The organism is Streptomyces sp. NPDC036764 (genome assembly GCF_055609385.1).
In genome coordinates this window covers 1-165,906 of sequence record NZ_JBVJPT010000020.1, presented here as the reverse complement: position 1 = coordinate 165,906, position 165,906 = coordinate 1, and the positions used below count along the sequence as shown (strand labels likewise).

Below are 165,906 nucleotides of genomic sequence, written 5' to 3'. Positions count from 1 at the left end.
CCCCCCCCCCCCCCCCCCCCCCCCCCCCCCCCCCACCCCCCCCCCCCCCCCCCCCGCCCCCCCCCCCCCCCCCCCCCCCCCCCCCCCCCTCCACGTCATGTCACGCGTCGGGGATGTCCTTCTTGGCGCGGATGAGGGTGTCCCGCGTGATCACGACAATCCGCTCGTAGTCCGCTCGGGCCGCGTCGGGCGGGAGGTGGGGGTCGAGATCGGCGGTGGCTTCGGTGCCGATGACCGCGAAATCACCGTTGCTGAGTTCGAAAAGGTCGGGGCATGTCTCGCCGGTTCCACTGCCCCGCAGGCCAGGAGGGTCCCCAAGCCGACGGGCGATACGGAACGGCGAGGCGTCGTCGAGCACCGGAGCGGTCCCCTCTCGGGGCTGCGCAGCCCCGCGTCTCAAGGGGCGCCACTCGATGAGTGACGCCCCTTGGGTTCACAGAGCTCTGGATCTTACACGGGTGTGACACCTCTCACATTTATTCCGCCTGCTCCGAGCTCGGACCGACGACCCACCAGTCGTCCGGGTCATCTCGTAAGTCCTCCAGCATCGCGTCCACGACCAGTCCGACCCGGCTTTCGAGGGACTCGCCGGGAACGCTGCGCCGATGCTCGACCGTGGAGGACCAGTACTCCGCGAACACCTCGTTACGGCAGAGGACACGGAGGTGCCCGACGAGTTCGTCCCAGTCGTAGACACCCACACGATGAGCCATCAGAAGCACTCCGTACTGCCGGTTGGCGAAGAGCATCTGCCGGCGCCTGCGCTCGGACAGCCCCGTCAACGTGCTCATGGCCGCGGCCAGCGCCGGATCGTCGATCGCCCGATCCATCTGCTCCACGGAGAGGCGGTACTGCTGGATCAGATTCGCCCGGCGCATCTCCTCGGTCATCAGCGTCAGTTGCCGCAACAGTTCCAGCAAGAGTTCCTCCTGACGCCGACGACGGCCACGACCGAAAGGCGCACGCACGAAACCGAGTCCCGCCATTACCGCAGAACCGATCCTGCTGGGCCGGGCGGCCGGAGTCTGTGTGGCCATGTCAAGGCAACCCCCTGGGTCCGGTGAACGTGCGCCGTACGGTGGCAGGGCGAGTCGGCACACGGGTGGGCGTGACACTCCGCATCCACATTGCCCGCCCGGCAAAGGCGGCGCGCAAGGCGGAGAGGGGGCGCATGGAAGGACGTGTCTCGCATGTCGACCAACGCCCTGACATATGTGTGCCCCCAGGCGCCGTACGCATTCCTGCCGGCGAAGCCCGGGGAGTCACATCACCCCTGATCAGAGCCGCCTTTTCGCGCGTCGTACACCTGCCGCGCCTTCTGCACCTCCCCCATCCGCTCCTCGGTCCACAGCGCAAGCCCCCGCACCTGTTCCGCCGCCTCACGGCCCAGGTCGGTGAGGGAGTAGTCGACCCTCGGGGGGATCACGGGCTTGGCGTCACGGTGGACGAGGCCGTCGCGTTCCAGGGTCTGGAGGGTCTGGGTCAGCATTTTCTCGCTGACCCGGCCGATCGCGCGGCGCAGTTCACTGAAGCGATAGGGGCGTTCGAGAAGCTCGATCAGGACCAGGACGCCCCAGCGGCTGGTGACGTGCTCCAGCACCAGCCGGTGCGGGCACATCTGCTCGCCGGTGTCGTACTTGCTCGTCGCGATGCCCACCACGTCACTTACTGCCATACCAGTACCTTACTTCAAAGTGGGTACTTTCGCAGAGTTAGCGCACCTCCTAGGGTTAGTGCCACCGCACCCCACAAGGAGTTCTGATCATGAGCATCGTCGTCACCGGAGCCACCGGACACCTGGGCCGCCACGTCGTGGAGCAGTTGCTGGAGAAGGTCCCGGCCGACCAGGTGACCGCCGTCGTCCGCACCCCCGAGAAGGCCGCCGACCTCGCCGAACGCGGCGTGAAGCTCGCCGTCGCCGACTACAACGCCCCCGAGACCTTCGACGGGCTGTTCGCGGCCGGCGACAAGGTGCTGCTCATATCCGGCAGCGAGGTCGGCAACGACCGCGTCGGCCAGCACAAGGCCGTCATCGACGCCGCCAAGGCCGCCGGCGTCGCCCTGCTCGCCTACACCAGCGCCCCCGGCAGCCTCACGGCCGCGCTCGCCGACGACCACCGCGGCACCGAGAAGGCGCTGCTGGAGTCCGGCCTGCCGTACACGCTGCTGCGCAACGGCTGGTACCACGAGAACTACACCGAGAACCTCGCCCCGGTCCTGGAGCACGGCGCCGTAACCCACGCCGCCGGCACCGGCCGCGTCTCCTCCGCCTCCCGCGCCGACTACGCGGCCGCCGCCGTCGCCGTACTGACCGGCGATGGGCACGAGAACAAGACGTACGAGCTGGGCGGCGACGTCGCCTGGAGCTTCGCCGAGTACGCCGCCGAGCTGAGCCGGCAGACCGGCAGGGAGATCGCCGAGAACCCCGTCTCCGGCGAGGTCCTCACCGGCATCCTGGCCGGCGCCGGACTGCCGGAGCCCGTGGCCGCGATCATCGCCGGCGTGGACGCCTCCGTGGAGAAGGGTGAGCTGGTCGTCGACAGCGGGGACCTGTCCCGTCTGGCCGGCCGCCCGACGACGCCGGTCTCCGAGGCGATCGCGGCCGCGCTGAAGGGCTGACCCGCATCCCCCGGTGCAACCCGGGCGCTCCAGCCTCCGCCTGTCATGACCGTATGGCGATACGGGCATGACAGGCGGAGGCATTCGGCGTTACCTTCGTGCGGGCCGACGTAGGGACGCGGCCACGTGAGGGCACGAAGGAGGGGCCGTGACCGGGAAGTCCAGGGGCGAGCGGCACATAGGTCTGCTGAACGGCTTCGCGGCGTACGGGATCTGGGGACTGTTCCCGCTGTTCTGGCCGCTGCTGCAACCCGCCGGGTCGGTCGAGATCCTCGCCCACCGGATGGCCTGGTCCCTCGTCTTCGTGGCGGCCGCACTCCTCGTCCTGCGGCGCTGGGCCTGGGCGGGTGAGCTGATACGGCAGCCGCGCAAGCTGGCGCTGGTCGCCGTGGCCTCGGCCGTGATCACCGTCAACTGGGGCGTCTACATCTGGTCCGTGAACTCGGGCCATGTCGTCGAGGCCTCGCTCGGGTACTTCATCAATCCGCTCGTCACCATCGCCATGGGCGTGCTGCTCCTGAAGGAACGGCTGCGGCCCGTGCAGTGGGCGGCGGTCGGCGTCGGCTTCACCGCGGTGATCGTGCTGACCGTCGGGTACGGCAGGCCGCCGTGGATCTCCCTCGTCCTCGCCTTCTCCTTCGCCACCTACGGGCTCGTGAAGAAGAAGGTCAATCTCGGTGGCGTTCAGTCGCTGGCCGCGGAGACCGCGATCCAGTTCCTGCCCGCGGTCGGGTATCTGACCTGGCTGACGGCACAGGGGAAGTCGACGTTCACCACGGAGGGGCTCGGGCACGCGGCGCTGCTCGCGGCCGCCGGCGCCATCACCGCGCTGCCGCTGGTCTGCTTCGGCGCGGCGGCGATCCGGGTGCCGCTCTCGACGCTGGGGCTGCTTCAGTACCTGGCGCCGGTCTTCCAGTTCCTGATCGGTGTCCTGTATTTCCACGAGGCCATGCCGGCCGAGCGATGGGCCGGGTTCGCGCTGGTGTGGCTGGCGTTGACGCTGCTCACGGCGGATGCCTGGCGTTCGGTGCGGCGGGCCAGGGTGGCCGCGATCGGCATCCCGCAGGGCCTTTCGCAGCCCGGCGGCGACCGGGAGAGGCCGGCGTCCGCCGCCGTGGGCGCCTGACACACGAGCCCCGGCCCGCGGCCCCGGTCTGACGCACGAGCCCCGGCCCGCGGCCCCGGTCCGCAGATCGGCGATTCCCGTTGCGGCCCCGCTCCCCCACCCCCTATGAGTGGTCGCATGACACAGGAACCCGCGACCGCACCGGCGCCCCTGCACTGGAAGCTCGTCATCGACTGCGCCAACCCCCAGTCCCAGGCCGACTTCTGGGCCGCCGTGCTGCACTACGAGGTCGAGGACAACAACGCCCTCATCGAACGGCTTCTGGAGCTCGGCGCGCTGCCGCGCGAGGCCGCCGTCGAGTTCCACGCCCGGCTTGCCTTCCGGGACCTGGTGGCCGTACGGCATCCCGACGACCCGTACGACAAGGACAGCGGCACCGGACTGGGACGGCGGCTGCTGTTCCAGCGCGTTCCGGAGGAGAAGACCGTCAAGAACCGGCTGCATCTCGATGTGCACACGGCGGCCGGGGAGCGCGAGGGCGAGGTCGAGCGGCTTCAAGGGCTGGGGGCGAGCGTGCTGCGGCAGGTGCGCGAGCCGTCCGGGCAGTGGGTGGTGATGGCGGATCCGGAGGGGAACGAGTTCTGCGTTCACTGAGCACGCGGGGGACTGAGGGTTTTCCCTATACGAACACCCAGTCCGAATAGCGCTCTTGACGGAGAGTCAAGCTCACCCTGACCATCCAGGCACCCCATTCACTGAGGAATCCCCGTGATTCCCCAAGGAATTCGGAGCCCCCCACCATGAAGCTCTCCGTCTCATGGCGTGCGTCGGCGGCAGCCGCCGTCGCGACCGCCACCCTCCTGACCAGCGGATCCATAGCCGACGCGGCGCCCAGAGCCGAGGCCCTGGCCGCCGCGCCCGACATCCCCGTGGCCGGCGTCAAGGCCCATCTCACCCAGCTTCAGTCCATAGCCACCGCCAACGGCGGCAACCGCGCCCACGGCCGCCCCGGCTACAAGGCATCCCTCGACTATGTGAAGGCCAAGCTGGACGCCGCCGGGTACACGACGGCCATCCAGCAGTTCACGTCCTCCGGCCGCACCGGCTACAACCTGATCGCCGACTGGCCCGGCGGCGACACCAACCAGGTCGTCATGGCCGGTTCCCACCTCGACAGCGTCTCCTCCGGCCCCGGCATCAACGACAACGGCTCCGGCTCGGCGGCGGTCCTGGAGACCGCGCTCGCCGTGTCCCGGGCCGGCTACCACCCCACCAAGCATCTGCGGTTCGCCTGGTGGGGCGCGGAAGAGCTCGGGCTCGTCGGCTCCCGCTACTACGTCAACAACCTCTCCTCAGCCAACCGCGCGAAGATCAGCGGCTATCTGAACTTCGACATGATCGGCTCGCCCAACCCGGGCTACTTCGTCTACGACGACGACCCCGCGATCGAGAAGACCTTCAAGGACTACTACGCCGGCCTCGGCGTCGCGACCGAGATCGAGACCGAGGGCGACGGCCGCTCCGACCACGCGCCGTTCAAGAGCGCCGGCGTGCCGGTGGGCGGCCTGTTCACGGGCGCGAGCCGCACGAAGACCGCGGCACAGGTCACCAAGTGGGGCGGTACGGCCGGGCAGTCCTTCGACCGCTGCTACCACTCGTCCTGCGACACGACGTCCAACATCAACGACACCGCCCTCGACCGCAACAGCGACGCCATCGCATACGCGGTGTGGGAGCTGTCGGACTAGTACACCGGACCGCCGGCACCGATCGGCGGACGGTCAACGAGCAGCACACCGGACCGCCGGCACCGGCCGGCGGACGGTCAACGAGCAGCACTCCGGACCGCCGCCACTGGCCGGCGGACGGTCAACGAGCAGCACTCCGGATCGCCGCCACTGGCCGGCGGACGGTCATCGAGTAGCACTCCGGACCTCCGGCGCCGGCCGGCGGACGGTCAACTGCTGGGCGGTTCGGCCGACTTGGCGGCTCGGGCGGCGAGCCGGTCCATGCGGGCACGGGCCGACTCCAGCTCCTCGACGTCGTCGGCGGCCGGACCGCCCTCGGCCGTGAGCTCGTCCCACAGCCCGAGCAGGTCCCGGCCCAGGTGCAGCCCCTGTGCCGGGTCCCGCACGGCGCGCCAGGCCGTGGCCGCCCCGTGCAGACTGCCGTACGCCGCCTCCGCGTCGCGGACGCTGTGGTGGCGGCGCGCCACGTCGAGGGCGAGGGCGAAGGCGCGCTCCGGGTCGCCCGCCAAGTAGGCGATGTACGCGCCGAGTTCACGGATCCGGAGCACCTCGGGGTGCTGCGGCCCGAGCACCGCCGACGCCTCCGCCACGGTTCGCTCCGCGAGCTGCGCCGCCTCCGCCGTGCGCCCCGCCTTCACGGCGTCGTTGATCCGCGCCATGGGTTCGGCGAACGGGGAGGTGTCGGCGGTGGCGTCGGCCGGCGCGTCCCCGAGAACGGCTTCGGCGACCGCGTCGAACCCGCGGGGCGGGGTGGGCTTGGGGTCGGGGTCGGAGGCGGGGTCGGGATGAGCGTGGAAGTGGGGGTGCGGGTCAGGGCTGGGGGCCGGCTTGGCGACCGAGGTCGGGACCGGCAAAGGGGTCGGGGCCGGCAAGGGGGTTGGGGCCGGCAAGGGGGTCGGGGCCGGCAAGGGGGTCGGGTCCGAGACGGGGATGCGGGTGGAGGGCGGGGGCGCGTCCGCCGGGTCCGGCCTTGCGTCCAGGGGCGCGCGGGTGGAGGGCGGGGGCGCGTCCGCCGGGTCCGGCCTTGCGTCCAGGGGCGCGCGGGTGGAGGGCGGTGGCGTGCCCGCCGGGTCCGGCGTTGCGTCCAGGGGCGCGCGGGTGGAGGGCGGGGGCGCGTCCGCGGGTGGGTTCACAGGTCCGTTCACGGACGCGTTCGCCGGTGCATCCATGGGTGCGTCCGTGGGTGCAGCCGTGGGTGCACCGTTGGGTCCACCTGTGGGTGCGCCCATGACCGGCGGCGGGCCGAACTCCCCCAGCGGGGGCGCGACCGTGCCTGGGGTGGCGTCCTGCACCGGGTCGGGCAGGGCGCGCAGCCGGAAGGTGGGTGAGGCGTCATGCGACGAGCCAGGCAGCGGTCGTAGGAGATGGGTGGGCTTGTCCCGGTACGGTTCGGTGCCCGGCGCCGGGGCGGGGTCGGCGCTCGCCTCAGGGGCGGGCGACGCGGGTCGCTCCGCCGAAGACGCCTCGGCCACGGCGTTCCCCGGCGCCGTCGATCCCGTCGGTGCCGTCGGTGCCGGGGGCGGACCGGTGCGTACCGGCTCGGCGGTGAAGCAACTGGAGCCGTCCTCCTCGACCAGCAGGGGGACGACGTAGCCGATGCGCTCGTCGTGGACGGTGGCGTGCACGGGGTGGCCGCCGGCGAGGGCGATGCGCTGGAGGTGGGCCAGGACGACGTGCTGGATCTCCTCGCCCGGGGCCGCCGTGACGGGGACGCCGCCGATCGACGCGCCGCCCGCGTCCGGACCGGCGGCGGGCACGTGCACGTCGATCGGCGCGACCACATGGGCCGCGGCGGCGGCGCGTTTCTGTTCCCGCTTCTTCGCGCGGCTCAGTCGAGGCATCGCTTCCCTCACTCGCATGCGTCGGGGAGTGCGCGGACGGCGCGTTCGGGTTCCATGGTGCTCCCTCTCGCCGTCGGGTTCCGCTTCCCCGGCGTCCAGGTCCGGTTGTACAGGCCGGACACGTCGTACACGTACTCTCGAGTCTCTCCGGCCGCGCACGGTGCGGACGTCACCGTGAGGTCACAGACTCGTTCCAGGAGCTTGTGCCACGTAACAGCGTTCTCATGCCTGGCGCGAAGATCGGTGGCGTGACGAGGGAGGAGTGCGGGCATGCGGACTGACATGCGCGTGCAGCAGGACCGGCCGCAGTTGGGGCCGGAGATCTGGATCCGCGGGCCGGTTGCCCTCCCGGACGAACCGCCGCCCTCCCCCGGCACCTTCCAACCCCGGCGTTTCTCCTGGGTCGGTGTGTGCGGCGGGGCGGGTGTCTCCACGCTCGCCTCGGTCTACGGCGGCCACGACTGCGGACGCGACTGGCCCGGGCCCGCCGATCCGCCGTCGGTACTGCTCGTGGCCCGCACTCACGCGGCCGGGCTGACCGCGGCGCTGAACGCCCTGGAGGTCTTCCGGCGCGGGGAGGCTCCGCGCGGGCTCGATCTCGACGCCGTCGTCCTGGTCGCGGACGCGCCGGGACGTCTTCCGCGACCGCTCGCCGAACGCGTCAAGGTCATCGAGTCGGTGATCGATGTGTACCGGGTGCCGTGGATACCGGCTTGGCGGCTCGGCGATCTGAGCGGGCAGCCGCCGAGGGAGGCGGAGGCGCTGGCGCGCTTGACCGGTCGGCCTCGGTGAGGCCGGCGGGCGTCCGTGATGGTCAGTGGGTGCCGGTGAGGTGAGTCCGTGCTTGTCAGCGAGTGCCGGTGAACTGAATCCGCCGCGGCAGTGAGTGCCGGTGAAGCGAATCCGCCGCGGCAGCGAGTGCCGGTGAAGCGAATCCGCCGCGGCAGTGAGTGCCGGTGAACTGAATCCGCCGCGGCAGTGAGTGCCGGTGAAGCGAATCCGTCAGGTCAGTGAGTGCCGGTGAAGTGAATCCGTCAGGGCGGCGGCTGCCTGGCACGTAGCCGGACAATCACTGCATGACGCGCACACCCGACCACCCCGATGCCCAGCCCACGCCCGCCTCCGGCCCTTCCGCCACGCCCGCCGCCCCCTCCGCCGAGGAGATCGCCTCCGCCGTGCGCTCACGGGCCCGGCGCGCGGTCGATGTCGTCGCGGAGGCCCTCGACCGCGTCGAGCGGGCCGACCTGTTCCTGTCCGCCTTCATCGAGGTGTGGGCCGAGGAGGCACTTCGGCGGGCCGGCGAGGTGGATGCGCGGGTCGCCGCGGGTGAGCGGCTGCCGCTGGCCGGCGTGCCGATCGGGGTCAAGGGGCGGCGGGGGCTGGGGACGGTGGGCCCGCTGCTCGAAGCGGGGTGTGTGGCGGTGGGGGCGACGTCCGTTCCGGGACCCGGAACCGTCTGGCAGACCTGGGGGCTCGGCCGATACGGCCGTACGGTCAACCCCTGGCGCCACGACCGCACGCCGGGCGGCTCCTCGGCCGGTTCCGCGGTGGCGGTGGCGGCGGGACTGGTGCCGCTCGCGACGGGGAACGACGGGGCCGGGTCGGTGCGGATCCCGGCGGCGTGGTGCGGAGTCGTCGGCCTGAAGGTCGGCAAGGGCCGACTGCCGTCGACCGACCGCACCGGGCTCATGGTGCCGGGGGTGCTCGCACGGCGGGTGGGGGACGCGGCGGCGTACTGGCGAGTGATGACCCGGGGCACGACGGCATCGGGCCCCGGCCCAAGCTCCGACCCTGGCCACAGCCCTGACGCACGCCCCGACTCCAGCCCTGACCCAAGCTCCGGCTCCCGCCCCGGCGCCAGTCCAAGTCCCGGTTCCAGCCCCGGCGCCAGTCCAAGTCCCGGTTCCAGCCCCGGCTCCAGCCTTACCTCGGACGACCCGCCGACCGCCGTATGGTCCCCCGACCTCGGCTTCGACTCCCCCGATGCGGACGTCGTCGCTGTCGCCCATGCCGCCGCCGTCCGCCTCGCCGAGGCCGGTGCCGTACGGCTGACCCGCCCGCCCGCCGTGCTGCGGCTGCACGACCCGGCCCCGGCGTGGCTGGCCCTGCGGACTCCGGGCCTGGGGCCCACGCCCGAGGTCCAACGGATCCGGGGCGCGAACGACCGCCGACTGGCCGCCCTGTTCGCCGATGCCCGGCTGCTGCTGACGCCGACGGCCCCCACCCCGCCGCACGGCCACGACGGTCCCGGCGAGCGTTACTCCACCGCGCTCACCTGGGCGTTCAACCTGAGCGGACATCCGGCGATCAGCATCCCGGCCGGGTTCGGGCCGGACGGCTGCCCGGTCGGGCTCCAGTTGGTGGCGGCGCACGGCGAGGAGTCCCTGCTGCTCGAGGTCGCGGGCCTGGCCGAGGCCCACCTCGGGCCCTGGTGACCTCGCCGGCACTCATGACTCCGCCGGCCGCCGGACCTGCACCTCTGGACAGCTAAATGCGTACGCATATAATGCAGAGGCGATTAATTGTCGTACGCCGACCATCCGGCCCGCTGTGCAGGCCGACTGTTTGGGGGAACCATGACCCGCCGCTTCCTGTTCGTCCTCGGCAGCAGCCGATCCGACGGCAACACCGAGTTGCTGGCCCGCAGGGCCGCCGAGCAGCTACCCGAGGATGTCGAGCAGCAGTGGATCGATCTGGCCGCGCATCCGCTGCCCGACTTCGAGGACCTGCGGCACGACAGCGACCATGTGCGCCCGACCCGGGGGAACGTGGCGCTGCTGCTCGACGCCACGCTCGCGGCGACGGACGTCGTGATCGTCTCGCCGCTGTACTGGTACTCGGTGTCCGCCCACGTCAAGCGCTACCTCGACTACTGGTCGGGCTGGCTGCGCACGCCCGGTATCGACTTCACGGCGACCATGGGCGGACGCACCCTGTGGGGCGTCACCGCTCTCGCGCACGAGGAGCAGGAGGTCGCCGACCCACTGGTCGGGACGCTCAGCAACTCCGCCGCGTACATGAAGATGCGCTTCGGCGGAGTGCTGCTCGGCAACGGCAGCAAGCCCGGTGACGTGCTCGGCGACGCCGAGGCCCTGGCCCGGGCGAAGACCTTCTTCGCGCAGGAGGCACCGCTCGCCCGCTTCCCGTACGAGACCGACTGAGCGCTACGCCGTGATGTCCTTCGCCGTGAATCTCGCCCACGCCGCCGAGCCGAACACCGCCGCGTACAGGCCCTGGAGACCCAGGTTCTTGACGAGGTCGTCCCAGTAGACGGGTTCGCGCATGAGGTCGGCGAAGGACAGCCAGTAGTGCGAGAAGAAGTACGGCTGGAGCGCGTGGAGCTGGGGGATCTGGTCGAGGATCTGCACGGTGATCAACAGCCCGACCGTCGTCGCCATCGCCGCGATGCCGCTGTTGGTCAGCGTCGAGACGAACAGGCCGAGCGCCGCCACGCCGATGAGTGACGCCGCGACGACCAGGGAGATCAGCAGGGCTCTGGCCAGCCCCTCTCCGAAGCCGATCCGGGTGCCTGAGATGGTCGTCAGGTCACCGAGCGGGAAGAGCAACGCCCCGACCGTGAGCGCCGAGACCGCGACCACCAGGGTGGCCACCAGGCAGAACGTCATCGTGGTCGCGTACTTGGTGAGCAGCAGGCGGGTGCGACCGGCGGGGGCGACGAGGAGGTAGCGCAGGGTACCGGCGTTCGCCTCGCCCGCGATCGCGTCGCCCGCGATGACGCCGATCGCCATCGGCAGGAAGAAGGGGAGCGTCGCGGCGAGTGCGGTGAAGACCAGGAACAGGCCGTTGTTGGTGATCTGCGAGATGAACGCCGGACCGCCGCCGCCCTCGGGTCCGCCGCCCGCCGACGAACCGTCGCCGGTCTCGATCTTCACGGCGATGCCGACCAGGATCGGCACGGCGGCCAGGACGGCGAGCAGCGCGAGGGTGCGCCAGCGCCGGAAGGTCGTGACAAGTTCGCTGCGGAAGAGACCGAAGGTCCATAGCGGGCCTGGCTTCCGGCCCCCTCCGACCGCGCCGGACTCGATCGCGCCGGACTGGATTACGTCGGCTCCGACCGCGTCGGCTCCGATCGCGTCGGCTTCGGTCGCGCCGCCCTGCTGGACGGCTTCAGCCCGCGACATCGAACCCCTCCCCCGTGAGTGCCACGAACGCGTCCTCCAGGGAGGCCCGTTCGACGCCGAAGCCGCGGACGCGGACCCCGGCCTTCACCAGCGCCGCGTTGACTTCCGCGAGATCACGGTCCGGGGGCTCGGCGGTCACCCGGTCGTCGGTGATGACGACATCGGCGGCGCCCTGTTCCTTGAGCACCCGGGCCGCGTCCCCGGTGTCGGGTGTGGTCACGACGAGCCGGCCTCGCGTCCCGGCCGCCAGCTCCGCCACCGCGCCCTGGGTGATCAGCCGGCCCTGGGCCATCACGGCGGCGTGGGTGCAGACCTGCTCGATCTCGTCGAGGAGGTGGGAGGAGAGGAAGACGGTCGTGCCGTCGGAGGCCAGCTCCCGGATCAGCGACCGTATTTCGCGCATGCCCTGCGGGTCGAGGCCGTTGGTCGGCTCGTCGAGGACGAGGAGCCTGCGCGGCTGGAGCAGCGCGGCCGCGAGACCGAGCCGCTGCTTCATGCCGAGCGAGTACGCCTTGGCCTTCTTGCCCGCTGCGGCCGTCAGACCCACCCGGTCCAGCGCGGCCGCGACGCGGGTGCGCCGGGTGCGCGGATCGGCGGTGGGGTCGGCGGCGTCGTACCGCAGGAGGTTGTCGCGGCCGGAGAGGAAGCCGTACAGGGCGGGTCCCTCGATGAGCGCGCCGACGTGCGGCAGTACGGCGCGCGCGGCCCGGGGCATGGGCTGCCCGAGCACGCGCGCGGTACCGGAGGTGGGCTCGATCAGGCCCATCAGCATGCGGATGGTGGTGGTCTTGCCCGAGCCGTTCGGACCGAGGAAGCCGAAGACGCTGCCCGCCGGGACGGCCAGATCTAGACCGTCCACGGCGAGTTGTCCACCGCGGTAGCGCTTGGTGAGCCCGTGGGTGGCGATCACGGTGCCGACATCGCCGGACTCCGCAGCCTGGTCGGCTGCGGCGTCGGTCTTCCCGGCGGGCGGTTCCTCCATCGGCGCCTCGGGCTCCTCGGTTCGGGGTGCGGGTGGGGCGGTCGGTGGCGGGCTACTTGCCCGAGTCGGCCGCCTTCACGAGCGCGTCCTTGGTGACCGCGCCGACGTAGACCTTGCCGTCGTCCGTGACGAGGGCGTTGATCAGGCGCGTCTTGAAGACCGTGCCCGAGCCGAACTTACCGGTGACCTTGTCGCCCAGGGAGTCCAGGAAGCCACCCATGTCGCCACCGAGCTCGCTGCCGGACGGGACGCCCTCGCCGCCGGTGTCGAAGACGGCCACGGAGTTCCAGCCCTCGCCGATGACCTCGGGACCGCCCTCGGCGCCCTTGCCCAGCGCGCCTCCGGACAGCGGGCCGCCGAACTCCTTCTCGAACTCCTTGCCCAGCTCGTCCTCGGACTTCGCGCCGCCGTGCTCCCGGGCCGCCTTGTCCAGGCCGCCCTCCTCGGTGACCGTCGCGCCCTTGGGCGGGGTGAAGTCGAAGGTGGAGGCGGCCGGCTTGGCGAAGCTGACCTGGGTGAAGCCCGCGTCGATGACAGCCGAGCCACCGCTCGACGGGGTCAGCGTGAACTTCAGCGGCATGCCGGTCTTGGCGTCCACCGCGACCGTGATCGCGCCGACCGTGCTGCCGGACTGCTTCGGCTTGATGAGCAGCCGGTAGGCGTCCCGGCCCGCGACCTGCGCGGTGCCGTCGACGGTGACGGACGTGGTGTCGTCGACCGCCTTCAGGGCCTCCTCGGTGAACTCCTTGGGCGTGGCGGGTACCTCTTCGGGCTTGCCCTTGTCCGCCGGCGCCTCGTCGGCGGTGCCGTGGAAGACCTCGTTGGACTTGCTGTCGTAGCCCCAGATGTCCTTGCCGTTGTGGATGAGGCTGTACTCGGAGGCGTTCTCCAGCAGGGAGAGCTTCTGCTTGTCGTCGCCGTCCACGGCGAGGCGCAGCGTGTGCGTGCCGGACGCCAGCTCGGTGAGCTTGGCCGAGGGGTCGGCGGACGATCCGTCACCCGAGCCCGACGCCATGGCGCCGGAGGCGAAGCCGGCCCCCAGCCCGCCGAGGTCGGGCAGACCCAGGTCGGTGGTGATCTTGAAGGTGCCGGAAAGCTGCTGTACGTCCGACTTCGCGATCTTCTCGATGAGTTGCTGCGCGGTGATGTCCGGCAGGTCGGGGTCGCCGGAGTCGGCGATCGCCGGGACGAGCCCGATGGTCGCCGCCGCGATTCCCACGACCGCGACCGGAACGACGTACCGCGCGGCCTTGCGACGCCCCACGCGCAGGTCGTCGGCCTCCCCTGCGGTCGTGCTGTCCTCGGATTCGTACGGTGCCATGTGTGCCTTACCTCCGTCGTCGGCGGCGGCTGTCCGTCTCGGTCTCTCGCTCGCGAGTCCTGTGACCCCGCACTCGCCCACCCCGTAGCCGCCATTCTCACCCGAATCGGTGAGGAGTGGTGTTTTCCGTGGTCTCCATCTGACCAAATCGGCCAGGGAGATTCGTCAGCCTGCGGAGCCAACTCCGCGTACACCTGGGGTATGACACACGGAGGCGGCGCCTCCCCCGACCCGTAGGGGTCGATGCGGGAAGACGCCGCTGCCGAGCCGGTACCGAAGCAGGTGGCCGAGGCGGATCAGCCGTTGATGAACACGTAGTCCGCCTGGTAGGGCACACCGGCGATCGCGCCGGGCGTGCAGGAGCCGGCCGGGGCCACGCCGCCGACGGTGTTCAGCCGCAGGATCTCCGCGGTGCCGGCGAGCAGGCCGTGGTGCTTGCCGGACTGAGTGGCCTTCAGGTCGAGCTCGGGGATGTTCTTGTCGCCGTTCGGAGTCTTGGAGATGAGGGACCCGGTGACCGCGCTGCCGTCCCGCGCGATCCACTGCGGCGTACCGGAGTTGGGTGCCACGAAGGAGTGCGCGATACGGCCGCCGAGCACGGCGCTGACGTCCCGCTGGGCGAACGCGTACCCGCCGCCCTCGGCCGGCTTGCACTCGTAGATCTGCTTGCCCTTGATGACGGACGCCTGGAAGTTGTCGAGCGCGTCGCGGAAGTCGAAACCGGCGACGGTGACCTTGTGGAGCTGCCCCCGCACCGCACCGCCCGGGAACTCGGCCGTGTGGAGGTTGGCGTAGAACGAACTCGGGTCGGTCTTGAGGGCGTTGAGGAGGGCGGGGTCCTTCACCTTGACGGTGCCGGTGAGGCTGTGGCCCTTGCTCTTGCCCTTGTCCTTGCCGAGAAGGCCGCCGAAGTCGACCTTGATGCCGCCGTTGGTGCCCTTGGCGCCCTGGTGGATGTGGAGGGCGGTCGGCCTGCCGGTGCCGCGCCAGGTGACGGCGACGGACACCTTGTCGCCCTTGACCTTCACGAACTCCAGGGCGGCACCGTCCTTGTCCCCTACGGCGGGCCCGCCCTCGACGGGCACCTCGTTGGCCCCGCGGAGGGAGGCCGCGAGGATCGTGCCCCCGCTGCCGCCGATGCCCGCGCCGCCGGTCCCGCTCTGGCTCACGATCCCCTGCGCGTCGCTCCCGGCGTGGCCCGCGTGGTCGGCGCGGTCACCTCCGGCGGCGAAGGCGGGAATCACCGCGGCGGCGACACCACCGGCGGCGGCCACCGCGACGGCGGTGACGATCAGGCTCTTACGGCGCTTCGAGAACGTCGTCTTCATGCCCATGATTCTGTTTTCTCCCCGTAATGCGGCTGACGCCCCCTGCGTCAGCTTCTGGGCATTCATACGGAGGCGATCTTAGTTTGGACTCAGTCCAGACTTGTGACGTGTGTCACACGCGTCGCGGCCGACGGCGTCCGGTCTTCGGCAGGCCCGATGCGATCCTCGCCGAGCTCGGGCCCGAGGCGGTACGGGTGCAGCCCGACGCGATCCCCTGCGGGCCCGACCGACCTGATCCCCGGCGGGCCCGATGCGATCCCTCGGCGTGCCCGACCTGAACCTCGGCGGGCCCTCAGGCGGCCTCAGCCGGCCCGGTGCACCACGGCGTCGCACAGCTCCATCAACGAGGCCTTCGCGTCCATGTCCGGCAACGGCGCCAACGCGGCCCGCGCGTCCTCCGCGTACCGCACCGTGTCCCGCCGCGCCTGCTCCAGCGCCGGGTGCTCCCGAAGTCCGGCCAGCGCCTCCGCCAGCCGCGCGTCGTCGCTCAGATCGGAGTCCAGCAGCTCGCACAGCGCGATGTCCTCGGCCAGCCCCAACCGCGCGGCGCGCTCCCGCAGGAGCAGCACCGGCAGGGTCGGAATACCCTCGCGCAGATCCGTGCCGGGCGACTTGCCGGACTCGTGCGAGTCGCTCGCGATGTCCAGCACGTCGTCCGCCAACTGGAAGGCGACGCCCAGCCGCTCCCCGTACTGCGTCAGCACATCGACGACCGTCTCGTCGGCGCCCGACATCATCGCCCCGAACCGGCACGACACCGCTACGAGCGACCCGGTCTTGCCGCTGAGCACGTCCAGGTAGTGCTCGACGGGATCCCGCCCGTCCTGCGGCCCCGCCGTCTCCAGGATCTGCCCGGTGACCAGGCGCTCGAACGCCTCGGCCTGCACCCGTACCGCCTCGGGCCCGAGGTCGGCGAGGATGTGCGAGGCCCGCGCGAAGAGGAAGTCGCCGGTCAGCACGGCGACCGAGTTCCCCCAGCGGGTGTTCGCGCTGTCGACCCCTCGCCGTACGGCCGCCATGTCCATCACGTCGTCGTGGTAGAGCGTCGCCAGATGGGTGAGCTCGACCACGACGGCCGACGGGACGACCCCCTGCGCATACGGATCCCCGAACTGGGCAGTGAGCATCACGAGCAGCGGCCGGAACCGCTTTCCACCGGCCCGCACCAGATGCTGGGCGGCCTCGGTGATGAAGGGGACCTCACTCTTGGTGGCTTCGAGCAATCCCTCCTCGACAGCCACCAATCCGGCCTGGACATCGGCTTCCAGAGCCTGGCCCCGCACGCTCAGCCCGAACGGCCCGACGACGGTCACGAGGAGTCTCCTGTCTGCTGGTGTCTACTGGCGGTTACACGGTTTGTCGATAGGTCGCTGCCATCACTCAAGTCAGCGTATCCGGTCACGTTTCGATCACCGATGCCGCCCACCCGTCCACCACGGGCGGTATCGGATCACAGCCGGTATGTTTTCGATCACCTGATAAGGCCGGATATCCATCGTCTTATAGGGAAGTAGCGGCACGTGTCTCGAACCGATGTCGGCATCGAGCCCGAGAGCGGACCCCGCCCCCGACGACCACGCCTTCGCCAGCCGGCCAGCCCAAGAGCCTGCTCCCCCGTCTCCGGCCCGCAGGTCCGGGAGCGCTTCTCGTTGCTCGGCATGCAGGCCATCCTCGTCCTGCACTCCGCCGACACGGCCGCCTCCGGCGGTATGGGCATGTCGACCGAAACCACGGCCTCCGCCGCCTGCGACACCCTCGGCCATCCGGTCCCCGCCGCTTGCAGCACCCTCGCCCATCCGGCCCCCGTCGCATGCAGCACCCTCGCCCATCCGGTCCCCGCCGCATGCAGCACCCTCGCCCATCCGGCCCCCGTCGCCGGCGGCCGGCTCGACGACCTCAGGGGCCGGCGCCGGGGCTTCTCGGCGGCCGCTATCGGCATGGCGTTCGGCCGCTTTGTCCAGTACGTCTCCGGCCGACGCCGTCCCGCCGAACGGAAGCGCGCCGCCGAGTTCACGCTCGCCTCTGACGCCCTGCGCCGGGCGCTCCGCCCGATCGTCACCGGCATCGTCGGCACCTCCGGCGTGTCCGCCACCACCAAGCTCGCCCCGGCCACCTTCGCCGGCGTCGGCGCCGCGACAGCGGTAGCCGTGGGACCGGCCGTGATCGCCGCGTCGCCCTCGCTGCGCCGCGCGCTGCACCCGGTGCACCCGGTGCACCGGCCGGACGGGGTTCCCGCTCACGCGCATCCGTACGCCCTTCCCTACGAGACGACCCACCACGACCTCCGTGTCCCCCCTGCCGGACGGAACACGCCTCATACGCACGCGCCTGGCGCCCGGTGACGGACGAGCGCTCGGCGACGGAACCGGCCGACGGCGTCGAGGTCGTCACCTGGCCGGCGGCCCAACCCTGGTGCGACGGCAAGGTCGGCATGTACGGCGTCTCCTGGGGCGGCTTCGACTCCCTCCAGATCGCGGCCCTCGCACCCGAGCGACTCAAGGCAATCGTCACGATCCGCTCGACGGACGACCGCTATGACAACGACGGGCACTACACGGGAGGTTCCGTCCTCAGGGTGGACGGCCGGCACGATCCGCACCGCGACACCGTCCCCCTCCCGCCGCTCGAGCCGCGGGCACCGAGGGGGTGAGCGCTCGCCAGAACTCCCGTTACGCGCACGTGCGTTGGACGGTACGGAGAACACCGCGCAGGTCCCGCCGGTTCACCTGCGAGGAGCCGGAGCAGGCCCCGCCGCACGGCGGCACGCGCGTGTACCCCGACGGCCCGGACTGCGCCGAGGACGCGCCGAAGACGTACCCGATCGACGAGACGAACCCGCTGCCGGCCCGCGCCGACCAGGCGATCCGCACGGAGGGCGAAGAGGTGTTTTTCCACCGGACATGGGAAAAACGGACTCCACGGACAGCCGATTAACGGCGAGTTGGAGGCATTGCCCGATTTGCCACCCTTGCGCCCGCCAGTGAGTTGGGTCACTCGGCCCCGGTCACGCACCCACCCGAGGTGACACCCTTCCCTCCTTGCCCCGAAAGCAAGTTGAGGATTGGCAACCGCAAAGGATCAAGCGCCCCATACGCACCAGACCATGGTCAAACTGCACGCCAGGTGACTACGGCACTTGTTCCGGGCATGTGCTCTCGCATACGTTCCCGCTCGTCGGGCGGACGCCTAATCCTGCCGCTGCCCGAGTCATCCACCCACCCACGTAACTCACACGCACGGCAGGAGCGGGGGACCCAGGTAAGCCGCCGGACCGGACGCCTTGATGGCGCACCGGACCGGCTAGGGGTGAAGTCGCGCCGCCGCACGGTGGCCCGGCCGGGCATCTCCCGCCCGAACCCGACAGCTCACCTCGCAGGCGTCGGAGAGGAACAGCGCCATGCCCCGAGGCAAGCACCGCCGCCCCCGCACCAACCCGCTCACCCGCCGAGCCGTCCTCGCCGGAACCGGCACCGCCGCTCTCGCCCTCCCCCTCCTGAGCGCGACCACCGCAAGCGCCGCGGAGCCCGCCGCGGCCAAGGTCGGGTCCGTCGCGTACACCACCAAGAAGGGCGACACCCTCTACGGCATCGCCGAACGGTACGACGCCCAGGGCGGCTGGAAGCAGCTCTACAAGGACAACCGCAAGGCCATCGGCGACAACCCCCGGCTGATCCACCCGGGCACCGACCTGCAGGTCCGGGCGACCAAGAAGGTCAGCACGCCGAGCAGGACCGCCGACAAGGCCGCCGCGCCCGCCAAGAAGTCCTCCGTCGCGCAGGCCACCCAGGCCTCCGTGAAGACGTTCCCGGACAACCTCGACGGCTGGATCCGCAGCGCCCTGGACATCATGCAGCAGAACGGAATCCCCGGGTCATACGAGGGCATTCACCGCAACATCATGCGTGAGTCGTCCGGCAACCCGCTGGCCATCAACAACTGGGACTCCAACGCCTTGGCCGGCACCCCGTCCAAGGGCCTCCTCCAGGTCATCGACCCCACCTTCGCGGCCTACCACGTGCCGGGGACCGTGTACGACCCCTACGACCCGGTCGCGAACATCGTGGCCGCGTGCAACTACGCGGCCGCGCGCTACGGCTCGATCGACAACGTGAACGGGCCCTACTAGGCGAAGCAGGACCGCGCATCGGCGCCCGCCGCCGATGCGCGACTCACCGCACATCGGCGCATATCACCCCTACTGGACGATATGCGCCAAGGCGCCCGCAAACAGTCTCTCGAGGACGACTGCGATGCCGTCGTCCTCGTTCGAGGCCGTGATCTCGTCGGCGACCGCCTTGAGTTCGGGATGCGCGTTGGCCATCGCGACCCCACGGGCGGCCCAGTCGAACATGGGGATGTCGTTGGGCATGTCCCCGAAGGCGATGGTCTCGCGCGGCCCGAGGCCGAGATGCTCGGCGGCGAGCGCGAGACCGGTCGCCTTGGTGATGCCACATGGCTGGAGTTCGACGGTGCCGGGCCCCGACATGGTGACCGTCGCCAGCGAACCGACCACCGAACGCGCCGTCGCCGCCAACTCGTCGTCCGACAGCGTCGGATGACGCAGCAGCACCTTGCTGATCGGCTCGCACCACAGGTCGTCGCGGCGTTCGACGCGTACGGCGGGCAGCGTGGGGTGCGGCATCAGATAGCCGGGCTCGATGAGCGTGAGCCCGTCGACGCCGTCCTGATCGACGGCCGCGTACACCTGCCCCACCTCGGCCTCGATCTTGCCGAGCGCGGTCTCCGCCAGCTCCCTGTCCAGCGTCACGGACCACAGCAGCCGATCCGCGCCGGCGTCGTACAACTGCGCCCCCTGCCCGCACACCGCGAGCCCTGTGCTGCCCAGGACGTCGAGCAGCGGCCGCACTCTGGGCGCCGGCCGCCCCGTGACTACGAGGTGCTGGGCACCGGCCGCCGCCACCCGCGCGAGCGCGTCGAGGGTCCGGTCGGAGAGCGTGTCGTCACCTCGCAGCAGCGTCCCGTCCAGGTCAGTGGCGATGAGTGAATATGCGATGGGTGGGGCCATGATCAGAGAATACGGACAGGAAGCCCCATCGACTCGACCTGAACCGGACGGCTGCTGTGTTCACATGCGTTGACACCTGTTCCGGTTCCATTTCTGCTATTGAGCCCACAACTGCCTTCCGCCCGTTGTGATTTCACTCCCACGAGGCCGCGGAGTGCACCCGGGACCCCGCCGCGGGTGACGACCTGCTGTTTCACCGGCTCCCGGCGACGCGGGTTCTCGCACTGCCCAAGGCAGGCGGCTCACCCGTAACGTGTGGCCCGACGACCACATGGCATACGGAGCGTATGAGAGTGAGGCAGCACCCCATGCCCCCCTTCGATCTCCCCGAGGGCGACCCCTTCGGCACGCACAACCTTCCGTACGGTGTCTTCTCCCTTCCCGGCTCGGACTCCGCACGACGGGTCGGCGTCCGGCTCGGCGACCACGTCCTCGACGCGGGCAGGGCGGCCCAGGCCCTCGGCTCGCCCTACGCCCCGCTGCTCGCCCAGGACTCCCTGAACCCGCTGCTCGCCGCCGGCCGCACCACCTGGTCGGACGTCCGGCGCGCGCTGACGGCATGGGTGACGGTGCCCGCGCACCAGGAGGCCGTCCGCGACCTCTTCCACCCCCTGTCCTCGGTGACCCTGCACCTCCCCTTCCAGGTCGCCGACTACGTCGACTTCTACGCCTCCGAGAACCACGCCCGGAACGTCGGCCAGATCTTCCGGCCTGACGCCGCAGACTCGCTGACCCCCAACTGGAAGCACCTGCCGATCGGTTACCACGGCCGCTCCGGCACGGTGGTCGTGTCCGGCACGGATGTCGTACGCCCGTCGGGCCAGCGCAAGGCCCCCACCGATCCGGCGCCCGTCTTCGGCCCGTCGATCCGCCTCGACATCGAGGCCGAGGTCGGCTTCGTCGTCGGCACACCCTCGCGGATGGGCGAGCCGGTGGCGCTGGGCGACTACCGGGAGCACGTCTTCGGCCTGTGCCTGCTCAACGACTGGTCGGCACGCGACATCCAGGCCTGGGAGTACGTCCCGCTCGGCCCCTTCCTCGGCAAGTCCTTCACCACGTCGGTGTCGGCGTGGATCACCCCGCTGGACGCCCTGGAGGACGCTCGGGTCGCGCCGCCGCAGCGCACGCACCCCCTGCTGCCGTACCTGGACGACTCCGGCTCCGAGACCGAACCCGGCGGCTACGACCTGCGTGTCTCGGTGGCCGTCAACGGCCATGTGATCTCCGAGCCGCCCTTCTCCTCCATGTACTGGACCGCCGCCCAGCAGCTCGCCCATATGACCGTGAACGGCGCCTCGCTGCGCACCGGCGATCTGTACGGCTCCGGCACGATCAGCGGCCCGACGGAACGCGAGCGCGGCTCACTGCTGGAACTGACGTGGAACGGCCGCGACCCGCTCGAACTCCCCGACGGCAAGCGGACGTTCCTGGAGGACGGCGACGAGGTGACGCTGTCCGCCTGGGCGCCGGGGCCCGGTGGGGTCCGGGTGGGGCTGGGGGAGGTCACGGGGCGCATCGCGGCGGGGTGACGCCGGGACCGGGAGCCGGGCCGGTGTCGAGGTCGGGGCCGAAGTCGGGGCCAACTCTCCGACTCCACCGGACGTTTCGGGCCCGCGGCGTCGGCACCGGCGCCGAGGCAGGAAGGTTGCCCGGCGGGCCGCCCGGACCGCGCATTCGGCGCGTCTTTCCTCCTGACTCCTTCGGCGGTCACCGTCATACTGGCTGGCGGTGGGATGCGAGCCGTGTCCGGCGTTCGCGGCCCACCGCCCCGCACGGCCGCCCCCGCACCTTCCTGTCCAGGATCCGGAGACCCAGGCATGACCGTCTGCATGCTCCTGTTGAGCATCGTCGCCCTGACGGCCGCCGTACCCGTCCCCCGAGCGCTGACCCGGGCCACCTGGACCGAACGGGAACCGGTGGTCGCGCTCTGGGTGTGGCAGTGCCTGGTCGCCACCGTCCTGCTGTGCTGCCTGACGGCCCTGTCCCTGGGCACGGCCGCCGTCTTCGGCACGGTGCGCGCCCAGCTCTTCGCTCCAGCTCCGCCGTCGGTGACCCAGGCGTACGACCTCTCGGCCGCGCCCGCCTGGTCGGCCGCGCTCACCCTGCTGCTGGCCTGCGGTGCGGCCTGGACGACCGCGATGCTGGCCCGCGAGGCCGTCGAGGCACGCAGGGGACGTGGCGTGGCCAGGGCCCACCTGCGGGAACGCGCTCCCGATCTGCCCGCGGGCCTGGGCTCGGCGCGCGGCCCGCTGCTGGTGCTTGAGGACGAGTACCCGGACGCCTGGTGGATGCCCGGCAGCCCGGCCCAGCTCATCGTCACCACCGGTGCCCTGCACCGCCTGACCGACCACCAGCTCGACGCCGTCCTCACCCACGAACGGGGCCATGCCCGCGCCCACCACGACTGGCTGCTGCACCTGTCCACCGCGCTCGCCACAGGATTCCCCCGCATCCCGTTGTTCGCCCATTTCTGCGACCAGACACACCGCCTGGTCGAACTGGCCGCCGACGACATGGCGTCCCGCCGCTGCGGTCACCTGACGACAGCACTGGCCCTGATCGAGCTCAACCAGCACCGAGGCGTCCTGTCCTGCGCCTCCACCCACCGTCTCCTGGGCGAACGCGTCAACCGCCTCCTCCAGCCCCCGCCCCGGCTGGGCCGCCGCGACCGCGCGCTCACTACGACGCTGGCGGCGCTGGTACCGCTCCTCCCCCTCCTGATCACGTTCGCCCCCGGGCTGACGGCACTGGCCTGATCGGGCATGCCGGGCCATCGGCCCGTCGGGCGGACGGGCGGACGGGCGGTCGGGCACCATGCCGCTGAGGTCGCCGACCGGCTGGGTGGCCGTCCCTTCATCGGCGGGCCCGCCCGCCAACCGGCCTGCTAAGCCGCCCCCTAGGCCCAGTCCTCCGGCTCCGGCTCGGGCTCCATCTCGGGCCAGTCATCCATCCCGTGATCGGCCCCGTGATCGGCCCCGGGGACCGCCTCGGGCGTCGCCCCGGCGCCGGACCCGGTCTCGCCCCGCGCCGCGACCAGCACCCCGAGGACTCCCTCCCCGTACGTGGCCAGCTTCTTCTCACCGACCCCGCCGACGCTCCCGAGCTCCCGCACGGACGAGGGCCACACGGTCACGATCTCCCGCAGCGTCGCGTCGTGGAAGATCACATACGCCGGAACCCCCTGCTCGCGAGCCTGCTCCGCACGCCAGGCCCGCAGCGCCTCGAAGGCCGGCACCAGTTCCTCGGGCAGCTCGGCCACCGCAGCCTTCGCCTTGCGCTCCCCGCGTCCGGACCCACCGGACCCCGAGCCCGACCGCGAGGTCGCCGGCTTCTTCGGTTCCTTCCGCAGCGGCACCTCCCGCTCGCGCCGCAGCACCGACCCGCTGGCCTCCGTCAGCACGAGCGTGCCGTACTCCCCCTCGACCGCGAGCAGCCCCTGCGCCAGCAACTGCCGTACGACACCCCGCCATTCGCCCTCGCCGAGGTCCTCGCCGATGCCGAACACGGACAGTTGGTCGTGATCGAACTGGATCACCTTGGCTGTGCGCCGCCCCAGCAGGATGTCGACGATCTGCACCGCCCCGAACTTCTGGCCGCGCTCGCGCTGCAACCGCACCACCGTCGACAGCACCTTCTGCGCCGCGACGGTGCCGTCCCAGGTCTCCGGCGGGGTGACGCAGGTGTCGCAGTTGCCGCAGCCCACCTGCTCGGGGTCCTGGCCGAAGTAGGCGAGCAACTGGTTACGCCGGCACTGGGCGGTCTCGCACAGCGCCAGCATCGCGTCGAGGTGCGAGGCGGCCCGGCGCCGGAACGCCTCGTCGCCCTCGCCCGAGTTGATCAGCTTGCGCTGCTGGATGACGTCGTTGAGGCCGTACGCCATCCAGGCGGTGGAGGGAAGGCCGTCGCGGCCGGCGCGGCCCGTCTCCTGGTAGTAGCCCTCGACCGACTTGGGCAGGTCGAGATGGGCGACGAAGCGTACGTCCGGCTTGTCGATGCCCATCCCGAAGGCGATGGTCGCCACCACGACCAGGCCGTCCTCCCGCAGGAACCGGGACTGGTGCGCCGCGCGCGTGCCCGCGTCCAGCCCCGCGTGGTACGGCACCGCCTCGATGCCGTTGCGGGACAGGAATTCGGCCGTGGCTTCCACGGACTTGCGCGACAGGCAGTACACGATGCCCGCGTCGCCCGCGTGCTCGTCCCTGAGGAAGTTCAGGAGCTGCTTCTTCGGGTCGGCCTTCGGCACGATCCGGTACTGGATGTTCGGCCGGTCGAAGCTCGCGACGAAATGCCGGGCGCTCGGCATGTTCAGGCGCTGGGTGATCTCCTGGTGGGTGGCCCGGGTGGCCGTCGCCGTGAGCGCGACCCTCGGGACGTCCGGCCAGCGCTCGCCGAGCAGCGACAGGGCCAGATAGTCGGGCCGGAAGTCGTGGCCCCACTGGGAGACGCAGTGCGCCTCGTCGATCGCGAACACCGCGATCTTGCCGCGGGAGAGCAGCTCCAGCGTCGAGTCGAGCCGCAGCCGCTCCGGTGCGAGGTAGAGCAGGTCCAGCTCGCCCGCCAGGAACTCCGCTTCGACCACCCGTCGCTCGTCGAAGTCCAGCGTGGAGTTGATGAACCCGGCGCGCACGCCCAGCGCCCGCAGGGCGTCCACCTGGTCCTGCATGAGTGCGATGAGCGGGGAGACGACCACGCCTGTACCGGGTCTGACCAGGGACGGGATCTGGTAGCAGAGGGACTTTCCGCCGCCGGTCGGCATGAGCACGACCGCGTCGCCGCCCGCCACCACATGCTCGATGACGGCTTCCTGCTCCCCGCGGAAGGCGTCGTATCCGAACACCCGGTGCAGCGCGGCCAGCGCCTCACTGCCACCGGTCTGCGCAGTCTCGGTCACCCCTGGCATCTCCCTGATCCCACCCGTCGCACCCATCGCCATGTCCCCCGTACGTCGTCCCTCGACCACTGCCTCCACGATAGGGGCCAGGACCGACAGCGCCGGAGTTATCCACAGGCTCGCACCCTCCGCGAACAAGACTGCGGCCCGGCTCCCCTCGGAAGGGTTGCCGGGCCGCTGCCGTCATGCATGCGGGCGTCGCGTCAGCGCACGAACACGCTCGCCTGGTTCGCCAGGTCCAGGAAGTACTGCGGCGCCACACCCAGCACCAGTGTGACCGCGACACCGACCCCGATCGCCGTCATCGTCAGCGGTGACGGAACGGCGACCGTCGGGCCCTCGGGCCGCGGCTCGCTGAAGAACATCAGGACGATCACGCGGATGTAGAAGAACGCCGCGATCGCGGACGAGATCACACCGACCACGACCAGCGGTCCCGCCCCGCCTTCCGCCGCCGCCTTGAACACGGCGAACTTCCCGGCGAAGCCGGAGGTCAGCGGAATACCGGCGAAGGCCAGCAGGAACACCGCGAACACGGCCGCGACCAGCGGTGAACGGCGTCCCAGACCGGCCCAGTTGGACAGGTGCGTCGCCTCACCTCCGGCGTCGCGCACCAGCGTCACCACCGCGAACGCCCCGATCGTCACGAACGAGTACGCGGCCAGATAGAACAGGACGGACGACACCCCGTCCGGCGTGGTCGCGATGACACCCGCGAGGATGAATCCCGCGTGCGCGATCGACGAGTACGCCAGCAGTCGCTTGATGTCGGTCTGCGTGATCGCGATGATCGCGCCGCCCAGCATCGTGACGATCGCCACGCCCCACATGACCGGCCGCCAGTCCCAGCGCAGGCCGGGCAGCACCACGTACAGGAGCCTCAGCAGCGCGCCGAACGCCGCCACCTTCGTGGCCGCCGCCATGAACCCGGTCACCGGCGTGGGCGCACCCTGGTAGACGTCGGGCGTCCACATGTGGAACGGGACCGCGCCCACCTTGAACAGCAGGCCCATCACGATCATCGCGGCGCCGACCAGCAGCAGCGCGTCGTTGCCCATGGTGTCCGCGAGCGCCGGGGTGACGTCCGGCACCGTGCCGTCGACGACCTGCGCGATCGTCGCGTACGACACGGAGCCCGCGTACCCGTACAGCATGGCGATGCCGAACAGCGTGAACGCGGAGGCGAAGGCGCCCAGCAGGAAGTACTTGACCGCTGCCTCCTGCGACATCAGCCGCTTGCGCCGGGCCAGCGCGCACATCAGGTACAGCGGGAGCGAGAGGACTTCCAGGGCGATGAACAGCGTCAGCAGGTCGTTGGCCGCCGGGAAGATCAGCATGCCCGCGACGGCGAACATCAGCAGCGGGAACACCTCGGTGGTGGTGAACCCGGCCTTCACCGCGGCTTTCTCGCTGTCGCTGCCCGGCACGGACGCGGCCTGCGCGGCGAAGGAGTCGACCCGGTTGCCATGCGCCGCCGGGTCGAGCCGCCGTTCGGCGAACGTGAACAGGCCGACGAGGCCCGCCAGCAGGATCGTGCCCTGGAGGAACAGCGCGGGCCCGTCGACGGCGATGGCGCCCATCGCGGCGATGCCCGACTTGGTCGTGGCGTATCCGCCGGCCGCCAGCGCCACGACCGCGGCGAAGGCCGCGATGAGCGCCACGACGGAGACGAATACCTGGGCGTAGTAGCGCGCCTTGCGCGGTACGACCGCCTCGATCAGCACGCCGACGATCGCCGCGCCGAGAATGATCAAGGTGGGCGACAATTGCCCGTACTCGATCTTCGGCGTGTCGATCTTCAAGATCGGGTCGGCCGCGGTTGTCCACAGGCTGTGGACGGCTGATGTGCTCACTTGGCCGCCTCCACCTCGGGCTGAGGATCCTTCTTGTGTACGTCGGACATGGTCTGCTGGACCGCCGGGTTGACGATGTCCGTGAGGGGCTTCGGGTAGACGCCCAGGAAGATCAGCAGTGCGACCAGCGGGGCGACGACCACGAGTTCCCGCACCCTGAGGTCGGGCATCGCGGACACCTCCGCCTTCACCGGGCCCGTCATCGTCCGCTGGTAGAGGACGAGGACGTAGAGCGCGGCGAGCACGATGCCGAAGGTGGCGATGATGCCGATCACCGGGTAGCGCGTGAACGTGCCGACCAGGACCAGGAACTCGCTCACGAACGGCGCCAGTCCCGGCAGCGACAGCGTCGCGAGGCCGCCGATCAGGAAGGTGCCGGCGAGCACCGGGGCGACCTTCTGCACACCGCCGTAGTCGGCGATGAGCCGCGAGCCGCGCCGGGAGATCAGGAAGCCGGCCACCAGCATCAGCGCGGCCGTCGAGATGCCGTGGTTGACCATGTAGAGCGTCGCGCCGGACTGGCCCTGGCTGGTCATCGCGAAGATGCCCATGATGATGAACCCGAAGTGCGAGATCGACGCGTACGCGATCAGGCGCTTCATGTCCCGCTGGCCGACCGCGAGCAGCGCGCCGTAGACGATGCTGATCAGCGCCAGGACGAGGATCGCGGGCGTCGCCCACTTGCTGGCCTCGGGGAACAACTGGAGGCAGAAGCGGAGCATCGCGAAGGTGCCCACCTTGTCGACGACCGCCGTGATGAGGACGGCGACCGGTGTGGTGGCCTCCCCCATCGCGTTGGGCAGCCAGGTGTGCAGCGGCCACAGCGGCGCCTTCACCGCGAAGGCGAAGAAGAAGCCGAGGAACAGCCAGCGTTCGGTGTTGGTCGCCATGTCGAGCGTGCCGTTGGCGCGGGCCTCGGCGATCTGCTGGAGGCTGAAGTTCCCGGCGACCACATAGAGGCCGATCACCGCGGCCAGCATGATCAGACCGCCGACCAGGTTGTAGAGCAGGAACTTCACGGCCGCGTACGACCGCTGTGTCGACGCCACCTTCTCGCCGTGCTCGTGGGCACGGTCCCCGAAGCCGCCGATGAGGAAGTACATCGGGATGAGCATGGCTTCGAAGAAGATGTAGAAGAGGAAGACGTCGGTGGCCTCGAAGGAGATGATCACCATCGCCTCGACGGCCAGGATCAGGGCGAAGAAGCCCTGGGTGGGCCGCCACCGCTTGCTGCCGGTCTCCAGCGGGTCGGCGTCGTGCCAGCCCGCGAGGATGATGAACGGGATCAGCAGCGCCGTCAGCGCGATCAGCGCGACCGCGATGCCGTCCACACCGAGTTCGTAGCGGACCCCGAAGTCGGCGATCCAGGAATGGGATTCGGTGAGCTGGTAGCGGTCGCCGCCGGGGTCGAAGCGGACCAGGACGGTGATCGCGAGGGCGAGTGTGCCGAGCGAGACGAGCAGCGCCAGCCATTTGGCTGCGGTGCGCTGCGCGGCCGGTACGGCGGCCGTGGCGATCGCCCCGATCGCCGGGAGCACCGCCGTGGCTGTCAGCAGAGGAAAGGACATCGGTATCAGACCGCCCTCATCAGCAGGGTCGCGGCGATGAGGATCGCCACACCTCCGAACATCGAGACCGCGTACGACCGCACGAAGCCGTTCTGGAGCCTGCGCATCCGTCCGGACAGGCCGCCGACGGAGGCCGCCGTGCCGTTGACGACGCCGTCGACCAGGGTGTGGTCGACGTACACCAGGGACCGCGTGAGGTGCTCGCCGCCGCGGACGAGGACGACGTGGTTGAAGTCGTCCTGGTACAGGTCGCGCCGGGCGGCCCGGGTGAGCACCGACCCGCGCGGGGCGACGGCCGGAACCGGGAGGCGGCCGTACTGGCCGTAGGCGATGGCGACGCCGATGACCATGCACGCGACGGTCGCGCCGGTGATGACCCCCGCGCTGAGCGGCGCGTCACCGTGGTCGTGCCCGGTGATGGGCTCCAGCCAGTGGATGAAGCGGTCGCCGATGCTGAAGAACGCACCTGCGGCGACCGACCCGACGGCCAGCACGATCATGGGGATCGTCATGACCTTGGGCGACTCGTGCGGATGCGGTTCGTTGCCCTTCTCGTCCGGCTGCCAGCGCTTCTCGCCGAAGAACGTCATCAGCATCACGCGCGTCATGTAGAACGCCGTGATCGCGGCGCCCAGCAGCGCGCAGCCGCCGAGGATCCAGCCCTCGGTGCCGCCCTTGGCGAAGGCGGCCTCGATGATCTTGTCCTTGGAGAAGAAGCCGGACAGGCCCGGGAAGCCGATGATCGCGAGGTAGCCGAGACCGAAGGTGACGAAGGTGACCGGCATGTACTTGCGCAGACCGCCGTACTTGCGCATGTCGACCTCGTCGTTCATGCCGTGCATGACGGATCCGGCGCCGAGGAACAGCCCGGCCTTGAAGAAGCCGTGCGTCACCAGGTGCATGATCGCGAAGACGTAGCCGATGGGGCCGAGACCGGCGGCGAGGACCATGTAGCCGATCTGCGACATGGTCGAGCCGGCCAGCGCCTTCTTGATGTCGTCCTTCGCGCAACCGACGATCGCACCGAAGAGGAGCGTGACGGCACCGACGATCGTGACGACCAACTGCGCGTCGGGCGCGGCGTTGAAGATGGCCCCGGAGCGGACGATCAGGTAGACGCCCGCGGTCACCATCGTCGCGGCGTGGATGAGGGCCGAGACCGGGGTCGGGCCCTCCATCGCGTCCCCGAGCCAGGACTGCAGCGGCACCTGGGCGGACTTGCCGCACGCGGCGAGCAGCAGCATCAGGCCGATCGCGGTGAGCTTGCCCTCGCTCGCGTCACCGACCAGGCCCGGCTCCCCCTCGCCGCCGAGCAGCGGTCCGAAGGCGAAGGTGCCGAACCACAGGAACATCAGCATGATCGCGATCGACAGGCCCATGTCGCCGACGCGGTTGACCAGGAAGGCCTTCTTCGCGGCGGTGGCAGCGCTGGGCTTGTGCTGCCAGAAGCCGATCAGCAGGTACGACGCGAGACCGACGCCCTCCCAGCCGACGTACAGCAGCAGGTAGTTGTCGGCGAGGACGAGCAGCAGCATCGCCGCGAGGAACAGGTTCAGATAGCCGAAGAAGCGGCGGCGCCGCTCGTCGTGCTCCATGTACCCGACCGAGTACAGGTGGATCAGCGAGCCGACGCCGGTGATCAGCAGCACGAACGTCATCGACAGTTGGTCGAGGCGGAAGGCGACGTCCGCCTGGAAGCTCTCGACCTGGATCCAACTGAACAGGTGCTGGGTGAGGGTGCGCTGTTCGGGATCCTTGCCCAGCAGGTCGGCGAAGAGGACCACGCCGAAGGCGAAGGAGGCGAACGAAAGGAGCGTGCCGATCCACTGGCCGACGGCGTCGAGGCGCCGGCCGCCGCACAGCAGTACGGCCGCTCCGAGCAGGGGCGCCGCGATCAGCAGCGCAATCAGGTTCTCCACGATTTCTTCCGACCCCTCAGAGCTTCATCAGGCTGGCGTCGTCGACCGAGGCCGAGTGGCGGGAACGGAACAGCGACACGATGATCGCGAGCCCGACGACGACCTCCGCGGCGGCGACGACCATCGTGAAGAAGGCGATGATCTGGCCGTCGAGGTTGCCGTGCATCCGGGAGAAGGCGACGAGCGTCAGGTTGCAGGCGTTGAGCATGAGCTCGATGCACATGAACACGACGATCGCGTTGCGCCTGATCAGCACGCCGGTGGCGCCGATCGTGAACAACAGGGCCGCGAGGTAGATGTAGTTGACCGGGTTCACTTCGATGCCTCCTCGGGCCGCTTGAAGGCCGACGGCTCGATGGCGGTCCGCTCCAGCCGCTCCTCCGCCCGCTGCTCCAGCGCCCGCAGGTCGTTGAGCGCCTCGGTGGACACGTCACGGATCTGACCGCGCTCGCGCAGCGTCTTGCTGACCGTGAGGTCGGAGGGGGTGCCGTCGGGCAGCAGGCCCGCGATGTCCACGGCGTTGTGCCGGGCGTAGACGCCGGGGGCCGGCAGCGGCGGGATGTGCTTGCCTTCGCGGATGCGCTCCTCGGACAGCTCGCGCTGCGTCTTGGCCCGCTCGGTGCGCTCGCGGTGCGTGAGCACCATGGCACCGATGGCGGCCGTGATCAGCAGGGCGCCGGTGATCTCGAAGGCGAAGACGTACTTGGTGAAGATGAGGGCGGCCAGGCCCTCCACGTTGCCGTTCGCGTTCGCCTGGGCGAGGCCGTTGAACTCCGTGATGGAGGCGTTCCCGATGCCCGCGATCAGCAGGATGCCGAAGCCGAGCCCGCACAGAAGGGCCAGCCAGCGCTGGCCCTTGATGGTCTCCTTCAGGGAGTCCGCCGCCGTCACGCCGACCAGCATCACCACGAACAGGAACAGCATCATGATCGCGCCGGTGTAGACGACGATCTGCACGATGCCCAGGAAGTAGGCACCGTTGGCGAGGTAGAAGACAGCCAGGACGATCATGGTCCCGGCCAGGCAGAGCGCGCTGTGCACTGCCTTCTTCATGAAGACGGTGCACAGGGCGCCGATGACGGCGACGGTGCCGAGGATCCAGAACTGGAAGGCCTCTCCGGTGGAGGTGGAGTAGGCGGCGAGCTGCGCGCTCATGCCTCCACCTCCCGTTCTTCCGGCTTCTCACCCTTGGAGACGGCGACCTGGCGCTCCGTGCCGGGAGCGGCTTCGGTCACCAGACCGCGGTAGTAGTCCTGCTCGTCGGTCCCCGGGTAGAGGGCGTGGGGGGAGTCGACCATGCCGTCCTCGAGACCGGCGAGCAACTGCTCCTTGGTGTAGATGAGGTTGGCGCGGCTGGAGTCGGCGAGCTCGAACTCGTTGGTCATCGTGAGCGCGCGCGTGGGGCACGCCTCGATGCACAGGCCGCACAGGATGCAGCGGGCGTAGTTGATCTGGTACACGGCGCCGTACCGCTCGCCCGGCGAGTAGCGCTCCTCGTCGGTGTTGTCGGCGCCTTCCACATAGATGGCGTCGGCGGGGCAGGCCCAGGCGCACAGCTCGCAGCCGACGCACTTCTCCAGGCCGTCCGGATGGCGGTTGAGCTGGTGCCGTCCGTGGAAGCGCGGAGCTGTGGTCTTCTGCTGCTCCGGGTACTGCTCGGTCAGCCGCTTCTTGAACATGGCCTTGAAGGTCACGCCGAAGCCTGCGACGGGGTTCATGAAACCGGGCTTGGTCTCCTTGGGCTCCTCAGCCATCGGACGCCTCCTTTCCATCCAGAGATCCGTCACTCTGAGTATCGGGCCCACCACTGACAATCAGCTCCCGCTCGCGGTGCGAGCGGCGACGCGGCACCGGGGGCAACTCCTGCCCCGGCAGCGGCGGTACGGGGAATCCGCCCGCCATCGCGTCGAACGCGGCCGGTTCCCCGGCGGCTGTCTCGGCGCCCTTCGCCTTCTCGCGGAACATGTCGACGACGAAGGAGAGCAGGAGCAGCGCGAGGACGCCGCCGCCGACGTAGAGGGCGATGTCGGCGAAGTCGTAGTTCTCGTTGCGCAGGGTCCGCACGGTCGCGACGAGCATCAGCCAGACGACGGAGACCGGGATGAGGACCTTCCAGCCGAGCTTCATGAGCTGGTCGTAGCGCACGCGCGGGAGCGTGCCGCGCAGCCAGATGAAGAAGAACAGCAGCAGTTGGACCTTGATCACGAACCAGAGGAGCGGCCACCAGCCGTGGTTCGCGCCCTCCCAGAAGGTGCTGACCGGATACGGGGCCCGCCAGCCGCCCAGGAAGAGCGTCACCGACACGGCCGAGACCGTCACCATGTTCACATACTCGGCGAGCATGAACATCGCGAACTTGATCGACGAGTACTCGGTGTTGAAGCCGCCGACCAGGTCGCCCTCGGACTCCGGCATGTCGAACGGGGCGCGGTTGGTCTCACCGACCATCGTGATGATGTAGATGATGAAGGAGACCGGCAGCAGCACGACGTACCAGCGGTCCTGCTGGGCCTCGACGATCGCCGAGGTCGACATCGAACCGGAGTAGAGGAACACCGAGGCGAACGCGGCGCCCATCGCGATCTCGTAGGAGATCATCTGCGCGCAGGAGCGCAGGCCACCGAGCAGCGGGTAGGTGGATCCGGAACTCCAACCCGCCAGCACGATGCCGTAGATGCCGACCGAGGCGACCGCGAGGATGTAGAGCATCGCGATCGGCAGGTCGGTGAGCTGCATCGTGGTGCGCTGGCCGAAGATCGAGATCTCGTTGCCGGCCGGGCCGAAGGGGATCACCGCGATCGCCATGAAGGCCGGGATGGCCGCGACGATCGGTGCGAGGACGTAGACGACCTTGTCCGCGCGTTTGACGATGACGTCTTCCTTCAGCATCAGCTTGATGCCGTCGGCGAGCGACTGGAGCATGCCCCAGGGGCCGTGCCGGTTGGGCCCGATGCGCAACTGCATCCAGGCGACGACCTTGCGCTCCCAGACGATGGAGAACAGCACGGTCACCATCAGGAAGGCGAAGCAGAACACCGCCTTGATGACGACCAGCCACCAGGGGTCGCGGCCGAACATCGAGAGGTCTTCAGCGGCGAGGAAAGGGCTCATGCCTCCACCTCCTCGGGGGCCTCGGACGCGAGGGTCGCCGGGCCGATGCGGACGAGTGAGCCGGGCAGTGCCCCGGAGTCGGAGGCGACGCCGCCACCCACGGAGTTCAGCGGGAGCCACACCACCCGGTCGGGCATCTCGGTGATCTGCAACGGCAGTTCCACGGTTCCGGCGGGGCCGGTGACGGCGAGGACGTCGCCGTTCTTCACGCCGGCCTCGGCGGCGGTCGCGGCCGACACACGCGCGTGGGCGGCGTGCCGGGTGCCGGCGAGCGCCTCGTCGCCCTCCTGGAGGCGGCCCTGGTCGAGCAGCAGCCGGTGCCCGGCGAGGACTGCCTCACCGGCGGCCGGCCGCGGCAACTGGGGCGCGCTCTCCAGGGGTTCGGTGGCCCGCGGTCCGTCCCAGGGGCCGAGCCGGTCGATCTCCGCGCGCGTGGTGCGCAGATCCGGCAGACCCAGGTGTACGTCCATGGCGTCGGCCAGCATCTGCAGGACCCGCGCGTCGGTCGGGGCCAGCCGGCGGGTCATCTGGTCGGGCTTGAGCGCGGCCTCGAAGAAGCGCACCCGGCCCTCCCAGTTGAGGAAGGTGCCGGCCTTCTCGGCGACCGCGGCGACCGGCAGCACGACGTCGGCGAGCTCGGTCACCTCACCGGGCCGAAGCTCCAGCGACACCACGAAGCCGACCTCGCCGAGCGCCTCACGCGCGCGTGCCGGGTCGGGCAGGTCGCCGACCTCGACGCCTGCGACGAGCAGGGCCTGGAGTTCGCCGGTCGCGGCGGCCTCCACGATCTGGCCGGTGTCGCGGCCGTAGCGGAGCGGGAGTTCGGCCAGCCCCCAGACGGCGGCGACCTCCTCACGTGCGCGTGGGTCGGTCGCGGGACGTCCGCCCGGCAGCAGCGTCGGCAGCGCGCCCGCCTCGACGGCACCGCGCTCCCCCGCCCGGCGCGGGATCCACACCAGCTCGGCGCCGGTCGCGGTCGCGGCCCGTACGGCGGCGGTGAGCCCGCCCGTGACGGCGGCCATCCGTTCGCCGACGACGATCACCGAGCCCTCGGTGCGCAGCGCCTCGGACGCCTGCGCGCCGGCCCCGTCCAGGCCGACGCCGCTCGCGAGCGCGTCCAGCCACTCCGTCTCGGTGCCGGGAGCGGCCGGCAGCAGCGTGCCGCCGGCCTTCTCCAGGCCGCGCGTCGCGTGCGTGGCGAGCGAGAAGACCTTCTGGCCGTGCCCCCGCCATGCCTTGCGCAGCCGCAGGAAGATCCCGGGCGCCTCCTCCTCGGCCTCGAACCCGGCCAGCAGGACGGCCGGTGCCTTCTCCAGGGAGGTGTACGTGGCACCCGTACCGTCCAGGTCACGGCCGTGACCGGCGACCCGCGCGGCAAGGAAGTCGGCTTCCTCGCCGCTGTGCACGCGCGCGCGGAAGTCGATGTCGTTGGTGTCGAGCGCCACGCGCGCGAACTTGCTGTACGCGTAGGCGTCCTCGACGGTGAGCCGGCCGCCGGCCAGCACGCCGGTGCGGCCGCGGGAGGCGAGCAGGCCTTGAGCTGCGATCTGGAGTGCCTCCGGCCAGGAGGCGGGTTCCAGTTCACCCTCGGCGTTGCGCACGAGCGGCGTCTGGAGCCGGTCGCGCTGCTGGGCGTAGCGGAAGCCGAACCGGCCCTTGTCGCAGATCCACTCCTCGTTGACCTCGGGGTCGTTGGCCGCGAGGCGTCGCATGACCTTGCCGCGCCGGTGGTCGGTGCGGGTGGCGCAGCCGCCGGAGCAGTGCTCGCACACACTCGGGGACGACACCAGATCGAAGGGGCGGGAGCGGAACCGGTACGCCGCCGAGGTGAGTGCCCCGACCGGGCAGATCTGGATGGTGTTGCCGGAGAAGTACGACTCGAACGGGTCGCCCTCGCCGGTGCCGACCTGCTGGAGCGCGCCCCGCTCAAGGAGCTCGATCATCGGGTCGCCCGCGATCTGGTTGGAGAACCGGGTGCAGCGGGCGCACAGCACGCACCGTTCGCGGTCGAGCAGGACCTGTGTGGAGATCGGCACGGGCTTCTCGTACGTCCGCTTCTTTCCCTCGAAGCGGGAGTCGGACTGGCCGTGCGACATGGCCTGGTTCTGCAGCGGGCACTCGCCGCCCTTGTCGCAGACCGGGCAGTCCAGCGGGTGGTTGATGAGCAGGAGCTCCATCACACCCTTCTGGGCCTTCTCCGCGACCGGGGAGGTGAGGTGCGTCTTGACGACCATGCCGTCCGTGCACGTGATGGTGCAGGACGCCATCGGCTTGCGCTGGCCCTCTACCTCGACGATGCACTGGCGGCAGGCGCCGGCCGGGTCGAGGAGGGGGTGGTCGCAGAAGCGGGGGATCTCGATGCCGAGCTGCTCGGCGGCGCGGATGACCAGGGTGCCCTTGGGCACGCTGATCTCGACGCCGTCGATGGTCAGCGAGACGAGATCCTCCGGCGGGACCGCCGTCTCTCCCCCTCCGGAGGGAGCGCTGGTGGTCACAGTCATGCGTTCACCTCCGTGCGGTGGTCGGCCCAGGCCGTCGACTTGGCCGGGTCGAAGGGGCAGCCACGGCCCGTGATGTGCTGCTCGTACTCCTCGCGGAAGTACTTCAGCGAGGAGAAGATCGGCGAGGCGGCGCCGTCGCCGAGTGCGCAGAAGGACTTGCCGTTGATGTTGTCGGCGATGTCGTTCAGCTTGTCGAGGTCGCTCATCACGCCCTTGCCGGCCTCGATGTCGCGCAGCAACTGCACGAGCCAGTACGTGCCTTCGCGGCAGGGTGTGCACTTGCCGCAGGACTCGTGGGCGTAGAACTCGGTCCAGCGGGTGACGGCGCGTACGACGCAGGTCGTCTCGTCGAAGCACTGCAGGGCCTTGGTGCCGAGCATGGAACCGGCGGCGCCGACGCCCTCGTAGTCGAGGGGGACGTCGAGGTGCTCGTCGGTGAACATCGGCGTCGAGGAGCCGCCCGGCGTCCAGAACTTCAGGCGATGGCCCGGGCGCATCCCGCCGCTCATCTCAAGGAGCTGGCGCAGGGTGATGCCGAGCGGGGCCTCGTACTGGCCGGGGCTGGCGACATGGCCGCTGAGCGAGTAGAGCGTGAAGCCCGGGGACTTCTCGCTGCCCATCGAGCGGAACCATTCTTTGCCCCGGTGCAGGATCGCGGGAACCGACGCGATCGACTCGACGTTGTTCACAACAGTCGGGCAGGCGTAGAGACCTGCCACCGCGGGGAAGGGGGGACGCAGCCGCGGTTGTCCACGGCGGCCTTCGAGCGAGTCGAGCAGTGCGGTCTCCTCACCGCAGATGTACGCGCCGGCGCCGGCGTGCACGGTGAGTTCGAGATTCAGGCCACTGCCGAGGATGTTCTCGCCGAGGAAGCCGGCCGCGTAGGCCTCGCGCACGGCCTCGTGCAACCGCCGCAGAACAGGGACGACTTCACCACGCAGATAGATGAAGGCATGCGAAGACCTGATGGCATAACACGCGATGACGATGCCCTCGATGAGGCTGTGCGGGTTCGCGAAGAGGAGCGGGATGTCCTTACAGGTCCCGGGCTCCGATTCGTCGGCGTTGACAACTAGATAGTGCGGCTTTCCATCACCTTGGGGAATGAACTGCCATTTCATTCCCGTCGGGAATCCCGCGCCGCCGCGCCCGCGCAGACCGGAATCCTTGACGTACGCGATCAGGTCGTCCGGCGACATCGCGAGCGCCTTGCGGAGCCCCTCGTACCCCTCGTGCCTTCGGTAGACGTCCAGCGTCCAGGACCTGTCCTCGTCCCAGAAGGCCGACAGCACGGGTGCGAGCAGCTTCTCGGGGCTGTTTTCCTTCAGCTCTGGTGCCAACGTCATCACTCCCCCTCCTCGGCGACAGGCCCTGCCGGGTGGGCTGGGTCGGACGCGGACGATTCCTGCGGCGCGTCGTGCGAGCTGAGGTGTTCAGCCGACGACGGTTGGTGCGCTGTCCTGTCCTGCGGCTCCTCGTGCGGGCCGCCGTCGCGCGGATGGACCACGCGCGCGGGTGCGGTCTCCCCCTTGGCCAGGCGGAGGCCCACCAGCGAGGCCGGTCCCGCACTGCCGCCCTCCTCGACGGCCCTGGGCCGCTCGTCGGGGAAGCCGGCCAGGATCCGCGCGGTGTCCTTGAAGGTGCACAGCCGGGCCCCGCGTGTGGGCTCGACGTCCCTGCCCGCGCGCAGGTCGTCGACGAGGCGCTTGGCACTGGCGGGGGTCTGGTTGTCGAAGAACTCCCAGTTGACCATCACGACCGGCGCGAAGTCGCAGGCGGCGTTGCACTCGATGTGCTCCAGGGTGACCTTGCCGTCGCCCGTGGTCTCGCCGTTGCCGACGCCCAGGTGCTCCTGGAGCTCCTCGAAGATCGCGTCGCCGCCCATGACCGCGCACAGCGTGTTGGTGCAGACGCCGACCTGGTAGTCACCGCTCGGCTTGCGCCGGTACATGGTGTAGAAGGTGGCGACCGCGGTGACCTCGGCCGTGGTCAGCTCCAGTACGTCCGCGCAGAACTGCATCCCTGTGCGCGTGACGTGGCCCTCCTCCGCCTGCACGAGATGCAGCAACGGCAGGAGGGCGGACCGGGAGTCCGGGTAGCGGGCGATGATCTCGCGCGCGTCGGTCTCCAGTCGGGCCCGAACGTCGTCCGGGTAGCCGGGCGCGGGCAGTTCGGGCATGCCCAGGCTGACGCCCCGCTCGGAAGAAGAGGTGGTCACCGGTCGACGCCTCCCATCACGGGGTCGATGGACGCGACGGCGACGATGACGTCGGCGACCTGGCCGCCCTCGCACATCGCCGCCATGGCCTGAAGGTTGGTGAAGGACGGGTCGCGGAAGTGGACCCGGAAGGGGCGGGTGCCACCGTCGGACACGGCGTGCACGCCGAGCTCGCCCTTGGGCGATTCGACGGCCGCGTACGCCTGTCCGGCCGGGACGCGGAAGCCCTCGGTGACCAACTTGAAGTGGTGGATCAGGGCCTCCATGGAGGTGCCCATGATCTTCTTGATGTGGTCGAGGGAGTTGCCGAGCCCGTCGGGGCCCAGGGCGAGCTGGGCGGGCCAGGCGATCTTCTTGTCGGCGACCATGACCGGGCCGGGCTGGAGCCGGTCCAGGCACTGTTCGACGATCCCGAGCGACTGGCGCATCTCCTCCAGGCGGATCAGGAAGCGCCCGTAGGAGTCGCAGGTGTCGGCGGTCGGGATCTCGAAGTCGTAGGTCTCGTAGTCGCAGTACGGCTGCGACTTGCGCAGGTCGTGCGGGAGACCGGTGGAACGCAGGATCGGGCCTGTCGCGCCGAGGGCCATGCAGCCGGCCAGGTCGAGGTAGCCGACGTCCTGCATGCGGGCCTTGAAGATGGGGTTCCCGGTGGCGAGCTTGTCGTACTCCGGGAGGTTCTTCTTCATCTTCTTCACGAACTCGCGGATCTGGTCCACCGCGCCGGGCGGCAGGTCCTGGGCGAGTCCGCCGGGCCGGATGTACGCGTGGTTCATCCGAAGGCCCGTGATGAGCTCGTAGATGTCGAGAATCATTTCACGATCACGGAATCCGTAGATCATGATCGTGGTGGCGCCGAGCTCCATGCCGCCGGTGGCGATGCACACCAGGTGGGAGGAGAGCCGGTTCAGCTCCATCAGGAGCACCCGGATGATCTTGGCGCGCTCGGTGATCTCGTCCTCGATGCCGAGGAGCTTCTCGACGGCGAGACAGTAGGCGGTCTCGTTGAAGAAGGACGTCAGGTAGTCCATGCGCGTCACGAACGTGGTGCCCTGCGTCCAGGTCCGGTACTCGAGGTTCTTCTCGATGCCGGTGTGGAGGTAACCGATGCCGCAGCGGGCCTCTGTGACCGTCTCGCCGTCGATCTCCAGGATCAGGCGGAGCACTCCGTGGGTGGAGGGGTGCTGGGGGCCCATGTTGAGGACGATGCGCTCGTCGTCGGCACGGGCCGCGGCCTCGACGACCTCGTCCCAGTCGCCGCCGGTGACCGTATATACGGTGCCCTCGGTGGTCTCGCGCGCGGATGCGGAAGCGGCTGCTGACTGTGTGTTGCTCACGAGTACGACCTCCGCTGGTCCGGAGCCGGGATCTGGGCGCCCTTGTACTCGACGGGGATGCCGCCGAGGGGGTAGTCCTTGCGCTGCGGGTGGCCCTGCCAGTCGTCCGGCATCATGATCCGCGTCAGGGCGGGGTGACCGTCGAAGACGATGCCGAAGAAGTCGTAGGTCTCGCGCTCGTGCCAGTCGTTGGTCGGATAGACGGAGACCAGCGACGGGACGTGCGGGTCGCTGTCGGGGGCGCTGACTTCGAGTCGGATCAGCCGGTTGTGGGTGATCGAGCGCAGGTGGTAGACGGCGTGCAGCTCCCGGCCCTTGTCGCTCGGGTAGTGGACGCCGCTGACTCCGGTGCACAGTTCGAAGCGCAGGGCCGGGTCGTCGCGCAGGGTGCGGGCGACGCGGAGCAGGTGCTCGCGTTCGATGTGGAAGGTGATCTCGTCCCGGTCGACGACCGTCTTCTCGATGGCGTTGTCGGGCAGGAGGCCCTGTTCCTCGAGCGCGCCTTCGAGTTCGTCGGCGACCTCGTCGAACCAGCCTCCGTAGGGGCGGCTCGCCGGGCCCGGCAGCCGGACGGAGCGGACGAGGCCGCCGTAGCCGGAGGTGTCGCCGCCGTTGGTGGCGCCGAACATGCCGCGCTGGACGCGGATCTCCTCGCCGCCCTGGCCGCGCTGGCCCGGGAGGTTGGAGGCGGAGAGGTCCTTCTCGGGGTTGACCCCGTTCGACCCGTTCGCCCCGTTGGTGCCGTTCGCGTCGCTCACCGCAGCAGCCCCTTCATCTCGATCGTGGGCAGGGCCTTGAGCGCCGCTTCCTCCGCCTCGCGTGCCGCCTCCTCGGCGTTCACGCCGAGCTTGGAGGACTGGATCTTCTGGTGGAGCTTGAGGATGGCGTCCATCAGCATCTCGGGCCGTGGCGGGCAGCCCGGCAGATAGATGTCGACCGGGACGATGTGGTCGACGCCCTGCACGATCGCGTAGTTGTTGAACATGCCGCCCGAGGAGGCGCAGACCCCCATGGAGATCACCCACTTGGGGTTCGGCATCTGGTCATAGACCTGCCTGAGCACCGGCGCCATCTTCTGGCTCACCCGGCCGGCGACGATCATCAGGTCGGCCTGGCGCGGGGATCCGCGGAAGACCTCCATGCCGAAGCGCGCCAGGTCGTAGCGGCCGGCGCCGGTGGTCATCATCTCGATGGCACAGCAGGCGAGGCCGAAGGTGGCCGGGAAGACGGACGACTTGCGCACCCAGCCCGCGGCCTGCTCGACGGTGGTCAGCAGGAATCCGCTCGGCAGCTTTTCTTCGAGTCCCATGTCTAAAGGCCCCTCAGTCCCATTCCAGGCCGCCGCGCCGCCATACGTACGCGTACGCGACGAAGACGGTGAGCACGAAGAGCAGCATCTCCACGAGCCCGAAAATCCCCAGGGAGTCGAAGGTGACGGCCCAGGGGTAGAGGAAGACGATCTCGATATCGAAGATGATGAAGAGCATCGCCGTCAGGTAGTACTTGATCGGGAAGCGCCCGCCGCCGGCCGGCGTGGGGGTCGGCTCGATACCGCACTCATAGGCCTCGAGCTTGGCCCGGTTGTACCGCTTCGGACCGATCAGCGTGGCCATGACCACGGAGAAGATCGCAAAGCCTGCCCCGAGGGCTCCCAGTACGAGGATGGGCGCATACGCGTTCACCGCTCCTCGCTCCTCTCAGTCGGCACTGACTGCTGGCGGTTGCACTGGGCTCACAGCCGCCCCACCGGTCCCACGAGCCCCGCTCGTCCCGGCGAAGATCGAGAACATGTGAAGCAGGTCACAAGCCCAACTGCCTCGCATCTTATGCCCGCCGCTCTGTGATCTGCGACACGGGGTATTACACAAGCTTTGTGATCTCCACCACCTGACGAAGGATCATGAACAGGGATGAGCGGTGATCTTCACACGAGAAGCGTCCGAGTGATCACCAGAGGTGACATTTTCGCTCGTCGGTGCAGCTCGGAGGGGGCGTCTCAATATCAAGAGAGTTCTCTTGCATGCAAATTGGTGCTGGACCGGATGACTTGGTAGAGGACCCGTTCACACATCAGAGGGAGAGCCGGGAGCAGATGTGGACGCGTGCACGCGTTCACGAGCGACGGCGGTCGCGATTCGCGCACCAGACGCCCACGGGGTCGTAACCGTTGCGTGACCTCCGCCACATCGATGAGAGACCTCTGAGAACCGGGCTTGGCCACCGGTCCCAACAGGTGGTAGGCGAAGAGCAATTCGGACTTAATGATGAAAGACCGTGATCACGGGCAGAAGACGAGCGCCCGCAATGTCCGTTACGGCGTCAATAAAGGGTGACCCGGGAGAATTTCGGGCCGCCGATTGAACAACTGTGGCGCAGCCCACGTTTCTTGAAGGTATGGAGGAGCCCCTGGTACCCGTTGTTCTCATGTCCCACACCGCTCACATACGTAGCCACCGGAAACCCCGCCGCACCGCGTCGTCGACCATCGCGATGCGCGCCGGAGTTGCCGGTGGCGTCCTCAGCATGGCAGCGGCAGGCGCAGCGGCCACGGCGAACGCCGCCGAGCCGGTGACGCAGACCATCGAACTGCCCACCCTCACGGGTGACCTGGCGGACCAGCTCGCCCAGTCCGCCGACGCCACGCAACTGGCGGCGGCGAACTACGAGCTCGACGCCGAGCGTGACGCGGCAGCCGCCGCGGCCGCCAAGGAGGCCAAGAAGGACCTCGCGGAGGCCAAGAAGAAGGCCGAGGCGAAGAAGAAGGCCGAGGAGGCCCGCAGGGCCGCCGCCGAGGAAGCCGCCTCGCGCAGCGCCGAGCGGACCACCCTGTCCGCCTCCGCGAGCACCAGCACGGACGTGTCCGCTCCCGCGAGCGGCAGCGTGGGCACGGTCATCGCCTTCCTCAAGGCGCAGCTTGGCGACGCGTACGTCCTGGGTGCCACCGGCCCCAACGCGTGGGACTGCTCCAGCCTGGTCCAGGCCGCGTACAAGCAGGTGGGCGTGGACCTGCCGCGGGTCTCGCAGGACCAGTCGATGTCCGGCACCGACATCCCGCTCTCGCAGGTGCAGGTCGGCGACATCCTCTACTGGGGCGGCAAGGGTTCCGCTTACCATGTGGGCGTGTACATCGGTAACGGCCAGTACCTGGACGCGGCCAACCCCTCCAAGGGCGTCGTCATCCAGGACCTGTCCGGCTACCCGGCGTCGGGTGCGGTGCGCGTGCTCTGACGCGAGCCGTACAACAGGCGTACGGAAGGGGCCGCAGCCGCTCGGGGGCAGCGGCCCCTCCGTCATCCCTCAAGCCCCCGGCGTCTATCCGAGGTCGAACGTGTTGGGCAGGCCCAGCCTGTAGCGCACCTCGTCGATCCGCTTGAGGGGCTCCATCTCCGGGGGCCGGTACAGCTCCCAGATCTCACAGCGCTCGGCGTCCGAATTGTCCGCGTCCAGGAGCGCGTTGACCGCGAGGCGGGCCGACTCGTTGGCGCCCTCCATCGTCGCGAGGTCGACGTCCGTGCGGACGTAGTCGCCGGCGAGGAAGAAGTTCGGGACCCTCGTGCGGGCCGTGGGGCGGTTGTAGAGCGTGCCCGTGGGGTGGATGAGGAGCTGTTCGCGGTTCTGCGGGTCAGGGCCGCCCAGACCCGTCACCGCCGGGTCCATGAACCAGCCGAGGCGGTCCTCGTCCCGCAGCACCGTCTTGCCGGCGTCGTTGAGGCCGGCCTTCAACTGCGCCCAGAGTTCGGCGACGACCTCCTCCTTGGTGCACTCCTTGGCCGTCTTGCCGTACAGGATGCCCGGCTTGTCCCACTCCGAGATGATGGCGGAGAGGCAGTCCAGGGCGCGTCCGTCGCCGTAGTCGCGGGAGAAGTCCCGTCCCGCCCAGAACTGGGCCTGGCCGACGCCGGTCACCGACCAGGGTGAGTCGAGGCAGTTGATGTGGCCGTGCACGACCGGGGTGGGTGTGCGGAGGTAGAACATCACGCCGGTCATCCAGTCGGCCTGGAGGGCGTCGCAGCGCGCGAGCTGCGGGTCGGCGGCGCGCAGGGCGGGACCCCAGGTACCGCGCGCGTGCTCGACGGGGAGAGCGGAGATGTAGTGGTCGGCGGTGACGGTACGTTCGTCGCCGCCGTCGCGGGCCGAGACGCGGACCCCGCTCACCCGGCCGGCGGCGTACTGGACCTCGCGGACCTGGGTGCCGAGGTCGAACTCGACGCCGAGGGAGCGCAGGTGGGCCTCCCACGGATCGATCCAGGCCTCGCTCGTGGGGGCGTTCAGGACGCGGTCGATGTCCGCGTCGCCGTCCATGCCACGGCCGAGCAGGCCCCACAGGAGCAGGGCCTCGATGATGACGCGGCCGACGGTCCGGGTGGAGGCGACCTCCGCGCGCGTGGCGACGAGGTTGCGGGTCTGGCCGATGCCGAGGACGGTGCGGTACTCCTCGCTCATCTCCTCGGCGCGGATGAAGTCCCACCACGAGACCTTCTCCCACTGTTCCTCGCGGCGGGCGTCGCAGCTCGTGAGGTGGACCAGGAGGCGGTCGGCGAAGTAGGCGGCCTCGTGGGCGGGCAGGCGGGTGCCGAGGTCCAGCACCGACAGGAGCTGGTCGCGGATCCAGGTGAGGGTGAGGTCGCCGGGGCGCGGCGGGGTGGTGGCGCGGCGCAGCGGGAAGTGCAGGTCGGCCCGGCCGCCGGAGCGGGCGAACAGGGCCTCGGTGCCGCTGACGAGGTTGTCGTGGACGCCGTGCGCGTTGCCGGGGACGGGGATGCGGCGCATGGTCTCCGGCAGGTTCCGGTAGAAGCCGGGGAAGAAGCGGAAGCCGTGTTCCGCGGGGAGGTCGGCGCGGCCGCCGGCCGCCGTTCCCGGGACGGGCATCGAGCGGGCCTTGCCGCCGAGGGCGTCGTAGTACTCGTAGACGGTGACGGCGTAGCCGCGTTCGGCGAGTTCGTGGGCGGCGCTCAGGCCGGAGACTCCGCCGCCGAGGACGGCGACGCGTTTGCCCGTGGCGGCCCGGGCGGTGCCGGCGGGCCATAAGGCGACGGCGCCGGCCACCGAGCCTGCGCCGGCCAGGAAGCGTCTGCGGGTGTGGCCGGACGGTGTGTGGCCTGTCTGCTCCTGGGGCTCGTGCGCGTGTTCTGTTGTCATGAGACCCGGAGGGTAGGGAGGGTCCGCGCAGGCCGGAAGGCGGTTTCGCGCCCGGCCACAGCATCCTCACAACCCGCGACAGCAGTAGGACGGAAAGGGAGAACGACGATGCCCAGCGTTTTCGTGCAAGGCAGGCCCGTGGAGTCGTATCCGCCGCTCGCGCCCGAGGCCCGGCGTGGATCGGTGCGGCGGATCACCGAGGTGGGCGAGGAGGTGCTGCACAAGCCGTGCCGGGACGTGACCGAGTTCGGGCCCGATCTCGCCGCGCTCATCGACGACATGTTCCTGACGATGTACATCGCCGACGGGGCGGGGCTGGCGGCGAACCAAGTCGGCGTCGATGCACGGCTGTTCGTGTACGACTGCCCGGACGACGACGGGGCCCGGCATGTCGGGCACATCGTCAATCCGGTGCTGGAGCCGCTGGGCGCCTCGGAGCGGCGGCTCCTCGACGACTCGGAGGGCTGTCTGTCGGTGCCGGGCGCCGTGATGGACGTACCGCGTCCGGACCGGGCCGTGGTGCGCGGGTTCGACAAGGACGGCGAGCCGCTCGTGATCGAGGGCACCGGGTACTTCGCCCGCTGTCTCGCGCACGAGGCCGATCACTGCAATGGGCAGGTCTATCTGGACCGGCTGTCCGACCGGGAGCGCAAGGACGCGCTGCGGCAGGTGGCGGACCGGCGCGACGAGGTGTTCGCGCGCCGGGCCGCCAACGTCGAGGCCCTCGGCCGGGCCCGGTCGGCCGGCTGAGCCCTGCCCCACACACAGCCGCAGCCGTGTGACTAGGCCTTCGGCGCCACCTTGCTGAGGCCGTTGATGATGCGGTCCATCGCGTCGCCGCCGGTCGGGTCCGTGAGGTTCGCGAGCAGCTTCAGCGTGAACTTCATCAGCATCGGGTGGGTCAGGCCGCGCTGGGCCGCGATCTTCATGACCTTCGGGTTGCCGATGAGCTTCACGAAGGCGCGGCCCAGCGTGTAGTAGCCGCCGTAGGTGTCCTTCAGGACACGCGGGTAGCGCTGGAGGGCGAGTTCACGGCTCGCGGCCGTCGGGCGGGCGTGGGCCTGGACGATGACGTCGGCGGCGATCTGGCCGGACTCCATGGCGTAGGCGATGCCCTCGCCGTTGAAGGGGTTCACCAGGCCGCCGGCGTCGCCGACCAGCAGCAGGCCCTTGGTGTAGTGCGGCTGGCGGTTGAAGGCCATCGGGAGCGCGGCGCCGCGGATCGGGCCGGTCATGTTCTCCGGCGTGTAGCCCCAGTCCTCCGGCATGGAGGCGCACCAGGCCTTCAGGACCTCGCGCCAGTCCAGCTCCTTGAAGGAGTCGGAGGTGTTGAGCACACCCAGGCCGACGTTCGAGGTGCCGTCGCCCATGCCGAAGATCCAGCCGTAGCCGGGCAGGAGGCGGTCCTCGCCCGGGCCGCGGCGGTCCCACAGCTCCAGCCAGGACTCCAGGTAGTCGTCCTCGTGGCGGGGGCTTTCGAAGTACGTCCGTACGGCCACGCCCATCGGGCGGTCCTCGCGGCGGTGCAGGCCCATCGCGAGGGAGAGGCGGGTGGAGTTGCCGTCGGCGGCGACCACGAGAGGCGCGTGGAAGGTGACCTCGCGCTTGTCCTCGCCGAGCTTGGCGTTGACGCCGGTGATCCGGCCGGTGCGGTCGTCGATGATCGGGGCGCCGACGTTGCAGCGCTCGTAGAGCCGGGCGCCGGCCTTCTGGGCCTGGCGGGCGAGCTGTTCGTCGAAGTCGTCGCGCTTGCGCACGAGGCCGTAGTCGGGGAAGGAGGCGAGATCCGGCCAGTCGAGCTGGAGGCGGACCCCGCCGCCGATGATGCGCAGCCCCTTGTTGCGCAGCCAGCCGGCCTCCTCGGAGATGTCGATGCCCATGGCCACGAGCTGTTTCGTGGCGCGCGGCGTGAGGCCGTCGCCGCAGACCTTCTCCCTCGGGAACTCGGTCTTCTCCAGCAGGAGTACGTCGAGGCCGGACTTGGCCAGGTGGTACGCCGTCGCGGAGCCGGCCGGCCCCGCGCCCACGACGATCACATCGGCGGTGTTCTCGGAGAGAGGGGAGGAGTGGGGCTCGGTCACGACGGTCACGGCTGGATCTCCCCAGGGGTTCGAAATCTGCGTGCCGACCGGCACTGGACATGGGCAGTCTATTCAGCAGAATTGATCACCCGGCTGAAGGGCTGCCCTGTGAACCGAGCTCTCCCCGTAGTACGGCTGCGTGTGCCCACCGACGAGGACGCGGTCGCCTGGCATCGGGTCTTCGCCCACCCGGACGTCATGGAGTTCCACGGTGGCAGGGCCGCCGAACTGTCCGCCTACGAGGAGCTCACCGCCCGCCAGCGCCGGCACGACGCCGAGCGGGGGTTCTGTCTGTGGACCGTGCTCGACGAGCACGAGCGGGTCCTCGGTTTCACGGGCGCCCAGCCGTGGGAGCGGCCGTGGGGTCCGACGGGCGAGATAGAGATCGGCTGGCGGCTCGGGCGGGAGCACTGGGGACAGGGGTACGTCACCGCCGCCGCGCAGTTGACGCTGGAGCGGGTCCGGGCGGCCGGGGTGCCGGACGTGGTGGCCATGGTCGACGCGGGCAACACGCGGTCGATCGCGGTGACCCGGCGGCTGGGCATGCGGCTCGCCGAGGAGTTCACCGCCCCGGACGCCGGGCGGACGGCGCACTGCTACCGGCTCGATCTGTGACCTCCGAACCGAGAGCCCCGATTCCGGATTCATCACGGTGAGTAATCGACTGCTACAGAAAGATACTTGAAGCTTCCGGACGACACCCCGGGCGGTTACCCTTCCAGTACCGCTGGGGGTGACATCTGTGCGCATAACACCCAAAACGCCCGAGGTGCGAGTTCCGAAACTCGTCGGACTGATGGCCATGGACGCGCGCGAGGCAGCGAAGTCGCACGGCCTTGTCCTCAACGCACCGGACCGGCCGGACTTCCACCTCACCGTCGTCGACTACGTCGTACGCCAGTATCCCCAGCCCGGAGCCGAGGTGCCGCGGGACTCGATGGTCTACATCTGGTTCGACTTCGGCGAGGGCGAGGGCGGCGGAGGCATACGCGAGCCACGCATACCGCGACCGCCCTCGGGCGGACTGCAACGCGAGCTGGACGAGCCCGGAGAGGACTCGTACCCGGTGGTCAGCTCAGCCTGAGCCCGGCGCTCAGCTCTGCTTGAAACCCCGGTGCAGGGCCACGACCCCGCCCGTCAGGTTCCGCCACGCCACCTTCGACCAGCCCGCCTTGCGCAGGCGCTCCGCCAGGGCCGGCTGGTCGGGCCAGGCACGGATGGACTCGGCGAGATAGACGTACGCGTCGGGGTTCGAGGACACCGAGCGCGCGACCGGCGGCAGGGCGCGCATCAGGTACTCGGTGTAGACGGTGCGGAACGGCGCCCAGGTCGGGTGCGAGAACTCGCAGATGACGACCCTGCCGCCGGGCCGCGTCACCCGGTACATCTCACGCAGCGCGGCGTCGAAGTCCTGGACGTTGCGCAGCCCGAAGGAGATCGTCACGGCGTCGAAGGTGTCGTCCTTGAACGGCAGCCTCGTCGCGTCGCCCGCCGTGAACGGCAGCCAGGTGTGCTTGCGCTTGCCGACCTGGAGCATCCCGAGCGAGAAGTCGCACGGGACGACGTAGGCACCGGTCTGCGCGAACGGCAGCGAGGAGGTGGCCGTGCCGGCGGCCAGGTCGAGGATCTTCTGCGCCGGGCGGGCGTCGACGGCCTTCGCGACCTCCTTGCGCCATCTGCGGTCCTGGCCGAGCGACAGCACGTCGTTGGTCAGGTCGTACCGTTCCGCCACGTTGTCGAACATCGAGGCGACTTCGTGCGGCTGCTTGTCCAGGGATGCGCGGGTCACGGGCCCATTGTGGCAGTACGGCCGCACGGGCTCGCAGTACGGCCTCCCGGGAGGAGCTTCGGCTTCTTCTTCCCGGCCACGTCCTCCACCCACCCGCACAGCAGCACGAAGACGGCGATCAGGATCCAGCCGACGCCGAACATGAACCACTGGCTCTCCAGCGGCAGGTACGCCTCGAACGCGGGCACGTTCCAGAACCGGTCGATCAGCGGGACGGCGAGGATCAGGGCGATCTCGTGCCAGAGGTAGATCGTCACGGCACGGGCGTTGAAGATCGTGACGAGGCGGTCGAGGCGGCGGAAGCGGGTCAGCCGGGCGAAGTCGATCCCGAAGTACGACTTCGCCCACATCAGGAGTGTCACGCACCCGGCCGACCAGAGGGCCTGCGCGAGCGGGATGTCGTCCAGGTCGTACGAGCCGGTCTCGGCCTGGTGCGTGAAGGCGTACCAGCCGCCGAAGCCGATGGCCGCGAGCGACAGGGCGGCAACCGCGAACGGCCTCAGCCGGGCGAGCACACCGTCGCGGTGCGCGAAGCCGAGGATCCAGCAGAACAGGAAGGTGGCCAGGTCGGTCAGCGCGCTGCCGAAGCGGTCGTCGGGGGGCTCCCAGGCGATGCGGAGGACGACGATCGGCGCGAGCGAGAGCAGCAGCACCGCCACCGGAGCCAGGCGGAACACGCGCAGCAGCAGCGGCGACAGCAGGACGAACCACAGATACGTCCGCAGATACCAGAGGATCTCCCAGGCCTGCTCGGCCCACGCGTTGCCCGGCGGGTCGCCCAGCGGCACGATCCAGTAGACGATCTGCCATCCCGGCATCCAGTCGTGGACGAGCATCGCCACGACCACGAAGAAGCCCCAGAACCAGAAGGGCGGCAGCAGCCGGCGCAGCCGGCCGCGCACCACCTGCGGCGCGGGGTGCTCCAGGGACTTCGCCATGAGGGTGCCGGCCAGGGCGAACATGATCCCCATCGAGGGGAAGACCATGCCTGCCCAGGCCCAGCCGAAGGTGTGGTAGGCGACCACGCGGATCAGGGCGACGGCACGCAGGGCGTCGAAGTAGCGGTCGCGGCCCGGGGGCCGAGGCGGAGGCTTCTCCTCCTCCGCCTCGGCGGCTGCGGAAGGTGCCGAAGCCGCGGGCTCCGGCGCCGGTTCCTGCTCCACCACCGGCAAGGGCGCGGCCACCTGCGCCGCTCCCTGTCCGTGGTCGGCGTACCCCTGGGGATACGGCTGCTGTGGGTAACCCGGGTACCCGTACCCCTGACCGTACCCCTGCTGGTGCCCCTGCTGCTGGTACGGCGGCGGATACCCCGGCTGCTGATACGGCTGCTGCGGGTACTCCGGCTGCTGACGTTCCGGCTGCGGCTCCCAGCTCATCGGCTCACCTCACCCCCGCCGGCGTTCCGACCTCACCGGTGCGCTTGAGCTTCTGCCAGCGCAGCCGGCCGCCCGTCATCGCCGTGATGCAGGAGTGGATCAGGACGAGGTACATCATCTGGCGGTAGGCGAGCTGCTGGAGCGGCATCATCAGCAGGTAGCGGCACTTCTCGCGGTCCAGGCGGAAGGCGTACGCCGCGCACAGCAACTGCACCGCCAGCACCGCGAGCCAGGCCAGCAGGGCCGCGCGGAAGTCGACGAAGATCATCGAGTAGACGGTGAAGACGTCGATCAGCGGCGCGAAGACCGGCGTGACGATCTGGAAGATCACCACGAGGGGCATGCCGACCCGGCCGAAGCGGCCCGAAGGGCCCTTGTCCGTCAGCGATCTGCGGTGCTTCCACAGCGCCTGCATGGTGCCGTACGACCACCGGTAGCGCTGTGACCACAACTGCCCCAGCGAACCGGGCGCCTCGGTCCACGCGCGGGCGTGCTCCTGGTAAACGACCCGCCAGCCCGCGCGGTGCATCGCGATGGTGATGTCGGTGTCCTCGGCGAGGGTGTCCTCGCTCATGCCGCCGACCTGAAGGACCGCCTCGCGGCGGAACGCGCCGATCGCGCCGGGGATGGTCGGCATGCAGCGCAGCAGGTCGTACATGCGCCGGTCGAGGTTGAAGCCCATCACGTACTCGATGTGCTGCCAGGCGCCGATCACGGTGTTGCGGTTGCCGACCTTGGCGTTGCCCGCGACCGCGCCCACCACGGGGTCGGCGAAGGGCTGCACGAGCCGGCGTACGGTGTCCGGCTCGAAGACCGTGTCGCCGTCCATCATCACGACGATGTCGTGACTGGCGCTGCGCACCCCGTTGTTCAGCGCGGCCGGCTTGCCCGCGTTCTCCTGGCGGATGACGCGGACGTTGGTCATGCCGAGTTCCATGGCCGCGTCGCGGGCGATCTGCGACGTGCCGTCCGTCGAGCCGTCGTCGACGACGATGATCTCGATGGGGTGCGTGCTCTTGGCCAGCGATTCGAGGGTGTTGGCGATGCACTCCTTCTCGTTGTACGCCGGGACGATCACGCTCACCGGTCGGTGCACCGGCGGTCCCCAGTTGAACCGGCGTCTGTTGCGCTGCCGGTGGTGGCGCCGGGCGAGGATCAGCATCATGCCGAAGCGGCCCATGACGGCCACGCCGACGACGAGGAGGCCGGCCGACAGCACCGGCACGGTCCATTCGGCGACGGCCACCGCACCGATCAGGGCCTTGCCCTCGTAGAGGGTCGCGCCGGTGGCCGCACGGTGAGCGGCCTGGATGTCCGAGGTCCCGGACCCCGCGCCGGCCGCGCCGACCTGCCCGTTCGGACCGCCCTGCCCCTGCTGCGCCCGGCCGCCGGCCTGGACGCCGCCCGCCTGGGCACCGCCCGCCGCCTCCTCCTTCTGGATGGCGCCGCTGATCGTGGTGAAGGTGTACCCCTTCGCCAGCATCTTCTCGATGTACCGCGGCAGCGCCTTGATCGTCTGCGACCGCTCGCCGCCCGCGTCGTGGAAGAGGACGGACGCGCCCTCGCCGTCGTCCGGAGTGGCCCACTCGATGATCTTCGAGACGCCCGGCCGCTTCCAGTCGTCGCTGTCGGTGTCGACGAAGACGCTGGTGTAGCCGTCCTCGCCGAGCCTTTTGTAGACGGGCCAACTGTAGTTGTCGATGGCGTCCGTCTCAGATGAGTACGGCGCCCGGAACAGCGTCGTCGTGATGCCGGCCGCGCCCGCCAGCGCGAGCTGCGTCTGCTGCATCTCGCGGTTGACGCGGGCGTCGCTCTGGTAGGAGAGGTCGACGTGGGTGAAGGTGTGGATGCCCACCTCGTTGCCCTCGTCGACCATGTCGGCGACGATCGACGGGTAGCGCGAGACCATCGAGCCGACCACGAAGAACGTCGCGGGGATGTCGTACTTCTTCAGGATCGCCAGGACCTGCGGGGTCCAGGTGGGGTTCGGGCCGTCGTCGAAGGTGAGCGCGATCGTCTTGTCCGGCACGGAGACGGTGGTGGCCTGACCGCCCCGGAACGTGAGGATCGGACCGCCGTCGAGGACCTTGTCGGGGACCTCGGAGGAGCTGGCCCCGGTGCGCACCCGCTGGTCGCCGCCGACCTCGGCACGCAGATAGCCGTCGAGCAGCATGACGCTGGTCAGCGCGAGCAGCAGCAGTCCGGCGAGGATGACCCGGGGTTTTTGCAGGGCCGCGGCCTTGCCGGCCACCCGCTCGATGCGGGAGGGGGCGCGGCGGCGGCGACGTGAGGGTGTCGTCGTGGTCATGAGGGGTGCTGCGCTCCGGTCAGTTGGCGGACGCGTCGGCCGACGCGGACGGGGCGGGGGCGCCCGAGGGTGGCGTCGACGCGGTGCCGCTGGGCGGGGCGACCGGGTTGCCGATGCCGCCCTGGGGCTCGTTGCCCGGGCCGGTGCCGCCGGGGCCGCCCCGGCCGTTCGCGAAGGGCAGTAGCTGGGACGGGGTCAGCGAAGTGCCGAAGCCCATGAAGGCCATGCCCAGCACCACCGCGTAGCCGAGACAGGCGACGCCGAGCAGGAGGCCGAGGCGCCGCAGCAGCTTGGAGCGGCGTCCTGAGTTGTCAACGAACACGGGCCCCTCTGCGGACCCGTTGCCGCGTTTGCGGCGGCGACCGCGCGCACACGGTTCGGCGGCGCGGTTTTCGACGGCAGGCTCGGAATGCATTCCCCGGATGTTAGGGAGCCTTTATGTGCCCACGGCTCCTTTTTTATGTGAGACACCCATGAGGAATGTCTGAGCCTGTCCTTTTCCTGAGAATTTGGACTACGGCCGCAAAATGATGAGAGATTTGCCGGCATGCATACGTACCCAGGGAAATCGGCGGCCTGCCTCATCTGCGTGTTCGCGCTGGCCGTCACCGGGTGCTCCGCGGGTTCCGGCGGTACGGCGGACGCGGCGCCGCCGACGCCGTCACAGGCCGGGGCGTCGCCCTCCGAAAGCGCCTCGTCGGGCACGTCGTACGCGCCCTACGTCAGCGCCACCGAGGCCTCCGCCAACGACTCCGGCGGTTCCCCGCAGACGTACAACCTGGCCTTCGTCATCTCGGACGGCAGCGGCTGCACGCCGAAGTGGAACGGCACCACCGCCCTGCCCGACCCGGCCGTGAAGTCCCGTATCTCCAGGCTCACTCAGGGCGGCGCCTCGGTCCGCGTCTCCTTCGGCGGGGCCTCCGGCAAGGAGTTGGCGGCGAGCTGCGACAGCGCCTCGGAGCTGGCCGAGGCGTACGGGAAGGCGCTGGACGCGGCGGGTTCCTCGCAGGCCGACTTCGACGTCGAGGGCGACGAGTTGACCGACTCCGACTCGGTGGACCTGCGGTCGGAGGCGATCGCCCTGCTCCAGAAGGAGCGCGGCGATCTGGAGGTCTCCTTCACGCTGCCGGTGATGCCGTCAGGACTGGACGACGACGGGGTGGCGCTGCTGGAGTCCGCCAACGAGCACGACGTTCAGGTCTCCACCGTGAACATCATGACGATGAATTACGGCGAGTCGTACGGCGGTGACATGGGGGACTACGCGGTCACGTCGGCGAAGGCCACGCACACCCAGCTCAAGGAGATCTTCGGTACGTCGGACGCGACCGCTTGGAAGGCGATGGCGTTGACGTCGATGCTCGGCACGAACGACGTCGACAACGAGACGTTCACGCTCGACGACGCGGCGCAGGTGCGGGAGTTCGCCGACGGAAAGGGGATCGGGTGGGTTTCCATGTGGGCGACGTTTCGGGATCAGCGGTGCGGTGAGGGCTCGGAGGATGACGAGTTGACCAATTGCAGTGGGGTGGATCAGGAGGACGGGGCGTTTGCGGAAGCGTTTTCGGGTTGAACTCGGGGGCTTCTGTCGTACGCGGGGTGCGGGTGGTTCGTGGTTGATCGCGCAGTTCCCCGCGCCCCCAAAAAAGCGGGGGCGTTTCCTCATCGTCGGCGGTAGACCAACCGGCCGTCCACGACCGTCGCCACGCACGTGCCCGCACCGCGCTCTGCCAGTTCCGCCTCGTCCCGGACGTCGAACATCGCGAACCGGGCGGCTGAGCCCTGCTCCCTCGGCTGCGCGAAGTTCACCGGCATCCCGCAGGCGTACGGGTCGAGCGACGCCACTCCGTCGGGGCGCCCGATCCGGCCCACGACACCCAGGCCGGAGCGGTGCACGGCGTCGCGCACCGCGCGGTTGCGCAGTTCCTCGCACGCCGCCGCGACCGTGCCGTGCGCCAGCATCCGCTGCACGCCGCGCCGGGCGCTCGCACCCCAGCGGGCGTCGTCCATGGCGAGGGCCGCCAGCGCGTCACCGGTCAGCGGCTCGGTGCCCAGCTCGTCGGCCTCGCGCGGATCGGGGTGGTACGCCTCCTCCAGCAGTTCGTTGCCGTGGAGGTTGATCAGGCCGGGCGTGAGGATGCCCGGCCACTCCCGCACCCTGGCGCCCGGATGAGCGGCGACCAGGTCGCCCAACTGCCCCGCGTCGGCGATCCACGCGCCCTTGACGGCGAGCGCCCGCCCCCTGGAGTCCGCGTGGATCGTCAGCACGAGTACGTCAGTTGGAGGCGAGGATCTTCAGCTCGGGGTGGGCCGTGCCGCCCGCGATGGCCGTGGACGAGATGTGGGACATGACCCGCTCGTCGACCGGGTCGTTCGCCGGGTCGTCGTGCACGACAAGGTGCTCGTACGTCGTGGCGCGCTGCGCCGGCACGCGGCCCGCCTTGCGGATGAGGTCGATGATCTCCATCCGGTTGGAGCGGTGCTTGGCGCCGGCCGAGGAGACGACGTTCTCCTCCAGCATGATCGAGCCGAGGTCGTCCGCGCCGTAGTGCAGCGACAACTGGCCGATCTCCTTGCCGGTGGTCAGCCAGGAGCCCTGGATGTGGGCGATGTTGTCCATGAAGAGGCGCGCGATGGCGATCATCCGCAGGTACTCGAAGATCGTGGCCTGCGTACGGCCCTTCAGGTGGTTGTTCTCGGGCTGGTAGGTGTACGGGATGAAGGCCCGGAAGCCGCCCGTGCGGTCCTGGACGTCACGGATCATGCGCAGGTGCTCGATGCGCTCGGCGTTGGTCTCGCCGGTGCCCATCAGCATGGTCGACGTCGACTCGACACCGAGGTTGTGCGCGGCCTCCATGATCTCCAGCCAGCGCTCACCGCTCTCCTTCAGCGGCGCGATGGCCTTGCGGGGCCGCGCGGGCAGCAGCTCGGCGCCGGCGCCCGCGAAGGAGTCGAGACCGGCCTCGTGGATCCGGGTGATGGCCTCCTCGACCGACACCCCGGAGATCCGGGCCATGTGCTCGACCTCGCTCGCCCCCAGGCTGTGGATGACGAGCTGCGGGAAGTCCTTCTTGATGGCCGCGAAGTGCTTCTCGTAGTACTCCACGCCGAAGTCCGGGTGGTGTCCGCCCTGGAACATGATCTGGGTGCCGCCGAGTTCGACGGTCTCGGCGCAGCGCCGCAGGATGTCGTCCAGGTCGCGGGTCCAGCCCTTGGCGGTGTCCTTGGGGGCGGCGTAGAAGGCGCAGAACTTGCACGCCGTGACGCACACGTTCGTGTAGTTGATGTTGCGCTCGATGATGTACGTCGCGATGTGCTCGGTGCCTGCGTACCGGCGGCGGCGTACGGCGTCGGCGGCGGCGCCCAGCGCGTGCAGCGGGGCGTCGCGGTACAGCTCCAGCGCCTCGTCGGGCGTGATGCGCTCACCCGCGGCGGCACGGTCGAGGACGGACTGAAGGTCGGCCTTCTCGGTCACCGGGGCGTCCCTTTCGTCAAGGAATCAGGGGGCGTGTGCGAAGCGCTCTGAATAAGGGTGGTGGTGGGCGACGGGTGGGCTGTTCCACCTTGTTGGCAGCGGACCGAACCAGCGTACGCCAGGCCGTTCACCGGACGGACGTCAGGCCGCGTACGCCCCGATCAGCAATCCCGCGAACGCCCCGCCGAGCAGGAACGGCCCGAACGCGACGGCCGACTTGCGCCCGGCCCGCCGCAGCGCGACGAGCCCCCAGCCGTACAGCGCCCCGAACAGGAACCCGGCGAACGTACCGAGCATCACCGTCGGCCACCCGTACCAGCCCAGCGCCGCCCCCACCCCGAGCGCGAGCTTCACATCGCCGAACCCCATGCCGCCGGGGTTGATCAGGTGCAGCACGAAGTACCCGGCGCCGAGCGCGAGCGCGCCCCACACGGCGGTCGGCCAGTCCCCGGCGTGTTCGGGGACCAGGGCGACCAGGCCGAGCAGCCCGAGCGCGGCCCCGGCGAGGGAGAACGTCAGCGGGTCGGGCAGCCGTCGTACCCGGAGGTCGACCACCGTGAGCAGCACGCCGACCGGCGCCAGCAGCAGCCAGACGCCCAACTCGGGCCGGGTGCCGGTGGCGGCGGCGAGGGCGGCGCAGACGAGGGCGGTGGCGGGGGCGAGCACGGCGGCGCCGGAGCCGTACGGCGCACCCGGCTCGCACTGCCCGCACCGGGCCCGGCCGATCCACCCGGCGATCGGGTGTCCGCCGGGGCAGCTCTCCCGCCACTCCTCCTCATGGGGCACGGAGAACCGGTAGGCGGCCCGGGGCAGGAGCAGCCCCGCCGCCGTGCCCCAGAGCGCGGCGACGACGACCACGGCGATTGTGCTCACGCCGACACGTCCGTCACTGCTCGACCTTCGACAGCCGCGCCTCGGGATTCCCCTCGTCACCGCTCTGCGACCGGTACACCAGATCGTCGCCGGCCGGTGTGATCCGGACGCTGTGCGGGGTGGGGTTGCAGCCGGCGTGGTTCGACTTGCGGCCCACGGACGTCACGACGAGCTCTTTCGCCGTGGCCTTCTTGAGGGTCAGTACGTCGTTGCAGACACCGCCGAGCAGGTCGGTCTGCCGGAGGGTGCCCACCTCGTCGCCGACCTCGGCCTTGTGCACGGTGAGCCGGAAGGTGCCGGCCGACAGGGCGCCGTCCAGGACGGTGCCCTTGCCCTCCCAGGTGCCGAGATAGCGGTCGGGCACGGCGCCCCCGGTCGGCCCGGCGGACTGCTGGGGCATCTGCGACGAGGCGGCTCCGGAATCCCCGCTCGCGGAGTCCTTCTCCGCACCGGGCAGCAGCTCGAACACGAACACCGACCCCACGGTCACGGCCGCCAGCGCGCCCGCGACGGCCAGCGCCACCGTGCAGCTCATCCTGCGCCCACGGCCCCCCTCCCCCGGCGTCGAGGACGCCGCGACGGACACGGCGAGCTTGCCGGACGGGGGCACGGCATCTTGCGGGGGCGGTGCGTCACGCGGTTCGGGTACGACGGCGGGCGTGCCCGCGGGTGCCCCGGGCGGCGCGGACGCAGGAGCGGGCGGCACAGGCGTGGGCATGGCGGCGGGGGGCGTGGACATCGGCGTGGGACCGCCCATCACCGGCGGCGGGCCGAACTCCCCCGCCGTGGCCCGCCCGGCCGCGGCACCGCCGGCCGTCGTGTCCACCGCCCCCACCGAAGGCAGGCTGAATCGCACCGGCCCCGACGAGACGTCCTCCCCCGCCTCCAGGTTCAGCAGCCGCACGGCACCGCGGCTGACCTGCTCCACCAGCGGCCCCGGCAGCCAGCCGCCCGCGACCAGGCGGGCCGCGCCCTCGGGAGCCAGTCGCCGGGCTACCTCACCCGGTGCCGGCCGGGCGCTCGGGTCCTTCGTCAGACAGGCCGCCACCAGCTCCCGCAACTCACCGTCCAGCGAGTCGAGTTCGGGCTCCTCGTGGACGACCTTGTAGAGGAGCGCCGCCGACGAGTCGCCGGAGAACGGCGGCTGACCGGTCGCCGCGTACGCCAGCACGGCACCCAGCGAGAAGACGTCCGCCGCTCCCGTGGCCCCGTTGCCGAGGATCTGCTCGGGCGACATGTAGCCCGGGGAGCCGATCGAGACGCCGGTCGAGGTCAGGGACGCGGTGCCGTCCATGGCCCGCGCGATGCCGAAGTCGATGAGCAGGGGGCCGTCCAGGGTCAGCAGGACGTTCGACGGCTTCACGTCCCGGTGCACCAGGCCCAGTTCGTGCACCGCCGCCAGCGCCTCCGCCAGACCCGCGCCCAGCGCGCGTACCGAATGGGCCGGCAGCGCGCCCGAGTCCGCGACCGCGGAGGTCAGCGAAGGGCCGGCCGCGTACGCCGTGGCCACCCACGGCACCGGCGCCTCCGGATCGGCGTCGAGGACGGGCGCCGTCCACGCGCCGCCCACCCGGCGGGCCGCGTCGACCTCCCGGCGGAAGCGGGCGCGGAACTCCTCGTCCAGGGCGAAGTGCGGATGCACGATCTTGACGGCGACCGTGCGGCCGCCCGCGCTGCGCCCCAGGTACACCCGCCCCATGCCGCCGGAACCGAGCCGGCCGAGCAGCCGGTACGGCCCGACGACCGTGGGCTCGTCAACTCCGAGCGGCTGCATCTGCGTCCACTCCTCCCCCGTAGGAACCGTCAGCAGATTAGTGCGCAATCACCGCGCGCTTTACGGCTGGAGCAGATCCACCTTCACATCCGCCGGAAATCCCGTGGTCGGCCCCACCCTTCGCGCGAACTCCGCGACCGCCGCAAGCTGCGGTACGCCGAATCGGAAATCGAGGGTGGTGAAGTACTGCTCCAGGACCCGCTCGTCGAAGGCCTCCCAGCGGGCCGCCTGCTCGGCCACCTTGCTCACCTCTTCCAGGGAGAGGTTGCGGGAGTGGAGGAACGCCTCGTGGACCCGGCGGGTGATGACCGGTTCGCGCTCCAGGTAGTCCCGGCGCGCCGCCCAGACGGCGAAGACGAAGGGCAGGCCGGTCCACTCCTTCCACAGCGCGCCGAGGTCGTGCACCTCGAGGCCGTAGCGCGGCCCGTCCAGCAGGTTCGCGCGCAGTGCCGCGTCCCCGATGAGTACGGCGGCCTCCGCCTCCTGCATCATCAGGCTGAGGTCGGGCGGGCAGGTGTAGTAGTCGGGCCGGACGCCGTAGCGCTCGGCGAGCAGGAGCTGGGCCAGCCGGACTGAGGTGCGCGAGGTCGAGCCGAGGGCGACACGGGCGCCGTCCAGCTCGTCCAGCGGGACCTTCGAGACGATCACGCACGACATCACCGGGCCGTCGCAGCCGACGGCGATGTCGGGGAAGGCGACCAGGTCCTCGGCGTTGCGCAGGAACTCGACGAGGGTGATAGGCCCGATGTCGAGGTCGCCGCGCACCAGACGCTCGCTGAGTTTCTCCGGCGTGTCCTTGGTCAGCTCGAAGTCGAGCAGGGTGCCCGTTCTCGCGAGCCCCCAGTAGAGGGGCAGGCAGTTCAGGAACTGGATGTGGCCTACGCGCGGCCGGGTGCGAGAATTGTCCACATCGCGAGACTAGACCCCATGAGGTACGGTGCACCCTTCAGGGTGGTGACACCCCCGTCACAACATCCCGTCAACCCCGACACGGGTCTTCAAACGTCCGAGTGACGTGATCTTGACCTCTATTGCTTTCGGCTGCCTGCGTGCTAGGCTCGCCGCAAGTTGCAGTTTGGTTTCCCTTGCAGTACAGAGCCTGCGGAGCATGTAACCGCGGGCTCTCGTCGTTTTCAGACGTATGCAGTTGTGCGGGACTTTGTTTTCACACTTGCAGGGTTCTGGAGCAGGGCAACCCTTTGGGCCCAAGGAGGGCTTATGGCTACCGGAACCGTGAAGTGGTTCAACGCCGAAAAGGGCTTTGGCTTCATCGCCCAAGAAGGCGGCGGCCCCGACGTCTTCGTTCACTACTCCGCGATCAACGCGAGCGGCTTCCGTTCGCTGGAGGAGAACCAGCAGGTCTCCTTCGACGTGACCCAGGGCCCGAAGGGCCCGCAGGCGGAGAACGTCACCCCCGTCTGATCATTCGGTCTCGGAGCCTGGTGCTTTGATCCGGAACTGAGAGCAGTACCCAAGGAGCCCCACGCCGCAAGGCGACGGGGCTCCTGCCTTTTCCCAGGGGCTCCTGCCTTTTCTCAGATGTGCTGCATGACCAGCACGAACGTCGTCCCGGGCGCGAGCGCCCGGTAGGAGTGCGGCACATCTCCGCGGTACGACATGTAGTCACCGGGCCCGAGCTCGGCCTCGTCGCCCCGGGGACCCGCCTTCACCCGGCCCGTGCTGACGATCAGATGCTCCACGGTCCCCGGAATATGCGGATCCGACTCCCGGGCCGTGCCCGGTTCCGCGCGCAGGTGGTAGATGTCCCGGCGGGCGCCGGGCGGGCTGGCGGAGAACAGGGTGGCCACGAAGTCCGCCCGCTCCGAGGCGACCGTGGGCCCTTCACCCGCCCGGATCACCTGGACGGCCGGCGCCGGCGGCTCCACCAGCACGCTGAACGGCACACCGAGCGCGACCCCCAGCGCCCACAGCGTCTCCACGCTGGGATTTCCGCTGCCCGCCTCCAGTTGGGACAGCGTGGACTTCGCGATCCCCGCCCGCTTGGCCAGCTCCGACAGCGACAGCCCGGCCCGGGTGCGCTCACGGCGCAGGGCGACGGCGATCCATGTGAGGGGCTCGCTCATCCGGTTCACTTCCCGTCGTTCGCTCTACAGGTACGTTCGTTCGGCTTGACGAACAGCCGACGGGCTGTTCATTCTGGGAAACATGCGTTCGCTTCTCCGAACACCGATGATGGCACCCCTGGTGCGCGACAGTGCACTGGTCTGGCTGGCGAGCGGTGTCGTCGGCGTCTCCTTCGGCGCGATCTCGGTGGCCGGCGGGCTGCCGGTCTGGGTGCCGGTGGCGATGTCACTGGTCGTGTACGCGGGCTCGGCGCAGTTCAGCGCGGTCGGCGTGCTGCTGGCCGGGGGCGGGCCGCTCGCCGCGGCGGCCACCGGACTGCTGCTGAACACGCGCACGGCCGCCTTCAGCCTCGCCGTCGCGGACGTCCTCGGCGGCCGGAGCCGGCTCGCCCGCCTCCTCGGCGCCCACCTCATCACCGACGAGACGGTGGCCTTCACGCTCGCCCAGCCCGACCCCGCGCGGCGCCGGGCGGCGTTCTGGGTGAACGGACTCGGTCTGTTCGCCGCCTGGAACACCGGCGTCGTGGCCGGCGCGCTCGCCGGAACCGCGCTGGGCGACACGGCGAGATACGGCCTCGACGCCACCTTCCCGGCCGTACTGGTGGCGCTGGTGCTGCCCACCCTGCGCACGGACGCCCGCATCCGCCGGTGCGCGCTGCTCGGCGCCGCACTGGCGCTGGCCGTGACACCGGCCGTCCCCGCGGGGGTACCGGTGCTGCTGGCGCTGGCGGGGCTGGTCCGGTACGGCCGCAAGGGGGCGGCGGCGTGAACGCCACGGTCGCCGTGATCTCGGTGCTGGCGGTGGGGACGTACGCCTTCCGGCTGGTCGGCCCGGCCCTGCACGGGCGGCTCGAACTCCCGGCCCGTGTGCAGGAACTACTGTCGGCCGCCGCGGTGGTGCTGCTGGTGGCACTGCTCGCGACGGGGGCGCTGACGGAGGGGGGCGGCTTCGCGGGGTGGGCGCGCCCGGCCGGGGTGCTGGTCGGGGGCGTGCTCGCGTGGCGGCGAGCGCCGTTCCCGGTCGTGGTGCTGGGGGCGGCCGGGGCCACCGCGCTGTTGCGGGCGGCGGGCCTGGCGTGAGCGGCCCGCGTGCCAGAATCGCCGGATGACCAGCGGTGACGAGAACAACCACGGGGAAGAGGGCGGCGCGCCCGCCGACAACAAACTGGCGATGGGCCTGTCCGTCGGCCTGTCCATCGGCACGGCCCTCGGCCTGGTGCTCGGGCTGACCGTCTTCGACAACCTCGCGCTCGGGCTCGCCCTGGGGCTGTGCGTCGGCGTCGCCGTCGGCAGCGCGATCGGGGCCGGCGGAACGCGCGGCGGGGTGTAGCCGACGGCGTCGACCGAGGTCGGCGGCCTTGTCAGTGGCGTTCGTTAGGGTCCCCGGCCATGACCGACGCAGACTTCCTGACCGCCACCCGCACCTTCTACGACGCGATCGCCGAGGACTACGCGGCGCTCTTCCAGGACGAGCTCGTGAGAAGGCCCGTGGAGCGGGCGATCCTGACGCTGTTCGCCGAACTCGTCGACGGGGACGGGCCGGTGGCCGACCTGGGCTGCGGACCGGGCCGGACGACGGCCCGCCTCGCCGCGCTGGGGCTGCCCGTGTTCGGGGTCGATCTGTCGGAGTCGATGCTGGCGATCGCCCGCCGCGAGAACCCGGGGCTGCGTTTCGAGCAGGGGTCGATGCTGGAGCTGGACCTGCCCGACGGCACGCTGGCCGGCGCCCTGTCCTTCTACTCCTCCATCCACACGCCCGTGGACCGGCTGCCCGCCCTGTTCGCCGAGTTCCACCGTGTGCTGGCCCCGGGTGCGCCGCTGCTCGTCGCCTTCCAGGCCGGCGACGAACACCGGCACCACGACCGGCCCTTCGGCCGCCCCGTCGCGCTCACCTTCCAGCGGCGGCAACCGGAGCACATCGCCGAGCTGCTGACGGCGGCCGGCTTCGCCCTCCTCTCCCGCACCGTCCGCGAGCCGGACCCGGCGCTGGGCGAGACGTCCGCGCAGGCGTTCCTGATCGTCAGGAAGCCCGGGTAGCCGCCGCTACGGACTCCCGGCGATGTCCTTCGCCGCGATGTACCCGAACGTCATCGCCGGGCCGATCGTCGAGCCCGCGCCCGCGTAGCTGTGCCCCATGACGGCCGCGCTCGCGTTGCCCGCCGCGTACAGGCCGCGGATGACCGAGCCGTCCTCCCGCAGCACCCGGGCGCGGGCGTCGGTGAGCAGGCCGCCCTTGGTGCCGAGGTCGCCGGGGACGATGCGGAAGGCGTGGTACGGGGGCAGCCAGAGCGGGGCGAGGCAGGAGTTCGGCAGCACGTAGGGGTCCGTGTAGTAGTGGTCGTAGGCGCTGTCGCCCCGGTGGAAGTCGGGGTCCTTCCCCTTCAGGGCCTGGGCGTTGAAGCGGTCCACCGTGGTGCGCAGGGCCGCCGCCGGGACGCCTATCGAGCCGGCGAGCGCGTCCAGGGTCCATGCCTTGTGCGCGGCGCCCGAGCCGTACCAGTCGGCGGGGAAGGGCAGAGTCGGCAGGACGTCCTTGAAGAGGTAGCGGTTGCGGTAGTGCTGGTCGACGATCAGCCAGGACGGGATGGCCGGGCTGGTGTCGTTGACGTCGTACATGGTGTGGACGACGTCGCTGTAAGGGGCGGCCTCGTTGACGAAGCGGGCGCCGGCCGAGTTGACCAGCAGGCCGCCGGGGAGGGTGCGTTCGGTCAGGCAGAAGTACGGCCGGCCGGGGATCGGTATCGCCGGGCCCCACCAGGCGTCGTCCATGAGGCCGAGGGCGGCGCCCAGCCGGTGCCCGGCCCGGATGCCGTCGCCGGTGTTCTCCTTCGCGCCGACCGTCCAGTCCGTGCCGATGGGCCGGCGCTGGTACTGCTCGCGCATCGCCGCGTTGTGCTCGAAGCCGCCCGAGCCGACGATCACGCCGCGCCGGGCGCGGACCAGGCCGGGACCGCCGTCCCGGGTGACGACCGCTCCGCTCACCGCGCCGTCCTCGACGTACAGGTCGGTCAGCGGCGTGCCCAGCCACACGGGCACCCCCGCCGAGCGCAGCCCCAGCCGCAGCCCGGCCGCCAGGGACTGCCCCATGGTCAGCGGCTTCTCCCCGCGCAGGGCCGCCGCCGTGCCGCGCGCCAGACACTGCGCGGCGACGGCGGCGCCCTTGGCGTTCACCGCGGCCAGGGCCAGCCACTTGTAGTCGGCGCTGAAGACGACCATGCCGGCGGGCACGTCCATGTACGGAGGGTTCAGGTGGGCCAGTTCGGCGCCCAGGAGGTTGCCGTCGAGCTGGTCGGGTTCGATGGAGCGGCCGTTCGGCAGGCCGCCGGGCAGCTCGGGGTAGTAGTCGCTGTACCCCTCCATCCAGCGGAAGCGCAGGGGGCTGTGGGCCATGACGAAGGAGAGCATCGCCGGGCCGTGGGCGAGGAAGGCCCGCTGCCGTTCCTCGGGCACGTCCGGGCCGACGACGGCGGCGAGATAGGCGGCGGCCTTCGCGGGGGTGTCCGGCACGCCCGCCGCGAGGAGCACCGAGTTGTTCGGGATCCAGATCCCGGCACCGGACCGGGCGGCGGACCCGCCGAAGGTGGGCGCCTTCTCCAGCACCACACAGCTCAGGCCCTGCCTCGCCGCGGTGAGGGCGGCGGTCATGCCGGCCGCGCCCGAGCCGACGACCACGACGTCGTACGTGCCGAGGAGGGGCAGGTCGGCCGCACGCGCGGCCTGCTGGGAGGCCGCGGTGAGCCCGAGGGCCGTGGCGGCCGTGCCCGCGGCGCCGGCGGCGAGGACGTGTCTTCGGGAAGGGTGCGCGTTGGTGGTCACGGAGGCAGCTCCCGCCTGGACGACTCCACATTTCTGAGGGTGTGTCAGAAATGCGAATGTGACGCGGATACCTTGTGAAGTCAAGCGCGGGGCAGGGGGGTTGAGACGCGCTCGGCCCGCCGGGGCCGGTTACTTCAGGCCGAGCTGGTCGCAGTCCGCCTTGTACTCGGGGGTGCAGATCTGGTCGACGGTGTAGACGTCGTCCTTGATCACCGTCTCCTCGATGTTGGCCTTCGTCAGGGCGACCACCGTCACGAGCTGGGCCGGGATGTCGTCCTCGGTGGGGCTGTCGACCGAGTCCTGGGTCAGCGAGTCGAACTCGAGGTCGCGGCCCTGCACCTTGTACACGGCCATCTTCGCGGCGTTGGTCGCCTCCAGCAGGAAGGGCTTGTACACCGTCATGAACTGCTCGCCCGAGACGATCCGCTGCACCGCGTCCAGGTTCGCGTCCTGCCCGGTCACCGGCGGGATCTTGCTCGCGCCGGCCTCCTTGAGCGCGTCGATCACGGCGCCGGCCATGCCGTCGTTCGCCGAGTAGACGGCTCCGATGCCGCCGACCCCGACGGCGGCGATCGCCTTGCGCATGTTGGCCTTGGCGACCGCGGGCGACCACTTCTCGGTGTCGTACTTCTTGACGATGTTCACCGCGCCGTCGAGCTCCGCGAGGGCGCCCTTCTTGAACCGGTCCGTGTTCGGGTCGGCGGGGTCGCCGTTCATCATGACGACCTTGCTGCTCGCGGCCTTGTCGCCGAGTTCCTCGACGAGGGAGCGGGCCTGCACCTCGCCGACGAGCTCGTTGTCGTGGGAGACGTACGCGTCGATGGGCCCCTCGGCCAGGCGGTCGTAGGCGATGACAGGGATCCCCGCGTCCTTCGACTTCTGCACCTGAGGGGCGATGGCCTTGGCGTCCACCGCGTCCACCAGGACGACGTCGACCTTGTCGTCGATCATCTGCTGGAACTGCTCGCTCTGCTTCTTCGGGCTCGCCTCGGCGTTGGCGTAGACGACCTTGCCCTTGCCGTCGGTGAGGGTGCCGACTTCCTTCTTGATGAGCGGGTGGTCGAACTTCTCGAAGCGGGCGGTCTCCTTGTCGGGCAGCAGCAGCCCCACCGTGATGTCGTCGCCCTTCTGCGGCGAGGCCGTGCTGTCACCGCCCCCGATGCCGCCGATGACGCCGCACGCGGCGAGCGACATCGCCGAGGCGGAGGCGACGAGGGCCATGCCGGTACGGCGTACGGCACAGGCGTGGGGGGTTCGAGCGTTCACTGCGGGGCCTTCCGAGCGGAGGAGCGGCGTTGCTACCCGGGTGGGCGGTAGCCAACGCGGAGACGGCATGTCACGTCAAGAGGTTGTCGTAACGAGACGGCAACCGTTTTCCGTGGCCTCTGCACACGAGAACCGGGCACGGGCCGGGAAGCCGACCCTGCCCGGCTACTTCGCATACAGTTCCTCCACCTCACCCGCGAAGTCCCGCATGACCACGTCCCGGCGCAGCTTCATCGACGGCGTCAGATGCCCCGCCATCTCCGTGAAGTCGGTCGGCAGGATCGCGAACCGGCGGATGGACTCCGGCCGGGACACCAGCTTGTTCGCCTCGTCGATCGCGCGTTGCAGGATCGCCCGCAACTCGTCGTCGTCCACGAGGAGTTCGGCCGGGACCGCGTGCTTGCCGTTCATCCGGCGCCAGTGGGTGACGCCGTCCATGTCCAGGGTGACCAGCGCCGAGACGTAGGGACGGCGGTCGCCCACGACCATGCACTGGGAGATCAGCGGGTGCGAGCGCAGCCAGTTCTCCAGCGGTGCCGGGGCCACGCTCTTGCCGCCCGCGGTGATGAGGAGTTCCTTCTTACGGCCGGTGATCGTCAGGTAGCCCTCGTCGTCCAGGGCGCCGATGTCGCCGGTGGACAGCCAGCCGTCCGCCGCGGCCGGGACGACGCCGCCGGCGGCCGGGTCCCAGTAGCCGCGCAGCACCTGGTCGCCGGCGATGAGGATCTCGCCGTCGGCGGCGATGCGGACCCGGGTGCCGGGCAGCGGCCAGCCGACGGTGCCCAGGCGGGGCTTGAGCGGCGGTGTCACGGTCGCGGCGGCGGTCGTCTCCGTGAGGCCGTAGCCCTCGTAGATCTCGATGCCCGCCCCGGCGTAGAAGGCGGCCAGGCGCCGGCCGAGCGGGGAGCCGCCGCAGATCGCGTACTTCACCCGGCCACCCATCGCGTTGCGGATACGGCGGTAGACCAGGGGGTCGTAGAAGGTGCGGGCGGCCTTGAGGGCCGTGTTCGGGCCGCCGCCGGTCCCGGACGCGCGGGCCTCCAGCGCCTCGCCGTAGCGTTCGGCGACCGATGCCGCGCGGTCGAAGGACGAGACACGGCCGCCCGTCTCGGCCTTGGCGCGGGCGGAGTTGAAGACCTTCTCCAGCATGTAGGGGATGGTCAGCAGGCAGGTCGGGCGGAAGGCCGCCAGGTCCGGCAGCAGATCCTCCGCCTTCAGACTCGGCGCGTGACCGAGGCGCACCCTGGCCCGCACGCAGGCCACCGCCACCATCCGGCCGAAGACGTGCGACATCGGCAGGAAGAGCAGCACCGACGCCTCTTCGCTGGTCCGCGCCTTGAAGATCGGGTAGAGCAGCTCGATGGCGTTGTCGACCTCGGCGAAGAAGTTGCCGTGCGTCAGCGCGCAGCCCTTGGGGCGGCCGGTGGTGCCGGAGGTGTAGACGAGGGTCGCCAGCGTGTCCGGCACCAGCATGCCCCGCCGTACGGCCACTTCCCCATCGGGCTGCTGCGCGCCGGCCTCCGCCAGCCGCTCCACATGGCCCTTCTCCATCACCCACATGTGGCGCAGGTCGGGCACCCGGTCCAGCTCGGGGCCGAGGGCGGCGGCCTGGCCCGCGGTCTCGGCGACCAGGGCCACCGCGCCCGAGTCCTGGAGGATCCAGCGGGTCTGGAAGACGGAGGAGGTGGGATAGACCGGGACCGTCACCAGGCCGGCCGCCCAGGCGGCGAAGTCGAGCAGGGTCCACTCGTAGCAGGTGCGGGCCATGACGGCGATCCGGTCGCCGGGCACCAGGCCCTCGGCGATCAGTCCCTTCGCCACCGACTGCACCTGCTCGGCGAACTGAGCCGCCGTCACGTCCGCCCACTGCCCGTCCGCACCCTTGCGGCTGAGGACCACGGCGTCGGGAGCCGCGTCCGCGTTGTCGAAGGGCAGGTCCGCGAGGGAGCCATGGGTGACCGGTGGCGCGAACGGCGGTACGTACGCCTCCCGTACGACGCCGTCCAACCGCCTCGTCTCCGGCTGCACCAGGGTCGGTCCCGGGGCATCGTGGTAGGCGGCCGAGGGGGCGAAGGACGGAAGCGAGGTGGACACGGGCGGCTCCTGCGACGGCAGCGAGGAAAACTGCTTGCTGCATGACGTACGTGCCTCGCGCACCATGACGTTCACCTGCGGAGGCCTGCGGAAAGGGGTTACCGCTGGTTAGGCAGGTGATCGTACGTCTCGCGCGTGTGGGGGTTGTGCGGGTTCGGCGGTGGTCCGGAGCCGGGTATGTGCAACCTCGGGGGTTATGTGAGGGGCACTCAGCTTCGTCTCACCCGATCCTTACCCTCGCTCCAGGATCACCGTCGCGCCCTGCCCGCCGCCTGCGCGGACCGAGATCGTCCCGCGCCCCGAACCGCCGCGCTCAGCAGGCGACTTGGCAGGCGTCGCCACGATACGGGCGCCGCTCACGCCGGAGCTCATCTCCACCCACTCCTCACGTCCACCATGGACTTACCTCCGGTAACCTTACTCCGGAGTCAGTTCCGGAGCGCACTGGGAGTCGCACATGGCCGACCGCTATCTGAGCTTCACCGGCACCGCACCCGGCCGCTTCCTCACCCGCCGCCTGGGGCTGCCTCAGCCCGCGCCGCTGAAACGCTTCTCGCCCGAGCGGCCCGCGCTCCAGGGCGACCGGCTGCTCCTCACGGCCGGCAAGTCGGACCTCGACCTCGCCGCGACGGGCCTCGGCCTGACCGCCGCCTGCGAGCACCCGGCGGCCGTCGTCGTGGACGCCACGGGAGTGCGGGACGTCGAGACGCTGGCCGAGGTGCACGCGGCGCTGCACCCGGTCGTGCGGTCGGTGGCGCAGAGCGGCCGGATCGTCGTCCTCGGCGCGCCCCTCGACCCCGCCGACCATCACCAGGCGGCCGCCCAGCAGGCCCTGGAGGGCTTCACGCGCTCGCTCGGCAAGGAGATCGGGCGCGGCAGGACCGTGAACCTGGTGCGGCTGACGGACGCGCTCGCCGCCGCGTCGACCCTCGGCTTCCTCCTCTCCCCCAAGTCGGCCTACGTCAGCGGCCAGGTCGTCGAGGTCGGCCCGCAGGACGTCACCGCGCCCGAGGACCCCGAGCGTCCCCTCACCGGCCGCACCGCCCTGGTCACCGGCGCCGCCCGCGGCATCGGCGAGGCGGTCGCCGAGACGCTGGCCAGGGACGGCGCCCGGGTCGTCGTACTGGACGTGCCGCAGGCCGAGCAGGACGCGCGGCGCGTGGCGGACCGGCTCGGCGGCACCGCGCTCGCGCTGGACATCACCGCCGACGACGCCGGAGCGCGGATCGCGGCCGCGCTGCCCGACGGACTGGACGTGCTCGTGCACAACGCCGGCATCACCCGCGACCGGCGGCTGGTCAACATGCCAGCCGAACGCTGGAGTTCGGTGCTCGACGTGAACCTCGCGAGCGTGCTGCGCACGACGGACGCGCTGCTGGCCGGCGGCACCCTGCGGGAGGGCGGCCGGATCGTGGCGACGGCGTCGATCGCGGGGCTCGCGGGGAACGCCGGGCAGACCAACTACGGCGCGAGCAAGGCAGGTGTCGTGGGCCTCGTCCGCTCCCTGGCGCCGCGCGCGCTCGCCGAGCACGGGGTGACCGTGAACGCGGTCGCGCCCGGCTTCATCGAGACGAAGATGACCGCCGCCGTCCCCCTGTTCATCCGGGAGGCGGGCCGGCGCATGAACTCCCTCGCGCAGGGCGGGCTGCCGGCCGACGTCGCCGAGACGACCGCCTGGCTGGCGCACCCCGCGTCGGGCGCTGTGAACGGCCAGGTCGTCCGGGTCTGCGGCCAGAGCCTGCTGGGGGCCTGATGCCGACGACCGTCCTGACCGGCGCCCCCTCCCTTACGGCCCTGCTCGCCCGGGGCGCGGCGCTCTCCGCCTTCAAACGGCCGCGTCCCGGTGCGGAGTTCCCCCGCACCCGGCTCGTGCTGCCCGGCACGGGCGTCGACCTGGCGCGGCTGGCGGCGTACGAGCGGGTGTGCGGCTTCGCGACCGGCGACGACGCGCTGCCCCTCACCTATCCGCATGTCCTGGGCTTCCCGCTGGCCATGCGGCTGATGAGCGAGCGGGAGTTCCCGCTGCCGCTGCTCGGACTCGTCCACACCTCCATCGAGATCACCCGGCACACGGCGATGCCCGCGACCGGCGCGTACGAGGTGTGCGCGCACGTGGACGGGCTGGTGCCGCATCGCCGGGGCACCGAGGCCGTCGTGGTCACCGAGGTGCGGTCGGGAGAGAGCGTCGTGTGGGAGTCGACGAGCAGGTATCTCGCCCGGCACCGTACGAACACCCCGGGCGCCGGCGCGACGGTGCGGCCGGCCGAGGAGCCGAAGCCGCTACCGCCGGTCGACCAGTGGCGCATCGCCGGGGACGTCGGACGCCGCTACGGCGCCGCCTCCGGTGACCGCAACCCCATCCACCTGCACGTCCTCACCGCCCGCCTGTTCGGCTTCCCGCGCGCCATCGCGCACGGCATGTGGACGGTGGCCCGCTGCCTCGCCGCCCACGGCACACCGGACGCGGTGCGGGTACGGGCGGACTTCCGGGCGCCGGTGCTGCTGCCGGGGACGGTGACGTACGCCGCGCAGGGCGGCCGGTTCGAGCTGCGCGGCGACGACCGCGTCCACCTGACCGGGGAGGTCTATCCGCTCACCTCGTGAGCGGCCTCCGGCGGCGTCCAGGGTCTGCCGTCCATCAGGTTGCCCAGACCGGCCCACGCGAAGTTCATGAGGGTGGCCGCCGCCTGCCGCGCGTTCACGCCCGGCGTGGTGTTGGCCCAGTCGGCGAGCGACTCGGCGGCGCCCACCAGCGCTTCGGCGAGACCGGCGACCTCGCTCGCCGGGAGGTCGGGGTCACGGTGTGCCTCGCGGGCGGCCACGAGAATCAGGTCCGTGACGAACGCGACGATCTCCGCGCGCATCGCGGCGACCTCGGTCGCGAACGGCTCGCCGTGGGTGCGGGCCTGGAGATGCAGGACGGACCAGGCGTCCGGGTAGTGCGAGGTGTGGGCGAAGAACGAGCGCAGCCCGTCCCAGAGCTGGCGGTCGGCGGGCAGCTCGGTGCGCACGCCGGAGCGTACGGCAGCGACGAGCGCGGCGGCCTCGCGCCGGATGCAGGCGGTGAAGAGGTCTTCCTTGGAGTTCAGGTACAGATACACCAACGGCTTGGAGACACCGGCCAGTTCGGCTATCTCGTCCATCGACGCGGCCATGTACCCGCGCCTGCCGAAGGTCCGCACGGCGGCGTCCAGCATCTGCTGCTCACGGACGGCCCGCGGCATCCGTTTGGTCTTCACGGCACCCATGGCCGTTAGCGTACGGGCCGGGAGGGAGATCCCACCCGGCCCGCCGAAAACGCCTGCCCTACTTGTCGTCGCTCAGCTCGTCGGCGAACCGTGCCACCCGGTCCGTCAGCAACTGCCCGTCGACGGGCGGCAGGGCCGTCAGCCGGGGCAGCAACTGCGCGGTGAGCAGGGTGGACAGGGCCGAGGTGTCGGCGCCGGTACCGTCGGTGCGCACGACCACCGGCTGCGGTGCCCGGCCGGCGAGCTTCGCGCCCACCTCCAGGCGGCGCCGGGCCAGTTCGTACTGCAGGACGGCGCGGTTGTCGCGGTAGGCCTTGGCGAGGGCGCGCTGGGCGCGGGCCTCGTTCTCGGCGGCGATCAGACCGCTGCGGCCCCGCGTCTCGATCTCGAACCGCACCCGCTGGGCGTTGGTCTCCTGCTGCTCGAGCAACTGGGCGACCTCCTCGCGGGCCCGGTTCAGCGCGGCCTTGACCTCGACGATCCGGGCGTCGCGAACCTTCTTGGCGCGCTCGATGTCCATGCCGAGCTGGTCGATGCGGCGCTTGCGGATCAGGCCCCACTCCTGGTCGTACGCCGTGCGCTCCTTGGCGACCCGCTCCCGGGTGGCCAGGTGCTGCTGGTACTGCGCCGGCAGTTGCACGTCCGGGATGTTGGAGCCGGTGATGCGCACGCCGTAGCCGGAGAGCTGGCGGTTGAGCAGCTCCTGCATGTCGGCGACGTCCGAGCCGCGCAGGTCGTACGCCCGCTCGGTGCGCATCTTGCGGGCGCGCTGGCGGATGGCGTCCTGCACGGCGCTGGAGAGCACCAGGTCGAAGTTGCCCGCGCCGATGGTGCGCACGAACAGCACGGCGTCGGTGATGCGGAACTTCAGGAAGAACTCGATCGAGCGCAGCGGCACGTTCTCCTGCGTCGGGCAGGCCATCACGGGCGCGGAGTACGGGATCTCGGTGGCCGTGTCGACGACGTAGTCGACCCGCGACCACGGGTGCCACAGGTAGTGGCGGCCGGCGTCCAGGGTGCGCACGACGGCGCCGTAGCGCGTCAGCACACCGTTGGTGCCCTGCTCGATCTCCACGATCGAGGAGCGCCACCACCACAACGCGCCGATCAGCAGCAGCACGGCACCGCCGGCGTAGGACAGCATGGCGAGGGTGCCGTAGGCGAGGTCCCCGGCGGCCGACTCGGCGTCCGCCTCCTGCAGGGACAGCATCACGCCCATGAACAGGGCGTAGACGCCGAGCCACAGCGGCAGCATCCACCAGATGCGGCGCCGGTGGCGGGGGATGATGACCGGGATCAGGGTGTCGGCCTCGCCGCCGCGCAGCAGCCGCGCGATGTCGGCCCAGGGGGCGACCTTCTCGGAGATGACCGACCTGCGGTGGGAACGGGCGGTGCTCATCGGGCGGCCTCCTCGGCAGCGTCGGAGCCGTCGGAGTCGTCGGCCGGTGCGGGCTGGTCGGGAACCTGCGGCACCGTCGGCCGCTCGGCCGCCAGCAGCGCGCCGATCTCCGCCTCGCGCGCGGCGATCCGCTCGGACACCTCGCCGAGCCGCTCCCGTACGGCGGCCATGTCCTCGTCGGTGAAGAGTTCCGTGCCGCGCTCGCCGACCAACTCGCGGGCCAGCTCCAGGAAGTCGATGCCGGAGCCGCCGCCGTCCGTCGCGCCGCCGATGCGCACCAGCCGCGGCAGGTGGTCGGCGACCTGCTCCAGGGTGTCCAGCACCTGCTGCTGGTAGCGGTACTCCAGGATCTCCGGCGCCTCGGCGGCGGTCACCGCGCGGATGTCGAGGGCCTGCGCCTCCAGCAGGGCCGCGTTGGCCTTCGCCTCCGACTCGGCCTGGACGTAGCGCTGGCGGGCGAGGGCCTCGGCGCGGTTGGTCTCGCGCTCCACGGCCGTGTCCATCTGCGCCTGGTACTGGGCGATGTCGGCCTGGATCGCGGAGAGCGTCTCGTGGCTGGAGGCGAGTTCGCGGGTGAGGTCGCCCTCGTCCTGCTCCTTGCGGAGCTGGAGCGCGTACTCGTGCGTGTACGCCTCCTTCGCCACGCGCACCATCTCGGGCGCCGCCAGGTCCATGCGGTAGCGCTGGTCGGACGGTTCGGCGTGGGTGATGTTGGCGTTGGTCAGCTCGACGGCCGGGCGGAACTGCTGGTTGAGCAGGTCCAGCAGCCGGCCGGTGTCCTCGCCGACCATGTCGTAGATGCCGGCGGCTTCCTGCTCGTAGACGAGGGTGCGGATCGTCTCGCTCACCGCGTTGCTCAGCTTCTCCTCGAAGCCGCGCACCGCGCCCAGCGTGTAGACGAACTCGGTCGGATCGCTGATCCGGAACTGGATGAACAGGTCGATCGACGCCTTCACGCCGCCCTTGGTCGGTGCCTCGCGCACCGGCGCGTTGAACGGGTACTCGATCGTGGTGTTGACGATGTACGACACCCGCTTCCACGGGCTCAGCAGTACGATCCGGCCCGGTCCGACGACCTTCTCCAGCTTGCCGAAGCGGGTGATCATCGCCTGGCAGCCGTCGGGAACCATGACCATGCCCTGGCGCCACCACACGAAGGCGACGGCGAGCAGCGAGACGACCCAGTAGTGCACGCCGAACAGGGGGTTGGTCAGCACGTCCGCGCCGGACGCGCCGACGATGCCCGCGCCCGCCGCGCCCAGCAGGAGCAGCATCAGCACCGGCAGCATGGAGATGATCGAGCGGCCCTTGGGGATCACCATCGGGCAGATGGCGTGCACCGTCTCGGTGCCCTCGCGGACCTGCTCGCTGCGGCCGAGCGCCTCCCCGGCCTCGTCCAGCGGCACGGTCTTCTGCCGCATCACGGTGGCGGTGGAGCCGCCCTGTTCCCGTGCGGCCGGGAAGTCTGCCGGGTCGATGCCCTGGCCCTGGGCGTCGTACTGATCGCCGTCCGCCCGGGTCCCCCGGCCGCCTGCCTGCCGCCGCAGTTCCTCCTGCGCGGCCGCTTTGGGATCGGTACCGGAGATGACGGCCTCGGCAACGCGTCGTGCGCCTTGTTGCGCGCGCGCTCGTGCCACGGTTCCCCCTTATGTTCACGAATGCCGGTGCCGACAGCCGTGCCACAGGGGTGGATCCGGCCGTCGCGCACCATTGATCGGGACAAGGGTAGAGGCCGCGTTCGCGCGGCTACCGCCGGGTACTAGGAGGTCTGCCCCTGCGCGCGGGCCGTGTCGTCCGCGACGTCCTCCTGGCTGCGGTTCGCCTCCAGGTTGGCCTTCATGCGGTCGACGCGCTGGACGATCCCGACAGAGGCGCGGTCACGCTCCTTGCGCAGGATCACGAAGCTGATCGGGGCCGAGAGCAGCAGGGCGAGCAGCACGATCCACATGCCGTTGGAGTCGCCGAGGCCGCGCGGGGCGAGGCCGGAGTAGACAAGGCCCCAGACGACCACGAGGCAGCCCACGAAGATCCCGAGGCGCATCAGTGTGTAGCGGAGCATCTCAATCCACTCTTCCGATTCCAAAAAGGGCCACTGCCCAGTGAAGCACGGCGGACCGCCGATCTTGCAGGGGGGTCAGCCGGTGGTCCGGTCGAGCGGCAGCAGCATGATCACGTCGTCCCGGTCGTGGCCCGGCGCGACCCGGATGGCGTCCGGGATCCGGCCGACCTCCTTGTAGCCGCAGGAGCCGTAGAAGCGCTCCAGGCCGAGGCCGCCCCGGCAGGTGAGCCGGATCGCCTCGACGCCCTCGAAGGTGCGGGCCGACCGCTCGGCGGCGGTCAGCAGGTCGCGGCCGTAGCCCTTGCCCTGGTGCCGGGGATGCACCATCACCGTGTACAGCCACGCCCAGTGGGTCATCAGCCGGTGCGTGTTGAAGGTGAAGAACGCCGTCGCGGCCACCTCGCCCGCGGCGTCGTGCCCGACCAGCAGTCGGCAACGCCCCTCCGCCATCGCCACGAAGTGCCGCACCAGCTCCGGCCGGACGTCCTCGCGCGCCACCGGCGGCACGAACCCGACGGCTCCGCCCTTGTTGGAGACGTCGGTCCACAGGTCGAGGATGCCGTCGCGCAGGGCGGGGGTGACGGCGGGGTCGAGTGTGAAAGTAAGGGACACGAGGTCATCGTATCCCTTACGAACCCGCGTCCTCAGGGCAGTTGAATCACACCCGCATGGGCTGCGGGGACTCGCGGCGCTCCGGGTCCGGGCCGTCGTACTCGCGGATGATCTCGTAGCGCGTGTTGCGCTCCACCGGGCGGAAGCCCGCGTCCCGGATCAGGTCCAGGAGGTCCTCGCGGGTCAGCTTGTTCGGGGTGCCGAAGTTGTCCGCGTCGTGGGTGATCTTGTACTCGACGACCGAGCCGTCCATGTCGTCGGCGCCGTGCTGGAGGGCCAGTTGGGCGGTCTGCACGCCGTGCATGACCCAGAAGACCTTCACGTGCGGGACGTTGTCGAAGAGCAGCCGGGAGACCGCGAAGGTCTTCAGGGCCTCGGCGCCGGTGGCCATCTGGGTGCGGGCCTGGAGCCGGTTGCGTACCTTGCCGTCCTTCATGTCGACGAAGTCGTGCTGGTAGCGCAGCGGGATGAAGACCTGGAAGCCGTTCGTCTCGTCCTGGAGCTCACGCAGGCGCAGGACGTGGTCGACGCGGTGGCGCGGCTCCTCGATGTGGCCGTAGAGCATGGTGGAGGGCGTCTTGAGACCCTTCTCGTGCGCCAGGCGGTGGATGCGGGACCAGTCCTCCCAGTGGGTGCGGTGGTCCACGATGTGCTGACGGACCTCCCAGTCGAAGATCTCCGCGCCGCCGCCGGTCAGGGACTCCAGACCGGCGTCGATGAGCTCGTCGAGGATCTCCGAGGCGGACAGCCCGCTGATCGTCTCGAAGTGGTGGATCTCCGTGGCCGTGAACGCCTTCAGGGAGACGTTCGGCAGGGCCGCCTTCAGCTCCCGCAGCGAGCGCGGGTAGTAGCGCCACGGCAGGTTCGGGTGCAGGCCGTTGACGATGTGGAGTTCCGTGAGGTTCTCCGCCTCCATCGACCTGGCCAGCTTCACGGCCTCCTCGATGCGCATCGTGTACGCGTCCTTCTCGCCCGGCTTGCGCTGGAAGGAGCAGTAAGCGCAGGAGGCCGTGCACACGTTGGTCATGTTGAGGTGGCGGTTGACGTTGAAGTGGACGACGTCGCCGTTCTTGCGCGTGCGCACCTCGTGGGCGAGGCCGCCGAGCCACGCCAGGTCGTCCGACTCGTACAGCGCGATGCCGTCCTCACGGGTCAGCCGTTCACCGGCCCTGACCTTCTCCTCCAGCTCGCGCTTGAGCCCGACGTCCATACCCACACCTTTCTCCGACGACCCGTCCAACCGTACGCCCCCACCCTTCGGGCGGGAGGTGCCCCCAGACAGCGCTCAAGGCGCCTACACCTCTTCGGGCAGTCCCCCGACCCGGTTCTCCCACTTCGTGGAGAGCACGATCGTCGTACGGGTCCGGGACACACCCGTGGTGCCGCTGAGCCGCCGGATGATCTTCTCCAGGCCGTCCACGTCGGCCGCGCGCACCTTGAGCATGTAGGAGTCGTCGCCCGCGATGAACCAGCAGTCCTCGATCTCGCCCAGGTCGCGCAGGCGGTTCGCCACGTCCTCGTGGTCGGTGGCGTCGGACAGCGAGATGCCGATCAGCGCGGTGACGCCGAGACCGAGCGAGGCGGAGTCGACGGTGGCGCGGTAGCCGGTGATGACGCCGGCCGCCTCCAGCCGGTTGATGCGGTCGGTGACGCTGGGGCCCGACAGTCCGACGAGGCGCCCCAGCTCCGCGTAGGAGGCCCGGCCGTTCTCCCTCAGGGCCTGGATGAGCTGCCTGTCCACCGCGTCCATGCGATTGAAAGCCTTCCGCTGAAGAGGTCTGACGTACTTGCTGAACTGAGCCTTGAAGTGATGAGTGCTGCTGGTACCGCGTGATGCGGTGGCGTGCCGGTCAGGTGGAGAGGGCGCCGCCGCCCAGTTCGCCCTTCCAGCGGCGGTAGAGGCGGTGCTCGACACCCGCCGCGTCGAGGACGCGGCCGGCGACGAAGTCCACCAGGTCCTGGATGTGCGTGGCCCCCGCGTAGAAGGCGGGCGAGGCGGGCACGACGGTCGCGCCCGCGTCGTCCAGTGTCACCAGGTGACGCAGCGTCTGCCCGTTCAGGGGCGTCTCCCGTACGGCGACGACGAGCTCGCGCCCCTCCTTCAGGGTCACGCTCGCCGCGCGCTGCAACAGGTCCTTGGACAGCCCGAGCGCGACTCCGGCGACGCAGGCGGTGGAGGCGGGCACGATCAGCATGCCCTTGGTGGCGTACGACCCCGAGGACGGCCCGGCGGCGAGGTCCCCGGCGTTCCAGTACCGGACGTCCTCGATGTCCGCCTCGAAGGTCCCGGGCTTGCCGTCGGCGCCCCGCGCGAGCCATTCGCGCAGGTCGTCCTGCCAGTGGGCGTCCCGGAACGAGATCCCCGTCTCGTCGAGGAGGGTGAGCCTCGACGCCCGGCTGACGACCAGATCGACGCTTTCCCCGGCGGCGAGGAGCGCGCGCAGCACGGCGGCGGCGTATGGGGTGCCGGAAGCGCCGGACACCCCTACGATCCAAGGCGTACGCGCCGTCTCTCCTGGCTTGGCTGGGTTCACGACACCGAGCCTATCCGGCGTGGCGGGGTGGGAACCGACCAAGGGGTGCCAGGCGTTCCCGTTTGGGGACGAGTTGGGCGGTGGGGGTTGCCATGCCGGACATGTGGGACGCGCGGCGCGAGGTGTCGCGCAGTGACCGGGCGCTGACCGCGGCCAAGCTGATGGCGGGCTGGGTGGCGCTGCTGTGGCTGCTGGAAGTGGCCGACGTGATCAGCGGGCACGCGCTGGACGGCTTCGGCATCGTCCCGCGCACCGGGTCGGAGCTGGTGGACGTCGTCCCGGCCGCCTTCATCCACTTCGGCTTCGCCCATGTCGCCGCGAACAGCGTGCCGCTGCTGGTCCTCGGGTTCCTCGCGGCGCTCGGGGGCATCCGCCGGTTCGCCGCGGTCTGTGCGCTGATCATCGTCGCGGACGGGCTGGGCGTGTGGCTGATATCCCCCTCCGGCACCAACACCGCGGGCGCCTCCGGCCTGATCTTCGGCCTCTTCGGCTTCCTCCTGGTCACCGGCTTCGTCGAGCGGCGCCCGCTCGGCATCCTGGCCGGCCTGCTGGTGGCCGCGATCTGGGGCGGCTCGATCCTGGCGGGCCTGGCCCCGACCCAGTCCGGCGTGAGCTGGCAGGGCCATCTGGTGGGGCTGGTGGCGGGGGTGGCGGCGGCGTTCGCGTTCCGCCGCCGCGACACCCATCCACGTCAGGAGCTCATCGCCTAGGTGTGCCGGGCCTTCTGACTCAGACGGTCAGCCCGCGCACGAGCAGGTCCAGCAGCGCGCACACGAACAGGGCGATCCCGATGAACCCGTTGACGCTGAAGAACGCCCTGTTCAGGCGGGACAGGTCATGGGGGCGGACGATCGAGTGCTCGTAGACGAACGCGCCGGCGACGATCAGCAGGCCCAGCCAGAAGAAGGCGCCCGCGTCCGTGGCGAGGGCGTACCAGGCGAACAGGGCCGTGGTGACGGCGTGGCAGACCCGCGCTCCCCAGATCGCCGCCGGGATGCCGAAGCGGGCCGGGACCGACATGACGCCGATCTCGCGGTCGGTCTCGACGTCCTGGCAGGCGTAGATCAGGTCGAAGCCGCCGATCCAGATGCCGACGGCGAGGCCGAGGATCACCGCGTCCCAGGACCAGGTGCCGGTGATGGCGAGCCAGCCGCCGACCGGACCCATCGCCTGGGCGAGGCCCAGGATGGCCTGGGGGAAGTTGGTGAAGCGTTTGCCGTAGGGGTAGACCACCATCGGGATCACCGCGATGGGGGCGAGGGCCAGGCACAGGGGGTTCAGCAGTGCGGCCGAACCCAGGAAGATCACCAGGGCGATCAGGGCGCCCGTCCAGGCGTGCCGTACCGACATGGCGCCCGTCACCAGCTCACGGTGCGCGGTGCGCGGATTGCGGGCGTCGATCTCGCGGTCGATGATCCGGTTCACGGCCATCGCGAAGGTGCGCAGGCCCACCATGCAGATCGTCACCAGCAGCAGCCGGCCCCAGTGGATGTTCTTGTCCATCTGGAACATCGCGGTGAGCGCGGCGATGTACGCGAAGGGCAGCGCGAACACCGAGTGCTCGATCATGACGAGGCGGAGGAACGCCTTCGTGCGTCCTGGCTGCGGGATCGCCGCGGAGGCGCTGCTCACAGGCCGTACTCCTTCCAGCGGCGGTCGACCTTCGCCGCCGTCTGCGGGTCGGACTCGACCATGTCGGGCCAGCCACCGTCGCGGGTGTAGCCCTCCTCGGGCCACTTCTTCGTCGCGTCGATGCCTGCCTTGCCGCCCCAGAACTGCTGGTAGGAGGCGTGGTCGAGATGGTCGACGGGGCCTTCGACGACCGTGAGGTCGCGGGCGTAGTCGGTGTTGCCGAGGGCCCGCCAGGAGACCTCGTGCAGATCGTGCACGTCGCAGTCGGAGTCGACGACCACGATCAGCTTGGTCAGGGACATCATGTGCGCACCCCAGATCGCGTGCATCGTCTTCTGGGCGTGCTTGGGGTACTTCTTGTCGATCGAGACGATCGCGCAGTTGTGGAATCCGCCGGACTCGGGCAGGTGGTAGTCCACGATGTCCGGGACGATGATCTTCAGCAGGGGGAGGAAGAAGCGTTCCGTCGCACGACCCAGGGGGCCGTCCTCCGTCGGAGGCCGGCCTACGACGATCGACTGGAGCAGGGGTCGGCGGCGCATCGTCACGCAGTCGATCTTCAGGGCCGGGAACGGCTCCTGCGGGGTGTAGAACCCGGTGTGGTCGCCGAAGGGCCCCTCCGGCAGCATCTCCCCCGGCTCCAGCCACCCCTCCAGCACGACCTCGGCCTGCGCGGGGACCTGGAGCGGGACGGTCTTGCAGTCGACCATCTCGATCCGCTTGCCCGCGACGAAGCCGGCGAAGAGGTACTCGTCGATGTCACCGGGGAGCGGGGCGGTGGACGCGTACGTCACCGCGGGCGGACAGCCGAAGGCGATCGCGACCGGCAGCCGCTCTCCCCTCCTCGCCGCCACCTGGTAGTGGTTGCGGCTGTCCTTGTGGATCTGCCAGTGCATGCCGATCGTGCGCTTGTCGTGGCGCTGCAGGCGGTACAGACCGAGGTTGCGTACGCCGGACTCCGGGTCCTTGGTGTGCGTGAGCCCCAGGTTGAAGAAGGAGCCGCCGTCCTTGGGCCAGGTGAACAGGGCCGGCAGTTGCTCCAGGTCGACCTCGTCGCCGTGCAGCACGACCTCCTGCACCGGCGCGCTGTCGGACTTCACCTTCTTCGGCGGCACGTGCGTCATCGCGCCGAGCTTGCCGAAGGCCTCGCGGACCCCGACGAAGCCGTGCGGCAGCTCGGGCTTCAGCAGCCCGCCGATCTTGTCGGAGATGTCGCCGTACGACTTCAGGCCCAGGGCCTTCAGCAGCCGGCGGTCGGTGCCGAACACGTTCATCGCGAGGGGCATCGAGGAGCCCTTCACGTTCTCGAAGAGCAGCGCGGGACCGCCGGACTTCTGGACCCGGTCGACGATCTCCCCGACCTCCAGATACGGATCGACCTCAGCCTTCACACGCTTGAGGTCGCCCTCGCGCTCCAGCGCCCTGAGCAGGGAACGAAGATCGTCGTAAGCCATGAGGTCAAGTATCCCCGAGCGGCTACCCTGGCCCTTACCCCGGGGGCCGTGCCCCCGGTCCGCCGACCGTTTCGCTGAGAGGGCCCATGCTCCGGGTGCTGATGTTCCTCGTGCCACTGGCGCTGAGCGTGTACGCGTTCATCGACTGCATCAGCACGAAGGAGGACGACATCCGCCACATGCCGAAACCGCTGTGGGCGATCCTCGTGTTGGTCTTCCCGCTGGTCGGCTCCATCTCCTGGCTGATCGCGGGCAAGAAGCGCAGCCCGGCCGCCGAGGGCTGGTCCGGCGTACGCAACCGCCCGCGTCAGCAGTGGGTGGCCCCCGACGACAACCCCGAGTTCCTGAAGTCCCTGGACGAGGACGACGACAAGAACAAGGACGACGGGCCCAGGCGCGACGAGCCCTGACGACTACCGATCGGCCGTGCACACCCAGGAGACCCGGCACACCCGATACCGCCGTGGCTTCATGGACTACGCGGTGCGGGAGAGGCAGCCCGCCGCCGGACGTCACTACCTGGCGTGGCTGTCCCTCAGCTCCCGCAGCCGCAGGGCCTCGCGTTGCGCGGCCGCGCGATGGCCGAGGTCGAGGGCCATCGTGCCGCGTCCGTAGACGTAGCAGGCGTCCTCGCGTGTCCGGGGGTCCAGGCCGCGCGCCCGGCACAGGGCGTGGTAGTCGAGGTCCAGGGAGAGCCGGGTGCCCGACATCCAGTCACGGGCCGGGGTCGACAGCGTCTCGCGCAGCACGTCCTTGAAGTGGTCGCGCGTCAGCCGGTCCGCCGCGGCGGGGCGGGGCACGCCGGGATGGTACGGGTGGTCCACGAGGTCGTCCGCCCACGCCTGAAGCGTCCGCACGGCGTCCTCGGCCGCATCGAGGTCGCCCCCGGCGTACGGGAGCGCGCACACCCCCGCCGCCAACTCCCTTGCCTCCCGGGCCCGTTCCTCGTCACGCCCGCCGCAGGCGGCCACGAACGCCGCCAGCACGGCACCCCGCTGCCGCAACTCGGCGATCCGCCAAGCCCGCTCCCACCACACCATCGACCCTCCCCGCCCCCGGAGTTCCTGGTGATCACCGGGCCCGGCCACACAACACCCGCCGGCCACCGCGCCGCCACCGAATTACCCGGACGGCGAGGCGGGCCAGCCCGGACACCCCGAGCAGGCCAGGAGCGCGAACCGCCCCTGGACAATTCGGCGCGAAATTTGGCACGGTGAGGTGCACCGGCCCGTAATCGAACACGCGGTCGATGCCTGCTGGGAGTACAGCCGTGTCCGCCACCCCTGCCTCCGCCCTCGCAGCCGTGTCCGCCACCCCTGCCTCCGCCCTCGCACCGGACGCCGCCGCCTTCTACGTCACCCAGAGCCCCTTCTCCGCGCCCGGCGAACTGGCCTCCCGGTACGCCTCACTGCCCCGCGATCCGGCCGAACTCGCCCGGGTCGTACGCGACTTGGTGATCCATCGCGTCGAGGGCGAGCTCTTCGGGCACGTCATCGCGACCGACCGGCTCCACGACGACGCCGAGACCCGGTACGTCGACGACATCCTGCGGATCGTGGTCGGGCGCGACGACGCCCCGCTCGGCCGGCGGCGCGACGTCGGCGACCGGTTCGTCGGCGTCTGCCGGGACTTCTCGCTGCTGCACTGCTCACTCCTGCGCCACATGGGCGTCCCGGCGCGCATCCGCTCCGGCTTCGCCGACTACTTCCGCAAGGACGGCTCGGACGACTTCCATGGCGACCACGTCGTCACCGAGTACTGGGACGGGCGGCGCGGCGCCTGGCTCCTCGCCGACGCCCAGCTCGCCGACCCGGCCGTCACCGTGAACTGGGACGTGGACTTCGACCCCATGGACGTACCGCGCGACCGGTTCCTGGTCGCGGGCGAGGCATGGCGGGCGATCCGGGAGGGCGGGGCGGACGAGAGGAAGTTCGGGCTTCATCCGCCGCAGGAGGGGCCGTTCTGGGGCGAGCGGTTCGTCGCGGGCAACGTGCGGCTCGACCTCGCGGCGCTCAACAAGGTGGAGACCCTGCTGTGGGACGTGTGGGGAGAGGAGGACGGCGAGCCGGGCGAGCCCCTGTCGGAGGCGACGCGCGCGCTGTACGACCGCGCCTCCCTCGTCGTCAGCGGCGAGGTGTCCTTCGCGGAGGTGCGGCGGCTGTTCGCCGAGGACGACACCCTGCGCACCCCGGACACGGTGACCTGCTTCGCCCCCTTCAACGGCGAGAGCCGCATCACGCTCCGCCGCTGAGCCGGCTCGCCCCCTTTCCGCCGTTGCCGGCGCCGGCCCGTCACTGGAGAGTGAGGGCATGGATCATTCAGAGGCACGCGAGTGGCTCGGCACCGCGCTCGCGGAGGCCCGCGCCGGGCTCGGCGAGGGCGGCATCCCGATCGGCGCCGCGCTGTACGGGGCCGACGGGGCGCTGCTCGGGCGGGGTCACAACCGCCGGGTGCAGGACGGCGACCCCTCCATGCACGCGGAGACGGCCGCCTTCCGGGCGGCGGGACGGCAGCGGTCGTACCGCGGCACGACCATGGTGACCACCCTCTCCCCCTGCTGGTACTGCTCGGGCCTGGTCCGGCAGTTCGGCATCTCCCGGGTGGTGATCGGCGAGGCGGTCACGTTCCGCGGCGGGCACGACTGGCTGGCCGGGCACGGTGTGGACATCGTGCTGCTCGACGATCCCGAGTGCATCGACATGATGCGCGCCTTCATCGCGCACCATCCCGACCTGTGGAACGAGGACATCGGTGAGTGACCAGCCCCGAAACCCCGGCACGCCCCGCATCCCCACGATCGACCTGCGCCCCTGGGTGAACGGCGACGCCGAGACCCGCAGGGCCATCGCCGGCACCGTCGACCAGGCCCTCCAGACCGCCGGCTTCCTCCTGGTCACCGGGCACGGCGTGGCCCCGGCCCTGCGCGCCCGGATCCGCACCGCCGCGCGCGCCTTCTTCACGCTCCCCACCGAGGCAAAGCAGGCGTACGAGGTGAAGGTCGGCGGTCGCGGCTGGCTCGGACCCGGCGCGGAGGCCAACGGCTACTCGGAGGGCACCGAGACACCGCCGGACCTGAAGGAGTCGCTCAGCTTCGCGACGCACGAGCCCTTCGAGGACCCGGTGGTCAACGCCGAGTGGTACGCGCCGAACGTGTGGCCCGGCGAGGTTCCCGAACTGCGGCCGCTGGTCGAGGAGTACCTCGCGCGGATGGGTGAGCTGGAGAACCGCCTCCTCGCCCTGCTCGGGGAGGCCCTCGGCCTCGAACCCGACTTCTTCACCCGGCACATGGACCACCCGACGTACGGCTTCAACATCAACTGGTATCCGGGCAGGGAGGTCCTCGGTGAGCCGGAGCCGGGCCAGTTCCGCATCGGACCGCACACCGACTTCGGGACGGTGACGATCCTCGACCGGCAGGCGGGCAAGGGCGGCCTGCAGGTCTACACGGACGACGGCGGCTGGGAGGACGCGCCCTACGACCCGGAGGCGTTCACCATCAACATCGGCGATCTGATGGCCCGTTGGACCGGCGACCGGTGGCGGTCGGGGCGGCACCGGGTACTGCCGCCGCCGGCCGACGCGCCCGCCGAGGAGTTGATGTCGCTCGTGTACTTCGGAGAGTGCACGCCCGGCACGATCGTGGAGTCCGTGCCCGCTCCGGTGGGCCGCGTGGCCCACCCGCCGGTCGACTCGCATGTGTATCTGCGGCAGCAGTTGGACTCGATCACCGTCGACCGAACCGGCTGATCAGCTCGCCGATCCGGGCGGTCGGCCCGTGTGATCGCCGGACCGTTTCCGAGGAAGGGTTGCCTCGTTGGGCGGGATACCACCCTTTCGGGTGTGTCCCCCGCCGCGAATGGAGCCGCCTGTGCGAATGACTGACATCCAGCGCTGCGAGGTCCGGCCCGGACGACTCGTCGAATGGACGTTCAGTCCGGCGAGCGTCGCGGCGGCGGCAGACCTGCCGGAGGACTCACGGCCCCCGGCGTACATCCAGGAGTCGCACATCAGGACCGCCCGGTCCGTGCGGGACGACGGCCTGTTCGTACCGACCTGGCTCGGCACCGCCTTCGACATGCCGGGCCGCGTCGACCTCGACGCGCTTCAGGAGGCCCTGCGCGACTGGACGCTCAGGCACGAGACGCTGCGCAGCGGGTTCCGCTGGTCCGGCGAATCGGGCGACGAGATGCGCCGGTTCACGCTCGACGCCGACTCGGTGTCCCTGCACCGCACGGTGGTCGGCGACTTCACCGACCCGGCCGCCCTGGTCCGCCACCTCCAGGACCGCTTCGACGCCACGGCGGACGCGCTGCGCTGGCCCAACCTCATCTACACGGCCGTGGTCCGGGACGACTCCACCAGCGTGTACATGGCCTTCGACCACAGCAACGTCGACGCCCACTCCATCCACCGCATCCCCGCCGAGATCCACGAGCTGTACGCGGCACGGCTCGCGGGCAGGTCCCCGCAGTCGGCGCCGGCCGGCAGCTACGTCGACTTCTGCGAGATCGAGCGCACGGACGCCGACCGGATCGACGACCGCCACGAGATCGTGGCCCGCTGGCGGGAGTTCATCCGCCGCTGCGACGGCCGACTGCCGAATTTCCCCGTCGACCTCGGCCTCGACCCCGAGCCGGGCCTGCCCACCCAGAAGCTGCTGCGCGAGGAGCTCACCGACCCGGACACCGCCGCCGCGTTCGAGGCGTACTGCCGTCCCCACGGCGGCAGTTCGGTCGGCATCCTGGCCGCCACCGCCCTCATCGTCCACGAGATCGGCGGACAGCCCGTCTACCGCACGGTCGTGCCGTTCCACACCCGGGTGAAGTCCCGCTGGAGCGACTCCGTGGGCTGGTACGTCGGCGGCGCGCCCATCGAGATCTCCGCGGAGCAGGCGTACGACCTGCCCAGCGCCCTGCGGACGGTGCGCGACGCGCTGCACGCGGCCCGGCATCTGGCCCGCATGCCGCTCGCCCGGGTGCTCCAGTTGCTCGGCGCGGACTTCCGCCCCACCTCACCCGACCTGTACTCGATCGTCTCCTACGTCGACACCCGCGGCATCGCCGGATCCGGGCAGTGGACCGAGCAGAAGGCGTACGGGCTGATCAGGGTGTCGTACGGCGACCAGGTGTGCGCCTGGGTCACGCGGCTGCACGAGGGCCTGTGGTTCGCCAGCCGCTACCCGGACACCGATGTCGCGCAGAAGAACATGCGGCTGTATGTGGAGCGGCTGCGGGACGTCATCGCCTCGACCGTCCGGTAGGCCGAGCGGCTCTTCAGGAGCCGTCCTCCAGCACGACGATCAGCCGCTCGAAGCGGGCCCGCCAGCGCTGCTCGGTCTCCGCCTCGCCCTGGAACTCGTGGGTGAAGCGGAGCGCGGCGCCCGCCTCGCCGTCCCGTTCCAGGTGGAAGCGGATCCGGCCGCCCTGCACCGTGTACTCGGCGACCCGGTCCACGTCCCAGGCGGTGATCTGCCCGCTGCCGAAGTCGCGCAGGTCGACCTCGCCGCCGAGGCGCGGTTCGAGGGTGTCGACCGGGGTGCACCAGGACGTGAGCCCTTCCGGGGTGGCGAGGCACGGCCAGACCGCGTCCATGGCCCGGGGAAGCCGCACCAGGAAGTGCAGGATGTGGGTGTTCCCGTGGGTCTGGCTGATGCCCTGCTCAATGGAACCGGTCATGACACCAGCCTGACCCCGCCGGGCACGAAGTGCACCCCTTACGGGCGCTGACCTGCGCGATCGACCACGGCCCGGTCGAGGATCACCGCGTTGCCGACGACCTGGCCCCGCTTGATGTCCGAGAAGTCCTCGGTGGCCACGGACCGCTCGCCGAGGAACTCATGGGTCTTCGCGTCGAAGATCCACTCGTCCCGGGTCGGGTTGTCGGGGTCGTCCCGGGTGATCGCGACACCCCGCCGGCCGGCGGCGTCCACCACGTTCTCCACGACCTTCACACCGGGGATCCGGGCGACCGAGCGAAAGAGCGCGGCGGCCTGCTGCGGCGGCACCAACGCGTCCCGGATCAGATCGCCGACCAGCACGAACATGGCCTGGTCGGTCACCTGGCCGCTGTTGTGGGGGCCCACCTTGCGCAGCCATTCGTACATCTCGTCCGGGTCGGTGGGCAGCGTCGACAGGTGGCGGTAGTTGGTCGACACCTCGTAGCCCGGCTTGCCCGGGGCGGGCTCCGCTTCCGTCGGCCACTGACCGCGTCCGTCCTCCCGGACCAGGCCCTCGCGGGTGCCGTCGACCGACGTCCACTGCTCGGAGCGGTGCAGTGGCGGGATCTTGGTCTTCTTCCCCTTCTCGTAGCCGGCGTAGGAGACCTTGCTGTCGATGTACACGAACTGGTCGTCGCGGATCTCGCCGTACCCGCCGCCCGCGTCCTCGGCCGCCAGCGCGATGTCCTCCAGCAGCGCCGCGGTCGCGTTGCCGGGCGGCCTGGCGCTCGCACCGCCGCCGGACGACGGCAGGACGACGAAGGTGACGGCGGCCGCGGTGGCGACGGCGGCCGCGGCGAGCGCGGGGCGCAGCCACCTGGCGCGCGGGCGTGCGGGTTCCTCTTCGCGCCGGATCTCTGTCATCAGATGCTCCTTGAGGAGTCGGTGACGGCCCGGCGGAAGGCCGTGTTCGGGAAGCTGGTTCATCGGTTTCCCTCCCTGATGGGCCTGACCGTGTTGGTGCGGTCACCTCTCATCTGTCCGCCCTCGTGCGGCGGTTCCATATGTTTCGCGAGTTTCGTCCGAGCACGGGAAAGCCGTGATCGTACGGTCCCGACGGGCACCCCGAGCGCGTCCGCGGCGGCCCGGTAGTCCAGACCCGACCACACGCACAGCGCCAGCACCTCGCGCTCGGCCCGCCGCAGCCTGGCCAGCGCGGTGCGCACGAGGGCCAACTGAGCGGTGTCGTCGAGGCGGTCGGCGACCTCGTCGGCGAAGTCCCGTACGGTCTCCTCGCGTGGCAGGCGGGCGACGGCGGCCGCGTGTCTTCGGGTGGCGCGGCGCAGGTTGCGTGTGACGTTGGTGGCGATGCCGAGCAGCCAGGGGCGCGGTGAGCCGCCGTCCTCGTCGAGCCGCTCGCGCAGCCGCCAGGCCTCCAGGAAGGTCAGCGAGACGACGTCCTCGGCCACGGGCCACTCCCCCGTGAGCCGGAAGGCGTGGTTGTAGACGGAGCGTGCGTGCGCGTCGAAGAGCTCACCGAATGCGCCGTGGTCCCCCGCGCGGATGCGTTTCCGCAGATTCGTATCCACACCCCTCTACCTGTCCGCACGACAAAGGCCGGTTCCCATGACCCAGGTCACAGGAACCGGCCTTCGCGGCAAGGGACTTACACCCCGGCGTACGAGTGCTTGCCGGAGACGAAGATGTTGACGCCGTAGTAGTTGAACAGCCAGCAGCCGAAGGCGATGAGGGCCAGGTAGGCGGCCTTGCGGCCCTTCCAGCCGGCCGTGGCGCGGGCGTGCAGGTAGCAGGCGTAGGCGACCCAGGTGATGAAGGACCAGGTCTCCTTGGGGTCCCAGCCCCAGTAGCGGCCCCAGGCGTCGCCCGCCCAGATGGCGCCCGCGATGATCGTGAACGTCCACAGCGGGAAGACGGCGGCGTTGACGCGGTAGGAGAACTTGTCCAGGGACGCCGAGGCGGGCAGCCGGTCCAGGACGGAGTTCGCGAACCGGCCGGGGGTACCGCCGTTCGCCAGCTTGTTCTCGTAGCTGTCCTTGAAGAGGTACAGCAGCGTGGAGACGGCGCCGACGTAGAACACCGCGCCGCAGAAGATCGCCGTGGAGACGTGGATGTACAGCCAGTACGAGTGAAGGGCGGGAACCAACTGGTCACTGGCGGTGTACAAGACAGTGACGGCGAGGCCGAGATCGAGGAGGACCGTGGTGATCAGGAAAAGCCCGAGCCAGCGCACGTTCTTCTTCAGCGCGAGCAGCGCCAGGTACACACCGACGGCGACCGTGGAGAAGGTGATGTTGAACTCGTACATGTTGCCCCACGGCGCCCGCTGCACCGACAGAGCGCGCGTGAGCACACCGCCGAACTCGACCAGGAAGGCGAGGACGGTGAGGGAGATGGCGATACGCCCGTAGAGGTCGCCCTGCTCGTCCCCGCCGTGCGCGCCGGGCCCGTCCGGCACGTCCCGCTGCCCGGCCGTGGCCCGCACGACGACCTTCGGCCGCTCCAGTACGGCGGTGGAGCCGCCCTTGTTCACGGTGACGGCGGGCGCGGCGGCCTTGGCGGCCTTCGCCGGGGTGAGCGCGGCGGCCGTGCGGCCGACCTTGCTGCGGCTGCCGAGGAGCCATTCGGCGATGTACGCGAAGAAGGCCAGGGTGTAGACGGCCATCGACGAGTAGATCAGCGTGTTGCTGATGCTGGCGAGGTTCTCGTTGGTGGCGGCGGCCAGATCGGTTGCGGCGGCGAGAGTCACTTCTCAGCCCCTTCGGCAGGTACGACTTGGGGGTCGGGGGAAGCTTCGGAATCTGCGGGGTCGTCGTCGGCATCGGGAGCGCCCGGTGCCTGCTCGTACAGGATCCCGGCGAGGTCGCCGAGTTCCTCGGGCACCTTGGCGGACTCGCTGCGGCCGAGGCCGGCCATCTCGACGACCGTGACGCCGTCGCTGCCGGTGGCGGCCCGCACCCAGACACGGCGGCGCTGGATGAACAGGGAGGCGGCGAGGCCGAAGATCGCGGCGAGGGAACCGGCCAGCGCCCAGCCGGCGCCGGGCTGGCGGGCGACCTGGAAGCCGGCCCACTCCTTGATCTCCTTCTCGAAGGTGACCGTGCCGGCGCCGTTCGGGAGCTTCATGGTCTCGCCGGGCTTGAGGTTCTCCCGGACCTGGGCGCCCTTGGCGTCCTTGAAGCCCTTCAGGTTCTTCTTGTCGAGCTGGTACACGCTCTGCGGGATGCCCGCGTCGACCCCGAGGTCGCCGTGGTACGCCTCCAGGTTGATGACCGGGTTCAGCAGCGCGGGGAACTGCGAGGCCAGCTCGTTGCCCTTGACGTAGGTGGGCAGGAAGAAGGCCTGGAAGCCGAGCTGCTCCCGCTCGCCCTTGGCGTTGCGGTAGCCGTCCATGACCTTGATCGCACCGGTTGAGGTGACATTGCCGTCGAGCGGGAGCAGGGGCACGGCGTCGCGGTAGACGATGTTGCCCTTGCCGTCGCGGATCGTGATGACGGGGGCGTAGCCGTGGCTGACGAGATAGACCTTCGAGTCGCCGATCTCCAGCGGCTCGTTGACCTCGACGGTGGTCTTCTTCTCCTTGCCGTCGGCGCCCACGCTGTAGCTGATGTCCGCCTTGTAGATCCGCGGGGTGCCCTTGTTGGGGCCGGACGCCTCGTAGGTGCCGGTGAAGTTCTTCAGGTTGAAGCTGAACGGGTCCAGGTCGTCCTGGGTGAAGAGGCTGCCGGACTTGAAGTCGTCGTACTGGGTGAGGGTGTTGGAGAACCCGTCGCCCTCGACGACCAGCTTGTTGCCCTCGGACTTGAAGAGCTGGCCCCAGGCGAAGGCGATCAGCATCACGATCAGCGCGATGTGGAAGGCGAGGTTGCCGACCTCGCGCAGATAGCCCTTCTCGGCGGCGACGGCGTCACCGGCGAGATGGGCGCGGAAGCGGCGCTTCTTCAGCAGGGCGAGCGCGGCCTCGCGGACCTGCTCGGGCTCGGCCTCGGTGCGCCAGGTGGTGTAGGCGGGCAGCCGGGTCAGCCGCTTGGGGGCGCCCGGCGGACGGCCGCGCAACTGGCCGACGAACTGCCAGGTGCGCGGGACGATGCAGCCGATGAGGGAGACGAACAGCAGGATGTAGATCGCGGAGAACCACACCGAGCTGTAGACGTTGAAGAGGCCGAGCTTGTCGTAGATCGGCGCGAGCGTCTCGTGCGTCTTGCGGAACTCGGCGACCTTCGTCTCGTCGATGCCGGTCTGCGGGATGAGCGAGCCGGGGATCGCGCCGAGCGACAGCAGCAGGAGCAGCAGCAGGGCGACCCGCATCGAGGTGAGCTGCCGCCAGAACCAGCGGGCCCAGCCGATGACGCCGAGGGAGGGCAGGTTGGGGGCGTCCTCGGTGGGGGCGGTGGAGAGCTGGGAGCCGGCGGCGCCCAGGTCCTCGTCACCCGCGGCCGGCGTGCTGTCGGGCGCGCTGGTCTTCGTCTCGCTCATCGATCAGATCCCCACAGTGAAGCCGTTGGACCAGACCTGCATCTCCTGCACGATGCGGTCCCAGGCGCCGGTCAGCAGCAGCACACCGGTCACGATCATCATGGTGCCGCCGATGCGCATGACCCAGGCGTAGTGACGCTTGATCCAGGCGAAGGCGCCGAGCGCCTTGCGGAAGGCTACGGCAGTGACGACGAACGGGATGCCGAGCCCGAGGCAGTAGGCGACGGTCAGCAGGGCGCCCCGTCCGGCGCTGGCCTCGTTGATGGCGAGGGTCTGCACGGAGGACAGGGTCGGGCCGATGCAGGGCGTCCAGCCGATGCCGAAGAACGCGCCGAGCAGGGGCGCGCCGGCGAGTCCGGTGGCGGGCCTGGTGTGGAAGCGGAACTCCCGCTGGGTCAGCCAGGGCATCAGGCCCATGAAGAAGACGCCCATCAGGATCATCAGGACGCCGAGGATCTTCGTCAGCAGGTCCTTGTTCTCCTGGAGGGTCGAGCCCCAGTAGCCGAACAGGGCGCCGCCGGAGACGAAGACGACGGTGAAGCCGAGCACGAACAGGGAGGCACCGGCGACCATCCGCCAGCGCCGGGTCTCGGCCAGGTCGGTGCCGCTGACTCCGGTGACGTAGGAGAGGTAGCCGGGGACGAGCGGCAGGACGCACGGGGAGAAGAAGGAGACGAGGCCGCCGAGCACGGCGATCGGCAGCGCGAGCAGCAGGGCGCCGTGCATGACGGTGCCGTTGTAGGTCGCGCCCTCGGCGAGCGTGGACAGTGCGCTCACGTCACTTCTCCGCGAGGACGGGCTTGATCATGCTGCGCAGGGTGTCCTCGCCCAGGGGCATCAGCGCCCGCGCGGCGATCTTTCCCTCCCGGTCGATGACGAGCGTGGAGGGGATGGCCTGCGGGTTGAGCGTGCCCTTCTTGAAGCGGAGCATCTGCTTGCCCGTGGGGTCGTACAGGCTCGGGTAGGTGACCCCGAACTCCTTCTCGAAGGCCTTCGCCGGGGTGGTGCTGGTGTCCCGGGTGTTGATGCCGACGAACTCGACGCCCTGGCCCTTGACGTCCTCGTAGACGGTCTGGAAGTTCTTCGCCTCGGCCCGGCAGGGCGGGCACCACGATCCCCATACGTTGACGACGAGGATCTTGCCCTTGTAGGCGGCGGTGTCGAGCTGCTTGCCGTCGATGGTCTCGCCGGAGAGGGCCGGCGCGGCGGCGCGCTTGCCCTGGGCGACGGTGTCGATGCCGTTGTTGCCGGTGACGAAGTTGGTGTCGCCGCCGCCACCGGACGTACCGCCCGAAGTGCACGCGGACAGGACCAGCGCGGCTGTGGCGGCGCCAGTGGTGGCGAGCAGGGCGATACGGCTACGGGCGCGGCGGGCGGCACTCATGTGAAAAGTTTCGCATGTCCGTTCCGGGGATCTTGCGCACCCCCCTCCCGGGCGTAAACCCGCATTTCAGGCAGCGTTTTGGGTGCTGTTGGAGGAGCTTGAGGAGGAGCCGGTGGGGGTGGGCTTCAGGAAGGAACTCCAGCCCCCCGCAGGCTCCTGCCCGACTTCCAGAGTGCGCAACTTGTCGAGGATGTCCGGCTTCTGTACGTCCATCCAGTCCACGAACTGCCGGAAGGAGACGAGTCGGATGTCGCCGCCCTTCTCCCTCTCCTGCGCGATGTGCTTGAGGGCCTCCTCGACGGCGTCCATGTAGATGCCGCCGTTCCACTGCTCGAAGTGGTTGCCTATGAAGAAGGGTGCGCGGTTTGTCTCGTACGCCCGCTTGAATCCCTGGATGTACGCCTGCGCCGCCTGCTCGCGCCAGCCCGGGTAGTTGTGGCTGGGGGCGTTCGTCGAGTTGACCGACTGGTTCGCGAGCATGTTGTAGTCCATCGAAAGGACCTCGAAGCTGTGGCCGGGGAAAGGTATCTGCTGCAACGGCAGATCCCACAGCCCCTGCTTCTTGTCCGGCCACACCTGACGGCCGCCGGGCGAGGAGGCGTCGTAGCGCCAGCCCAGCTCCTTGGCGGTGGGCAGCAGGTTGTCCTGGCCGAGGAGGCAGGGCGTGCGGCCGCCGACGAGCTCCTTGTCGTAGTCGAAGGGCAGCGAGGGCAGATCGGTCCACCCGGAGTTCGTCCGCCACTCCTTGACGAAGGACTTGGCCTGGTCGATCTCGCTGCGCCACTGCTTCGAGGTCCAGTTGCCGACGGTGCCGGTGCCGCCGCAGAAGTGGCCGTTGAAGTGGGTGCCTATCTCATGACCTTCGAGCCAGGCGCGGCGGACGCCCTTCAGCGTCTGCTTGATGTGGTCGTCGGTGAGGTAGCCGATGTCGGAGGCGCCGCGCGGGTTGTTCGGCGGGTCGTAGAGCCGCTTCTTGCTCTCGGGCAGCAGATACAGCCCCGAGAGGAAGAAGGTCATGTGCGCCTCGTGCTCCTTGGCGAGGTCCAGGAAGCGCGGGAACAGACCGTTGCCGACCTCGCCGGCACCGTCCCAGGAGAATATGACGAACTGCGGCGGCTCCTGGCCCGGCTCCAGCGGCTCCGGCTTGGCGGGCTGGTTCGGCTGCTTGCCGGTGAAGGAGGTGGAGCCGTCGCCTATGGGGCGGGCGCGGTCGGTCTGGGGGCCCGGCTTGTTCCCCGCGCCGTCCCCGGAACCCGATGACCCGTTCGAACCGTCTGACGAGGTGAGGGTGCCGCACCCCGCGAGCCCGAGGCCGGCGGCCGCTCCGGCACCGAGTCCGATGGCTCCCCTTCGGCTGAAGTTGCGCATTGCTGCCCCGTCCGTCGTGCTTGCTCTGGTGGTCACCCAGTCAGAGGGCACGACGAACGAGGAGGTTCCTCCGAATCACGGAGGATTCGCAACAAATGTCACAAACGTGTCTTAGGTCGCCTTGGGCGGCCTTGGATGTCCTTGGGCGGCCATGGGGTGCCCTCAGGCGCCGAAGGCCTTGTCCTTCCCCTTCACCGGCTGGGCGCCGGCGCGGAGATGGGCGGGCACGAGATCGATGGCGGGCTCGGTGTAGCCGACGGACACGATCTTGTCGCCCTGGTACGTGAAGGTCGTCAGGGACGCCAGGGTGCACTGCCGCTTGCGCGGGTCGTGCCACAGCCGGCGCCGCTCGACGTAGCTGCGCACGATCCAGATCGGCAACTGATGGCTGACCAGCACGGCCTCGTGTCCGCGGGCGGCGTCCTTGGCGGCGTCCAGCGCGCCCATCATGCGCACGACCTGGTCGACGTACGGCTCGCCCCAGGACGGCCGGAACGGGTTGACCAGGTGCTTCCAGTTCGCCGGCTTCTTCAGCGCCCCGTCGCCGACGCCGAAGGTCTTGCCCTGGAAGACGTTGCCGGCCTCGATGAGCCGCTCGTCGGTCGCGAGGTCGAGTCCGTGCGCCTTGGCGATCGGCGTCGCGGTCTCCTGCGCCCGCTCCAGCGGGGAGGCGCACACGTAGGTGACGTCACGGGGGGCGAGGTGCTCGGCGACCCGGTCGGCCATCTGCCGCCCGAGCTCGGACAGGTGGTAGCCGGCGAGACGGCCGTAGAGGATCCCGTCCGGGTTGGCCACCTCGCCGTGCCGCATGACGTGGACGACGGTGACGTCGTCGCCGGTCATGGCGCCGTCGTTGATGAGGCTGTCGCTCATGGAGTCGTCGCTCACGGAGTTGTCGTTCATGGGGTTGTCGCTCATTCCGCCGTGGCCTCCGCCGCCGCTCGGGCCGCCGCCGGGAGGGCGTCGGCGATGCGCTGGACCGCCTGCTCGTCGTGTGCCGTGGACACGAACCAGGACTCGAAGGAGGAGGGCGGCAGGTAGACACCCTGCGCCAGCATCGAGTGGAAGAAGGCGGTGAAGCGGAAGGACTCCTGCCGCTTGGCGTCCTCGTAGTTGCGGACCTCACGGTCGGTGAAGAACACCGAGAACATGTTGGAGGCGTTCTGGAGCCGGTGGGCGACGCCTTCCTTGGTGAGGGCCTCGGTGACGAGGGTCTGGACGGTCTGCGACACCGCGTCGACCTTGTCGTACGCGGCCTGGTCGAGCAGCCGCAACTGGGCGAGGCCCGCGGCGGTGGCGATCGGGTTCCCGGACAGGGTGCCCGCCTGGTACACGGGGCCGGCCGGGGCGAGGTGGGCCATCACATCGGCGCGGCCACCGAAGGCCGCGGCCGGGAAGCCGCCGCCCATCACCTTGCCGAACGTCATGAGGTCGGGCCTGACCCCGTCCACGCCGTACCAGCCGGCGCGGCTGGTACGGAACCCGGTCATGACCTCGTCGGAGATGTACAGGGCGCCGTTCTTGTGGCAGGCGTCCCGCAGCCCCTCGTTGAAGCCGGGCTGCGGCGGGACGACGCCCATGTTGCCGGGCGAGGCCTCGGTGATGACGCAGGCGATCTCACCGGGGTGCCGGTGGAAGGCCTCGTGCACGGACTCCAGGTCGTTGTACGGCAGCACGATGGTGTCGCCGGCCTGGGCGCCGGTGACGCCGGGCGTGTCGGGCAGGGCGAAGGTGGCCACACCCGATCCGGCGGCGGCGAGCAGAGAGTCGACGTGCCCGTGGTAGCAGCCGGCGAACTTGATCACCTTGGTGCGCCGGGTGAATCCGCGGGCGAGCCGGATGGCGGACATGGTGGCCTCGGTGCCGCTGGAGACCAGCCGCACCTGCTCCAGCGGCTCGATCCGGTCGACCATCTCCTCGGCGAGCGCGACCTCGCCCTGACCGGGCGTACCGAAGGACGTGCCGCGGGACACGGCGTCCTGGACGGCGGCGATCACGTCCGGGTGGGAGTGCCCGAGGATCATGGGTCCCCAGGAGCAGACGAGGTCGACGTACTCACGTCCGTCGGCGTCGGTCAGGTACGGACCGGTGCCGGACACCATGAACCGGGGCGTACCGCCCACGGCGCGGAAGGCGCGCACCGGGGAGTTCACGCCGCCCGGTGTGACGGCGGCCGCACGGTCGAACAGAGCCTGCGAGGCAGGCGCATCGTATGGATAGGGCGTTCCTGAAGAGGGCGCTTCGCTCATGGCCTGCGACTACTCCGACCTTCTCTGACCTACTCCGATGATCTCGGACTCCGGTTGCCAGTGACCTCCTCAGGGTAGGCCAGCGGGCGGCGGCGACAGCGGGGCGCTACCGGCGCGGGGACCGGTCGCCCCGTCCCCTCGCACCCCCGGCGCCCCTCTCTCGCCCGCCGTCACCTCGCCGGGAATCTGCGAGACTGGACGTGATACACACAGCTCATGCGGGGCGTGGCGATCGGGGACTGAAAAGATCCCGCGGACAGGTGTTTCAGCGCACGTTTCGGCGGGCGGCCGCGGGGGAGGTCACTGACACGATGATCGGGTTGCGCGGCGGGGCCTGCGCGTCCTAGAAAAGCAGTCGGGTGGAGATATGCATCGCGGTGGCGGACTGGGCGAGGGGACTGATGACCTGGGTCCTCGACGTGCCCGGCGGGGAAGGCACCGGCGCGACGCGGAGGATTCGAACGAAGCACGCCAGGAACACGTAGTACCGGATATGCCGGGTGTACCGAATGAGTCAGAGCGGGCCGAGCGACGCAGTGATCGCGATCGGCTGAAGGTGAGCAGGAATGGTGGTCGGGTGGGGGTGACGTACAAGTACTTCGGCGCGCCGGACGGCGCCACCGCGGCTCGCGTCCCGATCTCCATGCGCCCCGAAGAGCTGGGCGGCGACGAGCTCGGCATGAACGGCATGTTCACCAAGATCAAGCCGGAGACCATGGCGGCGATGGTGCTGACGGGCATCGAGGGCGTGCCCCTGCACAAGGTGCCGCCGCTGGAGCTTGTCGTCCTGCACCCCGACTACGCGGTCGTCAAGCTGCCGATGACCGTCGTCGACCCGCTGCGGGGCATAGGAGAGGAAGCGGTCGGCGCGGCCGCGTTCATCTGGTCGACGGTGCCGGACCGGGGCGGGCCCCGGGACGCGTTCAACGTGTATCAACTGCTGCATGAGTGGCAGGACTTCAGCCATCGGCTGCATGAGGCGGGGCACCAGCCGTACTGCCTGGTGTGGCCCTGAGGCAGGCGTAAGCCGGTAAGCGGAGGCGGGCGGGGTTTTCGGACCCCGCCCTTTGTGTTGTGCCGGTGTCCTGGACACGGCGCATTTGAACGTGTTCAAATTGCGGTGTTCGGAGAGGGGAGCCGTACCGGAGCCGGGGAGGGCGCTTTGGGGTCGGGTGCGGGTTTCATCATCCTTGCGGTGTTCTTCTTCTACCTGCTCCTCATGGGACCGTTCTGCGTCCTCATCGGTTCGCGAACGTCCTCGGGCATGGGCTGGCTGATGTCAGTGCCCTTGATCTTTCTGCCCCTCGCCCTGTTGGTCGGCTTCCTGATTCCCTGAGCGGTCAGGGCTCGGTCCGTACGAACGCCGGCTTGAGGTGCTTCCGGCCCCCCACCTCCCGGAATCCCCCGCCCCCCACGCATCAGCACTCGCCACGCGCCCTTCGCAGACTCGAACTGCGCTGCCAGCAACGCGGCCAGGGCGAGGGTGAAGCCGAGGGACTGGGGCAGGCTGAGGGACTCGCCCAGGGTGATGCCGATGACGGTTGCGACCAGCGGGGAGAGGAGTACGAGTGGTGCCGACGCGCCCACCGACAGCTTTCCGATGCCGCGGAACCACAGCGTGTACGCGATCAGTCCGCCCACGCTGCCGAGCCACAGGTAACCGGCCGCCGCCCCGGCGTCGATCCGCGGCGGCAGCCCCTCGATCACGAGAGTGAGCGGGAGCAACAGCAGGCCGCCGACGGTCAGTTGCCAGCCGGCCAGGGCCAGGGGGCCGATGCCCGCGGGCCGCCCCCAGCGCTTGGTGAGGACGGTGCCGCAGGCCATGGCGGTCGTACCGCCGAGACCGGCGAGCACCCCGACGGCGTCCAGCCGGGCCTGAGGGCCGAGCACGACGAGTCCGACCCCGGCCACGCCGAGCACGCCCCAGGTCCATCTCCAGACCGTCGCCCGTACGTGGAGCAGCGCGATGGCGAGCCCGGCGACCAGCAGGGGCTGGGCGGCGCCGAGGGTGGCGGCGACACCGCCGGGGAGCCGTTCGGCGGCCAGGAACAGCAGCGGGAACAGGGCGCCGATGTTGAGCGCGCCGAGGACGCCGGCCTTCCACCACCAGTCGCCGCGCGGCAGCACGCGGGTGATCGCCAGGGCGAGCAGTCCGGCGGGCAGGGCGCGTACGAGCCCGGCGAACATCGGATGCCCGGACGGGAGGAGTTCGGTGGTCACGGCGTAGGTGGTGCCCCAGGCCGCGGGAGCGAGGGCGGTCAGTGCGACGGTTGCCATCGGGTGCGCGCGGGAGATCCGCGGCCGGCCCGATGACCGCTCGGTCGAGGGAAGCATGAGAAGCAGTCTCCGCAGCCCGGGCTCATGACTCCAACTCATGGTTTTCATCGCAGCCATGAATGCTGACCATGGGTGCTGAATACTGGGATCCGTGGATCTCCAGCAGATGCGCTACGTCGTCGCCGTGGCCGAAACCCGTAACTTCACGCGCGCGGCGGAGCGCTGCTTCGTGGTGCAGTCGTCCCTCAGCCATCGGATCGCCGGCCTGGAACGGGAGCTCGGGGTCAAGCTGTTCGCCCGCTCCAGCCGCCGCGTCGAACCGACCAGCGCCGGGGTGGCGTTCGTGGCCGCGGCGCGCGAGTGCCTGGCCGCCGCCGACCGCGCGGTCGCCGATGCCGCCGCCGCGACCGGGGTCGTACGGGGCAGGCTCGCCGTCGGCGTGATCGTGACCACGGCCGCGGTGGACGTACCGGACCTCCTTCAGCGGTATCGCGCGCGGTACCCGGACGTGCGTGTCGTGCTGCGTTCCGGACGCAGCGACGAGCTGGCCGCGGCGGTGCGGGACGGGGAGCTGGACATCGCCTTCCTCGGGCTTCCGGAGGGCGAACGGCCGTCCGGCGTGGAGACCCTCGTCCTCGATCACGACGAGCACGCCCTGATCGTGCCGGCCGGGCATCGGCTGGCGGGCGCGGCCCAGGTCACGCTGGAGGAGATCGCCGAGGAGACCTTCGTGGACTTCGCGGCCGGCACACCCGCCCGCGCCCAGTCCGACCGCGCCTTCGCCGCCGCGGGGCTGGTCCGCGACGTCGCCTACGAGGCCGGTGTCGTCGAGCTGATCTCCCGGCTGGTCGCACGCGGGCTCGGCATCGCGCTGCTGCCGTCGGCGTACGTCCGTCCGCTGGCCGCCGACGATCCCGAACTGGCGCTGGTCCGCGTGCTCGACGGGCCGCATCGCCTGGAGTACCTGGTGTGGAGCCGCTTCAACCCCAGCCCGGCGACCCGGGCGATGCTCGACGTCCTCGGCGTCGGACCGCACTCGGCGACGGCGTCGTGACCCGGGGTCGGGAGATCCATGACCAGGACGTCGGGCCGCACTCGGCGGCGGCGTGCTGACTCGGGGTCAGGTGGTCCCCGGCCGCGCGCCGGAGGCGTGTCCTCGGCCCGGCTTCAGGCTCTCGGCACCGGCCCCTTCGCCAGCAGCCCGTTGACCACCAGTGCCGCCAGCGTCTCGGCGGTGGCCGTGAGCTGCTCGGGCGAGGCGGGCTCGGGCCGGCCCAGACGGCGGGCCAGCGGCACCTCCACCATGCCGGAGACGGGCGGGATGACGGCGAAGAACAGGACGTCCATCGGCACGGGTGCCATGCGCCCGTCGGCCACGAGCCGTTCGATGCTGGGCGCCAGGGTCTGGAGCGTGGGGGCGATGTAGCGCTCGTAGAGATAGTCCAACCGCTCGGTCTCCCGGTTGAGTTCCTCGACGAAAAGCCGTCCGACCAGCGGCGTGTCCACCGCGCTGCGGTAGAAGCCGGTGATGATCAGCCGCAGCCGTTCGGCGTCGTCGACCGAGTCGTCCACCTGGGGCATACGCGCCAACTGCCCGCCCAGGGCGTGGTCGACGACCGCGCGCCAGAAGGCCGCCTTGGACCCGTAGCGGTCGTTGATGAAGTTGTGGCTGACGCCGAGACGGCGGGCCAGCTCCCGCGCGGAGGCGTGGTCGTACCCCAGCTCCGCGAAGGCCTCCAGACCGCGTCGCAGGATGCTCTCCTCCTCCGGCACCGCGGGCGTGTCCGCTCCGGGGCGTCCCGGCCTGCGGGCGGACTCGGCTCGTGCACCCACTGCTGCCTCCCTCTCTGCGCGGCCCCGAACCCCAGGGGCCGTCCACACCTTACTTGACACCTGTCAGACGAGAGCTAATCTGACACTCGTCAGGCAAATCTGACAACCGTCAGACCTTGTCAGAACCCTCGAAGCGGAGCCTCGTCATGCCCCGGACCCCCACCGACACCCCCGTCGACACCGCACCCCTCCCGCCCGCCACGGCCCCGCCCCGCCATCGCTGGTGGATCCTCGCCGTCATCGGTGTCGCCCAGCTCATGGTCGTGCTGGACGGCACGATCGTGAACATCGCCCTGCCGTCCGCGCAGCGGGACCTGGGCTTCTCGGACGGTGACCGGCAGTGGGTCGTCACCGCCTACGCCCTGGCCTTCGGCAGCCTGCTGCTGCTCGGCGGCCGGATCGCCGACCTCTTCGGCCGCAAGATGACCTTCCTCGTCGGCCTGGTCGGCTTCGCCGGGGCCTCCGCGCTCGGCGGCGCCGCGAACAGCTTCGAGATGCTGGTCGCCGCACGTGCCGTACAGGGCCTGTTCGGTGCCCTGCTGGCACCCGCCGCCCTGTCACTGCTGACGACGACCTTCACCGACACCAAGGAACGCGCCAAGGCCTTCGGCGTGTACGGCGCCATCGCCGGCGCCGGCGGAGCGATAGGCCTGCTGCTCGGCGGACTGCTCACCGAGCACCTCGACTGGCGCTGGACCCTCTACGTCAACCTGCTCTTCGCCGCCGTCGCCTTCGTCGGAGGCGCGGTGCTGCTGCGTCGTACCACCCGGGACAGGTCCGCCACGCTCGACGTGCCCGGCGCGATCCTGGTCGGCGGCGGCCTGTTCGGCCTGGTCTACGGCTTCTCCAACGCCGAGACGCACGACTGGGACTCGCCGGCCACCTGGGGCTTCCTGGCCGCCGGAGTCGTACTGCTTGCGGCGTTCACCTGGTGGCAGACGCGTTCGAGCCACCCGCTGCTGCCCCTGCGCGTGCTGCTCGACCGCAACCGCGGCGCGTCCTTCGTCTCGGTGCTGATCAGCGGCGCCGGCATGTTCGGGGTCTTCCTCTTCCTGACGTACTACCTCCAGCAGAGCCTCGGCTACACGCCGGTGAACACCGGGCTGGCCTTCCTGCCCATGACCGTCGCGCTCATGATCAGCGCCACTCTCGCGTCCAGCGTGCTGGTCCCCCGGCTCGGCCCCAGGCCGATCGTCCCGCTGGGCATGGGCCTGGCCGCGGCCGGCATGGTCTGGATGACCGCCCTCGACCTGAACAGCGGCTACGCCGCCGACGTGCTGCCCCCGCTGCTCGCCGCCGGATTCGGACTCGGACTGGTCATCGCGCCCGCCATGGGGCTGGCGACCGCCGGGGTGGACGCCAAGGACTCCGGGGTCGCCTCGGCCACCGTCAACGCCATGCAGCAGGTCGGCGGCTCGATCGGCACGGCCCTGCTGAACACGCTGGCCACCGGTGCCGCCACCGACTACCTGGCCGGACGGGACCCCAGGGACCCCGCCGTGCAGGCGCAGGCCGGACTGGACGCCTACTCCACCGCCTACTGGTGGTCGGCGGTGTTCTTCGCCGTCGGCCTGGTCGTGAGCGTCGTCCTCTACCGACGGGGCGCACCGGCCACGGATCCCGACGCGGCGCCGGTCGTCCACATGTGAGCGTCCACAGGTGTACGTCCCCTTGCGAGCTGCCCCCTCGCAGGGCTGCAACCCGGCCGCTCCACCCCGCACCCAAACAGCCGGGGCGTCACGCCAGAGCCGGTGGGATGCGGGAGATGGCCAGGGTCAGGGACAGTTCGCTGGCGACGGCCGGGATCGGGGCGGGGCAGGCCGACCAGTCGGTGCGGGGCAGGGCGAGGGGTGCGCAGAGGTTCGCGGCGGACAGGAGCGCCGCCGCGGCGCCCACCCGTCCCGTGGGTGCGCCGGCCGCCGCCCGGCGGATCGCCTCGCGTGCCCGTGCCGCCCGGGCCGGGTCCGACGGGACGCGTTCGGTCGTCGGGAGGATGCCCCATCTCCTCACGTGCCGCTCCGACAGGGCGCCGTTGTGCAGGAGCCGGCTCAGGGTGAGGTCCAGGACCGTGTCGCCCTGGCGGTGCAGCCACCAGTGGGCGCGGTGTGCGCGGCGGGTCAGCAGGAGCCGTTCCAGTACGGCGTCCGAGACCGGGTCCGGGGCCCTCGTCGCGTCCCGGGCGTACACGGCCCCGGAGGGATCCACCACCACCCGCCCCGCCCGCGCCAGTTCCGTCAGGACCGCCGCCGCGAGGACGTAGCCCAGTTCACGGGACCAGTCGCGTACGCCCGTCCCGCCCCATCCGTCGTACGCCGCGAGCAGGATCTCCTCGTGCAGTGCCCAGTCGGCGGCGAGCACCCGGCTCAGCCTCCCGCGCCGGTGCCCACGCCCACCGGGGCGACCGGCCAGGCGTGATAGTCGCCCTTGCCGTACAGCAGCGGCTCGCGCGGGAAGACCGCGCTGCCCTCGACCTGGCCGACGATGATCCGGTGGTCGCCCGCGGTCAGGGTCTGCACCACCCGGCACTCCGCGTAGGCCAGTACGACGTCCGTGAGGATCGGGGCCCCGCCCGCCTTGCGCGAGGGCTCCCACGCCACCCGGTCGAACTTGTCCTGCGCCTTGCCCGCGAAGATCCTGGACGCCTCCTCCCCGGGCGCCGCGAGGACGTTCGCCACGAAACCCCGGCCGGCCAGGATCGCGGGCAGGGTCTGGGAGTTCTCGTCCACGCAGATCAGCAGCAGGGGCGGGGCGGCCGACACCGCGCACGTGGTCGTGCAGGTGAATCCGCGCGGGCGGCCGTCCGCGCCGGTCGCGGTGATGATCGCCACCTGCGCCGGGAAGGAGCCGAACAACTCACGGAAGCTCTCCGGGCTCACGGGCATAAGGCCTGCCTCCTCACAACGGATCCCGCCGGTCCCGACGGTCCCACCGACCTCACCAACCCCGCCGATCCCGCCGTTCCTACCGGTCCCACCGATCCCGCCCTCAAAGCAGCTCCCGCTCGACATCGCGCAGCATCTTGTAGCTGCTCTCGATCTCCTCCGGGTCCCGGTGCACCAGGAACACCACGCCCGGCGAGGAGTTGAGGTCGACGGTCGGGCGGGTCATGGATCCGTCGGCCTTGCGGAAGCGGACGCTCTCGAAGGCGGGGAGCTGTTCCAGGGCCGCCCGCAGTGCGTGCGTCGGCAGGGGCACCTCGCGGTGGGCGAGGAGGTTGACGCAGCGCGCCGACTCGTGGCGGACGTAGCGCCGGGGGCGGGAGTGCAGCGCCGTCGCCCGCGAGGTGTGGCTGTCGAGTGTCAGGGTGACCTGGTCCGCGCCGGTGCAGCGTTGGAGGGCGGGCGGGTTGGCGAGGCCGGAGAGGCGGGCGCCGGTCTCCAGCAGGCGGGGCCCGTGCGGGGTGAGGATGAGCTCGGTGTGGGCCGGGCCGTGGGCGATGCCGAGGCCGTCGAGCACCCGGCCGACGTAGCCGAGGATGCCGTCGAGCACGGGCGCGTCCGGCGGCAGCAGGTCCTCGTGGTCGTATACGAGCCTTTTACCGGAGGTGACCTGTTTGCGGCTGATCCACGCGTCGGTGAACCAGTGCTCGCCGTCCCTGCTCACGCTGTTGACGACGTACTCGTCACCGGCGAGGTGCTCCTGGATCAGCACCGCCTCGTTGGCGCACAGCATCAGGTTGGTCTTGCCGAGGGCCGCCCGCACGGCCGCGGCCACCTCTTCCTCGGTGTCGCAGGTGTACACGTCCTCGGAGCCGGCGCTGTCCAGCGGTTTGACGACCACGCGCTCCAGACCTTGTGCGCGGCGCCAGTTCAGCAGTTCGCCGAGCTCGCTGCCGCGCCACTGGCGCGGGGTGGGCACCCCGGCGGCCGCGAGCACCTCCATCATGCGGGACTTGTCGCGCCGGGCCGTCGACAGCGCGGGGTCGTTCCCGCGCAGTCCGAGGCGAGCCGCGAGTTCGTCGGCGACCTCCACGCCGAACTCGCTGGCGGCGATCACGGCCACCGGTTCCTGCGCCCGCAGTCGGGCGAGCACCTCCTCGGCCCGGCCCGGATACGTGAGGTCCTGCGCGAAGAGCTCGGTGGGCAGACTCGCGGCGAAGGTCTCCGGCAGTTCCGCGCGCGAACGCACATGCACCAGGCGGTGGTCGGTGGCGGCGGCGCGGGCCAGCATGGCGCCCGTGGTGAGGGCGTCCACCAGGACCAGCGTGGGGCGGGCGCTCACCGCGGGTCCTGCGGGGCGAGCCGGGGCCGGGTCCGCAGTCCGGTCCAGCGCTCCTCGATCAGGTCCAGGCACTCCTGCCGGCTGCCGGGGTCCGAAGCGGTGCGCCAGCCCGCGGGCACCGGGCGGCCGGGCCACCACAGGGAGTGCCGGCCCTCGTCGTTGACGACCACGACGAACGCCTCCACCGCGTCCCCCGCGCCGGCCCCGGCCCTGTTCACGTCGTTCCCGTCGACGTCCACGTCTGCTGTCGTCACGCTGCTGTTCTCCATGTGCCGTCCGTCGGTTGTCGGTGGCCCGCTCAGACCGGCCCGCTCAGACCAGCACCGGACCGTTGCCCGCCCGGTGCGCCCGGGTGAGGCGGTTGTCCAGGTGGACGAAGATGCGGTGCAGCCAGCGGTCCCGGCCGTCGTAGCGGGGGACGAAGTTGGTACGGCCGTGCAGGACCAGGCGGTTGTCGACGAAGACCAGCTCGCCGGGGCGCAGCACCACCGACTCGGAGGCGTCCGTCATGGTCTCGCGCAGCCGGAGCAGGGCGCCGGCGGCCTCCTCGTCGAGGGCGACGGTGGCGTTGAAGTCCACGCGGATGTCGGGGTCCTCGGGGCTGCCGACGAGGACCGGGTGGGGCTCGGTGCGCTCGGCGGAGCGGAAGGACGGCGGTGCCTCGGTCACGAAGCGGGGAGCTTCGAGGATCTTGCGGTCGGCCTCGTCGATCAGGCCGAGGACCCGGCGGACCGAGCAGATCTGGGTGCCGGCCGTCCCCTCGTGGTCGGAGCGCAGGCACAACAGGCCGACGTAGTGCGGCCGGTGCGAATGGAAGGCGTTCTCGATGTGGAACTCCAGCGGTACGGAGCCGCCGTTGCTCTGGGAGGCGGCGAGCGAGGGCACCGGCACGACGTTCTGCACCAGCGCCCCGTACTTCTCGTCCCGGTAGGCGATGACCTCGCCGAGCTGCTGCCCGATCAGCATCGCGACGGCGGACGGCACGGTGGCGGCCCGCTCGACCGAGTCCGGCACGGCGGGTGTGTCGGGCAGCAGATCGGCCTCGACGGGCAGGCCGGCCAGGCACAGCATGCCGTCGGGACCGGCGTCGCTGCGGTACTGCCGGATGCGCTCCAGCAGCCGCACGGGCAGCCGGCAGCTCAGCCGGCGTGCCTCGGCCACCCACGCGTGCTCGTCGACCAGGCCCGCGGCGACCCGGGTGAGCTGCTCGGCCAGCTCGCGCACCGCGGCGCGCTCGTCGCCGGTGAGCTCCAGCCGGAACGGAACCGCGCTCTCGGCACCGGGGAGGGACTCGGCCCCCTCCTGGAGTCCGGCCGCGTCATGGACCTCCACCCCGTACGGGGACGCAGCCCTCTCGTGGACCTCCACCCCGTACCGGGACTCGGCCCCCTCATGGACCTCCACCCCGTACCGGGACTCGGCCCCCTCCTGGAGTCCGGCCGTGTCGCGGGGCGACCCCGACTCGGCCGATATGTCAGCGATGGACACGTTGTTCGCCTCTCGTGAGGTACGGACGGGACACGCCGGGGTCAGAGCAGGCTCTGCAGCACGCGGGTGTCGACCTTTCCGTTGGTCGTCAGCGGCACCTGGTCGATGGCGACGAAGTGCGCGGGAAGCATGTAGGCGGGCAGCACGGCCGCCAGGTGGGCCCTCAGTGCGGTGGCGTCCATCGGCCGCGCCTCGGCGGGGATCACATAGGCCGCGAGGGAGCGGGAGCGGACCGGGCCGACCGCGATGACGACGGCCTCCGCGACGTCCGCGTGCTCGCGCAACCGGGCCTGGATCTCGCCGAGTTCGACCCGGAACCCACGGATCTTGACCTGGTGGTCCACCCGGCCGAGGAACTCCAGCGAACCGTCGGCCCGCCATCGCGCCCGGTCGCCGGTGCGGTACAGACAGGCGCCGGGGGCGCCGTACGGGTCGGGCAGGAACCTTTCGGCGGTCAGGCCGGGACGGTCCAGGTAGCCGCGGGCCACGCCCGTGCCGCCGATGTAGACCTCGCCGGGGACGCCCACGGGCACGGGTTCGAGCCGGTCGGTCAGGACGTACATGGTGGTGTTGGGAATGGGCGCGCCCAGCGGGACGAGCTCCGTCGCGGGCGGCTCGGTGAGGGTCTCCCCGGAGTTGCCGACGGTGATCTCGGTCGGCCCGTACTCGGTGGCGACCGGGGTACCGCCGGGTCCGGCGAACTCCAGCCAGCGCCCGGCCAGTTCGCTGGTGAACGCGTCGCCGGCGGCGATGACGAGACCGGCGAGCGAGTGGATCTCCTCGGGGGTCAGGTCGTAGCTCAGCAGATCGAGATGGCCGGGGGTCATCTTGATGAAGCTGTACGGCGCCCCCGCCACGAGTTCGTCGCCGAGGTCGGCGGTGTCCAGCGGGTCGGGCAGCAGATGGACGGGCTGTCCGGTCAGCAGGGGGGCGAACAGGCTGGGCATGCCCAGGTCGAAGGAGATCGACGAGAACACCGGGGATCCGCCGGTGCCGCGGGCCGCGTAGGTCTCGGCCGTCCACAGCAGGTAGTTGGCGAGCCCGGCGTGCTCCACCATCACGCCCTTGGGGTTGCCGGTGGAGCCCGAGGTGTAGATGACGTAGGCGAGGGAGCGCGGATCCGTCGTGCGGTCGAGCGGTGTCGCGGACAGCGCCTCGATCGACTCGCGTTCCCGGTCGAGGAGGACGGCGTCGCCGCCGGTGAGCGGTTCCAGGGCCGGCAGATGGGCGGACTCGGTGAGCACCAGCTCGCATCCGGCGGCGTCGATCATGTGCCGCAGCCGCTCGGCGGGCAGGGCCGGATCGAGCGGGAGGTAGCCGGCGCCGGACTTCCACACGCCGAGCAGCGCGGGCAGCAGGTCGGCGGTGCGGCGCAGGCAGACGCCGACCAGGGCGTCGGGGCGGGCGCCGAGCGCGGTCAGCCGGCGGGCTATGCGGTTGGCCCGCTCGTCCAGTTCCCGGTACGTCGTCTCGGTGCCGGCGACATTGACGGCCGTCGCGTCGGGCGTCGTGCGGGCCTGTGCCTCGATCAGCTCGACCACGGTGGTGGCGCCCCGGTCCGGTTTCGCCCCGGTGCTCCAGTCGCCGAGCACCGCTCGGCGCTCGTCCGGGTCGAGCCGGGCGGCGAGCGCGTCACCGTCGGGGTCGGCCGCCATGGCCAGCAGGACCTCGCGGTACATCGCGGAGAGGCGGGCGAGGTACGGCGAGGCGAGGACGGCGGTGAACGTCAGCCGACGTTCGTCCGCATGGACCAGCAGGCCGTACCCGGGCCGTTCGACGCTCGCCCCACTCTCACCGCCGGCCTCCGCCCCGGCGGTGAACAGCGCGCGTTCGCCGTACGTCACCTCGTCGGTGGCCGCGGCCACCGTCCGCTCCGCCTTGGCGACGCGTAACACCAGCTCCTGCCAGGTGGCCGCCGCCCGGACCACGGTGATGTGCCGCACCCCGGAGCCGTCCGCCACTTCGGCGCACCGCTCGTCCGCCTCGCCCAGCATGCCGAGCACCTTGATGTGGGCGGCCAGCAGCACGGTCGGCAGGTCGGTGCCGCAGATCCCGGCGAGCGCGACCAGCCCGTCGGCGAGGTCGGCGTGTTCGACGACGGCCGACCCGGGAGCCGGGTCGGATCCGGGCGCCGGGCGCCACGCGGTGGGCAGGGCGAACACCGTGGCGCCGCTCGCGCCTGCCCGGGTCATGGCGTGACTCCGGCCGGACGGGAGGCGAAGACGGTGTAGACGCTCGTGCCGCGGTACTCCGCGGGCTGCTCGACCACGGTGTCCATGCCGTGCTCGGCGAACAGCTTGGTGACCTCGGCCAGTTCGCCGTTGTCGTCCTCGACCTCGACGGCGGCCTGGCCGATGCGGGCCCACAGCGCGTCGCCGATGCCCTGAAGGACCTTCACCTCGAAGCCCTCGACGTCGATCTTCAGGAAGTCGATGCGGTCGATGCCGAGGCCGGCGGCCACCGTCTCCAGCCGGTCGATCCGGCAGGACACCCGCTCCACCGTGTCGAAGCGCTCGCCGATCAGCTCGTCCGCCTCTTCCAGCAGCAAATCCCGGCGCTCTTCGTCGAGTGTTTCCGCGATGTTCCCGATGTACGACTTGACCAACGCCCGGTCGACTTCCGGATCGGCGTCGAAGCCCGACATCATCGAGTACTGCGGGTAAAAGGTCAGCTCACGGGTTTGGGCGGTGTCTCCGAGGGCCATGTTGAAGACGGAGACGTTCGGCACGCCACCGGCGTTCTTCTGCAATGCGTCGAAGGTGCGCGGCACCGGCTCGAAGGAGAAGATCCGGGCTTCCGGGAACTTCGCCGCCATGAACAGCGCGAACATTCCTATGTTGGCGCCGACATCAAAGACGACGGGCCGTTCCGGGAAACCGAAACCGTCGATCGGCGTATAAACCTCGTCTTCGAAGATTTCCTTGTACAGATACTCGGTCTCATTGCGGTTCAGCCCGTGCACGGTCAGACCGTTGGGGAGTTCCTGCCGGGTCACCTGGCATCATCCCTGGTCAGGCTGGTCGCCAACAAGGACGGCGTCGGGTTTCTGAACACCGCCGAGCTGCGGAAAGTGATCCCCCGCTTTCGAGCGGCCGCGACGACATCCACCACCTTCAACGAGTCGCCACCAAGGTCGAAGAAGTTGTCATCAGGACCTACGTCGACACCGAACAACCCCCTCCAGATGTCTCGAATCTCCAGCTCGATCTCTGCGCCTGAGAGGCCATTCTCGATCACGCCACGGACGGTAGCACGCACTTAACGCATCGGAAAAGGTTCGATCTCGGATCATGAGACAACCGAAGGTGGGAGTCCGTTTTTACCGCGTCTCAATCCTTTTCTTGTGGTGGACATTCCGAGTCACCCCTGCGCTATCCTCCGGCGAGTTGCATTGGGGGATGCCCGGGACGCGTGGATCGCGTACTGAATTTGGAAATTCCCCCTTCCGTTTGTGAGGGGATCCGACATTGTCCACCCAGACCACCGAAACCACCGGGCCCGGCCGGCCGGCCCCGCAGGACGTCGTCGAGCTGCGCCGGACGACCCTTGAGGAGCTGCGGCACTGGATGTCCTCGGGCCACTGGGACGAGGTGGAACGCTGCGTCCCCAAACTCCGCGCCCAGCTCGAGGAACTGGGCCCGCTCCCGGAGCGGGTCGTCATGGTCGCCTACGGCGGCGGCAAGGACAGCGCGTACACCACCGCCTTCGTCCGGGCCATGCAACTGCGGCTGCTGGAGGAGGCGGGTGAGACGTTCCGGCTGCGCGTGGTCACCATGCGCCACGCCGGAATGCCCGTCGCCGTCATGCACAACATCGACCGCACCTACGCCGCGCTCCGACTGGAACCGGACCCGGACTGCGAGCAACTGCTCGTCGACGGGGACGAAATCTCGCCATTCCATGTCGACCTGCCGCAGCGCGACCACGTCATCGCCCGCAACCGCCTCGACATCCTGGTCACCGGCCACCGCACCCTCGGCGACGGCCGCCCGACCTTCTGCAACGCCTGCAACCTCAGCGCGGCCCACGCCTTCGGCCTCGGCGCCTCCCACGACGGCGGCGTGGACGTCATCATCACCGGCGACTCCCCCTACGAGCAGCGCACCTACCTGGTGTGGATCCACCGCCTCGCCGAGCGCATGGGCGTCGCCCCCGAGGGCGAGGACCGGGCCGGTTTCCGCGGGGTCCTCAAGGCCACGGACAACATCGGACGCGCCTACTTCAGCGACATCTACGGCGCCGGGGCGAGCGGTCTCATCCACGAGCGCCGGGTCCACCACGACACACCCGACCAGCTCCGCTTCTTCTCGATCTACGACGACACCGCCTACGCCTCCGGCGACCACTGGGACCTGCTGACGGACTTCCTCGGCTTCCGCTTCGACGAACTCGCCTTCAGCTTCTCCGAGTCCGACTGCGGCAACCCGGCACTGATGGCCCACATCCGCGGCCTGAAGTGCGAGCGCGTCTACGGCCGCTCCTACGCGGAGGGGCTGGAGGAGTACGTGAACTTCGGCAAGCAGCTCATGCGGAAGAAGGAGTTCCCCGACCACCTGATCGAGCTGATCGGTTCCCGGTACGACGGTGAGGGCGCCGTCGAGCGGATGCGCGCCGGCATGGACACCTACGCGCAGGACTGCTTCGGGATCACCGAGGAGCAGCTCGTCTGCATGGTCCACTCGCCCTTCACCGACGGCGGCGCCGGTCTGGCCGGCTACGTCAAGGCCGAACAGCCCGAGCTGCTGGAGCGGGTGGACGCCATGGTCACGCTGCTCACCTCCGACGCGGACCCGACGGATGACGAGGCGGCCCTCGTGGCCGAGCTGGAACGGTTCAGCGGACTGCCCCTGGCCCAGCTCCGCGTTCTGGCGGCCCGGACCACGCGCTCCATGACCGGCATGGGACAGTCGGGGGTCGTGGACCTGATTCTCGACGGCGATCCCCACAAGCAGCGCATCGCGACCCGGCACACGCCCGAGGGTCCCGTCGTCGACGAGCTGATATCCGGAAGGTAAGTCGTTGAACTTCGTGGAAGCCGTCGCCATCGGGGCCGCGAGCGTGGCCGCGGGCGCCATCAACGCCGTGGTGGGGTCCGGCACGCTCATCACCTTTCCGACTCTGGTGGCCTGCGGCTTTCCACCGGTTCTGGCCAACGTGACCAACAACATCGGGCTCGTCCCGGGGGTGCTCAGCGCCGCCTACGGCTATCGCCGTGAGCTGCGCGGGCAGCGGCGCCGGCTGCTGCGGTTCGGCGCCGCGTCCCTGATCGGCGGTCTCACCGGAGCCCTGCTCCTGCTCCAGCTCGACTCCGCCGCCTTCGACACCGTGGTCCCGGTGCTGATCCTCGCCGCGTGCGCCCTGGTGCTGCTCCAGCCCCGGCTGAACGCCTGGCTGCGCAAGCGGCCCGAGCGCGCCGGCGCGGACGGCGGGGTGCCGCTGTGGTGCGGGGTGCTGGGCACCGGCGTGTACGGCGGCTACTTCGGCGCGGCCCAAGGGGTGCTGCTCATGGGCCTGTTCGGCAGCTTCCTGCGGGACGACCTCCAGCGGCTGAACGCGGCGAAGAACGTGCTGGCCGCCATCGTCAACGGTGCCGCCGCGGTGGTGTTCGTGGCGGTCGCCGACGTCGACTGGGCGGCCGCCGCGGTGATCGCGGCCGGTTCGACGGTCGGCGGTCTGCTCGGGGCCAAGGTGGGCCGCAGGCTGCCGGCGATGGCGTTGCGCGTCGTGATCGTCGTCGTCGGGGTCACCGCGGCGACGGTCATGATCGCCACGTGAGCCGCCGGTGGGCGCCGCTCGCGTGAGGGGCGCTCACCGGCCGGCCCCGCTCATGGCTTTTCCACCTCGAACTCGAAGGTCTCGATGATGCGGTGGATGTCGTCCGTGACCCTCTGCTGGTCCTCGTGGAGCAGGATGAACCGGCCGCTGTGCAGGGCGTCGTAGCTGCCGCCCGGCTCCAGGACCTCCCCCGGCCGGGGCACGAGTTCGCGCCAGATCGTCTCGAACCGCTCCTTCATCGGGGACGCCCTGCGCACCCGCAGCGGCAGCCCGGCCGGCTTGGGCAGCACGAGCCAGCCGCCGCTCGGGTCGCCCGACTTGGGCGGCAGCTCGACGCTCTCGCCGGACAGGGCGCGCAGCCATGCCTCGTACAGGTTGACCCCGAAGAGCCTGTTCACCAGGTGCGGCACCTCGCTGCCGCCGACCCGGCCGCCCACTTCCAGGAAGACCAGCTCACCGTTTTCGGTGACGAACAGCTCCAGGTGGAAGGGCGTGTCGTACATCCCGAGGACGGCGATGCACTCACGGGTGAAGTCCTCGATGCGCGTGCGCAGATCGCTCTCGCGCAGCACCACCGAGCCAAGCGGCGAGCCGGACCCGAAGGCGAGGCAGTCGTTGACGTACACGGACGCGACCTGGAAGGGGACCTCGCAGCGCGCGTCGGCGAAGCCGTCGACGTGGTGGATGGTGCCGGTGACGAACTCCTCGATCTCGTACCGGGTCAGGTCGAGCGTGGGCACGATCTCCCGCAGCGCGGCCTCGTCGTCGACGCGGTGGACGCCGATGCTCGCGGCGCCGTCGACCGGCTTGAGGATCACCGGGTAGCCGGTGGAGCCGGCGAAGGCGACGCAACCCTCCAGGTCGGTGCAGGACGCGAAGCGCGGTACCCGTACCCCCGCCTCGGCCAGCACCTCCTTCATGCGGACCTTGTCGCGGTACACGGCCACCTGCTCGGGTGTGGGCCCGGGGATGCCGAGGTCGACCCGCACCCGGGCGGCGATCTCCAGGGTGAACTCGGACAGGGCGATGAGCTGGTCGACGGGCCCGGCCTTGTCGGTCACCTCCTGGACCGCCGAGCGCAGCGCGTCGAAGTCGTTGACGTCCTCGACCTGCACGAAGTGCGCGATGCGGGAGGGGTCGACGAGGACGCCCTCGGCGCCGAGGGCGTCGACGACGTAGCTCACCCGGTGCTTGTCGTGGTCGATGAACTCCTCGTACCGCGTGAGCTCGTTGTCCCAGCGGATCCCGTCCGAGAAGCGGGGCCAGCGATTGACCAGGACGATATGCATCAGTGCACCTCTGTTGTCTGGGGTACGTCCGGGGAGGCCGCGTCCCGCGGGGCGAGCACCTGGCGGAAGCTGCGCATGACCAGCGGCAGCAGGACGGCCCCGAACACGCTGAGCACCACGGCGAGCACGGTCACCAGGTCCTGGGGCTCGATCGCCTCGCCGGCGGTGCCCACCAGGAGTCCGGCCATCGGGTAGGAGAGCAGGTTGAGCAGGTAGAAGGGGCCCATGACCTTGCCCAGGTGCTCCTGCGGGATGACCTTGATCCGCTGGGTGCGGTTGAAGACGTTGTAGTACGCCACTCCGGTCATTCCCGCGACGAAGGCGGTGCCGTAGACGGCGAACGAGGACGCGGTGCCGGCGACGAGCAGCGCGGCGCACAGGGCGGTGAACCCGATGACGCCGAGGACGTGCACGTCGAGCTTGCGCAGCAGCAGCGGGATGACCAGCAGATTGCCCAGGCCCACGATGCCGACGAAGGTGTTGAGCAAGCCGTAGGACGACTCGGAGGCGCCGAACACCCCGGTGACCAGGGCGGCGTTGGCGCTGAGCACGGTGGCGAAGACCAGGTTGATGGCGAAGTTGAGCACGGCCAGCAGCCGGACCGGGCGGTTGCGGATCAGCAGTCTCCAGCCGAGCCCGAGTTCACCGAGGATCTCCCGGGCGCCGCCGCCGTTCCCGGGCTGCCACTTCTGCCGGGGCAGCGGCAGCCAGCAGGAGGCGGCGAGCAGGAAGGCGGCCGCCGCGAGGCCGAGCAGCCACACCTTGCCGAGGACCAGTACGGCGACGGCGGCGAGGGCGGGCCCGAGGGCCATCGCCAGCAGCTCCATGTTCTGCACCAGCGACTGCGTGGTCGCCAGTTTCTCGCCCCGGGCCACCTGCGGAACCATCTTCTCGACGGACATCCGCACGGGCGCCGCCAGGATCGACAGCAGTGCGCCGTTGGTCATCAGGGCGGCCGTGGTCCAGCCCGGCTCGGCAAGGACCACCACGACGACGAGGCCGAGGACGGCGGCGCGGCCCACGGAGACCCGGGAGAACAGCCGGGCTCCTCCGTCCCGGTCGGCGATCAGCCCCGCGAAGGGGTAGGCCAGCAGCCCGGGAAGCCATTCCAGGGCGAACGCGAAGCCGAGCGTCGAGACGTCGCCGGTGTCCTGGAAGATGAGCAACGGCACGGCGAACAGCACCACTTGCTCCGCGATCAGCCCGAGCAGGACCCCGGCGGCGAACAGCCCCCGGTGCAGGCTCTCCACGCGCGCCGTCATGCCGGTCCGGCGGTGCGCTCGTGCTCCCGGATGAGGGGCAGTACGTGGGTGTAGAAGATCCGCATCTCGTCCCGGGTGGGCCAGCCGGAGAAGATGAACTCGCTGACGCCGGCGGCCTGGTACTCGTACAGGTAGGCCGCGACCTCCTCGTAGCTGCCGACGACGCAGAGCGCGGGGCCGCCGCGGTAGGCGACGGCGCCGGAGTAGAGGTAGGGGGACAGCCAGTCGTCCTGGGCCTTCTCGGCCAGGCGGAAGGAGTTCTTCACCGCCTCGGAGTCGGAGGCGGCGACGAAGCTGCTGACCCAGGCGCGGTGGTCCTCGTCGGGGTCGCGCATCATCTCCGCGAGGTCGCTCAGCGCCTCCTCGCGGGTCGGGCGGGCCAGGACGTGCATGCGGATGCCGGCCCGGCATCCGTTGGCGAGCACGGGCGCGGTGGCACGCGCGATGCCCTCCGGGGTGTCGCCGTAGCGCAGCCAGACGTCACCGAAGTCGACGGCGGTCTTCTGCGCGGGGGCGGAGGCGCCGCTGATATAGATCGTGGGGCGGCCGCCGCCTTTGTATCCCAGTCCGAGCTGGGCTTCCTCGATCCGATAGTGCGCGCCCCGGTGGGAAAGCGGATTCTCGCCTTCCCAGAAGCGGTGCAGCACGCTCAGGAACTCATTGGATCGGGCATAGCGGTCGTCGTGAGCCAGGAAGTCGCCGTAGTACGCCTGCTCGGCGGGGGATATTCCGGCCACCAGATTCAGCGATATCCGGCCGTCGGACATCCAGGAAATGGTGTTCACGACCTGAGTGAAGAGCGTCGGGGACAAAAGGCCCGGACGATAGGCGAGAATGAATTTGACGCGTTCCGTCTCGCGCACCAGGGCGCCGATCATCGGAAGCGGGTCGGGCATGTGGTAGCTGATGCCCATGAGCAGGGAGTCGACGCCGAGTTGCTCGGCCTCCTGCGCGAAGTCGACGATCCCGTCGAAGTCAAGCTCCCCCGACCGATATTTTTCGGTCGCCTTCTGCTGCCCACTGTCCAGCGGTGAACACCAGTGGAACTTCAGCTCCGCCATGCTGGTTCCCCGTTCGTGAATACGAGGTCACCCCTACCCGATCAAGGCCAAACCGGGCATTCGCTCCCCCGTGCGACTCATATTCCTTGTGGACACTGACACGTGCCCGCCTGGGCAGTCAAGATCGATCCATATTCTGGTATGTGCGCCGGAGGGGCCGATCGGCGGTTACCGTGGCTTGTTCAAGGGCGAGGAAAGGATGTCTGAAAAGTGCTCCACTCCACCCGCTGGCTAAAGCGTTACCGCCCCGCGGCAACACCCCGCCTCCGGCTGTTCTGCCTCCCGCACGGCGGCGGCACCGCCGCCTTCTTCCGGGGCTGGGCCGAAGTGCTGCCCGAGGAGGTGGAGCCGGTGGCGGTGCAGTACCCGGGCCGGCAGGACCGCCTCGCCGAGCCCTGTGTCACGGACATGGACTTGCTCGCGGACGCCGTCGCCGACGCCCTCACCGCGCTGCTGGACACACCGTTCGCCCTGTTCGGCCACAGCATGGGAGCCACCGTCGGCTACGAGGTCACGCGCCGTCTGGAGGACCGGGGAACGCCCCCGCTGCGGCTGTTCGCCTCGGGTCAGGCCACCCCCTTCACGGAGCGGACCGGCCGCCGACTGCACCACGAGGACGACGCCACGATGCTCGCGGGCGTGCGCGGGCTGGGCGGAGCGTACGAGACGCTGGCCGACGACCCCGACCTGCTGGAGGTCGTCCTGCCCTCCCTGCGCGCCGACCTGCGCCTGATGGAGACCTACCGCCCCACGCCCGGCGCCCGGATCAACACCCCGGTGACCGCCTACGCGGGCGAGGGGGACCCCGGCGTCACCGTGGCGCAGGCGGCGGCCTGGCGCGAGACGACCACCGGCGACTTCGCCCTGCGCACCTTCCCGGGCGGCCACTTCTTCCTGACAGAACATCAGCAAGAGCTGCTGACCGACGTCCTCGGCAGCCTTTCGGCCACCCGCACCTGACCAGCACGATCTCAGGGCGCCCCGTCGGTCACCTGTCCCGCGGCACGCGCTCGGCGATGTTCCCGAGCGCGGTCGCGGTCAGCGCCTCGGCCGTGGCGCACTCATTCTCGGCCGGCTGCTGCCCCCGTACGGTCATCCGGAACATCCCCACCGTCCGGTCTCCCACGGAGTTGGTGTACGTACGGTGCGGCACGTCCACCACCGCAGGCCCAGTCGGCGAACCCGTGGTCCGACGGCCCGATCCGCAGATCCGGCACCCGGCGCGGCGCGGCGTCGTCGAGCAGGGCACAGGCGTCCAGGCGGGCCGGCCTTCAGCGTCAACACGGTCATGGAGTGTGCGGAGCCGGGATCCGGCAGTGACCGCTTTCGCCGGACTTCATACGCACGAGCGCAGGGCCCTCCCCGGACGGCATGCCGTACCCCTCAGGACGGCATGCGGTACCCCTCACTTGACGCCGGCCGTCCGCAGCACCGTCACCGCCAACGTCCGTGCCACCTGGACCACTTCGGCGACCGCGACCTGTTCCCGCGCACTGTGCGCCACCCGGATGTCCCCCGGCCCGTACTGCAACGTCGGGATCCCCGCCGCGGCGTACAGCCGCAGATCGCTGCCGTACGGCGCCCCGCACTCGCGCGGGTCCGCGGCTCCCCCGGCGTCGGCGTGGGCGCCGCGTATCAGCTCCGGCAGCGGATGCCCCTCGGGCAGCCGGCCGCTGGCGAACTGCCCGCCCGGCCAGGTCACCGTCGCCGGGTGGTCGCGCAGCCACGGGTCGGCGGCGCACGCCTCGGCTACGCACTGCTCGAAAGCGGCCCGCGCCGTTGCCGGGTCCTCGCCGAGCCGTACGCCCAGCCGTCCCTCGGCGAGAAGCAGATCGGGCACGCTGCTCGCCCAGTCCCCGGCGCGGACGGTGCCCACCGACAGGGCGTAGGGGATGGGGTGCCCGGCCATCAGCGGGTGGGCGTCCCGGTTGCGCTCGGTCTCCAGTCGGGCCAGCGCCCCGTGCAGCGGCACATACGCGTCGATCGCGCTGACGCCCTGGTCGCGTGCGCTGCCGTGGGCCGCCTTGCCGGGTACGGCGATCCGGAAGGTCAGCGCGCCCGCGTTGGCGGTGACGAGGGCGCCGCCCGTCGGCTCGGTGATGACGCAGACGTCGCCGCGGTGGCCGCGCCGCAGGGTGCCGAAGGCGCCTAGGCCGCCGTCCTCCTCCCCGACCACGAAGTGCACGCCGACCCGCCCGCGCAGCCGCACCCCGGCGGCCCGTATCGCGGCGAGCGCGGCGAGGTGGGCGGTCAGCCCGCCCTTCATGTCGCAGGCGCCGCGCCCGTGCACGACGTCCCCGACGACCCTCGGCACGAACGGATCGCCTTCCCACGCGTCCGGGTCCCCAGGCGGTACGACGTCCACATGGCCCTGCATGACGAAGGTGGGCCCGTCCCCGCCGTCCTCGGTGACCGCGACCAGCCCCCAAGCCTCCTCGCGGTCGGCCTCCGTCCCCGGGAACTCCGGGTCCGCGCGCAGCGCGTCCAGGTCCATGGACCACAGGTCGACGTCGAGGCCGAGCCGCTGCAGCTTCCCGGCCAGCAGATGCTGGAGCTCCGACTCGGCCGCGCTGCCGGTCACGCTCGGCACGGAGATCAGCTCCAGCAGCGTCCGCGCGATCCCGGCCTCGTCGATCTGCGCCAGTACGGCGCTCTCCACATCACTCAGCACGATGACGTTCCTCCCCTTTGCCGCCGGGCCCGACGCACGGCCCGCCCGACCAGATGGTGGCCCATCGCGGGAAGGTACGAGACAGCGCGGGCCTGCGGCGGAACCGGCCCGTCAGCCGGAGCCGCCCACCGTGAACCCGATCGTCGTCCCGCCGCCCTCCCGCCGGAACGCGAACGGCGCCCCGCCGTGCGCCAGCGCCACCTCCCGCACGATCGAAAGACCCAGCCCGGACCCCGGCAGGGAACGCGCGTCGGCGGCACGGTAGAAGCGGTCGAAGACCCGGATCAGGTCGTCCTCGGCGATCCCGGGCCCCCGGTCCAGGACCTCGACACGGACCGCTCCGGGACGGGCCGGCCCGGCGACGCTGATCTCGATCGGCGCGGTTCCGTCACGGTCGAACTTCGCCGCGTTCTCGACGAGGTTGGTCACCGCCCGCTGGAGCATCCCCGGCCGGCCCTCCGTGGTGGTCTCGCCGCTCGCCCGGACCAGGATCCGCCGTCCCGTACGCCGCCGTGCGAGGCCCGCGACGTCCTCGGCGATGTCGGCGAGGTCCACCCGCTGGGCCGGCTCGGCGTCGGACTGCCCGGCCGCCAGGTCGACCAACTCGTTGACCAGGTCGGTCAGTTCACGTGCCTCCTGGCCCAGGTCGGCCACCAGCTCGTCGCGGGTGTCGGGCGGGAGCTCGTCGATGCGGCGCAGCAGGGAGATGTTCGTGCGCAGCGAGGTCAGCGGTGTGCGCAGCTCGTGGCCCGCGTCCTGCACCAGCCGCCGCTGGTCCTCCTCCGACTGCGCCAGCCGCCCCAGCATGCGGTCGAAGGCCCGGCCGAGGCGGCCGACCTCGTCGTAGCCGGTGACGGGCACCTGGATGCCGAGCTGCCGGGTGCGCGCGACGTCCTCGGCCGCGTCGGTGAGGACGACCAGGCGGCGGGTGATGCGCCGGGCCAGCCACCAGCCGAAGAGCCCCGCGAGCGTCACCACGGCCGCCATCAGCAGCAGCGTCCGCTGCTGCAGCGCCCGCAGCAGGTCCTCGGTGTCGCTGAACTCCTGGGCGATCTGCACGGCGCCCCGGCCGCCGCCGAGCGCGACGGTGGCGACGCGGTAGACGTCGCTGCCGACGTCGACGTCCTTGTGCTGGACCATCCGCCCGGCCGCCGCGTCGGCCGCGATCCGCCGGTCGGTGGCCGTGACCGGCAGCCCCGGGCGCCCGGGGTCGACGACGGCGCCGTCCGGGCCCAGCACCTGCACGTCGGTACGGGCGGGCCGGACGAGATCGTGGCCGGGCGCGGAGGAGGAGAAGTCGTCCGGCCGCATCGGCCGCTGGGTCACCTCGGCGCGCAGGTCCTGCACGACCTCGTCGAACACGGATTCCTGGTCCACCCGCACCAGCCGGGCGGCGGCCGTGTACGACAGCAGCCCGACCAGGACGGTGACGACGGCGGTCACGGCCGCGAAGGACACCGCGAAGGTGGAACGCAGCGAGACGAGCCCGGTCCGCCGCCGTCCGTTCAGCAGCCGTGCGGCGACGATCCTGGCAAGCCGACGGCGGGCGGGGCCGCCCACTCAGTCCTCCCGCAGTACGTAACCCACCCCGCGGACCGTGTGGATGAGCTGCGGGACGCCCGGCTCGTCGAGCTTGCGGCGCAGGTAGCCGACGTAGACGGCGAGGTTCTTGGAGCCGGGGCCGAAGTCGTAGCCCCAGATGCGGTCGTAGATGGTGGCGTGGTCGAGGACGATGCCGGCGTTGCGCACGAGCAGCTCCAGCAGCTCGAACTCGGTCCGCGTCAGCTCCAGCTCCCGCGGGCCCCGCCAGGCCCGGCGCGCCTGCGGGTCCATCCGCAGGCCGGCCGCCTCGATCAGCCGGCCGGTGGGCCCGGGGGCCGGCTTCGGGGGTGCGTCGACCGGGGCGCCGTTCGCCTCGCTGGTGCGGCGCAGCAGGGCGCGCAGCCGGGCGAAGACCTCCTCGACGTCGAAGGGCTTGACCACATAGTCGTCGGCGCCCGCGTCCAGGCCCGCGATGCGGTCCTGGGTCTCCACGAGCGCCGTCAGCATCAGGATCGGGGTGCGGTCGCCCTCGGCGCGCAGCACCCGGCAGACCTGGAGCCCGTCTATGCCGGGCATCATCACGTCCAGCACGAGCACGTCGGGCGGCGTGCGGTGGGCCTGCGCCAGCGCCTCGACGCCGTCGGCGACCGCGGTGACCTGATAGCCCTCCAGGGTCAGCGCGCGCTCCAGGGCGTGGCGGATGGCGCGGTCGTCTTCGGCGAGGAGAACAGTCTGGGACACCCGTTCAGTCTGCCAAGGCCGACGGCGGTTCGGCCGGGTGAGCGAGCTTACGATCACCCTTCTTACTGGGATCTCACCGTCACAGCGCCGCAGGACCCGGGGGCCTAGCCCCCAGGCCCCGCTTCAACCTGAACGGCCTCGCCCCTCAGGCGGCGGCCGGGCTGAGACGTGCCGCCCGGCACCGCTCCCTCAGGCGCCGGCCTGGCCGGACAGTGCCGCGAGCTGCTCGGCGAACGGCACCACCGCGAGGTCGTCCCCGACCGGGCGCCGGGTCCCGGACAGCCCCTGCATCAGCCGGACCAGCTCGCCCGCGGCCCGCTCGACGCGCCCGTCCAGGCCCTCGGCGCCCCAGTCCTCCGAGGCGGCGTACACGCCGGTCGGGACGACCACGGCCCGCAGATGGGCGAAGAGGGGACGCAGCGCGTGCTCCAGGACCAGCGAGTGCCGGGCCGTGCCACCGGTCGCGGCGATCAGTACCGGCAGGCCCGCCAGCGCGTCCTTCTCGATCACGTCGAAGAACGACTTGAACAGCCCGCTGTACGACGCCGAGAACACCGGCGTGACGACGATCAGTCCGTCGGCCGAGGTCACCGCGTCGATCGCGGCGGCAAGCTTCCGCCCGGGGAAGCCGTTGGTGAAGTTGTGCGCGATCTCCACGGCGAGGTCGCGCAGCTCGACGACCTCGACCTGAACGGAGTCCGCGGCCGTGCGCACGGCCGCCGCGGCCAGCCGGTCGCCCAGCAGCCGGGTGGAGGACGGGGCGCTCAGCCCCGCCGACACGACGACGAGCTTCATGCGACGGTCACCTCCTGGGACTCCTTCCTGGCCAGCAGGGAAGCGTGGGTCGGCGCGTCCGGCACGCCGGCCGGGCGCCCGGCGGCGAACTCCTTGCGCAGCACCGGTACGACCTCCTCGCCGAGCATGTCGAGCTGCTCCAGGACGGTCTTGAGCGGCAGCCCGGCGTGGTCCATCAGGAAGAGCTGGCGCTGGTAGTCACCGGCGTACTCGCGGAAGGACAGCGTCTTCTCGATCACCTGCTGCGGGGAGCCGACCGTCAGCGGGGTCTGGTCCATGAAGTCCTCCAGCGACGGGCCGTGGCCGTAGACCGGGGCGACGTCGAAGTAGGGCCGGAACTCGCGGATCGCGTCCTGGGAGTTCTTCCGCATGAACACCTGGCCGCCCAGCCCGACGATCGCCTGCTCGGGCGTGCCGTGGCCGTAGTGGGCGTACCGGGACCGGTACAGCTCGACCATCTGCTTGGTGTGGTCGGCCGGCCAGAAGATGTTGTTGTGGAAGAAGCCGTCGCCGTAGTACGCGGCCTGCTCGGCGATCTCCGGGGAGCGGATGGAGCCGTGCCAGACGAACGGCGCGACGCCGTCCAGCGGGCGGGGCGTGGAGGTGAAGCCCTGCAGCGGCGTGCGGAACTTCCCCTCCCAGTTCACCACGTCCTCGCGCCACAGCCGGTGCAGCAGGGCGTAGTTCTCAATGGCGAGGTTGATGCCCTGGCGGATGTCCTGCCCGAACCAGGGGTAGACCGGGCCGGTGTTGCCGCGGCCCATCATCAGGTCCATCCGGCCGTCGGCCAGGTGCTGGAGCATCGCGAAGTCCTCGGCGATCTTCACCGGGTCGTTCGTGGTGATGAGCGTGGTGGAGGTGGACAGCACCAGCCGCTCCGTCTGCGCCGCGATGTAGCCGAGCATCGTCGTCGGCGACGACGGCACGAACGGCGGGTTGTGGTGCTCACCGGTCGCGAAGACGTCGAGTCCGACCTCCTCGGCCTTCAGCGCGATGGCGACCATGGCCTTGATGCGGTCGCGCTCGGTCGGCGTACGGCCCGTGGTGGGGTCCGGCGTGACATCGCCGACGCTGAAGATCCCGAACTGCATGGTCGCTCACCCTCCAGGTTGTTGACGGTTCAACTATACCCGGAGAACGGAGACCGGGCGGGGACTATTCCCGGCCCACCGGGACGGATGGCGACCCGCCTGCAAGGCCGCCGACCTGCCCGTACGGCCGCCGGCCCGCCGCGACTACCGCCAGTGCGGATCCCGGCCGGTCCGCGCGAGCAGCCGACGGATGGCGACCCGCCTGCGAGGCTGCCGACCTGCCCGTACGGCCGCCGGCCCGCCGCGACTACCGCCAGTGCGGATCCCGGCCGGTCCGCGCGAGCAGCCGCTCGAACGCCGACGCGCCCTCCGGCTCGGCGGCCGGCTCCCCGAACACCCCCATCTTCCTGGCCGTCGGCGCCAGCGTGTCCACCGCGCCGGCGAGCTCCGCCACGACCGCCTCGTCGGCGCCCGGGTAGTCCTGGCCGGTCGCCCGCGCCAGGTCCCACACATGCACCGTCAGATCGAGCAGCGCCATCGAGCCGACCAGCCGCGCGGGCATGTCCATCGCGCCGGTCCTGCCCTCCTCGGCGCCGGGCGCGGACCAGGCCGCCACCAGCCGGTCCGCCTCCTCGGCGAGCCCTTCGCGCCACTCGGCACTCCCGGCGACCCGGTCCGGGGTGTCGCCGAAGTCCGACGCCTCCTTCGCGGCCAGCCGCTGGAACTGCACGATCACCTGGTAGAGGTGATTGACCAGCGCCTTCACGTCGTACTCCGCGCAGGGCGTGGGCGCGCCGAGCGCCTCGTCGGGGATGCCCCGCACCACCACGACCGCCCGCTCGCGCGCCATCGCCAGCAGCTCACCGATGCCGTACGTCTTCACACCGTTCGTATCCATGCCCCGACCGTAGAGACACCGGCGGCCGCCCATCTTGAAGAAACGCGACGTACGATCCGGCCATGGAGGCACCCCGCCACGACACCCGCGGGATCGTCGACCCGTCCGGGCTGCTGAACCGCGTACGGTTCCGCCGCCACGAGCCCGCCGAGCCGCTGCGCCGGTACGTCGAGTGGTACTGGCTCATCGACTGGGACCTGCCCGAGCCCTACGCCTCCCACGTCGTCCCGCACCCGGCCGTCAACCTCACCTTCCAGTGGGACGAGGACGAGGGCCCGCCGTATGCCGAGGTCACCGGTGTCGCGCTCGGCCTGTACACCCGGAAGCTCACCGGGCGGGGCCGGGTCTGCGGGGTGAAGTTCCGGCCCGGCGGATTCCGCCCCTACGCCCCCGAGACGCCGGTGTCCCGCTGGACCGGCCGCGCGCTGCCCGCCCGGGAGGTGTTCCCGGGGGCCACCGCCGAGACCGCCCGCGCGATCGTCACCCCCACCGACGACCACGCCCGGGTGGCCGCCCTGGACGACTTCCTCCTGGCGCTCCCGTGCACCCCCGACCCGCAGGCCGACCTCGCGATCGGCCTCGTGAGGCACATCCGCGCCGATCGCACGGTCCTGCGCGTCGGCGACTTCGCGCAGGAGCGGGGCCTGTCGGTCCGGGCGCTGCAACGGCTCTTCTCGACCTACGTCGGCGTCAGCCCCAAGTGGTGCATCCTGCGCTACCGCATCCACGAGGCCCTGGAACTCGCCGGCACCCGCACGAACGTCGACTGGGCCGCCCTCGCCGCCGACCTCGGCTACGCCGACCAGGCCCACCTGGTACGGGACTTCACAACGACGGTGGGGGTACCGCCGACGGCGTACGCACAGGGGGGAGAGCCCCGATAGTCCCCGGACCCTCCGGGCCGCGCACATGCTTCGCAGCGGTCGCGGTCGCTTTCGCGCGGGTGCCGGGTCCGGTCGGCCCGGGCCCTGCGGCCGGATGCTGCCGGAGAAAAGCCGCAGCCCCCGATGACGCCGCCGAGCAGCAACGCCCTCGAGGGGCGCGGGGCCGTGCTGGATCTGCGGCTACCGCCGCGTGGGCACGACCAGCCACGACGGCGCCGCACCCGAACGACGACGCATCGCGGCACCCGGTCACGGCACCAGCACCAGCCGCCCGCGCACCCCGCCCTCCGCCAGGCGCGCGTGCGCCTTCGCCGCGTCGTCCAGGGCGTAGGTCTCCGCCACCCGCAGGGTCAGCGCGCCCTCGTCCACCAGCCGGACCAGTTCGGCGAGCTGCGCACCGTCGGCGCTCACCTCGACCGCGCCCGTCCGCACCCCGCGCACCGGCCCGGGCTCGGCGTGCGGGATGACGCCGATGTACGCGCCCCCGTCCAGCACCCACTCAAGCGCCGGCGCGCCCAGGACCGCCGCGTCCAGCACCGCGTCGAAGCTCCCCGCCTCGACACCGCCCGCCGTGAAACCGACGGCCCCCAGCGACCGTACGAACTCCTCGTCCGCCTCCCGGGCCAGCGCGGTGACCTTGATCCCCCGCCGCGCGGCGAGCTGCACCGCGTAGGCACCGACCGCGCCCGCCGCACCCGTCACCAGCAGCGACTGCCCGGACGTCAGCTCCAGGCGGTCCAGAGCCTGCACGGCGGTCAGCGAGTTCAACGGCAGCGACGCCGCGTGCACGGCGTCCACCGTCTCCGGCGCCGCGGCGACGGCGTCCGCGTCCACCACCACGTACTCCGCGTGGGTGCCGAGCGGCTTGACCATGCCGTAGTGGAGGGCCACCACCGCGTCACCCACGCTCCAGGAACCGTCGACGCCCACCGCGTCCACCGTCCCGGCGACGTCCCAGCCGAGCCCGGTCCGCGCGTCCACACCTCCGAAGGCCCCGGCCCGCACACCCGCGTTCACGGGGTTCAGCGCGGCCGCCGAGACCTTGATCCGTATCTGTCGCTCGCCGGGCTCCGGTACGCCGGTCTCAGCGACCTCCACGACCTCGGGCCCACCGACCGAATCCACCACAACAGCACGCACAGCTACTCCCTCGGTTCGTCATCGGGTGGGCGGGACGCTCTCCCGTCCACTGCGAACAACCCTAGGAAGAGTTACTATCTCCAGGTAAGTAGTTACCTGAGAGTGCGTATGTACCCCAGAGGTGAGCCATGGCGACCACGACGGCGGCCCAGCGACGCGAACAGGCCCGGATCGAGTACGACGCGTTCCTCAAGAGCTGCCCGACCAACCAGCTCCTGGACCGGATCAGCGACAAGTGGGTCAGCCTCGCCGTCTCCGCCCTCGCCGCCGGCCCCATGCGCTACAGCGACCTCGGCCGCAAGATCGCGGGCGTCAGCCCCAAGATGCTGACCCAGACCCTGCGCTCACTCGAACGGGACGGCCTGGTCACCCGCACCGTCACCCCGTCCGTCCCGGTCCGCGTCGACTACGAACTGACCGCACTCGGCCAGAACCTCGCCCTGCTGCTGACCGCCGTGAAGAACTGGGCGGAGACCCACTTCGACGAGGTCCACCGCTCCCGCGCGGCCTACGACGCCGAGAACGCCGACGCCTGACGCCCGGGGTCACCACCGTCGCCGCGCGGGCCTACGGGCACACGGGCGCAGGCACGGGCACACGCGCGTACGGGCGTACGGGCGTCAGAAGTAGTACGTGTCCCCCGTGTCCAGCACCAGCACCCGCTGCCGCTCCTCCGCCCGGCTCTCGTCGACCACCCCGCCGCTGCCCACCGGGTCGAACTCCACCAGCACCTCGGACGCCGCGTCGCGCAGCCGTACCCGCAGGCCGATCCGCTCACCCGTGTCGTACGCGCCCAGCGGCCCGACCCGGCACCGCACCGCCCGATCCCCCTCCGGCGCACACCCCGCGGGCAGCGCCTGCCCCTCCGCCAGCGGCTGCGACCAGCGAATCTGCACCACGGAGTCGGGCACGGCGCCCGGCCCGGGATTGTGCGGCGTGAACCGTACGTCGACCCGGCCCGCGACCATGCCGGCGGACCCGTGATACGCGAGATCCGCCTCGGCACCACGCACCGACCCGGCCGCCGGAGTCACCCCGCCGACCGCCGTCACCACGGCCGCGCCGCACACCGCAGCAACCCGCATCCGCCGCATACCGCCACTCCTCACTCCACGTGGTCGTAGCGATGTATCCCCCGCGCGGCGCCCGGCAGGCGCCGTCCAACAGGTGACACGCGGCCGAGGGCCCCCGACGGCGGCATGCGAAACCGACCGCCACTCTGACGGCGGCCCCACCCGTCCCCGCTCAGGACGGCTCGTCGGGCAGCAACCCGAGCTGCCCCAGGAACTCCATCTCGTCGAAGTAGAGCCGGTAGTCGACGATCCGCCCGGCGTCGTCGACCGTGGCGAAGTCCACCCCGCGGATCTTGATCTCCTTCTGCGTCGGAGGCAGCGTCTCCCCCGACGGCAACTGGATCGGCCCGGTGTTGCGGCCGGTGAAAACGCCCTCGTCGATGGCGGTGTTGCCGACCTCGTACGCGTGCACAGACTCGTACGAACCGTTCGGAACCGCCTGGGTCATCTGCCGCCAGTACGCGGCGATGTCGTCGCGACCGTGGAGTTCCCCGCCGTCCGGGGTGACCGCGACCGCGTCCTGCGCGTAGAGACCGGCGATGGTGTCGGAATTCCCGGTGGTGATCGCCGTGGTGAGCCGGTCCATGACCTCACGTGCCTGTCCCATCGATCCACCTCCTGTCCAAGGGGATCACCCATCTCATTGTCCCACCGCACCGCGCGCCTATCCTGGCCGGACGGATCCGTCGACCCGACTCGACGTGAATCGACTCGACTCGACGTGACCCGGCCCGACCGCATCGACCCGCACATCGACCCGCACGAGGAGCAGCCATGCCCACCGCCGCACCGTCCGCCGCCTCCCGCATCGCCGTCGTCACCGGTGCGAGCAGCGGAATCGGAGCCGCCACGGCACGGCAGCTCGCCGCGGCCGGCTACCGGGTGGTCCTCACCGCCCGCCGCAAGGACCGCATCGAGGCACTGGCCGAGGAGATCAACGCGGCCGGCCACACCGCGACGGCGTACCAGTTGGACGTGACCGACCGCGCGGCGGTGGACGAGTTCGCGACGGCCTTCAAGAGCATCGGCGTCCTCGTCAACAACGCCGGCGGCGCGCTCGGCGCCGACCCGGTCGCGACCGGCGACCCGGCCGACTGGCGCACCATGTACGAGACCAACGTCATCGGCACCCTGAACCTCACCCAGGCCCTGCTCCCCAAGCTGGAGGCGAGCGGCGACGGCACGGTGGTGGTCGTCTCCTCCACGGCCGGCCACGGCACCTACGAGGGCGGCGCGGGCTACGTCGCCGCCAAGCACGGCGCCCACGTCCTCGCCGAGACCCTCCGCCTGGAGATCGTCGGCCGCCCGGTCCGCGTCATCGAGGTCGCGCCCGGCATGGTCAGGACCGACGAGTTCGCCCTGACCCGCTTCGGCGGCGACGAGACCAGGGCGGCCAAGGTCTACGAGGGCGTGGCGCAGCCCCTGACGGCCGACGATGTCGCCGACACCATCACCTGGGCGGTCACCCGCCCCAGCCACGTCAACATCGACCTCCTCGTCGTCCGCCCCCGCGCCCAGGCATCCAACACGAAGGTGCACCGGGACCTGTGAACCCACCCGAGGACACCCGACCCGAGGACAACAGGCCCGAGGACAACAGGCCCAAGGACCCGCACAACGAACGCCAGATGTGGTGGTGGCTCGGCTACTTCCTCTTCGGCATCCACATCGTGGCGTTCGTGATGATCTACGCGGTGACCCACGCGCCGAAGTAGCCCGCACCGCCGCCACGTCACCCCTGTGACAGGCGGCGGTCACCGGTGCCGCGGGCACCCACAGCAGCGCACGGGACCTGCACTTTCCCTGCCGCTCACGACCCCCGACTGCTTCAATTGAGCTCCGCGCAAGCGGTTTTCAGCGCCCATCGGGGGACGGCGCCGCATGCCCGCCCCCTCGACGGCCGGAAATCGAAACGGGGGCAGGCGCATGGCGATTCCCTCACCCGGGCCCAGGCCCGCACCACCACCCCCACCGCGACCACCCGCACCACCGCAGACACCCGCCCCCTCGCTCCCGCTCATCGAGTTCCACGCCGGCCCACCCGGCGGCAACGCCACCCGCTACCTCTCCGCCGCCGCCTACCTCGACCGGGGCTTTCGCGACGACGTCATCCGCGAACTCGTCGAGAACCGCCACCGGCTGCCAGCCCCCACCCCGGGCATCAGCCTGGTCCGCATCCTCCACGAGTGCCTGCGCTCCCGGCGCCTGCCCGCCCTCTGCGGCTGCGTCTACGTCGCCGCACTCGCCATCGGCTGCCTGGCGAACCGCAAGTCCGCCCTCCTGGTGCTGGCCACCCTGCTGCTCCTGCGCCTGACCGGCTTCGGCAGCGCGGCGAACGACGTGCAACCACCCGACCTGGACAAACGCTCCCGCTTCATGCTGTGGCAGATCGCGGAAGTCATGTTCCGCACCCTCGCGACGGCCGTCCTCATCGCCGTCGTCTCCTCCGTGTGGTGGACCGGCTCACCGCTGCGTGAGATCTACGAGCGGCCCCTCGCCGGAGACGGCCGGAGTCTCGCCCAGTACATGCCCGAGTACCTGCAACAGATCGAACCGTCCTTACGCACCTACGTCGCCGTCCTGGTCGCCGTCCTGCTGACCTCGGCGGTCTGGCGCTTCCGTATCGTCATGCTGCTCGGCGACCGCAAGGGCCCGCTCTCCGGCACCGCACCGGACCCCGAGACCGCCAACCCCTGGCTGGAGAAGGTCTACGAAACCCTCCACCACCAACGCAGCGGCCCCGAACTCCTCTACCGCAACCACGCCCCGCTCATCGGCCTCGGCACCCTCCTCGAGAACGCGGTCTGGGCCATGGCCTTCGAACTGCGGCCCGCCACCGGCGCGACCGGAACGGTCGAGGCCCCCACCCCCATCAACGCCACCCACCTGCACCAGGCCATCGCCGCCGGCGTACGAGGTCTGGCGAGCGGTCGCGAGTACCCCAAGGACTCCCTGCACAACCTGCGCGTCACCGACCGCGTCTTCCGGCCCGGCATCCGCCTGGGGCCCACCAGCGCCTGGCTCGGCGGCATGTCACTGTCCACTCCGCACACACCCGGCGCGGCCGTCCTCGACCCCCGCTGGGCCGACGCCCTCGACCTGTGCGGCCACGAACGGCTTCGCCACTTCCTCGCCATCCGCGTCGGCGCATGGCAGGAGGAGGTCGCCGTCACCGTCCTGGTGCGCGTCACCACCCAGGGCGACCTCATGTACGTGGAGTGGCAGCCCTACGCCCTGCTGCCCGTCGACCCCCGCTACCACGCCATCGACTTCTACGACGCGCCCTCACCGCCTGCCGACGCCATCGACGTGATCCTGCGATCGGCAGCCGGCGCCGGCCGCGACCTGTTCGCCGCCCTGGCCGAGATGATGTGCACCGCCCGATCCCTGCGACGCGTCCTGCGCAACCGGATCCACTACTGGCGGCTCACGCGCCGCGGCTACGCGATCGACCACGCCCCGGCACTCAACGTCCGAGAGCGCGGAGCGGCCGACGGCTACCAGAACACCTTCCAGTACAACGACGTCGACCGCTTCCTCGCCAGCATCGGCATCCGGGTGCGCACCACCCTGGCGGCCGAACTCAAGAAGCACGGCTACGACGTCACCGCCCTGGAGGAACAGGCCCGGTCCATCACCAACAACATCAACTACGGCGGCGTACAGGCCGTGGGCCGCGGCGCGCGGGCCTCGATGACCGGCAACCCCGGCCGGGGCTCCGCCCCACCGCCCCCAAGCGCCCCCAACCGCCCTTCACCACAACCCCATTGACCGGACAGGAGCCTCGCCATGCCCGCGACCCCACCGACCTGGCCGCCCCCGCCACCGGGCGGCATCCACGGCAGCAACGTCAACTACGGCGGAGCGCAGGCCGTCGGACAAGGCGCCCACGCCTCGATGACGAACACCTACGGCCGCTCCGCTCCGCAGACCGCGATCACCCAGGCGATCGAGGCCCTACGGGACCAACTCGACGCCCTGCGCGAGCAGAACCTCGTCTCCGACGACGACGTGGAATACGCCGACCAAGCCCTCGACGACCTCGAATCCGAGGCCACTCAGCCGGAACCCAGCCGCCACATCCTCCGCCGCAGCCTCGACTCCATCACGTCGGCCCTCGGCACCTTCACCCAACTCACCACAGCCATCACCGCACTACAAGCAGCCTGCACACCGCTTTTCCCAACACCCTGACACCACCACGGGAGCGGCTCACTAACTCACAGGGGTGAACGCGATCGATCTCCCGAACGACCACCGAACTGACGACCTAGGCTCGCGCCACAACATCAAACCGACGGCCCCCGGCCGGGATGCCAGTCCCGAACCGAGAGCCTGACCAGCAAGGAAGGCACAACTTCCTCATGGCTGACTGCGAGCCTAACGCCCACCAGTTCATGGACCTGAGAGTCCCCGAGTACGCGTACATGTTCGGCATCACCGAATAACGGGCCCGGTCCACGAAATCACTCCGCCAGGCGTCGAATTCTCGCGCCCCGACTACCTACGAGGGATCGTCGACGCCGACGGTTCGGTGGGTTACACGCGCCAGGGGTTCCCCTTCATCTGCCTGACGACAAAGAGCACTGCGATCGCCGTCTTCACGTGCTCCTACGCGAGGGAAATCACAGGAGCCGAACGCACCCTCAAACGCAACGCACGAGACGGCATTTACAACATCCTGTACATCGCCCACGCAGCGGCGGAGCTCGGCTACTCCAAGAGCCCGTGCCAAAACCGTCGGTGGAAACTGCTGCACGGAGTAGTGACGCTGCCGGACTGACCAGTAAGCGATGGGCGCGGCCCACCATCGCCGCGCCCTTCGCTCTCTAGCCCTTCACACACACGACCTGCTTCAGCTTCGCCACGACCTGGACAAGGTCCCGCTGCTGATCGATGACCTGCTCGATCGGCTTGTAGGCACCCGGAATCTCGTCCACGACGCCGGAGTCCTTCCGGCACTCCACGCCCCGCGTCTGCTCTTCCAGGTCCTTCGTGGTGAAGCGACGCTTGGCCGCGTTACGGCTCATGCGCCGACCCGCGCCGTGCGACGCCGAGTTGAAGGCCTTCTCGTTTCCGAGGCCCTTCACGATGTACGAGCCCGTCCCCATCGAACCCGGGATGATCCCGTATTCGCCGGAGCCGGCCCGGATCGCGCCCTTACGGGTCACGAGCAGGTCCATGCCCTCGTACCGCTCCTCCGCCACGTAGTTGTGGTGGCAGGAGATCTCCGGCTCGAAGGTCGGCTTCGCTTTCTTGAACTCCTTGCGGATGACGTCCTTGAGGAGCGCCATCATGATCGTGCGGTTGTACTTGGCGTACTCCTGCGCCCAGAACAGGTCGTTGCGGTACGCCGCCATCTGCGGAGTGTCCGCCACGAAGACGGCGAGGTCACGGTCGACCAGGCCCTGGTTGTGCGGGAGCTTCTGGGCCACGCCGATGTGATGCTCGGCCAGTTCCTTGCCGATGTTGCGCGAACCGGAGTGCAGCATCAGCCACACCGACCCAGAATCGCAAACGTTTACTTCTGCAAAGTGATTGCCGGATCCGAGGGTTCCGATCTGCAGACTCGCCCGTTCCCGGCGGAACTTGACGGCCTCAGCGACCCCGTCGAACCGCCCCCAGAAGTCGTCCCACCCCCCAGTGGCCAACCCATGGAACCGCCCCGGCTCAACGGGACTGTCATGCATCCCCCGCCCCACCGGAACGGCCTGCTCGATCTTCGACCGCAGTCGGGACAGATCCCCCGGCAGGTCGTTCGCCGTCAGGGACGTCCTCACCGCCGACATCCCGCACCCGATGTCCACCCCCACCGCCGCAGGACACACGGCCCCCTGCATCGCGATGACGGACCCCACCGTCGCGCCCTTCCCGTAATGCACGTCCGGCATCACGGCCAGGCCCTTGATCCACGGCAGGGTCGCGACGTTCTGGAGCTGCTGGAGTGCGGAGCCCTCGATCGTCGCCGGGTCGGTCCACAAACGGATGGGAACCTTCGCGCCCGGCATCTCCACGTACGACATATCGCCCTCAATCCCCCGGAAACAAAACACAAGCCTGAAATCGCAAAACCGGCGCCAGGGTCGATGAAAAGGGACAGCGGACCGGCGTCCACGGCAGTGCGTGCGATAGACATTGTCTCCAGTGGGCGCCCCCGCGCGGCAAGCGATTAACCAGCGGGGACACTGAAAGACCGGTAGCGGACCGACCACACAGCCACCGTCGAGAGGAGCCTGACCGTGCAGCGGAAGGCCTACGTATCCGGCATCGCCGCACTCCTCGCGGCGCTGCTGGCCGGCTGCACAGGCAGCTCCGACAGCGGCGGCGCGACCGACGACTCCAACCCCGGCGACTCCGGCACGGCGGCGGCGCCGGCCGAACCCGGCCGCTACCGCGTGCTGCCCGAACCGTGCGGCGTGGTCGGCGAGGACACGCTCGATTCGCTCCTGCCGGGCATCCAGCAGTTCACGGACGCGGAGCAGCAGGAGAAGGCGTACGAGGGCACGCCGACGCTCACCTACGACACCGACCGCAAGATCGGCTGTCGTTGGAAGGTGGATTCGGCCGACGCCACCGATCACCTCTTCGTCGGCTTCGAGCGCGTGGTGTCGTACAACACGTCGGTCAGCGACGACAGTGAGGCGGAGCAGCTTTTCGCGTCGAAGCGGGAGGCGGCGGATCTGCCGGAGCCGACGAGTTCGGAGAGCGACGGCGAGGGTGGCGGGGGTACGGCGAGCGCCGATCCGTCCGCCGGCTCCGGCGGCAGCCCGAGCGGCTCGCCCTCGTCGTCGGCCTCGAACTCCGGGGCCTCGAACTCGCAGGCCCCGAACCCTCAGGCCTCGAACTCCGCGTCCTCGTCCGTTTCGTCCTCTGCCTCTCCTTCCTCGTCCGGGTCCTCGGACGGCGCGGCCGCCGCCGAACTCCAGCCTCGTGTGCTGGAGGACCTCGGCGACGAGGCGTTCCTCGACGACGTGCTCGCCGGCACCGGTTCGACGGCTCAGCAGCGCACGGTGATTGTGGCGTTCCGCACGTCCAACGTGATCGTGACCATCGAGTACGAGGAGCAGCCTGCGGCCGTCGGCGCGGTGCCGGACGCCGAGGAAATGCAGGACAGGGCCCAGAAACTGGCCGCGCAACTGGCGGACGCGCTCGCGGACTAGCGCTTGTTCTTCACACCTGCGCGCCCTTGTGCGACGTAACCGAAACGAGACCGCACAGCTTCTTCACCGCGTACCGTGGCCCCTCGGACCCGATCCGACCGCAGGAACCACAGTGGCAGTCATGAGTGAAGGAACCATGCAGCTAGCAGCTAAGCGAGACCAGCATGACGGGCGTGACCAGCGCGAGCAGCGGGCGAGGAGCCTGCGCCGGGCCCTTGTCTGCGCGGCCGCAGTCCCCGTGATGCTGATCGCCGCGGGCTGCTCCTCGGACTCCGGTTCGGGCGACAAGGCCGCCGGCGACAGCAGCGCGAAGACCTCGGCGTCGTCGTCCGCGAGCCCGTCGCCGACGGTGCAGGCGGCCGCGTACAAGTCGATCCCGGACGCGTGCAAGGTGCTGGGCAAGAAGACGCTCGAGGATCTGGCGCCCGAGGCCAAGTCCGGCAAGAAGGGCTCTTCGGATGACGCGTCGACGCGTGGCTCGTGCTCGTGGAGCAGCCTGGACAACAACGGTGTGAAGGGCTCGCAGTTCCGCTGGCTCAACGTCTCACTGCTGCGCTTCGAGTCGGATGTGACGCGCGGCTCGGGCGAGAAGCTGGCGCAGGGGTATTACGAGACGCAGGTGCAGGACGCGAAGTCGGTGTCCGGCGCGAAGAGCCTTAAGTCGGAGCCGGTCGCCGGAGTGGGCGACGAGGCGACGGCGGTGCGCTACGACCTGAAGAAGAAGGAGGGTTCCTTCAAGCAGGAGACGGTCGTGGCGCGGGTCGAGAACGTCGTGGTGACGCTCGACTACAACGGTGCCGGTCTGGCCGGGGAGAAGGCCCCGAGCGCGGACGCGCTGAACAAGCTCGCCCAGAAGGCGGCCAAGGAGGCCGTGGCCGCGGTGGCAGAGGCCAATGACGGCGGTGGTGCGGGCACGCCGAGCAGCGCCCCCTCGAAGTCGGCGTCGAAGTCTCCGTCCGGCAGCTCGTCGAAGGCGGCGTCCAGCTCCCCGTCCAAGTCAGCGGCGAAGAAGAGCTGACCGTCACACCCGGCCCGGCGCTGCGTCACAACGCGCAGCTCAGCCAAGCCCTTTGTGCGAGCCCGGCCCGGTAACGGTCCGGGCTCGTGCCGTACCGGCAGAACGCGGGGCGTGGGGATGTGCCACTCTGTTGCGCGCAACAACACGCAAGGGGAGGGGAGTACGAGTGGCCGGGCCACCTGAGCTGACTCGGATGCACCGCGTTCTCATCGGCGTGGTCGTGTTCGGCGCCGTGATCATCGCCGGCATCGGCTTCGCCGGTTCGTACGCGGCCGTCCGTGAGCTGGCCATCCAGAAGGGCTTCGGGAACTTCAGTTATGTGTTCCCGATCGGCATCGACGCGGGCATCTGTGTGCTGCTCGCCCTGGACCTCCTGCTGACGTGGATCCGAATACCGTTTCCGCTGCTGAGGCAGACCGCGTGGCTTTTGACGGCCGCGACGATCGCGTTCAACGGTGCGGCGGCGTGGCCGGATCCGCTGGGTGTCGGCATGCACGCGGTGATTCCGATCCTGTTCGTGGTGGCCGTGGAGGCCGCCCGGCATGCGATCGGCCGCATTGCGGACATCACGGCCGACAAGCATATGGAGGGTGTCCGCCTCACGCGTTGGCTGCTCTCCCCGCTGCCGACGTTCTTGTTGTGGCGCCGGATGAAGCTGTGGGAGCTGCGCTCCTACGACCAGGTGATCAAGCTGGAGCAGGAGCGTCTGGTGTACCAGGCGCGGCTGCGTTCCCGTTTCGGTCGTGCGTGGCGCCGGAAGGCGCCGGTGGAGTCGCTGATGCCGCTGCGTCTGGCGCGGTACGGCGTTCCGCTGGCGGACACGGCTCCGGCGGGGCTGGCCGCGGCGGGTATCGAGCCCGCGCTGTTGCCGCCGGCGCCGCAGCCGGCCCTGGATGCCGTCCGCCCGGCCGCTGTGACCCCGTCGGCGCCTGCGCCGGCCGCGACCGGCGTGTCGCCCGTCCCGCAGCAGCGCCCGGCGCCTTCCGGCGAGCAGCGCCCTGAGCTGGCCGGCCCGGAGCCGGCGGGCCCGCCCGGGCCGGGGCAACAGGACTATGTGCAGGACTGGTTCAACACGCCCCGTCAGGTCGACTACCAGGGCGGCTACAACGCCTCGTACGACCCGCAGGGGCACTATGAGGAGTGGTACCAGGAGCAGGTGCAGGCGGAGCAGTACCAGGACCAGTACCAGCAGGAACCCCCGGTCCAGGAGCCGTCTCCGGAGGACACGGGCACCTTTCCGATCCCGGTGACCGGCAACCGCACCCGCCAGCTCGGTGAGGGCGGCGGCACCCCGGCTCCGGAGCCGGGTGAGGAGGACTACTACCTGGTCTTCCGTGAGTCCATAAAGGGCGGGAACGGCGCGCCGACCCCGCGCGGGTTCATCGCCGATGTCGAGGCGACGTACGGCGTCACGCTCGATGAGGCCGAGTCCAAGCGCATGGTGAACCGCTTCTCCAACCGCCTCAACGCGGAACTGACGGACGAGCACATCGCCTGACGGTCGCCGCGGTATGACGGAAGGGGGCCCTCGATCCGCCGAGGGCCCCCTTCCGTGTCACCGGCTACTCGCCGAGCAGGCGCCGTACCCGTTCCTGCCCCACTGCCAGCAGCAGCGTGGGCAGTCGGGGTCCGGTGTCGCGTCCCACCAGCAGGTGGTAGAGCAGGGCGAAGAACGTCCGCTGGGCGGTCTTGATCTCGGCCGGGAGTTCCTTGGGTGTGGCGTCGGCGGAGAACCCGGCCTGCACCTTGGGCACGCCGTAGACGAGGTGGGTCAGGCCGTCGAGGGACCAGTTCTCGGCGAGGCCGTCGAGCAGCAGCCGCAGCGACTGCTGGGACGCCTCGTCGAGGGACTTCAGCAGTTCGGCGTCGGGCTCGTCGCGCACGATGGTCCGCTGGTCGGCGGGCACCTGCGTGTTGATCCACGCCTCGGCCTTGTCGTACCGGGGGCGGGCCTCGTCCAGGGTGGCGAGCGGGTTCTCCGGGTCGAGCTCGGAGAGGATCCGCAGTGCCTGGTCCTGGTGTCCGGCGGTGATGTCGGCGACGGAGGCGAGCGTCCGGTACGGCAGCGGGCGTGCCGTGCGCGGCAGCTCAGCCGCGGCGGTGCGTACGGCACGGGAGTGCGCGGCGATGTCGGCGGGCAGCGCGGAGCCGTCCTGGACCTTCGCGTCCAGCTTGTCCCACTCGTCGTAGAGCCGCTGGATCTCCTGGTCGAAGGCGATCTTGAAGGACTGGTTGGGCCGGCGGCGGGCGTACAGCCAGCGCAGGATCTGCGGCTCCATGATCTTCAGCGCGTCGGCAGGGGTGGGCACGCCGCCGCGCGAGGAGGACATCTTCGCCATGCCGCTGATGCCGACGAAGGCGTACATGGGTCCGATGGGCTGCTTGCCGTCGAAGATCCCGACGATCTGCCCGCCGACCTGGAAGCTGGAGCCCGGCGACGAGTGGTCGACGCCGCTGGGCTCGAAGATGACGCCCTCGTAGGCCCAGCGCATGGGCCAGTCGACCTTCCAGACCAGCTTGCCGCGGTTGAACTCGTTGAGCCGGACGGTCTCGGCGAAGCCGCACTCGTTGCAGGTGTACGACAGCTCGGTGGTGTCGTCGATGTAGGAGGTGACGGTGGTGAGGTCCTTCTCGCAGTTGCCGCAGTAGGGCTTGTACGGGAAGTACCCGGCGGAGCCGGAGCTGCCGTCGTCCTCGCCGGCCGCGCCGGAACCCTCGGCGGCCTCCAGCTCGGCCTCGTCGAGGGGCTTCTGCGACTTCTTGGCGCCGCCCTTGGCCTTGGTGCGGTACTGGGCGAGCACGGCGTCGATGTCGCCGCGGTGCTTCATGGCGTGCAGGATCTGCTCCCGGTACACGCCGGAGGTGTACTGCGCGGTCTGGCTGATGCCGTCGAACTCCACGCCCAGCTCGGCGAGCGACTCGACCATGGCGGCCTTGAAGTGCTCGGACCAGTTCGGGTGCGGCGAGCCCTGCGGCGCCGGGACGGAGGTCAGCGGCTTGCCGATGTGCTCGGCCCACGAGTCGTCGACCCCGGCGATCCCGGCCGGCACCTTGCGGTAGCGGTCGTAGTCGTCCCAGGAGATCAGGTGCCGGACCTCGTGGCCGCGGCGCCGGATCTCGTCGGCGACCAGGTGCGGGGTCATGACCTCGCGCAGGTTGCCGAGGTGGATGGGTCCGGAGGGGGAGAGGCCGGACGCGACGACGACCGGTTTGCCCGGGGCCCGGCGCTCCGACTCCTCGATGACCTCATCCGCGAAACGGGAGACCCAGTCGGTGGTCTCGGTGCTCTGAGCCACGATCGGCACGTCCTTCTTTCTCCAGGGCAGCCAGCACGGTCAATCGGCCGCGCCCCCAGTTTAGGCGGCGCAGCCGCCTCCCAGGGGCGCGGGGAACTGCGCGGCCAACCCCCACCGGCCCGCAGCCGCAAAAACCCCTTTACCCCCCATGGGATACTGGCCGCGTCTACCAATCCACGAGGAGAACGGCTCCCATCCCATGACCTCGGTCACGTCGCTCACCGCTCAAGTCCAGCAGCGCCTCGCGAACGCCCTCTCGGCCACCCGGCCGGAGGCCGACGCGGACCCGCTCCTGCGACGTAGCGACCGGGCCGACTTCCAGGCCAACGGGATTCTGGCGCTCGCCAAGAAGGCGAAGGCGAACCCGCGGGAGCTCGCGACGGAGGTCGTCGGCAACATCGTCACCGGTGATGTGCTCAAGGACGTCGAGGTCTCCGGACCCGGCTTCCTCAACATCACCGTCGCCGACCGGGCGATCACCGAGAACCTCGCCGCGCGGCACGCGGACGGCGAGCGCCTCGGCGTCCCCCGCAAGGACGCCCCCGGCATCACCGTCGTCGACTACGCCCAGCCGAACGTGGCGAAGGAGATGCACGTCGGCCACCTGCGGTCGGCGGTCATCGGCGACGCCCTGCGCGGCATGCTCGACTTCACCGGCGAGCGGACGATCGGCCGGCACCACATCGGCGACTGGGGCACCCAGTTCGGCATGCTCATCCAGTACCTGTTCGAGAACCCCGGCGAGCTGGCCCCGGCCGAGGACGTCGACGGCGAGCAGGCCATGTCGAACCTGAACCGGGTGTACAAGGCGTCGCGTGCGGTCTTCGACTCGGACGAGCAGTTCAAGGAGCGGGCCCGCAAGCGGGTCGTCGCCCTGCAGTCCGGCGACAAGGAGACCCTCGAGCTGTGGCAGCAGTTCGTGGACGAGTCGAAGGTCTACTTCTACTCGGTCTTCGAGAAGCTCGACATGGAGATCCGCGACGACGAGATCGTCGGTGAGTCCGCGTACAACGAGGGCATGCCCGAGACCGCCCGCCTCCTGGAGGAGATGGGGGTCGCGGTGCGCTCCGAGGGCGCGCTGGTCGTGTTCTTCGACGAGATCCGCGGCAAGGACGACCAGCCGGTCCCGCTGATCGTGCAGAAGGCCGACGGCGGCTTCGGCTACGCGGCCTCCGACCTGACGGCGATCCGCAACCGGGTCCAGGACCTGCACGCCACGTCCCTGATCTACGTCGTGGACGTCCGGCAGTCCCTCCACTTCAAGATGGTCTTCGAGGCGGCCCGCCGGGCGGGCTGGCTGACCGACGAGGTCACCGCGCACAACATGGGCTACGGCACGGTGCTGGGCGCGGACGGCAAGCCGTTCAAGACGCGTGAGGGCGAGACCGTACGGCTCGAGGACCTGCTGGACGAGGCCGTGCAGCGGGCCGCCGAGGTCGTACGGGAGAAGGCGCAGGACCTCACCGAGGACGAGATCCAGGAGCGGGCGCAGCAGGTCGGCATCGGCGCCGTGAAGTACGCGGACCTGTCGACGTCGCCGAACCGGGACTACAAGTTCGACCTGGACCAGATGGTCTCGCTGAACGGCGACACGTCCGTCTACCTCCAGTACGCGTACGCCCGTATCCAGTCGATCCTGCGCAAGGCGGGCGAGACGAAGCCGGCCGCGCACCCGGAGCTCGAACTGCACGCGGCGGAGCGGGCGCTCGGTCTGCACCTGGACGCGTTCGGCGACACGGTCTTCGAGGCCGCGGCGGAGTACGCCCCGCACAAGCTGGCCGCGTACCTGTACCAACTGGCGTCGCTGTTCACGTCGTTCTACGACAAGTGCCCGGTGATCAAGCCGGAGCCGCCGAAGGACGTGGCGGAGAACCGTCTGCTCCTGTGCGACGTGACGGCCCGGACGCTGCACCAGGGCATGGCCCTGCTGGGCATCCGCACGCCCGAGCGGCTCTGAGCATCTGATGTGCCGCTGCGGCCCGTCCTCTCCCCCTCGGGGAGGACGGGCCGCGGTCATGCGGGGGCGACGATTCAGCAGTACTGCTTGGAGTCGGCCGCGAAGTCCTTGAACGCGGCCTTGGTGCCCGAGCCGGCGATGCCGTCGATCGCGCCGGTGTAGCCGTGGTGTGCCTTCAGGTCACGTTGCAGGGCCTTGATGGTGTTCGGGCCGACGATCCCGTCGATGCTGTCGTTGTAGCCCCAGTGCGCCTTGAGCCAGCGCTGGAGCGCCTTCCAGCTATTGGTGCCGAGCTGCCCGTCGAGGGCGCCGGTGTAGCCCCAGTAGTCCTGGATCCAGCACTGGACGTACCGGGCCTCGGTGTTGCTCAGGCCGAGGTTGTTCACCGCGAGGACGCCGACGTCGGAGCGCACGGCCGGCTTCGCGTCCGAGGCGGCGAAGCCGGTGCCGGCGGTCGCGAGGCTTCCGGCGGCAAGGCCGACGACGGCGCCGACGCTCACGAGGGTCCTCGTCCAGATGTTCGCTCGCATGCGTTTCCCTCTCGCTCTGGTTCGGGTGGCGGAGCCTGCCGCCACCTGGCGAAACGAGAGTGCGGGGCGGGCGGCGAGGGTTGCCAGCCTCGCCGCGCAAGTGACGTCATCGTGGGATGTCCCAGGCGCTGACCTGCGCGGATGCCGTCCGCTTGGGCGTCGCGGCGGGACGTCTGTGACGGGGCGGTGGCCGATTCCGTACCGGTGCCGGAACCAACTTCCGGTGCGGGCCGTGGATGCTGATGCAGAATGCGGCGGGGGCGCGGGGGCCGCTGACCACGGACCGCGGGCCCGGACCGTGAACGCGAATGGGGGGAACATGTCGCGTTGGGCAGCCCTGCCAGCGGATCTGGATCCGCGTGTACGGCAGTTGGTGGTGCGGTTACGTCGGCTCAAGGACCACAGCGGGCTGAGCCTGCGCCGGCTGGCGGCGCGGACGGGGTACAGCCAGAAGTCGTGGGAGCGGTATCTGGGCGGCCGGTCGCTGCCGCCGCGGGAGGCCGTCGAGGCGCTGGCCCGGGCCGTGGACGAGGATCCGACGCGGTTGCTGGCGTTGCACGAGGTCGCCGCGGAGGCGTGGCGGAACGGACGCGCCGAGGCGGCGGCAGCGAGAGCGCCCGCGCCGCAGCACGTGCCGGAGCCGGTCATAGCGGAGCCGGTCGCGGCGCGAGAGGTCCTCTCCGCCGAGGTCACCGGCACACGGTCGCCCGGTCGTTCGCTGCGGGTCGCCCTGGTGGCGGGGGCCGTGGCGCTGGTGCTGGCGCTCTCCACGGCCGTCCTCCTCGTCGTACGGCTGAGCGGCGGCGACCGGGCACAGCCGACGGCACCCCTCGCCGCGACCGACGTGTCGCCGTCCCTGCCCCCGGCCGTGTCCGGGTCACCGTCCGCGTCGGCCCCGCGCTCGGCACCGGCGTACACCTGCCGTCTCGCGCGGATCGACGGCCGCTGGTACGCGGGCATCAGCCGCACCCGGGACGCCATCCTGGCCAGCGGCCACGCGGGTCCGGACGTCGCCGAGGCGCAGTGTCTGCTGCGCCGGGCGGGCATCTCGCCGGGCGGCATCGACGGGATCTTCGGGCCGGTGACGGAACGCGCGGTCAAGCAGGTGCAGCGGCGGGCGGGTCTGGTGGTGGACGGCATCATCGGGCCGCACACCTGGAAGGCCCTGCGGGGATGACGACGCCGTCGCCGGAACGGGCCCGACTGGCCGCCACGCTGCGGGAGTTGAAGGGCCGCACCGGTCTGAGCCTGGTCGGTCTCGCGGCCAAGACCGCGTTCAGCAAGTCGTCCTGGGACCGCTACCTCAACGGCAGGACGCTCCCGCCGCGCGACGCGGTGCAGGAGCTGTGCCGCCTCGCCGGGGAGCCGGAGGGGCGCTGTGTGGCGCTGTGGGAGATCGCCGAGTCGGAGGGGAGCGGGCGGGCGGCGAAGGAGGAGGGGCCGCGGATCCCGCCGCCGCCTCCGCCTCCCGAAGAAGCCGCGCCCGCCGAGGAGCCCGGCCGGCAGAGCTCCGTCCACCGCGGCGCGACGCTCGTCGCGGTGCTCGCGTCGGCGTCCGCCGTGGTGGTCGGGGGCGTCGCCGCCGCGGCCCTGTTGCTGCCGAACCGGGACGGCGGGCCCGGGGCGTCGCTGTCGCCGCCTCCGTCCGCGACCGGGCCGCGCTGCCAGGGCGAGGTCTGTGAGGGAAAGAGCCCGATGCACATGAAGTGCGCGGGTGCGCCGCAGACGCTGGCCTCGCACCGGACCTCCACCGGCGCCTGGCTGGAGCTGCGCTACAGCCAGGAGTGCGGGACGAGTTGGGCCCGGATGTGGGGGACGCGGGTCGGCGACCGGCTGGAGGTGTCGGCGACCGCAAGCGCCGGCGAGGACGCCGCGGACGATCGCGTCCGCGGTGTGGAGATCCGCAACGGCGTCGACGCGGACTCCTACGTCTACACCCCCATGACCGCGGCCCGCCCGGGAACCGTCGTGCGGGCCTGCTTCGACCCGGCGGCCGGCGGCGGCGAGGAGTGCTTCGGCAGCCGGGTGGTGGGGTGAGTTGTCAGTGCCGCCCCCTACAGTCACCGGCATGGCGACTCTTCCCAACCCGCTGCCGAAGCTCACGAGCGACCCCACGGGCGCCGCTCTCGGACTCCGACTCCCGCCCGGACGGCTCGTGGATGCGACCGTCGAGGGCGATTGGCACGAGCCCCTGCTGTGGCTCGCGGACGAAAAGGCGGTGCCCGGCGCCTGGGCCGCGCTGGCCCCGGCCCGGCGGACCGCCGGCCTGCTGCCGGTCGTCCTGGACGCGGGCGGCCCGCACGGCGGCCCGCAGGACTGGGAGCTGGCACCCGACGCGGTGTCGTACCCGGGGGATCACGACGCCGACGAGGTGCTGGCGGATCTCTGGGAGGAGTACGCGGCCGGGGAGACGCAGCAGGAGTGGCCGGGCCTGGCCGACGCCCCCGCCGACTCCGGTTCCGGCTCCGGCTCCGGCTCCGGCTCCGAAGAGGACCCGGACGCGGTGGCGATGGACATCGCGGACGACCTGGTGGAGAGCGGCGGCCTGCTGGAGGATCCCCGCCTCGCGCTCGTCCCGGCCCGCCGCAGCGCGGACATTCCGGCGGCGATCGGCTGGTCCGGCCCGATGAACCACGAGGGCGACACCGCTCGCCTGTGCGCGGTGCTGCGCTCCTGGGAGGACCGCTTCGGCATACGCGTGGTGGCGCTCGGCTTCGACCACCTGCTCGTCTCCGTCGCGTCCCCGCCGACCACCCCGGCCGAGGCGGAGGCCGTCGCCGCCGAGCACTTTGCGTTCTGCCCGGACAACTTCCTCCAGAGCAGCGACACCAGCATCCGCGCCTACGCCGAGAACCGCCTGCTGGGCCGGCCCGCCTGGCACTTCTGGTGGGACTGACGGCCCGTCCTCACCCGGGCAGCAGCGTCATGCCCTCCGGGGCGTCGATCCCGAACTCCTCGTCCAGCAGCCGCCGCGCCCACGCCTCCTCCGTCACCTCCCGCTCGACGACCGTCCCGTCCGCCCGTGTCTCGGTCAGGAGCCGGCCGTGCAGGAGGAGGTGGCGTTCGGCGGTGAGGTCCTGGACGTAGACCTGCTGAGTGAAGGGCGAGCGCGGGTTGGTGCCGATGTGCCAGTTGATGACCTCGAAGTCGGGCTTCTCGAACGGCTCCAGGGTGAAGGCGTACTGGTCGGCCCAGTCGCCCTTCGCCGGGTCGTGGGCCTGGAGCAGCCACAGCGGAAGCGGGCCGTCGTGCGGGGCGTGCGCGAGCCGGTGCCGGCGCTCGGCGTCCTTGAACTCGACGCCGGCCGTCAGCGGTACCGGCTCCAGCAGCGCGCCGATCGCGCCGAAGCCGACGTCCGCGAGGTACGGCTGCGGGTCGCCGGGCGCCTCGACGAGCAGCGCCATGTGGGTGCGCGGCCGGCTCTCGACGCGGTCCGCTCCGACGACGACCCGTGCGGCCAGCCGGGTCACCCGGAACCCCAGCGCCTGAAGGACGCCCGCGAAGAGGGTGTTGTGCTCGTAGCAGTAGCCGCCGCGCCGGCTGTGCACCAGCTTGGCCATCAGGTCGGCAGCGTCGAGGGAGGGGGCGATACGCCTGAGGGCGTCCAGGTTCTCGAAGGGGATGGCCCGCATGTGCGCCAGGTGCACTCCCCGCAGCGTCGCCAGGTCGGCCCGCCGCTCCCCCTCCCAACCGATCCGCCGGAGATACGCATCGAGATCGAACCCCTGGGTTTTGGACATGCCTTCACCTTAGGAACACCGGCCGCTCCCGTCCGCCGACCACGGCCCGACCTACGCTGCGTCCTTGGCCCTAGGACCGCAGGCCCTTGCCCAGCCGTCGCAGCCCCTCCTCGATCTCCTGCGGCGTCTGCGTCACGAAGCACAGCCGCAGCGTCGACCGGTCGGGCTCACCGGCGTAGAAGGGCGCCCCGGGGACGTAGGCGACGTCGTGCCGCACGACCTTCGGCAACAGGGCCGTCGTGTCGTAGGACCGGGGCAGGCGGGCCCACAGGAACATGCCGCCCTCGGGTCGGTTCCAGGTCGAGCCCTCCGGCAGGGCGCCGGGCAGGCCCGCGAGCATGGCGTCACGGCGTTCGCGGTAGACGTCCCTGACGCGGGCCACGTGGGCGTCCAGGCCGTCGAGGCAGCGGGCCGCGGCGAGCTGGTTGACGGTCGGGGTGTGCAGGTCGGCGGCCTGCTTGGCGACCGCGCAGGCCCGCCGCAGGGCGGCCGGGGCACGCAGCCAGCCCAGCCGCAGGCCGGGGGCCATCACCTTGGAGAACGAGCCGAGCAGCACCGTCCGGTCCTCGGCGCCCGGGTACGAGGCGATCCAGGGCACGCGCTCGCCGTCGTATCGCAGCTCGCCGTACGGGTCGTCCTCGACGATCCACACCCCGCGGCGGGCGGCGACCCGCGCGACGGCGGCCCGGCGTTCGGCGGGCAGGGTCCGGCCGGTCGGGTTCTGGAAGGTGGGCACGGTGTAGAAGAGCTTGGGCCGCTCCCGCGCGACCAGTTCCTCCAGTGCGTGCGGATCCACACCGTCCGCGTCGCAGGGCACGGCCACGACCCGGGCTCCGGCGAGGCCGAAGGCCTGAAGTGCCGCCAGATAGCAGGGGTCTTCGACCAGGACCGTGTCGCCGGGCTCCAGCAGCGCGGTGGCCAGGAGCGAGAGCCCCTGCTGGGAGCCGGTGGTGACGAGCAGGTCATCGGCGTCGGTCGCCAGTCCCCGCGCCGACATGCGGCTGGCGAGCCCGGTGCGCAGAGTCGGCTCGCCCTCGGTCGTGGAGTACTGAAGGGCCTGCGCCGGCGTCTCGGCGAGCACGTCCCGGAAGGCGGCCGCGATGGCCTCCCGGTCGAACAGCTCCGGCGCGGGCAGCCCGCCCGCGAAGTTGATGACCTCGGGCCGGGCCGTGACGGCGAGGATGTCCCGCACGGGCGAACCGCCGACGGCGCCGGTCCGCGCCGCGAGCGGCGGCACGGCGGCCGGGGCGGTTGGGGGCGCGGGTTCGATGACGGTCATGACACGGCTCCTCGGGCTGCGGCGACACGGGCGACGGCTCGTGCCGGGCAGCCTAGAGAACTGTGTGCCCGCTACAAGTGACTTTCCGGGATACGGACCCCATCGGGGTCGCCCGCGTGTTCCGGCGGCTTCCGGCGTCCCACGCCGAGCCGTCGAGGCCTGCCATCCCCGCAGGTCAGCGGCCGTCCCACCGCTCGGGCGTCCCGAATCGGCGGCCCATGCTGGCAATCGGGACGGATGATCACGCAGGCTGGAGGCCGACCCCAACCCCCACCCATGGAGAGGGCCGCACGATGTCCGCGTCCGCACACCCCCCTCGTTCCCGGGCCCGGCTGCTCGCCGCCACGCTGGTGGCGGTCGCCGCGCTCACGCTCACCGCGTGCGAGGACGGCCAGGGCCTGCGCGACGAGGGCCCGTCGACCCCGACGAGCCCCAAGGCCACCGCGCCCGCGCCACCACCGCCGTCGGACGGACGGTGACGGTCCCCAGGTGCGCCGCGGTTACTGGCGGCCCAGCTTCTGCGCGGCCTCTGTCGCCCAGTAGGTGAGGATGTTGCGCGCGCCGGCCCGCTTGATGCCGGTCAGCGTCTCGAAGATCGCCCGGTCCCGGTCGATCCAGCCCTTCTCGGCGGCGGCCTCGACCATCGAGTACTCGCCGGAGATCTGATAGGCGGCGACCGGCACGTCCACCGCGTCGGCGACCCGCGCCAGGATGTCGAGGTAGGGGCCGGCCGGCTTGACCATCACCATGTCGGCGCCCTCCTCCAGGTCGAGGGCCAGCTCACGCATCGACTCCCGGGCGTTCGCGGGATCCTGCTGATACGTCTTGCGGTCGCCCTGGAGCGAGGAGGCGACGGCCTCACGGAAGGGCCCGTAGAAGGCGGAGGCGTACTTGGCCGTGTAGGCGAGGATCGCGACGTCCTCCCGCCCGATCTGGTCGAGCGCGTCACGGACGACGCCGATCTGCCCGTCCATCATGCCGCTGGGGCCCACGACATGGGCCCCGGCGTCGGCCTGCACCTGCGCCATCTCGGCGTAGCGCTCCAGGGTCGCGTCGTTGTCGACGCGACCTTCGGCGTCCAGCACACCGCAGTGCCCGTGGTCGGTGGTCTCGTCCAGGCACAGGTCGGACATCACGAGGAGGTCGTCGCCCACCTCGGCGCGCACGTCGCGGATGGCGACCTGGAGGATCCCGTCGGGATCGGTCCCCGGCGTCCCGAGCGCGTCCTTCTTCTCGTCCTCGGGCACCCCGAAGAGCATGATCCCGGAGACCCCGGCCTGCACGGCCTCCAGCGCCGCCTTCTTCAGGCTGTCCCGCGTGTGCTGGACGACGCCCGGCATGGCGGTGATCGGCACGGGCTCGCTCACGCCCTCGCGCACGAAGGCCGGGAGGATGAAGTCGGCGGGGTGCAACCTGGTCTCGGCGACCATGCGCCGCATGGCGGGAGTGGTCCGCAGACGCCGCGGCCGAGTACCGGGAAAGGATCCGTACGTCGTCATGCCACCTACGCTACGCCCGCCCCGGCAGCACCTTTGCCGACTGGCCGTCGGGACGGTGACGGCCCCGCATGCGCGCTTCGGGGCTGCGGGGCCATCCTGAAAGAGGCCCCGAAAGCACGGACCCTCCGTACGCGCACCTCGGAGGACGCCATGACCAGCACCCATCACAACACCCCCGACCTGTTCGCCCTCTCCGAGATCCACGGCCCGGTCCTGCGCCCCGGCGACGACGGCTACGCCGACGAGGTCACCGGCTTCAACCTGGCGGCGCTGCACGCCCCCGACGTCGTGGTGGGCGCGACCGGCACCGACGACGTCGTGACAGCCCTGCGCTGGGCGTCCGCCACGAACACCCCCGTCGCGATCCAGGCGACGGGCCACGGGGCGAACTTCCCCATCGACCACGGCCTGCTGATCAGCACGGCCCGCATGACCGACGTACGCATCGACCCGGACCGGCGTCTGGCCACCGCCGCGGCCGGAGCGAAGTGGCGCCACGTCCTGGACGCCGCCGCACCCCACGGCCTCGCCGCACTCTGCGGCACCTCGACGGACGCCGGTGTGGTCGGCTACACCCTGGGCGGCGGCCTCCCGGTCCTCGGCCGCACCTACGGCTACGCGGCCGACCTCGTCCGCTCGTTCCAGGTGGCCACGCCGGACGGCACGCTGCGCGAGTGCGACCCGGACCACGAACCCGAGCTGTTCTGGGCGCTGCGCGGCGGCAAGGGCAACGTGGGAGTGGTCACCTCCCTGACCTTCGAACTGCTCCCCCTCGCCACCCTCCTCGGCGGCGGCATCTACTGCCCGGGCGAACACGCTCAGGCCCTCCTGACGGCCTGGGCCGACTGGACGCACGAGGTCCCGGAAGAGATGTGCACGGCGTTCAGCCTGCTGCGTCTGCCGCCCATCCCCCAGATCCCCGAGCCCCTGCGCGGCGGCTTCTGGGCCAGGGTGGCGGTCACCTGGACCGGCGACCCGAAGACGGGCGAAGAGCTCCTGTCCCCGATCCGCTCGGCCGCACCGGTGACCGTCGACACGGTGGAGGAAATGCCGTACGCGGCGATGGACCGCGTCTACATGGAACCCCAGGACCCGCTCCCCGCCCGGGAGTCCTGCGCCCTGCTGCGCGACCTGACCCCGGACGCCATCGGCGCGTTCCTCGCCCAGGTCGGCCCCGAGGTCCCCGACTGCCCCCTGCTGCTGGTGGAGATCCGGCACATGGGAGGTGCTCTGGCCCGCCCCGCCCGTCTGGAGGACGCGATCTGCGCCCGGGACGCGGACTACTTCCTGGAAACGGTGGCCGTCCTGGCCGCTCCACCCGCCGCCGAGGCGGTAGAAGCCGCCACGGCAGCCCTGCACACGGCCATGGCCCCCTACGGCACGGGTCACACCATGGTCAACATCCACGGCACCCCCGGTGACGAAGCCGACCGTGCCCGGGCCTGGAGCCCCGAGGTCTACGACCGCCTGTGCAAGGACAAGTCGACCTACGACCCGTCCAACCTGCTCAGCTTCGGCCACACGGTGTCGTCCCACGCCTGACTTTCACCGGGGTACGGGTCGGGGGGGGGGGGGGGGGGGCGCGCACCCCCCCCCCCCCCCCCCCCCCCCCCCCGCGACTCCCCTGCCTAGGTGGTCGACCGCCTGCGCCGAGCCCCGGGCCTGCGCTCGCTCGGCCGAGTCACCGGATCCCCGGCCTCGACCGCCGCGGCACGCCGCCGCAGCCCGAAGTCCGCCAGCGCCTCCGCCAGCTTGTGCACGGACGGCTCGGGAGCCATCACATCCACCCGGAGCCCGTGCTCCTCGGCGGTCTTCGCGGTGGCGGGACCGATACAGGCGATCACGGTCACGTTGTGCGGCTTGCCGGCGATCCCGACGAGGTTGCGCACGGTGGACGACGACGTGAAGAGAACGGCGTCGAAGCCACCCCCCTTGATCGCCTCCCGGGTCTCCGCCGGCGGCGGCGAGGCGCGTACGGTCCGGTAGGCCGTGACGTCGTCGACCTCCCAGCCCAGCTCGATGAGCCCGGCCACCAGGGTCTCCGTGGCGATGTCGGCCCGCGGCAGGAACACACGGTCGATCGGGTCGAAGACCGGGTCGTAAGGCGGCCAGTCCTCCAGCAGCCCCGCGGCCGACTGCTCCCCGCTCGGCACCAGGTCCGGCTTCACGCCGAAGGCGATGAGCGCCTTCGCGGTCTGCTCCCCCACCGCCGCGACCTTGATCCCGGCGAACGCACGGGCGTCGAGCCCGTACTCCTCGAACTTCTCCCGCACGGCCTTGACCGCGTTCACCGAGGTGAAGGCGATCCATTCGTACCGTCCGGTCACGAGCCCCTTGACGGCCCGCTCCATCTGCTGGGGCGTGCGCGGCGGTTCGACGGCGATCGTCGGCACCTCGTGCGGCACGGCCCCGTACGACCGCAGTTGGTCGGAGAGCGAGGCCGCCTGCTCCTTCGTACGCGGCACGAGCACCCGCCACCCGAAGAGCGGCTTGGACTCGAACCACGACAACTGGTCGCGCTGTGCTGCGGCGGAACGCTCACCGACCACGGCTATCACCGGCCGGCCGCCCTCCGGCGAGGGCAGTACCTTGGCCTGCTTCAGCGTCTGGGCGATGGTGCCCAGCGTCGCGGTCCACGTCCGCTGCCGGGTCGTCGTACCGGCGACGGTGACCGTCAGAGGCGTATCGGGCTTGCGTCCGGCGGACACCAGCTCTCCGGCGGCCGCGCCCACGGAGTCCAGCGTCGTCGAGACGACCACGGTCCCGTCCGATGCGCCGACCTCGGTCCAGCACCGGTCGGACGCGGTGCGCGCGTCGACGAACCGCACGTCCGCGCCCTGCGCGTCGCGCAACGGCACACCGGCGTACGCGGGCACGCCCACGGCCGCGGCGACACCCGGTACGACCTCGAACGGCACACCGGCCGCGGCGCACGCGAGCATCTCGTTGGTGGCGTACGTGTCGAGCCCGGGATCCCCGGACACCGCACGCACGACCCGCCTGCCGCCGCGCGCGGCCTCCATGACAAGATGTGCGGCATCCCGCACCGCGGGTAGCCCAGCGGTCGTTGACGCGCCGTCAACAACCGCTAGTTGAGGCGTGCCTGTGCCCACGGCGGCGTCCGAATCGGGACCCGGATCCGTGTGCACTTCGGCGACGCCGGCTCTGGCGTGCTGGCGCACGACGTCGAGCACCTCGTGCTCGGCGACGAGCACGTCGGCGTTCGCCAGCGCCTCGACGGCGCGCAGAGTCAGCAGCCCCGGATCCCCGGGTCCGGCACCGAGGAAGGTGACGTGCCCGTGTTCAAGGCCGGCGGGAAGGGTGGTGGGGCTCACTGTGCTCGCTCCCCCATCAGACCGGCCGCGCCCTGGGCAAGCATCTCGGTAGCGAGTTCGCGACCGAGCGCCAGCGCTTGGTCGTGCGTCTCGGGCACGGGACCGGTGGTGGACAGCTGCACCATCCGCGTGCCGTCGGTCGTGCCGACGACGCCGCGCAGGCGCATTTCCTTGACAATCTGCCCGTCGGCCAGCAGGTCGGCCAGCGCGCCCACAGGGGCGGAGCAGCCGGCCTCCAGGGCGGCGAGCAGTGAGCGCTCCGCGGTCACGGCGACCCGGGTGAAGGGGTCGTCGAGCTCGCCGAGCGCGGCGATCAGGTCCGCGTTGTCCGCGGTGCACTCGATCGCCAGTGCCCCCTGGCCGGGGGCGGGCAAAACAGTGTCGACCGACAGGAAGTCGGTCACCTCGTCGATGCGGCCGATACGGCTCAGGCCGGCCGCGGCCAGCACCACCGCATCCAGCTCGCCGTCGCGCACGTACCGGATCCGCGTGTCGACGTTCCCGCGGATCGCGACCGTCTCGAAGTCCAGCCCGTGGCTGCGCGCGTACGAGTTGAGCTGCGCCATCCGGCGCGGCGAACCCGTACCGATGCGCGCGCCGCGCGGCAGGTCGGTGAGCTTCAGGGCGTCCCGGGCGACGATCACGTCGCGCGGGTCCTCGCGCTCGGGGACGGCCGCCAGGGCCAGTTCCGCGGGCTGCGCGGTCGGCAGGTCCTTGAGCGAGTGCACCGCGAAGTCGACCTCGCCCTTGAGGAGCGCGTCGCGCAGGGCGGTGACGAACACGCCGGTGCCGCCGATCTGCGCGAGGGCCTCGCGCGAGACATCGCCGTACGTGGTGATCTCGACGAGTTCGACGGGGCGTCCCGTCACCTGGCTGACCGCTTCGGCGACCTGCCCGGACTGGGCCATGGCGAGCCTGCTGCGCCTGGTGCCGAGCCGTAGTGCCTGCTGAGTCATCGTGGGCCTCGGTTCTTCTCGGTGCTGTCCTCGGCGCGGGAGACGGAGGCCACCGTCTCCTGATCGAGGTCGAACAGGGTCCGCAGGGCGTCCGCGTACCCGGCGCCGCCGGGCTCGGCCGCGAGCTGCTTGACCCGCACGGTGGGGGCGTGCAGCAGCTTGTCGACCACGCGCTTGACGGTCTGCGTGATCTCACTGCGGTGCTTGTCGTCGAGGCCCGGCAGACGGCCCTCGAGACGGGCGATCTCGTTCGCCACGACATCGGCGGCCATCGTGCGCAGCGCGACGACGGTGGGCGTGATGTGCGCGGCCCGCTGCGCCGCCCCGAAGGCCGCGACCTCGTCGGCGACGATACGGCGGACCTGGTCGACGTCGGCCGCCATCGGAGCGTCGGCGGAGGCTTCCGCCAGCGACTCGATGTCCACCAGGCGCACCCCGGCCAGCCGGTGCACGGCCGCGTCGATGTCACGGGGCATGGCGAGGTCGAGGAGCGACAGCGCAGGCGCGGGCCGGGGCACCTCGGCGACGGGCTCGGGCTTGCGGCGCTCGGGGATGCGGCCGACGGTGGCCGCGGTCGCGGCGAGCGCGGTGATCAGCTCGGCGTCGGCCTCGGGGCTGCGCCGGGCGGACTCACGCCGGTCGACGGCGCTGCCCGCGGCCCACGCCGCGTGCTGCTCCAGGGTGGCCGCGTCCATACCGGCGACGGCGGCCTCGCCGAGCACAGAGAAACCTCCCTGCACGGCGGCGACGTCAAGCGGGCAGTTCTCGTCGGTGCCGACGCTGGTGGGCGGCAGCGGGGTCTGCCGTACGTCGACTCCGTCGGCGTGCGCCCTGGGGGCGGGTGCCTTGTCAGCCGTACGACCGCCGCTCCCGGCGTCGAAGGCGACCGGCCGGCCGGTACGGCCCTCCACCGCGGCGGCGACCTCCTCGGCCGCGAGGACGAGGCCGGTCGCGCCGGTGCAGGACACGGCGACGTCGGCACGTGTCAGCTCGACCGGCACCGAATCCATCGGTACCGCGCGGGCCAGCACGTCCGTGTCGTCCGCCGCCGTCAGGATCTCGGCGAGGCGCTCGGCGCGGTCCTGGGTGCGGTTGGCGACCACGATCTCGGCGACCCCGGCCCGCGCGAGCGTGGCCGCGGCCAGGGAGGACATCGAGCCGGCGCCGATGACCAGGGCCTTCTTGCCGCGGGCCCACGCCGTGACGTCCGTGCCCTCGGCCAACTGCTCCAGGCCGAAGGTGACCAGGGACTGGCCGGCGCGGTCGATTCCGGTCTCGGAGTGGGCGCGCTTGCCGACGCGCAGGGCCTGCTGGAACAGGTCGTTCAGCAGCCGTCCGGCGCTGTGCAGTTCCTGCGCCTTGGCGAGGGAGTCCTTGATCTGCCCGAGGATCTGGCCCTCGCCGACGACCATGGAGTCGAGCCCGCAGGCCACCGAGAACAGATGGTGGACGGCCCGGTCCTCGTAGTGGACGTACAGGTAGGGCGTGAGCTCGTCGAGGCCCACTCCGCTGTGCTGGGCGAGCAGCGTGGACAGCTCGGCGACACCGGCGTGGAACTTGTCCACGTCGGCGTACAGCTCGATGCGGTTGCAGGTGGCGAGCACCGCGGCCTCGGTGGCGGGCTCGGCGGCGACCGTGTCCTGAAGCAGCTTGATCTGGGCGTCCGCGCCCAGCGCGGCCCGCTCCAGGACGCTGACCGGGGCGCTGCGGTGGCTCAGCCCCACGACGAGCAGACTCATGCCGGCATCACGGCGGGTACGTCCCCGTCCGGTCCCTGGTCGGTGGAGTCGCCGGACCCCTCGCGGGTGACGGCGGCCGGTCCGGTGCCGTCGGTGTGAGCGGCCTCCTCGCCGGCCTTGCGCTGCTCGTGGAAGGCGAGGATCTGCAGCTCGATGGAGAGGTCGACCTTGCGCACGTCGACGCCGTCCGGGACGGTCAGCACGGTCGGCGCGAAGTTCAGGATGGAGGTGACGCCGGCGGCCACGAGCCGGTCGCAGACCGGCTGGGCGGCACCGGCGGGGGTGGCGATGACGCCGATCGACACGCCGTTGTCCTGGATGATCTTCTCCAGGTCGTCGGAGTGCTGCACGGGGATCCCGGCGACGGGCTTGCCGGCCATGGCCGGGTCGGCGTCGATGAGCGCGGCCACCCGGAAGCCGCGGGAGGCGAACCCGCCGTAGTTGGCGAGGGCGGCGCCGAGGTTACCGATACCGACGATGACAACCGGCCAGTCCTGGGTCAGCCCGAGTTCGCGGGAGATCTGGTAGACGAGATACTCGACGTCATAGCCGACACCGCGTGTTCCGTACGACCCGAGGTATGAGAAGTCCTTGCGCAGCTTGGCGGAGTTGACCCCCGCCGCGGCCGCGAGCTCCTCGGAGGAGACCGTGGGCACCGAGCGCTCCGACAGTGCGGTCAGGGCTCGGAGGTACAGCGGAAGCCGGGCGACGGTGGCCTCGGGAATCCCTCGGCTACGGGTCGCCGGTCGGTGAGTTCGGCCAGTTGCCACGGTGCTCCTGCGGGTAGAGCGGGGGGGCAGGCGGTCACACGTACCTAGACCGCCCCGTCGAATGCAGGCTATGTCTTTGTGAACGCGTGCACAAAGATGGTGTCCGTTTTGCCCGCCCAACGTGACCGGGCTCACGCACGCCCGGCGCACTGGTGTGGAACCGGCGCATACGCACCACCGTTCCTCAACTCTTGGGGGCAAAGTCCCACACTCTCCTCATAGATCCCCGCCCCCGAGACCAAGTCGCCGTCGATCCTAAGCCGATTCCGGAGGACTTTGGACTACCCGGTCAGTGCTTTGCGGAGGCGATCCTCGTTCACGCGCCAGAAGGTGTGCTGGGCTCCGTCGACGAGGACGACGGGGATCTGTTCCCAGTACTGGTCGTGGAGTTGGGGGTCCTGAGCGATGTCCTTCCACTCCCACGGAACCCCCAGCTCGCCGCAGACCCTCTCGACGACACTCTGTGCGTCATCACACAGATGGCAGTCGGGTTTACCGATGAGGGTCACCAGCCGGTCCTGGGGCGACTTGGCCGTGGCGCGACGAAAGAGGGGGCTCATGTCAGCCATTCTCGCGCGCCGGCGCCCGGATGACCGGCCGTCACCCGACCACGCTGTTTAACTGCGCGGTCGCGGAGAGTTCACAACCTTCAAACCTCTCGACTCCGGAAGCACCGAACAGACTGGCTATGCTCACGGTCATGGCCGCTCTTGGATGGCTCACTCCCCGTAGGCGCTCCGCCACGGCGCGGAGCGTGTTGGCTGGCGAGGCCTCGGCAGAGGCTGCGCGCAAGTCCTCGCAGGAGGCGACGGAGGTCTCGGAGTCCTCGGAGGCCGAGCCGGACTTCCCGGTGCTCGGCGACGAGGAGGCCGCGGCCTTCTTCGACCTGGACAACACCGTGATGCAAGGTGCCGCCCTCTTCCACTTCGGTCGGGGCCTGTACAAGCGGAAGTTCTTCGAGACCCGCGACCTGGCGAAGTTCGCCTGGCAGCAGGCGTGGTTCCGGCTGGCGGGCGTCGAGGATCCGGAACACATGCAGGACGCGCGCGACTCCGCGCTGTCCATCGTCAAGGGCCACCGCGTCTCCGAGCTGATGTCGATCGGCGAGGAGATCTACGACGAGTACATGGCCGAGCGCATCTGGCCGGGCACCCGGGCCCTCGCCCAGGCCCACCTGGACGCGGGCCAGAAGGTGTGGCTGGTGACCGCGGCGCCGGTGGAGATCGCCCAGGTGATCGCCCGCCGCCTCGGCCTCACCGGGGCCCTGGGCACGGTGGCCGAATCGGTGGACGGCGTCTACACGGGCAAGCTGGTGGGCGAGCCGCTGCACGGCCCGGCGAAGGCGGAGGCGGTCCGCGCGCTGGCCTCGGCGGAGGGCCTGGACCTCGCCCGCTGCGCGGCGTACAGCGACTCGCACAACGACATCCCGATGCTCTCCCTGGTCGGCCACCCCTACGCCATCAACCCGGACACCAAGCTGCGCAAACACGCCCGCCGACTGGACTGGCGCCTGCGCGACTACCGCACCGGCCGAAAGGCGGCGAAGGTCGGCATCCCGGCAGCAGCCGGCGTGGGCGCGGTGGCCGGCGGCACAGCGGCCGCGATCGCCCTGCACAGGCGCCGCCGCTGAAACGCCCGGGCGGGCCGCTGCCGGGTGGCGGCGGCTCGCGCAGCGCGTACCGGGTGTGACGGGCCGGGCCGTCGGCGACCGACCGTTCTGGGCCCAATCGGGGGCGCGCCCGGGCCGGCAGGCCAATCGGCACCCCATACCCGCGCGACTCCCTGTCCAGTCCCCTTGGCTGCACACGGCCACAACACGCCCTGGAGTCAGCCGGAACGCGGACGTATTCGATCAACAAACGGTCACTCTGCGGCACTTGATCGGGCGTCAATCGGTTACAGAAGAGACGCAATCGGTGATTTGAGCAACTGGGCGTAGCAGTGCCTGCACGAAGCGTTATTCTCCTCAGACGCAAACCGGTACCTCTCCGTCGCTACGACGGGTGAATGGTTCCGCACTGCACGTGATGGAAGCTCTGCCTCTGGGAGTCCCGTGTACCCACACGTCGGGGTTGACGCCTCGGGCCTGGCTACGCTGCGCGCAACGGTCCAGGACCTGTTGCGCGGCTTCGTCCCCACCGCGTACGCCGTCCCTGCCCTCGCCGTAACCGCCGCACCCGTAGGCCCTTGCTACGCGCTCGCCGACGGCGGCGCCGCAGTCGGCAGACGGGGACGTTCGGCCGGCGCGACGACCGCGCGCCGGCCTGCCGCGGACAGCGACAGCGCTCGAATGATGGATCTCGTCGAACGCGCACAGGCCGGCGAGGCCGACGCGTTCGGCCGGCTGTACGACCAGTACAGCGACACCGTGTACCGCTACATCTACTACCGCGTCGGAGGGAAGGCCACCGCCGAGGACCTCACCAGCGAGACCTTTCTGCGGGCCCTGCGACGCATCGGCACGTTCACCTGGCAGGGCCGGGACTTCGGCGCCTGGCTCGTCACCATCGCCCGCAACCTCGTCGCCGACCACTTCAAGTCCAGCCGCTTCCGGCTGGAGGTGACCACCGGCGAGATGCTCGACGCCAACGAGGTCGAGCGCTCCCCCGAGGACTCCGTCCTGGAGTCCCTCTCCAACGCCGCACTCCTCGATGCCGTACGGCGACTCAACCCCCAGCAGCAGGAGTGCGTCACCCTCCGCTTCCTCCAGGGCCTCTCCGTCGCCGAGACGGCCCGCGTCATGGGCAAGAACGAGGGCGCCATCAAAACCCTGCAGTACCGGGCCGTCCGCACCCTCGCCCGACTGCTGCCGGACGACGCGCGCTGACGCGTCACCGGCACCGACCCGACACTCTCCGCAACCTCCAACTCACCGTCGGTGAAAGTCTGTTGACTTCGCGGTCCGTTCACCGGCAGTCCGTAACCCAAGTGCCAAGCCGCTCGTTGTGCGGGATGCAGGCTCCCTGTGGTCACTCCCTGGCCGACTTCGATCACTCGATCGTGTGCAAGTGGTCAGGGCGTGCAACCCTCAGGACCCCCTGGGGAGTCGACCGTCATCACGAGAGGAGGTGCCGCCAGTGATCGCGAACGTATCGGCACACCGGCGGGCGAACGCCTTCGCCCAGGCCCTGGACGAGCTGACCGACCGGGGTTCGGCGGCCGAGCAGCCCGATGGATCGGCACCGGCAGAGGCTGCTGCGGAACACACGGAGCAGGGTCACCTGTTGACCCTCACCGAGAGTCTCGGCGAACTGCCCAAGCCCGAGCTCGACCCCGAGGTCAAGGTGGTCCAGCGGGCCCAGCTTGTAGCCGCGATGGAGGCCATGCTCCAGGAGGGCACAGCGGGCGGCGAGGCGGGCCCGGCCCTGCCCGGGCAGCGTTCGGAACGGGGCCGAGGGGCTCACCGGGCGTCCCCACTGGGCAAACTGCGGCCGCGCTCACGGCTCGCCAAGGGCCTCACCGCCGGCGGGCTCAGTGTCGGTGTCGCCGCGGGAGCCTTCGGCGGGGTGGCCGCCGCGAGCTCCGACGCCCTGCCCGGCGACTCCCTGTACGGCCTCAAACGCGGCATCGAGGACTTCAAGCTCAACGTCCTGGCCGACGGCGACGACGAGCGCGGGCGCAGCTACCTCGACCAGGCATCGACCCGGCTGAGCGAGGCCCGGCGGCTGATGGAGCGCGACCGTGGCGGACAGCTCGACCACGAGTCGATGGCGGAGATCCGCCGCGCTCTGTACGGCATGCGGCACGACGCCTCCGAGGGCCACCGGCTGCTGCGCGAGGCGTACGAGCGCGACCCCGACTCCCTGGGCCCCATCCAGGCCCTCTCCGCCTTCTCCCGCTCGCACCGGGCGGTGTGGGGCAACCTCCGCGACCGGCTCCCCCTCCAGCTCGGGGACGTCGGCGACGAGGTGTCGTCGGTCTTCGACGCCATAGACGAAGAGGTCGCCCCGCTGGAGTCCCTGCTTCCGGAGCAGCCGGCCCAGAGCGGCGAGGGCAAGCGGCACGGCGGTTCCGGATCGGCCTCCACCGGTACGTCCGGCTCCGACAAGTCGGCCCGGCCCAGCGCCGGCGGCAGCGGCTCCTCCGACGGGCACCGCTCCAGCCGCCCGAGCAACTCGGCGGACAGCTCGGGCAGCGAGGGCGAGGGCCTGCTCGGCGGCAACACCGGCGGCCTCCTCGACCCGCCGAAGGACACCGGCAGCTCCGGCTCGTCATCGTCCACCCCGACCCCCACCAGCGAGCCCGCCGTGACCCTCCCGCCCCTGCTCCCGGGCCTCCTGCCCGGCCTGGGCATCGAGGGCGAGGACGCGAACTAGGCCGACGCGGAATCGGCATCACGACGATGGGGGCGCCCCTCGCACAAGGGGCGCCCCCATCGTCGTACAAACGTTTCTCCGGTCAGAAGAAGACCGACCTTCGCTGCACCAACAGCTTGTACAGCGTGTGCTGGATCTGTTCTCTGACCTGGTCGGTCAGGTTGAACATCAGCATCGGGTCCTCGGCGGCCTCCGGCGGGTAGCCGTCCGTGAGGATCGGTTCGCCGAACTGGATCGTCCACTTCGTCGGGAGCGGGATCCCGCCGAGCGGGCCGAGCCACGGGAAGGTCGGCGTCAGCGGGAAGTACGGGAAGCCCAGCAGACGGGCCAGCGTCTTCGCGTTGCCGATCATCGGGTAGATCTCCTCGGCCCCGACGATCGAGCACGGAATGATCGGGGTGCGCTTGCGCAGGGCCGTGGAGACGAAGCCGCCGCGGCCGAAGCGCTGGAGTTTGTAGCGCTCGCCGAAGGGCTTGCCGATGCCCTTGAAGCCCTCCGGCATCACCCCGACCAACTCGCCCTTCCCGAGCAGCCGCTCGGCGTCCTCGGCGCAGGCCAGGGTGTGGCCCAGCTTGCGGGCGAGTTCGTTGACCACCGGCAGGACGAAGACCAGGTCCGCCGCGAGGAGCCGGAGATGGCGGCCCGCCGGGTGGTGGTCGTGGACGGCGACCTGCATCATCAGGCCGTCCAGCGGCAGCGTGCCCGAGTGGTTGGCGACGATCAGCGCACCGCCCTCGGACGGGATGTTCTCGACGCCCTTCACCTCGACCCGGAAGTACTTCTCGTACACCGGGCGCAGCAGGGACATCAGGACCTGGTCGGTGAGCTCCTCGTCGTACCCGAAGTCGTCGACGTCGTAGTCCCCGGTGAGGCGGCGGCGCAGGAAGGCCAGGCCGCTCGCGATGCGCCGCTCCAGGCCGCCGTCGTCCTGGGGCTGCTGGGGCGGCTGTTCCTCACGTGTCACAGGAACATCATCCTGCGTGAAGGACCGTCCGGGGAGGGGCTGGACCTCGCGTACCAGCGCGGATTCACCGTTCTTGCGCCGGCTCCCCGCGCTCCGGCGCCGCGACGGCCGCTGCACGGCGCTCCCGCGGGACCGGTCGTCGTCGAACGGAATGACCTTGGCGTCCGCCATCGTTGATGCGCTCCTCAGTTGGCGCTCTGCGTCGGGGGGTGGCCGCCGCCCAGGACGGGCAGCGCGGCGATCCGGTCGACGGCCCCCGCAAGGGCCTCCGGCGGCAGCAGACCCGGTCCGCGGCTGCGCGCGAACTCCGCGAAGGTCTCCGCCGTCGTGTACTTCGGCTTGAATCCGAGCGTCTCTCGCATCTGGTCCGTGGACACCACCCGGCCGTGGGTGAGCAACCGGATCTGCTCCGGCGAGAAGTCCGACATGCCCAGCGTACGCACCAGGGAGCCCGCCCAGGTGACCGCGGGGAGCAGGAGCGGCACGGTCGGGCGGCCCAGCCGCCGGGAGCACTGCGAGAGCAGCAGAACGCCGTCGCCGGCGATGTTGAAGGTCCCGCTGTTGAGCGTGCCCCGCTCCGGATCGTGCGAGGCGATGCGCAGTACCTCGATCACGTCGTCCTCGTGGACGAACTGAAGCCGCGGGTCGTAGCCGAACACGGTCGGCAGCACCGGCAGCGAGAAGTACGAGGCGAGCGGCGTGTCCGCGGAGGGGCCGAGGATGTTGGCGAACCGCAGCACACACACGGCGACGTCGGGCCGCCGCCTGGCGAACCCGCGCACATAGCCCTCGACCTCGACGGCGTCCTTGGCGAAGCCGCCGCTGGGCAGGGACTTGGGCGGGGTGGTCTCGGTGAAGACGGCCGGGTCGCGAGGCGCCGAGCCATAGACGTTCGTACTGGACTTCACCACGAGGCGCTTGACGGTGGGGGACTTCTGGCAGGCACCGAGCAACTGCATGGTCCCGATGACGTTGGTCTCCTTGACCGTGGTCCGGCTGCCGCTGCCCAGCGCGGTTCCGGTCACGTCCATGTGCACGACGGTGTCCGCGCCGCTCTCCGCCAGCACCCGCGCGATGGTGGGCTGGCGGATGTCGGCCTGGATGAAGTCGGCACCGCCCAGATGATGCTCGGGCGGGACCGCGTCCACGGCCACCACCCGGTCCACCTGGGGGTCACGCTGGATCCGCCGCACGAAACGGCCCCCCAGTTGACGGGCCACTCCGGTCACGAGCACGACCTTGCCCAAGATCAGCGCCTTCCTTCCAGCACTCGTACCCCTGCCGAGTTCCCCGTGTGCGGCCAACTTAGCGGGTCGATGTTGCGCTGTGATGACCGCCCAATGCACGAAGTGACGAGAATTCCCTGCGTACGACCGTATGGGTCAGTCATATGTCCAGGCATACGCACAGAGTTCGGCCCTTCGCACACCGCCCTCGATACGCGTGTGGCCCCCCACCGGTGTGGTGGGGGGCCACAATCACGCTGCTTTCGCGGCGTCGCTGCTTACTTCTTGTTGCGACGCTGAACGCGCGTGCGCTTGAGCAGCTTGCGGTGCTTCTTCTTGGCCATCCGCTTGCGCCGCTTCTTGATAACAGAGCCCACGACTACCCTCGCTCACTTCTCATCACTCGGCGTTGGGCGCCATGGGCCCATACGACCTACGAGGGGCTAGCCTACCCGTCCGAGCGCTGAGGTCGTAATCGAGGAGGCGAGAGGGAATCCTGAACAGCCCTGAGGATCCCCTCTCACCCTTTGCCGTCAGGCGGTTTCCACCCCCACGTAGCTCTCGCGGAGGTATTCGTGAACCGCTTGCTCCGGGACGCGGAACGACCGCCCCACACGGATCGCGGGCAGATGACCGCTGTGCACCAGCCGGTACACGGTCATCTTCGACACTCGCATCACCGAGGCGACTTCCGCCACGGTAAGGAACTGAACCTCGTTCAGAGGCCTCTCGCCTGCTGCAGCCATGACACACCTGAACCTTCCGCACTCGACGGCCACCGGCTTCCCCTTCCGGTGACTCTTCGTCGCTGCGTGCTCACTCCCCAATGTAGGGGCGTGTGATGCGAGTGGGGAAGAGGGGATGGCATCGGCGCCTTACTGTGACAGACACGCTCGATTGAGTACGTAGCGGGTAAGCGGTCGGTAGTAATCAGACCGCACAGCGTCATCAAGTGGAACGACGACGGACACGGACCCCTCGGCCTGCCCCACAAAGAGCGCGGGGTCATTCGTATCGGCCGGACCAATGGCCTCAAACCCTAGCTGACCTGCCCCGCAGACCCATCCGTGATCCCCGATCACCAGCTCCGGCATGGGCCCGCCGGCCTCCGCCGCGGCAGCCAGCGCGGTACGAACCGGGAGGGGTGAGTGCGTGTGTGCGCCGGGCTCACAACCGGGGCAACAGGCGCCGGGTTCCCGCACCAGCGCGACTCCTCGTACGTAGGCAAGGTTGTACGTGCGTAGGCCGAACCGGGTCGTTATGTCGACACTGCGACCATGCGCGGGGGTGAGGACGGTACACCCCGCCGCCGACAACGCGTCCGCCAGCGCGGCGTAGAACCCGAGCAGTCGGTGGGGGTGTCCGGTGCCGAGCAGGACGGGTGCTCTGCGCTGGGCGGCTGCCGCGAGGCGTTCCGCAAAGGCATCCAGAGCGGTCAGAGTCAGCTCTGGATCGATCACATCCTGGCCAGAAATATGGTGCGGATCGGCCGAAACCCCACACTTCTCTGCCATCAACGCAATCAGTTCACGCTGCCCCCAGACCCCCTCGGGATCGAGCCCGAGCAGCACGCGAGGATCCCGGGCGGCGAAGAGCCGGTAACTGCGCAGGCTCTCCTCACGGGAGGTGGCCACGGGCCCGGCAAGGCGCGCGGCGAGGAGATGGGCGCGCAGGGCACCGGTGCTCAACACGTCAGCGATGGTGGCCGAAGGGGCGGACGAATGCCTACGGAACGGGGAAACACCGCACAGTTGGCGTAACGACCGCTGTGACAGCGGTGACTGAACAGCGACAAAACCGCCCACAACCGTCGGACGGGGTCCCTGGTCTCACAACACGTGTGCGGCGAAAGCCAGTTGACCCGCGTCACCCACGTACCGGGCGTCGCGCACATCGACCACCATCACAGGGGGAACACCATGAAGCTGACCCGTCGTACAGCCGCCACCGCCGCCGCCCTCGCCACCCTCACCCTGGGCGGCGCGCTGGCCACGACGGCCCCGGCATCGGCGGCCACCACCGCCGGCGCCTACAACGGCAAGTGCGGCGCCGGCTACTACGTCCAGGACTGGACGGAGATCCGCGACTCGGCGCGGAAGACCATCGGCACCGTGTACGTCGCCTACAGCCGCGAGACCCAGCAGCACTGCGCCGTGCTCGTCCGCACCAACCCCGGCACCCGCATGTTCATGGAGGTCACCCTCGACACCGCGCCCTCCTCCGGCAAGCCCGAGCGGGACTACGGCTCCTTCTCGTCCTACGCCGGCCCGGTGTACCTGGACACCTCGGACTTCAACGCACAGTGCCTCGAGTGGAGCGGCACGGTCGACATCTACTACAACAGCGTGCAGGGCCTCTGCGCCTGAACCGACCCGGCGTTCCCGCCGGCGCGGACGCCGCTACGGCAGCAGCCCCCGCAGCGGGAACACCGCCCGCCGGGCCGCCAGTACGGCCTGGTCCAGCCGGTCCCCGGGGTCGTACCCCGACTCCCAGTCCGCATAGGACACCGGCCACCGTCCGTCGGTCATCCGCATCGGCGCGAGCTGCCGCGTCCGCGCGAAGACCTCCTGCCGCCAGCTCTCCGGGATCATCGCCTCGGGCTCGATCGGCCGGCCCGCGGCGATGCCCACGAGATGCGTCCACGACCGTGGCACGACCTCCACCACGGCATAACCGCCACCGCCCAGGGCGACCCACTTGCCGTCGGCGTACTCGTGCGCCAGGTCATGACAGGCCACCTGTACGGCCCGCTGCGCGTCCAGCGACACCGCCAGATGCGCCAGCGGGTCCTCGAAGTGGGTGTCGGCGCCGTGCTGAGTCACCAGCACCTGCGGCCGGAAGTCCGCGATCAGCTCCGGCACCACGGCATGGAACGCCCGTACCCATCCGGCGTCCCCGGTACCGGCCGGCAGGGCCACGTTCACCGCCGACCCCTCGGCGCTCGGCGCCCCGGTCTCCTCCGGCCACCCGGTCTGCGGGAACAGCGTGCGAGGGTGCTCGTGCAGCGAGATCGTCAGCACCCGAGGGTCGTCCCAGAACGCGGCCTGCACCCCGTCCCCGTGATGCACGTCGACATCGATGTACGCCACCCGCTCGGCACCCAGCTCCAGCAGCCGCGCGATCGCCAGCGACGCGTCGTTGTAGATGCAGAAGCCCGAGGCACCGCCCGGCATCGCGTGGTGCAGCCCGCCCGCGAAGTTCACCGCGTGCAGCGCCTCCCCGCGCCACACCGCCTCCGCGGCCCCGACCGACTGCCCGGCGATCATCGCCGACACGTCGTGCATTCCGGCGAACGCGGGATCGTCCACGGTGCCGAGCCCGTACGACTGGTCCGCCGCCGCCGGCTCGGCCGACGCCGCCTTCACGGCCTCGATGTAGTCCTCCCGGTGGACGAGCCGCAGCGTCGACTCCCCGGCCGGCTTGGCCGCGACGACGTCCATGTCCCGGTCGAGCCCGAAGGCATCGACGAGTCTCCGGGTCAGGGCAAGCCGGACCGGATCCATCGGGTGCTCCGGACCGAAGTCATAGCCCGTTACTGCCTCGTCCCACATCAACTGTGCGCGGCCGCTCATGCCCGTCACCGTATCGGTCCGGTTGAGCAGCGAACGAACGGGCGTACACAAGCGTCACCAGCACCAACACCATCGGCACGAGCATGGCCCCGCGATAGCTCCACGCGTCGCCCAGTGCCCCCACCAACGGCGATCCGATCAAGAACCCCACATAGTTGAAGACATTGAGTCGTGCGACGGCCGCATCCGAAGCCCCCGGGAACAGCCGCCCGGCCGCCGCGAAGGTCTGCGGCACCAGCACACACAGCCCCACCCCGACCAGCGTGAACCCCAGCATCCCGACCGGGGCCCCCGGCGCCGAGGCCACCACCGCGAAGCCGGCCGCCGCCACCAGCGCCCCGCCCCGCACCACCACGACGGCCCCGAACCGCCGCACCCCGAAGTCCCCGATGGCCCGCCCCACCAGCGTGGTCACCATGTAGACGTTGTACGGCACGGTCGCCAACTGCTCCGAACTGCCCAGCACGTCCTGGAGGTACTTCGCGCTCCAGTTGGAGACCGTCGAGTCCCCGATGTACGCGAACGTCATCACCAGACACAGCGGCAACAGCACCTTGAAGACGACGGGCCCGCGCTCGCCCGATGCCTCCGGCACGACCTCGTCACCGCCGCCCCCGTCGACGTACCACCGGCTCCCCACCAGCGCCGCCGGCAACAACACCGCGACGACCGGCAGATACGACACGAACAGCGCCAGATCCCAGTGCGCCCCCACCCACGCCAGCGAGGCCCCCACGATCCCGCCCAGGCTGTACGCCGCGTGGAAGCTGAGCATGATGCTGCGCCCGTACGACCGCTGCAGGCTCACCCCGAGCATGTTCATCGAGGCGTCCAACGCCCCCACGGCCAGCCCGAACGCAGCCAGCGCCACGCCCAGCTCGACCATCCGTTCCCCCGCGCCGACCCCGAGCAGCGCCAGGAGCACAACGGGCTGGGACCACCGCAGCACCCGGCTCGGCGGTATTCGCTTCACCAGCCGCTCGGTGGCGACACTGCCGACACCCGCGAGGACCGGCACGGCCGCCAGGAACGCGGGCAACAGGGCGTCTGAGACGCCGTACCGGTCCTGAATGGCCGGAATCCGCGTCACTAGCAGGGCAAACGCAACACCCTGAGCGAAGAAGCTCAACGCCAACGAGGCCCTACCGCGCCGCAGCACATCTGTCATGGCGGCGAGCGTAGGGCCCCGGCGTACCGGTGGGTAGATCCAGCCAAAGATGAATTTTCCTCAGCTTTATTTGGCAGGCGCGAGATCGGCGGGCGTCAGATCGACGGACGGCACATCGGCGAGGGCGAGGTCACGGGCCGCGAGCCCGGCCCCGAGCACCTCGCCGGACCGGCCGTCCTCCGCAGGCTCCTGCGAGTCCGCGTTCGACTTGGCCTCGGCGATGACCATGGCAGCCATCGGACCCGCGCCCAGCGCACCGCCGACCACGAAGCCCAGTCCCATGGCGACAAGCATGATCACATTGCCGGCCCACACCATGGTGTCCACCGGCAGGGTGTACGCCCCCACAGCCCGCACCACACACTCCGCGAGCAGTACGACACCCCACACCAGCGAGAACATCCGCTCGGCCCGCCGGAACCGCGCCGACCCCGCGTGCAGCCGCCCCCAGGCGGCCTCCCGCCCGGAGTCCCCCTTCACCACCCAGGGTTTCATGCCGGCGGTCATCATCGGCTTGCCCAGCGCCACGGAGACGAGGATCCCGATCCCGATCGTGCTGCTGACCGCACTGTCCTTGGCGATCACCAGCCGCGGGTCACCGGCCACGAAGCTCAGCAGCAGCGACACGACGTTCACGAAGAGGATGAGAGCGGCCATCCCGTTCACCTCACGCGACTTCAGCACGCCCCACCCCGTCCGCACGGCCGGCACGACGCTGCTCAGCGCGAGCGCCATCAGGGTGCTCATCCCGAAGCCGTTCTTCAGGAGGTAGTACGCCCCGATGGGCACCGCGACATCGATGAGCAGCGGCGCGAAGTTCCGCAGCACGCTGCGACGGTTGGTGCTGTTTTCCTTGGTGGTCCCCGTGTTCGTCGTCATGCACTCAGCTTCGCGTCCGGCGCCGGGTCCCCGGTAGAAACGATCGTCCAGCCCTCTGCATGACAAATGTCAGCACCCCGCCACCGCCCCGCATCACACGAGCAGGTCAGCCAACTCCCTCATGTCGGAGAAGAGTTGAGTGGCCCCGGCCAGCTTCGCGGCAGGCGTCATGGCGGTGAACCCGTAGACATCCATCCCTGCGGCTACGGCCGCCTGGACCCCCAGCGGACTGTCCTCGACGACCAGACACCGCGCCGGCGCCACCCCCATCCGCTCGGCGGCATGCAGGAACAGATCCGGCGCCGGCTTCCCTCGCCCCACATCCTGCGAACTGAAGACCCGCCCCTCATCGAAGAACCGGTCGAGCCCCGTCGTCCGATGCCCCACCCGAATCCGGTCATGGCTTCCGGAGGACGCGACACAGTACGGCACCCCGTCACCACCGAGCTTCTCCAGCACCTCCACGGCACCGGGCACGGCCTTCAACTCCCGCTCGAACGCGTCGAACACACGAGCATGGAAGACGTCGTCAAAGTCCTCCGGCAGCCGCCGCCCGGTCCGCTCCAGCACCAGGTCGTGAATCCGGTGCATGGCCGAGCCCATGTAGTCCCGAATGGAGTCCTCGTACGACGTCGGGTGCCCCAGCTCCGTGAGGTACGCGGCGAGAAGCCGGTTGGAAATGGGCTCGCTGTCGACGAGCACGCCGTCATTGTCGAAGATCACCAGGTCATAGCGCATACATCTGACCCTAAACGCAGAAAGGCCCACGCCATAACGGCGTGGGCCTTTCCTAAAATTTGTTCGGCGGCGTCCTACTCTCCCACAGGGTCCCCCCTGCAGTACCATCGGCGCTGTAAGGCTTAGCTTCCGGGTTCGGAATGTAACCGGG

160 protein-coding genes, 1 rRNA gene and 1 pseudogene are annotated in these 165,906 nt (G+C 70.6%); 56 read left to right on the top strand and 106 right to left on the bottom strand.

Annotated features, from left to right (window positions below):
• Positions 1 to 100 precede the first annotated feature (100 nt).
• From ACZ69Q_RS42690 to ACZ69Q_RS42680, 3 genes are all read right to left on the bottom strand, one after another.
• Positions 101 to 358, bottom strand: coding sequence for a hypothetical protein (locus ACZ69Q_RS42690; RefSeq protein WP_471053596.1), 258 nt, complete (start codon positions 356 to 358; stop codon positions 101 to 103).
• A 118-nt stretch (positions 359 to 476) separates the two neighbouring features.
• Entirely contained in the window at positions 477 to 1,037 is a 561-nt protein-coding gene (locus tag ACZ69Q_RS42685) for a DUF6082 family protein (protein WP_471053593.1), read from the bottom strand.
• Between the two features lie 230 nt (positions 1,038 to 1,267).
• Complete coding sequence (locus ACZ69Q_RS42680) at positions 1,268 to 1,675, bottom strand: winged helix-turn-helix transcriptional regulator (protein ID WP_471053590.1); 408 nt, start codon at positions 1,673 to 1,675, stop codon at positions 1,268 to 1,270.
• Between the two features lie 89 nt (positions 1,676 to 1,764).
• On the opposite strand from ACZ69Q_RS42680, the gene ACZ69Q_RS42675 reads away from it, so the two are divergent.
• The 4 genes from ACZ69Q_RS42675 (at position 1,765) to ACZ69Q_RS42660 (ending at position 5,433) form a co-directional block, all read left to right on the top strand.
• On the top strand, positions 1,765 to 2,619 hold the full coding sequence (locus ACZ69Q_RS42675) for an SDR family oxidoreductase (RefSeq protein ID WP_471053587.1): 855 nt from the start codon (positions 1,765 to 1,767) through the stop codon (positions 2,617 to 2,619).
• 148 nt (positions 2,620 to 2,767) lie between these two features.
• Entirely contained in the window at positions 2,768 to 3,745 is a 978-nt protein-coding gene (rarD, locus tag ACZ69Q_RS42670; RefSeq protein WP_471053585.1) for an EamA family transporter RarD, read from the top strand.
• 117 nt (positions 3,746 to 3,862) lie between these two features.
• Entirely contained in the window at positions 3,863 to 4,339 is a 477-nt protein-coding gene (locus ACZ69Q_RS42665) for a VOC family protein (protein WP_471053582.1), read from the top strand.
• A 146-nt stretch (positions 4,340 to 4,485) separates the two neighbouring features.
• The gene (locus ACZ69Q_RS42660) at positions 4,486 to 5,433 is read left to right on the top strand and encodes a M28 family metallopeptidase (RefSeq protein WP_471053579.1); all 948 of its coding nucleotides are present in this window, start codon (positions 4,486 to 4,488) and stop codon (positions 5,431 to 5,433) included.
• A gap of 209 nt (positions 5,434 to 5,642) precedes the next feature.
• On the opposite strand, the gene ACZ69Q_RS42655 is transcribed toward ACZ69Q_RS42660, so the two are convergent.
• Complete coding sequence (locus ACZ69Q_RS42655) at positions 5,643 to 7,274, bottom strand: tetratricopeptide repeat protein (protein ID WP_471053576.1); 1,632 nt, start codon at positions 7,272 to 7,274, stop codon at positions 5,643 to 5,645.
• A gap of 270 nt (positions 7,275 to 7,544) precedes the next feature.
• Here ACZ69Q_RS42655 and ACZ69Q_RS42650 point away from each other — a divergent pair, with 270 nt between their 5' ends.
• The 3 genes from ACZ69Q_RS42650 (at position 7,545) to ACZ69Q_RS42640 (ending at position 10,435) form a co-directional block, all read left to right on the top strand.
• Positions 7,545 to 8,066: a DUF6668 family protein gene (locus ACZ69Q_RS42650; RefSeq protein WP_471053574.1), complete on the top strand. Its 522-nt coding sequence runs from the start codon at positions 7,545 to 7,547 to the stop codon at positions 8,064 to 8,066.
• A gap of 284 nt (positions 8,067 to 8,350) precedes the next feature.
• Complete coding sequence (locus tag ACZ69Q_RS42645; protein ID WP_471053571.1) at positions 8,351 to 9,709, top strand: amidase family protein; 1,359 nt, start codon at positions 8,351 to 8,353, stop codon at positions 9,707 to 9,709.
• A gap of 141 nt (positions 9,710 to 9,850) precedes the next feature.
• Positions 9,851 to 10,435 carry a flavodoxin family protein gene (locus ACZ69Q_RS42640; protein WP_471053569.1) on the top strand — a complete coding sequence of 195 codons (585 nt, stop codon included), beginning with the start codon at positions 9,851 to 9,853 and terminating at the stop codon, positions 10,433 to 10,435.
• A 3-nt stretch (positions 10,436 to 10,438) separates the two neighbouring features.
• Here ACZ69Q_RS42640 and ACZ69Q_RS42635 read toward each other — a convergent pair whose 3' ends face one another.
• The 5 genes from ACZ69Q_RS42635 to ACZ69Q_RS42615 form a co-directional block, all read right to left on the bottom strand.
• A complete protein-coding gene (locus ACZ69Q_RS42635; RefSeq protein ID WP_471053566.1) occupies positions 10,439 to 11,416 on the bottom strand; it encodes an ABC transporter permease in 978 nt (325 codons plus the stop codon).
• A complete protein-coding gene (locus ACZ69Q_RS42630; protein ID WP_471053563.1) occupies positions 11,403 to 12,398 on the bottom strand; it encodes an ABC transporter ATP-binding protein in 996 nt (331 codons plus the stop codon). The genes ACZ69Q_RS42635 and ACZ69Q_RS42630 overlap by 14 nt, the downstream gene beginning before the upstream one ends.
• A gap of 52 nt (positions 12,399 to 12,450) precedes the next feature.
• Positions 12,451 to 13,719, bottom strand: a complete 1,269-nt coding sequence (locus ACZ69Q_RS42625) for a LolA family protein (protein WP_471053560.1) — start codon at positions 13,717 to 13,719, stop codon at positions 12,451 to 12,453.
• Between the two features lie 296 nt (positions 13,720 to 14,015).
• Positions 14,016 to 15,047, bottom strand: a complete 1,032-nt coding sequence (locus ACZ69Q_RS42620) for a CHRD domain-containing protein (RefSeq protein WP_471053557.1) — start codon at positions 15,045 to 15,047, stop codon at positions 14,016 to 14,018.
• Positions 15,048 to 15,349: 302 nt separating this feature from the next.
• A complete protein-coding gene (locus ACZ69Q_RS42615; protein ID WP_471053555.1) occupies positions 15,350 to 16,360 on the bottom strand; it encodes a polyprenyl synthetase family protein in 1,011 nt (336 codons plus the stop codon).
• Positions 16,361 to 16,567: 207 nt separating this feature from the next.
• On the opposite strand from ACZ69Q_RS42615, the gene ACZ69Q_RS42610 reads away from it, so the two are divergent.
• The 3 genes and pseudogenes from ACZ69Q_RS42610 to ACZ69Q_RS42600 all read left to right on the top strand — a co-directional run bounded on the left by ACZ69Q_RS42610 (position 16,568) and on the right by ACZ69Q_RS42600 (position 19,173).
• Complete coding sequence (locus ACZ69Q_RS42610) at positions 16,568 to 17,389, top strand: hypothetical protein (RefSeq protein WP_471053553.1); 822 nt, start codon at positions 16,568 to 16,570, stop codon at positions 17,387 to 17,389.
• 2 nt (positions 17,390 to 17,391) lie between these two features.
• A pseudogene (locus ACZ69Q_RS42605) lies at positions 17,392 to 17,628 on the top strand (CocE/NonD family hydrolase); the annotation flags it as partial.
• Between the two features lie 816 nt (positions 17,629 to 18,444).
• Entirely contained in the window at positions 18,445 to 19,173 is a 729-nt protein-coding gene (locus ACZ69Q_RS42600; protein WP_471053550.1) for a LysM peptidoglycan-binding domain-containing protein, read from the top strand.
• A gap of 69 nt (positions 19,174 to 19,242) precedes the next feature.
• On the opposite strand, the gene ACZ69Q_RS42595 is transcribed toward ACZ69Q_RS42600, so the two are convergent.
• A complete protein-coding gene (locus tag ACZ69Q_RS42595; RefSeq protein ID WP_471053547.1) occupies positions 19,243 to 20,073 on the bottom strand; it encodes an HAD family hydrolase in 831 nt (276 codons plus the stop codon).
• A 308-nt stretch (positions 20,074 to 20,381) separates the two neighbouring features.
• Here ACZ69Q_RS42595 and fahA point away from each other — a divergent pair, with 308 nt between their 5' ends.
• Positions 20,382 to 21,602 (top strand): fumarylacetoacetase, encoded by a 1,221-nt coding sequence (gene fahA / locus ACZ69Q_RS42590; protein ID WP_471053544.1) that lies wholly within the window; start codon positions 20,382 to 20,384, stop codon positions 21,600 to 21,602.
• A gap of 288 nt (positions 21,603 to 21,890) precedes the next feature.
• Complete coding sequence (locus ACZ69Q_RS42585; protein WP_471053542.1) at positions 21,891 to 22,829, top strand: M56 family metallopeptidase; 939 nt, start codon at positions 21,891 to 21,893, stop codon at positions 22,827 to 22,829.
• Between the two features lie 140 nt (positions 22,830 to 22,969).
• Here ACZ69Q_RS42585 and recQ read toward each other — a convergent pair whose 3' ends face one another.
• The 15 genes from recQ to ACZ69Q_RS42510 form a co-directional block, all read right to left on the bottom strand.
• Positions 22,970 to 25,000, bottom strand: coding sequence for a DNA helicase RecQ (gene recQ, locus ACZ69Q_RS42580; protein ID WP_471053610.1), 2,031 nt, complete (start codon positions 24,998 to 25,000; stop codon positions 22,970 to 22,972).
• A 167-nt stretch (positions 25,001 to 25,167) separates the two neighbouring features.
• Positions 25,168 to 26,817, bottom strand: coding sequence for an NADH-quinone oxidoreductase subunit NuoN (nuoN, locus tag ACZ69Q_RS42575; protein ID WP_471053540.1), 1,650 nt, complete (start codon positions 26,815 to 26,817; stop codon positions 25,168 to 25,170).
• Positions 26,814 to 28,385 (bottom strand): NADH-quinone oxidoreductase subunit M, encoded by a 1,572-nt coding sequence (locus tag ACZ69Q_RS42570; protein ID WP_471053537.1) that lies wholly within the window; start codon positions 28,383 to 28,385, stop codon positions 26,814 to 26,816. Before ACZ69Q_RS42570 ends, nuoN begins: the two co-directional genes overlap by 4 nt.
• Before the next feature lie 5 nt (positions 28,386 to 28,390).
• A complete protein-coding gene (gene nuoL / locus ACZ69Q_RS42565; protein ID WP_471053535.1) occupies positions 28,391 to 30,304 on the bottom strand; it encodes an NADH-quinone oxidoreductase subunit L in 1,914 nt (637 codons plus the stop codon).
• A 16-nt stretch (positions 30,305 to 30,320) separates the two neighbouring features.
• Complete coding sequence (nuoK, locus tag ACZ69Q_RS42560) at positions 30,321 to 30,620, bottom strand: NADH-quinone oxidoreductase subunit NuoK (protein WP_107904232.1); 300 nt, start codon at positions 30,618 to 30,620, stop codon at positions 30,321 to 30,323.
• Positions 30,617 to 31,459 carry an NADH-quinone oxidoreductase subunit J gene (locus tag ACZ69Q_RS42555; RefSeq protein WP_471053532.1) on the bottom strand — a complete coding sequence of 281 codons (843 nt, stop codon included), beginning with the start codon at positions 31,457 to 31,459 and terminating at the stop codon, positions 30,617 to 30,619. The genes nuoK and ACZ69Q_RS42555 overlap by 4 nt, the downstream gene beginning before the upstream one ends.
• Positions 31,456 to 32,058 carry an NADH-quinone oxidoreductase subunit NuoI gene (gene nuoI, locus ACZ69Q_RS42550; RefSeq protein ID WP_471053529.1) on the bottom strand — a complete coding sequence of 201 codons (603 nt, stop codon included), beginning with the start codon at positions 32,056 to 32,058 and terminating at the stop codon, positions 31,456 to 31,458. The genes ACZ69Q_RS42555 and nuoI overlap by 4 nt, the downstream gene beginning before the upstream one ends.
• Positions 32,051 to 33,415 (bottom strand): NADH-quinone oxidoreductase subunit NuoH, encoded by a 1,365-nt coding sequence (gene nuoH, locus ACZ69Q_RS42545; RefSeq protein WP_471053526.1) that lies wholly within the window; start codon positions 33,413 to 33,415, stop codon positions 32,051 to 32,053. Before nuoH ends, nuoI begins: the two co-directional genes overlap by 8 nt.
• A complete protein-coding gene (locus tag ACZ69Q_RS42540; RefSeq protein ID WP_471053524.1) occupies positions 33,412 to 35,916 on the bottom strand; it encodes an NADH-quinone oxidoreductase subunit G in 2,505 nt (834 codons plus the stop codon). Before ACZ69Q_RS42540 ends, nuoH begins: the two co-directional genes overlap by 4 nt.
• Positions 35,913 to 37,262 (bottom strand): NADH-quinone oxidoreductase subunit NuoF, encoded by a 1,350-nt coding sequence (gene nuoF / locus ACZ69Q_RS42535; RefSeq protein WP_471053523.1) that lies wholly within the window; start codon positions 37,260 to 37,262, stop codon positions 35,913 to 35,915. Before nuoF ends, ACZ69Q_RS42540 begins: the two co-directional genes overlap by 4 nt.
• Positions 37,262 to 38,134, bottom strand: coding sequence for an NADH-quinone oxidoreductase subunit NuoE (nuoE, locus tag ACZ69Q_RS42530; protein ID WP_471053520.1), 873 nt, complete (start codon positions 38,132 to 38,134; stop codon positions 37,262 to 37,264). Before nuoE ends, nuoF begins: the two co-directional genes overlap by 1 nt.
• Positions 38,131 to 39,468, bottom strand: a complete 1,338-nt coding sequence (locus ACZ69Q_RS42525) for an NADH-quinone oxidoreductase subunit D (RefSeq protein ID WP_471053518.1) — start codon at positions 39,466 to 39,468, stop codon at positions 38,131 to 38,133. The genes nuoE and ACZ69Q_RS42525 overlap by 4 nt, the downstream gene beginning before the upstream one ends.
• Positions 39,465 to 40,226: an NADH-quinone oxidoreductase subunit C gene (locus ACZ69Q_RS42520; RefSeq protein WP_471053516.1), complete on the bottom strand. Its 762-nt coding sequence runs from the start codon at positions 40,224 to 40,226 to the stop codon at positions 39,465 to 39,467. Before ACZ69Q_RS42520 ends, ACZ69Q_RS42525 begins: the two co-directional genes overlap by 4 nt.
• A complete protein-coding gene (locus tag ACZ69Q_RS42515) occupies positions 40,223 to 40,777 on the bottom strand; it encodes a NuoB/complex I 20 kDa subunit family protein (RefSeq protein ID WP_018528252.1) in 555 nt (184 codons plus the stop codon). The genes ACZ69Q_RS42520 and ACZ69Q_RS42515 overlap by 4 nt, the downstream gene beginning before the upstream one ends.
• Before the next feature lie 13 nt (positions 40,778 to 40,790).
• Positions 40,791 to 41,150, bottom strand: coding sequence for an NADH-quinone oxidoreductase subunit A (locus ACZ69Q_RS42510; RefSeq protein ID WP_030950624.1), 360 nt, complete (start codon positions 41,148 to 41,150; stop codon positions 40,791 to 40,793).
• Positions 41,151 to 41,862: 712 nt separating this feature from the next.
• On the opposite strand from ACZ69Q_RS42510, the gene ACZ69Q_RS42505 reads away from it, so the two are divergent.
• Entirely contained in the window at positions 41,863 to 42,696 is an 834-nt protein-coding gene (locus tag ACZ69Q_RS42505) for a C40 family peptidase (RefSeq protein WP_471053513.1), read from the top strand.
• Between the two features lie 84 nt (positions 42,697 to 42,780).
• Here ACZ69Q_RS42505 and ACZ69Q_RS42500 read toward each other — a convergent pair whose 3' ends face one another.
• Positions 42,781 to 44,607, bottom strand: a complete 1,827-nt coding sequence (locus ACZ69Q_RS42500; protein WP_471053511.1) for a hydroxysqualene dehydroxylase — start codon at positions 44,605 to 44,607, stop codon at positions 42,781 to 42,783.
• Positions 44,608 to 44,715: 108 nt separating this feature from the next.
• On the opposite strand from ACZ69Q_RS42500, the gene def reads away from it, so the two are divergent.
• The gene (gene def, locus ACZ69Q_RS42495) at positions 44,716 to 45,357 is read left to right on the top strand and encodes a peptide deformylase (protein WP_471053509.1); all 642 of its coding nucleotides are present in this window, start codon (positions 44,716 to 44,718) and stop codon (positions 45,355 to 45,357) included.
• Positions 45,358 to 45,389: 32 nt separating this feature from the next.
• Here the strand turns inward: def and ACZ69Q_RS42490 are convergent, their stop codons facing one another.
• Positions 45,390 to 46,697 (bottom strand): geranylgeranyl reductase family protein, encoded by a 1,308-nt coding sequence (locus ACZ69Q_RS42490; protein WP_471053506.1) that lies wholly within the window; start codon positions 46,695 to 46,697, stop codon positions 45,390 to 45,392.
• Between the two features lie 72 nt (positions 46,698 to 46,769).
• Here ACZ69Q_RS42490 and ACZ69Q_RS42485 point away from each other — a divergent pair, with 72 nt between their 5' ends.
• Positions 46,770 to 47,303: a GNAT family N-acetyltransferase gene (locus tag ACZ69Q_RS42485; RefSeq protein ID WP_471053503.1), complete on the top strand. Its 534-nt coding sequence runs from the start codon at positions 46,770 to 46,772 to the stop codon at positions 47,301 to 47,303.
• A 154-nt stretch (positions 47,304 to 47,457) separates the two neighbouring features.
• Positions 47,458 to 47,772 (top strand): PASTA domain-containing protein, encoded by a 315-nt coding sequence (locus tag ACZ69Q_RS42480; protein WP_471053501.1) that lies wholly within the window; start codon positions 47,458 to 47,460, stop codon positions 47,770 to 47,772.
• Positions 47,773 to 47,781: 9 nt separating this feature from the next.
• Here the strand turns inward: ACZ69Q_RS42480 and ACZ69Q_RS42475 are convergent, their stop codons facing one another.
• From ACZ69Q_RS42475 to ACZ69Q_RS42460, 4 genes are read right to left on the bottom strand one after another with little or no spacing between them, the layout of a single operon-like run.
• A complete protein-coding gene (locus ACZ69Q_RS42475) occupies positions 47,782 to 48,477 on the bottom strand; it encodes a demethylmenaquinone methyltransferase (protein ID WP_471053498.1) in 696 nt (231 codons plus the stop codon).
• A complete protein-coding gene (locus tag ACZ69Q_RS42470; RefSeq protein WP_471053496.1) occupies positions 48,474 to 49,853 on the bottom strand; it encodes an acyltransferase family protein in 1,380 nt (459 codons plus the stop codon). Before ACZ69Q_RS42470 ends, ACZ69Q_RS42475 begins: the two co-directional genes overlap by 4 nt.
• Before the next feature lie 4 nt (positions 49,854 to 49,857).
• The gene (locus ACZ69Q_RS42465) at positions 49,858 to 52,161 is read right to left on the bottom strand and encodes a bifunctional polysaccharide deacetylase/glycosyltransferase family 2 protein (protein WP_471053494.1); all 2,304 of its coding nucleotides are present in this window, start codon (positions 52,159 to 52,161) and stop codon (positions 49,858 to 49,860) included.
• Between the two features lie 19 nt (positions 52,162 to 52,180).
• Positions 52,181 to 52,483, bottom strand: a complete 303-nt coding sequence (locus ACZ69Q_RS42460; RefSeq protein WP_471053491.1) for a hypothetical protein — start codon at positions 52,481 to 52,483, stop codon at positions 52,181 to 52,183.
• A 225-nt stretch (positions 52,484 to 52,708) separates the two neighbouring features.
• Here ACZ69Q_RS42460 and ACZ69Q_RS42455 point away from each other — a divergent pair, with 225 nt between their 5' ends.
• A complete protein-coding gene (locus ACZ69Q_RS42455; RefSeq protein WP_471053488.1) occupies positions 52,709 to 53,734 on the top strand; it encodes a chitinase in 1,026 nt (341 codons plus the stop codon).
• A gap of 89 nt (positions 53,735 to 53,823) precedes the next feature.
• Here the strand turns inward: ACZ69Q_RS42455 and ACZ69Q_RS42450 are convergent, their stop codons facing one another.
• The 5 genes from ACZ69Q_RS42450 to ACZ69Q_RS42430 all read right to left on the bottom strand — a co-directional run bounded on the left by ACZ69Q_RS42450 (position 53,824) and on the right by ACZ69Q_RS42430 (position 59,192).
• Positions 53,824 to 54,429: a hypothetical protein gene (locus tag ACZ69Q_RS42450; protein ID WP_471053487.1), complete on the bottom strand. Its 606-nt coding sequence runs from the start codon at positions 54,427 to 54,429 to the stop codon at positions 53,824 to 53,826.
• A gap of 7 nt (positions 54,430 to 54,436) precedes the next feature.
• Positions 54,437 to 55,636: a cyclic dehypoxanthinyl futalosine synthase gene (gene mqnC / locus ACZ69Q_RS42445; protein WP_471053484.1), complete on the bottom strand. Its 1,200-nt coding sequence runs from the start codon at positions 55,634 to 55,636 to the stop codon at positions 54,437 to 54,439.
• 141 nt (positions 55,637 to 55,777) lie between these two features.
• On the bottom strand, positions 55,778 to 56,509 hold the full coding sequence (locus ACZ69Q_RS42440) for a prepilin peptidase (RefSeq protein ID WP_471053481.1): 732 nt from the start codon (positions 56,507 to 56,509) through the stop codon (positions 55,778 to 55,780).
• Positions 56,510 to 56,522: 13 nt separating this feature from the next.
• Positions 56,523 to 58,283 carry a serine/threonine-protein kinase gene (locus ACZ69Q_RS42435; RefSeq protein WP_471053478.1) on the bottom strand — a complete coding sequence of 587 codons (1,761 nt, stop codon included), beginning with the start codon at positions 58,281 to 58,283 and terminating at the stop codon, positions 56,523 to 56,525.
• A gap of 60 nt (positions 58,284 to 58,343) precedes the next feature.
• Positions 58,344 to 59,192: a menaquinone biosynthetic enzyme MqnA/MqnD family protein gene (locus ACZ69Q_RS42430; RefSeq protein WP_471053476.1), complete on the bottom strand. Its 849-nt coding sequence runs from the start codon at positions 59,190 to 59,192 to the stop codon at positions 58,344 to 58,346.
• A 309-nt stretch (positions 59,193 to 59,501) separates the two neighbouring features.
• Between ACZ69Q_RS42430 and ACZ69Q_RS42425 the strand changes: the two genes are divergently transcribed.
• Positions 59,502 to 59,705: a cold-shock protein gene (locus tag ACZ69Q_RS42425; RefSeq protein ID WP_003992177.1), complete on the top strand. Its 204-nt coding sequence runs from the start codon at positions 59,502 to 59,504 to the stop codon at positions 59,703 to 59,705.
• 113 nt (positions 59,706 to 59,818) lie between these two features.
• Here the strand turns inward: ACZ69Q_RS42425 and ACZ69Q_RS42420 are convergent, their stop codons facing one another.
• The gene (locus ACZ69Q_RS42420; RefSeq protein WP_471053473.1) at positions 59,819 to 60,367 is read right to left on the bottom strand and encodes a helix-turn-helix domain-containing protein; all 549 of its coding nucleotides are present in this window, start codon (positions 60,365 to 60,367) and stop codon (positions 59,819 to 59,821) included.
• A gap of 82 nt (positions 60,368 to 60,449) precedes the next feature.
• Here ACZ69Q_RS42420 and ACZ69Q_RS42415 point away from each other — a divergent pair, with 82 nt between their 5' ends.
• The 4 genes from ACZ69Q_RS42415 to ACZ69Q_RS42400 are packed head-to-tail and all read left to right on the top strand — an operon-like array spanning position 60,450 to position 62,404.
• The gene (locus ACZ69Q_RS42415; RefSeq protein ID WP_471053470.1) at positions 60,450 to 61,136 is read left to right on the top strand and encodes an AzlC family ABC transporter permease; all 687 of its coding nucleotides are present in this window, start codon (positions 60,450 to 60,452) and stop codon (positions 61,134 to 61,136) included.
• Positions 61,133 to 61,447, top strand: a complete 315-nt coding sequence (locus ACZ69Q_RS42410; protein ID WP_471053468.1) for an AzlD domain-containing protein — start codon at positions 61,133 to 61,135, stop codon at positions 61,445 to 61,447. The genes ACZ69Q_RS42415 and ACZ69Q_RS42410 overlap by 4 nt, the downstream gene beginning before the upstream one ends.
• 25 nt (positions 61,448 to 61,472) lie before the next feature.
• The gene (locus ACZ69Q_RS42405; protein ID WP_471053465.1) at positions 61,473 to 61,697 is read left to right on the top strand and encodes a glycine zipper domain-containing protein; all 225 of its coding nucleotides are present in this window, start codon (positions 61,473 to 61,475) and stop codon (positions 61,695 to 61,697) included.
• A 59-nt stretch (positions 61,698 to 61,756) separates the two neighbouring features.
• Positions 61,757 to 62,404 (top strand): class I SAM-dependent DNA methyltransferase, encoded by a 648-nt coding sequence (locus ACZ69Q_RS42400; protein WP_471053463.1) that lies wholly within the window; start codon positions 61,757 to 61,759, stop codon positions 62,402 to 62,404.
• Between the two features lie 6 nt (positions 62,405 to 62,410).
• Here ACZ69Q_RS42400 and kstD read toward each other — a convergent pair whose 3' ends face one another.
• The 4 genes from kstD to ACZ69Q_RS42380 form a co-directional block, all read right to left on the bottom strand.
• Positions 62,411 to 64,183, bottom strand: a complete 1,773-nt coding sequence (kstD, locus tag ACZ69Q_RS42395) for a 3-oxosteroid 1-dehydrogenase (protein WP_471053460.1) — start codon at positions 64,181 to 64,183, stop codon at positions 62,411 to 62,413.
• 129 nt (positions 64,184 to 64,312) lie between these two features.
• Positions 64,313 to 65,404: a sugar ABC transporter substrate-binding protein gene (locus ACZ69Q_RS42390; RefSeq protein WP_471053607.1), complete on the bottom strand. Its 1,092-nt coding sequence runs from the start codon at positions 65,402 to 65,404 to the stop codon at positions 64,313 to 64,315.
• 210 nt (positions 65,405 to 65,614) lie between these two features.
• Positions 65,615 to 67,543, bottom strand: coding sequence for an AMP-dependent synthetase/ligase (locus ACZ69Q_RS42385; protein WP_471053458.1), 1,929 nt, complete (start codon positions 67,541 to 67,543; stop codon positions 65,615 to 65,617).
• A gap of 231 nt (positions 67,544 to 67,774) precedes the next feature.
• Complete coding sequence (locus ACZ69Q_RS42380; protein ID WP_471053455.1) at positions 67,775 to 67,915, bottom strand: hypothetical protein; 141 nt, start codon at positions 67,913 to 67,915, stop codon at positions 67,775 to 67,777.
• An 85-nt stretch (positions 67,916 to 68,000) separates the two neighbouring features.
• On the opposite strand from ACZ69Q_RS42380, the gene ACZ69Q_RS42375 reads away from it, so the two are divergent.
• On the top strand, positions 68,001 to 69,296 hold the full coding sequence (locus ACZ69Q_RS42375) for a 3-oxoacyl-ACP reductase (protein ID WP_471053452.1): 1,296 nt from the start codon (positions 68,001 to 68,003) through the stop codon (positions 69,294 to 69,296).
• Positions 69,296 to 70,147, top strand: a complete 852-nt coding sequence (locus ACZ69Q_RS42370; RefSeq protein WP_471053450.1) for a MaoC family dehydratase — start codon at positions 69,296 to 69,298, stop codon at positions 70,145 to 70,147. Before ACZ69Q_RS42375 ends, ACZ69Q_RS42370 begins: the two co-directional genes overlap by 1 nt.
• Here the strand turns inward: ACZ69Q_RS42370 and ACZ69Q_RS42365 are convergent.
• From ACZ69Q_RS42365 to ACZ69Q_RS42330, 8 genes are all read right to left on the bottom strand, one after another.
• Positions 70,129 to 70,791 carry a TetR/AcrR family transcriptional regulator gene (locus ACZ69Q_RS42365; protein WP_471053447.1) on the bottom strand — a complete coding sequence of 221 codons (663 nt, stop codon included), beginning with the start codon at positions 70,789 to 70,791 and terminating at the stop codon, positions 70,129 to 70,131. The two genes, ACZ69Q_RS42370 and ACZ69Q_RS42365, sit on opposite strands and share 19 nt — an antisense overlap.
• A gap of 58 nt (positions 70,792 to 70,849) precedes the next feature.
• Complete coding sequence (locus ACZ69Q_RS42360; RefSeq protein ID WP_471053445.1) at positions 70,850 to 72,190, bottom strand: SPFH domain-containing protein; 1,341 nt, start codon at positions 72,188 to 72,190, stop codon at positions 70,850 to 70,852.
• On the bottom strand, positions 72,187 to 73,827 hold the full coding sequence (locus ACZ69Q_RS42355; protein WP_471053442.1) for an SPFH domain-containing protein: 1,641 nt from the start codon (positions 73,825 to 73,827) through the stop codon (positions 72,187 to 72,189). The genes ACZ69Q_RS42360 and ACZ69Q_RS42355 overlap by 4 nt, the downstream gene beginning before the upstream one ends.
• 122 nt (positions 73,828 to 73,949) lie before the next feature.
• The gene (locus tag ACZ69Q_RS42350; protein ID WP_471053440.1) at positions 73,950 to 74,249 is read right to left on the bottom strand and encodes a DUF4229 domain-containing protein; all 300 of its coding nucleotides are present in this window, start codon (positions 74,247 to 74,249) and stop codon (positions 73,950 to 73,952) included.
• Between the two features lie 75 nt (positions 74,250 to 74,324).
• Complete coding sequence (locus ACZ69Q_RS42345) at positions 74,325 to 74,861, bottom strand: GNAT family N-acetyltransferase (RefSeq protein ID WP_471053439.1); 537 nt, start codon at positions 74,859 to 74,861, stop codon at positions 74,325 to 74,327.
• Positions 74,862 to 74,907: 46 nt separating this feature from the next.
• The gene (gene mqnE / locus ACZ69Q_RS42340; protein ID WP_471053437.1) at positions 74,908 to 76,071 is read right to left on the bottom strand and encodes an aminofutalosine synthase MqnE; all 1,164 of its coding nucleotides are present in this window, start codon (positions 76,069 to 76,071) and stop codon (positions 74,908 to 74,910) included.
• An 84-nt stretch (positions 76,072 to 76,155) separates the two neighbouring features.
• Positions 76,156 to 76,611 carry an Lrp/AsnC family transcriptional regulator gene (locus tag ACZ69Q_RS42335; protein ID WP_471053434.1) on the bottom strand — a complete coding sequence of 152 codons (456 nt, stop codon included), beginning with the start codon at positions 76,609 to 76,611 and terminating at the stop codon, positions 76,156 to 76,158.
• Positions 76,612 to 76,711: 100 nt separating this feature from the next.
• Positions 76,712 to 77,395 carry a UbiX family flavin prenyltransferase gene (locus ACZ69Q_RS42330; RefSeq protein WP_471053432.1) on the bottom strand — a complete coding sequence of 228 codons (684 nt, stop codon included), beginning with the start codon at positions 77,393 to 77,395 and terminating at the stop codon, positions 76,712 to 76,714.
• 92 nt (positions 77,396 to 77,487) lie between these two features.
• Between ACZ69Q_RS42330 and ACZ69Q_RS42325 the strand changes: the two genes are divergently transcribed.
• On the top strand, positions 77,488 to 78,105 hold the full coding sequence (locus ACZ69Q_RS42325) for a rhomboid family intramembrane serine protease (protein WP_471053430.1): 618 nt from the start codon (positions 77,488 to 77,490) through the stop codon (positions 78,103 to 78,105).
• A gap of 19 nt (positions 78,106 to 78,124) precedes the next feature.
• Here the strand turns inward: ACZ69Q_RS42325 and mqnP are convergent, their stop codons facing one another.
• Positions 78,125 to 79,027, bottom strand: a complete 903-nt coding sequence (gene mqnP / locus ACZ69Q_RS42320; protein WP_471053427.1) for a menaquinone biosynthesis prenyltransferase MqnP — start codon at positions 79,025 to 79,027, stop codon at positions 78,125 to 78,127.
• A complete protein-coding gene (locus ACZ69Q_RS42315; RefSeq protein WP_471053425.1) occupies positions 79,024 to 80,481 on the bottom strand; it encodes a menaquinone biosynthesis decarboxylase in 1,458 nt (485 codons plus the stop codon). The genes mqnP and ACZ69Q_RS42315 overlap by 4 nt, the downstream gene beginning before the upstream one ends.
• An 86-nt stretch (positions 80,482 to 80,567) precedes the next feature.
• On the opposite strand from ACZ69Q_RS42315, the gene ACZ69Q_RS42310 reads away from it, so the two are divergent.
• Positions 80,568 to 80,891, top strand: coding sequence for a PLD nuclease N-terminal domain-containing protein (locus tag ACZ69Q_RS42310; RefSeq protein WP_471053422.1), 324 nt, complete (start codon positions 80,568 to 80,570; stop codon positions 80,889 to 80,891).
• 105 nt (positions 80,892 to 80,996) lie between these two features.
• On the opposite strand, the gene ACZ69Q_RS42305 is transcribed toward ACZ69Q_RS42310, so the two are convergent.
• Complete coding sequence (locus tag ACZ69Q_RS42305) at positions 80,997 to 81,521, bottom strand: hypothetical protein (RefSeq protein ID WP_471053420.1); 525 nt, start codon at positions 81,519 to 81,521, stop codon at positions 80,997 to 80,999.
• Between the two features lie 263 nt (positions 81,522 to 81,784).
• On the opposite strand from ACZ69Q_RS42305, the gene ACZ69Q_RS42300 reads away from it, so the two are divergent.
• The 4 genes from ACZ69Q_RS42300 (at position 81,785) to ACZ69Q_RS42285 (ending at position 85,741) form a co-directional block, all read left to right on the top strand.
• Positions 81,785 to 82,732 (top strand): transglutaminase domain-containing protein, encoded by a 948-nt coding sequence (locus ACZ69Q_RS42300; RefSeq protein WP_471053604.1) that lies wholly within the window; start codon positions 81,785 to 81,787, stop codon positions 82,730 to 82,732.
• Positions 82,733 to 82,790: 58 nt separating this feature from the next.
• Positions 82,791 to 83,240 carry a nucleoside deaminase gene (locus ACZ69Q_RS42295; RefSeq protein ID WP_471053417.1) on the top strand — a complete coding sequence of 150 codons (450 nt, stop codon included), beginning with the start codon at positions 82,791 to 82,793 and terminating at the stop codon, positions 83,238 to 83,240.
• Entirely contained in the window at positions 83,233 to 84,228 is a 996-nt protein-coding gene (locus ACZ69Q_RS42290) for an isopenicillin N synthase family dioxygenase (RefSeq protein ID WP_471053414.1), read from the top strand. The genes ACZ69Q_RS42295 and ACZ69Q_RS42290 overlap by 8 nt, the downstream gene beginning before the upstream one ends.
• 121 nt (positions 84,229 to 84,349) lie before the next feature.
• Positions 84,350 to 85,741, top strand: coding sequence for a condensation domain-containing protein (locus ACZ69Q_RS42285; protein ID WP_471053412.1), 1,392 nt, complete (start codon positions 84,350 to 84,352; stop codon positions 85,739 to 85,741).
• 13 nt (positions 85,742 to 85,754) lie between these two features.
• Here the strand turns inward: ACZ69Q_RS42285 and ACZ69Q_RS42280 are convergent, their stop codons facing one another.
• From ACZ69Q_RS42280 to hemL, 10 genes are all read right to left on the bottom strand, one after another.
• Positions 85,755 to 86,156 carry an SRPBCC family protein gene (locus ACZ69Q_RS42280; protein ID WP_471053409.1) on the bottom strand — a complete coding sequence of 134 codons (402 nt, stop codon included), beginning with the start codon at positions 86,154 to 86,156 and terminating at the stop codon, positions 85,755 to 85,757.
• Between the two features lie 38 nt (positions 86,157 to 86,194).
• Positions 86,195 to 87,124, bottom strand: a complete 930-nt coding sequence (locus ACZ69Q_RS42275; RefSeq protein WP_471053407.1) for a CU044_5270 family protein — start codon at positions 87,122 to 87,124, stop codon at positions 86,195 to 86,197.
• Positions 87,121 to 87,726 (bottom strand): RNA polymerase sigma factor, encoded by a 606-nt coding sequence (locus tag ACZ69Q_RS42270; RefSeq protein WP_471053404.1) that lies wholly within the window; start codon positions 87,724 to 87,726, stop codon positions 87,121 to 87,123. Before ACZ69Q_RS42270 ends, ACZ69Q_RS42275 begins: the two co-directional genes overlap by 4 nt.
• Before the next feature lie 77 nt (positions 87,727 to 87,803).
• Positions 87,804 to 88,904, bottom strand: coding sequence for a c-type cytochrome biogenesis protein CcsB (gene ccsB / locus ACZ69Q_RS42265; RefSeq protein WP_471053402.1), 1,101 nt, complete (start codon positions 88,902 to 88,904; stop codon positions 87,804 to 87,806).
• Positions 88,901 to 90,631: a cytochrome c biogenesis protein ResB gene (gene resB / locus ACZ69Q_RS42260; RefSeq protein ID WP_471053400.1), complete on the bottom strand. Its 1,731-nt coding sequence runs from the start codon at positions 90,629 to 90,631 to the stop codon at positions 88,901 to 88,903. The genes ccsB and resB overlap by 4 nt, the downstream gene beginning before the upstream one ends.
• A 3-nt stretch (positions 90,632 to 90,634) precedes the next feature.
• Complete coding sequence (locus ACZ69Q_RS42255; protein ID WP_471053397.1) at positions 90,635 to 91,408, bottom strand: cytochrome c biogenesis CcdA family protein; 774 nt, start codon at positions 91,406 to 91,408, stop codon at positions 90,635 to 90,637.
• A gap of 1 nt (position 91,409) precedes the next feature.
• A complete protein-coding gene (locus ACZ69Q_RS42250) occupies positions 91,410 to 92,015 on the bottom strand; it encodes a TlpA family protein disulfide reductase (protein ID WP_471053394.1) in 606 nt (201 codons plus the stop codon).
• A 66-nt stretch (positions 92,016 to 92,081) separates the two neighbouring features.
• Positions 92,082 to 93,383: a polysaccharide deacetylase family protein gene (locus ACZ69Q_RS42245; RefSeq protein WP_471053601.1), complete on the bottom strand. Its 1,302-nt coding sequence runs from the start codon at positions 93,381 to 93,383 to the stop codon at positions 92,082 to 92,084.
• A 162-nt stretch (positions 93,384 to 93,545) separates the two neighbouring features.
• Positions 93,546 to 94,256 carry a histidine phosphatase family protein gene (locus ACZ69Q_RS42240; protein WP_471053598.1) on the bottom strand — a complete coding sequence of 237 codons (711 nt, stop codon included), beginning with the start codon at positions 94,254 to 94,256 and terminating at the stop codon, positions 93,546 to 93,548.
• A 41-nt stretch (positions 94,257 to 94,297) separates the two neighbouring features.
• Positions 94,298 to 95,632: a glutamate-1-semialdehyde 2,1-aminomutase gene (gene hemL, locus ACZ69Q_RS42235; RefSeq protein WP_471053392.1), complete on the bottom strand. Its 1,335-nt coding sequence runs from the start codon at positions 95,630 to 95,632 to the stop codon at positions 94,298 to 94,300.
• Positions 95,633 to 96,209: 577 nt separating this feature from the next.
• Here hemL and ACZ69Q_RS42230 point away from each other — a divergent pair.
• A complete protein-coding gene (locus tag ACZ69Q_RS42230; protein ID WP_003974483.1) occupies positions 96,210 to 96,647 on the top strand; it encodes a hypothetical protein in 438 nt (145 codons plus the stop codon).
• Between the two features lie 191 nt (positions 96,648 to 96,838).
• Here the strand turns inward: ACZ69Q_RS42230 and ACZ69Q_RS42225 are convergent, their stop codons facing one another.
• On the bottom strand, positions 96,839 to 97,966 hold the full coding sequence (locus tag ACZ69Q_RS42225) for an EamA family transporter (protein ID WP_471053389.1): 1,128 nt from the start codon (positions 97,964 to 97,966) through the stop codon (positions 96,839 to 96,841).
• Positions 97,967 to 98,060: 94 nt separating this feature from the next.
• Between ACZ69Q_RS42225 and ACZ69Q_RS42220 the strand changes: the two genes are divergently transcribed.
• A complete protein-coding gene (locus ACZ69Q_RS42220) occupies positions 98,061 to 98,963 on the top strand; it encodes a LysR family transcriptional regulator (protein WP_471053387.1) in 903 nt (300 codons plus the stop codon).
• A gap of 113 nt (positions 98,964 to 99,076) precedes the next feature.
• On the opposite strand, the gene ACZ69Q_RS42215 is transcribed toward ACZ69Q_RS42220, so the two are convergent.
• Positions 99,077 to 99,742, bottom strand: coding sequence for a TetR/AcrR family transcriptional regulator (locus ACZ69Q_RS42215; RefSeq protein ID WP_471053384.1), 666 nt, complete (start codon positions 99,740 to 99,742; stop codon positions 99,077 to 99,079).
• 146 nt (positions 99,743 to 99,888) lie between these two features.
• Between ACZ69Q_RS42215 and ACZ69Q_RS42210 the strand changes: the two genes are divergently transcribed.
• Positions 99,889 to 101,391: an MFS transporter gene (locus ACZ69Q_RS42210; protein WP_471053381.1), complete on the top strand. Its 1,503-nt coding sequence runs from the start codon at positions 99,889 to 99,891 to the stop codon at positions 101,389 to 101,391.
• 88 nt (positions 101,392 to 101,479) lie between these two features.
• Here the strand turns inward: ACZ69Q_RS42210 and ACZ69Q_RS42205 are convergent, their stop codons facing one another.
• The 8 genes from ACZ69Q_RS42205 to ACZ69Q_RS42170 form a co-directional block, all read right to left on the bottom strand.
• The gene (locus ACZ69Q_RS42205) at positions 101,480 to 102,100 is read right to left on the bottom strand and encodes a GOLPH3/VPS74 family protein (RefSeq protein WP_471053378.1); all 621 of its coding nucleotides are present in this window, start codon (positions 102,098 to 102,100) and stop codon (positions 101,480 to 101,482) included.
• A 5-nt stretch (positions 102,101 to 102,105) separates the two neighbouring features.
• Positions 102,106 to 102,624: a flavin reductase family protein gene (locus tag ACZ69Q_RS42200; RefSeq protein ID WP_471053375.1), complete on the bottom strand. Its 519-nt coding sequence runs from the start codon at positions 102,622 to 102,624 to the stop codon at positions 102,106 to 102,108.
• A gap of 103 nt (positions 102,625 to 102,727) precedes the next feature.
• Positions 102,728 to 103,963 (bottom strand): ATP-grasp domain-containing protein, encoded by a 1,236-nt coding sequence (locus tag ACZ69Q_RS42195; protein WP_471053373.1) that lies wholly within the window; start codon positions 103,961 to 103,963, stop codon positions 102,728 to 102,730.
• Positions 103,960 to 104,217: an MbtH family NRPS accessory protein gene (locus ACZ69Q_RS42190; protein ID WP_471053370.1), complete on the bottom strand. Its 258-nt coding sequence runs from the start codon at positions 104,215 to 104,217 to the stop codon at positions 103,960 to 103,962. Before ACZ69Q_RS42190 ends, ACZ69Q_RS42195 begins: the two co-directional genes overlap by 4 nt.
• Positions 104,218 to 104,275: 58 nt before the next feature.
• On the bottom strand, positions 104,276 to 105,451 hold the full coding sequence (locus ACZ69Q_RS42185) for a TauD/TfdA family dioxygenase (RefSeq protein WP_471053368.1): 1,176 nt from the start codon (positions 105,449 to 105,451) through the stop codon (positions 104,276 to 104,278).
• 41 nt (positions 105,452 to 105,492) lie between these two features.
• Complete coding sequence (locus tag ACZ69Q_RS42180) at positions 105,493 to 107,643, bottom strand: amino acid adenylation domain-containing protein (RefSeq protein ID WP_471053366.1); 2,151 nt, start codon at positions 107,641 to 107,643, stop codon at positions 105,493 to 105,495.
• Positions 107,640 to 108,446 (bottom strand): FkbM family methyltransferase, encoded by an 807-nt coding sequence (locus tag ACZ69Q_RS42175; RefSeq protein WP_471053363.1) that lies wholly within the window; start codon positions 108,444 to 108,446, stop codon positions 107,640 to 107,642. The genes ACZ69Q_RS42180 and ACZ69Q_RS42175 overlap by 4 nt, the downstream gene beginning before the upstream one ends.
• Positions 108,443 to 108,688 (bottom strand): phosphopantetheine-binding protein, encoded by a 246-nt coding sequence (locus ACZ69Q_RS42170; protein WP_471053360.1) that lies wholly within the window; start codon positions 108,686 to 108,688, stop codon positions 108,443 to 108,445. The genes ACZ69Q_RS42175 and ACZ69Q_RS42170 overlap by 4 nt, the downstream gene beginning before the upstream one ends.
• Before the next feature lie 230 nt (positions 108,689 to 108,918).
• On the opposite strand from ACZ69Q_RS42170, the gene ACZ69Q_RS42165 reads away from it, so the two are divergent.
• Positions 108,919 to 110,466: a PqqD family protein gene (locus tag ACZ69Q_RS42165; RefSeq protein WP_471053356.1), complete on the top strand. Its 1,548-nt coding sequence runs from the start codon at positions 108,919 to 108,921 to the stop codon at positions 110,464 to 110,466.
• 4 nt (positions 110,467 to 110,470) lie between these two features.
• Positions 110,471 to 111,226: a sulfite exporter TauE/SafE family protein gene (locus ACZ69Q_RS42160; protein WP_471053353.1), complete on the top strand. Its 756-nt coding sequence runs from the start codon at positions 110,471 to 110,473 to the stop codon at positions 111,224 to 111,226.
• Between the two features lie 50 nt (positions 111,227 to 111,276).
• Here ACZ69Q_RS42160 and ACZ69Q_RS42155 read toward each other — a convergent pair whose 3' ends face one another.
• From ACZ69Q_RS42155 to ACZ69Q_RS42145, 3 genes are read right to left on the bottom strand one after another with little or no spacing between them, the layout of a single operon-like run.
• A complete protein-coding gene (locus ACZ69Q_RS42155) occupies positions 111,277 to 112,515 on the bottom strand; it encodes an ATP-grasp domain-containing protein (RefSeq protein ID WP_471053350.1) in 1,239 nt (412 codons plus the stop codon).
• A complete protein-coding gene (locus tag ACZ69Q_RS42150; RefSeq protein ID WP_471053347.1) occupies positions 112,515 to 113,777 on the bottom strand; it encodes an MFS transporter in 1,263 nt (420 codons plus the stop codon). The genes ACZ69Q_RS42155 and ACZ69Q_RS42150 overlap by 1 nt, the downstream gene beginning before the upstream one ends.
• Complete coding sequence (locus ACZ69Q_RS42145; protein WP_471053344.1) at positions 113,774 to 114,838, bottom strand: LLM class flavin-dependent oxidoreductase; 1,065 nt, start codon at positions 114,836 to 114,838, stop codon at positions 113,774 to 113,776. The genes ACZ69Q_RS42150 and ACZ69Q_RS42145 overlap by 4 nt, the downstream gene beginning before the upstream one ends.
• A 210-nt stretch (positions 114,839 to 115,048) precedes the next feature.
• Between ACZ69Q_RS42145 and ACZ69Q_RS42140 the strand changes: the two genes are divergently transcribed.
• Positions 115,049 to 115,798, top strand: a complete 750-nt coding sequence (locus ACZ69Q_RS42140) for a thioesterase II family protein (protein ID WP_471053341.1) — start codon at positions 115,049 to 115,051, stop codon at positions 115,796 to 115,798.
• A gap of 28 nt (positions 115,799 to 115,826) precedes the next feature.
• Here ACZ69Q_RS42140 and ACZ69Q_RS42135 read toward each other — a convergent pair whose 3' ends face one another.
• From ACZ69Q_RS42135 to ACZ69Q_RS42105, 7 genes are all read right to left on the bottom strand, one after another.
• The gene (locus ACZ69Q_RS42135) at positions 115,827 to 115,991 is read right to left on the bottom strand and encodes a hypothetical protein (RefSeq protein ID WP_471053339.1); all 165 of its coding nucleotides are present in this window, start codon (positions 115,989 to 115,991) and stop codon (positions 115,827 to 115,829) included.
• 252 nt (positions 115,992 to 116,243) lie between these two features.
• Positions 116,244 to 117,509 (bottom strand): ArgE/DapE family deacylase, encoded by a 1,266-nt coding sequence (locus tag ACZ69Q_RS42130; RefSeq protein ID WP_471053336.1) that lies wholly within the window; start codon positions 117,507 to 117,509, stop codon positions 116,244 to 116,246.
• Positions 117,510 to 117,620: 111 nt separating this feature from the next.
• Positions 117,621 to 119,069 carry a sensor histidine kinase gene (locus ACZ69Q_RS42125; RefSeq protein ID WP_471053333.1) on the bottom strand — a complete coding sequence of 483 codons (1,449 nt, stop codon included), beginning with the start codon at positions 119,067 to 119,069 and terminating at the stop codon, positions 117,621 to 117,623.
• Positions 119,070 to 119,792 (bottom strand): response regulator transcription factor, encoded by a 723-nt coding sequence (locus tag ACZ69Q_RS42120; RefSeq protein WP_471053330.1) that lies wholly within the window; start codon positions 119,790 to 119,792, stop codon positions 119,070 to 119,072. It abuts the gene before it with no gap.
• A 189-nt stretch (positions 119,793 to 119,981) separates the two neighbouring features.
• The gene (locus ACZ69Q_RS42115; RefSeq protein WP_471053327.1) at positions 119,982 to 120,587 is read right to left on the bottom strand and encodes an FMN reductase; all 606 of its coding nucleotides are present in this window, start codon (positions 120,585 to 120,587) and stop codon (positions 119,982 to 119,984) included.
• Positions 120,584 to 121,678 carry an LLM class flavin-dependent oxidoreductase gene (locus ACZ69Q_RS42110; RefSeq protein ID WP_471053324.1) on the bottom strand — a complete coding sequence of 365 codons (1,095 nt, stop codon included), beginning with the start codon at positions 121,676 to 121,678 and terminating at the stop codon, positions 120,584 to 120,586. The genes ACZ69Q_RS42115 and ACZ69Q_RS42110 overlap by 4 nt, the downstream gene beginning before the upstream one ends.
• A gap of 247 nt (positions 121,679 to 121,925) precedes the next feature.
• Positions 121,926 to 122,516 carry a TIGR03086 family metal-binding protein gene (locus ACZ69Q_RS42105; RefSeq protein ID WP_471053321.1) on the bottom strand — a complete coding sequence of 197 codons (591 nt, stop codon included), beginning with the start codon at positions 122,514 to 122,516 and terminating at the stop codon, positions 121,926 to 121,928.
• A 62-nt stretch (positions 122,517 to 122,578) separates the two neighbouring features.
• Between ACZ69Q_RS42105 and ACZ69Q_RS42100 the strand changes: the two genes are divergently transcribed.
• Positions 122,579 to 123,400 carry a DUF6597 domain-containing transcriptional factor gene (locus tag ACZ69Q_RS42100; RefSeq protein WP_471053319.1) on the top strand — a complete coding sequence of 274 codons (822 nt, stop codon included), beginning with the start codon at positions 122,579 to 122,581 and terminating at the stop codon, positions 123,398 to 123,400.
• 249 nt (positions 123,401 to 123,649) lie between these two features.
• On the opposite strand, the gene ACZ69Q_RS42095 is transcribed toward ACZ69Q_RS42100, so the two are convergent.
• Positions 123,650 to 124,540: an NADP-dependent oxidoreductase gene (locus ACZ69Q_RS42095; RefSeq protein WP_471053316.1), complete on the bottom strand. Its 891-nt coding sequence runs from the start codon at positions 124,538 to 124,540 to the stop codon at positions 123,650 to 123,652.
• A 128-nt stretch (positions 124,541 to 124,668) separates the two neighbouring features.
• Between ACZ69Q_RS42095 and ACZ69Q_RS42090 the strand changes: the two genes are divergently transcribed.
• A complete protein-coding gene (locus ACZ69Q_RS42090; protein WP_471053314.1) occupies positions 124,669 to 125,076 on the top strand; it encodes a winged helix-turn-helix transcriptional regulator in 408 nt (135 codons plus the stop codon).
• 84 nt (positions 125,077 to 125,160) lie between these two features.
• Here the strand turns inward: ACZ69Q_RS42090 and ACZ69Q_RS42085 are convergent, their stop codons facing one another.
• Both ACZ69Q_RS42085 and ACZ69Q_RS42080 read right to left on the bottom strand, forming a co-directional pair.
• Positions 125,161 to 125,634, bottom strand: a complete 474-nt coding sequence (locus ACZ69Q_RS42085) for a hypothetical protein (protein ID WP_471053311.1) — start codon at positions 125,632 to 125,634, stop codon at positions 125,161 to 125,163.
• Positions 125,635 to 125,785: 151 nt separating this feature from the next.
• Complete coding sequence (locus ACZ69Q_RS42080; RefSeq protein ID WP_471053309.1) at positions 125,786 to 126,220, bottom strand: ester cyclase; 435 nt, start codon at positions 126,218 to 126,220, stop codon at positions 125,786 to 125,788.
• Between the two features lie 167 nt (positions 126,221 to 126,387).
• Between ACZ69Q_RS42080 and ACZ69Q_RS42075 the strand changes: the two genes are divergently transcribed.
• From ACZ69Q_RS42075 to ACZ69Q_RS42055, 5 genes are all read left to right on the top strand, one after another.
• Entirely contained in the window at positions 126,388 to 127,164 is a 777-nt protein-coding gene (locus ACZ69Q_RS42075; RefSeq protein ID WP_471053307.1) for an SDR family NAD(P)-dependent oxidoreductase, read from the top strand.
• Complete coding sequence (locus ACZ69Q_RS42070; RefSeq protein WP_471053305.1) at positions 127,161 to 127,328, top strand: hypothetical protein; 168 nt, start codon at positions 127,161 to 127,163, stop codon at positions 127,326 to 127,328. The genes ACZ69Q_RS42075 and ACZ69Q_RS42070 overlap by 4 nt, the downstream gene beginning before the upstream one ends.
• A gap of 211 nt (positions 127,329 to 127,539) precedes the next feature.
• The gene (locus ACZ69Q_RS42065) at positions 127,540 to 129,384 is read left to right on the top strand and encodes a hypothetical protein (RefSeq protein WP_471053302.1); all 1,845 of its coding nucleotides are present in this window, start codon (positions 127,540 to 127,542) and stop codon (positions 129,382 to 129,384) included.
• An 18-nt stretch (positions 129,385 to 129,402) separates the two neighbouring features.
• A complete protein-coding gene (locus tag ACZ69Q_RS42060; RefSeq protein WP_471053299.1) occupies positions 129,403 to 129,807 on the top strand; it encodes a DUF5955 family protein in 405 nt (134 codons plus the stop codon).
• A gap of 340 nt (positions 129,808 to 130,147) precedes the next feature.
• On the top strand, positions 130,148 to 130,396 hold the full coding sequence (locus tag ACZ69Q_RS42055; RefSeq protein ID WP_471053297.1) for a hypothetical protein: 249 nt from the start codon (positions 130,148 to 130,150) through the stop codon (positions 130,394 to 130,396).
• A 46-nt stretch (positions 130,397 to 130,442) separates the two neighbouring features.
• On the opposite strand, the gene ACZ69Q_RS42050 is transcribed toward ACZ69Q_RS42055, so the two are convergent.
• A complete protein-coding gene (locus ACZ69Q_RS42050) occupies positions 130,443 to 131,636 on the bottom strand; it encodes an RtcB family protein (RefSeq protein ID WP_471053295.1) in 1,194 nt (397 codons plus the stop codon).
• Between the two features lie 216 nt (positions 131,637 to 131,852).
• Here ACZ69Q_RS42050 and ACZ69Q_RS42045 point away from each other — a divergent pair, with 216 nt between their 5' ends.
• The 3 genes from ACZ69Q_RS42045 to ACZ69Q_RS42035 all read left to right on the top strand — a co-directional run bounded on the left by ACZ69Q_RS42045 (position 131,853) and on the right by ACZ69Q_RS42035 (position 135,289).
• The gene (locus tag ACZ69Q_RS42045) at positions 131,853 to 132,773 is read left to right on the top strand and encodes a DUF3558 domain-containing protein (protein WP_471053292.1); all 921 of its coding nucleotides are present in this window, start codon (positions 131,853 to 131,855) and stop codon (positions 132,771 to 132,773) included.
• Between the two features lie 121 nt (positions 132,774 to 132,894).
• On the top strand, positions 132,895 to 133,791 hold the full coding sequence (locus ACZ69Q_RS42040; RefSeq protein WP_471053290.1) for a DUF3558 family protein: 897 nt from the start codon (positions 132,895 to 132,897) through the stop codon (positions 133,789 to 133,791).
• A 193-nt stretch (positions 133,792 to 133,984) separates the two neighbouring features.
• A complete protein-coding gene (locus ACZ69Q_RS42035) occupies positions 133,985 to 135,289 on the top strand; it encodes a DUF2637 domain-containing protein (RefSeq protein WP_471053287.1) in 1,305 nt (434 codons plus the stop codon).
• Positions 135,290 to 135,353: 64 nt separating this feature from the next.
• Here the strand turns inward: ACZ69Q_RS42035 and lysS are convergent, their stop codons facing one another.
• Entirely contained in the window at positions 135,354 to 137,096 is a 1,743-nt protein-coding gene (gene lysS, locus ACZ69Q_RS42030) for a lysine--tRNA ligase (RefSeq protein WP_471053284.1), read from the bottom strand.
• 190 nt (positions 137,097 to 137,286) lie between these two features.
• Between lysS and argS the strand changes: the two genes are divergently transcribed.
• Positions 137,287 to 139,044 (top strand): arginine--tRNA ligase, encoded by a 1,758-nt coding sequence (gene argS / locus ACZ69Q_RS42025; RefSeq protein ID WP_471053281.1) that lies wholly within the window; start codon positions 137,287 to 137,289, stop codon positions 139,042 to 139,044.
• A gap of 74 nt (positions 139,045 to 139,118) precedes the next feature.
• Here the strand turns inward: argS and ACZ69Q_RS42020 are convergent, their stop codons facing one another.
• Complete coding sequence (locus ACZ69Q_RS42020) at positions 139,119 to 139,574, bottom strand: peptidoglycan-binding domain-containing protein (protein ID WP_471053279.1); 456 nt, start codon at positions 139,572 to 139,574, stop codon at positions 139,119 to 139,121.
• A 319-nt stretch (positions 139,575 to 139,893) separates the two neighbouring features.
• Between ACZ69Q_RS42020 and ACZ69Q_RS42015 the strand changes: the two genes are divergently transcribed.
• From ACZ69Q_RS42015 to ACZ69Q_RS42005, 3 genes are read left to right on the top strand one after another with little or no spacing between them, the layout of a single operon-like run.
• On the top strand, positions 139,894 to 140,751 hold the full coding sequence (locus ACZ69Q_RS42015; protein WP_471053276.1) for a peptidoglycan-binding protein: 858 nt from the start codon (positions 139,894 to 139,896) through the stop codon (positions 140,749 to 140,751).
• A complete protein-coding gene (locus ACZ69Q_RS42010) occupies positions 140,748 to 141,611 on the top strand; it encodes a helix-turn-helix domain-containing protein (RefSeq protein ID WP_471053273.1) in 864 nt (287 codons plus the stop codon). Before ACZ69Q_RS42015 ends, ACZ69Q_RS42010 begins: the two co-directional genes overlap by 4 nt.
• Before the next feature lie 31 nt (positions 141,612 to 141,642).
• The gene (locus tag ACZ69Q_RS42005; RefSeq protein WP_471053270.1) at positions 141,643 to 142,470 is read left to right on the top strand and encodes a DUF4253 domain-containing protein; all 828 of its coding nucleotides are present in this window, start codon (positions 141,643 to 141,645) and stop codon (positions 142,468 to 142,470) included.
• A gap of 10 nt (positions 142,471 to 142,480) precedes the next feature.
• Here the strand turns inward: ACZ69Q_RS42005 and ACZ69Q_RS42000 are convergent, their stop codons facing one another.
• Positions 142,481 to 143,314 (bottom strand): arylamine N-acetyltransferase family protein, encoded by an 834-nt coding sequence (locus ACZ69Q_RS42000; protein ID WP_471053267.1) that lies wholly within the window; start codon positions 143,312 to 143,314, stop codon positions 142,481 to 142,483.
• A gap of 70 nt (positions 143,315 to 143,384) precedes the next feature.
• Positions 143,385 to 144,593: an aminotransferase-like domain-containing protein gene (locus tag ACZ69Q_RS41995; RefSeq protein ID WP_471053264.1), complete on the bottom strand. Its 1,209-nt coding sequence runs from the start codon at positions 144,591 to 144,593 to the stop codon at positions 143,385 to 143,387.
• A gap of 293 nt (positions 144,594 to 144,886) precedes the next feature.
• On the opposite strand from ACZ69Q_RS41995, the gene ACZ69Q_RS41990 reads away from it, so the two are divergent.
• A complete protein-coding gene (locus ACZ69Q_RS41990; RefSeq protein WP_471053261.1) occupies positions 144,887 to 145,072 on the top strand; it encodes a hypothetical protein in 186 nt (61 codons plus the stop codon).
• Between the two features lie 21 nt (positions 145,073 to 145,093).
• Here the strand turns inward: ACZ69Q_RS41990 and hemB are convergent, their stop codons facing one another.
• On the bottom strand, positions 145,094 to 146,092 hold the full coding sequence (gene hemB / locus ACZ69Q_RS41985) for a porphobilinogen synthase (RefSeq protein ID WP_471053258.1): 999 nt from the start codon (positions 146,090 to 146,092) through the stop codon (positions 145,094 to 145,096).
• A 150-nt stretch (positions 146,093 to 146,242) separates the two neighbouring features.
• Here hemB and ACZ69Q_RS41980 point away from each other — a divergent pair, with 150 nt between their 5' ends.
• Positions 146,243 to 147,634 (top strand): FAD-binding oxidoreductase, encoded by a 1,392-nt coding sequence (locus tag ACZ69Q_RS41980; RefSeq protein ID WP_471053256.1) that lies wholly within the window; start codon positions 146,243 to 146,245, stop codon positions 147,632 to 147,634.
• An 86-nt stretch (positions 147,635 to 147,720) separates the two neighbouring features.
• On the opposite strand, the gene ACZ69Q_RS41975 is transcribed toward ACZ69Q_RS41980, so the two are convergent.
• The 5 genes from ACZ69Q_RS41975 to ACZ69Q_RS41955 all read right to left on the bottom strand — a co-directional run bounded on the left by ACZ69Q_RS41975 (position 147,721) and on the right by ACZ69Q_RS41955 (position 153,461).
• Positions 147,721 to 149,427, bottom strand: coding sequence for a bifunctional uroporphyrinogen-III C-methyltransferase/uroporphyrinogen-III synthase (locus tag ACZ69Q_RS41975; RefSeq protein ID WP_471053254.1), 1,707 nt, complete (start codon positions 149,425 to 149,427; stop codon positions 147,721 to 147,723).
• Positions 149,424 to 150,383 carry a hydroxymethylbilane synthase gene (gene hemC, locus ACZ69Q_RS41970; protein ID WP_471053251.1) on the bottom strand — a complete coding sequence of 320 codons (960 nt, stop codon included), beginning with the start codon at positions 150,381 to 150,383 and terminating at the stop codon, positions 149,424 to 149,426. Before hemC ends, ACZ69Q_RS41975 begins: the two co-directional genes overlap by 4 nt.
• The gene (locus tag ACZ69Q_RS41965) at positions 150,380 to 152,122 is read right to left on the bottom strand and encodes a glutamyl-tRNA reductase (protein WP_471053249.1); all 1,743 of its coding nucleotides are present in this window, start codon (positions 152,120 to 152,122) and stop codon (positions 150,380 to 150,382) included. Before ACZ69Q_RS41965 ends, hemC begins: the two co-directional genes overlap by 4 nt.
• On the bottom strand, positions 152,119 to 152,892 hold the full coding sequence (locus tag ACZ69Q_RS41960; protein WP_471053247.1) for a redox-sensing transcriptional repressor Rex: 774 nt from the start codon (positions 152,890 to 152,892) through the stop codon (positions 152,119 to 152,121). Before ACZ69Q_RS41960 ends, ACZ69Q_RS41965 begins: the two co-directional genes overlap by 4 nt.
• A gap of 281 nt (positions 152,893 to 153,173) precedes the next feature.
• Positions 153,174 to 153,461, bottom strand: a complete 288-nt coding sequence (locus ACZ69Q_RS41955) for a glutaredoxin family protein (protein ID WP_471053244.1) — start codon at positions 153,459 to 153,461, stop codon at positions 153,174 to 153,176.
• 131 nt (positions 153,462 to 153,592) lie between these two features.
• Between ACZ69Q_RS41955 and ACZ69Q_RS41950 the strand changes: the two genes are divergently transcribed.
• The 3 genes from ACZ69Q_RS41950 (at position 153,593) to ACZ69Q_RS41940 (ending at position 157,208) form a co-directional block, all read left to right on the top strand.
• A complete protein-coding gene (locus tag ACZ69Q_RS41950) occupies positions 153,593 to 154,522 on the top strand; it encodes an HAD family hydrolase (protein ID WP_471053241.1) in 930 nt (309 codons plus the stop codon).
• Between the two features lie 423 nt (positions 154,523 to 154,945).
• Positions 154,946 to 155,719 (top strand): ECF subfamily RNA polymerase sigma factor, BldN family, encoded by a 774-nt coding sequence (locus tag ACZ69Q_RS41945; protein WP_471053238.1) that lies wholly within the window; start codon positions 154,946 to 154,948, stop codon positions 155,717 to 155,719.
• Between the two features lie 250 nt (positions 155,720 to 155,969).
• On the top strand, positions 155,970 to 157,208 hold the full coding sequence (locus tag ACZ69Q_RS41940; RefSeq protein WP_471053235.1) for a DUF5667 domain-containing protein: 1,239 nt from the start codon (positions 155,970 to 155,972) through the stop codon (positions 157,206 to 157,208).
• Positions 157,209 to 157,290: 82 nt separating this feature from the next.
• Here the strand turns inward: ACZ69Q_RS41940 and ACZ69Q_RS41935 are convergent, their stop codons facing one another.
• The 5 genes from ACZ69Q_RS41935 to ACZ69Q_RS41915 all read right to left on the bottom strand — a co-directional run bounded on the left by ACZ69Q_RS41935 (position 157,291) and on the right by ACZ69Q_RS41915 (position 161,089).
• Positions 157,291 to 158,343 (bottom strand): lysophospholipid acyltransferase family protein, encoded by a 1,053-nt coding sequence (locus ACZ69Q_RS41935; protein ID WP_471053233.1) that lies wholly within the window; start codon positions 158,341 to 158,343, stop codon positions 157,291 to 157,293.
• A 14-nt stretch (positions 158,344 to 158,357) separates the two neighbouring features.
• Complete coding sequence (locus tag ACZ69Q_RS41930) at positions 158,358 to 159,419, bottom strand: NAD-dependent epimerase/dehydratase family protein (RefSeq protein WP_471053230.1); 1,062 nt, start codon at positions 159,417 to 159,419, stop codon at positions 158,358 to 158,360.
• A gap of 257 nt (positions 159,420 to 159,676) precedes the next feature.
• The gene (locus ACZ69Q_RS41925) at positions 159,677 to 159,775 is read right to left on the bottom strand and encodes a 30S ribosomal protein bS22 (protein WP_003948845.1); all 99 of its coding nucleotides are present in this window, start codon (positions 159,773 to 159,775) and stop codon (positions 159,677 to 159,679) included.
• A 156-nt stretch (positions 159,776 to 159,931) separates the two neighbouring features.
• Positions 159,932 to 160,144, bottom strand: a complete 213-nt coding sequence (locus ACZ69Q_RS41920) for a helix-turn-helix domain-containing protein (RefSeq protein WP_004984898.1) — start codon at positions 160,142 to 160,144, stop codon at positions 159,932 to 159,934.
• A 129-nt stretch (positions 160,145 to 160,273) separates the two neighbouring features.
• Positions 160,274 to 161,089, bottom strand: coding sequence for a phosphatase (locus tag ACZ69Q_RS41915; RefSeq protein WP_471053228.1), 816 nt, complete (start codon positions 161,087 to 161,089; stop codon positions 160,274 to 160,276).
• Between the two features lie 228 nt (positions 161,090 to 161,317).
• Here ACZ69Q_RS41915 and ACZ69Q_RS41910 point away from each other — a divergent pair, with 228 nt between their 5' ends.
• Positions 161,318 to 161,764, top strand: a complete 447-nt coding sequence (locus ACZ69Q_RS41910; protein WP_471053225.1) for a hypothetical protein — start codon at positions 161,318 to 161,320, stop codon at positions 161,762 to 161,764.
• 33 nt (positions 161,765 to 161,797) lie between these two features.
• Here ACZ69Q_RS41910 and ACZ69Q_RS41905 read toward each other — a convergent pair whose 3' ends face one another.
• The 5 genes from ACZ69Q_RS41905 to rrf form a co-directional block, all read right to left on the bottom strand.
• The gene (locus ACZ69Q_RS41905) at positions 161,798 to 162,970 is read right to left on the bottom strand and encodes an acetoin utilization protein AcuC (protein WP_471053222.1); all 1,173 of its coding nucleotides are present in this window, start codon (positions 162,968 to 162,970) and stop codon (positions 161,798 to 161,800) included.
• Positions 162,921 to 164,138 carry an MFS transporter gene (locus ACZ69Q_RS41900; RefSeq protein ID WP_471053219.1) on the bottom strand — a complete coding sequence of 406 codons (1,218 nt, stop codon included), beginning with the start codon at positions 164,136 to 164,138 and terminating at the stop codon, positions 162,921 to 162,923. The genes ACZ69Q_RS41905 and ACZ69Q_RS41900 overlap by 50 nt, the downstream gene beginning before the upstream one ends.
• Positions 164,139 to 164,204: 66 nt before the next feature.
• A complete protein-coding gene (locus ACZ69Q_RS41895; RefSeq protein WP_471053216.1) occupies positions 164,205 to 165,017 on the bottom strand; it encodes a VC0807 family protein in 813 nt (270 codons plus the stop codon).
• A gap of 93 nt (positions 165,018 to 165,110) precedes the next feature.
• Complete coding sequence (locus tag ACZ69Q_RS41890; protein WP_471053213.1) at positions 165,111 to 165,755, bottom strand: HAD family hydrolase; 645 nt, start codon at positions 165,753 to 165,755, stop codon at positions 165,111 to 165,113.
• Positions 165,756 to 165,816: 61 nt separating this feature from the next.
• Positions 165,817 to 165,906: ribosomal RNA gene (rrf, locus tag ACZ69Q_RS41885) — 5S ribosomal RNA — on the bottom strand; the annotation flags it as partial.

What these genes read in the sequence shown, in the direction of transcription:
- ACZ69Q_RS42685 (WP_471053593.1), bottom strand. Translation starts at nt 1,037, where the DNA reads ATGGCCACACAGACTCCGGCCGCCCGGCCCAGCAGGATCGGTTCTGCG.
- ACZ69Q_RS42680 (WP_471053590.1), bottom strand. Translation starts at nt 1,675, where the DNA reads ATGGCAGTAAGTGACGTGGTGGGCATCGCGACGAGCAAGTACGACACC.
- ACZ69Q_RS42675 (WP_471053587.1), top strand. Translation starts at nt 1,765, where the DNA reads ATGAGCATCGTCGTCACCGGAGCCACCGGACACCTGGGCCGCCACGTC.
- ACZ69Q_RS42665 (WP_471053582.1), top strand. Translation starts at nt 3,863, where the DNA reads ATGACACAGGAACCCGCGACCGCACCGGCGCCCCTGCACTGGAAGCTC.
- ACZ69Q_RS42660 (WP_471053579.1), top strand. Translation starts at nt 4,486, where the DNA reads ATGAAGCTCTCCGTCTCATGGCGTGCGTCGGCGGCAGCCGCCGTCGCG.
- ACZ69Q_RS42655 (WP_471053576.1), bottom strand. Translation starts at nt 7,274, where the DNA reads ATGCCTCGACTGAGCCGCGCGAAGAAGCGGGAACAGAAACGCGCCGCC.
- ACZ69Q_RS42650 (WP_471053574.1), top strand. Translation starts at nt 7,545, where the DNA reads ATGCGGACTGACATGCGCGTGCAGCAGGACCGGCCGCAGTTGGGGCCG.
- ACZ69Q_RS42645 (WP_471053571.1), top strand. Translation starts at nt 8,351, where the DNA reads ATGACGCGCACACCCGACCACCCCGATGCCCAGCCCACGCCCGCCTCC.
- ACZ69Q_RS42640 (WP_471053569.1), top strand. Translation starts at nt 9,851, where the DNA reads ATGACCCGCCGCTTCCTGTTCGTCCTCGGCAGCAGCCGATCCGACGGC.
- ACZ69Q_RS42635 (WP_471053566.1), bottom strand. Translation starts at nt 11,416, where the DNA reads ATGTCGCGGGCTGAAGCCGTCCAGCAGGGCGGCGCGACCGAAGCCGAC.
- ACZ69Q_RS42630 (WP_471053563.1), bottom strand. Translation starts at nt 12,398, where the DNA reads ATGGAGGAACCGCCCGCCGGGAAGACCGACGCCGCAGCCGACCAGGCT.
- ACZ69Q_RS42625 (WP_471053560.1), bottom strand. Translation starts at nt 13,719, where the DNA reads ATGGCACCGTACGAATCCGAGGACAGCACGACCGCAGGGGAGGCCGAC.
- ACZ69Q_RS42620 (WP_471053557.1), bottom strand. Translation starts at nt 15,047, where the DNA reads ATGAAGACGACGTTCTCGAAGCGCCGTAAGAGCCTGATCGTCACCGCC.
- ACZ69Q_RS42600 (WP_471053550.1), top strand. Translation starts at nt 18,445, where the DNA reads ATGCCCCGAGGCAAGCACCGCCGCCCCCGCACCAACCCGCTCACCCGC.
- ACZ69Q_RS42595 (WP_471053547.1), bottom strand. Translation starts at nt 20,073, where the DNA reads ATGGCCCCACCCATCGCATATTCACTCATCGCCACTGACCTGGACGGG.
- fahA (WP_471053544.1), top strand. Translation starts at nt 20,382, where the DNA reads ATGCCCCCCTTCGATCTCCCCGAGGGCGACCCCTTCGGCACGCACAAC.
- ACZ69Q_RS42585 (WP_471053542.1), top strand. Translation starts at nt 21,891, where the DNA reads ATGACCGTCTGCATGCTCCTGTTGAGCATCGTCGCCCTGACGGCCGCC.
- recQ (WP_471053610.1), bottom strand. Translation starts at nt 25,000, where the DNA reads ATGGGTGCGACGGGTGGGATCAGGGAGATGCCAGGGGTGACCGAGACT.
- ACZ69Q_RS42570 (WP_471053537.1), bottom strand. Translation starts at nt 28,385, where the DNA reads ATGTCCTTTCCTCTGCTGACAGCCACGGCGGTGCTCCCGGCGATCGGG.
- ACZ69Q_RS42555 (WP_471053532.1), bottom strand. Translation starts at nt 31,459, where the DNA reads ATGAGCGCGCAGCTCGCCGCCTACTCCACCTCCACCGGAGAGGCCTTC.
- nuoI (WP_471053529.1), bottom strand. Translation starts at nt 32,058, where the DNA reads ATGGCTGAGGAGCCCAAGGAGACCAAGCCCGGTTTCATGAACCCCGTC.
- nuoH (WP_471053526.1), bottom strand. Translation starts at nt 33,415, where the DNA reads ATGAGCCCTTTCCTCGCCGCTGAAGACCTCTCGATGTTCGGCCGCGAC.
- ACZ69Q_RS42540 (WP_471053524.1), bottom strand. Translation starts at nt 35,916, where the DNA reads ATGACTGTGACCACCAGCGCTCCCTCCGGAGGGGGAGAGACGGCGGTC.
- nuoF (WP_471053523.1), bottom strand. Translation starts at nt 37,262, where the DNA reads ATGACGTTGGCACCAGAGCTGAAGGAAAACAGCCCCGAGAAGCTGCTC.
- ACZ69Q_RS42515 (WP_018528252.1), bottom strand. Translation starts at nt 40,777, where the DNA reads ATGGGACTCGAAGAAAAGCTGCCGAGCGGATTCCTGCTGACCACCGTC.
- ACZ69Q_RS42505 (WP_471053513.1), top strand. Translation starts at nt 41,863, where the DNA reads ATGGAGGAGCCCCTGGTACCCGTTGTTCTCATGTCCCACACCGCTCAC.
- ACZ69Q_RS42500 (WP_471053511.1), bottom strand. Translation starts at nt 44,607, where the DNA reads ATGACAACAGAACACGCGCACGAGCCCCAGGAGCAGACAGGCCACACA.
- def (WP_471053509.1), top strand. Translation starts at nt 44,716, where the DNA reads ATGCCCAGCGTTTTCGTGCAAGGCAGGCCCGTGGAGTCGTATCCGCCG.
- ACZ69Q_RS42470 (WP_471053496.1), bottom strand. Translation starts at nt 49,853, where the DNA reads ATGAGCTGGGAGCCGCAGCCGGAACGTCAGCAGCCGGAGTACCCGCAG.
- ACZ69Q_RS42465 (WP_471053494.1), bottom strand. Translation starts at nt 52,161, where the DNA reads ATGACCACGACGACACCCTCACGTCGCCGCCGCCGCGCCCCCTCCCGC.
- ACZ69Q_RS42455 (WP_471053488.1), top strand. Translation starts at nt 52,709, where the DNA reads ATGCATACGTACCCAGGGAAATCGGCGGCCTGCCTCATCTGCGTGTTC.
- ACZ69Q_RS42435 (WP_471053478.1), bottom strand. Translation starts at nt 58,283, where the DNA reads ATGCAGCCGCTCGGAGTTGACGAGCCCACGGTCGTCGGGCCGTACCGG.
- ACZ69Q_RS42425 (WP_003992177.1), top strand. Translation starts at nt 59,502, where the DNA reads ATGGCTACCGGAACCGTGAAGTGGTTCAACGCCGAAAAGGGCTTTGGC.
- ACZ69Q_RS42420 (WP_471053473.1), bottom strand. Translation starts at nt 60,367, where the DNA reads ATGAGCGAGCCCCTCACATGGATCGCCGTCGCCCTGCGCCGTGAGCGC.
- ACZ69Q_RS42415 (WP_471053470.1), top strand. Translation starts at nt 60,450, where the DNA reads ATGCGTTCGCTTCTCCGAACACCGATGATGGCACCCCTGGTGCGCGAC.
- ACZ69Q_RS42405 (WP_471053465.1), top strand. Translation starts at nt 61,473, where the DNA reads ATGACCAGCGGTGACGAGAACAACCACGGGGAAGAGGGCGGCGCGCCC.
- ACZ69Q_RS42400 (WP_471053463.1), top strand. Translation starts at nt 61,757, where the DNA reads ATGACCGACGCAGACTTCCTGACCGCCACCCGCACCTTCTACGACGCG.
- ACZ69Q_RS42390 (WP_471053607.1), bottom strand. Translation starts at nt 65,404, where the DNA reads ATGGCCCTCGTCGCCTCCGCCTCGGCGATGTCGCTCGCCGCGTGCGGC.
- ACZ69Q_RS42380 (WP_471053455.1), bottom strand. Translation starts at nt 67,915, where the DNA reads ATGAGCTCCGGCGTGAGCGGCGCCCGTATCGTGGCGACGCCTGCCAAG.
- ACZ69Q_RS42375 (WP_471053452.1), top strand. Translation starts at nt 68,001, where the DNA reads ATGGCCGACCGCTATCTGAGCTTCACCGGCACCGCACCCGGCCGCTTC.
- ACZ69Q_RS42370 (WP_471053450.1), top strand. Translation starts at nt 69,296, where the DNA reads ATGCCGACGACCGTCCTGACCGGCGCCCCCTCCCTTACGGCCCTGCTC.
- ACZ69Q_RS42365 (WP_471053447.1), bottom strand. Translation starts at nt 70,791, where the DNA reads ATGGGTGCCGTGAAGACCAAACGGATGCCGCGGGCCGTCCGTGAGCAG.
- ACZ69Q_RS42360 (WP_471053445.1), bottom strand. Translation starts at nt 72,190, where the DNA reads ATGAGCACCGCCCGTTCCCACCGCAGGTCGGTCATCTCCGAGAAGGTC.
- ACZ69Q_RS42350 (WP_471053440.1), bottom strand. Translation starts at nt 74,249, where the DNA reads ATGCTCCGCTACACACTGATGCGCCTCGGGATCTTCGTGGGCTGCCTC.
- mqnE (WP_471053437.1), bottom strand. Translation starts at nt 76,071, where the DNA reads ATGGACGTCGGGCTCAAGCGCGAGCTGGAGGAGAAGGTCAGGGCCGGT.
- ACZ69Q_RS42335 (WP_471053434.1), bottom strand. Translation starts at nt 76,611, where the DNA reads ATGGACGCGGTGGACAGGCAGCTCATCCAGGCCCTGAGGGAGAACGGC.
- ACZ69Q_RS42325 (WP_471053430.1), top strand. Translation starts at nt 77,488, where the DNA reads ATGCCGGACATGTGGGACGCGCGGCGCGAGGTGTCGCGCAGTGACCGG.
- ACZ69Q_RS42315 (WP_471053425.1), bottom strand. Translation starts at nt 80,481, where the DNA reads ATGGCTTACGACGATCTTCGTTCCCTGCTCAGGGCGCTGGAGCGCGAG.
- ACZ69Q_RS42310 (WP_471053422.1), top strand. Translation starts at nt 80,568, where the DNA reads ATGCTCCGGGTGCTGATGTTCCTCGTGCCACTGGCGCTGAGCGTGTAC.
- ACZ69Q_RS42305 (WP_471053420.1), bottom strand. Translation starts at nt 81,521, where the DNA reads ATGGTGTGGTGGGAGCGGGCTTGGCGGATCGCCGAGTTGCGGCAGCGG.
- ACZ69Q_RS42295 (WP_471053417.1), top strand. Translation starts at nt 82,791, where the DNA reads ATGGATCATTCAGAGGCACGCGAGTGGCTCGGCACCGCGCTCGCGGAG.
- ACZ69Q_RS42280 (WP_471053409.1), bottom strand. Translation starts at nt 86,156, where the DNA reads ATGACCGGTTCCATTGAGCAGGGCATCAGCCAGACCCACGGGAACACC.
- ACZ69Q_RS42275 (WP_471053407.1), bottom strand. Translation starts at nt 87,124, where the DNA reads ATGAACCAGCTTCCCGAACACGGCCTTCCGCCGGGCCGTCACCGACTC.
- resB (WP_471053400.1), bottom strand. Translation starts at nt 90,631, where the DNA reads ATGAGCGAGACGAAGACCAGCGCGCCCGACAGCACGCCGGCCGCGGGT.
- ACZ69Q_RS42250 (WP_471053394.1), bottom strand. Translation starts at nt 92,015, where the DNA reads ATGAGTGCCGCCCGCCGCGCCCGTAGCCGTATCGCCCTGCTCGCCACC.
- ACZ69Q_RS42245 (WP_471053601.1), bottom strand. Translation starts at nt 93,383, where the DNA reads ATGCGCAACTTCAGCCGAAGGGGAGCCATCGGACTCGGTGCCGGAGCG.
- ACZ69Q_RS42240 (WP_471053598.1), bottom strand. Translation starts at nt 94,256, where the DNA reads ATGAGCGACAGCCTCATCAACGACGGCGCCATGACCGGCGACGACGTC.
- hemL (WP_471053392.1), bottom strand. Translation starts at nt 95,632, where the DNA reads ATGAGCGAAGCGCCCTCTTCAGGAACGCCCTATCCATACGATGCGCCT.
- ACZ69Q_RS42225 (WP_471053389.1), bottom strand. Translation starts at nt 97,966, where the DNA reads ATGCTTCCCTCGACCGAGCGGTCATCGGGCCGGCCGCGGATCTCCCGC.
- ACZ69Q_RS42210 (WP_471053381.1), top strand. Translation starts at nt 99,889, where the DNA reads ATGCCCCGGACCCCCACCGACACCCCCGTCGACACCGCACCCCTCCCG.
- ACZ69Q_RS42200 (WP_471053375.1), bottom strand. Translation starts at nt 102,624, where the DNA reads ATGCCCGTGAGCCCGGAGAGCTTCCGTGAGTTGTTCGGCTCCTTCCCG.
- ACZ69Q_RS42180 (WP_471053366.1), bottom strand. Translation starts at nt 107,643, where the DNA reads ATGACCCGGGCAGGCGCGAGCGGCGCCACGGTGTTCGCCCTGCCCACC.
- ACZ69Q_RS42155 (WP_471053350.1), bottom strand. Translation starts at nt 112,515, where the DNA reads ATGCATATCGTCCTGGTCAATCGCTGGCCCCGCTTCTCGGACGGGATC.
- ACZ69Q_RS42150 (WP_471053347.1), bottom strand. Translation starts at nt 113,777, where the DNA reads ATGACGGCGCGCGTGGAGAGCCTGCACCGGGGGCTGTTCGCCGCCGGG.
- ACZ69Q_RS42145 (WP_471053344.1), bottom strand. Translation starts at nt 114,838, where the DNA reads ATGGCGGAGCTGAAGTTCCACTGGTGTTCACCGCTGGACAGTGGGCAG.
- ACZ69Q_RS42115 (WP_471053327.1), bottom strand. Translation starts at nt 120,587, where the DNA reads ATGAAGCTCGTCGTCGTGTCGGCGGGGCTGAGCGCCCCGTCCTCCACC.
- ACZ69Q_RS42110 (WP_471053324.1), bottom strand. Translation starts at nt 121,678, where the DNA reads ATGCAGTTCGGGATCTTCAGCGTCGGCGATGTCACGCCGGACCCCACC.
- ACZ69Q_RS42105 (WP_471053321.1), bottom strand. Translation starts at nt 122,516, where the DNA reads ATGGATACGAACGGTGTGAAGACGTACGGCATCGGTGAGCTGCTGGCG.
- ACZ69Q_RS42100 (WP_471053319.1), top strand. Translation starts at nt 122,579, where the DNA reads ATGGAGGCACCCCGCCACGACACCCGCGGGATCGTCGACCCGTCCGGG.
- ACZ69Q_RS42090 (WP_471053314.1), top strand. Translation starts at nt 124,669, where the DNA reads ATGGCGACCACGACGGCGGCCCAGCGACGCGAACAGGCCCGGATCGAG.
- ACZ69Q_RS42085 (WP_471053311.1), bottom strand. Translation starts at nt 125,634, where the DNA reads ATGCGGCGGATGCGGGTTGCTGCGGTGTGCGGCGCGGCCGTGGTGACG.
- ACZ69Q_RS42080 (WP_471053309.1), bottom strand. Translation starts at nt 126,220, where the DNA reads ATGGGACAGGCACGTGAGGTCATGGACCGGCTCACCACGGCGATCACC.
- ACZ69Q_RS42075 (WP_471053307.1), top strand. Translation starts at nt 126,388, where the DNA reads ATGCCCACCGCCGCACCGTCCGCCGCCTCCCGCATCGCCGTCGTCACC.
- ACZ69Q_RS42065 (WP_471053302.1), top strand. Translation starts at nt 127,540, where the DNA reads ATGGCGATTCCCTCACCCGGGCCCAGGCCCGCACCACCACCCCCACCG.
- ACZ69Q_RS42060 (WP_471053299.1), top strand. Translation starts at nt 129,403, where the DNA reads ATGCCCGCGACCCCACCGACCTGGCCGCCCCCGCCACCGGGCGGCATC.
- ACZ69Q_RS42050 (WP_471053295.1), bottom strand. Translation starts at nt 131,636, where the DNA reads ATGTCGTACGTGGAGATGCCGGGCGCGAAGGTTCCCATCCGTTTGTGG.
- ACZ69Q_RS42040 (WP_471053290.1), top strand. Translation starts at nt 132,895, where the DNA reads ATGAGTGAAGGAACCATGCAGCTAGCAGCTAAGCGAGACCAGCATGAC.
- ACZ69Q_RS42035 (WP_471053287.1), top strand. Translation starts at nt 133,985, where the DNA reads ATGCACCGCGTTCTCATCGGCGTGGTCGTGTTCGGCGCCGTGATCATC.
- argS (WP_471053281.1), top strand. Translation starts at nt 137,287, where the DNA reads ATGACCTCGGTCACGTCGCTCACCGCTCAAGTCCAGCAGCGCCTCGCG.
- ACZ69Q_RS42020 (WP_471053279.1), bottom strand. Translation starts at nt 139,574, where the DNA reads ATGCGAGCGAACATCTGGACGAGGACCCTCGTGAGCGTCGGCGCCGTC.
- ACZ69Q_RS42015 (WP_471053276.1), top strand. Translation starts at nt 139,894, where the DNA reads ATGTCGCGTTGGGCAGCCCTGCCAGCGGATCTGGATCCGCGTGTACGG.
- ACZ69Q_RS42010 (WP_471053273.1), top strand. Translation starts at nt 140,748, where the DNA reads ATGACGACGCCGTCGCCGGAACGGGCCCGACTGGCCGCCACGCTGCGG.
- ACZ69Q_RS42005 (WP_471053270.1), top strand. Translation starts at nt 141,643, where the DNA reads ATGGCGACTCTTCCCAACCCGCTGCCGAAGCTCACGAGCGACCCCACG.
- ACZ69Q_RS42000 (WP_471053267.1), bottom strand. Translation starts at nt 143,314, where the DNA reads ATGTCCAAAACCCAGGGGTTCGATCTCGATGCGTATCTCCGGCGGATC.
- ACZ69Q_RS41995 (WP_471053264.1), bottom strand. Translation starts at nt 144,593, where the DNA reads ATGACCGTCATCGAACCCGCGCCCCCAACCGCCCCGGCCGCCGTGCCG.
- ACZ69Q_RS41990 (WP_471053261.1), top strand. Translation starts at nt 144,887, where the DNA reads ATGTCCGCGTCCGCACACCCCCCTCGTTCCCGGGCCCGGCTGCTCGCC.
- hemB (WP_471053258.1), bottom strand. Translation starts at nt 146,092, where the DNA reads ATGACGACGTACGGATCCTTTCCCGGTACTCGGCCGCGGCGTCTGCGG.
- ACZ69Q_RS41980 (WP_471053256.1), top strand. Translation starts at nt 146,243, where the DNA reads ATGACCAGCACCCATCACAACACCCCCGACCTGTTCGCCCTCTCCGAG.
- hemC (WP_471053251.1), bottom strand. Translation starts at nt 150,383, where the DNA reads ATGACTCAGCAGGCACTACGGCTCGGCACCAGGCGCAGCAGGCTCGCC.
- ACZ69Q_RS41965 (WP_471053249.1), bottom strand. Translation starts at nt 152,122, where the DNA reads ATGAGTCTGCTCGTCGTGGGGCTGAGCCACCGCAGCGCCCCGGTCAGC.
- ACZ69Q_RS41955 (WP_471053244.1), bottom strand. Translation starts at nt 153,461, where the DNA reads ATGGCTGACATGAGCCCCCTCTTTCGTCGCGCCACGGCCAAGTCGCCC.
- ACZ69Q_RS41950 (WP_471053241.1), top strand. Translation starts at nt 153,593, where the DNA reads ATGGCCGCTCTTGGATGGCTCACTCCCCGTAGGCGCTCCGCCACGGCG.
- ACZ69Q_RS41935 (WP_471053233.1), bottom strand. Translation starts at nt 158,343, where the DNA reads ATGGCGGACGCCAAGGTCATTCCGTTCGACGACGACCGGTCCCGCGGG.
- ACZ69Q_RS41920 (WP_004984898.1), bottom strand. Translation starts at nt 160,144, where the DNA reads ATGGCTGCAGCAGGCGAGAGGCCTCTGAACGAGGTTCAGTTCCTTACC.
- ACZ69Q_RS41910 (WP_471053225.1), top strand. Translation starts at nt 161,318, where the DNA reads ATGAAGCTGACCCGTCGTACAGCCGCCACCGCCGCCGCCCTCGCCACC.
- ACZ69Q_RS41905 (WP_471053222.1), bottom strand. Translation starts at nt 162,970, where the DNA reads ATGAGCGGCCGCGCACAGTTGATGTGGGACGAGGCAGTAACGGGCTAT.
- ACZ69Q_RS41900 (WP_471053219.1), bottom strand. Translation starts at nt 164,138, where the DNA reads ATGACAGATGTGCTGCGGCGCGGTAGGGCCTCGTTGGCGTTGAGCTTC.
- ACZ69Q_RS41895 (WP_471053216.1), bottom strand. Translation starts at nt 165,017, where the DNA reads ATGACGACGAACACGGGGACCACCAAGGAAAACAGCACCAACCGTCGC.
- ACZ69Q_RS41890 (WP_471053213.1), bottom strand. Translation starts at nt 165,755, where the DNA reads ATGCGCTATGACCTGGTGATCTTCGACAATGACGGCGTGCTCGTCGAC.